This window comes from Methylosinus sp. DMC45, assembly GCF_056313885.1.
On record NZ_JBQUZK010000019.1, the window covers coordinates 1 to 226,486 of the forward strand.

199 protein-coding genes, 1 tRNA gene, 1 pseudogene and 1 riboswitch (1 of these 202 cut by a window edge) are annotated in these 226,486 nt (G+C 66.2%); of the genes and pseudogenes, 95 read left to right on the forward strand and 106 right to left on the reverse strand.

Annotated elements, in window-relative coordinates:
* The 4 genes from ACT53T_RS04660 to ACT53T_RS04675 form a co-directional block, all read left to right on the forward strand.
* A partial coding sequence (locus tag ACT53T_RS04660; RefSeq protein ID WP_476160320.1) for a cupin domain-containing protein occupies positions 1-552 on the forward strand: 552 nt, incomplete at its 5' end.
* Positions 553-620: 68 nt separating this feature from the next.
* Entirely contained in the window at positions 621-1,607 is a 987-nt protein-coding gene (gene gmd, locus ACT53T_RS04665; protein WP_476160321.1) for a GDP-mannose 4,6-dehydratase, read from the forward strand.
* A gap of 39 nt (positions 1,608-1,646) precedes the next feature.
* Positions 1,647-2,495, forward strand: a complete 849-nt coding sequence (locus tag ACT53T_RS04670; RefSeq protein ID WP_476160322.1) for an aldose 1-epimerase family protein — start codon at positions 1,647-1,649, stop codon at positions 2,493-2,495.
* Positions 2,496-2,500: 5 nt separating this feature from the next.
* The gene (locus ACT53T_RS04675) at positions 2,501-4,921 is read left to right on the forward strand and encodes a glycosyltransferase (RefSeq protein WP_476160323.1); all 2,421 of its coding nucleotides are present in this window, start codon (positions 2,501-2,503) and stop codon (positions 4,919-4,921) included.
* On the opposite strand, the gene ACT53T_RS04680 is transcribed toward ACT53T_RS04675, so the two are convergent.
* From ACT53T_RS04680 to hemC, 6 genes are all read right to left on the reverse strand, one after another.
* Positions 4,896-5,336 carry a DUF6691 family protein gene (locus tag ACT53T_RS04680; protein ID WP_476160324.1) on the reverse strand — a complete coding sequence of 147 codons (441 nt, stop codon included), beginning with the start codon at positions 5,334-5,336 and terminating at the stop codon, positions 4,896-4,898. The two genes, ACT53T_RS04675 and ACT53T_RS04680, sit on opposite strands and share 26 nt — an antisense overlap.
* 3 nt (positions 5,337-5,339) lie before the next feature.
* Positions 5,340-5,771, reverse strand: coding sequence for a YeeE/YedE family protein (locus tag ACT53T_RS04685; RefSeq protein WP_400768856.1), 432 nt, complete (start codon positions 5,769-5,771; stop codon positions 5,340-5,342).
* 26 nt (positions 5,772-5,797) lie between these two features.
* The gene (gene ggt, locus ACT53T_RS04690; RefSeq protein ID WP_476160325.1) at positions 5,798-7,483 is read right to left on the reverse strand and encodes a gamma-glutamyltransferase; all 1,686 of its coding nucleotides are present in this window, start codon (positions 7,481-7,483) and stop codon (positions 5,798-5,800) included.
* Positions 7,480-8,268, reverse strand: a complete 789-nt coding sequence (locus ACT53T_RS04695; RefSeq protein WP_476160326.1) for a phytochelatin synthase family protein — start codon at positions 8,266-8,268, stop codon at positions 7,480-7,482. The genes ggt and ACT53T_RS04695 overlap by 4 nt, the downstream gene beginning before the upstream one ends.
* A gap of 191 nt (positions 8,269-8,459) precedes the next feature.
* A complete protein-coding gene (locus tag ACT53T_RS04700; RefSeq protein WP_476160327.1) occupies positions 8,460-9,161 on the reverse strand; it encodes a uroporphyrinogen-III synthase in 702 nt (233 codons plus the stop codon).
* A complete protein-coding gene (gene hemC / locus ACT53T_RS04705; RefSeq protein ID WP_476160328.1) occupies positions 9,158-10,084 on the reverse strand; it encodes a hydroxymethylbilane synthase in 927 nt (308 codons plus the stop codon). Before hemC ends, ACT53T_RS04700 begins: the two co-directional genes overlap by 4 nt.
* 341 nt (positions 10,085-10,425) lie before the next feature.
* Between hemC and ACT53T_RS04710 the strand changes: the two genes are divergently transcribed.
* Together ACT53T_RS04710 and ACT53T_RS04715 are read left to right on the forward strand one after the other, a co-directional pair.
* A complete protein-coding gene (locus ACT53T_RS04710; protein ID WP_476160329.1) occupies positions 10,426-10,764 on the forward strand; it encodes a helix-turn-helix transcriptional regulator in 339 nt (112 codons plus the stop codon).
* Positions 10,754-12,043, forward strand: coding sequence for a type II toxin-antitoxin system HipA family toxin (locus ACT53T_RS04715; RefSeq protein ID WP_476160330.1), 1,290 nt, complete (start codon positions 10,754-10,756; stop codon positions 12,041-12,043). The genes ACT53T_RS04710 and ACT53T_RS04715 overlap by 11 nt, the downstream gene beginning before the upstream one ends.
* A 191-nt stretch (positions 12,044-12,234) precedes the next feature.
* On the opposite strand, the gene ACT53T_RS04720 is transcribed toward ACT53T_RS04715, so the two are convergent.
* From ACT53T_RS04720 to ACT53T_RS04775, 12 genes and pseudogenes are all read right to left on the reverse strand, one after another.
* Positions 12,235-14,481: a primosomal protein N' gene (locus ACT53T_RS04720; RefSeq protein ID WP_476160331.1), complete on the reverse strand. Its 2,247-nt coding sequence runs from the start codon at positions 14,479-14,481 to the stop codon at positions 12,235-12,237.
* Between the two features lie 65 nt (positions 14,482-14,546).
* Positions 14,547-15,284 (reverse strand): hypothetical protein, encoded by a 738-nt coding sequence (locus ACT53T_RS04725; protein WP_476160332.1) that lies wholly within the window; start codon positions 15,282-15,284, stop codon positions 14,547-14,549.
* A 105-nt stretch (positions 15,285-15,389) separates the two neighbouring features.
* A complete protein-coding gene (locus tag ACT53T_RS04730) occupies positions 15,390-15,728 on the reverse strand; it encodes a hypothetical protein (RefSeq protein ID WP_476160333.1) in 339 nt (112 codons plus the stop codon).
* A gap of 252 nt (positions 15,729-15,980) precedes the next feature.
* Positions 15,981-16,925 (reverse strand): annotated as a pseudogene (locus ACT53T_RS04735) (2-oxo acid dehydrogenase subunit E2); the annotation flags it as partial.
* Between the two features lie 31 nt (positions 16,926-16,956).
* On the reverse strand, positions 16,957-18,393 hold the full coding sequence (locus ACT53T_RS04740) for a pyruvate dehydrogenase complex E1 component subunit beta (RefSeq protein ID WP_476160334.1): 1,437 nt from the start codon (positions 18,391-18,393) through the stop codon (positions 16,957-16,959).
* Positions 18,390-19,181, reverse strand: coding sequence for a hypothetical protein (locus tag ACT53T_RS04745; RefSeq protein ID WP_476160335.1), 792 nt, complete (start codon positions 19,179-19,181; stop codon positions 18,390-18,392). The genes ACT53T_RS04740 and ACT53T_RS04745 overlap by 4 nt, the downstream gene beginning before the upstream one ends.
* Before the next feature lie 10 nt (positions 19,182-19,191).
* Positions 19,192-20,229: a pyruvate dehydrogenase (acetyl-transferring) E1 component subunit alpha gene (gene pdhA / locus ACT53T_RS04750; protein ID WP_476160336.1), complete on the reverse strand. Its 1,038-nt coding sequence runs from the start codon at positions 20,227-20,229 to the stop codon at positions 19,192-19,194.
* A 148-nt stretch (positions 20,230-20,377) separates the two neighbouring features.
* Positions 20,378-20,722 carry an FtsB family cell division protein gene (locus ACT53T_RS04755; RefSeq protein ID WP_476160337.1) on the reverse strand — a complete coding sequence of 115 codons (345 nt, stop codon included), beginning with the start codon at positions 20,720-20,722 and terminating at the stop codon, positions 20,378-20,380.
* A 43-nt stretch (positions 20,723-20,765) separates the two neighbouring features.
* A complete protein-coding gene (locus tag ACT53T_RS04760) occupies positions 20,766-21,533 on the reverse strand; it encodes a PopZ family protein (protein WP_476160338.1) in 768 nt (255 codons plus the stop codon).
* 188 nt (positions 21,534-21,721) lie between these two features.
* Positions 21,722-23,146, reverse strand: a complete 1,425-nt coding sequence (locus ACT53T_RS04765) for a TolC family outer membrane protein (RefSeq protein ID WP_476160339.1) — start codon at positions 23,144-23,146, stop codon at positions 21,722-21,724.
* Between the two features lie 142 nt (positions 23,147-23,288).
* A complete protein-coding gene (locus tag ACT53T_RS04770; RefSeq protein ID WP_476160340.1) occupies positions 23,289-24,011 on the reverse strand; it encodes a protein-L-isoaspartate O-methyltransferase family protein in 723 nt (240 codons plus the stop codon).
* A gap of 225 nt (positions 24,012-24,236) precedes the next feature.
* Complete coding sequence (locus tag ACT53T_RS04775) at positions 24,237-24,698, reverse strand: RrF2 family transcriptional regulator (protein WP_018266093.1); 462 nt, start codon at positions 24,696-24,698, stop codon at positions 24,237-24,239.
* 372 nt (positions 24,699-25,070) lie between these two features.
* Here ACT53T_RS04775 and ACT53T_RS04780 point away from each other — a divergent pair, with 372 nt between their 5' ends.
* Complete coding sequence (locus ACT53T_RS04780) at positions 25,071-25,583, forward strand: Lrp/AsnC family transcriptional regulator (protein WP_018266094.1); 513 nt, start codon at positions 25,071-25,073, stop codon at positions 25,581-25,583.
* A 48-nt stretch (positions 25,584-25,631) separates the two neighbouring features.
* Complete coding sequence (cysK, locus tag ACT53T_RS04785) at positions 25,632-26,621, forward strand: cysteine synthase A (RefSeq protein ID WP_476160341.1); 990 nt, start codon at positions 25,632-25,634, stop codon at positions 26,619-26,621.
* Positions 26,622-26,778: 157 nt separating this feature from the next.
* Here cysK and ACT53T_RS04790 read toward each other — a convergent pair whose 3' ends face one another.
* Both ACT53T_RS04790 and ACT53T_RS04795 read right to left on the reverse strand, forming a co-directional pair.
* Positions 26,779-27,129, reverse strand: coding sequence for a hypothetical protein (locus ACT53T_RS04790; protein WP_400768895.1), 351 nt, complete (start codon positions 27,127-27,129; stop codon positions 26,779-26,781).
* 36 nt (positions 27,130-27,165) lie between these two features.
* Positions 27,166-28,113: an aspartate carbamoyltransferase catalytic subunit gene (locus ACT53T_RS04795; protein WP_400768897.1), complete on the reverse strand. Its 948-nt coding sequence runs from the start codon at positions 28,111-28,113 to the stop codon at positions 27,166-27,168.
* Between the two features lie 184 nt (positions 28,114-28,297).
* On the opposite strand from ACT53T_RS04795, the gene ACT53T_RS04800 reads away from it, so the two are divergent.
* The 5 genes from ACT53T_RS04800 (at position 28,298) to nadC (ending at position 33,503) form a co-directional block, all read left to right on the forward strand.
* Positions 28,298-28,789, forward strand: coding sequence for an SH3 domain-containing protein (locus ACT53T_RS04800; protein ID WP_476160342.1), 492 nt, complete (start codon positions 28,298-28,300; stop codon positions 28,787-28,789).
* 271 nt (positions 28,790-29,060) lie between these two features.
* Entirely contained in the window at positions 29,061-30,143 is a 1,083-nt protein-coding gene (gene nadA / locus ACT53T_RS04805; RefSeq protein WP_476160343.1) for a quinolinate synthase NadA, read from the forward strand.
* Between the two features lie 85 nt (positions 30,144-30,228).
* Positions 30,229-30,864, forward strand: a complete 636-nt coding sequence (locus tag ACT53T_RS04810) for a DUF4202 domain-containing protein (RefSeq protein ID WP_476160344.1) — start codon at positions 30,229-30,231, stop codon at positions 30,862-30,864.
* Between the two features lie 157 nt (positions 30,865-31,021).
* Positions 31,022-32,548, forward strand: a complete 1,527-nt coding sequence (locus tag ACT53T_RS04815) for an L-aspartate oxidase (protein WP_476160345.1) — start codon at positions 31,022-31,024, stop codon at positions 32,546-32,548.
* Between the two features lie 97 nt (positions 32,549-32,645).
* On the forward strand, positions 32,646-33,503 hold the full coding sequence (nadC, locus tag ACT53T_RS04820; protein ID WP_476160346.1) for a carboxylating nicotinate-nucleotide diphosphorylase: 858 nt from the start codon (positions 32,646-32,648) through the stop codon (positions 33,501-33,503).
* A gap of 36 nt (positions 33,504-33,539) precedes the next feature.
* Here nadC and ACT53T_RS04825 read toward each other — a convergent pair whose 3' ends face one another.
* Positions 33,540-34,394 (reverse strand): ChbG/HpnK family deacetylase, encoded by an 855-nt coding sequence (locus ACT53T_RS04825; RefSeq protein WP_476160347.1) that lies wholly within the window; start codon positions 34,392-34,394, stop codon positions 33,540-33,542.
* A gap of 103 nt (positions 34,395-34,497) precedes the next feature.
* Between ACT53T_RS04825 and ACT53T_RS04830 the strand changes: the two genes are divergently transcribed.
* Positions 34,498-35,475, forward strand: a complete 978-nt coding sequence (locus ACT53T_RS04830; protein WP_476160348.1) for a glycosyltransferase family 2 protein — start codon at positions 34,498-34,500, stop codon at positions 35,473-35,475.
* Positions 35,476-35,629: 154 nt separating this feature from the next.
* Positions 35,630-37,162, forward strand: a complete 1,533-nt coding sequence (gene murJ / locus ACT53T_RS04835) for a murein biosynthesis integral membrane protein MurJ (RefSeq protein WP_476160349.1) — start codon at positions 35,630-35,632, stop codon at positions 37,160-37,162.
* A gap of 88 nt (positions 37,163-37,250) precedes the next feature.
* Here murJ and ACT53T_RS04840 read toward each other — a convergent pair whose 3' ends face one another.
* On the reverse strand, positions 37,251-37,661 hold the full coding sequence (locus ACT53T_RS04840) for a DUF2267 domain-containing protein (protein ID WP_018266107.1): 411 nt from the start codon (positions 37,659-37,661) through the stop codon (positions 37,251-37,253).
* 71 nt (positions 37,662-37,732) lie between these two features.
* On the reverse strand, positions 37,733-38,965 hold the full coding sequence (locus ACT53T_RS04845; protein WP_400768918.1) for an aspartate kinase: 1,233 nt from the start codon (positions 38,963-38,965) through the stop codon (positions 37,733-37,735).
* Between the two features lie 294 nt (positions 38,966-39,259).
* Between ACT53T_RS04845 and ubiG the strand changes: the two genes are divergently transcribed.
* Complete coding sequence (gene ubiG, locus ACT53T_RS04850; protein ID WP_476160350.1) at positions 39,260-40,033, forward strand: bifunctional 2-polyprenyl-6-hydroxyphenol methylase/3-demethylubiquinol 3-O-methyltransferase UbiG; 774 nt, start codon at positions 39,260-39,262, stop codon at positions 40,031-40,033.
* Between the two features lie 62 nt (positions 40,034-40,095).
* Positions 40,096-41,592, forward strand: a complete 1,497-nt coding sequence (locus ACT53T_RS04855) for a methyltransferase domain-containing protein (RefSeq protein WP_476160351.1) — start codon at positions 40,096-40,098, stop codon at positions 41,590-41,592.
* A gap of 2 nt (positions 41,593-41,594) precedes the next feature.
* Here ACT53T_RS04855 and ACT53T_RS04860 read toward each other — a convergent pair whose 3' ends face one another.
* Positions 41,595-42,014, reverse strand: a complete 420-nt coding sequence (locus ACT53T_RS04860; RefSeq protein ID WP_476160352.1) for a hypothetical protein — start codon at positions 42,012-42,014, stop codon at positions 41,595-41,597.
* A 125-nt stretch (positions 42,015-42,139) separates the two neighbouring features.
* Here ACT53T_RS04860 and ACT53T_RS04865 point away from each other — a divergent pair, with 125 nt between their 5' ends.
* Positions 42,140-43,006, forward strand: coding sequence for an invasion associated locus B family protein (locus ACT53T_RS04865; protein ID WP_400768924.1), 867 nt, complete (start codon positions 42,140-42,142; stop codon positions 43,004-43,006).
* Positions 43,007-43,109: 103 nt separating this feature from the next.
* Here ACT53T_RS04865 and ACT53T_RS04870 read toward each other — a convergent pair whose 3' ends face one another.
* The 3 genes from ACT53T_RS04870 to ACT53T_RS04880 all read right to left on the reverse strand — a co-directional run bounded on the left by ACT53T_RS04870 (position 43,110) and on the right by ACT53T_RS04880 (position 49,602).
* Complete coding sequence (locus ACT53T_RS04870; protein ID WP_476160353.1) at positions 43,110-44,117, reverse strand: methyltransferase; 1,008 nt, start codon at positions 44,115-44,117, stop codon at positions 43,110-43,112.
* A 265-nt stretch (positions 44,118-44,382) separates the two neighbouring features.
* On the reverse strand, positions 44,383-46,518 hold the full coding sequence (gene ligA, locus ACT53T_RS04875) for an NAD-dependent DNA ligase LigA (protein WP_476160354.1): 2,136 nt from the start codon (positions 46,516-46,518) through the stop codon (positions 44,383-44,385).
* Positions 46,519-46,731: 213 nt separating this feature from the next.
* Positions 46,732-49,602 carry an EAL domain-containing protein gene (locus tag ACT53T_RS04880; protein WP_476160355.1) on the reverse strand — a complete coding sequence of 957 codons (2,871 nt, stop codon included), beginning with the start codon at positions 49,600-49,602 and terminating at the stop codon, positions 46,732-46,734.
* 299 nt (positions 49,603-49,901) lie between these two features.
* On the opposite strand from ACT53T_RS04880, the gene ptsP reads away from it, so the two are divergent.
* The 3 genes from ptsP (at position 49,902) to ACT53T_RS04895 (ending at position 53,868) form a co-directional block, all read left to right on the forward strand.
* Positions 49,902-52,169: a phosphoenolpyruvate--protein phosphotransferase gene (gene ptsP, locus ACT53T_RS04885; RefSeq protein WP_400768932.1), complete on the forward strand. Its 2,268-nt coding sequence runs from the start codon at positions 49,902-49,904 to the stop codon at positions 52,167-52,169.
* Positions 52,170-52,426: 257 nt separating this feature from the next.
* The gene (gene prfA, locus ACT53T_RS04890; protein ID WP_476160356.1) at positions 52,427-53,497 is read left to right on the forward strand and encodes a peptide chain release factor 1; all 1,071 of its coding nucleotides are present in this window, start codon (positions 52,427-52,429) and stop codon (positions 53,495-53,497) included.
* Between the two features lie 98 nt (positions 53,498-53,595).
* Positions 53,596-53,868: a hypothetical protein gene (locus tag ACT53T_RS04895; RefSeq protein ID WP_476160357.1), complete on the forward strand. Its 273-nt coding sequence runs from the start codon at positions 53,596-53,598 to the stop codon at positions 53,866-53,868.
* Positions 53,869-53,945: 77 nt separating this feature from the next.
* On the opposite strand, the gene ACT53T_RS04900 is transcribed toward ACT53T_RS04895, so the two are convergent.
* The 3 genes from ACT53T_RS04900 to purH all read right to left on the reverse strand — a co-directional run bounded on the left by ACT53T_RS04900 (position 53,946) and on the right by purH (position 58,928).
* Positions 53,946-55,067: a helix-turn-helix domain-containing protein gene (locus ACT53T_RS04900; RefSeq protein ID WP_476160358.1), complete on the reverse strand. Its 1,122-nt coding sequence runs from the start codon at positions 55,065-55,067 to the stop codon at positions 53,946-53,948.
* 142 nt (positions 55,068-55,209) lie between these two features.
* Entirely contained in the window at positions 55,210-56,733 is a 1,524-nt protein-coding gene (locus ACT53T_RS04905; RefSeq protein ID WP_476160359.1) for a porin, read from the reverse strand.
* Between the two features lie 602 nt (positions 56,734-57,335).
* Positions 57,336-58,928, reverse strand: coding sequence for a bifunctional phosphoribosylaminoimidazolecarboxamide formyltransferase/IMP cyclohydrolase (gene purH / locus ACT53T_RS04910; RefSeq protein ID WP_476160360.1), 1,593 nt, complete (start codon positions 58,926-58,928; stop codon positions 57,336-57,338).
* A 503-nt stretch (positions 58,929-59,431) separates the two neighbouring features.
* On the opposite strand from purH, the gene ACT53T_RS04915 reads away from it, so the two are divergent.
* The 3 genes from ACT53T_RS04915 to ACT53T_RS04925 all read left to right on the forward strand — a co-directional run bounded on the left by ACT53T_RS04915 (position 59,432) and on the right by ACT53T_RS04925 (position 60,934).
* Positions 59,432-59,731 (forward strand): type II toxin-antitoxin system Phd/YefM family antitoxin, encoded by a 300-nt coding sequence (locus ACT53T_RS04915; RefSeq protein ID WP_026598970.1) that lies wholly within the window; start codon positions 59,432-59,434, stop codon positions 59,729-59,731.
* Positions 59,728-60,150: a PIN domain-containing protein gene (locus ACT53T_RS04920; RefSeq protein ID WP_476160361.1), complete on the forward strand. Its 423-nt coding sequence runs from the start codon at positions 59,728-59,730 to the stop codon at positions 60,148-60,150. The genes ACT53T_RS04915 and ACT53T_RS04920 overlap by 4 nt, the downstream gene beginning before the upstream one ends.
* A 241-nt stretch (positions 60,151-60,391) precedes the next feature.
* Positions 60,392-60,934, forward strand: a complete 543-nt coding sequence (locus ACT53T_RS04925) for a T4SS efffector SepA family protein (protein WP_476160362.1) — start codon at positions 60,392-60,394, stop codon at positions 60,932-60,934.
* Positions 60,935-61,046: 112 nt separating this feature from the next.
* Here ACT53T_RS04925 and ACT53T_RS04930 read toward each other — a convergent pair whose 3' ends face one another.
* Together ACT53T_RS04930 and ACT53T_RS04935 are read right to left on the reverse strand one after the other, a co-directional pair.
* Entirely contained in the window at positions 61,047-62,795 is a 1,749-nt protein-coding gene (locus ACT53T_RS04930) for a heparinase II/III family protein (protein WP_476160363.1), read from the reverse strand.
* Between the two features lie 62 nt (positions 62,796-62,857).
* Positions 62,858-64,258: an RsmB/NOP family class I SAM-dependent RNA methyltransferase gene (locus ACT53T_RS04935; RefSeq protein ID WP_476160364.1), complete on the reverse strand. Its 1,401-nt coding sequence runs from the start codon at positions 64,256-64,258 to the stop codon at positions 62,858-62,860.
* Positions 64,259-64,406: 148 nt separating this feature from the next.
* Here ACT53T_RS04935 and ACT53T_RS04940 point away from each other — a divergent pair, with 148 nt between their 5' ends.
* The 7 genes from ACT53T_RS04940 to ACT53T_RS04970 all read left to right on the forward strand — a co-directional run bounded on the left by ACT53T_RS04940 (position 64,407) and on the right by ACT53T_RS04970 (position 77,305).
* Positions 64,407-64,616 carry a DUF1674 domain-containing protein gene (locus tag ACT53T_RS04940; RefSeq protein ID WP_476160365.1) on the forward strand — a complete coding sequence of 70 codons (210 nt, stop codon included), beginning with the start codon at positions 64,407-64,409 and terminating at the stop codon, positions 64,614-64,616.
* A gap of 78 nt (positions 64,617-64,694) precedes the next feature.
* Positions 64,695-67,379, forward strand: a complete 2,685-nt coding sequence (locus ACT53T_RS04945) for an MMPL family transporter (RefSeq protein WP_476160366.1) — start codon at positions 64,695-64,697, stop codon at positions 67,377-67,379.
* The gene (locus ACT53T_RS04950; protein ID WP_476160367.1) at positions 67,376-67,819 is read left to right on the forward strand and encodes a DUF2147 domain-containing protein; all 444 of its coding nucleotides are present in this window, start codon (positions 67,376-67,378) and stop codon (positions 67,817-67,819) included. Before ACT53T_RS04945 ends, ACT53T_RS04950 begins: the two co-directional genes overlap by 4 nt.
* Positions 67,820-68,073: 254 nt before the next feature.
* Positions 68,074-69,630: an efflux transporter outer membrane subunit gene (locus ACT53T_RS04955; RefSeq protein WP_476160368.1), complete on the forward strand. Its 1,557-nt coding sequence runs from the start codon at positions 68,074-68,076 to the stop codon at positions 69,628-69,630.
* Complete coding sequence (locus tag ACT53T_RS04960) at positions 69,627-70,907, forward strand: efflux RND transporter periplasmic adaptor subunit (protein ID WP_476160369.1); 1,281 nt, start codon at positions 69,627-69,629, stop codon at positions 70,905-70,907. The genes ACT53T_RS04955 and ACT53T_RS04960 overlap by 4 nt, the downstream gene beginning before the upstream one ends.
* 10 nt (positions 70,908-70,917) lie before the next feature.
* Positions 70,918-74,061 (forward strand): efflux RND transporter permease subunit, encoded by a 3,144-nt coding sequence (locus ACT53T_RS04965; protein WP_476160370.1) that lies wholly within the window; start codon positions 70,918-70,920, stop codon positions 74,059-74,061.
* Positions 74,062-74,176: 115 nt separating this feature from the next.
* The gene (locus ACT53T_RS04970) at positions 74,177-77,305 is read left to right on the forward strand and encodes an efflux RND transporter permease subunit (protein WP_476160371.1); all 3,129 of its coding nucleotides are present in this window, start codon (positions 74,177-74,179) and stop codon (positions 77,303-77,305) included.
* A gap of 75 nt (positions 77,306-77,380) precedes the next feature.
* Here ACT53T_RS04970 and ACT53T_RS04975 read toward each other — a convergent pair whose 3' ends face one another.
* The 5 genes from ACT53T_RS04975 to ACT53T_RS04995 all read right to left on the reverse strand — a co-directional run bounded on the left by ACT53T_RS04975 (position 77,381) and on the right by ACT53T_RS04995 (position 81,844).
* A complete protein-coding gene (locus ACT53T_RS04975) occupies positions 77,381-77,668 on the reverse strand; it encodes a hypothetical protein (RefSeq protein ID WP_026191413.1) in 288 nt (95 codons plus the stop codon).
* Positions 77,669-77,860: 192 nt separating this feature from the next.
* Positions 77,861-78,562, reverse strand: a complete 702-nt coding sequence (bluB, locus tag ACT53T_RS04980; protein ID WP_476160372.1) for a 5,6-dimethylbenzimidazole synthase — start codon at positions 78,560-78,562, stop codon at positions 77,861-77,863.
* Positions 78,552-79,586: a threonine-phosphate decarboxylase CobD gene (gene cobD / locus ACT53T_RS04985; protein WP_476160373.1), complete on the reverse strand. Its 1,035-nt coding sequence runs from the start codon at positions 79,584-79,586 to the stop codon at positions 78,552-78,554. The genes bluB and cobD overlap by 11 nt, the downstream gene beginning before the upstream one ends.
* The gene (locus tag ACT53T_RS04990) at positions 79,583-81,040 is read right to left on the reverse strand and encodes a cobyric acid synthase (RefSeq protein WP_476160374.1); all 1,458 of its coding nucleotides are present in this window, start codon (positions 81,038-81,040) and stop codon (positions 79,583-79,585) included. Before ACT53T_RS04990 ends, cobD begins: the two co-directional genes overlap by 4 nt.
* Complete coding sequence (locus tag ACT53T_RS04995) at positions 81,041-81,844, reverse strand: cobalt-precorrin-6A reductase (RefSeq protein ID WP_476160375.1); 804 nt, start codon at positions 81,842-81,844, stop codon at positions 81,041-81,043.
* 48 nt (positions 81,845-81,892) lie between these two features.
* On the opposite strand from ACT53T_RS04995, the gene ACT53T_RS05000 reads away from it, so the two are divergent.
* Positions 81,893-82,291 carry a DUF2147 domain-containing protein gene (locus ACT53T_RS05000; protein WP_476160376.1) on the forward strand — a complete coding sequence of 133 codons (399 nt, stop codon included), beginning with the start codon at positions 81,893-81,895 and terminating at the stop codon, positions 82,289-82,291.
* Positions 82,292-82,319: 28 nt separating this feature from the next.
* On the opposite strand, the gene ACT53T_RS05005 is transcribed toward ACT53T_RS05000, so the two are convergent.
* The 3 genes from ACT53T_RS05005 to ACT53T_RS05015 all read right to left on the reverse strand — a co-directional run bounded on the left by ACT53T_RS05005 (position 82,320) and on the right by ACT53T_RS05015 (position 85,901).
* A complete protein-coding gene (locus tag ACT53T_RS05005; protein WP_400768975.1) occupies positions 82,320-84,029 on the reverse strand; it encodes an AMP-binding protein in 1,710 nt (569 codons plus the stop codon).
* Positions 84,030-84,231: 202 nt separating this feature from the next.
* Positions 84,232-85,212 carry a nickel/cobalt transporter gene (locus ACT53T_RS05010; protein ID WP_476160377.1) on the reverse strand — a complete coding sequence of 327 codons (981 nt, stop codon included), beginning with the start codon at positions 85,210-85,212 and terminating at the stop codon, positions 84,232-84,234.
* A gap of 44 nt (positions 85,213-85,256) precedes the next feature.
* Positions 85,257-85,901 carry a DUF1007 family protein gene (locus ACT53T_RS05015; RefSeq protein ID WP_476160378.1) on the reverse strand — a complete coding sequence of 215 codons (645 nt, stop codon included), beginning with the start codon at positions 85,899-85,901 and terminating at the stop codon, positions 85,257-85,259.
* Positions 85,902-86,363: 462 nt separating this feature from the next.
* On the opposite strand from ACT53T_RS05015, the gene ACT53T_RS05020 reads away from it, so the two are divergent.
* The gene (locus ACT53T_RS05020) at positions 86,364-89,873 is read left to right on the forward strand and encodes an indolepyruvate ferredoxin oxidoreductase family protein (protein WP_476160379.1); all 3,510 of its coding nucleotides are present in this window, start codon (positions 86,364-86,366) and stop codon (positions 89,871-89,873) included.
* 49 nt (positions 89,874-89,922) lie between these two features.
* Here ACT53T_RS05020 and ACT53T_RS05025 read toward each other — a convergent pair whose 3' ends face one another.
* From ACT53T_RS05025 to ACT53T_RS05040, 4 genes are all read right to left on the reverse strand, one after another.
* The gene (locus tag ACT53T_RS05025; protein WP_476160380.1) at positions 89,923-91,194 is read right to left on the reverse strand and encodes an adenosylmethionine--8-amino-7-oxononanoate transaminase; all 1,272 of its coding nucleotides are present in this window, start codon (positions 91,192-91,194) and stop codon (positions 89,923-89,925) included.
* 115 nt (positions 91,195-91,309) lie between these two features.
* Positions 91,310-92,029, reverse strand: coding sequence for a hypothetical protein (locus tag ACT53T_RS05030; protein WP_476160381.1), 720 nt, complete (start codon positions 92,027-92,029; stop codon positions 91,310-91,312).
* A gap of 154 nt (positions 92,030-92,183) precedes the next feature.
* Positions 92,184-92,819: a dethiobiotin synthase gene (gene bioD, locus ACT53T_RS05035; RefSeq protein WP_476160382.1), complete on the reverse strand. Its 636-nt coding sequence runs from the start codon at positions 92,817-92,819 to the stop codon at positions 92,184-92,186.
* Complete coding sequence (locus ACT53T_RS05040; protein ID WP_476160383.1) at positions 92,816-93,970, reverse strand: 8-amino-7-oxononanoate synthase; 1,155 nt, start codon at positions 93,968-93,970, stop codon at positions 92,816-92,818. The genes bioD and ACT53T_RS05040 overlap by 4 nt, the downstream gene beginning before the upstream one ends.
* A gap of 173 nt (positions 93,971-94,143) precedes the next feature.
* Between ACT53T_RS05040 and ACT53T_RS05045 the strand changes: the two genes are divergently transcribed.
* Genes ACT53T_RS05045 through ACT53T_RS05055 form a run of 3 tightly spaced genes read left to right on the forward strand, consistent with a single transcriptional unit; the run spans position 94,144 to position 98,363 of the window.
* Complete coding sequence (locus ACT53T_RS05045) at positions 94,144-94,629, forward strand: methyltransferase family protein (protein ID WP_476160384.1); 486 nt, start codon at positions 94,144-94,146, stop codon at positions 94,627-94,629.
* Positions 94,630-94,654: 25 nt separating this feature from the next.
* On the forward strand, positions 94,655-97,486 hold the full coding sequence (locus ACT53T_RS05050) for a heavy metal translocating P-type ATPase (RefSeq protein ID WP_476160385.1): 2,832 nt from the start codon (positions 94,655-94,657) through the stop codon (positions 97,484-97,486).
* Positions 97,487-97,496: 10 nt separating this feature from the next.
* Positions 97,497-98,363, forward strand: coding sequence for an SDR family oxidoreductase (locus ACT53T_RS05055; RefSeq protein WP_476160386.1), 867 nt, complete (start codon positions 97,497-97,499; stop codon positions 98,361-98,363).
* A gap of 6 nt (positions 98,364-98,369) precedes the next feature.
* On the opposite strand, the gene ACT53T_RS05060 is transcribed toward ACT53T_RS05055, so the two are convergent.
* Positions 98,370-99,221: a nickel/cobalt efflux transporter gene (locus tag ACT53T_RS05060; RefSeq protein ID WP_476160387.1), complete on the reverse strand. Its 852-nt coding sequence runs from the start codon at positions 99,219-99,221 to the stop codon at positions 98,370-98,372.
* 207 nt (positions 99,222-99,428) lie between these two features.
* Here ACT53T_RS05060 and ACT53T_RS05065 point away from each other — a divergent pair, with 207 nt between their 5' ends.
* From ACT53T_RS05065 to ACT53T_RS05085, 5 genes are all read left to right on the forward strand, one after another.
* The gene (locus ACT53T_RS05065; RefSeq protein WP_476160388.1) at positions 99,429-101,021 is read left to right on the forward strand and encodes a CYTH and CHAD domain-containing protein; all 1,593 of its coding nucleotides are present in this window, start codon (positions 99,429-99,431) and stop codon (positions 101,019-101,021) included.
* A 46-nt stretch (positions 101,022-101,067) separates the two neighbouring features.
* Entirely contained in the window at positions 101,068-102,252 is a 1,185-nt protein-coding gene (locus ACT53T_RS05070) for a glycosyltransferase family 4 protein (RefSeq protein WP_476160389.1), read from the forward strand.
* Complete coding sequence (locus ACT53T_RS05075; RefSeq protein ID WP_476160390.1) at positions 102,209-104,509, forward strand: amylo-alpha-1,6-glucosidase; 2,301 nt, start codon at positions 102,209-102,211, stop codon at positions 104,507-104,509. Before ACT53T_RS05070 ends, ACT53T_RS05075 begins: the two co-directional genes overlap by 44 nt.
* Positions 104,510-104,577: 68 nt before the next feature.
* Positions 104,578-104,982 (forward strand): PRC-barrel domain-containing protein, encoded by a 405-nt coding sequence (locus tag ACT53T_RS05080; protein WP_400769005.1) that lies wholly within the window; start codon positions 104,578-104,580, stop codon positions 104,980-104,982.
* A 122-nt stretch (positions 104,983-105,104) separates the two neighbouring features.
* Complete coding sequence (locus ACT53T_RS05085) at positions 105,105-105,401, forward strand: hypothetical protein (RefSeq protein ID WP_476160391.1); 297 nt, start codon at positions 105,105-105,107, stop codon at positions 105,399-105,401.
* Here the strand turns inward: ACT53T_RS05085 and ACT53T_RS05090 are convergent.
* Positions 105,377-106,984, reverse strand: a complete 1,608-nt coding sequence (locus tag ACT53T_RS05090) for a flavin monoamine oxidase family protein (protein WP_476160392.1) — start codon at positions 106,982-106,984, stop codon at positions 105,377-105,379. The two genes, ACT53T_RS05085 and ACT53T_RS05090, sit on opposite strands and share 25 nt — an antisense overlap.
* Positions 106,985-107,106: 122 nt before the next feature.
* Between ACT53T_RS05090 and ACT53T_RS05095 the strand changes: the two genes are divergently transcribed.
* Positions 107,107-109,143, forward strand: coding sequence for a thioredoxin domain-containing protein (locus ACT53T_RS05095; protein WP_476160393.1), 2,037 nt, complete (start codon positions 107,107-107,109; stop codon positions 109,141-109,143).
* On the opposite strand, the gene ACT53T_RS05100 is transcribed toward ACT53T_RS05095, so the two are convergent.
* The 3 genes from ACT53T_RS05100 to hmuQ are packed head-to-tail and all read right to left on the reverse strand — an operon-like array spanning position 109,140 to position 111,421.
* On the reverse strand, positions 109,140-109,790 hold the full coding sequence (locus tag ACT53T_RS05100; RefSeq protein ID WP_476160394.1) for a 4'-phosphopantetheinyl transferase family protein: 651 nt from the start codon (positions 109,788-109,790) through the stop codon (positions 109,140-109,142). The genes ACT53T_RS05095 and ACT53T_RS05100 overlap by 4 nt on opposite strands.
* Before the next feature lie 45 nt (positions 109,791-109,835).
* Entirely contained in the window at positions 109,836-111,077 is a 1,242-nt protein-coding gene (locus ACT53T_RS05105; protein ID WP_476160395.1) for a DUF2325 domain-containing protein, read from the reverse strand.
* On the reverse strand, positions 111,074-111,421 hold the full coding sequence (hmuQ, locus tag ACT53T_RS05110; RefSeq protein ID WP_476160532.1) for a heme-degrading protein HmuQ: 348 nt from the start codon (positions 111,419-111,421) through the stop codon (positions 111,074-111,076). Before hmuQ ends, ACT53T_RS05105 begins: the two co-directional genes overlap by 4 nt.
* A gap of 205 nt (positions 111,422-111,626) precedes the next feature.
* Between hmuQ and ACT53T_RS05115 the strand changes: the two genes are divergently transcribed.
* Positions 111,627-111,857, forward strand: a complete 231-nt coding sequence (locus ACT53T_RS05115; RefSeq protein WP_476160396.1) for a hypothetical protein — start codon at positions 111,627-111,629, stop codon at positions 111,855-111,857.
* Here ACT53T_RS05115 and ACT53T_RS05120 read toward each other — a convergent pair.
* Positions 111,842-113,119 carry a cystathionine gamma-synthase family protein gene (locus ACT53T_RS05120; RefSeq protein ID WP_476160397.1) on the reverse strand — a complete coding sequence of 426 codons (1,278 nt, stop codon included), beginning with the start codon at positions 113,117-113,119 and terminating at the stop codon, positions 111,842-111,844. The genes ACT53T_RS05115 and ACT53T_RS05120 overlap by 16 nt on opposite strands.
* A 300-nt stretch (positions 113,120-113,419) precedes the next feature.
* On the opposite strand from ACT53T_RS05120, the gene ACT53T_RS05125 reads away from it, so the two are divergent.
* The 3 genes from ACT53T_RS05125 (at position 113,420) to ACT53T_RS05135 (ending at position 116,209) form a co-directional block, all read left to right on the forward strand.
* The gene (locus ACT53T_RS05125; RefSeq protein WP_476160398.1) at positions 113,420-114,424 is read left to right on the forward strand and encodes an outer membrane protein; all 1,005 of its coding nucleotides are present in this window, start codon (positions 113,420-113,422) and stop codon (positions 114,422-114,424) included.
* A gap of 125 nt (positions 114,425-114,549) precedes the next feature.
* Positions 114,550-115,461, forward strand: a complete 912-nt coding sequence (locus tag ACT53T_RS05130) for an EamA family transporter (RefSeq protein ID WP_476160399.1) — start codon at positions 114,550-114,552, stop codon at positions 115,459-115,461.
* 43 nt (positions 115,462-115,504) lie between these two features.
* Entirely contained in the window at positions 115,505-116,209 is a 705-nt protein-coding gene (locus ACT53T_RS05135) for an alpha/beta hydrolase (protein WP_018266167.1), read from the forward strand.
* Positions 116,210-116,216: 7 nt separating this feature from the next.
* On the opposite strand, the gene ACT53T_RS05140 is transcribed toward ACT53T_RS05135, so the two are convergent.
* Positions 116,217-116,972, reverse strand: a complete 756-nt coding sequence (locus ACT53T_RS05140) for a class I SAM-dependent methyltransferase (RefSeq protein WP_018266168.1) — start codon at positions 116,970-116,972, stop codon at positions 116,217-116,219.
* Positions 116,973-117,072: 100 nt separating this feature from the next.
* Here ACT53T_RS05140 and gloB point away from each other — a divergent pair, with 100 nt between their 5' ends.
* The 3 genes from gloB (at position 117,073) to ACT53T_RS05155 (ending at position 120,270) form a co-directional block, all read left to right on the forward strand.
* On the forward strand, positions 117,073-117,846 hold the full coding sequence (gene gloB, locus ACT53T_RS05145) for a hydroxyacylglutathione hydrolase (protein WP_476160400.1): 774 nt from the start codon (positions 117,073-117,075) through the stop codon (positions 117,844-117,846).
* Positions 117,847-117,848: 2 nt separating this feature from the next.
* A complete protein-coding gene (locus ACT53T_RS05150) occupies positions 117,849-118,301 on the forward strand; it encodes a cupin domain-containing protein (RefSeq protein ID WP_476160533.1) in 453 nt (150 codons plus the stop codon).
* Positions 118,302-118,473: 172 nt separating this feature from the next.
* Positions 118,474-120,270, forward strand: coding sequence for a putative bifunctional diguanylate cyclase/phosphodiesterase (locus ACT53T_RS05155; RefSeq protein ID WP_476160401.1), 1,797 nt, complete (start codon positions 118,474-118,476; stop codon positions 120,268-120,270).
* Positions 120,271-120,313: 43 nt separating this feature from the next.
* Here ACT53T_RS05155 and phaR read toward each other — a convergent pair whose 3' ends face one another.
* Positions 120,314-120,928, reverse strand: a complete 615-nt coding sequence (gene phaR / locus ACT53T_RS05160) for a polyhydroxyalkanoate synthesis repressor PhaR (protein ID WP_026191420.1) — start codon at positions 120,926-120,928, stop codon at positions 120,314-120,316.
* A 314-nt stretch (positions 120,929-121,242) separates the two neighbouring features.
* Between phaR and ACT53T_RS05165 the strand changes: the two genes are divergently transcribed.
* The 4 genes from ACT53T_RS05165 to ACT53T_RS05180 all read left to right on the forward strand — a co-directional run bounded on the left by ACT53T_RS05165 (position 121,243) and on the right by ACT53T_RS05180 (position 124,803).
* The gene (locus ACT53T_RS05165; protein ID WP_043332595.1) at positions 121,243-121,503 is read left to right on the forward strand and encodes a hypothetical protein; all 261 of its coding nucleotides are present in this window, start codon (positions 121,243-121,245) and stop codon (positions 121,501-121,503) included.
* Between the two features lie 269 nt (positions 121,504-121,772).
* Entirely contained in the window at positions 121,773-122,807 is a 1,035-nt protein-coding gene (locus ACT53T_RS05170) for a hypothetical protein (protein ID WP_476160402.1), read from the forward strand.
* 61 nt (positions 122,808-122,868) lie between these two features.
* Complete coding sequence (locus tag ACT53T_RS05175) at positions 122,869-124,167, forward strand: KpsE/RkpR family capsule polysaccharide export protein (protein WP_476160403.1); 1,299 nt, start codon at positions 122,869-122,871, stop codon at positions 124,165-124,167.
* Positions 124,168-124,245: 78 nt separating this feature from the next.
* Positions 124,246-124,803: a gamma-glutamylcyclotransferase gene (locus ACT53T_RS05180; RefSeq protein ID WP_018266176.1), complete on the forward strand. Its 558-nt coding sequence runs from the start codon at positions 124,246-124,248 to the stop codon at positions 124,801-124,803.
* Between the two features lie 6 nt (positions 124,804-124,809).
* Here ACT53T_RS05180 and ACT53T_RS05185 read toward each other — a convergent pair whose 3' ends face one another.
* Positions 124,810-125,154, reverse strand: coding sequence for a hypothetical protein (locus ACT53T_RS05185; RefSeq protein WP_400769039.1), 345 nt, complete (start codon positions 125,152-125,154; stop codon positions 124,810-124,812).
* Between the two features lie 147 nt (positions 125,155-125,301).
* Positions 125,302-126,228 (reverse strand): glycine--tRNA ligase subunit alpha, encoded by a 927-nt coding sequence (locus ACT53T_RS05190; RefSeq protein WP_476160404.1) that lies wholly within the window; start codon positions 126,226-126,228, stop codon positions 125,302-125,304.
* Between the two features lie 149 nt (positions 126,229-126,377).
* On the opposite strand from ACT53T_RS05190, the gene ACT53T_RS05195 reads away from it, so the two are divergent.
* From ACT53T_RS05195 to ACT53T_RS05205, 3 genes are all read left to right on the forward strand, one after another.
* Positions 126,378-126,749: a copper resistance CopC family protein gene (locus ACT53T_RS05195; protein WP_476160405.1), complete on the forward strand. Its 372-nt coding sequence runs from the start codon at positions 126,378-126,380 to the stop codon at positions 126,747-126,749.
* 3 nt (positions 126,750-126,752) lie between these two features.
* On the forward strand, positions 126,753-128,396 hold the full coding sequence (locus ACT53T_RS05200) for a copper resistance D family protein (protein WP_476160406.1): 1,644 nt from the start codon (positions 126,753-126,755) through the stop codon (positions 128,394-128,396).
* Between the two features lie 123 nt (positions 128,397-128,519).
* Positions 128,520-129,095, forward strand: a complete 576-nt coding sequence (locus tag ACT53T_RS05205) for a beta-class carbonic anhydrase (protein ID WP_476160407.1) — start codon at positions 128,520-128,522, stop codon at positions 129,093-129,095.
* Between the two features lie 62 nt (positions 129,096-129,157).
* On the opposite strand, the gene ACT53T_RS05210 is transcribed toward ACT53T_RS05205, so the two are convergent.
* The gene (locus ACT53T_RS05210) at positions 129,158-130,012 is read right to left on the reverse strand and encodes a cell envelope integrity EipB family protein (protein WP_018266182.1); all 855 of its coding nucleotides are present in this window, start codon (positions 130,010-130,012) and stop codon (positions 129,158-129,160) included.
* 270 nt (positions 130,013-130,282) lie between these two features.
* On the opposite strand from ACT53T_RS05210, the gene ACT53T_RS05215 reads away from it, so the two are divergent.
* Positions 130,283-130,768 carry a RidA family protein gene (locus ACT53T_RS05215; RefSeq protein ID WP_476160408.1) on the forward strand — a complete coding sequence of 162 codons (486 nt, stop codon included), beginning with the start codon at positions 130,283-130,285 and terminating at the stop codon, positions 130,766-130,768.
* Positions 130,769-130,771: 3 nt separating this feature from the next.
* Positions 130,772-131,548 carry a glycerophosphodiester phosphodiesterase family protein gene (locus ACT53T_RS05220; RefSeq protein WP_476160409.1) on the forward strand — a complete coding sequence of 259 codons (777 nt, stop codon included), beginning with the start codon at positions 130,772-130,774 and terminating at the stop codon, positions 131,546-131,548.
* 42 nt (positions 131,549-131,590) lie between these two features.
* Here ACT53T_RS05220 and ACT53T_RS05225 read toward each other — a convergent pair whose 3' ends face one another.
* The 3 genes from ACT53T_RS05225 to ACT53T_RS05235 form a co-directional block, all read right to left on the reverse strand.
* Positions 131,591-132,109, reverse strand: coding sequence for a DUF1269 domain-containing protein (locus tag ACT53T_RS05225; protein WP_018266185.1), 519 nt, complete (start codon positions 132,107-132,109; stop codon positions 131,591-131,593).
* A 159-nt stretch (positions 132,110-132,268) separates the two neighbouring features.
* Entirely contained in the window at positions 132,269-133,819 is a 1,551-nt protein-coding gene (locus tag ACT53T_RS05230) for an NAD(P)H-hydrate dehydratase (RefSeq protein ID WP_476160410.1), read from the reverse strand.
* 154 nt (positions 133,820-133,973) lie between these two features.
* Positions 133,974-136,211, reverse strand: a complete 2,238-nt coding sequence (locus tag ACT53T_RS05235; protein ID WP_476160411.1) for a multicopper oxidase family protein — start codon at positions 136,209-136,211, stop codon at positions 133,974-133,976.
* A 165-nt stretch (positions 136,212-136,376) separates the two neighbouring features.
* Between ACT53T_RS05235 and recQ the strand changes: the two genes are divergently transcribed.
* The 3 genes from recQ (at position 136,377) to ACT53T_RS05250 (ending at position 141,867) form a co-directional block, all read left to right on the forward strand.
* Positions 136,377-138,182, forward strand: coding sequence for a DNA helicase RecQ (recQ, locus tag ACT53T_RS05240; protein WP_476160412.1), 1,806 nt, complete (start codon positions 136,377-136,379; stop codon positions 138,180-138,182).
* Positions 138,183-138,348: 166 nt separating this feature from the next.
* The gene (locus ACT53T_RS05245; RefSeq protein ID WP_476160413.1) at positions 138,349-139,578 is read left to right on the forward strand and encodes a PepSY-associated TM helix domain-containing protein; all 1,230 of its coding nucleotides are present in this window, start codon (positions 138,349-138,351) and stop codon (positions 139,576-139,578) included.
* Between the two features lie 282 nt (positions 139,579-139,860).
* Positions 139,861-141,867, forward strand: a complete 2,007-nt coding sequence (locus ACT53T_RS05250) for a TonB-dependent receptor (protein WP_476160414.1) — start codon at positions 139,861-139,863, stop codon at positions 141,865-141,867.
* Positions 141,868-142,332: 465 nt separating this feature from the next.
* On the opposite strand, the gene cysG is transcribed toward ACT53T_RS05250, so the two are convergent.
* The 8 genes from cysG to thiC form a co-directional block, all read right to left on the reverse strand.
* On the reverse strand, positions 142,333-143,739 hold the full coding sequence (gene cysG, locus ACT53T_RS05255) for a siroheme synthase CysG (protein WP_476160415.1): 1,407 nt from the start codon (positions 143,737-143,739) through the stop codon (positions 142,333-142,335).
* A 105-nt stretch (positions 143,740-143,844) separates the two neighbouring features.
* Positions 143,845-144,243 carry a cytochrome c-554 gene (locus tag ACT53T_RS05260; protein ID WP_400769066.1) on the reverse strand — a complete coding sequence of 133 codons (399 nt, stop codon included), beginning with the start codon at positions 144,241-144,243 and terminating at the stop codon, positions 143,845-143,847.
* A 165-nt stretch (positions 144,244-144,408) separates the two neighbouring features.
* Positions 144,409-145,032: an alpha-ketoglutarate-dependent dioxygenase AlkB gene (locus ACT53T_RS05265; RefSeq protein ID WP_476160416.1), complete on the reverse strand. Its 624-nt coding sequence runs from the start codon at positions 145,030-145,032 to the stop codon at positions 144,409-144,411.
* A gap of 32 nt (positions 145,033-145,064) precedes the next feature.
* Positions 145,065-145,685, reverse strand: coding sequence for a 2,3-bisphosphoglycerate-dependent phosphoglycerate mutase (locus tag ACT53T_RS05270; protein WP_400769069.1), 621 nt, complete (start codon positions 145,683-145,685; stop codon positions 145,065-145,067).
* Between the two features lie 39 nt (positions 145,686-145,724).
* On the reverse strand, positions 145,725-146,540 hold the full coding sequence (gene dapB / locus ACT53T_RS05275) for a 4-hydroxy-tetrahydrodipicolinate reductase (RefSeq protein ID WP_476160417.1): 816 nt from the start codon (positions 146,538-146,540) through the stop codon (positions 145,725-145,727).
* Positions 146,541-146,649: 109 nt separating this feature from the next.
* The gene (gene mog, locus ACT53T_RS05280) at positions 146,650-147,192 is read right to left on the reverse strand and encodes a molybdopterin adenylyltransferase (protein ID WP_018266195.1); all 543 of its coding nucleotides are present in this window, start codon (positions 147,190-147,192) and stop codon (positions 146,650-146,652) included.
* Positions 147,193-147,515: 323 nt separating this feature from the next.
* Positions 147,516-147,758, reverse strand: a complete 243-nt coding sequence (locus ACT53T_RS05285; RefSeq protein WP_476160418.1) for a hypothetical protein — start codon at positions 147,756-147,758, stop codon at positions 147,516-147,518.
* 211 nt (positions 147,759-147,969) lie between these two features.
* Positions 147,970-149,802, reverse strand: coding sequence for a phosphomethylpyrimidine synthase ThiC (gene thiC / locus ACT53T_RS05290; RefSeq protein WP_018266198.1), 1,833 nt, complete (start codon positions 149,800-149,802; stop codon positions 147,970-147,972).
* 72 nt (positions 149,803-149,874) lie between these two features.
* Positions 149,875-149,975, reverse strand: a riboswitch (TPP riboswitch).
* 232 nt (positions 149,976-150,207) lie between these two features.
* Between thiC and ACT53T_RS05295 the strand changes: the two genes are divergently transcribed.
* Positions 150,208-151,533, forward strand: coding sequence for an OmpP1/FadL family transporter (locus ACT53T_RS05295; protein WP_476160419.1), 1,326 nt, complete (start codon positions 150,208-150,210; stop codon positions 151,531-151,533).
* A gap of 103 nt (positions 151,534-151,636) precedes the next feature.
* On the opposite strand, the gene ACT53T_RS05300 is transcribed toward ACT53T_RS05295, so the two are convergent.
* Positions 151,637-152,728 (reverse strand): Mrp/NBP35 family ATP-binding protein, encoded by a 1,092-nt coding sequence (locus ACT53T_RS05300; protein WP_026191422.1) that lies wholly within the window; start codon positions 152,726-152,728, stop codon positions 151,637-151,639.
* Between the two features lie 125 nt (positions 152,729-152,853).
* Entirely contained in the window at positions 152,854-153,165 is a 312-nt protein-coding gene (locus ACT53T_RS05305) for a hypothetical protein (RefSeq protein ID WP_018266201.1), read from the reverse strand.
* A gap of 141 nt (positions 153,166-153,306) precedes the next feature.
* On the opposite strand from ACT53T_RS05305, the gene ACT53T_RS05310 reads away from it, so the two are divergent.
* The 3 genes from ACT53T_RS05310 (at position 153,307) to ACT53T_RS05320 (ending at position 155,464) form a co-directional block, all read left to right on the forward strand.
* A complete protein-coding gene (locus ACT53T_RS05310) occupies positions 153,307-153,756 on the forward strand; it encodes a hypothetical protein (protein WP_476160420.1) in 450 nt (149 codons plus the stop codon).
* Positions 153,757-153,920: 164 nt separating this feature from the next.
* A complete protein-coding gene (locus ACT53T_RS05315) occupies positions 153,921-155,147 on the forward strand; it encodes an AAA family ATPase (RefSeq protein WP_476160534.1) in 1,227 nt (408 codons plus the stop codon).
* On the forward strand, positions 155,144-155,464 hold the full coding sequence (locus ACT53T_RS05320) for a hypothetical protein (RefSeq protein ID WP_476160421.1): 321 nt from the start codon (positions 155,144-155,146) through the stop codon (positions 155,462-155,464). Before ACT53T_RS05315 ends, ACT53T_RS05320 begins: the two co-directional genes overlap by 4 nt.
* A gap of 61 nt (positions 155,465-155,525) precedes the next feature.
* Here the strand turns inward: ACT53T_RS05320 and ACT53T_RS05325 are convergent, their stop codons facing one another.
* Positions 155,526-156,362 carry a hypothetical protein gene (locus ACT53T_RS05325; protein WP_476160422.1) on the reverse strand — a complete coding sequence of 279 codons (837 nt, stop codon included), beginning with the start codon at positions 156,360-156,362 and terminating at the stop codon, positions 155,526-155,528.
* 126 nt (positions 156,363-156,488) lie between these two features.
* Here ACT53T_RS05325 and ACT53T_RS05330 point away from each other — a divergent pair, with 126 nt between their 5' ends.
* The 7 genes from ACT53T_RS05330 to ACT53T_RS05360 all read left to right on the forward strand — a co-directional run bounded on the left by ACT53T_RS05330 (position 156,489) and on the right by ACT53T_RS05360 (position 161,066).
* A complete protein-coding gene (locus tag ACT53T_RS05330; RefSeq protein ID WP_476160423.1) occupies positions 156,489-157,067 on the forward strand; it encodes a terminase TerL endonuclease subunit in 579 nt (192 codons plus the stop codon).
* Positions 157,058-157,366, forward strand: coding sequence for an HNH endonuclease (locus ACT53T_RS05335; RefSeq protein ID WP_476160424.1), 309 nt, complete (start codon positions 157,058-157,060; stop codon positions 157,364-157,366). Before ACT53T_RS05330 ends, ACT53T_RS05335 begins: the two co-directional genes overlap by 10 nt.
* The gene (locus ACT53T_RS05340) at positions 157,367-158,620 is read left to right on the forward strand and encodes a phage major capsid protein (RefSeq protein WP_476160425.1); all 1,254 of its coding nucleotides are present in this window, start codon (positions 157,367-157,369) and stop codon (positions 158,618-158,620) included.
* Positions 158,621-159,148 (forward strand): HK97 family phage prohead protease, encoded by a 528-nt coding sequence (locus ACT53T_RS05345; RefSeq protein WP_476160426.1) that lies wholly within the window; start codon positions 158,621-158,623, stop codon positions 159,146-159,148.
* Entirely contained in the window at positions 159,145-159,471 is a 327-nt protein-coding gene (locus ACT53T_RS05350; RefSeq protein ID WP_476160427.1) for a hypothetical protein, read from the forward strand. The genes ACT53T_RS05345 and ACT53T_RS05350 overlap by 4 nt, the downstream gene beginning before the upstream one ends.
* Positions 159,472-160,011: a hypothetical protein gene (locus ACT53T_RS05355; protein WP_476160428.1), complete on the forward strand. Its 540-nt coding sequence runs from the start codon at positions 159,472-159,474 to the stop codon at positions 160,009-160,011.
* 68 nt (positions 160,012-160,079) lie between these two features.
* Complete coding sequence (locus tag ACT53T_RS05360) at positions 160,080-161,066, forward strand: phage portal protein (RefSeq protein WP_476160429.1); 987 nt, start codon at positions 160,080-160,082, stop codon at positions 161,064-161,066.
* Positions 161,067-161,095: 29 nt separating this feature from the next.
* Here the strand turns inward: ACT53T_RS05360 and ACT53T_RS05365 are convergent, their stop codons facing one another.
* Complete coding sequence (locus ACT53T_RS05365) at positions 161,096-161,371, reverse strand: hypothetical protein (RefSeq protein ID WP_476160430.1); 276 nt, start codon at positions 161,369-161,371, stop codon at positions 161,096-161,098.
* A 122-nt stretch (positions 161,372-161,493) separates the two neighbouring features.
* Here ACT53T_RS05365 and ACT53T_RS05370 point away from each other — a divergent pair, with 122 nt between their 5' ends.
* The 3 genes from ACT53T_RS05370 to ACT53T_RS05380 are packed head-to-tail and all read left to right on the forward strand — an operon-like array spanning position 161,494 to position 163,516.
* Entirely contained in the window at positions 161,494-162,231 is a 738-nt protein-coding gene (locus ACT53T_RS05370; protein ID WP_476160431.1) for a hypothetical protein, read from the forward strand.
* Positions 162,228-162,470, forward strand: coding sequence for a helix-turn-helix transcriptional regulator (locus tag ACT53T_RS05375; RefSeq protein ID WP_476160432.1), 243 nt, complete (start codon positions 162,228-162,230; stop codon positions 162,468-162,470). Before ACT53T_RS05370 ends, ACT53T_RS05375 begins: the two co-directional genes overlap by 4 nt.
* A gap of 2 nt (positions 162,471-162,472) precedes the next feature.
* Entirely contained in the window at positions 162,473-163,516 is a 1,044-nt protein-coding gene (locus ACT53T_RS05380) for a tyrosine-type recombinase/integrase (protein WP_476160433.1), read from the forward strand.
* Between the two features lie 80 nt (positions 163,517-163,596).
* On the opposite strand, the gene ACT53T_RS05385 is transcribed toward ACT53T_RS05380, so the two are convergent.
* Positions 163,597-163,674, reverse strand: a tRNA-Pro gene (locus ACT53T_RS05385).
* 67 nt (positions 163,675-163,741) lie between these two features.
* A complete protein-coding gene (locus tag ACT53T_RS05390; RefSeq protein WP_476160434.1) occupies positions 163,742-164,341 on the reverse strand; it encodes a MerR family transcriptional regulator in 600 nt (199 codons plus the stop codon).
* A 178-nt stretch (positions 164,342-164,519) separates the two neighbouring features.
* Here ACT53T_RS05390 and ACT53T_RS05395 point away from each other — a divergent pair, with 178 nt between their 5' ends.
* Positions 164,520-165,620: a COX15/CtaA family protein gene (locus ACT53T_RS05395; protein ID WP_476160435.1), complete on the forward strand. Its 1,101-nt coding sequence runs from the start codon at positions 164,520-164,522 to the stop codon at positions 165,618-165,620.
* A 53-nt stretch (positions 165,621-165,673) separates the two neighbouring features.
* Here the strand turns inward: ACT53T_RS05395 and argC are convergent, their stop codons facing one another.
* The 4 genes from argC to ACT53T_RS05415 form a co-directional block, all read right to left on the reverse strand.
* On the reverse strand, positions 165,674-166,588 hold the full coding sequence (argC, locus tag ACT53T_RS05400) for an N-acetyl-gamma-glutamyl-phosphate reductase (protein WP_476160436.1): 915 nt from the start codon (positions 166,586-166,588) through the stop codon (positions 165,674-165,676).
* Positions 166,589-166,673: 85 nt separating this feature from the next.
* The gene (gene rpsI / locus ACT53T_RS05405) at positions 166,674-167,156 is read right to left on the reverse strand and encodes a 30S ribosomal protein S9 (RefSeq protein WP_400769089.1); all 483 of its coding nucleotides are present in this window, start codon (positions 167,154-167,156) and stop codon (positions 166,674-166,676) included.
* A gap of 2 nt (positions 167,157-167,158) precedes the next feature.
* Complete coding sequence (gene rplM / locus ACT53T_RS05410) at positions 167,159-167,647, reverse strand: 50S ribosomal protein L13 (RefSeq protein WP_400769091.1); 489 nt, start codon at positions 167,645-167,647, stop codon at positions 167,159-167,161.
* A 159-nt stretch (positions 167,648-167,806) separates the two neighbouring features.
* On the reverse strand, positions 167,807-169,018 hold the full coding sequence (locus ACT53T_RS05415) for a cupin domain-containing protein (RefSeq protein ID WP_018266209.1): 1,212 nt from the start codon (positions 169,016-169,018) through the stop codon (positions 167,807-167,809).
* 216 nt (positions 169,019-169,234) lie between these two features.
* Between ACT53T_RS05415 and ACT53T_RS05420 the strand changes: the two genes are divergently transcribed.
* Entirely contained in the window at positions 169,235-169,846 is a 612-nt protein-coding gene (locus ACT53T_RS05420) for a transglutaminase-like cysteine peptidase (protein ID WP_476160437.1), read from the forward strand.
* Between the two features lie 195 nt (positions 169,847-170,041).
* On the opposite strand, the gene ACT53T_RS05425 is transcribed toward ACT53T_RS05420, so the two are convergent.
* Positions 170,042-170,626, reverse strand: a complete 585-nt coding sequence (locus ACT53T_RS05425; protein WP_476160438.1) for a Uma2 family endonuclease — start codon at positions 170,624-170,626, stop codon at positions 170,042-170,044.
* Positions 170,627-170,698: 72 nt separating this feature from the next.
* On the opposite strand from ACT53T_RS05425, the gene ruvB reads away from it, so the two are divergent.
* Positions 170,699-171,742: a Holliday junction branch migration DNA helicase RuvB gene (ruvB, locus tag ACT53T_RS05430; protein ID WP_476160439.1), complete on the forward strand. Its 1,044-nt coding sequence runs from the start codon at positions 170,699-170,701 to the stop codon at positions 171,740-171,742.
* A gap of 151 nt (positions 171,743-171,893) precedes the next feature.
* On the opposite strand, the gene ACT53T_RS05435 is transcribed toward ruvB, so the two are convergent.
* Positions 171,894-172,571 (reverse strand): hypothetical protein, encoded by a 678-nt coding sequence (locus ACT53T_RS05435; RefSeq protein ID WP_476160440.1) that lies wholly within the window; start codon positions 172,569-172,571, stop codon positions 171,894-171,896.
* A 231-nt stretch (positions 172,572-172,802) separates the two neighbouring features.
* Between ACT53T_RS05435 and ACT53T_RS05440 the strand changes: the two genes are divergently transcribed.
* Complete coding sequence (locus ACT53T_RS05440; protein WP_476160441.1) at positions 172,803-173,759, forward strand: trypsin-like serine protease; 957 nt, start codon at positions 172,803-172,805, stop codon at positions 173,757-173,759.
* Between the two features lie 125 nt (positions 173,760-173,884).
* On the opposite strand, the gene ACT53T_RS05445 is transcribed toward ACT53T_RS05440, so the two are convergent.
* From ACT53T_RS05445 to ACT53T_RS05465, 5 genes are all read right to left on the reverse strand, one after another.
* Complete coding sequence (locus ACT53T_RS05445) at positions 173,885-175,309, reverse strand: TolC family outer membrane protein (RefSeq protein ID WP_476160442.1); 1,425 nt, start codon at positions 175,307-175,309, stop codon at positions 173,885-173,887.
* Positions 175,306-178,548: an efflux RND transporter permease subunit gene (locus ACT53T_RS05450; protein WP_476160443.1), complete on the reverse strand. Its 3,243-nt coding sequence runs from the start codon at positions 178,546-178,548 to the stop codon at positions 175,306-175,308. The genes ACT53T_RS05445 and ACT53T_RS05450 overlap by 4 nt, the downstream gene beginning before the upstream one ends.
* A gap of 52 nt (positions 178,549-178,600) precedes the next feature.
* Entirely contained in the window at positions 178,601-179,902 is a 1,302-nt protein-coding gene (locus ACT53T_RS05455) for an efflux RND transporter periplasmic adaptor subunit (protein WP_476160444.1), read from the reverse strand.
* A gap of 142 nt (positions 179,903-180,044) precedes the next feature.
* Positions 180,045-180,854, reverse strand: coding sequence for an outer membrane protein (locus ACT53T_RS05460; protein ID WP_476160445.1), 810 nt, complete (start codon positions 180,852-180,854; stop codon positions 180,045-180,047).
* Positions 180,855-181,347: 493 nt separating this feature from the next.
* Positions 181,348-182,658 (reverse strand): replication-associated recombination protein A, encoded by a 1,311-nt coding sequence (locus ACT53T_RS05465; protein ID WP_026191426.1) that lies wholly within the window; start codon positions 182,656-182,658, stop codon positions 181,348-181,350.
* Between the two features lie 209 nt (positions 182,659-182,867).
* Here ACT53T_RS05465 and ACT53T_RS05470 point away from each other — a divergent pair, with 209 nt between their 5' ends.
* Positions 182,868-183,773, forward strand: a complete 906-nt coding sequence (locus ACT53T_RS05470; RefSeq protein WP_400769111.1) for a division plane positioning ATPase MipZ — start codon at positions 182,868-182,870, stop codon at positions 183,771-183,773.
* A 46-nt stretch (positions 183,774-183,819) separates the two neighbouring features.
* Here ACT53T_RS05470 and greA read toward each other — a convergent pair whose 3' ends face one another.
* Both greA and acuI read right to left on the reverse strand, forming a co-directional pair.
* Positions 183,820-184,287, reverse strand: coding sequence for a transcription elongation factor GreA (gene greA / locus ACT53T_RS05475; RefSeq protein WP_476160446.1), 468 nt, complete (start codon positions 184,285-184,287; stop codon positions 183,820-183,822).
* Between the two features lie 31 nt (positions 184,288-184,318).
* Entirely contained in the window at positions 184,319-185,305 is a 987-nt protein-coding gene (acuI, locus tag ACT53T_RS05480) for an acrylyl-CoA reductase (NADPH) (protein ID WP_476160447.1), read from the reverse strand.
* A 180-nt stretch (positions 185,306-185,485) separates the two neighbouring features.
* On the opposite strand from acuI, the gene ACT53T_RS05485 reads away from it, so the two are divergent.
* A complete protein-coding gene (locus ACT53T_RS05485) occupies positions 185,486-185,989 on the forward strand; it encodes a Spy/CpxP family protein refolding chaperone (RefSeq protein WP_400769115.1) in 504 nt (167 codons plus the stop codon).
* A gap of 105 nt (positions 185,990-186,094) precedes the next feature.
* Here ACT53T_RS05485 and ACT53T_RS05490 read toward each other — a convergent pair whose 3' ends face one another.
* Positions 186,095-187,105, reverse strand: coding sequence for a polyprenyl synthetase family protein (locus ACT53T_RS05490; protein ID WP_476160535.1), 1,011 nt, complete (start codon positions 187,103-187,105; stop codon positions 186,095-186,097).
* A 168-nt stretch (positions 187,106-187,273) separates the two neighbouring features.
* Here ACT53T_RS05490 and ACT53T_RS05495 point away from each other — a divergent pair, with 168 nt between their 5' ends.
* The gene (locus ACT53T_RS05495) at positions 187,274-188,047 is read left to right on the forward strand and encodes a tRNA1(Val) (adenine(37)-N6)-methyltransferase (RefSeq protein ID WP_476160448.1); all 774 of its coding nucleotides are present in this window, start codon (positions 187,274-187,276) and stop codon (positions 188,045-188,047) included.
* 128 nt (positions 188,048-188,175) lie between these two features.
* Positions 188,176-190,704, forward strand: coding sequence for a TonB-dependent receptor (locus tag ACT53T_RS05500; protein WP_476160449.1), 2,529 nt, complete (start codon positions 188,176-188,178; stop codon positions 190,702-190,704).
* Between the two features lie 12 nt (positions 190,705-190,716).
* Here ACT53T_RS05500 and hemW read toward each other — a convergent pair whose 3' ends face one another.
* A complete protein-coding gene (hemW, locus tag ACT53T_RS05505; RefSeq protein ID WP_400769120.1) occupies positions 190,717-191,886 on the reverse strand; it encodes a radical SAM family heme chaperone HemW in 1,170 nt (389 codons plus the stop codon).
* A gap of 158 nt (positions 191,887-192,044) precedes the next feature.
* On the opposite strand from hemW, the gene ACT53T_RS05510 reads away from it, so the two are divergent.
* Positions 192,045-193,274, forward strand: a complete 1,230-nt coding sequence (locus ACT53T_RS05510) for an OmpA family protein (RefSeq protein WP_476160450.1) — start codon at positions 192,045-192,047, stop codon at positions 193,272-193,274.
* Between the two features lie 55 nt (positions 193,275-193,329).
* Here the strand turns inward: ACT53T_RS05510 and rdgB are convergent, their stop codons facing one another.
* From rdgB to ACT53T_RS05525, 3 genes are all read right to left on the reverse strand, one after another.
* Positions 193,330-193,956, reverse strand: coding sequence for an RdgB/HAM1 family non-canonical purine NTP pyrophosphatase (gene rdgB / locus ACT53T_RS05515; protein ID WP_476160451.1), 627 nt, complete (start codon positions 193,954-193,956; stop codon positions 193,330-193,332).
* The gene (gene rph / locus ACT53T_RS05520) at positions 193,953-194,666 is read right to left on the reverse strand and encodes a ribonuclease PH (protein WP_400769128.1); all 714 of its coding nucleotides are present in this window, start codon (positions 194,664-194,666) and stop codon (positions 193,953-193,955) included. The genes rdgB and rph overlap by 4 nt, the downstream gene beginning before the upstream one ends.
* A 104-nt stretch (positions 194,667-194,770) precedes the next feature.
* A complete protein-coding gene (locus ACT53T_RS05525; RefSeq protein ID WP_476160452.1) occupies positions 194,771-195,484 on the reverse strand; it encodes a superoxide dismutase in 714 nt (237 codons plus the stop codon).
* A 194-nt stretch (positions 195,485-195,678) separates the two neighbouring features.
* On the opposite strand from ACT53T_RS05525, the gene ACT53T_RS05530 reads away from it, so the two are divergent.
* From ACT53T_RS05530 to ACT53T_RS05540, 3 genes are all read left to right on the forward strand, one after another.
* Positions 195,679-196,752 carry a DUF2332 domain-containing protein gene (locus ACT53T_RS05530; RefSeq protein ID WP_476160453.1) on the forward strand — a complete coding sequence of 358 codons (1,074 nt, stop codon included), beginning with the start codon at positions 195,679-195,681 and terminating at the stop codon, positions 196,750-196,752.
* A 134-nt stretch (positions 196,753-196,886) separates the two neighbouring features.
* Positions 196,887-198,953: an elongation factor G gene (locus tag ACT53T_RS05535; protein WP_476160454.1), complete on the forward strand. Its 2,067-nt coding sequence runs from the start codon at positions 196,887-196,889 to the stop codon at positions 198,951-198,953.
* Between the two features lie 201 nt (positions 198,954-199,154).
* Complete coding sequence (locus ACT53T_RS05540; RefSeq protein WP_476160455.1) at positions 199,155-201,272, forward strand: PAS domain S-box protein; 2,118 nt, start codon at positions 199,155-199,157, stop codon at positions 201,270-201,272.
* Between the two features lie 120 nt (positions 201,273-201,392).
* Here ACT53T_RS05540 and phbB read toward each other — a convergent pair whose 3' ends face one another.
* Positions 201,393-202,118: an acetoacetyl-CoA reductase gene (gene phbB, locus ACT53T_RS05545; RefSeq protein WP_400769140.1), complete on the reverse strand. Its 726-nt coding sequence runs from the start codon at positions 202,116-202,118 to the stop codon at positions 201,393-201,395.
* A gap of 71 nt (positions 202,119-202,189) precedes the next feature.
* Positions 202,190-203,365 (reverse strand): acetyl-CoA C-acetyltransferase, encoded by a 1,176-nt coding sequence (locus ACT53T_RS05550; RefSeq protein WP_476160456.1) that lies wholly within the window; start codon positions 203,363-203,365, stop codon positions 202,190-202,192.
* 693 nt (positions 203,366-204,058) lie between these two features.
* Between ACT53T_RS05550 and ACT53T_RS05555 the strand changes: the two genes are divergently transcribed.
* Positions 204,059-205,798, forward strand: a complete 1,740-nt coding sequence (locus ACT53T_RS05555; protein ID WP_476160457.1) for a SulP family inorganic anion transporter — start codon at positions 204,059-204,061, stop codon at positions 205,796-205,798.
* Between the two features lie 628 nt (positions 205,799-206,426).
* Here the strand turns inward: ACT53T_RS05555 and ACT53T_RS05560 are convergent.
* From ACT53T_RS05560 to sdhC, 7 genes are all read right to left on the reverse strand, one after another.
* Positions 206,427-207,584 carry an AAA family ATPase gene (locus ACT53T_RS05560; protein ID WP_476160458.1) on the reverse strand — a complete coding sequence of 386 codons (1,158 nt, stop codon included), beginning with the start codon at positions 207,582-207,584 and terminating at the stop codon, positions 206,427-206,429.
* Between the two features lie 87 nt (positions 207,585-207,671).
* Positions 207,672-208,706, reverse strand: a complete 1,035-nt coding sequence (locus ACT53T_RS05565) for an aspartate-semialdehyde dehydrogenase (protein ID WP_026191433.1) — start codon at positions 208,704-208,706, stop codon at positions 207,672-207,674.
* Positions 208,707-208,865: 159 nt separating this feature from the next.
* Positions 208,866-209,222 (reverse strand): hypothetical protein, encoded by a 357-nt coding sequence (locus ACT53T_RS05570; RefSeq protein ID WP_476160459.1) that lies wholly within the window; start codon positions 209,220-209,222, stop codon positions 208,866-208,868.
* A gap of 125 nt (positions 209,223-209,347) precedes the next feature.
* A complete protein-coding gene (locus ACT53T_RS05575; RefSeq protein WP_018266242.1) occupies positions 209,348-210,133 on the reverse strand; it encodes a succinate dehydrogenase iron-sulfur subunit in 786 nt (261 codons plus the stop codon).
* Positions 210,134-210,182: 49 nt separating this feature from the next.
* Entirely contained in the window at positions 210,183-212,012 is a 1,830-nt protein-coding gene (gene sdhA, locus ACT53T_RS05580) for a succinate dehydrogenase flavoprotein subunit (protein WP_400769151.1), read from the reverse strand.
* 41 nt (positions 212,013-212,053) lie between these two features.
* Entirely contained in the window at positions 212,054-212,440 is a 387-nt protein-coding gene (gene sdhD, locus ACT53T_RS05585) for a succinate dehydrogenase, hydrophobic membrane anchor protein (protein ID WP_018266244.1), read from the reverse strand.
* 55 nt (positions 212,441-212,495) lie between these two features.
* A complete protein-coding gene (sdhC, locus tag ACT53T_RS05590; RefSeq protein ID WP_476160460.1) occupies positions 212,496-212,909 on the reverse strand; it encodes a succinate dehydrogenase, cytochrome b556 subunit in 414 nt (137 codons plus the stop codon).
* A 481-nt stretch (positions 212,910-213,390) separates the two neighbouring features.
* Here sdhC and ACT53T_RS05595 point away from each other — a divergent pair, with 481 nt between their 5' ends.
* Both ACT53T_RS05595 and alr read left to right on the forward strand, forming a co-directional pair.
* Positions 213,391-214,113 carry a response regulator transcription factor gene (locus tag ACT53T_RS05595; protein ID WP_018266246.1) on the forward strand — a complete coding sequence of 241 codons (723 nt, stop codon included), beginning with the start codon at positions 213,391-213,393 and terminating at the stop codon, positions 214,111-214,113.
* A gap of 99 nt (positions 214,114-214,212) precedes the next feature.
* Positions 214,213-215,358, forward strand: a complete 1,146-nt coding sequence (gene alr / locus ACT53T_RS05600) for an alanine racemase (RefSeq protein ID WP_476160461.1) — start codon at positions 214,213-214,215, stop codon at positions 215,356-215,358.
* A gap of 4 nt (positions 215,359-215,362) precedes the next feature.
* Here the strand turns inward: alr and ACT53T_RS05605 are convergent, their stop codons facing one another.
* The 6 genes from ACT53T_RS05605 to ACT53T_RS05630 all read right to left on the reverse strand — a co-directional run bounded on the left by ACT53T_RS05605 (position 215,363) and on the right by ACT53T_RS05630 (position 220,533).
* Positions 215,363-216,019 carry a Maf-like protein gene (locus ACT53T_RS05605; protein ID WP_400769158.1) on the reverse strand — a complete coding sequence of 219 codons (657 nt, stop codon included), beginning with the start codon at positions 216,017-216,019 and terminating at the stop codon, positions 215,363-215,365.
* A 9-nt stretch (positions 216,020-216,028) separates the two neighbouring features.
* Positions 216,029-216,247 (reverse strand): translation initiation factor IF-1, encoded by a 219-nt coding sequence (gene infA, locus ACT53T_RS05610; protein WP_018266249.1) that lies wholly within the window; start codon positions 216,245-216,247, stop codon positions 216,029-216,031.
* Between the two features lie 166 nt (positions 216,248-216,413).
* On the reverse strand, positions 216,414-217,583 hold the full coding sequence (locus ACT53T_RS05615) for an AI-2E family transporter (protein WP_400769162.1): 1,170 nt from the start codon (positions 217,581-217,583) through the stop codon (positions 216,414-216,416).
* Between the two features lie 105 nt (positions 217,584-217,688).
* Positions 217,689-218,192, reverse strand: coding sequence for a GFA family protein (locus ACT53T_RS05620; protein WP_476160462.1), 504 nt, complete (start codon positions 218,190-218,192; stop codon positions 217,689-217,691).
* Positions 218,193-218,251: 59 nt separating this feature from the next.
* Entirely contained in the window at positions 218,252-219,094 is an 843-nt protein-coding gene (locus ACT53T_RS05625) for a peptidoglycan-binding domain-containing protein (RefSeq protein WP_476160463.1), read from the reverse strand.
* 104 nt (positions 219,095-219,198) lie between these two features.
* Entirely contained in the window at positions 219,199-220,533 is a 1,335-nt protein-coding gene (locus tag ACT53T_RS05630) for a TAXI family TRAP transporter solute-binding subunit (RefSeq protein ID WP_476160464.1), read from the reverse strand.
* A gap of 105 nt (positions 220,534-220,638) precedes the next feature.
* Between ACT53T_RS05630 and uvrC the strand changes: the two genes are divergently transcribed.
* The 4 genes from uvrC to ACT53T_RS05650 all read left to right on the forward strand — a co-directional run bounded on the left by uvrC (position 220,639) and on the right by ACT53T_RS05650 (position 224,175).
* Complete coding sequence (gene uvrC, locus ACT53T_RS05635) at positions 220,639-222,609, forward strand: excinuclease ABC subunit UvrC (protein WP_476160465.1); 1,971 nt, start codon at positions 220,639-220,641, stop codon at positions 222,607-222,609.
* A 179-nt stretch (positions 222,610-222,788) separates the two neighbouring features.
* A complete protein-coding gene (gene pgsA / locus ACT53T_RS05640) occupies positions 222,789-223,409 on the forward strand; it encodes a CDP-diacylglycerol--glycerol-3-phosphate 3-phosphatidyltransferase (protein WP_018266255.1) in 621 nt (206 codons plus the stop codon).
* On the forward strand, positions 223,406-223,657 hold the full coding sequence (gene moaD, locus ACT53T_RS05645; RefSeq protein WP_024880614.1) for a molybdopterin converting factor subunit 1: 252 nt from the start codon (positions 223,406-223,408) through the stop codon (positions 223,655-223,657). Before pgsA ends, moaD begins: the two co-directional genes overlap by 4 nt.
* A gap of 59 nt (positions 223,658-223,716) precedes the next feature.
* Complete coding sequence (locus ACT53T_RS05650; protein WP_400769175.1) at positions 223,717-224,175, forward strand: molybdenum cofactor biosynthesis protein MoaE; 459 nt, start codon at positions 223,717-223,719, stop codon at positions 224,173-224,175.
* Here ACT53T_RS05650 and ACT53T_RS05655 read toward each other — a convergent pair whose 3' ends face one another.
* Positions 224,176-225,318: a DUF3047 domain-containing protein gene (locus ACT53T_RS05655; protein ID WP_476160466.1), complete on the reverse strand. Its 1,143-nt coding sequence runs from the start codon at positions 225,316-225,318 to the stop codon at positions 224,176-224,178.
* 154 nt (positions 225,319-225,472) lie between these two features.
* On the opposite strand from ACT53T_RS05655, the gene ACT53T_RS05660 reads away from it, so the two are divergent.
* Positions 225,473-226,486, forward strand: partial view of an AraC family transcriptional regulator gene (locus ACT53T_RS05660; protein ID WP_476160467.1) — the 5' portion only. 42 nt of this gene lie beyond the right edge of the window; only the first 1,014 of its 1,056 coding nucleotides appear in the window; its start codon is at positions 225,473-225,475; its stop codon lies beyond the right edge, outside the window.

Below are 226,486 nucleotides of genomic sequence, written 5' to 3' on the forward strand. Positions count from 1 at the left end.
GGCAATTCCGTGCGCGGCAATGGCGTCGTGCGCGAGTCGCGCAATGTGCATGTGCGCTCGGACGAGACGCTGACCACCGTCGTCGGCGTCGACGACGTCATTGTGGTGACGACGCCGGACGCCGTGCTGGTGCTGGGCCATGAGCATGGCGACAATGTCAAGCAGCTCGTCGATCAGCTGAAGCGCGAGAACCGCCGCGAGGCGGGCGAGCACAAGCGCATCTTCCGCCCCTGGGGCTTTTATCAGTCGGTCGACTCCGGCGATCGGCATCAGGTGAAGCGCATTGTGGTGAAGCCGGGCGCGCGCCTGTCGCTGCAGAAGCATTTTCATCGCGCCGAGCATTGGATCGTCGTCAAGGGCACGGCGGAGGTCGGCCGCGACGAGGAGACGCTGCTGGTTCACGAGAATGAATCGGTCTATCTGCCGATCGGCTGCATTCATCGCCTGAGCAATCCCGGCAAGATCGACCTCGAGATCATCGAGGTGCAGACCGGCTCCTATCTCGGCGAGGACGATATCGTGCGCCTCGCCGATTTGTATAGCCGCGCCTAGATCGTCTATAGACGGCCGCTCGGGCGATGATAAAAGCCGCGAAAGTGGATTTGAATTAAGAGGGGTGCATGACGAAACGCGCGCTGCTGACGGGCATTACCGGACAGGATGGGGCCTATCTCGCACAGCTTCTGCTCAGCAAGGGGTATGAAGTCTCTGGCGTGATCCGCCGCTCCTCGCATCGCGGCGTCGAGGATCATCGCCTGCGCTGGCTCGGCGTCGCCAATGACGTGCAGCTGCTCGACGGCGATCTCGGCGATCTCTCCAGCCTGCTGCGCATCGTGCAGGAGGTGAAACCCGACGAGGTCTACAATCTCGCCGCGCAATCCTTCGTCGCCTCCTCCTGGCGCCAGCCCATTCTCACCGCCAACATCACCGCCGTCGCCGTCGCCAATATGCTCGAGGCGCTGCGGCTCGGCGCGCCCGGCGCGCGCTTCTATCAGGCCTCCTCCTCCGAGATGTACGGCCTCATTCAGGAGCCGATGCAGAGCGAGAAGACGCCCTTCTATCCGCGCTCGCCTTACGCCGTCGCCAAGCTCTATGGCCATTGGATCACGGTCAATTACCGCGAGAGCTTCGGCATGCACGCCTCCTCGGGCATTCTCTTCAATCATGAGAGCCCGCTGCGCGGCATAGAATTCGTCACCCGCAAGGTGACGGATAGCGTGGCGCGCATAAAGCTCGGCCTCGCCAAGGAGCTGCGCCTCGGCAACATAGACGCCAAGCGCGACTGGGGCCATGCGCGCGATTATGTGCGCGCCATGTGGCTGATGCTGCAGCAGGAGACGCCGGACGATTATGTGGTGGCGACGGGCGTCACCACCACTGTGCGCGACATGTGCCGCATCGCTTTCGCCCATGCCGGCCTCGACATGGAGGCGCATGTGGTGATCGATCCGAAATTCTACCGCCCGGCGGAAGTGGACGTTCTGCTCGGCGATTCCAGCAAGGCGCGCAAGGCGCTGGGCTGGGCGCCCGAGACATCGCTCGATGCGCTCATCCGCGAGATGGTCGACGCCGATCTCGAGCGGCTGAAGCATCAGACGAACGCCTGAGGGCCCGTGTCCGGGCCGATGAACGAGCAACGAGACGGCGTGGCCTTGTCCTCGGACGGCCTCGCCGCTTTCATTTCTTCAAAAGGCGCGGAACTGCAATCGCTGCGCACGCGCGACGGCGTGGATTATCTCTGGGCCGGCGAGCCGAGCTGGCCCAAGCATAGTCCGCTGCTGTTTCCGATCGTCGGCCGGCTGGCGCAGGACCGCTATGACTACCGCGGCCACAGCTATGCGATGCCGAAGCACGGCTTCGCGCGCGACAGCCAGTTCGCCATCGTCGAGGCGTCGCCGCATTCGGCGCGTTTCGCCCTGCGCTCCAGCGATGCGACGCGCGCGATTTTCCCTTTCGAATTCCTGCTCGAGGTGGAATTCACTCTCGACGGTCCCCGTCTCGACATTCGCCATAGCGTGACCAATCTCGGCGACGCGGACATGTATTTTTCCATCGGCGCGCATCCGGCCTTTCGCTGGCCGCTCGGCGACGCCGCCAAAATGCAGAGCCGCATCAATTTCGAGCGCCATGAGCCGGCGCCGATCCGCAAGCTCACCGGCGGGCTGCTCGGCCGCATGAAGGATTCGCCGGTCGAAGGGAGGACGCTGCCGCTGCGGGAGGAGCTGTTCGCCGATGACGCGATCATCTTCGACACTCTGACGAGCAAGAGCCTCGTCTATTGCTGCGGCAGCGGGCGATCCGTGCAAATCGCCTGGGACGGCTTCCGGCATCTCGGCCTCTGGTCCAAGCCGGGCGCGGATTTCCTCTGCATAGAGCCCTGGCATGGCTATGATTCGCCGGTCGGCTTCGCCGGCCCGCTCGACGAGAAGCCCGGCATCGCGCATGCGCGCCCCGGCGAGACGCGCGATTTCACTCTGCGCATAGAGATAGGCTGAGCATCATGGGCGTCGCCAAGCGCCATGCGATCAAGCTGCTGCGACGCTCGCTCGGCCTTCCGACGGGCGATCTCGACATCGTCGGCCGGCTGGATGGCGCCGCCGATGGCGTCATTCGCGGCTGGGCCTATTGCCCCGCGCATGCGGGCCGGCGCGTGCTGGTCGATATTTTCGCCGATGGCGTTTTCGTCGCCCAGCAATTGGCGGATCGGCCGCGCGACGATCTCGCCGCCCATGGCTTCGGCGACGGCCGCCATGGCTTCGATATCAAAATTCCGCCCGTTCTCCTGCGCGGCCCCGAGACGCGGATCGGCGTCCGCGCCCTCGCCGAAACGCCCTTCGAGCTGACCGCGACGGAAAAGCGCCCGCTCCTCGCGCGCCGCCTCGGCCGCGACGATTATCTGCGCGCGACTTTCGCCGGAGCCTTTCGCGACGAAGCCGCCGGCGACATCGCTGCGCCCGCCGAGCCCTCACCCCTGCGCGCCACGGAGCTCTTGTTCGCGCCGACGCCCGTCTCTGCGCCGGCGCCCATTCTCGGCGAGGCGCTCTGCGCCTATCTCGACCAGAATCGCTACAAATGGGACCTCGCCGATCAATTCGACGCGACGATCTCTATCGCCGATCGCGAGGCGTTTCTCGCGCATTATGTCGAATTCTACGGCCGCGCGCGCCGCCCATTGCGCATACCGCTCTCCGCCGGCGACATCGCCTTCCTCGACGAGGGACCGACGGCGCAGGATCGCCTCGCGCCGAGCCGCGCGATGCGCCTCTTCGCGCAGACGCCGCGAGATGCGAGCGTGGATGCGCGGCTCGAGGCGATATTCCGCTGGGCCGCCTATGGCGCCGCCGCCTTCAATGTCGAGGATTGCCTCATCGCGCCGGCGCATGAGGCGCTGCTGCGCTCCCATGAGGAAACGGACGCGCGCTTCCCGCTCTCCCTCTTCATGACGCGCTTTGTCGACGCGCATCCCAATCTACGCGGCGCAAATCTTCTGGAGGAGAGCGAGCGGCGCGCGACCTATTTCGCCGTGCTGCTCTTTTCCGCCCGCGCGCCGCATTATCTGCGCTTCATTCCGCCGGATTGGCTCGCGGCGTTTTTGACGCCCCAGGCGGGCGCCGCGCCATTCGACGAAGAATCGCGACGCCTCTTCGGCGCCGGCGGCGTCGATATCGCGCATTGGCGCGCCGCGATCGAGACTCTGGGCTGTGATTTCGGCGCGCGGCGCTATCGCTCGCGCACGCCCGCCGGCCATCGCGCGCATTCGGCGACGCTGCCGACGCCGGGCGGCGAGCGCGTCGACATTCAGCTCATCGGCCCGTTCAGCCGGCAGCTCGGCATAGCGGACAGCTGCCGCGCGCTCGCCGCCGCGCTCGAGCGCCTCGATTATTCGCTGCGGCTCTGCGACTTCACCCTCGATTATCCCAATTGCGTGCGCGAGGACGCCACGCCGCCGCCGACGACTCTGCATCGCGCGAAGATCAATATTCTTCATCTCAACCTCGAGGAGCTGCCGAGCGCCATCGCCTATCTGCCGGACATATGGTCGGAGGGACGGCTCGTCGGCTTTCCCTATCTCGAGATGGCGACGCCGCATCCGGCGCAAATGCTCGGCCTGACGCTCGTCGACGAGCTCTGGTCGGCCTCGGACTTCACGAGAGAGACGCTGGCCGCCCATCGGCCGACTCATACGGTCGGCACATCGGCGCGGGCCGTGCGCAAAAAGGGTCGCGCGGCGGCGCGCGCGCTCGCCTATGCGGGCATAGCGCGCGACGATGAATTCGTCTTTCTCGCCTCCTGCGACGCGCTCTCCGGCGTCTATCGCAAGAATCCGCTCGGCGTGATGCGCGCCTTTCTCGCCGCCTTTCGGCATGAGCCGAAGGTCAAGCTCGTCATCAAGACGCATAGCGTCGATCGCGTGCGCGCGCCGCGCGAGATGGATGTGTGGCGTTCCATTCGCAATGTCGTGGCCGAATGCGAGCGCATCGTCCTCGTCGATCGCATTCTCGACGATGCGGAGCAGATGGCGCTGATCGAAGGCGCCGATTGCTATGTCTCGCTGCATCGCGCCGAGGGCTTCGGCTATCATATGCTGGAGGCGATGGCGCTGGAGACGCCGGTGATCGCCACCGCCTATTCCGGCAATATGGAATTTTGCGACGATTCCACGGCGTTTCTCGCGCCCTATCGCCTCGTTCCCGTCGGCCCCGGCGAATATCCGCGCATGCGCGGCGATCAACGCTGGGCGGAGCCCGATCACACGGGCGCCGTCGCGGCGATGCGCGCCGTCTTCCACGACCGCGCGGCGCGCGAGGCCAAGGTCGCGGCGGCGCGCCTGCTCGCCGAAACGCGCTTCTCGACCGACGCTTTCGCGCAACGGCTCGACGCGCGCATAAAGGAGATCATGCGCCGCGGCGCGCTCCGCTGAGCAGGCCGCGCGCGCTCTTCTCGAGCGCCATGCCCACGAGCATTGCGATAACGAAGAGAATGATCTGCGGATCGAGAAAGGCGAGATCGACGATCGCCGGTCCGGGACAGACGCCGCCGAGCCCCCAGCCCACGCCGAATATGGCCGAGCCGAGCAGCAGCGGCGCGTCTATGGCCTTGCTCGTCGGCAGGCGCATCTCCTCGCCGAGCAGCGCGCGCGAGCGGGTGCGGGCGAGGCGAAAGGCGATCAGCCCGACGGCTATGGCGCCGCCCATGACGAAGGCCAGCGAAGGATCCCAAGCGCCGGCAATGTCGAGAAAGCCCCTCACCTTGCTCGGCAGAATCATGCCGGAGATGCAGAGGCCGAGGCCGAACAAAAGGCCGATGGCGAAAGCGGCTATGGTCGATCTCGTCATGGCTCAGCCCATTATATGGCGCAGAATGAAAACAGTGAGCGCGCCGCTCGTCATGAAGGCGGCGGTGGCGGCGAGCGAGCGCGGCGACAGGCGCGACAGGCCGCAGACGCCATGCCCGCTGGTGCAGCCGCCGCCGAGCCGCGCGCCGAAGCCGACGAGCAATCCGGCGAGGATGGTCGCGCCATAGCCTATGTCGAAGACCGGCGTCTGCGCCGCGCCGAGGAGGCGCAGAAGCGCGGCCGATGCGACGAGGCCGAGCACGAAGGCGAGGCGCCAGGCCGCATCGCCCTTCACGGGCTGCAGCAGCCCGGCGACAATGCCGCTGATCCCCGCTATGCGTCCGAGCAGCAGGATCATGAGGCCGGCGGCGAGCCCGATCGCCACGCCGCCCGCGGCCGCGCTCCACGGCGTGAAATTGGCCCAATCGATCTGCATTCTCGTCCTCCGTTCCCCGCCTCGGCTCAATAGCCGCGCGCCGATCCCGCCGCGGAGCGCGGATCATTGACGCCGGTCATCGCGCCTTCGCTGATCTCTATCGCCTCCGATGCGCCGAAGGGCGCGTGATCCTCGATCTTATGTCCCATCGCCTCGAGCCGCCGACGCGTCTCCGCCGAGAGCGCGCCGGGCTCGGCCAGCACGACATCCGGCAGCCATTGATGATGGATGCGCGGCGCCGCCACCGCCTGCGCCAGCGACATATGATGATCGATGACATTGAGCGCCGTCTGCAGCGTCACCGAAATGATGCGCGGCCCATTGGGGCTGCCGAGAACCAGCGCGACCTTGCCGTCCTTCATCACAATGGTCGGCGACATTGAGGAGAGCGGCCTTTTGCCCGGCGCTATGGCGTTGGCGCTTCCCTGCACGAGGCCGAAGCCATTGGCGGTGCCGGGCGCGGCGGAAAAGTCGTCCATCTCGTCATTGAGCAGCACGCCCGTCTCCGGCGCCATCACCTGCGCGCCGAAATAGCCGTTGAGCGTGTAGGTGACGGAGACCGCGCCGCCCTCGCCATCGACGATGGAATAATGCGTCGTCTGCAAACGCTCGCGCGGCGCGGCGCCTTGCGCGAGATCGACAGAGCGCGTCGCATGCTCGGGAGAAATGCCGGCGCGCAGCTCCGCCGCATAGGATCGCGAGGTGAGACGCGCGACGGGATTGCTGACGAAATCGGGATCGCCGAGCGAACTGTTGCGATCGAAGAAGGCGCGCCGCTCCGCCTCGACGAGAAGATGCGAGGATTGCGGCGTGTGAAAACCGAGCGCGGCGAGATCATAGCCTTCGAGAATGTTCAGTATTTCGCACAGCGCGACGCCGCCCGAGCTCGGCGGCGCGGCGGAATAGAAATCATAGCCGCGATAGACGCAATGAATCGGCGTGCGCTCCATGACCTCATAGATCGCGAAATCCTGTTCCGCGATCACGCCATTCTCGGCATGAGCGGCGCGCTCGATCGCCTGCGGAATGCGCCCTTCATAAAAGGCGCGCGGCCCCTGCGCCGCGATCTCGCGCAACAGACGCGCGAGATCGCTCTGAATCAGCCGATCGCCCGCCTGCAGAGGCGAGCCGTCCGCGCGCGAAAAAATCTTCGCCGCCGCGGGACTGTCCTTCAGCCGCGTCGCCGCGCGCAGCACGCGAATATCGGCGTCCTCGAGAACAAACCCCTGCTCGGCGAGCGCGATCGCCGGCGCGATGATTTTCTCGCGCGGCAGGCGGCCATATTTGGCGTGGGCGGTCTCGAGGCCCATCACCGTTCCGGGGACCGCCACGGCGCGATAGCCGCTGCGGCTCGCGTCTTTATCCACGGCGCCCTTCGCGTCGAGAAAGAGATCGGCGCCGGCGGCTGCGGGCGCGGTCTCGCGAAAATCCAGGAAGCGCGCGCCCTGCCCCGGCAGCTGCGCCAGCAGAAATCCGCCGCCGCCGAGATTGCCGCAGCAAGGATGCGCGACGGCCAGAGCATAGCCGACGGCGACGGCGGCGTCGATGGCGTTGCCGCCCGCCTTCAATATGTCGAGCCCGATGTCGCTGGCGAGACGATGCTCGCTCACCACCATGCCGCGCCGCCCGGTCGCGACCGGCTCGGCGGCGGCGGCGAAGGCGAGAGCCGAGAAGCAGAGGGAGAGAATTGCTCGCATTCGCGCGTCGCTCATTTTTCGCCTATCCCCGCCTGCGGGCCGATGAGGACGTAGCCGCGGCTGCGCCCTTCATTTCCGGCGTCGATCGTGCTCATCGCGTCGAAGAGTTCCGCCGCCGCGACCCAAACGGGCGGATATTTGTAGCGCGCGACATCGAGTAGCAGGAAGCGATCCGTCTTGGCGTCATAGGCGGCGAGCGGCGATATGTGCCCGCTGCGCGTCTGGCCGAGCGCGGCGCGCTGATAATTGACGACGACATGGCGCCGCTTGCGCGAGAGTTGCTCGATCGCGCTGGCGCGAAACTCCGCGAGCGAGCTCTGCCCCGCATGCACGACCTTGGCCTCGAGGCCGAAGCTGGCGACGAGCCCGCCGAACTCGTCCAGCGTCATGCCCCGGCGCAATACGCTCTCCTGCTTCACCACCGCCTCGGTCTTCTCGCTGAACAGATTGTCCTGCGAGAAGCTCCCCTGCCCCTCGCCGCCGGCGGGCGCGGGAATGTCGAGCGCGTTGAGCAGCATCGCCAGAGTGGCGACGCCGCAGAAGGAGCCGTTCTTCTGCGTGACGAATTCCGAGGAGAGCGGCCAATAGGCCTCGCGCGCCTCCGATTCGAGAAACCATTCGCGCCCCTGCGCGCTGCGGAGATCGACGAGATTCTCCGAGAGCGGCAGCCGCTCCGCCAGCGCCGGCGAGACTGCGGCGGCGATCGCGCAAAAGAGAAGCGCGAGAACAGCGGCCGAGCGCCGCCGCGAGATCGTTTCCGTGCGACCGCCCCGGCCGTCATTGCGAGCGAAGCGAAGCAATCCACAGCCGTGGGGCGGCACTGGATCGCTTCGTCGCTCCGCTCCTCGCAATGACGACCCCGCCACACGGAAGCCGTATGAGATCCACGTCTTCGTCATTTCATCCTCGGAGAAGCGGACCGTCGAGGTCGCGCCGACACAAGCTAGAGGCGCGCGCGGCGCCATGCAATTCTCATCCCGCAAAGGCGGCTTTATTGCGCCTCGAGCGCGGCCAATAGGCTCGCCTGATCCGGCGTCGCGGCGACGCGCACATTGGCGCAGCCGGCGGCGCGCAGCACGCGTGCGACATCCTCGGACAGTGCGAAATGCGTGACGCGCGCGCGGAGCGCGGCTACGACGCCGGCGGCCTCCGCCAGAGCGAGGAGGATCGACGCGCTGCGCGCCGAATAATGCAGCGCGGCCTCCAGCTCGCCGGCCGCCAGAGCGGCGCAGGCCTCTTCCCCGAGAGCGGCGACGGCGCGCGCCTCATAGGTCTCCACCACTGTCGCCGCATGGCCGCGCGCGCGCAAAAAGCTCTCGAGATCGTCCTTGCGATCATGGCCGGCGAGATAGAGAAAACGCGCCGGCGCCGAAAAGCGGGCGCCGAGCAAAAGCGTCAGCGCCGCCACATCGGACGCGCTCGCCTCCACCTGCGCGCCGCGCGCGGAAAGCGCCTCCGCCGTCTTGCCGCCGACGACGAAAAACGGCCCGCGCAAGGCCGCGCCCCCTTCGGCAAACTGGACCGCGCGGGCGCTGGTCGCCAGAACCGCGTCGAAGCGCTCGGCCGGAATCGGCGCGCCCGTGGCGGCGATTTCCAGAACCGGCGCGATCAGCGGCGCAAAGCCACGCCGCCGCAATTCTTCCGCCGTGCGCTCGGCGTCCTCTCTCGCCCGCGTGACGAGAACGCGCCTCATGTGAGACCCGCGACTCCATTGGGAAGACGCAGCAAAATCTCATTGGCGGCGGCGTCGCCGATCAGCGCCGCATCCATGGACGGCCCGCGCAGGCGCGCCTCATAAACCGCAGAGCCATCCGCCCGCAGCGCCATGCCATGAAACTCGATCTCCTCCCCTATGAGCTTCCCATGGGCGGCGATGGGCGTGCGGCAGGAGCCGTCCAGCACGGTGAGAAAGGCGCGCTCGGCGGCGAGCGCGGCGGCGGTCGCCGGATCGAGAATGGCGGCCAGAGCCTCGCGAACATTGCCGTCGCCGGCGCGCTTGGTGACGGCGATGGCGCCCTGCCCGGCGGCAGGAAGAAAATCCTCTATCGGCAGAATGGCGGTGGCGTGGCGCTCGAGGCCGAGCCGCTTGAGCCCGGCGAGCGCCAGCAGCGTGCCGTCCACCTCGCCGCTCTCCACCTTGCGCAGCCTGGTCTCGACATTGCCGCGCAGCAGCACGATGGAAACATCCGGCCGCAGCCGTTTCACCTGCGCGCCGCGCCGCAGCGAGGCCGTGCCCACCACCGCGCCCTTGGGCAGCGCGTCCAGCGTCGCGCCATTGCGGCCGATCCAGGCGTCGCGCACATCCTCGCGCGGGAGATAGCCGGCGATGGCGATCTGAGGCGGCAGATGCGTCGGCAAATCCTTGGAGGAATGCACGGCGAGATCGATGCGCCCCTCGATGAGGGCGACGTCCAGCTCCTTGGTGAACAGCCCCTTGCCGCCCGATTCCGAGAGCGGCCGGTCCTGGATCATGTCCCCCGTGGTGCGGATGACCTCGATCGGCAGCGTCTCCGCCTCGAGGCCGAGCGCCGCGGCCAGCAAGGCCCGCAGCTGCCGCGTCTGCGCCAGAGCGAGAGGGCTGCCGCGTGTGCCGATGCGCAATTGTGTGGTCGTCATAGCCTCGTCCGCCGTGGGAATTGTCGAGGCGGACTATAGGGAAAAGCGGGCGGGCTACAAGCGGGCGGGAACTCACGGCAGCGGACGTCCGCATCGACCTCGCTGCGTCGCCGCGACATGCGCAGACCTCCGGGAACGTTGCGCGCGCATAGTCCTGCGGAACCGCACCTCGAGTGGCATTAGCGGTCGAGGCTCGCGGAGAGGACGGGAGGGCCATAAACAGATCACTAAGCAACCTAATGATCTATTTATAGATCACTTATTGACTCTTCCCTTTTTGTGGGCGCATGATCCATAAAACGGCCGCAGGAGGCCGTTCAGTCTCGTTAATGGATCATCGAATGCCCAAGCCTGTGCACCGGGCCACCTCTCGCTACGCCTCAGAGGCAGTGACCTATCTCGGTCGCCTGATCCGCGAAAGCCGGATCGGGCGCAAGGAGACGATCAGCGAACTGGCTGAGCGCGCGGGTGTTTCGCGGGGGCTGTTGCAGCGGATCGAGCGAGGCGATCCCGGCTGTTCGATCGGCGCTGCATTCGAAGTGGCGTCACTGGTCGGAATTCGGCTGTTCGATCTCGATCGCGCCGCCATGACCCTCAGCAACGACATGTTGGCGCAAAAGCTGACGCTGCTCCCGCGCTCTGCGCGCCCGAAGGAAAAGTCGGTGAAGGATGACTTCTAAGAAGGCCGCGCCGAAAGAAGCTTATGTGTGGATCTGGCTGCCGGGCGCGGTCGATCCGGTGGTCGCCGGCCTCATCGAACGAGAGGACGATCGATATGTCTTCAACTACGGTCAGTCCTATTTGCAGCGGAACGACGCCATCGCGATTTATGACCCGGAATTGCCGCTGAGGCGTGGCGCAATTTTTCCCGACGGCACGCTGACCATCGCAGGGTGCTTACGGGACGGATCGCCCGACGCCTGGGGCCGTCGCGTCATCATCAATCGGTTGTTCGGCGCAAAGGGCAACAACATCGACGTCGATACGCTCGATGAGCTGAGCTATATGCTGCAATCGGCTTCTGACCGGATAGGCGCTCTCGATTTTCAGACTTCCGCCAAAACGTTCGAGGCGCGCGCGGGCGCGGGCGCGACGCTGGAAGAGCTTCAATCGATCGCCGAACGCGTGGAAAGCGGCGTTCCCGTAACCCCTGAGCTGGAACGCGCGCTGTTCCATGGCACCAGTCTCGGCGGCGCGCGCCCGAAAGCGGCGATCGACGCCCCCGAGGCGAAATTCATCGCGAAGTTCTCATCGAGCAACGATCTGATCAATGTCGTGAAAGCCGAATTCATCGCCATGCGCCTCGCCGAACATCTGGGACTAACGGTTGCGCCAGTGCGGCTTGAAAAATCGGCGGGCAAGGACGTGTTGCTGATCGAGCGCTTCGATCGCGTCCGAACGCCAGCGGGCTGGGCGCGCAAATCGATGGTGTCGGCGCTGACCATGCTCGGGCTCGATGAGATGACGGGGCGCTATGCGTCCTACGAGGAGTTGGCGCAGATCATTCGCACGAGGTTCACGACGCCAAAGGCGAGCTTGCGCGAACTGTTTGGCCGGATGGTGTTCAATGTGCTCTGCGGCAATAACGACGATCACGCGCGCAATCATGCCGCGTTCTGGGATGGCAAAAAGCTGTCCCTGACGCCTGCCTACGACATCTGCCCGCAACGCCGCACCGGGCGCGAGGCCAATCAGGCCATGCGGATCATCGGCGAGCACAGCGCCAGCACGCTTGCGGTCTGCCTGTCGGCTGCGCCGCAGTTCCAATTGAGCGCGAAGGCTGCGAGCGAGCTCATCGAAGCGCAGATCAGAGGGATCTATGCGAAATTCGGCGAAATCGCCGAAGAGGCCGAGCTTTCCTCGATCGATCGCAAACAGCTGTGGCGGCGAACCTTCCTCAATCCTTATGCTTTCGAGGATGCGCCGCAGGCGATTGCCGCGCTGGAATGCGATGCCTAGCATGCGTCCGGCGCGCCCACGCGGGCGCGTAGGATCGCCAGCGATGCGTGGGCTCGACAACAGTCCCTCGCCCCGAGGAGCCTGCGCAGCAGGCGTCTCGAAGGGTCATGGCGCCGCGTGCTGGAGCATCCTTCGAGGCTTTTTGCGTTGCGTCAAAAAGCGCCTCAGGATGAGGGGATCGTTTTCCTACATCACCAAAAGCTCTGCGGATCGACATCCACCGCCACGCGAACGCCGCCGCGCTCCTTGGGAGCCGCCGCCAGCATGGCGCGCAGATAGGCCTGCAGATCGGCGCTTTTGGGCGCCTTCACCAGCAGGCGGAAACGATAGCGCCTGCGAATGAGCGAGATGGGCGCCTCGGCCGGGCCGAGCACGACGATCTCATCGGCCTCCGGCAGGCCGCCGGCCGGGGCGACGCGATAGCGATCGGTCGAGGGCAGCGAATGCCCCGCCCGCGCCAGAGCGCGCGCATGGGTCTCGGCGGCGCCGGCGTCCTTGGCCGAGACGATCAGCGCCGCGAGGCGTCCGAAGGGCGGCAGGCCGGCGCGCTCGCGCAATCGCGTCTCCTGCGCGTAGAACGCCTCGGCCTCGCCGGAGAGAATGGCGCGAATGACCGGGTGGTCGGCCTGCCAGCTCTGGATCAGCGCGCGGCCGGGCTTCTCGCCGCGGCCGGCGCGGCCGGTCACTTGGTTCAGCAGCTGAAACGTGCGCTCGGCGGCGCGGGGATCGCCGCTGCCGAGCCCGCTGTCGGCGTCCACCACGCCGACCAGAGTGAGGAAGGGGAAATTATGCCCCTTCGCCACCAATTGCGTGCCGATGACGATATCGAAAGCGCCCGCCGCGATCTCGGCGAGCTCGCGGCGCAAACGCTCCTGCCCGCCGGGAAAATCCGAGGAGAGCACCAGAGTGCGGGCGTCGGGAAAGAGGATCGCCGCCTCTTCGGCGAGCCGCTCGACGCCCGGCCCGCAGGCGGTGAGCGAATCCTCCGCCTCGCATTCCGGGCAAATATGCGGGCGGCGCTCGACATGGCCGCAATGATGGCAGACCAGCGCGCGGCGAAAGCGATGCTCCACCAGCCAGGCGTCGCAATTCTCGCAGCGGAAGCGATGGCCGCAGCTGCGGCACAGGGTCAGCGGCGCGTAGCCGCGCCGATTGAGGAAGAACAGAACCTGCTCGCCGCGCGCGATCGTCTCCTGCGCCTCCGCCACTAGGCGCGGCGCGAGCCAGCGTCCGCGCTCCGGCCCATTGGCGCGCATGTCGATCGCCTCTATGCGCGGCATGGGCCTCGCGTTGGCGCGGGCGGTGAGGCGCAAATAGCCATAGCGGCCGCTCTGCGCATTCACGCGCGTCTCGATGGAAGGCGTGGCCGAGGCGAGCACGATGGTCGCTTCCTCGAGCCGCGCGCGCACCACCGCCATGTCGCGGGCGTGATAGGCGACGCCATCCTCCTGCTTATAGGCGGCCTCATGCTCCTCATCGACGACGATGAGCCGCAAATTCGAGAAGGGCAGGAACAGCGCCGAGCGCGCGCCGGCCACCACCTTCACCTCGCCAAGGGCGACGCCGCGCCACAGCCGCGCGCGCTTGCGCTCGGAGACGCCGGAATGCCATTCGGCGGGCTTGGCCCCGAAGCGCGCGGCGAAACGCTCGAGGAATTGCGCGGTGAGCGCGATCTCCGGCATCAAGACCAGCGCCTGCCCGCCGGCGCGCAGAGCCGCGGCGACAGCCTCGAAATAAACCTCCGTCTTGCCGGCGCCGGTGACGCCCTCCAGCAGAAAGGGCCGATAGCCGCCCTGCTCCACAGCGCTGGTCAACGCCTCGGCGCCCGCGAGCTGCTCGGCCTCCAGCGGCGCGCGCGCGAAATCGGGATCGAGCGCCTCGGCGACGGGCTCGGGCGGCAGAGCGACGGCCTCGAGCGCGCCGGCGTCGACCAGCGCGTCCACGACGCCATTGGAGCAGGTCGCCGCGCGTGCGAGCTCGCCCTTGGAGAAAGTGAGGCCGCCCTCCGCCGCCTCTATGACGCGCGCCCGCGCCGCCGTCATGCGCTCGGGCGGCGGGCCGGCGAGCCGATAGCCGACGCGGGGCGTCTCCGGCGCCGCCTCCTCCACCGCCCGCGTGGCGAGGCGCAGCGCCATGCCGCGCGGCGCCAAGGTCCAGCGCGCCACCCAATCGACGAAGCCGCGCAATGTCTCGCCCAGCGGCGGCCGGTCATATTTGGCGATGACGGATTTGAGATTGCCCGGCCCGGCGCCGCCCGCCGGCGCGACCGACCAGACGACGCCGAAGGATTTGCGCGTCGAAAGCGGGACCTCGACGCAATCTCCCGGCGAAAGCCGCAGCGCCGGCGGCGCGTAATAGGAATAGGCCATATCGACGGCCACCGGCAGCAGGATCTCGACGATCTGCACCCCTTCGTTCCTGTCCGCCTCGCCGCTCATGGCGCTGTCTTAGAGCGTTTTCGAGCGGGTTGGGAACAGCTTCACGCATGATTTTCGCGGAGCGCTCAGCGGGCGGCGATCCGTTCCGCCGCATCGCGGCGGGACTGGGCGAATTTCGTCCGGCTCCGCTCGCTCACCGGCTTATTGAGCGCCGGCTTGTCGATCGCGGGCATCACGTTCGCGGACTTGTCGTTCGCGGGCTTGACGGCGGCGGGAGGCGCTCCCACATCGAGTTCGCTGGTGAAATAGCGGGTCAATTCGGAGACGATCATCGACTTCACATCGGCGCCGAGCGCGGTGACGACGACACGATAGCAAGCGCTCGGAGAGCCATAGACGTCATGCGTCTTTTGAGCGATCAGATCGTCCCGCCGCGTGATCTCGATCAGATTTTTCTCTTCCAGCGATTTGTCGATGACGGCGAAGAGGCGCGTTCGCGCATCGGCTTTTTCATAGTCGCATTTGATCGCATCGGCGCCGAGCTTGTCCATGCCGGCGGCGTCGAGCGGGAGGAGATGAATCAGACGCTCCACCTCGCGCGGCCCGAGGTTGCGCGCGCGGGCGACGAGATCATCCGTCGAATTCTTTTTCGCGCCGAGATCGGGATTGATCTCGAAAGCCTTTTGTCCGAGCGCGAGCTTGAAATCGCCGATCTCGACCGACTGCACCTTGGAGAGCAGCATCAGCGCCGAGTCGGGCCGCTGATAGACGAAGGCCCCGGCGGCGGCGCTCGGCCCGCCGATCGCCGTCACCAGGGCCACGCTCTTGAGAAAATCGAAAAGGTTCTTGGCAATATCGGTCATCGCAATGCTCCGTCGCAATGTCTCTCGTTCGTCTCGAACGCTGAGATATTGCGGGAGCGCGCGCGGGATTTCTGTGCTCGCGCGCACGAGCCGATGAACGAAGCGTTAAGAAATCGGCGCGGGCCGGCGCCCCTGGGCGTGCGCGGGCCGGGCGCGCAAGAGATCGATCTCCTTCGACAGCGGTCCGCTGCGGTCGAATGCGAGCTGCGCGAGCGGCGCGATGAGCGTGTGGCGCGCGCCGCCGCCAAAGGCGAATTGCGTGACGCACATCACCGATTCGCCGGTCTCGAAAATAGAGGTGACGATGCAGTCGGGCGGGAGCTCGCCGGTGTGAGCGAGGGATTGCGCCTTGCGCCGAAGAAGGGGACGCATCCGCGCGCGGACCGGCAGATAGAGCGAAAGGTCGCGCCAGCTCTTATGAGCGTCACGCGAAATATGATCCATCTCGAAATCTCCTTCGCGCAAATCTCTCGTGATCCGAGCGTCGACGATGACCGAACGCGCCATCATAGGGCGAGCGCCTGTCACCGTCCTGTCGGGAGAGCGTATCGTCGAAGGAATTTTTGGAAAAAATCGTGTTACGCGAAGGTTACGCGAGGCTCATGTGAGATTCGTGAAATATTCGCGTTATGTTGTACGCGTTATTACGGAGATCAGCGGCGCGGCTGCTCACGCGCCGCGCCCAGGGATCGCCGCTCAGACGAGCATGGCGGCGGGATGCTCGATCAGCCGCTTGAACTCCGCGAGCAGCGTGGCGCCCAGCGCGCCATCGACGGCGCGATGATCGACCGAGAGGGTGACGCTCATGATCGTCGCCACGGCGGGCGCGCCATTTCTGGCGATGATGCGCTCCTCGCCGGCGCCGACGGCGAGAATCGTGGCGTGCGGCGGATTGATCACGGCGGCGAAATTCTTGACGCCGAACATTCCGAGATTGGAGACGGCGGTGGTTCCGCCCTCATATTCATTGGGCTTCAGCTTGCGCTCGCGCGCGCGCCGCGCCAAATCCTTCAGCTCGGTCGCGATCTCGCGGAAATTCTTGGCCTCGGCGTTGCGCACGATGGGCGTCACCAGCCCGCCCGGAATGGAGACGGCGACGCCGACATCGGAAGATGTGTGCTTCAGCATCGCCGTCTGCGTGAAGGTGACATTGGCGTCGGGAACATGTTGGAGCGCCAGCGCCATGGCCTTGACGATAATGTCATTGACCGAGACCTTCCACTCGGGCTCGCCATTCGGACCCTTGGGCGCGGCGCTGTTGTAATCCTCGCGCAGGCGCAGCAGCGCGTCGATCTCGCAATCGGTCTGCAGCGCGAAATGCGGAATGCTGCGCACAGCCTCGACCATGCGCCGCGCGATCGCCTTGCGCATCGAATCATGCGGGACCTCGGTGAAGGAGCCCGGCGCGAAGAGCTGGCGCACCACGGCGTCCGACATTCCGGCCGGCGCCTCGATCATCGGGGCCGAAGACGCCGCCGCCACAGGCCGCGCGCCAGAGCCGAGCGCCGATTTCACATCGCGCTCTATGATGCGGCCATGCGGGCCGGACCCCTTCAGCGCGGAAAGATCGAGCCCGCCTTCCTTGGCCAGCCTGCGCGCCAAGGGCGAAGCGAAGATGCGTCCGTCGGCTCCGCCCGGTGCGAGCCGCTCGTCTCCAGAGAGCGCCATGAGGTCACCTATAGAGAACGGCCTTCGCCGCCGCGATCACCTCGGCGACGGAAGGCAGAGCCAGCTTCTCGAGATTGGCGGCATAGGGCATGGGCACGTCCTTGCCGGCGACGCGCAGAACGGGCGCGTCGAGATAATCGAAGGCCTCCTCCTGCACGCGGGCGGCGATCTCCGCGCCTATGCCGCATTGCGGCCAGCCCTCCTCCACCGCGACGCAGCGGCCGGTCTTCCGCACCGATTCGATGATGGCGGGCACATCCATCGGCCGCAGCGTGCGCAGATCGACGACCTCCGCCTCTATCCCCTCCTTGGCCAGCGCCTCGGCGGCGGCAAGACAATGGGCGACGCCGATGGAGAAGGAGACGAGCGTCACATCCGTTCCCGGCCGCGCGATGCGCGCTTTGCCGATGGGAATGAGGAAATCCTCGAGCATGGGCGTGTCCCATTGCCTGCCGTAGAGAATCTCATTCTCGAGGAAAACCACCGGGTTGGGATCGCGAATGGCGCTCTTCAAAAGCCCCTTGGCGTCGGAGGCGTTGGAGGGCGCGACCACCTTCAGCCCCGGCACTTGCGAGAACCAGGCCGCATAATCCTGGCTGTGCTGCGCGGCGACGCGCGCGGCGGCGCCATTGGGGCCGCGAAAGACGATGGGGCAATTGATCTGCCCACCGGACATATAGAGCGTCTTGCCGGCGGAATTGACGATGTGGTCGATCGCCTGCATGGCGAAATTGAAGGTCATGAACTCGCAGATCGGCCGCAGCCCAGCGAAGGCGGCGCCGACGGCGAGGCCGGCGAAGCCATATTCGGTGATCGGCGTGTCGACGACGCGGCGCGGCCCGAATTCCTGCAGCAGGCCCTGCGTGACCTTATAGGCGCCCTGATATTCGGCGACCTCCTCGCCGATGACGAAGACATTGGGATCACGGCGCATCTCCTCCGCCATGGCGTCGCGCAAGGCTTCACGCATGGTCATGGGGATGAGCGTCGTATCGGCGGGAATTTCGGGGACGGCGACGGCACGCGAAGGAGCGGCGGGCTCGGCCGCAGTCGCGGCCGGCGCAACGGGAGCGGCGGCGGCGACGGCCTCCTGCGGCGCGGAGGCCGGAATATCCGGCGCCTTCGCAGGCGCTGGCGCGGCGGCCTCGACGGGGGCAGCCGGCGTCGAAGGCGGAGCCTCCACGGGGCCGACCTCCTCCCCCTCCTCGGCGATGACGGCGATGGGCGTGTTGACGGCGACATTCTCGGCCCCGCCCGGCACGAGGATGCGGGCGAGCACGCCCTCGTCCACGGCCTCCACCTCCATCGTCGCCTTGTCGGTCTCGATCTCGGCGATGACATCGCCGGCCTTGACCTTGTCGCCTTCGTTCTTGAGCCATTTGGCGAGCTTGCCCTGCTCCATCGTGGGCGAGAGCGCCGGCATGAGGACATTGATGGTCATGGATGAGCGCTCGCGAATTTCTCGGGCGCCATAAACTCGACGCCGCAATAGGCCCCGAGCTTCTCCGCCTTGTCAGGTTGAAGATAGATGACGTTATCACCGTCCCAGATCAGGAAGCGTCCAACGGCAGAAGGTGGGAGGGCAGCGTCGAGTCCTTGGACGAGCGCTCGAAGATTGGGCCATTTGGGTTCGATCTGTCGCAGATCGAATGAAGTAGCCTGCGTCCCCTTTCGCAGTGTCACAATGAGCGAGGCGCCGGTCTCAATCGGAGCCTCGCCTTCGCTCCATTCGTCCGCCGATCGCTCCGCTGGACCGAGGAAAACCTCACTTCGATAGCCATTTGCCCGATTTTCGACGCTCACTGAATCGACAATCCAGTCGTGGCCCGTCAAAGCGACGAGATTGCACGCCATTTCGGCATATCGCAGCAATCCCACGCCATCTGTGTCGGAGTAGTCGATTTGTTCATGAAAAGAGTTTTCGAATACTATAGTTTCGTTTTCGTCCTCATAGTCGACGACGCTGAAGAACGCCATACGAACCCAGTCGTCTGGGGAAAAAGTCTTTGGAACAGATTGTCCAGACTCGATCTCCGCTATGTCCTCGGCCAACTCTGATAAGCGCCCCTCGTATTCTGCGCTAAAGCGTAGGCCGAGCCCCGCAAGCTCCTCGAGCGCTCTTTGAAAGTGTGGAGCGTCGTCATCCGAAAGGACTCGGCAATCGTCCGCGACAGCGGGCTTAGCCGGCGCGGACACGGGCTGCGGCTTTCCTCGAAACCATCCAAACATCGCCGCCTCCTTACACCACCACATCCGTCCACAATTCGCTCGGATCGGGCTCTGGATCATTGGTCGCGAAATCCGCCGCCTCGGAGACGATGCGGCGCACGGCGGCGTCGATCTGCTTCAGCTCGTCCTCGCTCGCTCCGCCGGCCAGCAGCCGGGCGCGCACCTGCTCGATCGGATCGTGCTCCTCGCGCACGCGCTGAACTTCTTCCTTGGAGCGGTATTTCGCCGGATCGGACATGGAATGGCCGCGATAGCGATAGGTCTGCGCCTCGATGAGGAAAGGCCCCTTGCCGGCGCGGCACCAGTCGAGCGCCTCGCGCGCAGCGGCGGCGACGGCGCGCACATCCATGCCGTCGATCTGCCGGCCGGGAATGTTGAAGGCCGTGCCGCGCATCGAAAAATTCGACTGCGCGGAGGAGCGCTCCACGGATGTCCCCATGGCGTAGCGATTATTCTCGACGATGAAGACGATGGGCAGCTTCCAGAGCTCCGCCATGTTGAAGCTCTCATAGACCTGGCCCTGATTGGCGGCGCCGTCGCCGAAGAAGGTCAGCGAGACGGAGCCGTCGCCGCGATAGAGATCGGCGAAAGCGAGGCCGACTCCGAGCGGGGCCGGCGCGCCGACGATGCCATGGCCGCCGTAAAAATTCTTCTCGCGCGAGAACATATGCATGGAGCCGCCCTTCCCCTTGGAATAGCCGCCCCGCCGCCCGGTGAGCTCCGCCATCACGCGCCTCGGCTCCATGCCGCAGGCGAGCATATGGCCGTGGTCGCGATAGCCGGTGATGAATTGATCTGTGGATTTCGCCGACATTCGCGCGCCGACGACCACCGCCTCCTGGCCGATGTAGAGATGGCAGAAGCCGCCGATGAGGCCCATGCCGTACATTTGGCCGGCCTTCTCCTCGAAGCGCCGGATCAGCAGCATCGCCCGATAGGCGGAAAGCTCCTGATCGCGCGTGAAGGCCAGAATGCCGCCCTCGGCCTGCGCGCCCTCGGCGGCGCCCGCCACATCGGCGAATTTCGCGTTCCTGTCCGCTGCCGGCATGGCCGCCCGTCCTCGTCGTCGTTGGACATTATCTGGGAGCGTGTGAGGCGTGAGCGAGCCCTCGTCCCTCCCGCATCGCGCGAGGGCTCCGCCTTCGGCAGAATAGCTCGAGCGCGAGACGAAAACGAGCGGTCTCGCGGCGCTGTCCTCAGCGACGCGCAGGCGGCGTGAGAATCACAATGTCGTTGCGATGCGCGCGGCCGAGCACCAGACGCGCCTCCTCGTCCAGAATATCGGCGTCGACGACGTCGCCGCGCACCAGCGCGAGCTTCCGCTCCCATTGGGCCCGCTCGGCCTTCAGCCCGCCGAGCTCGGCGCGCAGCTCGGCGATGCGCTGCTCATATTCGACGCCGGTCTTGAGCCCGCGCTGGCCGTTGACGCCGTGCCAGACGAAATAGCTCGCCACGAGCCCCGCCGCTCCGTAGAGCAGCAGGGGGATCACGAAAGAGCGCAGAACATGACGAGCGAACATGCCGCCACTTTGCGCGAACATTGTATAAGCGTCGTTAACGGCCTGGGTCTCGCCGAATCGGCGATCAGCGCCGCCCGCGCGCGACCCGCTCGATCTCCGCGCGCACGAGGCGCTCGACGAGATGCGGCAGATTGTCGTCGAGCCATTGCTTCAGCATGGGCCGCAACATGTCCTGCGCATAGCGCTCGATGAGATCGGCCTCGCTGATGACGATGCTCGCCGCCAGCGCCTGGAAATGCGCGCCGATCGACATGGCCGCGTCGGTCGAGACGAGCGGCGTGGGGTCGCTGTCATTGGCCGGCTCGGCCGGGCTCGGCTCGATGCTCGCGATCATCTGCTCCTCGACCGGCTCATCCGCTATGTCCTGCACATAGGGCTCCTCGGCCGCCGCGACGACGGGCTCGTCGAGCGTCTCGTCCACGACCTCCTCGGCCGTGTCCTCGGACCAGCGGCTCTGATCGGCCGATTCGGGAGCCGGCGCGGCTTCCGCCTCGGGAGCGGCGGCCGGCCGCAGCCAGAATTCGGCGGGCTTGGCGGGCTCGGCCTCGGGAACGGCGACGGGAGCCGGATCCGGCGCGGCGGCGATCGGCGTAGGCGCCGCAGGACGAGCGGCGACGGGCGCGCGCAAGGCGGGCGCAGGCGCGGGCGGCGCCTCCTCGCGCTGCGGCGGCTCGGCCGGGCGCTTCTCCTTGTCGCGCCTCGCGGCGGGCAAAGCGTCGTCGTCGGCGATGATGCGCCGGATCGATGCGAGGATCTCCTCCATCGACGGCTCGTGCGACCGGCGCTCGGCGTCGAGCGCCGGCGCGGTGATCGAAGCGTTCATTGCGCTCATGAGATGTGCTGCTTCCCGTCTCGCGGCGACGGCTCCGCAATATCATCGCCGCGCGCTATTCTTCTCCGCTCACTTCGAGCGTCGAGTCGCATCATCGGATGATTCCCCCCTTTGGTAAAACCACAGGGGTTGTGCGTAAGGGTGTATGCACACGATTTTTTACGCAGCGCGGCCTCGTCGCGCGGCGCTCAGCGCTCGGCGGGCGAGTCGACGCCGATCCACATGCCGCGCACCTGCTCGAAATGCGTCGTCGGATCATAAGCGACGACATCGAGCTTCAGGCTGTCGGCCGAGAGGCGCCCTATGGAGCCGAGCGCCGCGTAAGACGCGACGACGCGATCGCGCTGCGCGATGATGAGCGAGACGCGCGCATTGAGCAGCGCATATTGCGCATTGAGCACATCGAGCGTGGTGCGCTGTCCGACCTGCGCCTCCTCACGCACGCCGCGCAGAGCGATTTCCGCAGCCTTGACAGCGGCTTGGCCGGAGACGATCGAGGCTTTCGCCGTCTCCAGCTGCGCATAGCTGGAGACGACGCTGGCGCGCACGCTGTCGCGCTGCAGATCGGCGTTGAAGCGCGCCTGGCCCAATTGCTCCTTGGCCTGGCGAATCGACGCGTATTCGGCGCCGCCCTGATAGATCGGCACATCGAGCCGTCCGCTCGCGCCGGCGGAGAATTGCCGGGTCGCGGGCGAACCGAGAAAGGAATCATATTGCTGTGAGAGCTGCGCGGCGACCGAGAGAGTCGGCGCCAGCGCGCCTTCCGCGACCTTCACCGCAGAAGCGGCGACATCCACCTGATGTTGCGCGGCGACGACGCCCGGATGCTCGACGATGGCGACGGCGATGGCCTGATCGAGCGATTTCGGCAGCAGCGATTCGACCGATTGCGCCGGCTGCAGATTTTTCGCCTCGGCGCCGATGATCTGCCGATAAGTGGCGACGCTGGTCTTCAATTGCCCTTGCGCGCCATAGAGCTCGGTGCGCGCCTGAGCGAGAGTCGATTCGGCCTGGGCGACGTCGGTGCGCGTCACCTCCCCCACTGCGAATCGGTCGCGCGTGCGCTCGAGCTGCTGCTCCAGCACGGCGACATTGTTCTTGCGCAAATCGAGCACCGCCGTGTCGCGCAGAACATTCATATAGGCGGTGGCGCCGTTCTGCAGCGTCGCCTGCTCGGTGAGGCGCATCCCCTCGCGCGCGGCGTAGACGCCCGATTCGGCTTGGCGCACGGAATTGCCGGTGCGGCCGCCGTCATAGAGAGTCTGCGAGAGGCTCAGCGTCGCGCCGCGCGGATAGCCGACATATTCGTCGTACATATAGGTGCGCTGGCCGGTCAGCTGGCTGCGGCCGGCGGGAATCTTGATGTTGGAGTTCTGCGGCCCGACGCTCGCCGAAATGCTCGCCTTGGGACGCATGCCGGCGGCCGCCTTGGGCGCGTCCTCGTCCTTGGCGCGCACATTGGCGCGCTGCTGATTCATATCGGGATTGCCGTGATAGGCGCGCGCCAGCGCCTCCTTCAGCGTCTCCGCGCCGGCCGCGGACGGAGACGCGAGGCCGAGGACGAAAAGCCACAGCCCGAGCCAGGACGACGGACGCAATTCGACGATACGCATTCCACAAAGACCCGCTCTGGAACAAAGCGCGCCCGGCGCTCGACGAGAGCGCGGGGCGAGCCCTACGGCCTACTCACGGAACACGACGCTCGAAACAGGGCGATTCCAAGCCGAAACGACGAAGGCTTTGGAACGCTCGCCCTCAGAACACGAAACCCGGCGCTTTTTCAAAGCCTTCCAGAACGGGAGCGGAAGCGTCGAACAGAGCGCGCGCGCCGGCCGGGGCGCCGCCGGAGCGATCGAAACGGGTGACGGCCCAGCCGGAGTCCGGCTCCGCCTTGGCGATGGCGAGCAGGCGGCCGTCGGGGGTGAGCTGCTCGAAGAGACGATCGAGGCCCGCCTCCACCGCGCCCTGCACGATGATGACGTCGAAGGGCGCGGCGGCGGGAACGCCGGCCGCGAGCGGGCCGGTCTCGACGCGCACATTGGCCGCGCCGACGAATTGCAGATAGGAGCGCGCCGTCGCCGTGAGGCGGGCGTCGTCCTCGAGGGCGACGATCTCGCGCGCCAGCGGCGACAGCAGCGCCGAGGAGTAGAAAGTGCCGCCGGCGATGTCGAGCACGCGATCCGTCTCGCGAACGCCGGCGTCCTGCAACAGGCGGGCGAGCACCAGCGGCGGCAGCAGCGCCCGGCCGGGGCGGCCATGCTCGTTCTCGAGCCGCAGCGCGAGATCGGAATAAGCGAGCGGAGCGAGGTCGTGCGGCAGGAAAATCTCGCGCGGCACAGTGAGGAAGCGCCGCAGCAGCGGCAGATCCGTCACGTCGAATGTGCGCAGCTGCCGCTCGACCATCGTCTGGCGCAGGGCGGCGGTCGCCGCGCCTTGTTGCGAATTCGTCTCTGCGTGGAGCTCAGCAGCTTCGGCCATCGACCTTCCGGCGTCGCGCCGGCCTCTCGCGGGGGGTCTCGACGACGGCCGCCGGTCCGCCGCGGGCGCCCCGCCTCATGAAAGACGCCAAAATTCCAAAGAAGGCGTTCGGACGGGCCGGCTCCTCTCGCCGAACGCATTCGCTTCGCCGCGCTGCAAGAGCTCGGCCGTGCGCTTTATAGGTTCGCGCCGCGCCCATGTCCATGGCGGCCCGGCGCCTTCCCCTCAATTCCGCTCGAGCTCGCCGAGCAGAGCGCCGGCGGGATCGCCCTCGGAGAGCGCGCGCATCTGCGCCAGCGTGCGATTGTCCAGCACATTGGCGATGGCGTCGCGCGCCTCCAGCATCAGCAGGCGCACGGTGCAGCGGGCCTCGTCCTCGCAATCGTCACAGCGGCGATAGACGGTGCGGCTGGCGCATTGGATCGGCGCCAGCGGCCCGTCCAGCACTCTGATGATGTTCCCGACCCGCATGTCCTGCGGCGCGCGCGCCAGCGTGTAGCCGCCGCCCTTCCCTTTCTTGGAATGGACGAAGCCGGCGTTGCGCAGCTCGCCGAGGATCGCGTCGAGAAATTTCTTGGGGATTTGATTCGCCGCGGCGATATCGGTGACGAGCGCCGTCCGCCCCGGCTCGAAGCCGGCCAGATAGACCATCGCCTTCAATCCGTATTTCGCTTTCTTCGTCAACATCGAGCGGCGTCTCCTCGCATCCGCCTCGCCGGCGTCAGGGGTTAATTATTCTCCGGCGAACGGATTCTACAGCAAAATGGCGCCATTGCGCGGTTATTGTCCACTGGCGGCCCGCTCGCCCAGGGTCCAGCCGCGCGGAGCCGAATGATGGTTTTCTTCTACAGCCTATAAAACACATCGAAAAATGGCGGCCGAACGCCCCTTCGCCGGCCGCGCCGCCCTCCACTCGCCAATTTCGCGGTTGGGAGCGGGATTGGTAACGCTGGCGTCACAGCCCGGCCCATCCGGCTCGAGCGCAACTTCTTACCTTGACATGTTATAGTATTTTTGTGGACTATAGGAAAATCATTCTCGAAAGCCACGGGACGCGCCATGGACGCCATCGACCGCCACATTCTTTCGATACTTCAGGAGGACGCCTCCCTCTCCATCGCCGACATTGCGGCGCAGGTCGGGCTGTCGCAAACCCCCTGCTGGAAGCGCATTCAGCGGCTGGAGGCGAGCGGCGTTCTGCAGGGCCGGGTCGCCCTGCTCTCGCCCGAGAAGCTCGGCCTCGGCCTCAGCGTCTATGTCTCCATCGTGGCCGGCGAGCATTCGGACGCCTGGCTCGACCGTTTCACCGGCGCCGTCGCGGCCATGCCGGAGGTGGTGGAGTTCTATCGCATGGCCGGCGACGTCGACTACATGCTGCGCGTGGTCGTGTCCGACATGGTCGCCTTCGACGAATTCTACAAGCGGCTGATCGCGATCGCGCCTCTGCGCAATGTCGTGTCGCGCTTCGCCATGGAGCGGATCAAGGCGACGACCGCTCTGCCGCTGGAAACCGCCCCGCCCATCGCTTTTCCCCGCGCGCGCCGGGTGGCCGAAGAAGCCATTGCAGGATAAGCTCTGCGACAAGCGCGTCAGCGACCAACACTATTCCAGGAGCACCCAATGTCAGAGGCAGTATCGGCGCCGATTTACGTCCGTTCGGAAAAACCGGGGCGCGGCCGCATTTATGATTCGATCACGCAGACGCTCGGCGATACGCCGCTGGTGCGCTTCGACCGTCTCGCCAAGGAGAAGGGCGTCAAGGCCAATCTTCTCGGCAAGCTCGAATTCTTCAATCCGCTGGCCAGCGTCAAGGACCGCATCGGCGTCAATCTCATCGACTCGCTGGAGAAGAGCGGTCGCATCGCGCCGGGCCGCAATCTGCTCATCGAGCCGACCTCCGGCAACACCGGCATCGCGCTCGCCTTCGTCGCCGCCGCGCGCGGCTATCGCCTCATTCTGGTGATGCCGGAATCCATGTCGATCGAGCGTCGCCGCATTCTCGCCGTGCTCGGCGCCGAGCTGGTGCTGACCCCGGCCGCGCAGGGCATGAAGGGCGCCGTGGCCAAGGCCACCGAGCTCGCCGCTGAAAACCCCGACGCGGTCATTCCGCAACAGTTCGAGAATCCGGCCAATCCCGAGATCCACCGCGTCACGACGGCCGAGGAAATCTGGAACGACACCAAAGGCGAGATCGATTATTTCGTCTCCGGCGTCGGCACCGGCGGCACCATCACCGGCGTCGGCCAGGTGCTGAAGCCGCGCCGCCCCGGCCTCAAGGTCGTCGCCGTGGAGCCCGAGGATTCGGCGGTGCTGTCCGGCCGTCCGCCGGGACCGCATAAGATTCAAGGCATCGGCCCGGGCTTCGTGCCGCCGATTCTCGACCGCACGGTCATCGACGAGATCATCACCATCGGCAATCAGACGGCCTTCGACACCGCGCGCCAGCTCGCCAAATTCGAAGGCATTCCGGTCGGCATCTCTTCCGGCGCCGCCGTGGCGGCCGCGCTCGAGATCGCCGCGCGGCCGGAAGCGGAAGGCAAGAATATCGTGCTGATCATCCCCGACTTCGCGGAGCGCTATCTCTCGACCGCGCTGTTCGAGGGCGTCTGATCCCGGCCCCGGCGATCCGGGCCGCATCGGCTCGGATCGCCCGTCATTGCGAGCGAAGCAATCCAGGGCCATAGGGCGGGCTCCTGGATTGCTTCGTCGCTCTGCTCCTCGCAATGACGACCCATGTGGAATGCAAAGCATCCACACCGAAACCGCGTCAATGCGTATGCGGTTTTTGCGGCGCCGCCTTGCCGCGGCGCTCCAAATGTCGGCGGCCGAAGCGGCCCACCCAATAGGCGACGAAGACAATAAAGAAATAGATCAAGAGCATCCAAGGCCAGCGCTCGCTCGCGCTCTCCGCCTTGTCGGAGAATTTGATCCAGCCTTCGAAGAGATATTCGACGCCGAAGCCGAAGATGAAGGTGAGAATCAGCGCGCTCTTCCACCAGGACAGGCGAAAGAAGCCGACCGCCAGCGCGACCATCAAGGCGACGATGCCGACGCCATTGACGAACTGCTGCAACAGGCTTTCAGAAAACAGTGTGATCAGGCGAACGACAAAGACCATGCGGCGCCCCTCTGCGATCGGCGAAACAGGCGCATACTACACATTCGGCAGATGCTGCGCGAGCGCCTCCAGCACCGCCATGCGCACGGCGACGCCCATTTCCACCTGATCCCTTATGAGCGAGCGGGGGCCATCAGCCACGCTCGAGTCGATCTCGACGCCGCGATTCATCGGGCCCGGATGCATCACCAGCGCATCGGGCGCGGCATAGGCGAGCTTCTCCTCGTCGAGGCCGAAGAAATGGAAATATTCGCGGCTGCTCGGCACGAAGGCGCCATTCATGCGCTCGCGCTGCAGCCGCAGCATCATCACAATATCCGCGCCGGCGAGCCCCGTGCGCATATCGTGAAACACATCGACGCCGAGCCGCGACAGCGAATCGGGCGCGAGCGTGGAGGGGCCGACCGCGCGCAGCCGCGCGCCCAGCGCGCTCAAGAGAATGATGTTGGAACGCGCGACGCGCGAATGCAGCACATCGCCGCAGATCGCCACTGTGAGCCCCTCGATGCGGCCCTTGTGGCGGCGGATCGTCAAAGCGTCCAGCAGCGCTTGCGTCGGATGCTCATGGGCGCCGTCGCCGGCGTTGACCACGGCGCAATCCACCTTGCGCGCCAGAAGATGCACGGCGCCGGCGCGGGCGTGGCGCACCACCAAAATATCCGGCCGCATGGCGTTGAGCGTCATCGCCGTGTCGAGCAGCGTCTCGCCCTTCTTCTCCGAGGAATTGGCGACCGACATGTTCATGACGTCGGCGCCGAGCCTTTTGCCAGCGATCTCGAATGAGGCCTGCGTGCGGGTCGAGGATTCGTAGAAGAGATTGACCTGGGTGCGGCCGCGTAGCGTGGCGCGCTTCTTCTCCACCTGGCGGGAGACCTCTATCGCCTCCTCCGCCATATCGAGCAGAGTGAGAATGTCGATGCGCGACAGCCCCTCTATGCCGAGCAGATGGCGATGCGGGAAGGCGGGATGCGGTTTTTGCGGCATGCCGCCGTCTATAACAGTTTCCGGCGCGCTGGCCAGCCTTCCCGCCGCGCGCTCATGGTTGAGAAATCCTCGAGACGATCGCTCGAAAGCGACGGCGGAACCAAAGGGGATGAAAAAGAGTTCTCGCCTTTGCCCGTCTCAGAGACGCTCTTTCCCCGAATTTTTCACGAAACAGGAGATCGCCATGCAAATTCGGCTCGGCTCGCCGCTTCTCGCGGCGGCTCTCTCCCTCTGCGCCGCCACGGCCATGGCGGCGACCACCGTCGCCACGGATTTCTCCAACATGCGCTCCGGCCCCGGCGCACGCTGGCCGGTCATCGCCCAAATCCCGGCCGGCGCCAAGATACGGCTCGACAACTGCGGACCGGGCTGGAAACACGATTGGTGCCAGATCCGCTACAAGGGCAAGCGCGGCTTCGTCGCCGCCAACACGCTGGAGCCGACGATGAAGAATGTCATCGTCGCCCCGCTCGTCACCCGCGACACCACAACCGTGCGCTCCGGCCCCGGCGGAAATTGGAAGGCCATCGCCCAAATCCCGCCGGGCCAGAAGGTCGCCGCCTCCGCCTGCCAAAAGGGCTGGATGACCAGCTGGTGCAAGGTCACCTATGAGGGCAAGTCCGGCTATGTGGACCGCAACTATCTGAAGCGCAAGGGCGCCGTCTTCGCCCGATAAAGGCGTTCAGTCGAGACGCGACAGCCCATGGCCGCCCCCCGGCCCTGGGCTTTTTTGCGCGAATTCTCGCACAGCGGCGCGCGCCCTCGAGCCGATTGACATATGCTCAGTGCGAGCATATCTGTAGCGCGAAGAGTGGTTGGCGAGGGTTGCTCAAACGCGCCATGACACTTAAGCTACAAAATAAGCCTCCGTCGGGCGGCGCCCGAAGGAGATTTTGATCGACCGACTTATGCTCGAATTGAGCATAAGTGAGGATGGAGCAAGGTCCATGACCCTCACCTTCCCGGAGAAGCGCCTCGATGCGCCCGCCATCGGCGCGCTCGTCGGAGCGGCGCAGCGCTTTCCCGTGCTGCCCATGCCCAATCTCGCCTGGAGCACGGAGGTCGAGGCCGCGACCGCCCATCTCTACGAGCGGGTGGCGAAGGTCATGCCGGCGATCGAATGGGCGTATCACGCGCCCTATGTGAAGGCGATCAACGAGCTGAAGCGGGAACGCAACGCCGTCATTCTCGCCCATAATTATCAGACGCCGGAAATCTATCATTGCGTCGCCGATTTCGTCGGCGACAGCCTGCAGCTCGCCAAGCTCGCCGCCACCTCCGACGCCGAGATCATCGTGCAGGGCGGCGTGCATTTCATGGCCGAGACCTCCAAGATTCTGAGCCCCGAGAAAGTGGTGCTCATGCCCGATCTCGAGGCCGGCTGCTCGCTCGCCGCCTCCATCACCGCCGCCGACGTTCGCGCGCTGCGCGCCGAATATCCGGGCGTGCCGATCGTCGCCTATGTCAACACTTCCGCCGATGTGAAGGCGGAGGTCGACATTTGCTGCACCTCCTCCAATGCGCTGAAGGTCGTCGAGAGCCTCGGCTCCGATCGCGTCATCATGCTGCCCGACCGCTATCTCGCCGAGAATGTCGCCGCGCAGACCAAGGTCAAGATCATCGCCTGGCGCGGCGCCTGCGAGGTGCATGAGCGCTTCACCGCGGAAGAGCTCGAGACCTATCGCGCCGATCATCCGGGCGTGAAGATCATCGCCCATCCCGAATGCCCGCGCGAGGTGGTGGAGATTTCCGATTTCGCCGGCTCGACCGCGGCGATGATCGATTATGTGCGCACGAAAAAGCCGGCGCGCGTGCTGCTCGTCACCGAATGCTCCATGGCCGACAATGTCGCCGCCGAGACGACGGGAACCGAGTTCATCCGCCCCTGCAATTTCTGCCCGCATATGAAGCGCATCACGCTGCCGAAGATTCTCGACGCGCTGGTCCACATCCGCGAGGAGGTGACGGTCGATCCGCTGATCGCCGCGCGCGCGCGCGTCTCCGTGCAGCGGATGATCGATCTGGGGTGATGGATTTGCGAGCCTGAAGGCTCGCGGTCCCGGGCGCACATTGGACCGCGAGCCTTCAGGCTCGCATCTCTCGAGGAGCGCGGCCATGACGGCTCGATACGAGGCTCTGATCGCAGCGATCGACGCCGCCAACGCCGACGATCCGCGCAGAGTGACGATCGACGGCGCCGAGCGCGCTTTCGAGATCGTCTACGCCGAGCGCATGACGGCGCGCCTCGCCGCGCTCTATCCCGACGCCTCGGAACTGCTGCAAATCGCGACGCGCGCGCAGCATTTGCGCCGCTGGGATATTCCGCGCGAGAGCTTCCCGCTCGGCCGCCACGGCTACAATGATTGGCGCAAGGAGTGCCGCGCGCATCACGCGCGCCTCGTCGGCGAGCTCATGCGCGCTCAGGGCTATGCGGAAGACGAGATCGCGCATGTCGGCGCGATCATCCGCAAGGAGAAGCTGAAGAAGGATCGCGATTCCCAAGCGCTGGAGAATGTCGCGGCCATCGTCTTCCTCGAGCATTATTTCGACGACTTCCACGAGAAATACAAAGACTATGACGACGACAAGATCGTCGACATCCTCGGCAAGACGCTGTGCAAAATGTCGCCCAAGGGCCATGGCGCCGCGCTGGCCCTGCCCTTGCCGGAGCGCACGCGCGCGCTGGTGGCGGCGGCCATCGCCAAGGAGAGCGAGGCGCTCGCCAAGCTCGCAGCCGTAGCGATCGACTGATGATCGGCGCGCCCCCTCCCCACCCCTCCCCCGCTTTGCGGGAGAGGGAGCAGATTCCGCGCGTCATCGACATTTCCCGCAACGCCCGCCGCCCCCTCTCCCGCAAGGCGGGGGAGGGTGAGGGAGGGGGCGCGGCGCACGCTCGGGAGCGTTCAACGTGACACAGACTCCCATCCTCATCGTCGGCGGCGGCCTCGCCGGCCTCTTCTGCGCATTGAAGCTCGCGCCGCGCCGCGTCCGCGTGCTCACTCCAGGCTCCATCGACGAAGGCGCGGCGTCCTTCTGGGCGCAGGGCGGCGTCGCCGCGGCCGTGCTCGACACGGATTCGCCGGAGCGCCACGCCGAGGACACGCTGAAGGCCGGCGCCGGCATCGTCGATGCGGACGTCACGCTCGGCATGGCGCGCGAAGCCCGCGCGCGCATCGAAGATCTTCTCTCCTATGGCGTGCCTTTCGATCGCGCCGACGGCAAATTCACGCCTTCGCGCGAGGCCGCTCATTCCGAGCGGCGCATCGTGCGCGTGAAAGGCGACACGGCCGGCCGCGCGATAATGGAGACGCTCGTCGCCGCCGTTCGCGCGACGCCTTCCATCGAATTATTGGAAGGCTTTTCCGCGGAGGAATTGCTGACCCATGATGGTCGCGTCATCGGCCTGCGCGCGCGCGGCCGCGACGGCCTTTTGCACGATTTTCTCTCGCCCGCCACAGTGCTGGCGACGGGCGGAATCGGCCATCTCTACCGCGTCACCACAAATCCAAAGGAAGCGCGCGGAATCGGCCTCGCAATGGCGGCGCGCGCCGGCGCGCTCGTGGCCGACGCCGAATTCGTGCAATTCCATCCGACCGCGATCGACATAGGCGTCGATCCAGCGCCGCTGGCGACGGAATCTCTGCGCGGCGAAGGCGCGATCATCGTCGATCGCGCCGGCCATCGATTCATGGCGGAGATCGATCCGGCCGCCGAGCTCGCGCCGCGCGACATTGTCGCGCGCGGAGTCTTCGCATCGATCGCAGCGGGAGGCGGCGCTTTTCTCGATGCGCGCGCTACTGTCGGCGCGGAGTTTCCCGCGCGCTTTCCGACCGTCTATGCGAGCTGCATGGCCGGCGGCGTCGATCCTGTGACCGCGCCCATTCCGATCGCGCCCGCCGCGCATTATCACATGGGCGGCGTCGCCACCGACGCGCGCGGGCGGACGTCGCTCGCCGGACTTTGGGCGGCCGGCGAGGTCGCCTCCACCGGCGTGCATGGCGCCAATCGCCTCGCCTCCAACTCCCTGCTCGAGGCCGTGGTGTTCGCAGCGCGCATCGCGAACGACATAGGCGAGCAGAATATCGAGGCCGCGCCCGCCCCCGCCCCGTCGTCCGACGCGGCCGACGCGCCCGAGCAGAGCCTCGTCGATGAATTACGCGATGTGATGGCGCGCGATGTCGGCGTTATCCGTGATGCGATCGGGCTCACGCGCGCGGCGCGGGCGATCCTGCGCATAGAGGCGGCGACAGCCAATGCGCAATTGCGCAATATGGCGCTGACCGCTCTGCTGGCCACGAGCGCGGCGCTGGCGCGGCGCGAGAGCCGCGGCGCGCATTTCCGCTCCGATTTTCCGCGGGCCGAGGACGCGCTCGCGCATCGCTCCTATATGACGATGGCGCAAGCGCGCGCTATCGCCGAGGAGGCGCTGAGATGATCGCGTCTCAGCGCCGTCGATGCGAGCCTGAAGGCTCGCAGTCCAGCGCGCGCCTCGGACCGCGAGCCTTCAGGCTCGCTTCAGCTCGGACGCCGCGATGACAGCCCCCTGGACGCTCCCCGCCCTGCATGTAGAAGAGGCCGTGCGCGCCGCTCTCGCCGAGGATTTCGGCCGCGCCGGCGACATCACCACTCAGGCGACGATCCCCGAGACCGCCAGCGCCCGCGCCGTCATCGCCGCGCGCGAAGCCGGCGTCGTCGCGGGCCTCGCGGTGGCGGCGACCGCCTTTCGCCTCGTCGACCCCGCCGTCGTCTTCACGCCCGCGACGCAGGACGGCGCGCGCATCGGCGAGGGCGATGTTCTCGCCCATATCGAAGGCCCGGCGCGCGCCATTCTCTCGGCGGAGCGCGTCGCCTTGAATTTCCTCGGCCGGCTCTGTGGCGTCGCCACGCTCACGGCGCGCTATGCGGAGAAAATCGCGCATACGAAGGCCAAGGTCTGCGACACGCGCAAGACGACGCCGCTGCTGCGCGCATTCGAGAAATATGCGGTGCGCTGCGGCGGCGGCGCCAATCACCGCTTCGGCCTCGATGATGCGGTGCTGATAAAGGACAATCACATCGCCGTCGCCGGCGGCGTCGGCCCCGCATTGCGCGCGGCCAAAGCCTTCGCCGGCCATATGGTGAAGATAGAGATAGAGGTCGACACGCTCGCGCAGCTCGAGGAGGTCCGCGCCGAAGGCGCGGATATCGTGCTGCTCGACAATATGGCGCCCGATTCTTTGCGCGCCGCGGTCGCGCTGATCGGCGGCGCAATGCGCGCGGAGGCGTCCGGCGGCGTCACGCTGGAGACGATCGCGGCGATAGCGGAGACGGGCGTCGATCTCATTTCCGTCGGCGCGCTCACGCATTCCGCGAAAACGCTGGATCTCGGCCTCGATATAGAGATCGGCTGATCCGCGCGTGATGCGAGCCGATCGGGCGAAGCCGTATCACACCTCGCGTCGCAGCCGCGCGAGCGACGCGCTGCGATTGAGCATCACTTCCTCGAAGCGCGGCGAGAGCAGAAAGGCGAGCTCCTGCTCGCGCGTCACCGTCACCGGGTCCTGCGCGCGCAAATCCTCGTCGACGCGGCCGGGATGGCACATCACCAGATGCCGCTTGCCGGGCGCGCGCAAATAGGTTTCGAATTGCGCGGCGTAATCGCTGCGCGGATCGAAATCGGAAAAGCCGGCGAAGCCTTCGTTGAGCAGAAAGCCGCGCGCCACCGCCTCGCGCCGATAGCCGCGGCCGATGGCGCGGACCACCATGGCCTTGCGCATGTCGGCGCCGCGAATCACGATGCGATGCATCCGATCGCCGGCGTCGCGCAGCCACAGCTTCTCGCCCGTGAGGCCGCGCTTCTCCAACGCGTCGAACAGCGCCGTGCGCACGCCGGGCAGCGCATGGACATGCTGATGCCCGTCGAGATGGTCCGGCGCTCGGCCCATCACCGCGTAAAAGCGGTCGATCTGACGGTCGATCTCGGCGCGGATCTCCTCCATCGGCAGCTTTCCGCGCATGGCGGCGCGAATCACCTCGCGCAGCGGCGGAAACACGCCGCCGGGCGCGAATTTCGGCATATTGGTGAGCGGACGCCCGAGCGTCAGATTGAAATGCACGCCAATGTCGGCGTCATGGCGGCGGCGCGCCAGCTCGCGCCCCATGGCCGGCCAGCGATCGACATTGGTGAGCGCCGAGACCGCCGTCAGCCGTCCGACGTCCAGCGCCTCGAGAATGCCGAGGCTGACGCCCATGGAGAGGCCGTAATCATCCGCGCAGAGCGCGACCGCACGTTGCGCCGCCATCTTCCTTCCCCGTCCTCCCGGCTTCGGCGCGCTTGCGCATTTTCGCGCGCCCGCCTAGGTCTTGCCCGTTTCTCTTGCCCGGTTCGAACCTATAAGGCGAGCGATGGACGATAAAGCCGAAAATCCGCCGGAGATATCCGTAGCCATTCCGGTCTTCAACGAGGCGGCCAATCTTCGCCCGCTGATCGCCAGGCTGAAGCCCGTGCTGGAGCGTTGCGCCGCCTCTTTCGAGATCGTCTTCGTCGATGACGGCTCCTCGGACGAAACGCTCGCGGGATTGCGCGAATTGCATAGAGAGGACGCCCGCGTCAAAGCAGTGTCCTTCAGCCGCAATTTCGGCAAGGAGATCGCCATAGCCGCCGCTCTGGACCATTCCCGCGGCGCGGCCGTGGCGCTGATGGACGCCGACCTCCAGCATCCGCCGGAGACGATCGCCGAATTCGTCGCCAAATGGCGCGAGGGCTATAAGAACGTCTATGGCGTGCGCCGCGACCGCGCCGGCGAGCCGCTGATGCGAACGCTCTTCGCCAATCTCTTCTACGGCCTCTTCGATCGTTTCGGCGAGACGCCGCTGCCGCGCGGCGCCGGCGATTTCCGCCTGCTCGACCGCCAGGCGATCGACGCGCTCTCGCGCATGCGCGAGCGGGCGCGCTTTTCGAAAGGCCTCTTCGCCTGGATCGGCTTCAAATCGATCGGCGTGCCTTTCGAAGTGGAGGAGCGCGCCTCGGGCCGCTCCAAATTCAATTACGCCAAGCTCATCCGCTTCGCGCTCGACGGGCTCATGTCCTTCTCCTCCGTGCCGTTGAAGGTCTGGGCGGTGATCGGAATCATCGTCTCGACCTTCGCGCTCGCCATGGCCGCCTATTATTTCTGGCGCACGGTGTTCTATGGCGTGGATGTCCCCGGCTACGCCTCGCTGATCGTCTCCATCGCCTTTCTCGGCGGAATGCAATTGTTCTCGCTGGGCGTACTCGGAGAGTATATCGCGCTCATTTTCGGCGAGGTGAAAGGACGCCCGCTCTATCTCGTCGCTGAGCGGGTGGGGGTGGAGGACGATGAGCCTGCGAGACCATTCAAATGAATATAGGGCTCCCGAGTCACCCGCACGCTGAGGAGCGCCTGAAAGGCGCGTCTCGAAGCGCGCCGCATCTATCGGTTCCGCCTTCTGGAGCCCCTCGTGCTTCGAGACGCGGCCTGCGGCCGCTCCTCAGCATGAGGGGAATCGTGGTCGTTCCATGATCCGCAATCTTCTCTCCGTCGGCGGCTTCACGCTGCTCTCGCGCATCACCGGCTTTCTCCGCGATGTGATGCTGTCGGGCATTCTCGGCGCCGGGCTCGCGGCGGACGCTTTCTTCGTCGCCTTCAAGCTGCCCAATCATTTCCGCGCCATTTTCGGCGAAGGCGCCTTCAACGCCGCTTACGTCCCCTGCTATTCCAAGGCGCTCGAGCAGCAAGGGAAAGACTCGGCGAAAGAATTCTCGAGCGAGGTGTTCACGCTTCTGCTCGCCTCGCAAATCCTGCTGCTCATCCTCGCCTACGCCTTCATGCCGCAATTCGTCGGTCTGCTCGCTCCGGGCTTCGACGATCCGAAACTCGCGCTCACCGTTTCGCTGACGCGCATCACCTTCCCCTATCTGCTCTGCATGACTCTGGTCACGTTGCATCAGGGCACGCTCAACGCCAATGGCCGATTCGCCGCGCCCGCCTTCGCGCCAAATCTGCTCAATCTCACCATGATCGCGGCGCTCGCCGTCGCCTTTCTGTTTCCGAGCGCGGCCTATGCCGCCGCCTGGGGCGTGACCATCTCCGGCGTCTTGCAGCTCGCCCTGCTGATGGCCAACGCCCGCATGATCGGCGTGATGGAAGGCCTCGCGCGGCCGCATTGGAAGCGCGTGCGTGAATTCTTCCTGATGCTGGGCCCGGCGGTGATCGGCTCGGCGAGCGGGCAGATCGCCATTTTCGCCGATACGATCATCGCGTCGATGCTGCCGGACGGCGGCGTCTCCTCGATCAATTACGCCGATCGCATCTATCAGCTGCCCAATGGCGTCATCGGCCTCGCGGCCGGCACAGTGCTGCTGCCGGAGATGAGCCGCCGCATCGCCGCCGGCGACGAGGACGGCGCCCATGCGGCGCAAAATCGCGTGATGGCGCTGACCGTCGCTCTGGCCGCGCCTTTCTTCATCGCCTTTGTGACGATCCCCGAGCTGATCATGAGCGGCGTCTTCCTGCGCGGCGCCTTCACCCACGCAGACGCCGTTGCCGCCGCCGATGTGCTCGCGGCCTATGGCGGCGGGCTGATGGCGCTGGTGCTGATCGCCTCCGCGCGCGCGAGCTTTCAGGCGCATGGCGACACCAAGACGCCAATGTATGTCGCGCTCGGCGCTGTCGTCGTGAATGTGGGGCTGAAGATCGCGCTCTATGAGCCGATGGGCGCGCCGGGCCTCGCCACTGCGACCTCCGTCGGCCTATGGATCAATCTCGCGGCGCTGATCGGCCTCGCGCTGCATCGCGGGGCGATGCGCTTCGACGAGACGTTTCTGCGCGTCTCCATCGCGAGCCTCTGCGCCAGCGCGCCTTTGCTGGCGACGGCCTTTTATGGCTACGGGCCGGCGATGGCGCTGGCTGGGCGCCTCGGGCCGATGCGCGATATCGCCGCTCTGCTACTGCTGGGCGCAGCGGGAGCGCTCGTCTATGCGGGCGTTCTCGCCGTCTGCCTGCGGGCCTTCGGCCTGCGCCTGTCGCAGCTGCGACGCGCACGAGGCTGAGCGTCATTGCGAGCGTAGCGAAGCATCCAGGGCCACGCCAGCGGCTCTGGATTGCTTCGTCGCTACGCTCCTCGCAATGACGGACGCCTCACAGAAACTGCGACAGCCCCGGCACCGAATCGGTAATTTCCTTCAGCTTTTCCTTGCCCACCAGACCTTCGGCGTGAGCGAAGAACTCCTTGGCCAGCGCCTGGCTCTGATCCATGGAGAGGCCGACGCTGGAGAGCCGGCCGGCGAGCGCCATCAGATCGCCCTTGGAGCCGCCGACGAGGCCGCCGAGCCCGCCCAGCAAGCCGCCGAGCAGCCCGCCATCCGCCGCCGGAGCGGCCTCGGCCGCCGCGATCGCCTCCTCGGCGCCGGGCAGCTTGGCGATGAGATCGGCCGCCGGACCGTCCGGGAATTCCTTGCGGAAAAAGCCGAGCACGTGACCAGCGGCGAGGCGCGCCGTCTCGGGCTCGACGCCGAGCGCTGCGGAAATGCGGGCGATCAATTCATCCATGCTCGGCTCCTACTTCAAAAAAAGCTCGGTCTCGACAATTACGCGGCGATTGCGACGAATTCGCAGCGACCTCACTCGGCGTCGAGGCCGTAGAGCGAATGCAGCGTGCGGACGGCGAGCTCCGTATAGGCGGCGTCGATCAGCACGGAGAATTTGATCTCCGATGTGGTGATGGCGCGAATGTTCACGCCCTTCTCGGCCAGCGCCTTGAAGGCGCGGGCGGCGACGCCGGCGTGGCTGCGCATGCCGATGCCGATGGCCGAGACCTTCGCCACATCCTTGGCGCCGGCGAGGCCGGCATAGCCGATCGAGGGCTTGGCCTTCTCGAGAATGGAGAGGCAGCGCTCATATTCGGCCGCCGGCACGGTGAAGGTCATGTCGGTCATGGTCGCGTCGGAGGCGACCTGCACGATCATGTCGACATTCACGCCGGCCTCGGCCAGCGGCACGAAGACCGCGGCCGCCACGCCGGGCTTGTCGGCGACGCCGCGAAGGGTGATCTGCGCCTCGTCACGCGAGAAGGCGATGCCGGTCACGACCTGGGCTTCCACAATATCCTCCTCTTTGCAGATCAGCGTGCCGCTGTTGGGACGGGCCGGATCGTCGAAGGACGAGCGGACGAAGGTGCGGACTCCATGCACCATGGCCACCTCCACCGAGCGCACCTGCAGCACCTTGGCGCCGAGCGAGGCCATTTCCAGCATCTCCTCGAAGGCGATGCGCTCCATGCGCCGCGCCTTGGGAACGACGCGCGGATCAGTGGTGTAGACGCCGTCGACATCCGTATAAATGTCGCAGCGATCCGCCTCGATCGCGGCGGCCACGGCGACGGCGCTGGTGTCCGAGCCGCCGCGGCCGAGCGTGGTGATGCGGCCGCTCGGCTGATGAATTCCCTGGAAGCCGGCGATGACCGCGACCTCGCCGCGATCGAAGCCGGAGAGCAGCGCCGAGCCATCGATCGACTGAATCCGCGCGGAACCATGGGCGTCGCTGGTCAGGATCGGGATTTGCCAACCGAGCCACGAGCGCGCCGCAAGGCCGAGATTCTGCAGGGCGATGGCCAGAAGGCCGGCCGTCACCTGCTCGCCGGAGGCGACGACGGCGTCATATTCGCGCTGATCGTGCAGAGCGGCGGCGTCCTTGCACCAGGCGACCAGCTCATTGGTCTTGCCGGACATGGCCGAGACCACGACGGCGACCTTGTAGCCCGCCTCCACCTCGCGCTTCACATGGAGCGCGACATTGCGGATGCGTTCCACATTGGCGACCGAGGTGCCGCCGAATTTCATCACCAGACGAGCCATGACCGACCTAGATTGGAAACACGGGCCCGGCTCGGGGCGAGCCGGATGGCCGCTCGCATCCGACCAAAAGCGGGCGTATATGTGACGCCCCCGTCGCCGGTGTCAACGCCGCGGCGGGGTTCCGCGTGCTTCGAGACGCCCGCTACGCGGGCTCCTCAGCATGAGGAGCGCCACTGGTGAAGGGAGCAATCCTCTCCCTCATGCCGAGGAGGCTCCAAAGGAGCCGTCTCGAAGCACGAGGGAGAGCTCCAGATCGCGAGAGCGGCCGCCAAGGCCGAACAAAAGAGGACAAGCGTGCCGCAGCATCATGACCGCCCCCATTCCGCCAGCGTCGACCCGAAAGACGTCGACCGTTTCGACCGGCTCGGCGAGCTGTGGTGGGACGCCACGGGCAAAATGGGCATTTTGCACGACATCAATCCTGTCCGCGTCAATTACATCCGCGATCTCGCCTGCCGGCATTTTCGCGTGGACGGCGCGGCCCGCGACCGTCATGACGCGCAGCCGCTCGCGGGGCTGCGGCTCGTCGATATCGGCTGCGGCGGCGGCATATTGAGCGAATCGCTGGCCGAGCTGGGCGCGAATGTCGCGGCGGTCGATCCCGCGCCCAATAATATAGAGGTGGCGCGCCGCCATGCGGAGCGCTCCGGCCTCGACATCGCCTATCGCAACAGCACCGCCGAGGCGCTGGCCGCGGAAGGCGCGCGCTTCGATATCGTCGTCGCCATGGAGGTGCTGGAGCATGTCGAAGGACAGAGCGATTTCGTCGCGACGCTCGCCTCGCTGGTCGAGCCGGGCGGAATGCTGTTTCTCGCCACGATAGACCGCACGCTGAAGAGCTATGCGCTGGCGATTCTGGGCGCCGAATATGTGCTGGGCTGGGTGCCGCGCGGCACGCACGACCATGACAAATTCGTGCGGCCCGACGAATTGTCCGCTTGGCTGCGCCGCGCCGGGCTGCGCGAGATCGACCGCTCCGGCATGAGCTTCCAGCCGCTGACGCGCAGCTGGCGCAAGAGCCACGACACCGATGTGAATTACATGATGACCGCGACAAAGGTCGGCTAGGCCAGCCTGACGACAGCTCGGCGCGGCAGGATATGTCCCGTTTGTTTCGGGAGCATAGCCGCATGAGTCTGCATATTTCTCCGCCGTCGCCGCCGGACCTTATCGACACGCTCGCGGTCTGGCGCGCGCGCTTTCCTCGTTTCGCTGAAATGATGGACGCCGGCGAATCGCCGGTCAAAGCTTTGCGCTATCTCGGCCTCGGCCTCTGGCAGGAGGGCGATGTGACCGGCGCGGTCGCCGCTCTGACGACAGCCGCCTCACTGACGCCCGAGGACGCCCATCTCCTCGCCGATCTCGGCGCGGTGCTCTGGCTCGACGGCCGCAAGGCCGACGCGCTGCAATGCTTCATCGCCTCGCTGGAGCGCGATCCGAGCCGCGTGCAGGTCTGGCTCACCGTCGCCAGCCTCTGCAACGAGATCGGCGAGACCGCCACCGCCGAGCATTCCTATCTCGCGGCGCTCGATCTCGACCCCGCCTGCGCCGAGGCGGCGACCGGGCTCGGCCTCATCTGCCTCGAGAGCCGCCGCTATGACGAAGCCGTCACGCTGCTGCGCGGCGCGCTGGAGCGCGGCGTCGCCACGCCCGGCCTCTACGCCTGCTACGGCCAGACGCTCTATCTGATCGGCGAGTTCGCAGGCGCGCGCGCCGCTCTGGCGCCCGCCGCCGCCGCTCTGCCCGAGGAAGCGGCGATCGTCCGCAAATATGCGCTCGCCGCTTGCGTGGAAACGGCGCTGCACGCCTCGCCCGAGGACGCCTTCGCCGCCTATCGGCGCGCCGCCGGCCTTCATGCGGAGGAGGACGCGCGCATCGGCCGCGTGGTGTTCCGCGCGCTCTGCGGCTTCGGCCACAAGGAGGCGGCGATTCGCTTCGGCGAGGCGCTGCTGCGCGCGGCGCCGGACGATCAGATCATCCCCTTCCATCTCGACGCGCTGCGCGGGACGCCGCGCGAGCGCGCCTCGCCGGCCTATATCGCCGCCTGCTTCGATCTCTATGCGCCGGACTTCGACCGTCACCTCACGGAGAGGCTCGACTATCGCGTGCCGGAAACATTGCAGCCTCTGCTGGCGGAAACCGCGAGCAGCTTTCCGCGCATTCTCGATCTCGGATGCGGCACCGGCCTCGCGGCGCCCATGCTCGCCGGCTTCGGCGCGCAGATCGTCGGCGTCGACCTCTCCCCCCGCATGCTGGAGAAAGCGCGCGAGCGCGGACTCTATACGCGGCTCGTGGAGCAGGACGCGGAGGCGTTTTTGGCCGGCTGCGACGAGCGCTTCGATCTCGTGGTCGCGCTCGATATGCTGATCTATCTCGGCGATCTCTCGGCGCTGTTCGCCGGCGCGGCGGCGCGTCTCGCGCCGGGCGGGGTCTTCGCATTCAGCTTCGAGACCGGCGCCGGCGCGGATTACACGCTCGATCCCGCCGGCCGTTTCGCGCATGATCCCGCCTATATAGAGGCGCTCTCGCAAAAGGACTTCGTCCCGCTCGTCTCGCGGGCGACGACGATCCGCATAGAGGCCAACCGGCCGGTCGACGGCCGGCTGGTCCTGCTGCGGAAACGCTGAGACTATAGCTCGTCCTGCGCCGCCTTCGCCTGCTTCAGCAGCGCGTCGGCGGCGATGATCTTGTCCTTCTCGGGATCATGGGCGATCGCCTCGAAATCCTTGGCGAGCGCGGCGCTGAAGGCCAGCGCCGCGATCTTCTCGCGAGGGTCGCTCGACCATTTGATGGCGATCTGCGCATCGCGCCCGCCGATCGCCGCGGCCAGCTCCGGCGACAGCGCCGCGGCGGGGTCGCGCTCCGAGAAGCGAATGTCGAAACCGGCGTCCTCGCCGTCATATGTGCAGGGCAAATAGCCCTCGACGGCGAAAGGCGCGTAGTCGTGATCCAGCGCGACGCCGATCTTGGCCGCGTCGATCGCCTTTTGATGCGCGGCGCGATCCGGCAATTTGCCGCGCTCGATATAGAGAATATGCCGTCTGGCCATGGAAGCATCCCGTTTCGCGCGCGTCTTTCGCGCGCACGCGCCAAGCAGGAAACATTCCAGCGATCCGCCTTCATCTGTGACGCCGCCACTGGTTCGCCACAGGCGCGGGCGATAGAATTGCGGCCATGATTCGCCCTTCTTTCCTTCCCCTCCTTCTCGTCGCCGGCCTCGGCCTCACTGTCGCGGCGCCGGCGCTCGCCAAAGAAAAGCCGGCGGCCGAGGATGCGGCCGCCGAACCCAAGGCCGACAAGAAGAAGCCCGCCAAATCGGAGGCGAAAAAGCCGGAGACGAAAAAGCCGGACGCCGCCAAAAAGCCCGCGGACGCGAAAAAGACCGCCGAGGCGAAGAAGCCCGCGGATGCGAAAAAGGCCGCCGCCGCGGACGAGTCCGAGGAGCCGGACGCCAAGCCCGCCAAGGACAAGAACGGCAAGCCTGTCAAAGGCGGCAAGGACCATGGCGGCAAGGATTCGGGCGGCAAAGATTCGGGCGGCAGGGACGCCAAGGCGGCGGGCAAGGAGAAGCCGGCCGAGAAGGAGAAGCCCGGCGCCAAGACGCCGACCGCCATCGGTTCCTATGGCGATTGGAACGCCATGACCGCGCATGGGCAGGGCAAGGACAAGACCTGCTATGCGCTCGCCGAGCCGAAAGATCGCCAGCCGGCGAAATTGCAGCGCGACAAGGCCTATGTCTTCATCTCGACGCGGCCCGGCGAAGGCGTGCGCAATGAGGTGGCGATCATCCTCGGCTTCGCGGCCAAGGACGGCGGCGCCGCCAGCGCCGACATCGACGGCGACAATTTCGAGCTCGTGACCAAAGGCTCCAACGCCTGGGTGAAGAATCCGGCGAAAGAGAAAGAATTCGTCGAGGCGCTGAAGAGCGGCACGAAGCTCGTCGTCAAGGCGCCCTCGGCCAAGGGCAATGTCACGACCGACAGCTATTCGCTGAAGGGCCTCTCGGACGCGCTCGGCCGCGTGCAGAAGGAATGCCCGTAGAGGCGAGCAGTCGTTGCTCGAGCGCCCCCTCCCCGACCCTCCCCCGCTTTGCGGGAGAGGGGGAGGGTGGGAGAGGGGGCGCGCTCCGCGAGAATCGAGTGGCTCACTTCACGCCGACGACCATCGAATCCGGCCCCAGCAAATGCTCGACGCGCGTTTGCGAGAAGCCGGCCTCACGCATCCAGCCCTGGCAATCCGCGCCGGTGTAATCGAAGCCACCGGGCGTTTCGATCAGCATGTTGAGGCTCATCAGCAGGCCGAAGGCGTTTGTCTTGCGCTCGTCGTCGATCAGCGCCTCATAGACGATGAGCGCCCCACCCTTCGGCAACGCCTCATAGGCCTTGGCGAGCAGCAGGCGCTTCTCCTCGAGATTCCAATCGTGAAGAATATGCCCCATGACGATGACGTCGACCTCGGGCAGCGCATCTTTGAAGAAATCGCCCGAATAGAAGCGCAGCCGCTCCGATAGGCTGTTCTGCGCGACGAAATCATCGAACGCCGGCTGCACTTGCGGCAGATCGAAGCCGCCGCCGGAAAGATGCGGATGCGCACGCGCGACCGTGACAGGAACCATGCCCTGCGCGCAGCCGACATCGACGAAGCTTTTGTAATTCCGCCAAGGGAATTTCGCGGCGATGGCCTGCGCCGGACCGGCGCTTATGCCGCTCATCGCGGCGAGGAAGCCGCGCAGCTTTTGCGGATCGGCGTAGAGCGCGCCGAAAAAATCGCCGTCGGCGGCGTTCTCGCTCTGCGGCTTACCGCTCCGCAACGCATCGGTGAGGCGGTTCCAGCTCGCGAACAAGCGCAGATTGGACATTTCCAATATCTGCCCGACATAGCTCGGCTTGGCGCGATCGAGGAAGAGGTCCGTCTCCGCCGTGTTGCGATAAAGGCCGTTCTCGCGCTCGAGCATTCCGAGCGCCACCAGCGCATCGAAGAAATCGCGCGCCGAACGCTCATGCAGGGCGAGCCGGGCGCGCAGCGTTTCGGCGTCGGCCGGGCCTTCCGCCAGGACGGTGAAGAGGCCGAGCTCGACCGCCGTGAGCAGGACCTTCGAATTCCAAAAGGCGAATCCGAGACCGAGGATTTTTTCCGGTGAGAGCTGGCTCATTCTGTCCTCACAAACAGCAATCTTCGCGCGCGTCTCCTTCTCCCGCTTGCGGGAGAAGGTGGCCCGGCGTAGCCGGGTCGGATGAGGGCGGCGGCGATCGGCGGCGCTTCAAAAACTTTTCGAGATCGCTGCGGCGGGTCGGTCCCTCATCCGACCCTCGCTGACGCGAGGGCCACCTTCTCCCACAAGTGGGAGAAGGGAGCGCCCGTGCTTCTGCAATATCGGCTCATCTTATCATTTGGCGCAGCGCCGGTCGATCGCGCCCCTATTGCCCCGTGCGCGAAAACCATTCCTCTTCGCTGATGACCTCGACGCCGAGCTCCTTGGCCTTGGCGAGCTTGGAGCCGGCGCCCGGCCCGGCCACGACGAGATCGGTCTTCTTCGACACGGAGCCGGAAATTTTCGCGCCGAAGCGCTCGGCCTGCGCCTTGGCCTCATCGCGCGTCAGCCTCTCCAGCGCGCCGGTGAAGACCACCGTCATGCCGGCGACCGGCGAAGCGCTCTCGATCTGCGGCATGGGCTCCAGCGTCACATGCTGCAGCAGGGCGTCGATCTCGCGCTCATTGTGCGGCTCGGCGAAGAAATCATAGAGCGCCTCGGCGACCACCCCGCCAATGCCTTCGATCGCTTCGATGCGCTCGCGCGCCTCGCTTCCAGGCGCGGCCTCGCGCGCCGTGTCGCGCAGGCTGGCGAAATCGCCGAAATGTCGCGCGAGGCGCTTGGCGTTGGTCTCGCCGACATGGCGAATGCCGAGCGCGAAGAGGAATCGATTGATCGGCGCGCTGCGCCGCGCGTCGATCGCGGCGAAGAGATTGCGCACCGAGGTCTCGCCATAGCCCTCGCGATTCTCGAGCCTAGTCAGACTCGTTCGGTTTCGTTCGGCCAGCGTGAAAATTTCGGAGGCGGTGCGAATGAGACCTTCCTCGAAGAAAGCCTCGATCTGCTTGTCGCCGAGACCTTCGATATCCATCGCGTTGCGCGAGGCGAAATGCTTCAAGCGCTCGATCGCCTGCGCCGGACAGACCAGCGAGCCGGTGCAGCGGCGCACCACATCGGCGACGCCCTTCTCGTCGATCTCGCGCACCGCAGCCGAGCCGCAGGCCGGGCAGACATGCGGGAACTCGTAAGGCTTCGTCCCCTCCGGCCGCTTGTCCAGCACCACCTCGACGATCTGCGGAATGACGTCGCCGGCGCGCTGCACGACGACGGTGTCGCCGACGCGAATATCCTTGCGCGCGATCTCGTCCTCATTGTGCAGCGTGGCGTTGGAGACGACGACGCCGCCGACCGTCACCGGCTCCAGCCGCGCGATCGGCGTCAGCGCGCCGGTGCGGCCGACATTTATGTCTATGCCGCGCACAATGGTCTTGGCCTGCTCGGCGGGAAATTTATGCGCCACCGCCCAGCGCGGCGCGCGCGAGACGAAGCCCAAGCGAATTTGCAGGCCGATATCGTCCACCTTGTAGACGACGCCGTCTATGTCATAGCCGAGCGTGGCGCGGCGCGCTTCTATATCGCGGAAATGCGCGAGCATCTCATCGGCGCCGACGCAAATTTTGGTGAGCGGATTGGTCGGCAGGCCGAAACTCGCCAGCGCCTGCACCATGCCATATTGCGTGTCGGCGGGCATGACGCTGACCTCGCCCCAACTATAGGCGAAGAAGCGCAAGGGCCGGCTCGCCGTCACCTTGGGATCGAGCTGGCGCAGCGAGCCGGCGGCGGAATTGCGCGGATTGGCGAAGAGCGGCTTATTCGCCGCCGCCTGTCTCTCATTGAGCGCGAAGAAGTCCTCGCGCCGCATATAGACCTCGCCGCGCGCCTCCAGCACATCCGGCCAGCTCTCGCCATTGAGGCGCTGCGGGATTTCCTCGAGCGTGCGAATATTGGCGGTGATGTCCTCGCCCTCATAGCCGTCGCCGCGCGTCGCGGCATAGACGAGCGCGCCTTTCTCATAGCGTAGCGAGCAAGAGAGGCCGTCGATTTTCGGCTCGGCGGTGAAGAAGAGCGGCGCTTCGTCGGAGAAGCCCAGAAAGCGCCGCACGCGCGCGACGAATTCATGGACGTCCTCATCCGCGAAGACATTGCCGAGCGAGAGCATCGGCACGACATGTTTTATTTTCGCGAATTTCTCCGCCGGCGCGGCGCCGACCTTCTTGGTCAACGAGGCGTCGGAAGCAAGCTCGGGAAAGGCTTTTTCTAAAGCCTCATAGCGCTGGCGCAGCGCGTCATAGTCGGCGTCGCTGACTGCGGGGGAGTCTTCCTGATAATAGCGGCGGTCATATTCGGCGAGCTGTTCCGCGAGCCGCGAATATTCGAGCTTCGCCCGCCGAGGCGAGAGATCTTCGATCGGCGTCGGCGGTCTTGGTCCGCGCTTACGGGAAGAAGCGTCATCAGAGGCCATGACAACATCCGAGCATCAAAAACCAGCGCGCGCCCCTTCTCCCACTCGGGGAGAAGGTGGCCCTCGCGTCAGCGAGGGTCGGATGAGGGCTCGCGCCGCTCCCGCCGTTTACGATTATTTGCGCGATGACGCAAAGCGTATGGATATTCGAAAGGACCGTCATCCGACCCGACTTCGTCGGGCCACCTTCTCCGGGAGAAGGAAGAGTCCGCCCTACGCCGCCTCGGGAGCCGCGCCCACCAGCCTGCGCGCCTCCATCGGGCTGATCGGGCGGCCGAAGGCGTAGCCCTGCGCATAGGCGCAGCCGAGCTGATAGAGCTCGATAGCGTCCGATTCCGTCTCTGCGCCCTCGGCGACGACATCCATGCCGAGATCATGCGCCAGCGAGATGAGCGAGCGCAGAATCACCGCGCGCGAGCCCTTGCCGGTCTGGCGCGTGAAGGAGCGGCCGATCTTGATCGTGTCGAAGGGGAAGCTCTGCAGATAGGCGAGCGAGGAATAGCCGGAGCCGAAATCGCTCATCGCGAGGCCGGCGCCCAGCTCCTTGATGCGGCCGAGCATTTGCGCGGCGTATTCGGGATTTTCCATCACCAGCCCTTCGCTCAGCTCGAGCTTGAGGCTGCCTTTGACGATGTCGTTGCGCATCAGCACGCTTTTGACGTCGCGCAGCAGATCGTGCCGCAGCAATTGCCGCGAGCCGATATTGACGCAGGCGAAGATCGGCGGATCGACGGCGAGCGCCCGCTGCCAGGCGGCGAGCTCGCGCGCCGTGCGCTCCAGCGCCAAAAGGCCGAAATCGACGACGAGGCCGGTCTGCTCGGCGACCTGGCCGAACTCGCTCGGATCGAGCTGGCCGAGACGCGGATGGTCCCAGCGCAGCAGCGCCTCGAAGCCGGCGATGGTGCGATCCTCGAGCCGCACCACCGGCTGGAAGAACACCTTGATCTCGCCGCGCTCCAGCGCGCGGCGCAGATCGGCCTCGAGGGTCAGCCGGTCGGAGCGCTGCGCGCGCATCGCCGGGCGGAACACCTCTATGCGATTGCCGCCGAGCTTTTTGGCGTGGCGCAGCGCGATCTCGGCGTCCTCCAGCATTTCGTGCCGGTCGGGATGCAATTCCTTGTCGAAGAGCGCCACGCCGATCGACACCGACAGCGAAATCTCGCGATCGGTGAAGCGCACCGGCGTCGCCAGCGTCCGCCGCACCGAATCGGCCAGCGCGATCACATGGTCGGCGTTGGTCTCGGAGACGAGGATGATGGCGAAGCGATCGCCGTCGAGCCGCGCCAGAGTGTCCTGCTGCTGCAGGAGCCGGGTCAGGCGATGGGCGATGGTGAGCAGGATCGAATCGCCGGTGGCGACGCCGACCTGCTCGTTGATCTGGCGGAAACGGTCGATATCGACGGCGAGCACAGTGGGCCGCAGGCCGGCCTCGAGCCCGGCGAAGACCAGCGCCGCCTCCAGCCGGTCGAAGAACAGCTCGCGATTGGGCAGGCCGGTCAGATTGTCGTGGACGGCGTCATGCAGCAGCCGCTCTCTCGCATTGCGCTCGTCGGTGACGTCGGTGAGCGTGCCGACGACGCGAATGACCTCGCCATCCTGCCCGATGACCGGGCGCGCCCGCAGCCGGTAGCAGAAATAATGGCCATCCGAGGCGCGCAGCCGGAATTCCTGATTGATGCGCCCGCGCCGCTGCTCGAGCAGCGCGTCCAGGCAGGCGCGATAGCGATCGTGCTCGAAAGGATGCAGCAGAGCGAGCCAGGAGGAGGCCGCCCCCTCGAGCCCGCCACGGTCGAGGCCGAGTTGCTCCTCCACCTCCGGGCTCACATAGATGTAGTCGGCCGGCACGTCCCAGTCGAAGACGATCTCATTGGCCCCGGTCAGCGCCAGCGCCTTGCGCTCGGTGTCGGAGATCGCGCCATGGGCGAGGCCGCCGCTGGCGAAGGCATTTTGCATAACGGTGAAGCCGATCAGCATGACGATCAGCACCAGACCGCCGACCAGCGCCGGCGAGACCAGATCATTGGTCAGCCAGCCGGCCACGGTGAAGCCCGCCGCGCAGACCCAGAGCAGCAGCAGAAACCATGTCGGAATCAGCATGATGGCGCGATCGAAGCCATGCGTCGCCAGATAGAGGACGAGCACGAAGCCGACCGCCGAGACCGTGGCCAGCGAGATGCGGGCGACGCCGGCCGCCACCGGCGCGTCGAAAATGGCGAGGCCGACGAGATCGGCGAGAATCAGCAGCCAGAGCGCGGCGACATGCCAGGCGCGCACATGCCAGCGGTTGAGGTTGAGATAGGCGAAGAGAAACACCACCAAGGTCGCCGACAGCACCGTCTCGGCGCCGGCGCGCCAGATGCGGTCGGCGTTGGGATCGACGCCGAAGATCTTGGCCCAAAAGCCGAAATCGATGCAGACATAGGCCAGAACCGACCAGGCGAGCGCCGCCGCCGCCGGAAAGATAACCGCGCCTTTGACGACGAAGACGATGGTCAGGAACAGCGCCAGCAGGCCCGCGATGCCGATGACGATGCCCTTGTACAGGGTGAGGCTCGTCACCTTGTCCTTGTAGGAGTCCGGCTCCCACAAATAGAGCTGCGGCAGATTGGGCGTGCGCAGCTCGGCGACATAGGTGATCGTCGTGCCGGGATCGAGGGTCAGGCGAAAAACATCAGCGTCCCCGCTTTCCTCATGTTCCGGCGGGAAGCCCTGGCTCGCGGTGATGGCCGAAATGCGCGTCGCGCCGAGATCCGGCCAGATCACGCCGGAGCCCTGGAGCCGGAAATGCGGAGCGACGATCAGCCGCTCCAGCTGCTCATCCGTATCATTTGTGAGCGCGAAGACGATCCAGCTCGGACGTGTGCCCGCTTCCTTGGCGCCCACCTCGATGCGTCGGATGATTCCATCGGAGCCGGGGGCGGTCGACACCTGGAGGCGGTCGCCCTCGGATGAATATTTCTCCACCGCATGGGTGAGGTCGATGGCGGAGGCGTCCTGCGGCACGCGCACGGAATCGATGGCGAGCGCCGGCGACCCGCAGAGGACGAGAAACAGGAGGGCGATCAGATATCTGGATAGCGGCACGAATCTCGTCTCTGGCGCGCAGGCCGAAAAAGTCCGAATGTCGCGAGGTGGACCGGTCGGCTTTCGGATTTCTTCTTGTCTGAATTTTGACTGGTACCGGCTAAGTCGTCGCTCTGCAAGCCGGTATGGTCTTTGCGTATCGCGAGCGGGCGAGCGGCCGCGCTTGCGGAGGCCGAACGGGGCCAATATACGCTGAAACAGGAACAGGGCAGAAATTTAGAAGTTCTCTAGATTTGGGAGATGCGTCCGCGCAGAGCCCTCGTCTGGCGGCGACAGCCTGTCGAAACTAAGGAAACTGGATGCGTAGCGCTCTCGGCGGACCCCGCTTGCTGCTCCGCCGGCTTCGCGAGGTCATGGCGGAGCCGGTGAGCGCGCAGGCGCGGCTCGACAAGATCGTCGTGCTCATCGCGTCCAATATGGTGGCGGAAGTCTGCTCGGTCTATGTGCTGCGCGCCGATCAGCGGCTCGAGCTCTATGCGACCGAAGGCCTCAATCGCGAGGCGGTGCATCTCACCACAATGCACGCCGGCGAGGGCCTCGTCGGCCTCATCGCCAAAAGCGCCGAGCCGCTGAACCTCTCCGAGGCGCAGGAGCATCCCTCCTTCTCGTACAAGCCGGAGACGGGCGAGGAGATCTACCACTCCTTCCTCGGCGTGCCGATCTTGCGCGGCGGCAACACGCTCGGCGTGCTCGTCGTGCAGAACCGCGTGCGGCGCATCTATTCCGAGGAGGAGATAGAGGCGCTGCAGACGACGGCGATGCTGGTCGCCGAGATGATCGCCTCGGGCGAGCTGCGCTCCATCGCCAAGACGCCGGAGAGCTTCGCGCTCGACCGGCCGGTGGCGGTGAAGGGCGCGCCGATGTGCGAGGGCGTCGGGCTCGGCTACGCCGTGCTGCACGAGCCGCGCGTCGTCGTGAAGCAGCTCATCGCCGAGGATATCGCCGCGGAGATCCAGCGCGTCGATGCGGCGATCGAGGCGATGCGCCTCTCCATCGACGAATTGGTCGCGCATGGCGACCGCATGGGCGCCGGCGAGCATCGCGAGGTGCTGGAGGCGGTGCGCATCTTCGCCAATGACCGCGGCTGGGTGCGCCGGCTGCACGAGGCCGTGCGCAGCGGCCTGACGGCGGAGGCCGCGGTGGAGCGCGTGCAGAACGACGCTCGCGCCAAGCTGCAACGCCAGACCGACCCCTATCTGCGCGACCGGCTCCACGATCTCGACGATCTCGCCAATCGGCTGCTGCATCAGCTCACTGGGCAGAGCTATGTGGCCGAGCGCGAATCGATCCCCGAGAACGCCATTCTCATCGCCCGCAACATGGGGCCGGCGGCGCTGCTCGACTACGACCGCTCGCGGCTGCGTGGCCTGGTGCTGGAGGAAGGCGGGCCGGCGAGCCATGTCGGCATCGTCGCCCGCGCGCTCGGCATCGCGACGGTCGGCCTCGCCGCCAATGTGACCGATCTCGTCGAGGCGGGCGACGCCGTCATCGTCGACGGCGTGACCGGCGACGTCCACATCCGACCGCCGCCGGATGTGCAGACCGCCTATGGCGAGAAGGCGCGGCTGCGCGCCCGCCGCATGGAGCAATACGCCAAGCTGCGCGACGTGCCCGCCGTCACCAAGGACGGCGTGGAGATCGCGCTGCATATGAACGCCGGCCTCATCGTCGACGTGCCGCATCTGCACGAGACCGGCGCGCGCTCCATCGGCCTGTTCCGCACCGAGCTGCAATTCATGCTGGCGCCGCGCTTCCCGCGCATGAACGAGCAGTTCCTGCTCTACAAGGCCGTGTTCGACGCGGTGCAGGACCGCCCGGTCACCTTCCGCACGCTCGACATCGGCAGCGATAAAATCCTGCCCTATATGGCGACGATCGACGAGGAAAATCCGGCGCTCGGCTGGCGCGCCATCCGTATCGGCCTCGATCGGCCGGGCCTGCTGCGCATGCAGATCCGCGCCATGCTGAAGGCGGCCGGCGGACGCGATGTGCGCATCATGTTCCCGATGATCGCCAATGTCGCGGAATTCGAGGCGGCCAAGGCGATCGCGCATCGCGAGCTCGCGCATCTCGAGCGCCACGGCCATATGCCGCCGACCAATGTGCAGCTCGGCGCCATGGTCGAGGTGCCCTCGCTGCTGTGGGAGCTCGACACGATCGCCGCGCGCGCCGATTTTCTGTCGGTCGGCTCCAATGATCTGGTGCAATACATGTATGCGGCCGATCGCGACAACACGCGGGTCTCCAAGCGCTACGACACGCTCTCCACCCCCGTGCTGCGCGCGTTGGAGCGCATCGCCGCCGCGGGCAAGCGCGCCGGCAAGACGGTGACGCTGTGCGGAGAGATGGGCGGCCGTCCGCTGGAGGCGCTGGCGCTGCTCGCGCTCGGCTATCGCTCGCTGTCCATGTCGCCGTCGTCGATCGGACCGGTGAAGGCGATGATCCTCGCCGTCAATCTCGACGAGGCGGAGGTGTTCCTGGCCTCGCTGCTCGCCAGAGAGGACGGCGCGCCGAGCCTGCGCGAGACTTTGCGCGAATTCGCCGCCGCCCGCGATATTCCGGTTTGAGCATGGGCCAATTCGAATGCGGAAGCGCGCCCTCCCTCACCCTCCCCCGCTACGCGGGAGAGGGAATGGCCGGCGCTGCGCGAAATCTCGATGACGCGCGCAGTCTGCTCCCTCTCCCGCAAAGCGGGGGAGGGCTGGGGAGGGGGCCGGCCCCGCACAGCGATGAAAAGCCGAGGGCGCGCGCGAAAGACCGGGGCCGCTAGCGACGCTCGCGCCTCGCTCCACGCCATCCCCTACCCTCTCGCTCGGCTCGCCCCATGTTCGCCCAAGACAAGCTCGACCTCATTCTGCGTCGTCACGAGGAGATCGCCGACAGGCTCAGCTCCGGGCCGGACGCCGCGAGCTTCGTCGCGCTCTCGCGCGAGCTCGCCTCGCTCGACGATGTCGTCGCCAAGATCAAAATCTATCGCGCGACGCTGGCCGAGATCGCCGGCGCCGGCGAGATGCTCGCCGATCCGGCGATCGATCCGGCCATGCGCGAGTTCGTCGAAGGCGAGCTCGATGTCGCGCAAGAAGCGCTGACCAGCGCCGAGCATGAGCTGAAGCTCGCTCTGCTGCCGAAAGATTCCGCCGATGAGAAGGGCGTCATCCTCGAGGTGCGCGCCGGCACCGGCGGCGATGAGGCCGCGCTCTTCGCCGGCGATCTCTTCCGCGCTTATCAGCGCTACGCCGGCGTCAAAGGCTGGAGCGTCGAGATTCTCTCCGCCAACGAAGGCGCGCTCGGCGGCTATAAGGAAATCGTGGCCGAGATCGCCGGCCGCGGCGTCTATGCGAAGCTGAAATTCGAATCGGGCGTGCATCGCGTGCAGCGCGTGCCGGCGACGGAGACGCAGGGACGCATTCACACATCGGCGGCGACGGTCGCCGTGCTGCCGCAGGCCGAGGATGTCGATGTCGCCATAGACGACAAGGACCTCAACATAGAGACTATGCGCTCCGGCGGCGCCGGCGGCCAGCATGTCAACAAGACCGAATCGGCGATCCGCATCACGCATATTCCATCCGGCATCGTCGTGATGATGCAGGAGGAGCGCTCGCAGCATCGCAACAAGGCCAAGGCGATGGAGGTGCTGCGCTCGCGGCTCTATGACGCAGAACGTCAGCGCCTCGACAATGCGCGCGCCGCCGACCGCAAGGCGCAAGTGGGCTCGGGCGATCGCTCGGAGCGCATCCGCACCTATAATTTTCCGCAAGGGCGCGTCACCGACCATCGCATCAATCTGACGCTCTACAAGCTCGATCGCGTGATGGAAGGCGAGATGGACGAGATTTTCGACGCGCTGACGACGGATCATCAGGCGAAGCTGCTCGCGCAGAGCGAGGAGTGATCCGCAGGGTGCGAAGACGCACATCCGCGAGCCGTCGCGCTTCGTAAGTTCGGGACGTTCACGAGAGACGTGAACGACACCGAGCCACGGAGCGCAAGATGACCAAGAAATTCCTCGCCGCCGGCCTGCTGGCCGCCACTCTCGCCGCCTCGACCTTCACCGCCTCCACCGCCCAGGCGGACCCCTATTGGCGTCACGGTCATCACGGCCACTACTGGGGCGGCGTCGCCGCGGCGGGCGCGCTGACCGCGCTGACCCTCGGCGCCATCGCCGCCTCCGAGGCGCCCAGCAATTGCTACATCGCCCGCCGCCCGGTGACCGACGATTGGGGCAATGTCCTCTACTTCCGCCGCATGCGCGTCTGCGAGTGAGCCGGCGCGGATGAGCGAGCCCGAAAAGGCGCGGCCCTTCGATCTCGAAGCGGCCGCGCCTCTCGACCGGAAAGATTCTAGCGCGCCCTCTCCCCCGCCCGCTCGCTCAAGCGGCGATAGAGCGTGCTGCGATGCACGCCAAGAATGCGCGCCGCCTTGCTGAAATTGCCGTCGCAAGCGTCGAGCGCCGCGCGCATCGCCGACAGCTCGGCGTCGCGCAGGCGGTGCTCCGCGAGGCGCGCGGAAGGCGGCTCGAAGCAGATGTCCTGCAGCTCCCAGGGACAATCAGTCGGCCGCGCGCGGCAGACGCCGGGCGTGTTGGCGAGGCCGTAATAGCGCCGTCCGTCGATCCCGATGATCTCCCCCATTTGCGGCCCGGCTCGCAGCGGCTCGAACAGCTCCTCCAATCGCGCGACATCGAGCGCGCACCAATCGCGCTGCACGAAGGAGAGGCCGCGGCGATTGGCGGCGATGAGGCGCTTGTCCTCGTCGAAAGCGAGCAGGCCCTCGCGCGGCGCGCCGACGACGGCCGGATCAGTGTGGAAGCGCAGCAAGGTGGCCGCCGCGAAAGCGCCGCCGCCGAAGAAGCGATGCTCGATCTGCTCCGCGGCGAAGCGCACCAGCCCCAGCGCATGCACGCGCTGCACGGCGGCGTGAGCGGCGAGCGCCAGCGCGCCGACGACGACGCCGCGCGGATCGACGATGGGCGCCGCCGCGCCGCTCAAAATATTATGGCTCTCGTAGAAATGCTCGCCGCCATGCACGGCCATGGCCCGCCGCTCGGCCAGCGCCGCGCCTATGGCGTTGGTGCCGGCGGCGGCCTCGCTCCAGAGCGCGCCGGGCCGCAGCGCAATTTGCGCCGCGTAGCCGGCGAAGCCGATATCGCCGATGGCGTCGACCACCATGCCCTGGGCGTCGGCCAGAATGACGATCGCGTCGGTCTCATGCGCCTCGGCGTTCAGCGCGTCGAGCTCGGGCCGGCACAAGCGCCGCAGCCGCTCGTGCCGCGCGAGAAACATCTGCAGCTCGCTCCGCTCGAGCGGCGCGACGCGCGACGGCCTGGCGGCGTCGAGGCCGAGCTCCGCGCAGCGCAGCCAGGAGCGCAGGATCGGCTGTTTCAGCTCGACTGTCGGCAGCTCGCCGCGGCCGAAGAATTTATCACGCGCCGCCTCCGTCAGGCTGGCGGAATAGAGGGGCATTTGAGACGCCTTTTCACGGCCGCCCGATCACGCGGCGGCGGCGGCCGAACCGTCGCCGGGCCGACCGCCGCCTTTTATTATGAGAGCCCGCCCGCTTTGTGCACCGCACAAATTGTCGCAGGCAGATCCGCTATCCCCGCGATCAGAAAGAGAAAATCGTTCCCGCGACGAGCGCGTTGGTCCTCACCCCCTGCCCCAGCAGATTATGCGAGACCGAACGTATGAACTCGCTCTGGAAGGTGACCCAATCGGTGAAGCGATATTTCACGAAGCCGATCGTCGAGGCGTTTGCGGAGACGAGCGCGCCATCGCCGAGCCGGCCGGGATAATCGGCGAGATTGGCGTCGAGATAGCTGACGCCATAGCTGCCGCCGAAAGTGAGGCGCTCGAAGAGCGTGTAGCCGGCCTGGGCGTAATAGCCGGAGGATTTGCGCCGCTCGCCGTCATAGCCGACGCCGTCGAAATAGAGCCCCGTCGTGCCGAGGCCGACGCCCTTATAGCCATAGCCGACCAGAGTCACCGGACCGACGTCGAGCCGCCCGCCGGCGTCTATCGCCATGGAGCGCACGCCGGCGCCGCGCGGCAGCAAAATGGCGTCGCCGGATTCGACGCGATGTCGCTGGGTGAGGCCGGAGGTCCACAGGGTGAGCTTCATCCCCGGCGCGAGCTCGCCGACATATTTGACGCGCGCCTGAAAGCCCGGCTGGTCATGCCCGGTCATGACGCCCGAATAGGGAAGCACGCCGGCCGCCGACACATAGGAGCCGGCGTTGTCGAATTGCTGATAGGGCGAGAAGGCGCCGACCGAGACGGTGACGCCATGGAAGTCCGGCGTCGTATAGGTGAGCTGCGGAATCCAATCCGCATAGACATAGCCGAAGCCGATGCGGCCGAGGCTGGTGTTGGAGGGGCTGGCGTTGGCGGCGATGGTGCCGGCGCCGAACAGCGTGAAGTCGTTGAGAATGGCGTCTGCGGCGAAGAGGCCGAGATCGCGGCCGACCTTCAGCGAGCCCAAATCCGGCGAGCTGATCTCGCCGAACACCTGGCGCAGATCGACGCCCGGCGTGCCGAGCGCCACCGAGGCGCCGGAGCTGTTGCCGTTGAGCAGACCGACGCGAATATTATTGCCGCCAGCGTAGAGGCCGAGCGAGAAAGAGACCTTATAGCCCTCCTGCTCGGTCGAGAGATTGAGCGCCAGAGCGCTCGGCAGCAGGCCGGAGCGAATGGCGGAGGAATTATTATAGATGCTGCCGCCGCCGAGCCCGCCGGCGATGGTCGCCGTTCCGGCCTGCTTGAACTGCTCGGTCGCGAAAAAGGCGAGCTGGCCCGAGATGCGAACGTCGACCGCGCCGACGCGCGCGCCGATCCCTTTGTCGAGCCGCGTGATGTAATGATCCGAAGGCGCCGCGACCGGCTGCGCGGCGGCGCGGCTCGCGACAGCGGCGCGGGCCGGCGCGGCGATCTCGGCCGCATGGCGCGCCTTGAGCTTGCGATATTCGCCCTTGGTGAGAATTCCCTTGGCCTTCAGCTGGTCGAGCAGCTGATCGGTGGTGTCGGCACGCGCCGCTCCAGTAAAAATCGCAATAAAGGCAAGTCCTGCCGCCATCACATTCGCCGCCTCGAGCCGCTTTGGACGCGGGGCGGCCACATCGCCGGTTCCTGTCATTGGCGTTTCCGTCTTTTTTTTTCGAAAAGTCCCGGCCGCCCTTCGAAGAGACGGCCGGGAAAGTTAGGGAGGATTGAGTGAGCCGCTCGTCATCGACCCAGCGGCGCGGGCCTCTTTCCCTGGGAAGGAAAGTCCGGTGACGGCGCGACCGGGCGCCGCCGCTCGCAAGAGCAGCGCGACGAGATCGAACCGAAATTGTGGGGGGAGACTGCGGCATGACCGCCATTCGCAAAGGAAAGGCGTGTCGAAATGCGGCAGATGGACGATCGAGCTCTTTCGATCAGCTAATGTGTCGTCTCGACTTCAAGCACAGCTCCCGATCTATGCTCGCCTCGCAAGAGGAGAGCGTCGTATTTTTCGGGATGATTAGGCGCGATGCGGCGCACTATGGCAATTAGAACCGCTCGAAATCGCCTCATAATTGTCACGCTATCGGCTTTGTAGCGGAAACGACTGATGCAGCCTGCGACAGTCGCGCTCTATTCGATGCAAAATGCGACAGCGCGACAATATGCGCGGCGCGGGGGACGCGGCACGATGTCGCGCACCTCCCGCCAAAACAACAGGCTATGGAAACATATTGCGCCGCAGCGCAGGCCGGCTCAATGCCGGAAGTGACGCACGCCGGTCAGCACCATGGCGAGGCCGGCCTCGTCGGCGGCGGCTATGACGTCCTTGTCATTGACCGAGCCGCCCGGCTGAATGACCGCCGTCGCGCCCGCCGAGGCCGCCGCCAGCAGCCCGTCCGGGAAGGGGAAGAAAGCGTCGGACGCGACCACCGAGCCGACCGCGAAGCTCTCCCGCACGCCGGCCTCGCGCGCCGCCTCCTCGGCCTTGAAGGCCGCCGTGCGCGAGGAATCGACGCGCGACATCTGCCCCGCTCCGACGCCCACCGTCGCGAGATCGCGCGCATAGACGATGGCGTTGGACTTCACATGCTTGGCGACGCGGAAGGCGAATTTCAAATCCGCCAGCTCCCTCGAAGTCGGCGCGCGCTTCGTCGCCACGGAAAGGGTCAGGTCGTCGACAACGCTATTGTCGCGCGACTGCGCCAGAAAGCCGCCCGAAACGCTGCGGAAGGTGAGCCCGCCCGCGCGCGGATCGGGCAGGCCGCCGGCGAGCAGCAGGCGCAAATTCTTCTTCGCGGCGATGATGGAGATCGCCTCCTCGTCCGCCTCCGGCGCGATGATGACCTCGGTGAAAATCTTCACGATCTCACGCGCCGCCTCGGCGTCGAGCTTGCGATTGAGAGCGACGATGCCGCCGAAGGCCGAGACGGAATCGCAGCGCAGCGCCTTGCGATAGGCCTCGGCGAGGCTCGCGCCCTCGGCGACGCCGCAAGGATTGGAATGCTTGATGATGGCCACCGCCGCCGTGCGCGCGGGATCGAACTCCGCGACGAGCTCATAGGCCGCGTCGGTGTCGTTGACATTATTGTAGGAGAGCTGCTTGCCCTGGGCCTGTTTCGCCGTGGCGACGCCGAAGCGCTTCTCTCCCGTCAGATAGAATCCGGCGCTCTGATGCGGATTCTCCCCATAGCGCATGGGCTCGGACAAATGGCCGCCGATGGCGCGCCAGGGCGGGGTCGCCTCGCCGAGCGCGCCGGCCAGCCAATTGGAGATCGCCGCATCATAGGCCGCGGTGCGGGCATAGGCCTTTTGCGCGAGGCGCCGGCGCGTCGCCAGAGTGGCGGCGCCGGCATTGGCGGAAAGCTCGGCGAGAAACCCATCATAATCGGCGGGCTCGACCAGCACGGCGACATCATCGTGATTCTTGGCGGCGGCGCGGATCATCGCCGGCCCGCCAATGTCGATATTCTCGACGCAGGTCTCGAAAGGCGCGCCTTTGGCCAGCGTCGCCTCGAAGGGATAGAGATTGACGACGAGCAGATCGATCTGCGGAATGTCGTGGGCGAGCATGGCCGCCTCATGCTCGGGATTCTCGCGGATCGCGAGCAGGCCGCCATGCACCTTGGGATGCAGCGTCTTGAGGCGACCGTCCATCATTTCGGGAAAGCCGGTGACGTCAGCGATGTCGCGCACCGCGAGGCCCGCGTCGGCCAGCGCCTTGCGCGTGCCGCCGGTAGAGATCAGCTCGACGCCCAGCCCAGCGAGAGCCGTCGCCAGCTCGACGAGCCCCGTCTTGTCGGAGACGGACAGCAGAGCTCTCGTGATACGGCGCAGATCGACCGGCATTCAGGTCCCTCTTTGTGGAGCGAAGACGTCGCGGGGAAAGGATATCGCCCGGCGCTTAGCATAGATCGCCGGGGGGAGAAACCAACTGGGCGCCGACCGCGCAGGACGACCGGGTTAATGACGAGAGGGGCGCGCTCACCCTCCCCTTCAGGGGGAGGGTCGGCCGGCGATAGCCGGACGGGGTGGGGTTCGCGGCGAAGACTCGGGGCGTCACCCCCTCCCGAGCGCCTGCGGCGCTCGACCTCCCCCCTCGAGGGGGAGGTGGAAACGCCTCTTCTAATCAGCACTTCTCTTTCGCCAGATCGCTCTGGCCGACCGCGCCCTCTCGGAAGAAGCGCGCGGCTTCGCGCCCGGCACAGAAATTCGGCGCGGGAGGATGGGAGGTCCGGGACGCAGCGGCTCCGTTCGGCCGCGGCGTGGAAAAATTTTTCCACGCTGCAGGAATTTAGTCCGGTCTCGTCAAAGGGCTTTCCTTCGCGCCCCCGCGTGATAATCTAGTCAGTATGACCAGATCGGCCCGACCCACTCCGCCAAAGCCGCCGCGCCCGCCGAGCCATTGGGCGCTGCAGGACGCGAAGGCGCGCTTCAGCGAGCTGGTGCGCCGCGTCCGCAGCGAGGGGCCGCAGCACGTCACCATTCATGGACGCGACGAGGTGGTCGTCGTCGCCGCCGATGAGTTTCGCCGCCTCGAGGGCGAGCGAACCGGCGAGGCCCTGATCGCCGCCATGCAGTCCTCGCCCTACCGCGACATCGATATCGAGCCGAAGCGCGAGCGGGCGCCGGTGCGCGACGTCGAGCTGTGACGGGCTGGCTGCTCGACACGAATATTCTCTCGGAGCTGCGCCGCCCCAGACCCGAAGCGAAGGTCGTCGCCTTCATCGCCGCGCAACCGCTCGATCTGCTCTATGTCAGCACCGTCACGCTCGCCGAAATTCGTTTCGGCATCGAGCTCGTCGAGGACGCGACGCGCCGCGCCGAGCTCGGCGACTGGCTGACGCACAGAGTCCGGCCGATGTTCGAGCGGCGCGTGCTGCCCGTGAGCGAGGATGTGATCCTCAAATGGCGGCTGCTCGTCGAGGACGGCCGCAAATCCAGACACACATTCTCGCAACCGGACCTGTTCATCGCGGCGACGGCGCTGCATCACGGCCTGACAGTGGTGACGCGCGACGCGGCAGAATTCGCGCGAGCGCGGGCGCCCGTGCTCGACCCGTGGCGGTGAGGATCGCCTTTTCGCGCCTGACTTTTGTGTCGCGCAAACCGTTGATCGGCCGGGGATCGATGCGCGTGGCGAAAGTCTTGATTTCCGCACAGCGAGGAAGCTTGGGCCAAATTTAATTCGCCTCACAGCGCTTTGATGCATTGTCAAAGCGCTCTAACCGTTATATGAAATACATCGTTAAATGTCGAACTGAAGGCCTTTACGCCATATACGCCGCGTGGGCATTGCAGGGGAAATAGGTATGATGCCAACTGTAAATATCTCTCCAGAGCTCTTCGCTCGTATCCAGAGCTTTGCGGAACCGTTGGTCGATACGATTGAGACGGTAATGGGTAAGGCGCTTGATGCCTTGGAGGCGCAAAGCGGACGTGCAAGCAGCGCTGCATCAGTCCGCACTTACAACCCCGCTGCTGCTCCCAACCTCTCGTTCACAACTGTCCATTCGGTTGTCGTCGACGGCTTTAGGCTTCCGCCTGCGGAAACCTACTGGAACAACCTTCTCCGAGCTGTGTTGCGGAAGGCGAAGAGACATTTTTCGACGGAGGAAATCGGCAAACGTCTGATTTGCAATCATGTCATTGGGAAAAAGGAAGACAGCGGTTATACTTACCTCGAAGACGTTGGAATTTCCGTACAGGCGGGGGAAGCAAACAAGGTTTGGAAAGCGACCTATTTGCTAGCCGAAAATATAGAATTAGCGGTTGAGGTTGAGTTTAGTTGGCAAGACAACCCCAAGGCTGCATATGCGGGCCAGTCGGGGAAATTCATTCTCAAATGGCACTGAATGCGACCAGATGTTCGTAATTCAGAATTTAATTATGAAACCGGCGCGGGAAATCTCTGCGCTGGTCGCATAAGCCGCCACCATGGAACATTCACTGTCCCATAAACGTACTTCAACCTGAATTACCCCCCTCCTCCTCCACCCGCGAGAACGACCATCGCAAATGCGCGTCCTTCACGCCGCGCCCATCCACCACGATCTGCGCGCTTTTCCGCGCTGTGGCCGGGCCGGCGAAGAAGACGCTCTCTTCCACGCTCACATCGGCGTTGGCCTCGAAGACGAGATCGACGCCGAGGCTGCGCAGCAGCACCTTGCGCTTGCCGGCCACGCTCGCCTGAACATTGGGATGCAGATGGAAGCGCAGCACGAAATTCTCGGCGCGGGCGCCGTGGCGCAGCGCGACGAGGCGGTCGTCGCCGAGCAGCTGCGAGCCGTCATGCGCCAGCGCCAGCCGGCGCTCGTGCAATAGGCCGAGCTCGCGCGCATAGCCATCGTGCGAAAGCTCGAGCTCATGGCTCGTGTCGGTGGCGCGGCGCGACGCCTTTACTTGCGCGGGACCGGCGACGATGCGCTCCTCCGGCCGGCCGCGCCCCGGCCGCGCCTCTATGCGGCAGGAGGAGCGATCCTCGACGACGAGGGTGGAATGCGCCGCCGTCGAGCGCGCGACGCGGCGCAGCGCGTCGGAGCCTGCGGGCGGCGCGCCGCAATTGACGACGATGCGCTCGGCGCCGATCGAAAATTCGAAGGAGAGGCAGCCGGCGTGGGCCGCGCCGGAGAAGACCAGCGGCGGCGGCGCGCCGGCGTCGATGACGACCGCGGCCGCGCCCGCCTGCAGCCGCCGATAGCCCGAATGCGGCGCGTCGAGAATGGGCGCGCCGCCGGAGTCGGCATGAGCGAGGATCGTCGCCAGACGATCCGGCGGGGCGCGGCCCATTCCGTTGAACAGCGCCAGCGAGCCGTCGCCATGCTTCAGCACGCGCAGAAAGGAGATCATCGCCGCGATGGAGGCGGTGAGCCGCTCCGGCGGCCGGCGACCGCGCGCGGCATAGGCCTGGCGCAACGGCAAGAGATCGAGCAGCAGTTCCACCGGCGTATCGGGATTGCGGCCGATATGGCCGCCGTCCGGCAGAATTTGGCGGAACAGCTCGGCGTCCAGCAGAGCGGTGGCGCGCATCTCGAACTTGCGGCCGGCGTCGGCGCAGACGCCGAAAGCCGCGAGCGCCACGGCGCAGAGCAGCCGGTCCGAGGCGCGCCGCTCAGAACCCATGGCGCGCAGCAGAAAGCGAATATTGCGCGCCAGCGCGCGCATGAAACGCTCGTAGAAATCTTGATCCGCGCCCTCGAGCAGGATCGGCGATTGCGCCAGAAAGGACAGCGTGCGGCGCGCGACGATGCGCGGCTCATAGGCGGGATCGTCCACGAAATCGGTGCGCGTGCGCAAAAATTCGTCGACCAGCGCGCGGGCGTTGGCGCGCGCGAGCGCGCGATCGGCGGCGCGCAAATGGCGCAGCCAGGAAAAGCCGGCGAGCGAGCGGCGCCAGGCGACGGAGGGCGGCGCGATAGAGAAGGGCGAGCGCCCATTGGTCTCGACGACCTTGCCGTCGAAAGAAAAATAGCCGGCGTAGATTTCATCCGCGACGGTGGGATCGGCGGTGCGAATGTCCTGCGGCGCCACATAGAGCCGCTCCGGCGCGCGAACGCCCATGGCCTGCACGGCGTAATAAGGCCCGCGCACCGCGCGCGCGAATGTGGCGACGCCGCGCGCGGCGGCGTTCGCCAATCGCTGTCCAGAGCCTTTGGCCGTCTCGCTCAGAGCGTCCTCCTCGCGCTCCGCGATCTCGTGCGGAGCAAAGCGAATCATGATCGGGATGACACGAATCGCAAAAGCAGAAAAGCGGCGGAAGCGCGATCCTTCGCCTTCCGTCAGTCCCGCCGCACGAGCCGCGCGGCGAAGAAGCCGTCGAGACCGGCGAGGCGCGCGTCCTCATTCGGCCAATAGGACGGCAGCGTGCGCAAATCGCCGTCCGGCGTCACGAATTCCGCCGGCACGCGATCGGCCGCGGCGTCGATGGGCGCGCGGCGCATTTCGGGATGACGGCGCAGAAAGCTCGCGATCTGCGCCTCGCCCTCCTCCGGCTCCAGCGAGCAGGTGCAATAGACGAGGCGCCCACCGGGCCGCAGCAGGGAGGCGGCGCGCTCCAATATGCGCGATTGCAACGCGACGAGGGAATCGAGATCGCCGGGCTTCTTGATCCAGGGCACGTCGGGATGACGGCGAACCGTCCCCGTCGCCGAGCAGGGCGCGTCGAGCAGAATGGCGTCGAAGGGACGCGCGGCGGCATAAGAGGCCGCGTCGCCCACCGCTATGTCCGCGTGCAGGCGAACGCGCTGCAGATTGGCGGCGAGCAGCTTCAGCCGCTCGGCGGAGCGATCGAGCGCCGTTACCTGCGCGCGGGCGAGAGCGAGCTGCGCGGTCTTGCCGCCGGGCGCGGCGCACATGTCGAGCACGCGCTCCTCCGGCTCGACGGCGAGCAGCCGCGCCGGCAGAGCGGCAGCGGCGTCCTGCACCCACCATTCGCCCTCCGCATAAGCGTCGAGCTCGGCGATGGGCGTGCGCGCGCGCAGACGCACCGAGCCGGTCGGCAGAACAATTCCATCGAGACGCTGCGCCCAGCCTTCGGCGTCGGATTTCACCGTGAGGTCGATCGGCGGCTCTTGCATATGCATGGCGGCGATGGCGCGCGCCTGCGCCTCGCCGAAGGATTTGATCCAGCGCTGCGCGAGCCAGGCGGGCGTGTCGAGATCGAGCGGATCGGCGCCGAGAAACTCCTCGCGCCGGCGAATGAGATTGCGCAGCACGCCATTGACCAGGCCGGCGAAGGGCGCGGTCTTCGGCTCGAGCCGGACCGCGCGCACGGCGAGATCGACGGCGGCGTGATCGGGAACGTCGAGAAAGAGGATTTGCGCCGCCGCGGCGACGAGCGGCCATTCCAGTCGCGCGGCCTGCTTGGGCAGGCCCTTCTCCAGCAGAGCCGCGAGCGCATGGCGAATGGCGCCGAGCCGGCGAACGCCCACATAGGCGATGGAGCGCGCGAGCGCGATGTCGCGCGGCTCCATTCCCGCCAGCCGGTACGGAACCGCCTGCGGAGAAAAGCGTTCGTCCAGCCGGTGGCCGCCTTGCGCGACATCGGCGATCACATTGGCCGCGGCGATGCGCGCCTGCAGCCCCGGCACTTGTGCGGCCTCGGCCTCGCGCGCGGCGTCCGCCGGAAGGAAGCCGGCCCGCGCCTTGGCCTTGGCGGAGAAAGGTCTATTGTCTCGCATTCACACCTTCGACGCGGATCGAATCGTCGTTTATATCACATACGGAGCTGACCCGAGGCGAGCGCCGATCGCGCGCCCGAGAACCAGCTCTTGTCGGGAGAGTTTCCCGGGCCAGTTTCCCGGGAGCGTCGCGTTCCGAGGAGGATGAATGGACGAAGCGCAGACACGATCGGAACGCGCCGCGGCCGAGCGGACCCTGCCGCCGGAAGCGCAGCGCGCGCTGGCGGAAGCCGAGGAGCGCCGCGCGCGCGAGAGCCGCGATCGCGCCGCGCCGCAGCGCGAGCTCGGCGGCCGCGGCGGGCTCGACCCCGCTCGCTACGGCGACTGGGAGACCAAAGGAATAGCCAGCGACTTCTGAACGCCAGGCCCGAGCCCATGCTCGCGGCGGGCGTGACGAGCGCCGCCCACGGCGCTCCGAACAATTCGAGGACCCTTGATGTTGGAAAAGCTCGTGGCCTGGTGTCTGCGGCGGCCCTGGACGGTCGTCATTGTCACGCTCGCGCTCACCGCCGCCGGCGCCTATGTGACCGCCACGCGTTTCGCCATCGACACGGATACGGCGCATCTCTTCTCGCCCGAGGTTCCCTGGCGCGCCAACGAGTCGCGCCTCTACAAAGCTTTTCCGCAGATCGACGACATCATCGTGGCGGTCATCGACGCCAAGACCAGCGAGCAGGCGGAAAAAAGCGCCAATGAGCTGCGCGACGCGCTGACCGGCAAGCCGCTGATGTCCCGCGTCTGGCGCCCGGACGACAATAAATATTTTCGCGACAATGGCGTTCTCTTCCTCGGCGTCGACGAGATTCGCCGCGACATGAATTCTCTCGTCGCGCAGCGCGAGTTTCTGCAGCCGCTGGCGGAAGACCCCAGCCTGCGCGGCCTTTCGGACGCTCTGCTGTTCGGCCTGAAGCAGGTCGCGGCGAGCGAGCGCGGCCTCGCTTCCTTCGCCAAGGGCCTCGACAATTTCACCGACGCTTTCGACGCCGTGCTCGCCGGCAAGCCGGCCAAGGTCTCCTGGGAGAAGCTGCTGGCCGGCGGCCACGAGCCGGAGACGCCCTCGGTCGGTCCCAGCGCGGAGCCGCGCCGCATCGTGCTCATCAAGCCGATCATCGACTATTCGGCGCTCGAGCCCGGCCATGACGCGGTGCAGATCATCCGCGACACGGCGAAATCGCTCGGCCTCGTCCCGGACAAGGGCGTGAGCGTTCGGCTGACCGGCCAAGTGCCGCTGGCGGATGAGGAATTCGCCACCGTCGCCGAGAACACCGGGCTCAATGTCTCGGCCACGCTGGCGGTGGTGACGCTCATCCTGTGGGCGGCGCTGCGCTCCAAGCGGCTCATCTTCGCCGTGCTGGTGACGATCATCGCCGGCCTCGCCATGACCTCGGGCCTCGGCATAGCGCTGATCGGCCGCTTCAATCTCATCTCGGTCGCCTTCGCGGTTCTGTTCATCGGCCTCGGCGTCGATTTCGGCATTCAATTCGCCACGCGCTATCGCGAGGAGCGCCACAATGTCGACGATCTGCCGCAAGCTCTGCTGGCGGCGACGCGCGGCATCGGCTGGTCGCTGACGCTCGCCGCCGTCTCGCTGCTCGCCGGCTTCTTCTGCTTTCTGCCGACAGAATTTCGCGGCGTCGCCGAGCTCGGCCTCATCGCCGGCCTCGGCATGATCATCGCCTATCTGGCGACGCTCACCTTCCTGCCGGCGCTGATCCGCATTCTCGGCCCCAAGGCGGAGACGGCGCCGGTGGAGACCGCCTCGCTGGCCGCCGTCGACCATTGGATCGCCCGGCATCGCGTGCTGGTGCTGGTCGCCACGGCGGTGGTGACGCTCGCCGGCGCGCCCTTCCTGCTGCATCTGCGCTTCGACTCCAATCCGATGAATCTGCGCGATCAGACTGTCGAATCGGTCGCGACCTTCCTCGATCTCTCCAAAAATCCGCAGACGGCGCCCAATAAGATCGAGGCGCTGGCGCCGTCCCTGCCGGCGGCGCGCGAGCTCGCCAAAAGGATCGCCGCCCTGCCGGAGGTCGATCATGTGACGACGATCGACCAGCTGATTCCCGCCGATCAGGACGAGAAGCTGCCGCTGCTCGAGAACGCCGCCGCTCAGCTGCGCAAGGTTCTCGATCCGACGGTGAAGCCCGCGCCGAGCGACGAGGAGACAAAGAAAGCCCTGGCCCGCGCCGCCAAGACGATCCGCAAGGCCGGCAGCGCGCCCAAGGCGCCGGCCGGCCTCATCCGCTTCGCCGATTCTCTGGACGCGCTGGTCAAGGCCAGCCCGGAGATTCGCAAGGAGGCGCAGATCGCCGCCCTCTCCGATCTCGAGCGCCTGTTCGGCGAGCTGCGCAGAGCGCTCGCCGCGCAGAAGATCACGCCCGACTCGCTGCCCGAGGATCTGCGCTCGGAATGGATCGCCGCCGATGGCGTGGTGCGCATAGAGGTGACGCCCAAGGGCGACAGCAATGACCGCGAGGTGATGACCCGCTTCGCCGAGGCGGTGCAGACGCTCGCCCCGGATGCCGGCGGTCCGCCCGTCATCGTCGCCGAGGCCGGCAAGACCGTCGTCGACGCCTTTCTGCAGGCCGGCGTGCTGGCCTTCGTGGCCATATTCCTGATTCTCGTCGTCGCGCTGCGGCGGGCGAGCGATGTCGCGCTCACGCTCGGCCCGCTGGTGCTCGCAGGAATCATGAGCCTCGAGGCGGCCGATCTGCTCGGCATGTCGCTCAACTTCGCCAATATCATCGCGCTGCCGCTGATGTTCGGCGTCGGCGTCGCCTTCCACATCTATTACGTCATCGCCTGGCGCAAAGGCGTCTCGGACATGCTCGCCTCGAGCCTGACGCGCGCCATATTCTTCAGCGCGCTCACCACGGGCACCGCCTTCGGCAGCCTCTTCCTGTCGAGCCATCCGGGAACGGCCAGCATGGGCGCGCTGCTCGCCATCTCGCTGTTCTTCACCTTGCTCGCCGCCTTCATCATCGTGCCGGCCTTCCTCGGCCCGCCACGGCTGGAGGAGGAGGCCGAGGCGATCGGCGGTCCGCAGGGCGCAGCGAGCGATTCGGCGCAGCCGGCTTCGCCTGTGCAGCCGCCGCGCGGCGTGATAGGCTCGGAGCCATGATGAAGAAGGCGACTTTTTCCCTGCTTCTCGCCCTCGCTTCCGCGACTCCCGCGGCGGCGGCCCCTGCGGAGGCGGCGCCCGCCCCCACCGAGCCGATCTATGGCGTATGGATTCGCGGCGGCCATCAGCAAAAGCTCGAATTCTTCGATTGCGACGGCAAGCTCTGCGCGCGCGGCGTGTTTCCGCCGCCGCCCCCCGGCCAGCAGCCCATGCTGATTCTGCGCCATGCGGCGCGGACCGAGGCCAATCGCTGGAAAGGCGATCTGTTCAATCCTGAGAACGGCAAAATCTATATCGGGATCATTACCTTGGACAGCCCGACGCAGCTCACGCTCACCGGCTGCCTGATCGCCTTCTTGTGCCAGAGCGAAAGCTGGAGCAAAGTGCCGAGCGAGCCGGCGCCTTCCCAAAAGACGCCGACGTCGCGGCGAAGAAATTAACAATCCGTAACTTGACCATTACTGCCCCGCCTCGCAGGGTCGAGCGGAGCCGCGGCGACGGAGTCGATTGTTTTTGGCGGCTCTTTCACGCGCCCTCGCGGGGCCATTTTTCGCGGGGTCGAGTGGAATCGGCGCTCTCGACCGAGAAGCGCCGGTGGAAAACTCGCGCGCCCGCTTTGACGGCGGCGCTCATTGGTCTAGGCCCTGTTCAGGGGTCACGCGCCCGCCCGGGCGCGCTTGCGGATAGAACGGAATTGTCCTTGTCTTCGAGACGACGACCACGGCCGTCCCTGCTCCTCGGTCGCGCCGCGGCGCTCGCCGCCGCGACGGCGCTCTCCGGCTGCGTGCTGGATTGGGAGAAGCCGGACGCCACGATCGAAACCCCGCCCGCCTTCAAGGCCGACAAGCCGGCGCGCTCGGCCGCGCCGATCCGCGCCGCCAAGGAATGGTCGCAGGGTTTCCGCTCGCCGGAGCTGACCAGCCTCGTCGCCAAGGCGCTCGACCAGAATCTCGACATCGCCGCCGCCGTGGCGCGCATCGAGCAGGCGGACGCCACCGCGCGCATCAACAGCTCGCCGCTGTGGCCCTCGCTGACGATGAACGACATAGCGCGGCGCACGCAGACGCCGGCGACGATCACCAGCGCGACGAGCACCAGCGCCTCGACCAGCGCCACGACGACGACGGGGGCGGCGGGCTCGAGCGTGCTGCGCACGCGTCGCGCCAATTTCTTGCAGCTGCAGCTCGACGCCAGCTATGAGATCGACTTCTGGGGCAAGAATCAGGACGCCTCCAACGCTGCGCGGCTGCTCGCCGACGCCACCCGCTTCGATCGCGACGTGGTCGAGATTTCCACCATCGCCTCGGTGGTGAACGCCTATTTTCAGGTGCTGACGGCGGAAGACCGGCTGCGCATCGCCCACAACAACATCAAGATCGCCGAAACCGTGCTGAAGGCCATCAAGGCGAGGCTCGACGTCGGCACCGCCACGGCGCTCGACTTTTCGCAGCAGGATTCGGTCGTGGCGCAGCAGCGCGCCTCCGTGCCGCCGCTGGAGCAGACTTTGCGCCAGACGAAGAACACGCTGGCGGTGCTGCTCGGCGTCCCGCCGGAGAGCGCCGCCATCAAGGGCGGCTCGCTGACCCGGCTCAACTTCCCGAAAGTTTCGCCCGGCCTGCCCTCCGAGCTGCTGCTGCGCCGCCCGGATATCGCAGAGGCCGAGGCCAAGCTCGAATCCGCGGAATTCTCGGTGCTGCAGGCGCGCGCCGCCTTCTTCCCGTCGATCAAGATGACCGGCTATTACGGCGTGCAGAGCATCGCGATGCGCTCGCTGTTCCGGCCGGAGGCGATCGCCTGGCAGATCGCCGGCAATCTCACGCAGCCGATCTTCGACGGCTATAATCTGCAGGGCCAATATCTGCTGCAGCAAGGCAAGTTCGCCGAGCTGGCGCAGGCTTACAAAAAACAAATTTTGACGGCCTTCTCCGACGTCGAGAACGCGCTCATCGCCATACAGGAAACGACCCGGCAGCTGAAGCTGCAGGGCGAGGCGGTGGCTGCCGCGCGGCGGGCCTATGAAGTGGCCGAGGCGCGGCTCCGCGAGGGAACGATCGACATCATCACCCTGTCGACCACGGAGACGACCCTGTTCCAGACCGAGGACGCTTTGGCCGTTGTCCGGCTCACGCATTTCCAGGCGGCCACCAGCCTCTATCAGGCGCTCGGCGGCGGCTGGTCCGGCGCGACGCGCGCGCTCGAGCTCGCGGCCGAGGACGGCGCCTATGAGTCGGACAAAGGCCCCTGGCCGTGAAGCCGTCGCTCTCCTTGCCGGCCGGCTGGCGCGCGAAGCGGCCGTCGCCGCTGGTCGCGCTGGGAGCGATCGTCGCGCTCGCGGCCGGCTATTACGTCGCCCGTCCCTGGATTTTCGGCGATGGAGCGAAAGAGGCGGCCGCGGTCTCCGGCGGCAAGCGCGATGGGCGCCGCCGCAGCCTGGACGGTCCGGTCGCGATAACGGCGACGCCGGTGCGGATCGCCGATGTGCCGGTGACGATCGACGCCGTCGGCACGGCGCAGGCGCTCAACACGGTCACTGTTCGCACGCAGGTCGACGGACGGCTCATCAAGCTCGGCTTCGAGGAAGGGCAGAGCGTCAAGAAGGGCGACATTGTCGCGCTCATCGATCCGACGCTCTATCAGGCCGCCTATGACCAGGCTGTCGCCAAAAAGGCGCAGGACGAAGCCAATCTCGCCAACGCCCGCGTCGACGTCACGCGCTATAAGAAGCTCGCGGCCAGCAATTTCGGCTCGCAGCAGCAATATGCGACGCAGGAATCGCTCGTCACCCAGCTCGAGGCGCAGATCCGCGCCGATCAAGGCGCGATCGACAACGCCAAGGCGACGCTGGACTACGCCACCATACGCTCGCCCATCGACGGCCGCACCGGCATAAGGCTCGTCGACGTCGGCAATATTCTGCACAGCTCGGATACGACCGGCATCGTCGTCATCACCCAGCTGCAGCCCATCTATGTCGTCTTCACCGTGCCGCAGCAGGCCCTGCCCGCGGTGCAGAAGGCGCAGGCCCGCGGCCGCGCGCCGGCCGCCGCCCTCGGCCCGGACAATTCCAGCGTGCTGGACACCGGCGTGGTGACGGTGATCGACAATCAGATCGACCAGACCACCGGCACGGTGAAGATAAAGGCGACCTTCGAGAACAAGGGCCTCGCGCTCTGGCCGGGCCAGTTCGTCAACGTCCGGTTGACGGTCGATGTGCTACAAGACGCGCGTGTGGTCCCGAGCGCGGCCATACAGCGTGGCCCCAATGGCGCCTTCGTCTATGCTCTGAACGAGGATGAGACCGTCTCGATGCGGGCGGTCTCCGTCGGACGGCAGGACGAGGTTCAGGCGGTGGTCGTCTCCGGCCTCGAGCCGGGCGAGAAAGTGGCGACGACCGGCTTCTCGCGGCTCGTCGACGGATCGCAGGTCAAGGTAATGGAGCCGACGGCCGATCGCGGCGCGGAGGCTCCGCCACGCAGGGAACGCAAAGGCCCGCGCGGCGACGCCGGCGGCCCGCCGCAACAGAGGTGACGCTCCAGCGATGAGCGTGTCGACGCCCTTCATCGAACGGCCGGTGGCGACCTCGCTGCTGAGCTTCGCCGTGCTCTTGTTCGGCCTGCTCGGCTATGCGCGACTGTCGATCTCGCCGCTGCCGCAGGTCGATTTTCCGACCATTCAGGTCACGACGCAATTGCCGGGCGCCAATCCCGACACGATGGCGGCGCTGGTGACGGCCTCGCTCGAGCGGCAGTTCGGGCAGATTCCGTCGCTGCAGACCATGTCGTCGCAGAGCTCCTTCGGCCTGTCGCAGATCACGCTGCAGTTCGAGCTCGACCGCGACATAGACGCCGCCGCGCAGGACGTTCAATCGGCGATCAACGCCGCCGCCTCGACGCTGCCGCGCAGCCTGCCCTATCCGCCGGTCTATGCGAAGGTCAATCCAGCCGACACGCCGGTGGTGACGCTGACGCTGCGCTCCAAGACCGCCAGCATGCGGCAGATGAGCGACGTCGCCGACACGCTGATCGCGCCGCGCCTCTCGGAAGTGCCGGGCGTCGGCCATGTGGCGGTGGAGGGCGGCGTGCGCCCGGCGGTGCGCATTCAGGCCGATCTCGCGCGGCTCGCCGCCAATCGCATGAGCATGGAGGATTTGCGCGCCGCCATCGCCGCCGCCAATGTCGCCGGCGCCAAGGGCTCGCTCGACGGGCTCCACCAATCCTACACGCTCGACGCCAATGACCAGCTGAAGGCGGCGCGGCAGTTCGAGACCGTCGTCGTCGCCTATCGCAATGGCGCGCCGATCATGCTGCGCGATGTGGCGACCGTGCTGGACGGGCTGGAGAATGCGAGGGTCGGCGGCTGGTATCGCGGCGAGCCGGCGATCATCCTCGACGTGCAGCGTCAGCCCGGCGCCAATATCATCAGCACGGTCGATCAGCTCCATAAGGAGCTGCCCAATGTCATGCGCGCCCTGCCCAAGGGCATGTCGCTCGAGGTGGTGAACGACCGCACGCAGACGATCCGCGCCTCCATCGAGGATGTGGAATTCACCCTGGTGCTGGCCACGGCGCTGGTGATCCTGGTGGTGCTGGTGTTTCTGCGCAGCTGGCGCGCGACGGTGATCGCCGGCGTCAGCCTGCCGCTCTCCATCATCGCCACTTTCGCGCTGATGTCGCTCGCCGGCTTCTCGCTCGACAATCTGTCGCTTATGGCGCTCACCATCGGCGCCGGCTTCGTCGTGGACGACGCCATTGTGATGATCGAGAACATCGTCCGCAACATAGAGCTCGGCAAGACGCCGCATCACGCCGCGCTGGACGGCGCGCGGGAGATCGCCTTCACGGTGATCTCGCTCACCGTGTCGCTGATCGCCGTGTTCATCCCGCTTCTGTTCATGACCGGCCTCGTCGGCCGCATGTTCCGCGAGTTCGCGCTGACGCTCACCGCCCAGGTCGTCGTCTCGGCGATCATCTCGCTGACCTTGACGCCCATGCTCTGCGCCAAGCTGCTGAAGCCGGGCGCCGGCCACGCCGCCCATGCGGAGGCGAGCGGCTTTTCCGCCTGGCTCGACGAATTCTACGCCAAGACTCTCGCCATCGCGCTCGGCCGGCAGAAATGGATGCTGGCGCTGACCTTCGGCACTCTGGCGCTCACCATCGCGCTCTACGCCTTCATCCCCAAAGGCTTCCTGCCGCGCCAGGACACCAGCCTGCTCAATGTCGTGCTGGAGGCCTCGCCCGATTCCTCCTTCGAGACGATGACGCGGCTGCAGGCCGAGGTCTCGAAAATTTTCGAGGCCGAGCCGGAGGCGACGGGAACCGCCTCGGTGCTCGGCGTCGGCCCGCTCAACGCCACCACCAATGTCGCCCATATGTCGGTGACGCTGCGCCCGCGCGATGTCCGCAGCTTAGGCGCGGACGCGATCGCCGAGCGGCTGAAGCAGGCGGCCGAGCGCGTCCCCGGCGCCGCCGTCTTCATAGAGCCGGTGCAGGACATTCAGATCACGACGCGCGCCAGCCGCTCGCAATATCAATATACGCTGACCGCGCCCGATCAGGCCGAGCTGCAGGACTGGTCGCAGAAGCTGATCGACGCGATCCGCCGCGACGGCGTGTTCCGCAATGTCGCCGCCGAGACGCAGAACGGCGGGCTGCGCACCTTCCTGCACATAGACCGCGAGCTGATGGGGCGGCTCGGCGTCACCGCGCAGAATGTCGACGATACGCTGAACGACGCTTTCGGCCAGCGGCAGATCTCCACCATCTACGCCCAGTCCAACCAATATCGCGTGATATTGGAGGCGGCGCCGCAATATCAGCGCGACCCGACCGCGCTCGACAAGCTCTATGTCTCGCCCACCGATGGCGGCCCGCAGACGCCGATCTCCACCTTCGTCTCGGTGGAGCAGACGACGGCGCCGCTCGCCGTCGCGCATCAGGAGCAGTTTCCGGCGGCGACGATCAGCTTCGACCTCGCGCCCGGCGCCGCGCTCGGCGATGCGGTGGAGGCGATCGCCCGCATAGAGCGCGAGATCGGCCTGCCCTCCTCCATCATCGGCATGTTCAGCGCCGACGCGGCGGAGTTCCGCAAGTCGCTCGCCGGCCAGCCCTGGCTCATTCTGGCGGCGGCCATCGCCATATATGTCGTGCTCGGCGTGCTCTATGAGAGCTACGCCCATCCCTTCACCGTGCTGACGACGCTGCCTTCCGCCGGCGTCGGCGCGCTGCTGGCGCTGATGGCGACCGGGCTCGACATGTCGCTGGTGGCGCTGATCGGCGTCGTGCTGCTGATGGGCATCGTCAAGAAGAACGCCATCATGATGATCGACTTCGCGCTGGAGGCGGAGAAGGCCGAGGCTCTCACGCCCTTCGACTCCATCGTGCGCGCCTGCCGGCTGCGCTTTCGGCCGATCATGATGACGACTCTGGCCGCTCTGCTCGGCGCGCTGCCGCTGGCGCTGGCGCATGGGCCGGGCAGCGAGCTGCGCATCCCGCTCGGCGTCTCCATTATCGGCGGGCTCGTCCTGTCGCAGCTGCTGACGCTCTACACGACGCCGGTCATCTATCTCGCCGTCGATCGCCTGCGCGCGCGGCTGCGCGATTGGCTGCAGGGATCGCAGGCGCAGCAACCGCAGCCCGCAGCCCCGGCCGCGCCGCCTTCCGAGCGCAGGGAGGCGGCGGAGTGATAGGGTTTCCGCGCGATTGCGCGCGATGCGAGCCTGAAGGCTCGCGGTCCAGGGCGCGCCTCGGACCGCGAGCCTTCAGGCTCGCTTTCCGCCACCCGCGCGCCGAGCGAACGCCATGAATATCTCCGAGCCTTTCATCCGCCGGCCGGTGGGCGCGAGCCTGCTCGCAGCGGCGCTGTTCATGGTCGGAGCCATCGCCTATTTCTTCCTGCCCGTCGCCAGCCTGCCGGCGATCGACTTTCCGGCGATCGGCGTCATAGCGGCGCGGCCGGGCGCCGATCCGGCGACAATGGCCGCCTCGGTCGCCGCGCCGCTGGAGCGCCGCCTCGCCGGAATTTCAGGCGTCACCGAGCTCACCTCGGTCAGCTCGCTCGGCCAGACGCAGATCGTCGCGCAATTCGACATCAACCGGAACATCGACTCCGCGGCGCGCGACGTGCAGGCCGCGATCAACGCCGCCGCCACCGACCTGCCCTCCGATCTGCCGCTGCTGCCGGTCTTCCGCAAGGCGAGCCAGGCGACGGTGCCCTCCATCGTCCTCGCTCTGACCTCGGAGACCTTGCCGACCAGCGCCATTTTCGACGCCGCCGACACGGTCATCGCCCAGCGTATCTCGCAAGTGCCGGGCGTCGCCGAGGTGCGCATCGCCGGCGCCGAGCAGCCCGCGATCCGCGTGCAGATGGATACGGCGCGGCTCGCCGCTATGGGCCTCGGCGTCGACGCGGTGGCGAGCGCCATCGTCTCCGCCAATGCGCTCTCGCCGGTCGGCGCGCTGAATGGCGATCAGCTCGGCCGCACCATCGGCGCCAGCGATCAGCTGACGACGCCGAGCGATTTTCGCAATATCGTCGTCTCGGCGAGCAATGGCGCCGTGGTCAAGCTCGGCGACATCGCCACCATCGAGCGCGGCGTGCGCAATCGGCTGGCGGCCGGCTGGTTCAACGGCAAGCCGGCCGTCATCATCATCGTGACCCGGCAGCCCAACGCCAATGTGATCGCCATGGTCGATCAGGTGAAGGCGCTGCTGCCCGAGCTGCGGACATGGATTCCGAGCGGCGTCGACGTCTCCATCCTCTCCGATCGCACGCAGACGATCCGCGCCAGCGTCTCGGAGATTCAGAACACGCTGCTCATCTCCATCGCCCTCGTGATGGCGGTGGTGTTCGTCTTCCTGCGCCGGGCGACGCCGGTCTTCGCCGCGGCGGTGACGGTGCCGCTGTCCCTCGTCGGCTCCTGCGCGGCCATGTGGCTCGCCGGCTTCTCGATCAATAATTTGTCGCTGATGGCGCTCACCATCGCGGTCGGCTTCGTCATCGACGACGCCATCGTCATGATCGAGAACATAGAGACCAATGTCGAGCGCGGCATGGACCGGCTGGAGGCGGCGCTCGTCGGCGCGAAGCAGATCGGCTTCACCGTCGTCTCGATCAGCCTGTCGCTGATCGCCGTCTTCATCCCGCTGCTGCTGATGGAAGGCATTTTCGGCCGGCTGCTGCGCGAGTTCGCCTTCACCCTCACCTTCGCCATCGTCATCTCGACCATCGTCTCGCTGACGGTGACGCCGACGATCTGCGCGCATCTGCCCTCGCCGAAGCGAGAAACGCCGTCGCGCTTCGACCGCATTGTCGAGGGGGCGCTGGCGCGGCTCGTCGGCCTCTATGCGCGCAGCTTGCGGCCTGTCGTCGATCATCCCTGGGCGACGCTCGGCGTCGTCGCGCTGACGATCGGCTGGACCGTCCATCTCTACGCCTCGGTCCCCAAGGGCAATCTGCCGCAGGACGATATCGGCCTGCTCAACGGCACGACGGAAGCGTCGGCGGATATTTCCTTCGGCGATATGGTCGCGCTGCAGAAAAAGGCCGCCGCCGTCGCCGCCGCCGACCCGGACGTCGTCAATGTCGGCTCCTTCATCGGCGGCTCCAATCAGAGCATGTCCGGCAATCAGGGCCGGCTGTTCCTGGCGCTGAAGCCCGCCACCGAGCGCAAGGCGTCGAGCTTCGAGGTGCTGGCGCGCCTGCGCAACGAATTCGGCAAGATCGCCGGCCTCTCCGTCTTCATGACGCCGTCGCAGGATTTGCGCTCCGGCGGGCGCCAGAGCAAAGCGCAATATCAGTTCACCGTCACCGCCTCCACGGTGGACGATTTGGAAGAATGGACGCCCAAGCTGCTGGCGCGGCTGCAACGCCTGCCCGATCTCGCCGACGTCACCACCGACCGGCAGCAGGGCGCGCTGAAGGCCAATGTCGTCATCGACCGCACCGCCGCCTCGCGCATGGGCGTGCCGATTCAGGCGATCGACGCGGCGCTCAACAGCTCCTTCGGCCAGCGCCAGGATTCGATCATCTACACCCAGCGCAATCAATATCGCGTCATCGTCGAGGCGCCGCTGTCGCGCCAGCGCGATCCGCGCGATCTCGCCGGCCTCTATGTCTCCGCCAGCGACGGAACCCAGGTGCCGCTCACCGCCGTCGCCCGCATAGAGCGCGGGACCATGCCGCTCGTCGTCAATCATCAGGGCGTGCTGCCGGCCGCGACGATCACCTTCAACATCGCGCCCGGCCATACGCTGGACGCGGCGGCGAAAGCCATTCTCGCGGCGACCGACGAAATGCGGCTCCCCAATGGCGTGCAGGCGGAATTCGCCGGCGACGCCAAGGATTTCCGCAAGCTCTCCTCCGGCATGGCGTGGCTGATCCTGGCCGCGCTGCTCGCGGTCTACATCATCCTCGGCGTGCTCTATGAGAGCCTCGCCCATCCGGTGACGATCATCTCCACCCTGCCCTCGGCCGGCCTCGGCGCGCTGCTGGCGCTTGAGGCCTTCGACACGGAATTCACGCTGATCGCCTTCATCGGCATTCTGCTGCTGATCGGCATAGTGAAGAAGAACGGCATCATGCTGGTCGACTTCGCCCTGCACGCCGAGCGCGACAAGGGCTTTTCCGTGCGCGACGCGGCGCTGGAGGCGGCGGTGGAGCGTTTCCGGCCGATCTTGATGACGACGCTCGCCGCCATGCTCGGCGCGCTGCCGCTGGCCTTCGCCGGCGGAGTCGGCGCGGAAATGCGGCGGCCGCTCGGCGTCACCATCGTCGGCGGGCTGCTGCTCAGCCAAATGCTGACGCTCTACACGACGCCGGTGATCTATCTGCTGATGAGCAAGCTGGAGAGCCGGCGGCCGCGGCGGGCGGCGGAAGCGCCGAGCCCGGAGGCGGCGATCGCGGAGCCGCAGACGGCGAAAGCTTCGTGACGCGCCGCGGCGGCGCCCTTGTCCCCGCATGCAGGGATAAGGGCGCCTATGAGGGCCGCGAGGCGATCGTCGAGATCAGTGCGTGAAGTCGCTCTGCGTCTCGAAGAACAGCCGCAGGACGGGATGCTCGCCACAATCCTCGACCGGGATGTGCCAGAATTTCGAATCCATCTGCGGAAAGCGCGACATGGGAAGGTGAATTTCCGTCAGCCGCGAATGATTGTCACGCCCCTCGATCATCGCCTCGCTGAGCAGATGCAGCAGATCTTCCATTCGATCCGGCACTTCCGCGACAGTGAGCGTCGTCGTGTTCGAGAGAGGGCGGGCCTTATCGTAAACGAGCTCGTAATCTGCTGGTTTCATAAATCCGACCCCAAGATTGCCGGCCTAATGGCAAGCAAGACGCATACCGCGAGCGGAGCCGCTAGCTCATGCTGCAGCGCATCCGCCCTTGCGCCTTGCGCTCACTATAGACCCGTTCAGGCGAAGGTCAAAAGGAGAGCGCGGCTTTCAGGGTCCTAAAAATCACAAAAGCTTGTCAATTTTGTAACCGTCTCAACCCTTGGAATTATTTATGCGATTTCCCCATCGGTCGGAGAAGATCAGTTCCTCGAGCGGCAGGCGCTTGGCCCATTGCCGAATTTCGAGCTCCGGCTGCGCATAGGCTTTGGCGACGCGGCCGACGCAGAGATAGGCCACGATGGCGATGTCCGCCGGAATGTCGAGAATCGCACGTAAGTCCTGCTCTCTCAATATGCTCACCCAGCCGACGCCGATTCCCTCCGCTCGCGCCGCCAGCCAGAAATTCTGCACCGCACAAGCGGTCGAGAGGAGATCGGCCTCGGGCTGCTGCGTGCGGCCGAGCCCCGTCCGGCCCTGCCGCGAGCGGTCGCAGGTGATGCAGATATTGAGCGGCGCCTTCAAAATCCCCTGCAGCTTCAAGCTGCGATATTGCGCGCGGCGCTCTTGCGGCAGCTGCGCCTCCTCCGCCTCGGCGGCGCGCTCGAAGGCGGCGTGCACGGCCTCTCGCAGGCTGCGGTCGCGGACGAGCAGAAAGTTCCATGGCTGCATGAAGCCCACCGATGGCGCGTGATGCGCGGCGTCGAGCAGGCGCATCACCTCCTCGTGCGACAATTCATCGGGCAGGAATTCGTCGCGAACGTCGCGGCGCGTGTGGATGGCGCGATAGACGGCGGCGCGCTCCTCCGCCGAGAATGGCGCGCTGGCGACGAGCGACGGCTCGGGATCAAAGACCATTTCGTCCGCTCTCCAATGCGCGCTCCAGCCGTTCCCAGGCCGCGGGCGCAGCCGGCAGGCCGAAACGGAGCCGATCCGGCTGCTCGCCGAACCTTCGCGTCAATATGCCGCGCCGAGCGAGATGGGCAAACCATCGATCCGCCGCCGCATGCCGAACGAGCCGAAAAAGCGACGTTCCGCCAATGATCTCGAAGCTGGATGCGGCGAGCAGCCCGTCCAGCCGGGCGGCGTCCTGCGCCAGCGCGACGCCGCGGCCCGCGAGCCAGGGCGCATCGGCGAGCGCCGCCGCGCCGATCGCCAGCGCCGGGCCGGAGACGCTCCAGGGTCCGAGCGCCGCCCGCATCGGCCCGGCGAGCGCCGCGCCGCAGAGGGCGAAGCCGAGCCGCACGCCCGGCAGCCCATAGGCCTTGCCGAAAGATCGCAAGAGCAGGAGGCCCTCCTCCCCCGCGCGCGGCGCGAGGCTGGCTTCGGCGGAAAGAAAATCGGCGAAAGCCTCGTCGACGATGAGCAGGCCGCCCTTCGCCGCCATGGCGCGCGCGGTCTCGGCGAGGCGCGCGACAGGCGCGAGGCGGCCGTCGGGATTATTGGGATTGACGACGACGCCGATCTCGGCCGCCGCGATCTCCGCCAATGTCTCCACCCGCGCGACCTCGGCGCCGGCGGCGCGCCAGGCGGCCGCATGCTCCTCATAAGTGAGGCCGAGGACGGCGACCCGCGAGCGCGGCAGGCATTGCAAGCGCGGCAGACATTGAATGAAAGCCTGCGTCCCCGCCCCCGCGACCACCTGGGCCGTCGGCCCCGCGCGATAGGCGACGGCCGCGACGCGCTCCAGCGCGGCGAGCGCGGCGACGTCCGGCAGGCGGGTGAAAACCTCCGGCGCGAGCGGCGGAAACGGATAGGGATAGGGGCTGACGCCGGTCGAGAGATCGATCCAGGGCTCCGGCGCCTCTGGAAATAGCGCCCGTGCGAGATCGAGCCGGCCTCCATGCAGGATTGGCGGCAGGATCGGCGGCGAAGCGCTCATCGCGCCAGCTCCAAAAGCGCGTCCACGTCCAAATGGCGCTCGAAATGTTCGGCGAGGCCATCCAGCGTCGCCTCGATCGACTGCTCATAGGAGAGGTCCGAGGCGCGCGCGCCATGATCGCGCAGAAAGGCGGCGCGTAGAGAATCATCGGCGAAAAAGCCATGCACATAGACGCCGGCGCAGCGCCCATCCACGGAGGCCGCGCCGTCGAGCCGCCCATCCTCGAAGCGCAGCAGCGGACGCGCGCAATCCGGCCCCTCTGTGCGGCCGGCGTGCATCTCATAGCCGTAGAAGGGGATATTTTCGGCGATGGTCGCGCCTCTCACCTGCTTCAGCACTTTCTCGGTCTCGAAGACCGTCTCCATATCAAGGAGGCCGAGCCCCTCCACCGCGCCGGGCGGTCCCTCGAGCCCCTGCGGATCGGCGATGCGACGGCCCATCATCTGATAGCCCCCGCAAATGCCGAAAACGCGCCCGCCACGACGAATATGCGCGGCGAGGTCTATGTGCCAGCCGGCCTCGCGGAAGGCCGAAAGATCGGCGATCGTCGCCTTGGAGCCCGGCAAGATCACGAGCCGCGCCTCCGCCGGCAGCGGCTCGCCCGGCCGCACCAGAATGAAACGCACGCCCGGCTCCGCCCGCAGCGGATCGAGATCGTCGAAATTGGCGATATTGGGCAGCAGCGGCGAGGCGATGGTCAGGCCGCCCTCCCCGCCCGAGGCGCCGGCGCGCAGGCCGAAAGCGTCCTCCGCCGGCAGACGTGCGGCGTCGGCGAAAAATGGCGCGAGCCCGAGCGGCCGCCAGCCGGTGCGCTCGGCGATGAAGCGCATGCCTTCGTCGAAGAGCGAGGGATCGCCGCGGAATTTATTGACGATGAAGCCGCGGATCAGCGCTTCATCCTCTGGATCGAGCACGGCCTTGCAGCCGACGAGCTGCGCGATGACGCCGCCGCGGTCTATATCGCCGACCAGCACGACCGGGGCGTCGACGCGGCGGGCGAAGCCCATATTGGCGATGTCATTGGCGCGCAGATTGATCTCCGCCGCGCTGCCGGCGCCTTCGACCAGCACGATATCGCAGCTCGCGCGCAGGCGCTCATAGCTCTCCAGCACGGCGGACATGAGCCCCGCCTTCCATTGCTGATAGTCGCGCGCGCGCGCCGAGCCGACGATCTTTCCGCGCAGCACGACTTGCGCGCCGGCGGCGCCCTGCGGCTTCAGCAGAACGGGATTCATATCGGCGGTCGGCGCGAGACGGGCGGCGCGCGCCTGCAGCGCCTGGGCGCGGCCGATCTCGGCGCCGTCCGCCGTCACCGCGGCGTTGTTGGACATATTCTGCGGCTTGAAGGGCGCGACACGCAAGCCGCGCCGGGTGAGCGCGCGCGCGAGGCCGGCGACGACCAGCGATTTGCCGACATCCGACCCCGTGCCTTGGAACATCAGAGCGACGCTCATCTAGGCCGCCTCGCAAAAGAGAAAATCGACGGCCGCCGCGACGTCATGAACGATGCGCGCCGCGCCGCCGCACGGCGGCGTGACCATCACGACCGGTAGGCCGAGCATGCGCGCGGCTTCGATCTTCGCATAGGTCTCGCGGCCGCCGCTGTTCTTGGAGACGACGACGTCGACCGCCGAGGCGCGCATCAGGGACAATTCGCTCTCGACTGTGAAAGGACCGCGCTCCAGGATCAATTGGTAGCGTTGCGGTAGATCGTTCTCCTGCGGCTGATCGATCGTTCGGATCAGATAATAATGCTGCGGCGCACACAGAAAATCCGCGAGCCCCAGACGGCCGATGGTGAGAAAAACGCGCCGCGGCGCCTCGCCCAGCGCGGCCACCGCGCCGGCATTGTCCGCGACCTCGATCCAGCGATCCCCCTCCATCGGGCTCCAAGGCGCGCGCGTGTAGACCAGCAGCGGCAGGCCCAGCGCCGCGCAGGCCGCGCGCGCATTGGCGGAAATTCGCGCCGCGAAAGGATGGGTGGCGTCGATCACGCGCTCGATGCGCTCCTCGACGAGATAGCGCGTCAGCCCCTCGACGCCGCCGAAGCCGCCGATGCGGACCGGCAGCGGCGAGGCGAGCGGCGCGCTGGTGCGGCCGGCGAGCGAGACCACCGCATGAAGGCGCGCGTCGCCGGCGAGACGGGCGGCGAGCGCGCGCGCCTCGCTGGTCCCGCCCAGAATGAGCGCCCGGATCGGCCCGGCCTTTTGCCGCAACGCAGCGAGGGGCGCCGCGGCCGGCGTATTGGTCTGAGGCATGGCTTAGCCCTATACTCCCGCCCGTGATTATTCAAACGGAGGCTCGAGATGAAGCGGTCCTGGATGTGCGCGTCGATTTTTTCTGTCGTCGCGACCGCGGCGCTCGCCGATCCGATCGGCGAGTGGCGCGTCGCCGACGGCACCGCGCATATTCAGATCAGCCGCTGCGGGCAAGCGATCTGCGGCAAGATCGCCTGGCTCTCCGAGAAGGGCGTCGACGAGAACAATCCCGACCCCCGCCAGCGCAAGCGCTCTTTGCTCGGCCTGCCGATCCTGAATCTTAAGCCTGCCGGCGACAATCAATGGACCGGCACCATCTATAACGCCAAGGACGGCCAGAGCTACGCCGCGAGCCTCGCGCTGCGCAGCGAGAAGGTGCTGCTTCTCGAGGGCTGCGTCAACGGCACCAATATCTGCGGCGGCGAGGAGTGGACGCGCGTGCGCTGAGCGGCTGGCGCGCTTTCTGCGCGCCACGCTATTTTCCGCGCGCGAGATACTCCTCCTTCAGAACGCGGCGCAGGACCTTGCCGACATTGGTCTTGGGCAGGCTGTCGCGGAACTCGAAATGGCGCGGCGCCTTGTAATGCGTCAGCGTCTCGCGGCAGAAATCATGCAGCTCCTTGCCGGTGACGCTGGGGTCGCGCGGCACGATGAAGGCGAGCGCCGCTTCGCCTGAATGCGGATCGGGAATGCCGATCACCGCCGCCTCGCTGACCTTGGGGTGGCGCGTCAGCACATTCTCGACTTCATTGGGATAGACGTTGAAGCCGGAGACGAGGATCATCTCCTTGAGACGATCGACGATCTTCATCAGTCCGTCCGGCATCATCACGGCGACGTCGCCGGTGCGCAAAAAGCCGTCCTCCGTCGTCGCGGCGGCGGTCTCCTCCGGCCGATTCCAATAGCCGGCCATCACTTGCGGACCTTTGACGCAGAGCTCGCCGCGCTCGCCGAACGGCGCGGGCTCGCCGGAAGGCAGGCGGATCGACACTTGCGTCGAAGGATAGGGATAGCCGATGGCGCCGGAAAATTCGACGAGATCCGGCCGGTTGCAGGTGATGACCGGCGAGGTCTCCGAAAGGCCATAGCCTTCGATGATGGGATGGCCGGTGATCTCCTTCCATTTGCGCGCGACGACGTCTTGCGTCGCCATGCCGCCGGAGATGCAGAAGATGAGATCGGAGAAATCGACGCGCGCAAAATCGGGATGATTGGCGAGCGCCGCATAGAGCGTGTTGACGCCGGAGATCATGGTGAAGCGCGATTTGCGCAGCGTCTTCACGAAGCCGGGGATATCGCGCGGATTGGCGATGAGCAGGCAGGAGCCGCCGATCTTCACGATCAGCAGGCAGCAAGCGGTGAGGCCGAAGATGTGATAGAGCGGCAGCGCCGTCACCATCACCTGATCGAGCGGCGTCGGCAGATAGGGGCAGAGCCAGGCGGCCGATTGCGTGACATTGGCCGCTATGTTGCGATGCCGCAGCATCGCGCCCTTGGCCACGCCGGTGGTGCCGCCCGTATATTGCAGAAAGGCGAGATCGTCCGGGCCGACGTCGGCGTCGCGCAGCGGCGCCCCGGCGCCTTCGCGCAGCACGCGCGAGAAGCGCAGGCTCTGCGGCAGGCGATAGCGCCGCACGGCGCATTTCACATAGCGCGAGATGAAATTCACGATCGGGCCGCGCAGGCCGAGAAGATCGCCCGGAGCGATGACGACGGCTTTCTCGAGGCTCATCGACGGCCAAGCGGCCTCGACGGTGTGAGCGAAATTCTCGAGCACGAAGATCATGCGCGCGCCGGAATCCTCGATCTGATGCGCGAGCTCCTTGGGCGTATAGAGCGGATTGACGTTGACGACGACCGCGCCCGTGAAAAGCACGCCGAAGATCAAGGGCGGATAGGCCATCACATTGGGCGCCATGATCGCGATGCGATCACCCTTGGCGATGCCCTGCGATTGCAGCCAGGCCGCGATCGAGCGCGCGGCGTTGCCGAATTCCGCATAGGTTAGCTTGGCGCCGAAGCTCTCGAGAGCGGTGCGGCCGGAAAATTCGACGACGCTCTGGCGGAACATGTCCACGAGGGTCGAATAGCTCGCCGGGTCGATCTCGGCTGGTACGAAAGGCGGATAGGACGCGACCCAGGGACGGGTGGCGTAAGGGTCCGACGCGAGAGTGGCGGCAGTCATTCGTGGCCTCCGGGCATGGGCGCGATCGACCGCGGCCCAGCGGTCCGCTCAATGGATTAGCGTTTGCTCGGGATAGCGACAACTCGGGACAGCGCAATCCGCACACGAAAATATAGCGCGCCGCGGGCGCGAGCGCAGCCCCGCGCGCGCGACGATCGTCGTCGCAGCGCAGCATCGCCGCGGCTCGCGAAATTGAAAGCCTTCAGGCGCCGACGGCGCGCGCGCCGAGCAGCAGCGCGAGGCCGAAAGCGAGCACGAGGAGAGCGGCGAGCAGCTCGCCCGCGCGCAGCAGCGTCTCCGCGCGCGACGATCTGCGCGCGGCGAGACGCGCCGCGAAATCCTTGGCGAAGACCGCCGTCGCCGCCAAGGCGCCGGTGGTGATCGCCGTGCCGGCGGACATCAGCAGAGTCGCCCCTGCGCCGGCTATGAAGACGCCTTGTGACAGTGTGAAGACGAGCACGAGAATGGCGCCAGAGCAGGGACGAAGACCCGCCGCGACGACCGTCCCCAGCGCATCGCCCCAACGAAAGCCGACGCCGAGCCGCGCGGCGTCGATCGCATGCATATGGCCGCAGTCCGGCCCGTGAACATGGCCGGGATCGTCGTCGACCGCCTCGCAGGCGAAGGCGCCGCGGCGCGCGACGGCGAGGACGGGCGCCGGCGCCCGCAGCGCGGCGAGCAGCGCGCGCCCTTTCACATAGGCGAGGCGCGCGCCCACGGCGGCGATGGCGGCGTAGCTCGCCGTCTCGATCCATGTCGCCGCCTCGGTCATGCGCTGCGCGGTGAAGCCGAAGAGAATGGCCGCCACGCCGACGAGCGCTATGGCCACCACGCCCTGCAGCAGCGCCGCCAAAATGGCGAGCGTCAGCCCGCGCTTCAGCGCCGTTTCATTGGCGATCATATAGGAGGCGAGCACGGCCTTGCCATGACCCGGCCCGGCGGCGTGAAAAACGCCATAGGCGAAGCTTGCGGCAGCCAGAGGGAAGAAGGCGCTGTTGTCGGTCTTCAGCGCGCGCGCGGCGTTCTGCAGCTCCAAATGGAATTTGCTCTGCCATGCGAGCAGCAGGCCGGCGAGGCCGCTCGCCGCGCCCACTGGGCCTTCCGAAGGGCCGACGGCGAAAGGGTGACGCGCCGCCTGCGCCAGCGCGGCGTCCTGCGACAGCGCGAGCGCGGCCAGCGCCAAGACCAGCGCCGGGAGGAGCAGCGCGCGATTCCGCGGCGAAGCCCTCACGGGCAGGCCACGACGATGCGCGCGGCGAGCTTCATGCCGAAATCGACGCCGGGCGACATATTGGCGAAAAAGGCTTCGCTGAGCTTTTGCGTGTCGACGGCGAGCAATGGCTTCGGCTCCACAACGCTGGTGGAGCAGCCCGCCGGCGCGCCGGCGAGAGTCACCGGATTTTGCTTCTCGAGATCGAAGGCGACGAAATAGGTCGGATCATAGGTCTGGAAGGAGAAAGGCTTTTGCGCCGGCAGCGGCTTTTCCAGCGGCAGAGTGAAATGCATGGTGACGATGCGCTTGTCGTCGGCCTCGAGCCACACATCCTCCGGCGGGCCGAAGGCGGCCTTGGCGTTCTGATATTTGGCGAAGGTGAAATAGTCGAATTCGGCGAGCGATTCGGCGTTGGTCTTGGCGAGCGGCGCGAGCTCCTCGCGGCTCGGCGGCTTGCCGTCCTTGCCGAGCCCTTGCAGCGCGAAGGCGGAATACATCTCGTCGAAGGTCCAGGCGTGGCGCACGCCCTTGATCTTGCCGTCCGGCGTGAACACGATCTCGCTGCGCATGGCGACCCACACATGCGGATGCGCGGCGGCCGGGACGGCGGCGAGCGCCATGGCGAGGGTCAGCGAAGCGAATGCAAATCTTCTCGGCATAGGGGCTCTCGCCTCGGTGGGGCGCGGCGCTCTCGCGAATCGCTCCCGCTCCGAGCGCGGAGGCTGTAGTCGCGGAAGGCGGCGGAAACAGGGCCGGACGCGCTGTTTCGACAGCTTTTTCGGCGCCCGCGAAGGCTCGCTTGCTGGCGTCGCTCGTCGTGACGTATAATGCCACGCCCGGCGCCGCAAGGACAAGCCGGGCGGGTCGCGCCGGGGGCGGCGGCGGCCATCCCTCGCGGATGGGATACGGATTTTCACGGATGAGGAGGACGGGAGTCTTTCCGCCGACGCGCAAATCCGCAATATGACTCTTTCGAAAGCGCCTCGCGCGAGAGCTTTCGAGCGGCAACGCTTCATACGGGGAGCGGGCCTCGCGCCCCTCTCCGAGACGATGACGTCGCGCGGCCCTGCGCGAGCGGGGCTCCCCGCGAGGGCGTCGCGCCGAGCGAGGAGAGAATACGTATGGCGGATGAAGTCGCCGGCGCCACGACAACCGGCCCCGCCCTAGGCGACGTGTCCCTCGCCGATCGATTCGATCTTTCCAAGACGCATGTGCTCATCAACGGCACGCAAGCGATCGTGCGTCTTCTGCTGATGCAGAAGGAGATGGATCGTCGCGCCGGACTGCGCACGGCGGGCTTCGTCTCCGGCTATCGCGGCTCGCCGCTCGGCGGCATAGACGCGCAGCTGCACAAGGCGAAGGCGCTCTTCGACAAGCACGACATTTTGTTCATGCCGGGCCTCAACGAGGATCTCGCCGTCACCGCCATTTGGGGCGCGCAGCAGGCGGAGATGCGCGGCGAAGGCAAATATGACGGCGTCTTCTCCGTCTGGTACGGCAAGGGGCCGGGCGTCGATCGCTCTGGCGACGCGCTGCGCCATGTCAATCTCGCCGGCTCCTCGCGCAATGGCGGCGTGCTGGCGCTGATGGGCGACGACCATACGGCGGAATCCTCCACCACCGCGCATCAGTCGGAGTTCGTCTTCGTCGATATGATGATGCCGATCCTCTCGCCGGCCGGCGTGCAGGAGATTCTCGACTACGGCCTCATGGGCTTCGCGCTGTCGCGCTACGCTGGCGTCTGGACCGGCTTGAAGCTCATCAAGGACACGGTGGAATCCACCGCCTCCGTCGACGGCTCGCTCGATCGCGTGCGCCCCATCGCGCCGCTCGATTTTCTGATGCCGCCGGGCGGCCTCAACATACGTCCGCGCGATCCGGTGCTGACGCAGGAAGAGCGCATGCAGGAGAGCAAGCGCGACGCCATGCTCGCCTTCATCCGCGCCAATCGCCTCAATCGCATCGTCACATCGGGCGGCCCCAACGCCAAGATCGGCGTCATCACCGTCGGCAAGTCCTATCTCGACGTGCGCCAGGCGATGGACGATCTCGGCATAGACGAGGTGAAGGCCAATGATTACGGCCTGCGCCTCTACAAGATCGCCTGCCCCTGGCCGCTCGAGCCGCAAGGCCTGCGCGAGTTCGTGCGCGGGCTCGATCTCGTCATCGTCGTCGAGGAGAAGCGCTCGCTGATCGAGGTGCAGCTGCGCGAGCAGCTCTATGGCTCGTCGCATCAGCCCATCTGCATCGGCAAGAAGGACGAGGTCGGCGAATGGCTCTTCCCGGTCAAAGGCTCGCTCGACGCCAATGACGTCGCCATCGCCATCGGCCGGCGGCTGCTGAACTACGTTCGCTCGGACGATCTCGAAGGGCGCGTGCGCCGGCTCGAGCACATGCAGGAGCGCCGCAAATCGCTGACCGACGCCGGCGTGCGCGTGCCGCATTTCTGCTCCGGCTGCCCGCATTCGACATCCACCCATGTGCCGGAAGGCATGCGCGCCTATACGGGCATAGGCTGCCACTATATGGCGCAATGGATGGATCGCTCGACCGAGGGCTACACGCATATGGGCGGCGAAGGCGCCAATTGGATCGGCGAGGCGCCCTTCTCGACGCGCAAGCATGTGTTCCAAAATCTCGGCGACGGCACCTATAATCACTCCGGCTCGCTGGCCATTCGCTTCGCCGTCGCGACCAAGACGAACATCACCTTCAAGATTCTCTTCAATGGCGTCGTCGCCATGACCGGCGGACAGGCGCATGAGGGCGAGCTGACCGTCGAGGCGATAGCGCATCAGGTGGCGGCGGAAGGCGTCGCCAGAATTGCGCTCGTCTCCGACGAGCCGCACAAATACGCCTCCGATATTCAATGGCCGCCGGGCCTCGACATTTATCACCGCAACGTCATCAACAGCGTGCAGAGCGAGCTGGCCGCGACGGACGGCGTCACCATTCTGATCTATGATCAGACCTGCGCAACCGAGAAACGCCGCGGCCGCAAGCGCGGCGAATATCCCGACCCGGATGTGCGCGTCGTCATCAACGAGCTGGTCTGCGAAGGCTGCGGCGATTGCGGCCGCGCCTCCAATTGCGTGTCGGTGCAACCGCTGGAGACGGAATTCGGCCGCAAGCGCCGCATCGACCAGTCGAGCTGCAACAAGGATCTCTCCTGCCTCGAGGGCTTCTGCCCCAGCTTCGTCACCGTGCATGGCGCGCGCATGAAAAAGGCCGCGCCGACCAGCGAGACGCAATGTCCGCCGCCGCCGGAGCCCGCCGTTCCACAGATCGGCGCCGCGCCTTACGGCGTGCTCGTCGCCGGCATAGGCGGGACGGGCGTCGTCACGGTCAGCGCCATTCTCGGCATGGCCGCGCATCTCGAGGGCAAGGGCGTCGGCGTCATCGACATGGCCGGCCTCGCGCAAAAGGGCGGCGCCGTCTACTGCCATGTGAAGATCGGCCGCACGCCTGACGAGGTTCACGCGATCCGCATCGCCGCGGGCGAGGCCGATCTCGTGCTCGGCTGCGATCTCGTCGTCGCCGGCGGCAAGCAGATTCTCGCCGCCATCGATCCCACGCGCAGCCATGTCGTCGTCAACAGCGCCGAGGTGTTTCCCGGCGACATCGAGCGCGACCCGGATTTCGTGCTGCCGGCGCAGCGCATAGAGCGCGCGATACGCGAGGCCGCCGGCGAGCGCGTCGATTTCCTGAATGTGACGGAGCTGGCGCTGGCGCTGCTCGGCGATTCCATCGCCGCCAATATGTTCATGCTCGGCTACGCTTGGCAGAAGGGATTGCTGCCGCTCTCCGAGGCCGCGCTCTTGCGCGCGATCGAGCTGAATGGCGAGGCGGTGGCGATGAATCATTCCGCCTTCGCCTGGGGCCGCCGCGCCGCGCATGATCTTTCGAGCGTGACGACCGTCGTCTCTTCATTGCGCGAGCGTAATCCGACTCGTGACGTTTCGCAGAGCCTCGAGGAGATGATCGATCGCCGCGTCGCCTTCCTCACCGATTATCAGAACGCCGCTTACGCCGCCCGCTATCGCGCCCGCGTCGACGCCGTCGCGCGGCTCGAGAAGGAGCGCGTTCCGGGAACGAAGGAGCTGACCGAGGCGGTGGCGCGCGGGCTGTTCAAGCTGATGTCGGCCAAGGACGAGTTCGAGGTGGCGCGGCTCTACACGGATGGCTCGTTCCAGCGCCAGCTCGCCGAAATCTTCGAGGGCGATCTGCGCATGGAGCTACATCTCGCGCCCAATCTCGTCGCCTTCCAGCGCAAGAACGACATAGGCGGCTCGCGCAAGATCACCTTCGGCCCGTGGATGTTCCATGTGCTGAAATGGCTGGCGCGCTTCAAGGGCCTGCGCGGCACCATTCTCGACCCCTTCCGTCCCGACAGCGACCGTATCTCCGAGCGCAAGATGCTCGCCGATTATCAGACGCTGCTGGACGATATTCTGCCGCGCCTGTCCCCGGCCAATCACGCCGCCGCCGTCGCGCTGGCCCGCATACCGGAGAAGATTCGCGGCTTCGGCCACATACGCGCCCGCAGCGTGCTGGAGGCGCGCGCCGAGATCGCGCGGCTCTATGGCGAATATTACGCGATCAAGCCCGATCTGAAGATGGCGGCGGAGTGAGGGAGTAGGCGGCGAGCCGCCTTCTCTGTCGAGGCGGAACGCAACGCTTTCAGCGGAAGCGATCCCCCGCCTCGTCGATCGCCGCATAGAGCGCGTCGAGCTCGCTCGCCTCTATGCAATAGGGCGGCAGAATATAGATCGTGTTGCCGAGCGGACGCAGCAGCAAGCCGCGCGAGATGAAGAATTCATAGAGCGCCGGCCCGATGGTCGCGAGATAGCCGGCGTCGCGCGCGCGCAGATCGAGCGCCGCTATCGTGCCGATGCGCCGCACATTGGAAAAGCGCGCGTCATTCGTAAAGCGCTGCAGCCGCTTCTCCTGCATCGCCGCAAGATGCGCGATGCGCCCGCGCACATCCTCGCTCTCCCAAATGTCGAGATTGGCCAGCGCCGCCGCGCAGGCGATGGGATTGGCGGTGAAGGAGCTCGAATGAAAAAAAGTGCGCGCGCGATCGGTGGAATAATGCGCCTCGAAAATCTCCGCCGAGCACATGGTCACGGCGAGCGGCAATGAGCCGCCGGTGATGCCTTTGGCGTAGCAGGCGATATCGGGAACGATGCCCGCCTGCTCGCACGCGAAGAGCGTTCCGGTGCGGCCGAAGCCGGTCATCACCTCATCGGCGACGAAGAGCACGCCATGCGCCGCGCAGATGCGCCGCATCTCGCGCAGCGTATCGGCGCCATAGACGAGCATGCCGCCGGCGCCGAGCACGAGCGGCTCGACGACGAAAACGGCGGCGTCGGCGCTGCGGCAGGCCGCCTCCAGCGCGTCGAGCGTCTGCTGCTCGCAGCCGGCGCTCGGAAAAGGAATGCGCGTCACATCGAAGAGCAGCGGCTCATAGGCCGCGTTGAAGACGGAACGCGCGCCGGTCGACATGGCGCCGATGGTGTCGCCATGATAGCCATGCTCGAGAGCGATGACGCGATTGCGCGCGACGCCGCGATTGCGCGCGACGCCGCGATTGCGGAAATAGCCGAGCGCCATTTTGATCGCGACCTCCACCGAGGTGGAGCCGCTGTCGGAATAGAACAGATGATCGAGCCCCGGCGCCGTCAGCGCGACGAGCCGACGCGCCAACGATTCGGCTGGCTCATGGGTGAAGCCGGCGAAGATGATCTGATCGAGCCGATCCGCCTGATCCTTGATCGCCTGCACGATCCTCGGATGGCGATGGCCATGGGTGATGACCCACCAGGAGGAGATGGCGTCGAGAATGTGGCGGCCATCCGCGCATTCGAGCCAGGCCCCCTCGCCGCGCGCGATGAGGATTGCGTCTTTCTGCAGAGCGTGCTGGGTGAAAGGCCGCCAGACGGGCGATGTCATCACCGTCTCCTTTGGCTGTCGTCATTAGAATTCTGGCCAAAATCAATTCCGGCGCCGTAGCCGCGATTGTAGGAATCCATCGCTAGGATCGCGAGAAACAGGTCGTTGGAGATCGTCATTGGGGCCTCGCAATGAAAGTTACGATGCTTAGGGTTACCCATCCACGCGGGCTTACGTCAGGCAGACGCATCGGCGCTCTACCGTCAGGATAATCAACCAACATCTCATGCGGCCAGTTCATCCACTTCAACTTCTTCTCTATCCCCGTCGTCACCGGATCGCTGGTCATTTCGATCGTCGCGCGCTTCAAGCGCACGCCCTCGCCAAAACTCTTTGCGAGATCGTTCGGATCGACCGCTTCGACGCTCTTCGGATCATCGATGTCGCGAAAGCGCACAAGAAACGGGATTTCCTTGTCGATCAGGTCGCCGCCGCCCGTCGAGGACAGCTTTTTCTGGAATGCCGGATCGGAGTCCCGCAGTTTTTCCCCGCGCAGCGCCACAAGCGCCGGCAGATAGGCTGCATGGTCCACTGAGCCGAGCCCGCCATTTTGGCCGCGCCCCGCGAGCAGCGCGAACAGGAGCCCGCGCGCGCCGAGATCGACGACGACCGCCTGGCCTGTCACCGCGTGATTGGTGCGTTTGCCCTCGAAATGCGTTTCCCATGTCCGCACCTCGATGACGCTCGAACCCGTCTTCGCGCCTTCCGGCGTCTCGACGTCCAGCGTCAGGCGGTAGCGATACGCCGCGCCGGAACCCGGCTTGTCGCAGCCCGCGAGCGCCAATGCGCCGCCGAGCGACGCCGCAATGGAAAGGAACGAGCGCCGCGCCATCATGCCGCGCGCTCCTCGATGCGGCGCGCATTGTCGTTCGCCGCGACAGAGCCAGAGCGCCCAAGCTCGTCCGCGCGAGGAACGCAGCGACGAAGCAATCCGGGAGCCGCCTCATGGCTCTGGATTGCTTCGCTGCGCTCGCAATGACGAAGGGGCGTCATTGCGGAAGACGCGAATCGAGATCGGCGAGACGAAAATGCGCGAGAAAAGCCTCGCGCAGCGTCTCGGCGCCGAGCGGCGCGACAAAGGGCAGGCGGCCGAGCGCGCGCGCGCCGGAAAATTTCGCGATAATGCGCTGCGTCTCCTCATTCTCCTCGCCGATGAAGGCGACGCCGAGGATCGGAATGTCGCGACGCCGCAGCGCCTCGAGCGACAAAAGGCTGTGATTGATCGTTCCGAGCGTGGTGCGCGCGCAGAGCACGACCGGAAGCCGCCAGCGTGCGATGAGATCGATCGTCAGAGACGCTTCCGTCAGCGGCGTCATCAGCCCGCCGGCCGTCTCGATGACGAGCGGCGCGCGATCCGGCGGCGAGAGACGCGCCGGATCGATTTCCACCCCGTCGAGGCGCGCGGAAAGATGCGGCGAGGCCGGCGTGCGGAGGCGATAGGCCTCGGGCAGAAGCCTCTCTTCGGAAAGCCCCGAGAGCCGCGCGACAGCCATTGTGTCTGTCTCGCCGTCGAGGCCGGCTTGCACGGGCTTCCAATAATAGGCGCCGAGCGCGCCGGCGAGCGCGGCGGAAAACACCGTCTTGCCGACATTGGTGTCGGTTCCCGCGACGACGAGGCGCGTCATGCCGGCAGGCCCGCGAGCGCATGCGCAAGATCGTCGACCATGGTAGAAATCTGCGCCTCGCTCACATGCAGCGTGAGCGAGACGCGCAGACGCGCGGTTCCTTCGGCGACGGTCGGCGGGCGGATCGCGCGAATGTCATAGCCCTGCGCCTGCATGGCCGCGGCCAGCGCCAACGCGCGCGCATTGGAGCCGACGATGACGGGCGCGATCTGCGACTGCGCCGGCGCCAGTCCCGCCTCCAGCAATTTGCGCGCGGCGAGCGCGACGCGCGAGCGCAATGCGACGCGGCGGCCTTCCGCCTGCTCCACGATCGGGAGCGCGGCGCGAACGCAAGCGGCGACGAGCGGCGACGGCGCCGTCGCGAAGATGAATTGCCGGCAGCGATTGATGAGGAATTCGCGCAGCGTCGCGGGCAGCAGCGCGAGGCCGCCGGATACGCCGAGCGCCTTGCCGCATGTATGCAGCGTGACGATGTTGTCACGGCCCTCGAGCGCGGCGGCGAGGCCGCGCCCGCCCGGGCCGTGGACGCCGGTCGCATGGGCTTCGTCGATGAGGAGAAAGCCGTCGTGACCCGCGGCGATCTCGGCGAGCGCGTCGAGCGGCGCGAAATCGCCGTCCATGCTGTAGAGACTCTCGACGACGATCCACGGCCGCCCCGTGCCGCCGCCGCGGCGCCATGCGGCGATCTGATCGGCGAATGCGTCGGCGTCATTATGGGCGGCGGCGACGCTTTCCGCGCGCGAGAGCCGCATGCCCTCATGCGCGCTGGCGTGCACGAGCGCGTCATGGACGATGAGATCGCCCTTTTGCGGCAAGGTCGAGAGCAGCGCCTCATTCGCCGTGAAGCCGGCGCCGAAAAACAGCGCGCTCTCCGCATGGAAGAAGGCCGCCGCCTCGCGCTCCAGCGCCTGATGCTCCTCATGGTCGCCGCGCAGCAGCCGCGAGCCGCCGGCGCCGACGGGAACGCCTCGCGCCAGCGCCGCCGCGGCGGCGTCGCGCAGCTCCTGCGACTCGGCGAGCGCGAGAAAATCATTGGAGCTGAAGTCGAGCCCATGGCGCGGCGCGAGCGTGCGCAAGCGATCCTGCGCGGCGAGGCGCGCGAGGTCCGCGGCGTAGAAGTCGAGCGCTCCGCTCACGCGATCTGTCGTCACTCGATCCTTCCCGGCTCGCCCGGAACATCATGCGACTTTCATCGCGCCGGGGGAGCCGGTTAAATAGCCGGGCGGCGACGGGACGGCAAGAAAGGCTGAGGCCGCGGCTTTTCATCCGGTCGCAACTTGAAAATCCTTCACGCCAACGCGATCTGAGCAGAAAGAGGGTTCCCATGTCCATCGACGAGAGCCGAGCCGAGGCCGATCCGCCGTCGCGGATCGCATGGCCGCCTTTGCTGCTCCTCGCGGCGATCGCCGGCGGGGCGCTGCTCGATCTGCTGCTGCCGCTCTCCGAGGACGCCTGGCCGCTCGGCGCGCGCATCGCCGGCGGCCTCATCGTTGCGCTCGCGCTCGCCAATGATCTCTGGTGCGCGTCGCTGATGCGCCGGCAAGGCACCACGATCCGGCCCGATCGCGCCGTCTCGAGCCTCGTCACCACAGGGCCCTACCAATGGTCGCGCAACCCCATCTATGTGTCGCATGTGGCGCTGATCGCGGGCCTCGGTCTCGCCCTCGGCTCGACATGGATGCTCCTGCTCACGCCCGTGGCGGCCGTTCTGCTGCAACGGCTGGCGATAGAGCGGGAAGAGCGCCATTTGTCGCAACGGTTCGGCGCCGAGTTCGACGCCTATATCGCGAGAACGCGCCGCTGGTTGTAGACTGAGGCGAGAGGAGCTGAATCTGATGGCCGACGCCTCGACTCGCGCAGACTCGCCCGCCGACGCGCATCTCATGTTCGGCGTGCGCGGAATGACCTGCGCCTCCTGCGTTTCTCATGTCGAGAAGGCGCTGCGCGGCGCGCCGGGCGTGCTCTCGGCCTCCGTCAACCTCGCGACAGAGCGCGCCGACGTCACGCTCACGCCGGGCGCCGACCTCGCGCAGCTCGCCCGCGCCGTGGACGAGGCCGGCTATGAGCCCGCGATCGAGACGATCGAGTTCGGCGTCGGCGGCATGACCTGCGCCTCCTGCGTCGCCCATGTCGAAAAAGCGCTGCGCGCCGTGCCGGGGGTGATCGCCGCCGAGGTCAATCTCGCGACGGAGCGGGCGCGGGTGCGCGCGCTCGGCGGCGGCGACATGGCCCAGGCGCTGGCCAAGGCGCTGCGCCGCGCCGTGACGGAAGCCGGATATGAGCCGCGCGAGCTCGAGACCGGCGCCAAAGCCGCCGATCGCGAGAGGACCGCGCGCGAGCAGGAGGCCGCGTCACTGCGCAAGCGGCTCATCGTCGCGGCGGCGCTCAGCGCGCCGGTCGTCTTCCTCGAGATGGGCGCGCATACGATTCCGGGACTCGGCGATTGGCTCATGGCCGCCATCGGCCATCAGACCATTCGCTATCTCTCCTTCATTCTCGCGACTCTCGTGCTCGCCGGGCCGGGCCGCGCCTTCTTCGAGAAGGGCCTGCCCTCGCTCTGGCGCGGCCACCCAGATATGAACTCGCTCGTCGCCATCGGCACGATGAGCGCCTATCTCTATTCGGTCGTCGCCACTTTCGCGCCGAGCCTGCTGCCGCATGGCGCCGCCAATGTCTATTACGAATCCGCCGTCGTCATCATCACGCTGATCCTCTTCGGCCGCACGCTGGAGGCGCGCGCCAAGGGCCGCACATCGGAGGCGATCCGCGCGCTCGCCGCGCTGCAGCCCAAGACCGCGCGCGTGCTGCGCGGCGCCGAGCAGACCGAGCTGCCGATCGACGATGTCGTCGTCGGCGATCTCGTCGCCGTGCGGCCGGGCGAGCGCATAGCGACGGATGGAATCGTCGTCGACGGCGCCTCTCATGTCGACGAATCGATGATTACCGGCGAGCCGGCGCCCGTCGGCAAGCGCAAAGGCTCGGAAGTGACGGGCGCCACGGTGAACACGACCGGCGCCTTCACCTTCCGCGCGACGCGCGTCGGCGCGGATACTGTGCTCGCCGGCGTCATTCGCATGGTGGAGCAGGCGCAAGGCGCCAAGCTGCCGATACAGGCTCTGGTCGATCGCGTCACCGGCGTCTTCGTGCCCGCCGTGCTCGCAATCGCGCTCGTCACCTTCATCGTCTGGCTCGCCTTCGGCCCGCAGCGCGACGTCTCTTATGCTCTGGTGGCCGCGGTCGCCGTGCTCATCATCGCCTGCCCCTGCGCCATGGGCCTGGCGACGCCGGCCGCCATAATGACCGGAACGGGGCGCGCGGCCGAGCTCGGCATTTTGTTCCGCAAGGGCGAGGCGTTGCAGAGCCTGCGCGATGTGACGCTGATCGCCTTCGACAAGACCGGCACGCTGACGCGCGGCAAGCCCGAGCTCACCGATCTCGAAGCCGCGCAAGGCGTCGCCGCCGATGACGCGCTGCGGCTCGCCGCCAGCGTCGAGGCGCGCTCGGAACATCCGATCGCCGGCGCGCTCGTCGCCGCCGCGAAAGGGCGCGGGCTTTCCCTCGTCGAGGCGCGAGACTTTGCGGCGACGCCCGGCATGGGCGTCGAGGCGACGGCGGAGGGGCGAAAGATCGCCGTCGGCGCCGCCCGCTTCATGACGGCGCTCGGCCTCGGTATAAGCGCCTTCGACACGACTGCGGCGCGGCTCTCGGCGGAAGGCAAGACGCCGCTCTATGTCGCGATCGATGGAAAGCTCGCGGCCATTCTCTGCGTCGCCGACGCGCTCGAGGAGACGAGCGTCGCCGCCGTCGCCGCTCTGCATGCGCAAGGCGTCGCCACGGTGATGATCACCGGCGACGACGAGCGCACGGCGCGCGCCATTGCGGCGAAGCTCGGCATGGACGAGGTGATCGCCGGCGTGCTGCCGGAGGGCAAGGTGGCCGCATTGCAGCGCCTGCGCGAAGGGCGACGGATCGCCTTCGTCGGCGATGGCGTCAATGACGCGCCGGCGCTGGCCGCCGCCGATGTCGGAATCGCCATCGGCACGGGAACCGACATTGCGATCGAGGCCGCCGATGTCGTGCTGATGTCCGGCCATGTGTCGAAAGTGCCGGCCGCGCTCGCGCTCTCGCGCGCGACCATGCGCAATATCGCGCAGAATCTCTTTTGGGCCTTCGCCTATAATGTGATTCTGATTCCCGTCGCGGCGGGCGCGCTCTATCCCTTCAATGGAACGCTGCTCTCGCCCATGCTCGGCGCGGGCGCCATGGCGTTCTCGAGCGTCTTCGTGCTGACCAATGCGCTGCGGCTGCGGCGCTTCCAGCCGCCGGTGGAGGCGAGCGCGACGAGTTTCGAAACGCCCATGAGCGTGGAAGAGAGCGAGCCTGAAGGCTCGCGGTCCATAGCGGCGTCAGACAGCGAGCCTTCAGGCTCGCTGCTGCAAGTCAATGAGGAGGAAAACGATATGACGACGACATTCGACGTTCAGGAAATGTCTTGCGGCAAATGCGTGAAGCATGTGACCGAGGCGGTGCAGAAGGCGGAGCCGCAGGCGCAGGTGAAGATCGACCTCGCCACCGGCAAGGTGGAAGTCTCCCCCTCGCCCAAGGACCCGGAAGGTCTCGCCAAGATCATCACCGACGCCGGCTATCCGGCGCGGGTCGCGGCCTGAGCGCGCGCCCATGGCGGGATCGCTCGCAGGCAAGACTCTTCTCGTCACCGGCGCGAGCCGCGGCATCGGCCTCGCGATAGCGGAGCGCGCGGCGCGCGACGGCGCCAATGTGGCGATCATCGCCAAAAGCGTCGCCGAGCATCCCAAGCTGCCGGGGACGATCTACACCGCCGCCGCGGCGATCGAGAAAGCGGGCGGGCGGGCGCTCGCCCTGCCCTGCGACATTCGCTTCGACGCGCAGGTGCAGGAGGCCTTCGACAAGACGGCGGCGATCTTCGGCGGCGTCGATATTCTCGTCAATAACGCCAGCGCGATCGATCTGCGCGGCGTCGAGGCGATCGAGATGAAGCGCTTCGATCTGATGCATCAGATCAATGCGCGCGGGACCTTTCTCTGCGCCAAGCTCGCTTTGCCCTATCTCAAAAAATCCGCCAATCCGCACATTCTCACCCTGTCGCCGCCGCTCGATATGAGCCCGCGCTGGTTCGCGCCCAATCTCGCCTACACAATGGCGAAATATGGCATGAGCCTCGTCACTCTCGGTCTCGCGCGCGATCTTTCGGGCAAGGTCGCGGTGAACTCGCTATGGCCGGAGACGGCGATCGCCACCGCCGCCGTCGGCAATCTGCTCGGCGGCGAGGCCGTGCTGCGGCGCGCGCGCAAGCCGCAGATCGTCGCCGACGCCGCCCATGCGATATTGACGCGCGAGGCGCGCGCCTGCACCGGCAATTTCTTCATCGATGTGAATGTGCTCGCCGAGGAAGGCGTGACGGATTTCTCGCCCTATGCGGTCGATCCGAGCCAGCCGGCGATATTGGATTTCTTCCTCGACGCGCCGATCACCGCCGGCGTGCAGAAATTCCCCTTCGGCGGCTGAGCGCGCTCAGCCGAGCGCTGCAAAGCCAGAATAGAGCGTGTAGAGCCCGACGATGGAGATCAGCGCGCCGGAGAGATAGGGCGCCTTGGCGGCGATCGCATCGAAGCCGGACCAACGGTCCGACGCATGACGCACGCCGAGCGCCGCGGCGACGCCGACGGCGACCATTGTGATCGCGAGGCCGATGCTGAAGCACAGCACCAGAGCGGCGCCCAGCGCCATCTGCCCGAGCTGAAGACAGAGCAGGAGCACGGTGATCGAGGCCGGGCATGGGATGAGCCCGCCGGTGAGGCCGAACACGATGATCTGCCCCGTCGTCACATGGCGGGAGGCGAAGCGTCGCTTTATGTCCTCCGCATGGGCGCGCTCATGCGCATCCATCGTCTCCTCGTCGAGAATCAGCGAAGCGCTGTCCGCGGCGGCATGGTCATGCGCGTGGCGATGCGAATGATCGTGATCGTGGTCGTGTCCATGCGCGTGGTCATGCGAATGATCGTGAGCATGCGCGCGCGGACGGTCGCGCCAGATGCGCCATGTCATCCAGGCGGCGACGGAGAGGATCAGCGCGCCGGAGGCGATCTGCAGATAGGGCTCATTGGCCTCCGCGTTCCAATGCGCGCCGAGATAGAGCCCGGTGAGCGCGACGATCCACACGATCGCCGTATGCGAGAGCGTCGCCGAGAGGCCGAGCAGAATCGCCTGACCGACCGTGCCGCGCACCGCGACGATGAAGGCCGCCATCATCGTCTTGGAATGGCCGGGCTCGAGGCCGTGCAGCGCGCCGAGCGCGACCGCCGTCGGCGCGAACAGCCAGGCGTTGGCCGCGCCGTCCCGAAACAAATCCGCGAGATTCGCCATGCGCCCTCTATTCTCCGCCCGTGGCATATACTGACTTTCGGGCCGCCGGTTAAGTCCCTCCGCGGGGCGCGCGGCGCTTTTGCCACGGTAAGCATGAATAGCGAAAACGCCTGCCGCGCCACATCTAATCCCTGTCCCTCCCCTTGACCGGCCCGTCGCGAGAGCCGAAACTCTCCGCTATCGAGCCCGAAAGCCGCACGGTTTCATATGGATCGCCAACTCGCGTCGAGCGCGGCCGCCCAGGAGGCGACCCGGCGCGCCTTGCGGAGCCGGCGCAGCGGCGAAGGTCCGCGCATCCGTTTTGGAACCGATCGCGCCGGCATGACCGCCGCAGCGCGCAGCGAGAGCCTCACCATCGGCGCCGTCTCGCGGCCGACGCGGCGCATTCGCTCGATCATTTTCGACACCGCCGTCGATGATCTACGCAAGCAGAATATTCAGCTGCGCGGCTATGAGATGCATGGCGCCGCTTTCGTCGAGCTGAGCTGGGAGCGTCCTTCGGCGCCGGGGGCGCGCGGCTCGATAGAGCTGCGCGTGCCGACGCTCGATGTCGGCAAGATGCTCGGCTTCTCCGAGCCGCTGCGCCGCTCCATCGCCGATCGTCCGCTGGAGGCCCGCAGCGTCGCCGAGACGGAGCGGCGCGAGCGCCTGGTCGAGCGCGCGCAGACGCGCATCGCCGTCTGCTTCGACGACGGCTTCGTCGAATGCGGCGGACGCCGCGTCAATTTCCATGAGATCGAGCTGCAGCTCATCGAGGGCGCCGAGGAAGAATTCTGGAACGTCGCCGCCGAGCTCGCGCCGCGCGTGAGAGCGCGCTTTCTGCCGATGAGCGAGGCCGAGCTGGCGCTGGCGCGCGCGACCGGCGAAGGCGTCGCGCCGGCGAAGGCGCGCCGGCCGATGCTCGCCGAGGGGGCTTCGCTGGACGAAGCGATCGTCGCGGCGCTCTCCGCCTGCCTCGATCAATTCGTCGCCAATTGGCCGGCGCTGCAATATCAGGCGCCGGAGGAAGCCATTCACCAGATGCGCGTCTCGCTGCGACGCCTGCGCGCCGGCGTCGGCATGCTGCGCCGCAGAGTCGCGAGCGAGGCGCTGGAGACCGCCGCCGCGCGCGCGAAGGAGATAGCGGCGACGCTCGGCGCGGCGCGCAATCTCGACGTGCTCGTCGATATGCTGGTCGCTGGTCCGCTCGCCCAGGCCAATGGCGAGCCGAGCTTCTATGCGCTGCTCGATGCGGTCGAGCGGCGACGCATAGAAGCGCACGCCGCCGTCGCCGCGCTCATCGCCGCGCCGCGGACGACGCAATTCGTCGTCGATCTGCGCGCCGCCCTCGCCGCCAGAAATTGGCGCGCGCAGCTCGGCGAAGATGGACGCGCGAGGCTCGATGCGAGCGCACCCGGCTCGGCGAAGCAATTCGCCATACGCTCGCTCGATCGGCTGCATCGCCGCGCGCTGAAGAAAAGCCGCGACCTCGCCGCGCTGACGCCGGAGCAGCGGCACCATGCGCGCATCGCCTTCAAGAAGGCGCGCTACGCCGCAGAGTTTTTCGAATCCCTTTTCGACGCGTATGCGAAATCGCGCCGCTATCTGCGGCGCACGGCCGCGCTGCAGGACGAGCTCGGCGCCATCAACGATCTCGCGGTCGCGGTGGAGCTGCTGCGCGATCTCGGCGCATCCGACCCCGATATCGCGCCGGCGAGCGCCTTCGCCGTCGGCTGGTGCGCGCATGCGCGCGAGGGCGCCGCGACGGATTGGAAGAAGACCGAGAAATCCTTGAAGAAGCTCGAGACATTCTGGCGCTGATTGCACGCCGCGGAACCAAGAGCCGCGCGAAGCGTTGTCTAGCCAAATGAGCACGCTGCACCAGCAGTGGCGCGCGCCGATCGAATGGACGCGTCCGCCGCCTCTCAAAATCGCGCAGATCGCGCCATTGATCGAAAGCGTGCCGCCGCGTCTCTATGGCGGAACGGAGCGCATCGTTTCCTTTCTCACCGAGGAGCTGGTCGCGCAGGGCCATGACGTCACGCTTTTTGCCAGCGGCGGCTCCGTCACTTCCGCGCGACATGTCTGCTGCAGCGATCTGCCTTTGCGCCAGAAGCGCGCGGGCGATCCGACGCCGAGCCATCTGCTGATGCTCGATCGCGTGCGGCGCATGGCCTCGCAATTCGACATATTGCATTTTCATATCGATCAGCTGCATTTCCCGCTGTTTCGCGACATTGCGGCGCATACGCTGACGACGCTGCACGGGCGCCAGGACCTTCCCGATCTCGATCGCTTCTACGCCGGCTTTCCCGAAATGCCGCTCGTCTCCATCTCCGACTCGCAGCGCGCGCCGGTTCCGCACGCCAGCTTCGTCGGCACGGTGAAGAACGCCCTGCCGCTCGATCTGCTCGCGCCGACGCTGCATCCTGCGGGCGATTATCTCGCCTTTCTCGGCCGCGCCTCGCCCGAAAAAGGTCTCGATCACGCCATCGCCATAGCGCGCGCCGTCGGCCTGCCGCTGAAGATCGCGGCCAAGGTCGATCTGCCGGACAAGGCCTATTTTCACGAGCGCATCGAGCCGCTGCTGTCGCTTCCGGGAATCGAGTTCGTCGGCGAGATCGACGATCGCCGCAAGAGCCGCTTTCTCGGCGAGGCGCGCGCGCTGCTGTTTCCCATCGAATGGCCGGAGCCTTTCGGCCTCGTCATGATCGAGGCGATGGCCTGCGGCGCGCCGGTGCTGGCCTTTCGTCGCGGCGCGGCGCCGGAGATCGTAGAGGATGGCGTCACCGGCGTGCTGGTGGAGAATGTCGCGGAGGCGATCGCGCGTCTTCCGCGCCTGCTCGCGCTCGACCGCGCGCAGATCCGGCGACGCTTCGAGGAACGTTTTTCCGCGGCGCGAATGGCGGCGGAATATGTCGCCATCTATCGCCGCCTGCTGCGCGCGCCGGCGCCGGCCGAGCTGCGCGCGCATCCCATTGTGCTGCCGCCGACCTATTTCAGCAGGAATGTCGAGCAAATCGAACCGGACGATACATATCCCCCGCGCTAGCGAAAGCGAGGCGGCGCGCGAGCCGCGAGAGTCCGGCGCGCCGCCGGACGCCGGCGCCGACGCGCCGCAGGCGCATGAGCTGCAATTCTACATTCCGGCGACCGGGCCGCCTTCGCGGCCGCGCCGCACGCTCAAGCACGACGACACATTCGCGGTCTTCGACAGCCATGGCGACATAGGCGCGACGGCGGGCGGGCCGGACGGGCTCTTCGATCACGACACGCGCTATCTCTCGCATCTCGAGCTCCTGATCGAAGGCGCGCAACCCTTGCTGCTCGACTCCGCCATACGCGACGACAATCTGAGCTTCTATGTCGATCTCACCAATCCAGACATTTTCCGCGACGAGAAGATCGCGCTGCTGAAAGACTCGGTCTATGTCTCGCGCACGCTCTATCTCAAGGACGGCTCGCTGCGCGAGCGGCTCGAGATCTCCAATCAGAGCGCCGAGGAGGTTCGGCTCGATCTGTCGATCGGCTTCGGCAATGATTTCGCCGATATTTTCGAGGTGCGCGGCGTCAAGCGCGCGCAGCGCGGGCGCGCCTGGACGCAGCTTCTGGCTGCCGGCGCGGTCGCGCTCTATTATCGCGGCCTCGACGGCGCGCTGCGCGAGACGGCGCTGTCCTTCGAGCCCGATCCTTCGCTGCTCGTCGACAGCGTCGCCACCTATTCGCTGCGCCTCGCGCCGCGCCAGGCGCAGACGATCTTCCTCACCGCCGCGAGCCGCGGACGCCTGCCGAAATCGACGCAATCCTTCTTCAACGGATTGACCGGCCTGCATCGCGAATTGAAGGCCGCCGCCGGCCAGAGCGCGCATGTGGAGACATCCGATCCGACGCTCAATCAAATCCTCTGGCGCTCGACCGCCGATGTGCGCATGCTGCTCACCAAGACGGCGGAAGGCTGCTATCCTTACGCGGGCATTCCCTGGTATTCGACCACATTCGGACGTGACGGCATCATCACGGCGTTGCAGATGCTGTGGTTCGATCCCAGCATCGCCATTGGCGTGCTGAAGCGTCTCGCCGCGCATCAGGCGGAGGATTTCGACGCGCGCGCGGACAGCGAGCCCGGCAAGATTCTGCACGAGATGCGCGACGGCGAGATGGCGGCGCTCGGCGAAGTTCCCTTCGGCCTCTATTACGGCTCGGTGGATTCGACGCCGCTCTTCGTCGTTCTCGCCGGCTATTACGCGCGTCGCACGGGGGATTATGCGCTGGTGCGCGAGCTGTGGCCGGCGATAGAGCGCGCGCTCGCCTGGATCGACGGGCCGGGCGACCCGGACGGCGACGGCTTCGTCGAATATGCGCGACATACGGAGAAGGGATTGCGCAATCAGGGCTGGAAGGATTCGCATGATTCCGTCTTCCACGCCGATGGACGTCTCGCGGATGGCCCGATCGCGCTGGTCGAGGCGCAGGCCTATGTCTATGCGGCGCGGCGCCTCGCCGCCCATTGCGCGCGCGAGCTCGGCCTGCATGCGCGCGCCGAGGAGCTGGCGCGCGCCGCCGAGACACTGCGCGCGCGTTTCGAGGAGGCCTTCTGGTGCGAGGAGATCGGCACCTATGCGCTGGCGCTGGACGGCGACAAAAAGCAGTGCAAGGTGCGCACGAGCAATGCGGGACATGCGCTCTACGCAGGCATAGCGCGGCCGGAGCGCGCGCAGAGCGTCGCCGATGGGCTGCTCGACTCCAAATTCTTTTCCGGTTGGGGCTTGCGCACAGTGGCGCGCGGCGAGAGCCGCTACAATCCCATGTCCTATCACAACGGCTCCATATGGCCGCATGACAATGCGCTGATCGCGCATGGGCTCGGCCGCTATGGCTTCAAGGAGGGCGTCGCGGCGATATTCGACTCGCTGATCCGCGCCGCGAGCTATATGGAGGCGCGCCGCATTCCAGAGCTCTATTGCGGCTTTCGCCGGCGCCGCGGGCGCGGCCCCACGCTCTATCCCGCCGCCTGCTCGCCGCAGGCCTGGGCGGCGAGCGCGCCTTTCCTGCTCATCCAAACCATGCTCGGCCTCGAGTTCGACCATAAGGCGCGACAGATTCGCCTGGTGAATCCCTCTGTGCCGCTCTCGGCCGGCGAGATCGTGATACGCGATCTGTCGCTCGGCGAGGCGCGCGTCGATCTGGCGCTGAAGCAGGACGCCCGCTCGGCCATATCGCTGCATGTGCTGCGCACTATCGGCGACGTCCAAGTGTCGCTGGTCTTCGATCCAGATGTGCGCGAGCATCCGCTCACGGCCAAGGGCTGAGGGCGGCGGAACCATTCCAGAGCCGCCGCGTTGCTTCGGGACGATCGCGGCCACAGGAGGAACTGCCGATGGCGAGCGCCAATCCCGACCTCAATCTCGTCTCCAGCGAAGACGTCGAAGGCACGACTGTCTTCGATCGGCTCGGCAATCAGCTCGGAGAAATCGATCATCTGATGATCGACAAGGTTTCTGGCCGCGTGCGCTACGCCGTCATGAGCTTCGGCGGCTTTCTCGGCCTCGGCCACAGCCATTATCCGCTGCCGTGGAACTCGCTCTCCTATGACAATGAGCGCGAGGGCTATGTCGCCGACATCATCGAGCAGCAGCTGCAGAATGCTCCCGAGTTCAGCGACGACAGCTGGACCGACCGCGACTGGGAGAAGCGCGTTCACGAGCATTATCACGCGCGCCCCTATTGGGACGAGCAGTCGCAGCAATGGCAGGGCGAGCAGCAGCCGCGTCCGCGCGGCTGAGGCGCATCGCCCTGCGGCTCCCTCCAGGATCGACAGGCTTCGCCGCTATGCGTTAGAAATTTCAGATCGTCGATTCGCTCTGCGCTTTTTCTCGACTCGCTTTTTCGAATGGAGATTTTCTCGTGACTCTTCGACGCTTCGCGGCGCGCGGCCTCGTCGCCGCGCTTCTCATCGCGCCATCGGCCTCCGCTTTCGCGCAGGCCGATGGTTTTTTCGTTCCCGATCTTACCGGGCCAGTGCCGGGCGCGGTTCCGGCGCTGACGCCGGGCGTCCTCACGGCCACGCCCTATTCGTATTATTATCGCTATCCGGCACCCTATCCTTACGTCTACGCCCGCAATGGCTGTCTCGTGAATGCGGGCGTCTACGACAATTGGGGCGCTTTTCTCGGCTATCAGAGGCTGCGCGTCGCCTGCTGATCGACGACGCGCTTGTCGAGCAGCACCTGATTGGCGTCCAGCGAGAACTCCTTCCACGCCGCCGCAATGTCGAGCAGCGTGACCTGGAGATAATCCTTGGACGGCTTGTGCTCCTCCGGGAAATTGGAGAGCGCGCAGGAGGTGCGATTAAAGTCGATGACGCCGTCGAGCAGCTCCTGAATGAAGCCGTCGAAGGCCTTTTGCGCCAGCGGCGTCAGGTCGGAACGGCCCTTGTCGACGGCGACGACGGAATGGTCGAAGGGCAGGCCCTCGAGCACGGCGATCGCCTCCTTCAGCACAGCCTCCATCGCGCCGAGCATGGCGCGCTGGGTGATCTGCTCTTTCTGGCCGTTGGAGAGGCCGAAATTCAGCCGCTGGCGATAGCTGGCGAAAGTGGGCGCGCGCTTGGCGTTCACCCATTCGCGGAAACGCGCCATGCTGGCTTCATTGAGCGCCTCGCCGGAGGCGCCTTCGCCCGAAATCATCGTCGACGTCTCCTTCTGATCGAGAAGGCGCAGCCTTATACGCTCGGCCGCGACCAGCGCGCCCTCGAGATAGCCGCCGCCCTCGCGCGCGGTCTCCGTGCCGCCGAGATAGAGCTTACCGTCCCAAAAGGCCTGCCGCAGCAGCGGATCGCCATAGTCGGGATGCTCGGACGGCGGGGTGAGATCGATCGTCGCGCAGGTGAAGGGCTCGTGCGTCCAATCCTGCACATGCTGCTCGCCGTCCTCGACCGCCCTGCCGAACAATTGGACGAACTGACTTTCGATCAGCATGGACATGCCGCCGCTGAACGCCTCCCGCAGCTCCGCGGAGAGCGCGAAGAAGCCGCCGATCGCCGCGCGCTCGCCGGAGGCGTCGCAGGCGTCGAAAATCTCGCCCAGAACGGCCTGCTCATGGGTGGCGAAAGCGTTGCCGGAATGCCCGTCCGTGCGCCATGCGGGCGCGCCGGAGAAGCCGACCAGGGCCTTGGCCTGCGCCGCCATCCAGGTCGGCGCGCTGCGCATGGCGTTGCGGCTCAGCGCATCGAGCTCCGGCTGGAAGGCGAGATGCTCGGCCAGCAGCCGCGGCGGCAAAGCGAGAACGGCGCGCTTGGCGGTCACGGTCTCGGTCTTACCGTCCAACTCGAAGGTCAGCTCGACATGATCGCCGCGGTCGGCGATGGCGCGCAGCACGGAGGAGAGATGAATCGCGTCGGCCGGAACCGCCGCCGTCAGCGCCTCGATCAGCGAGGCCATGCCGCCCTCCAGCCGACGCGCGCCGGAATGGAGATTGGGCGTCATGCGCGTCTCGGGCTTTTTGTCGCCGAAGGCGAGCAGCAGCGCCGTGCCCGGATCATATTGCGGAAAATCCGTGAGGCCGAGCTCCTTCACCAGAGCGGTGATGGTCGGCTGCGTGTCCGGCCAGAACCAGGTCGGACCCAAATCGACGCGCATTCCCGAGGCTTTGTCCTCGACCGACAATACGCGCCCGCCGAGCCGCGGACGCGCTTCATAGAGCGCGAAGCTCACCCCTGCCCCAGCGAGACCGCGCGCCAGCGCCAAGCCGCAGGCCCCGCCCCCGACAATCACAACGTCCAGCATATTTCAGCTCCTGAGCCGTCTGGCCTTTTGCTGCAAAGCGACGCAAAGGACGTGCCGGGATTTTGTCGCTTTTGCGCCTTTCGCCCGCTGGCGCCCGGCGTGCTATGGCCGAGCCGCCTCCGATGGAGAGACCGCAAGTGACGCAAGACCGCAACCGCCTCGGGGAGGAGACGAGCCCCTATCTCCTCCAGCACAAGGACAATCCCGTCCATTGGCGCGCGTGGTCGGCCGAGACGCTGGCGCTCGCCAAGGCGCAGGGCAAGCCCATTCTGCTCTCCAGCGGCTACGCCGCCTGCCATTGGTGCCATGTGATGGCGGCCGAGAGCTTCGAGAGCGAGGCGATCGCCGCGCTGATGAACGAGAATTTCGTCAATGTGAAGGTCGATCGCGAGGAGAGGCCGGACATAGACCATCTCTATCAGCAGGCGCTGCAGCTCACCGGAAGGCGCGGCGGCTGGCCTTTGACCATGTTTCTGACGCCGGACGGCGAGCCCTTTTGGGGCGGCACCTATTTCCCGCCGGAGCCGCGCTATGGAATGCCCGGCTTCGCCGATATTCTGAAGGCCATTTCCGAGCTCTGGCGCGAGAAGCCCGCAGTGGTCACGCGCAATGTGGCGGCGATCGGCGAGGGGCTGAGCCGCCTCGCCGAGACCGCGCCGGCGGATCCGATCTCGCCCGATCTCGTCGAGACCATCGCCGAAAAGCTGGATGGCTATATCGACCGCGCCAATGGCGGCGTCGGCGGCGCGCCGAAATTCCCGCAGGCGGCGAGCCTCGAATTTCTCTGGCGCGCATGGAAACGCACGGGCCGCGCCTCTTATCGCGAGGCCGTGCTGACGACGCTCGATCATATTTGCCAGGGCGGCATTTACGATCATCTCGCCGGCGGCTTCGCGCGCTATTCGACCGATGAGCGCTGGCTCGTCCCGCATTTCGAGAAAATGCTCTATGACAACGCCCAGCTCATCGACCTGCTGACGCTCGTCTGGCAAGACGAGAAGACGCCGCTCTACGCCGCGCGCATAGAGGAGACGATCGACTGGGCGCTGCGCGAGATGCGGCTCGCGGAAGGCGTCTTCGCCAGCAGCCTCGACGCCGACAGCGAGCATGAGGAAGGCAAGTTCTATGTCTGGACCGCGGCCGAGGTCGACGCCATTCTCGGCGCACGCGCCGCGGCCTTTCGCGCCGTCTACGACATAGAGGACGGCGGCAATTGGGAAGGCAAATCCATTCCCAATCGCCTGCGCTCGATGGAGCTGCTGTCGGCGGAAGAAGAAGCCGCTCTCGCTCTCGACCGCGCGAAGCTATTGGCGGCGCGCGCGGCGCGCGTGCGTCCGGGCCGCGACGACAAGGCGCTCGCAGATTGGAACGGGCTGATGATCGCCGCCATAGCCAGCGCCGCGCAGGTCTTCGGTCGGCGCGACTGGCTCGCGGCGGCGACGGCGGCCTTCGATTTCATCGCCGCGAAAATGATCAGCGCCGACGGAAGGCTGCTGCACTCCTATGGCGCCGGCCGCGCGAAACATATGGCCGTGCTGGACGATTACGCCGATCTCACGCGCGCAGCTCTGGCGCTCCATGAGGCGACCGGCGAAGCGCGCTTCCTCGAGCGCGGACGCGATTGGATCGAGATCGTCGAGGCGCATTATCGCGACGCCGGCGCCGGCGGCTATTTCTTCACCGCCGACGACGCCGAAGCGCTGATCCGCCGCTCGAAAATCGCCGAGGACGCCCCCTTGCCCTCCGGCAATGGGACGATGACGCAAATTCTCGCTCAGCTCTACCATCTCACCGGCGACGAGCGCTATCGCGCCCGCGCCGACTCCACGCTCGCGGCTTTCGCCAGCGCCGTGCGGCGAGGAATGCTCGGCTATTCCACGCTGCTGAACGGCGCCGAGACTTTGCGCGACGGATTGCAGATCGTCGTCATCGGCGCGCGCGACGCGCCAGACACGGCCGCGCTGCTGCGCGTGGTTCACGGCGTGAGCCTGCCCGGCCGCACGCTCGCCATTGTCGCGCCGGGCGCCGAGCTGCCGCCGGCGCATCCCGCCGCCGGCAAGACAATGATCAACGGAAACGCGGCCGCCTATGTCTGCCGCGGCGCGACCTGCTCATTGCCGATCGTCGAGGCGACGGAGCTCGAGAAAGCGCTTCGTTAGGGCGTCTTCCACGCCAGGGCCGCCGCATAGCCCGGCGGCGCCTCGAGACGCGCGATGCGAAGATCGCCCCAATCCGCCTCGGCGTGGCGCAGCTCGTAGAGATCGCCCTGCCCGGGCCACACAGAGAAAGCCTGCAGCTTCTCCGTTATGCCGAGGCCGAGCGCTTTCAGCGCCGCCTCCTTGGCCACCCAACGTTCGAAAAAACCAGCGGCGTCGATCCCTTCGCGCTCCTCTCGCATCAATGCGATGGAGGAGAGACCGGCGACGTCCACCTTGCGATCCGCGCGTTCTATGTCGACGCCGACCTCCCAGTGATGCGAGACGGCGATGAGCGCGCATGCGCCGGAATGCGAGACATTGAAGAAGAGGCCCGCGCCCGCGAGCCCGAGCTTGCCGTAAGCCCCGGAGTCGAAGCGCAGCGCCGACGCATCGACGCCCAGCTTCTCGCCGAGAAGACGCCGCAGAGCCGCGCGCGTCGAGATCATGCGCAGCCGATCCTCATGCCGCAGAAAGCGCAGCGCCCGCGCGCGCTCCTCCGCGCTCAGCGCGTCCCAATCAGCCTCGGACCAGGGCGCGGCGAGATCGAAATCGAGACGCGTGATCTCGATGCGCCCTTCGCTCACCGCGGGAGCCCAAGAATGCGCCATTGCATGCGCCACTGCATGCGCTGATGGATGCGTCACGCGCCCTCCCTATCGCTGCGCCTCCGCCGCCGGCGCGGCGAGCGTCTCGATCGCTCTCTCGAAAGCCGAAGCGCTCGCGCTGCGCAATGGACAATAGGGAATGCCATGGCTCTCGCACAAGCTCTTCACTGCGCCGACAGCGCGATGGCTGACGCAATCGACGGGAAAGAACACTGCGTCGGCGCGCCGCACCAGCTCGCTCAGCATGGCGCGATTGTCCTCCACGCCGCCGTCATGATGGATGAGCGACCCATTGCGTTGCTCGACGAGACGCTGCAGCCGGCATACCGTGCGCGGCCGGCCGCCGACATAGAGCAGGCAACGGCCGCACAGATCCGTCTCGCTCTCGCGCGGCTCGTCGGCGACGGGCGCCGCCGCAACGGCGATCTCGGAAACGATCGGAGCCGGGGCGCGCGTCTCCTTCGCCTTCATCCGCTCGAGGCGGCGCTCGAGCCGCGCATGATCCTCGCGCAATTCGGCATGCGAGAGACGGAGCGCCGTGAGCTCGCGCAATGTCTCGTCGCCGCGCTCCGCCGCGCGCAAAGCGTCGACCTCGCGGCGCAGGCTCTCGCATTCGCTGGCGAGCGTGCGCGCCTCGCGAAGCTGCGCGCCGAGCCGAACGATCTCGTCGCGCAGCACGGCCAGCTCGTCATTGCGCTCGGCGATGACGCTGGCGAGCCGGCGCGCGATCTCGGCCTTCGCGCGTCGCGCTTCGGCCGCCTCGCGGGCGTCGCCGCGATGCGCGGCGCCGCTCAAATGCGACATCATGTGAATATCGCCGAAAATGCGAGTCTCCACGCCGGGCGTGAGGCGCGGGTGGCCGATCAGCGCCCAATAGGCGCCGGGAACGAAGCCAGCGTCGATCGCGCTCTCCCAATAGGCGAGCAGCGCCTCCTCGCCGTCGAGCGCCTTGGCCTTGCGGATCGCCCCTTCATAGCGCGTGTCGAGATGCTTCTGCACGGCGCGCGAGACGACATTCTCGTCATGCATCTTCTCGACGAAGAGGCCATGCACCTGATAATCATTGTAACGCGCTTCATCGCCGAGAAAGCCGGTGCGCCGCGCGATCTTTCGCAATTCCGCGATCGTCAGGCATGTGCCGACGATCGAGCAATGAGATGCGCCGATGATCTCCCATATGCGGCGGCGCGCGCCCGCCTCCCGCCGCGCAGCGGGCGCGAGCTCGAAGCCCTCGCTCGCCATGGCCGATTTCAGCACGCTCAATGAGACGAGAGGCCGCCGCTCGCTCATGGCGTCGCCTCCACCGCCGCATCGTCACGCGCATTGGTCTGCGCGAGCACGGCGTCGAAACCCTCGAACTCGGGATGGCCGACATAGAGCGGCTTGTTCTTGCCGGCGTCCTTGTGCGAATCGCGGAATTGCTGCGACGTCGTCCAAGCGAGGAAGCTCGCCTTGGTCTCCCACATCGTATGCGAGGCGTAGAGCGTGTGATCCTCGCGCTCCGGCCCGCGCAGCAGATGGAAGGAAATGAAGCCCTCCATCTCCTCGAGGCGCGCGCGGCGCGAGGCCCAAATCTGCTCGAACGCTTTTTCTTCCCCCTTGACCACCTTGAATCGATTCATCGCGATGAACATGCCGAGCTCCGTTTCGTCGGCCGCGCGCGGGCGGCCGGAATTGGAGGCCATCGTCGCCCGGCGCCGCGTCGCGATCAAGCCCCGTCTCGGCCGAGGAGGCTGCAAGACTTCCAAAATCCTACTCTGCAAGCTTTCCAGCCGCAGCTCCACGATATCGCCAGAAACGCCGCCATCATCGGCGCGGCGAAAGCGAAAGGAGAAGGCCATGTGCGATATTGAAAGCGAGCGCGGCAGGATCGACGCGCTGCTCGATGCGGCGGCGCGCGCCGCGCCCGCAGGCGCGCGAAGCGACGAGCGCGCGCTCGCGCGATTTTGTCTCGCCGCGCTCGGCGAGCATTACGCCACCGAATGCCCCGACGAATGCCTGCGGCGACGCTGCGACGATTTCGTGGCGCGAATCATGCGCGGCGATGTGATCGCTCAGGAGAACGCCTGAGCGATATCGGCGACGAGATCGTCTGGATGCTCTATGCCGATCGACATGCGCACCAGCGCCGGCGTGATGCCGATCTCGCGTCGCGCTTCCTCCGCCAATCCAGAATGAACAGTGGTCGCCGGATGGCAAACGAGCGACTCCGTGCCGCCGAGGCTCACCGCCAATTTGAAAATCTGCAGCCTGTTCAAAAAGGCGAAAGCTTCCCTTTCGCCGCCGTCCACATCGAAGGAGAAGGTGGAGCCCGCGGAGCTCGATTGACGCTGCATCAGCGCGCGCGCCGGATGATCCGGCGGCAGCAGCGGCGGATAATGCACGCGCGCGACCTTCGGATGCGCGGAGAGATATTCGGCGACGATGGCCGCATTGCCGGCGGCGGCGCGCATGCGCAGCGACAATGTCTCCAGCGAGCGCGCCAGCATCCAGCAGGAGTGCGGATCGAGCTGCGTGCCTATGGCGTTGCGCATGGCGCGGATCGGCGCGAGCGCCGCATGCGCGCCGATGACGGCGCCGCCGATGAGATCGCTGTGGCCGCCGACATATTTGGTCAGCGAATAGAGCGAGAGATCGGCGCCATGCTCGAGCGGCGATTGGAACACGGGGCCGAGCAATGTGTTGTCGCAGCACAGAATCGGACGCCGTCCCTGACGCGCGCCGATCTCTTGCGCGATGCCCGCCACAATGGCGATGTCGACGAGGCTGTTCATCGGATTGGACGGCGTCTCGACGAAGATCATGGCGACATTGCCCAACGCCATCGCGCGCTCGGCGGCGGCGCGCATGACGCTCTCGTCGAGCCCGTCGGCAAAACCGACGCTTTTTATATCGAATGGCGCGAGCGTGCGGCCGATTAGCACCTCGGTTCCGCCATAGAGCGGACGGCTGTGCAAAATCACGTCGCCCGGCTTCGCATAGGCGAGGATCGTCGTGACGATCGCCGACATGCCGGATGAGAAGACGAGCCCCGCCTCCGCATTCTCATGCACGGCGAGTCGGTCCTCGAGGATCTCGAGATTGGGATGATTGAAGCGCGAATAGACGAGCCCCGGCGCCTCGTTGCGCGCACGCGCGCCGCGGCCGGCGATATGGTCGAAATAATCGCGTCCATCCTCCGCCGTGCGGAAAGCGAATGTCGATGTGAGAAACACCGGAGGCTTCACCGATCCTTCGGAGAGCGCCGGATCATAGCCATAGCCGAGCATCAGCGTCTCTGCGTGGAGACGATGATCGCCGATGCGGATCTTGTGATAGCGTTCGCTGCTCATGATCTCTCTCCTGTCATCGACTCGGCGCGGAAGATCGGTTGCGATTCCGTAAATGAAATCCTGCGCGCGCGCATTCCTCGATCATCTCCACACAAATGAATACGTAGCTATTTTCGCTAAGGTCGCATGTGCGTCACAGTCACAGAAAATCGATGAAATGTCACGTCGTTGCGGCTCACCGTCGTTGACCGAATCTCGGCGTGCGACTTAGCATTTCAATAGCCGCATTACCCACGGCGAGCGGACAGCGACAGCGCGCGGCCCATGCGGTGACAAACTTTGTTGAAAAAGGATTCCTCGATGAAGAAGTTATTCTCAGCCACCGCGATTGCACTGGCTCTATCCGCTGGAGCGGCGCTGGCCGCGGACCTGCCCGCCGTCAAGGCTCCGCTGCCGCCGCCGCTGCCGCCGCCGCCCCTGTGGACCGGATTCTACGTCGGTCTGAACGCCGGCTATTCGTTCGGCGCGAGCAACAACATCGATGTCACGACCGCCCACATCTACGACTCGCTCGGACCGAATGGCTTTCTCGCTCCGATCGTGATCGATCCTCGCGCCGGCGGCGCCGGCCTCGCTTTGAGCGGGACCGCCAACACGCAGCGCAACGGATTCATCGGAGGCGGCCAGGTCGGCTACAATTATCAATTCGGCAACAGCTTCCTGGTCGGTCTCGAAGCCGATTTGCAAGGAGCCGGCATCCGTAGCGACAGCAGCTTCGTCAGCGGCTCGTCGTGGAACGCCTTCAACATCGGACCTGGCATTCTCAGACTGGACCGCTCCGCCGCCGGCGCCACCACGGTGACGACGCGCACGGATTGGCTCGGCACTGTGCGCGGCCGTTTGGGCTACATCTGGGGACCGTCTTTCCTGATCTACGCCACCGGCGGTCTCGCCTATGGCGGAACGCAGGCGGCGACGCATCAGTCCTTCTATTTGAACAACACGCTGTCCCTTCTCCCTCCGCTCCTTTCGGTCAGCGTTCCCTACGGCTCGATCGGCGGTTTCTCGCGCTACGATCAATCGCGCATCGGCTGGACGGTCGGCGGCGGCATCGAGTGGCTGTTCGCTCCGAACCTGAGCTTCAAGGCTGAATATCTCTACTACGATCTCGGCACGGCGCGTTACCTCAACAGCCCGATTGCCGCGACCGGCCCGTCGGTCACGGTCCTCGGCATCACCTCGCCGCTGCTGGCCTCGATCAACCAGGGCGTCACGCGCGTGAAATTCGACGGCCATATCGCGCGCGTCGGCATCAACTATCACTTCATCTCGGCGCCGCCGGTTCCGGTCGTCGCCAGATACTGATCCGATCTTCTGTCTTCGAGATCGCGACAGCCCGGCCTCATGGCCGGGCTTTTCGTTTTTCAGCGTGGATATTTCGGAGCGGTTCGCGCTAGAAGACGAGCGACGTAACGAAAGCTCCGCCGCAAATGATCTCCGCCGCTCCCGCCTGGGCCTGGGCCGCATTCACTCTCACCGCCGCTGGCGGACAGACTTTGCGCAACGCTCTGCAGCGCGATCTCACCGACAAGCTCGGCGCCGCATGCGCAACCTTCGTGCGCTTTCTCTTCGGCTGTCCTTTCGCCTTTCTCATTCTCGCCGGCGCCTGCGCCATCGCCGATGTTCCGCCGCCGGCGCCGCGAGCGCATGCTGTGCTCGTCATCGCAGCGGCTGCCGCGCTGCAGATCGCGGCGACGGCGTTGATGCTCGTCTCGATGCAGGAGCGCTCCTTCGTCATTGTGACGGCGCTGCTGAAGACGGAAGCGGCGCAGATCGTCGTCTTCGGAATGCTGTTTCTCGGCGAGACGGCGACGCCATCGCTCGCGCTCGGCGCGCTCGGCGCGACATTGGGCGTGCTCGCTCTGTCGCTGCCAGATCCAGCGGCGGCGTTGCGCGGCGCGACCTGGCGGCCGATTCTCTACGGACTCGCCTCGGCGGCGCTGTTCGGCGGCTCGACGGTTCTCTATCGCGAGGGCGTGCTGGCGCTCGGCGGCCCCTCCATCATGGTCGCGGCCGCGACCGAGCTGGTTCTCGGGCTCGTCTTGCAAACGGCGCTGATCTTGCTCTATCTGGGCGTCTTCGACCGCGGGGGCCTTTTCGCCATCGTCGCCCAATGGCGAGAATCGCTTTCGGCGGGACTGCTCGGCGCCTTTGCGACGCTGTTCTGGTTCCTGGCTTTCGCTCTCGAGACCGCGCCGCGGGTGCGCACGCTGGCGCTGATCGAGGTCCTGTTCGCGCAAATGGTCACGCGCCGCATGTTCGCGCAGAGGACCGGAGCGCGGGAATGGCTCGGCCTGGCGATGCTGATCGCCGGCGTCGCAGCCGTGTTGAACGGCGGATAGGGCCGATTCGGCCCGCATCCTCTTACGAATTGCGAGATCAGACATGGCGTCCCAGATCGACGGCCCCCGAATTCAGCCCAAGGCCGGCAAGGCCAAGCAGCTCGTCGTCTTCCTCCACGGCTATGGCGCGGACGGCAATGACCTCATCGAGATCGGCCGGCAATGGCGGTCCTTCCTGCCGGACGCCGCCTTCGTCTCCCCCCATGCGCCGGAGCGTTGCGCGCTCTCGCCCAATGGGCGGCAATGGTTTCCGCTGACCATGCGCGATCCTGGCGAGCGCTGGCGCGGCGTGGTTGCGACGCGGCCGCTGCTGGAGAGCTTCCTCGCCGAGGAGCTGGCCAAGAACGAGCTGGACGAGAGCAAGCTCGCTCTGGTCGGCTTCAGCCAGGGGACGATGCTGGCGCTACATGTGGGCCTGCGGCTGCGCCGGGCGCCGGCCGCCATTCTCGGCTATTCGGGCGTGCTGGTGGCGGGCGGCGAGCCGCCGGATATCCCCCCGCAATTCGGAGCCAAGCCGCCGGCGGTGCTGCTCGTCCATGGCGAGGAGGATTCGATGATCCCGGCCGATGCGCTGCTGCTCTCGGCCAATGCGCTGGCCAAGGCGGAGGTTCCGACGCAATGGCATCTGTCCGCCGGGCTCGACCATGGCATAGACAACGCCGGGCTGCTGCATGGCGGCCTGTTTCTGGCCAGGAGCTTCGGCCTGCCGGTCGAGTTCGGCCGTCGCGGCGGCGGCGCCCCGCGCTGAGCCTTTCTCAGAGCGCCGGGGCGTCGCGTCCGGCGCCGGCGCCCACCGGGGCCAGCACCTCGTCCAGCGGCGGCAGAGCGCGGCGCACGGCGCGGCGCAGGCCGGCGGGGCGATAGAGCTGCTTGGTCGCCTCCACGATATGAACCCCGCCGCCGGGCAGCGAGAAGCGCCCGGCGATTCGCTCGAAGGCGGGAGCCGAGCGCAGCAGCGAGGCGCGGGCGAAGGGCGGCACATAGAGCGCCTCGCCCCAGAAGACCGGCAGCAGCAGCGTCTCCTGCAAAAGGCTCTGCAGCTGGCCGCGCGAATAGGGATGGCCATGGCCGAAGGGCGTCGTGTCCACCCGCGCCCACAGGCCCGAGCGGCTGGGCACGACGACGATCACCCGGCCGCCCGGCGCGAGAATGCGCCAAATCTCTTCCAATATGTCGCGCGGCGATTCGCCGACCTCGAGCGCATGGACGACGAGAACGCGGTCGATGCTGGCGTCCGGCAGCGGCATCATCGTCGTCTCGACCAGCGCCGAGGCCGAGCGTCCGCCATTGGGCCAATGGACGACGCCCTGGGCGGCCGGCATGAAGGCGAGCACGCGCTGCGCCCGCTCCTGAAAATCGACGAGATAGGGCGTGGCGTAGCCGACGCCGAGCACGCGCAGCCCGGAGTGATCCTCCCAGCGGGTCCGCGCCATGCGCCCGAGGAGGCGCAACGCCACCTGTCCGAGCGGCGAGGCGTAAAAATTCCGCAAGTCGACGACGTCGAGCGACATATCTGCTATTTCGCATTTATCCAAGGCGCGACGCAAGCGCGAGAAACGGTCGCGGCCGCGTCGCCCCGCCGATCCTATGCGTTTCGACAGGAGCAGCGCAATGAGCGTCGAGGTCGTTCAATTCATTTGCCTCGCCGATAATTTCGGCCTGCTGCTGCGGGACGAGCCGACGGGCGCCGTCGCCTCCATCGATGCGCCCGACGCGCGCGCCATAGCGGCGGAATTGTCGCGGCGCGGCTGGACGCTCACCGACATTCTCATCACCCATCACCACGCCGACCATATTCAGGGCGTCGCGGGGCTGAAGGCGCTGTTTCCAAAGGCGCGCGCCGTCGGCCCGCGCAAGGATCGCGCCCGCATCCCCGGCCTCGATCTCGAGGTCGGCGAGGGAGATTTGGTGACGGTCGGCGCGGCGACGGCGCGGGTGATAGAGGCGCCGGGCCATACGACCGGACATATTCTCTATCATTTCGAGGCGGAGGAGATTCTCTTCGTCGGCGACGTGCTGTTCTCCTTGGGCTGCGGCCGCGTCTTCGAGACGCCGATGGACGTCATGCACGCCTCGCTGGAGAAGATCGCCGAATTGCCGCCGGAGACGCGCGTCTATTGCGGCCATGAATATACGCAGGCCAATGCGCGATTCGCGCGCAGCGTCGATCCCGACAATCTCCTGCTCGCCGAGCGCGCCCGCGAGGTCGACGCGCTGCGCGCCGCCGGCGAGCCCACGCTGCCGACGACCATCGCTCTCGAGCTCGCCACAAATCCCTTCCTGCGCGCCGAGGACCCGGATCTGCGGCGCGCGATCGGCATGGAGACAGCCGATTCGGTCCAGGTCTTCACGCAGATCCGCGAAAGGAAGAATGTCTTCCGATGACGATGGACACGAGCCTTTCGGCCGCCGACGTCGCGCGGCTGCTCTCTCTCGCGCCGCACCCCGAAGGCGGCTTCTATCGCGAGACCTTTCGCGATTCCCGTGCGGTCGCGGACGGCCGCGCCGCCTCCACGGCGATCTATTATCTGCTCGGCGCAGGCGAGGTCTCCGCCTGGCATCGCGTCGACGCCGCCGAGATCTGGCATTATTACGCCGGCGCGCCGCTCGCCCTCGACATTTCCGCGAATGGCGCGACGAGCGCGCGGCAAATTCTCGGCGCGCGCGTGAGCGAGGGCGAGCAGCCGCAGATCGTCGTGCCGGCGGATCATTGGCAGAGCGCGCGCAGCCTCGGCGCCTGGACGCTGGTCGGCTGCACGGTCGCGCCGGGCTTCGAGTTCTCCCGCTTCGAGCTGGCCTCCGCGGATTTTTCTCCACTGCGCGAAGACAGCGCGGAATAGGCCGAATCGCCCCGATTTCGGACCATGAATGATCGAAAACGGGCGATACGGGCGCGCGGGCCTTCGCCGCCCGTCGCACGCCCGCGGCGCGGCGGCGGAGCGCTAAACGACCCGTTTACTTTTGGCCCCCAATACTTCGCCGCATCCGTATTCGTTCGATCAGGCCCAACCGATGCAATTGCGCCATCTCGCCGATAAGGCGGTTTCCACGGGATTGCAGGAGCCGGTCTCCTCCCCGACAGCAGCGCCGATTCCGACGACGGAGCCGGGCCAGCCAGCGGGGCCGGATGCGCTCGACATTTTCGCCTCGATCGGCATGCTCGCCTATGAGTGGGACATTGTGACCGATCGGCTCGGCTGGGGCGACAATCTCGCCGAGGTGCTGCCGGGCTTCGCCGATGTCGATCTCTCGAGCGGACGCGCCTATGGCGAGCGGCTCGGCGCGCAGAGCGCGACCTCGCGCTTCGACGCCATCGTCACCGCCACCGGCAGCGACGACGGCAATGGCGTGCTCTTCAACGCCATCTATGCGCTGGCGCCGCCGCGCGAAACCGGCGGCGGCCCGCTGGTGTGGATCGAGGATTGCGGCAAATGGTTCGCCGGCCGCGACGGCCGCCCGTGCCGCGCCCATGGCGTCGTGCGCGTCATCACCGAGCGCCACGAGATGGAGCGCCGGATGACCCGCAGCGCGCAATTCGACGCGCTCACCGGCGCGATGAGCCGCGCGCTTCTGGCGGAACATTCGCTGCGCCTGCTCGGACAGCCCGAGAAGACGCGCAAGCCTTTCGCCGTTCTGCTCGTCGCGCTGGAGAATCTCTTCGCGCTCAATCGCACCTATGGCTATGACGCCGGCGACGAGATCATCGTCGGCCTCGCCTCGCGGCTGCGAAGCAATGTGCGCGTCAATGATCTCGTCGCGCGCTACGCCGGCAATAAATTCGCCGTGCTGCTGGAGAATTGCGACGTCGAGCAGGCCAAATCGACGGGCCAGCGGCTCATCGAGGTGATCGCCCAAACGCCTTTCACGACCGAGATCGGCTCCATCTCCGTGTCGGCGCGCATCGGCGCCGTCGTCGCGCCGCGCGACGGAAGATCGCCGGCCGTGCTGTTCCAGCACGCCGAGGAGGCGCTGGATGCGGCGCGTCAGCGCAATGCGCAGAGGCTCGTCTGCTACGCCACCTCGCTGGCCCGCGACAATGGGCGGCTGCATGCGCTGCAGATTTCCGACAGCGTCGTTTCCGCCCTCAACGAGCGCCGCGTCGAGCTGGCCTTTCAGCCCATCGTGCAAGCGCAGACCGGCCAAACGGCCTTTTACGAGGCGCTTTTGCGCGTGCGGCTCGCCGACGGCTCCATCGTCGTGCCCGGCGACATTCTGCCCATCGCCGAGAAGTCGGGCCTGGTGCGCCTTCTGGATCAGCGCGTTCTGGAGCTGGCGCTCGCGCAGCTACGCGCCGATCCGTCGCTGCGCATCTCGGTCAACGCCTCCGTCGCCACGCTGCATGATCCCGAATGGCCGGAGTGGCTCGCCAACGCCACGCGCGTCTATGCGGGCGTCGCCGATCGCCTCACCATAGAGATCACCGAGACGACGCTGATCGACGATTTCGACAAGACGCGGCAGCTCATCACCGACTGCAAGCGCCAGGGCATAAAATTCGCCATGGATGATTTCGGCGCCGGACACACATCTTTCCGCAATCTGCGCCTGCTCGACTTTGACTTCGTCAAGATCGACGGCGTCTTCGTCCAGAACATCATCAAATCGCAGGATGATCGCTTCTTCGTGCGCACGCTCACCGATCTCGCGCGGCATCTCGGCTTGAAGATCGTCGCGGAATGGGTGGAGGACGAGGAGACGGCCCAGCTGCTGCAAGGCTGGGGCGTCGATTACTTCCAGGGCTCGCTATACGGCTCGGCGGTGATGGTCGCGGCGCCGGGCGAGTCGCAGCCTCTCTCCCGGCTCGCCTGAGCCGCGCGCCTCTCGCGGCGCGCGTCGACGAGAGACGGCGCGCTCAGCCGCCCTTTGTCGACAATTGATCGATGCGCTTGTTCAGCTCGTCGAGCTGGCGCTTCATCTCGTCGAGATCGGAGCGCGGCGGCTCGGCGGCTGTGGCCGCAGCCTCCGCAGGGGCGGCGGGCGGCTCGGTCGGCAGGCCGAAGGGATTGAACATGGTCAGCGCATGGCGGAACACCGCCATATTCTTGCGCGCTTGCTCCTCGAGCGACTGAAAAGCCTGCCGCGTCGGCTCGCCGAAAGGCGCGCCTTCCAGCGCCTGCGACACCTGATCGCGGAACTTCTGCTGATCGCGCGTCAGCCGGTCGATGCTGAACTCGAGATAGCTCGGCACCAGCATCTGCATCGAATCGCCATAGAAGCGGATGAGCTGGCGAAGAAAGGCGATCGGCAGCAGACTCTGGCCGTCCTTGCCCTCCTGCTCGAAGATGATCTGCGTCAGCACGGGACGGGTGATGTCCTCCCCCGTCTTGGCGTCGCAGACGACGAAATCCTCGCCGCGCTTGACCATGGCCGCGAGATCCTCGAGCGTGACATAAGTGCTCGTGCCCGTGTCATAGAGACGCCGATTGGCGTATTTCTTGATCGTCGTCGGCTTTTTTTCAGTGGCCATGTTCCGCCCGCCGCCTCCGTCATCCTGGCGCGCCGCCACGCTCTTCTCGGCTCCGGCGGGCTGAGCGCCGGCTCCCTTCTCATATTTCGGCGTGCGTAGCAAAATTTCCTCGCTTCTCGTCCGGCGACGCGCTGAGCGATCGCAGCTTCTTTCCGAACGATAGCCGCAACCGCACGCATCCCGCAATGAATTCGTCGCGAAAAGGTTTTTTCCTCCCGCAAAGGTCGAATTCGGGGCGCGGTAGCCTCTCGATAAGAGCCGCGGCCTCGGCTATATTGCGAGAGATCATTCGACGAAGCCCATTGGAGGACGACATGCCGATCACCAAGCTGCTGCTCGCGGCGGCCGCGGCGCTCCTCGTCGGGGCCTGCAACACCACGAGCCTGGCCGAGCAGCGCGCCGCCGATGAAATCCGCTGCCGAGACTATGGCTTCAGGCCGGGGAGCGACGGTTTCTCGAAATGCCTGATGCAGGTGGACCTCGACCGCTCGGCCGACCGGCGCGCCGCCCGCTACGACTATCCCTATTATGGCTATGGGCCGCGCGGCGGCTATTGGGGCCGGGGCTGGTGGTGATGGCGGAAATCTGACGAAAACAGGGTGCTTTCACGATTTTTCGCCGCAGCGCGGCATGCGGTTTCCCGCAGCGCAGCAATCGGCTATGAGGAAGGCGCCGCTGCAGCGTCCCGCCGAGAGCCCGAGCGCTTGAGACGGGCTCGCCCATATGCGAAACAGCGCGCCGAGACGGCGCGCGCGGCGGCCGATTCGCCGATCGGCGCCCCGCCAGCGACGGGCGCCGTCGGACGCCAGCGGGAGCGAGACAGGCCGGAAACGGAATTGGGCTCATGTTGTTCAACATAGAAGCCGACCGTAGCGACCAGATCGTCGGCTATGTCGTTCCAGACGATTACACGGCCTCGCCGACGCTTCGCATAATGCAGAACGGCATTCAAATCGCGGAGCTGACCTGCCGCGAGGGGCGGCCGTCGCTGGTGGCGGCGGGCCGCCACGCCACCGGCCTCTGCGGCTTCACGGTCGACAGCTCTATCGTTCCCGACCTCGCCTCGAATCAGGGCCTCGAGATTCGCGAGGCCGAATCCGGCATATTGATCTACCGCCGTCGCAATGGCGCGGAAGTGACCCAGCGCCGCGTCTTTCGGCTGGAGACGCATCTCTTTCCGCTGTGGCGGCTGGACGAGAAGGTCGAGCATAGATTTCAGTTCTTCCACAAGGGCGTGGAGCGGCATGGGCGCGAGACTGCGATGCAGGTCTTCATGCTGGAGAACGTCAGCTCGCTCTATGTCAGCGGCCGCCTGACCTTCGCCAGCTATTCCGGCCAGCTGCAAGACAAGTTCAATTCCATCATATTGATGCACGATCCCTATCTCGAGCTCGCCGAGCGGCTGCTGACGCTCAAGCATGTCTCGCGCTTCGGCGAGGAGCTGCTGGGGCCGCGCGACATGCTCACCTATCAGCGGGCGATCGAGTTCGCGCAGCAGATCGAGCCTGACGGCTCCGGCCTGCGGCGCGCTTTCGATTCGATGCCGCGAGACGTCATCGGCGCGCTCGCCAATCCGCTGACGCGGCAGCTCGCCTCCGACGCGCTGGACGAGCCGCCGCCCAAGAACGCCGTCGCCAAGGCGCTCGCCGCTCTCGCCAGCTTTTCCGTGGTCGGGCTGCGCGAGAGTCAGGACCGTTTTCTCGAGGAGGTGGAGGCCCTGCTCGACATAGAGCCCGGCGTTCTGCCGACGCTGCCGCATTTCGCGGCGGTGGGCGAGCTGGCGCGGGAGCTGCGCCGGCTGCCGGAGGTCGATCTGCTGCTGGAGCAGGACCTCGAAGTCTACCAAACCGCCAAAGCGGCGATCGAGGAGGCCTTTTGACGAAGATTTCTGACGCCGCAAAGCTCGCGCCGCAGCGGGCGCGCATCGCCGGCGGCCGCCGATGATCGAGACCAAGCCCCCGCTCGACGACGAGCGTCTGCGCTCGCGCACGCCCAGGCTGGAGCCGAAGCCCGCGCGGGCGCTGGTCCCGGCCGGATGGCTGCGGCCGCTGGCCCATGCGCCGGAGGCCGCGCGCCAGATCGTCGTCCAGGTCGAGCGGATCGCGACGGAGGCCAATCGCGCGCTCGAGAGCCGCACGCGCATTCCGCCGCTGTGGCTGAGCTTCATCGCCTTGGTGCTGGTTCCGTCCTTCGCGGCCAGCGTCTATTTCGCCTTTTTCGCCGCCGATCAATTCGCGGTCGAGACGCGCTTCGCGGTGCGCGCGATCGAGCTGGAGGCCGTCGCGACGCCCAAGGGCGAGTCGGCGGCCTTCACCTTCACGCCGTCCGGGCAGAACGCCTATATCGTCACCAGCTACATCCGCAGCCGCGCGATCGTCAGCGATGTGTTGGCCAAGCTCGACCTGCGCGCCATCTACCGCCGGCCGGAGGCCGATTTCTGGGCGCGGCTGCGCCGCAACGCGACGATGGAGCAGCTGACCGACTATTGGCAATCCATGGTCGAGACCACGGTGGACGCCAACTCCAGCCTCGTGACCGTCAATGTCCGCGCCTTCCGCAAGGAGGACGCCTATGCGCTCGCCAACGCCATCGTCGCGGCGAGCGAGGCGCTGGTCAATCGCATCTCCGAGCGCGCGCGCCGCGACGCCACGGCGATGGCGGAGAGAGACGTGCGCCGCTCCTTCGAGGCGGTGCAGGCGACGCTGTCCGATCTGCACAAGTTCCGCGATGAATTCGGCGTCATCGACCCCAGCCTGACCGGCACCGAGATCGGCAAGCTGCTGGCGCCGCTGGTCGCGCAGAAGATCCGGCTGGAGAGCGAGCTTTTCGTCGCCGCGCATGAATTGTCGCCGGAGGCGCCGACGGTGCGCGTGCTGCGCGAGCAGCTCGACTCCGCAGAAAAGCAGATCAAGGAGCTGAAGGGCAAGCTCACCTCCAATGACGGGGCGCGCTCCTCCGGCTCCACCGTCTCGGGTATTCTGGCGAAATTCGAGGAGCTCGAGGTTCGCAAGGCGCTCGCCGAGCGCTTCTACGCCCTCTCCAAGGCCGATCTCGACCGCGCGCAATTGCGCGCCAATCGGCAGAGCATCTATCTGACCGTCTTCGTTCCGCCGGCGACGCCGGAGATTTCCCGCTATCCGCACCGCCTGACTTACCCCTTGCTGATCTTCCTCGCCTTCGCCATCGTGTGGAGCATCGCCGTGCTGCTGCTGGCGACGATCGAGGATCACCGGCTGTGAGCGGCGCAGGCCCGGCGAGACGCTCCTGCGAGCGGCCGAATCGAGGGATTTGAAGCGCGAAAGGAGGGCTTGCGACCGATGGCGACGATGGACGGCGATTTCTGGGTCTTCGGCTATGGTTCCTTGATGTGGCGGCCGGGCTTCGAATTTCTCGAGAGCGCCCTCGCCTGGGTGCATGGCTATCACCGATCGCTCTGCGTCTTCTCCCATGTCCATCGCGGCACGCGGGAGCGCCCCGGCCTCGTGCTCGGCCTCGACTATGGCGGCTCCTGCCTCGGCGTCGCCTTTCGCGTCGCCGGAGCGGCGCGCGAGGAGACGATCGCCTATCTGCGCGCCCGCGAGCTCGTGACCTCAGTCTATGTCGAGCGCAATGTGGGTCTGCGCTTCGCGGAGGGCGGCTCCGCCCGCGCGCTCGCCTTCATCGTCGATCGCGCGCATGAGCAATATGCCGGGCGCTTGTCGATCGACGAGATGACGCGGCTCGTGGAGGGCGGCGTCGGCGCCTCGGGCGACAATCCGTCCTATGTCCGCAACACGCATGAGCATCTCCAGCAACTCGACATTCACGATCCGGCCCTCGCCGAGATCGTGCGCCGGCTCTCGGCGCCGACGGCCTCCCTCGCCGAAAGCGCCTGAGAAAGCTCAGTTCAGCAAGGCTTTGGCGAGGTGGCGCGCGACCTCGACCGGCAGAGCGCAAAAGCGCACATGCCATTCGTTCACGCCGAGAGCGACGGCCGCCGCGCGCGCGAGACGGCCGCTCGGCGCATCGAATTCCTCGGTCGAGAGCACGCAGACCGGCCGGCGTTCCGCGCCCTCGCGCGCCACGCCGATGACGACGGCGCGGGCGAAGCCCGCCACCAGCGCTTCCTCCTCCGCCGAAAATATCGTGCAGACATAGCGCTCGCCGCGGCCGGCGCGCCAGGAATAGAAGCGCTCGCGCAGGGGCGTCGCATGCAGCGCCGCCAGCCCGCCTCCGCGAATGACCACGGACGCTTCCGCCGCCGGCCTTCCGTCCCGGCCCTGGACTCGATCGACCACGAACATCACGCCCCTCGCGAAAAGCCTCGAAGAAAGACGAGAACAAATTTAGAACATAAAAGGAACTTTTGTCAAACGCTTCGTGGTTCTGAACGATCAGGCGGCCGCCGAGCCGCCCTCCGTGCGCAGCCAGGCGGCGCCGCAGGCGCGCGCCAATTCGCGCACGCGCAGAATATAGCTCTGCCGCTCGGTGACGGAGATCACGCCGCGCGCATCCAGCAGATTGAAGGCGTGGCTGGCCTTTATGCATTGATCATAGGCGGGCAGCGCCATCAGATGGCGTTCGCCCTCGCCCTTGTCGCCGAAGGCGAGCAGCTTGCGGCATTCGGCCTCGGCGGCGCGGAAGTCGGAGAACAGCTTCTCCGTGTCCGCAGCCTCGAAATTATGCCGTGAATATTCCTGCTCGGCCTGCAGGAACACATCGGCGTAAGTGACCTTGTCCTCGTCGCCGCCGTTGAAATTCAGCTCCATGATCGAATCGACGCCCTGCAGATAGCAGGCGAGCCGCTCGAGCCCATAGGTCAGCTCGCCGGCGACGGGCGCGCAATCGAAGCCCGCCACCTGCTGAAAATAGGTGAATTGCGAGATTTCCATGCCGTCGCACCAGCACTCCCAGCCCAATCCCCAGGCGCCGAGAGTCGGGCTCTCCCAATCATCCTCGACGAAGCGGATGTCGTGCCGCTTGGCGTCGACGCCGATCGCCACCAGCGAGGCGAGATAGAGCGACTGCAAATCCGGCGGCGAGGGCTTCAGAATCACCTGATATTGATAGAAGTGCTGGAGCCGATTGGGATTCTCGCCATAGCGCCCGTCCTTGGGGCGCCGGCTCGGCTGCACATAGGCCGCCTTCCAGGGCTTGGGGCCGAGCGCCCGCAGAGTGGTGGCGGGGTGAAACGTGCCCGCGCCCATCTCCATATCGTAGGGCTGCAAAATGACGCAGCCCTGCGCCGCCCAGAAATTCTGCAGGGTCAGAATGAGGCCCTGGAACGAGCGGGTGGGAGAAAGTCTGTCTGGCGCGGTCATTTGCATCGATCCTCATGCTGCGGCCGGCAGGCTAGTCGCGGCGCGCGCGCCGGTCAACGCGGCGAGGCGCCCGCAAAAAAGCCGCGCGCCATCCGAGCGCCCGCGCTATTGTCCAGCCGCCGGCGATGACAAAGGAGCGCAGGGCTGGGATGAGGGGACGTGATTTCGTCTTGGCGATCGGCGGGGCGGCGGCGGCGATTTGGATCGAAGGAGCGAGGCCTGCGCAGGCGCACGCCGTCCTGTCGGAATCGACGCCACAGGAGGCGCAGATCGTCCTCGGACCCGATCTCGATGTGGAGCTGAGATTCAACTGCCGGATCGACGCGCGCCGCTCGCGGCTGCTGCTGATCTCGCCGGACATGCATGGAATTGTGCTTCCGCTGCTGGAAGGCGCCGCCGCCGATGAGCTGCGCGCCGGGCTGCACGATCTTCGGCACGGCGCCTATCGGCTGCATTGGCAGGTGCTGAGCGTCGACGGACACATCACCCGCGGCGACATCTCCTTTCGCGTCGGCCGCTGAGCCATGCAGCAATTCATCGAAATCTACGGCTTTCTCAGCGTCATTCTGCGCGGCTCCATCTCGGGGGCGCTGTCGCTCGCCGTCGGCGGCGTCGCCTTTCTGCTGCTCGTCGCCGAACCGCTGGCGCCGCGGCTCGGCGGGGCGGCGGAGCCCATCGCCGCGCGCGCCGGACGAATCGTCTTCTGGAGCGCGATCGCCCTCGCCTGCCTCGTCGCTCTCGACGCCGCGGCGCTCGCGACCATGCTCGTCGGCGCTTTGGAGCTCTCCTTCGCCGATGCGCTCACCGCCGACGCCGTGAAGGCCGATGCGCTGGCGGCGGCGCCGGCCCTCGCGCTCGCCTTCGCGATTCGCGGCGGCGCGGCGCGGCCCCTGCCCCTCGCCGCCTTTGCGGCGGCTTTGATCTGCGCCCGGCTCGGCGCCACGCACGCCGTCAGCCGGCTGGACAATCCGCCGGGCCTCGTCGCCGCGGAGCTCGCGCATCTGACCGGCGTCGCTCTGTGGATCGGCGGCATTCCCTATTTTCTCATGGCGCTCGCCCGCGCCCCGGACGGCGAGGCGCAGCGCGCCATCGGCCTGCGCTTCTCGCATCTCTCCATGATCGCCGTGGCGATGATCGCCGCCGGCGGCGTCGCCATGTCGATCGTCTATATCGGCGCGGTCGAGAATTTCTACGGCGCCGCCTATGGCGTCATGGTGGGCGCCAAGACCGTCCTTTTCGCCGGCCTGCTGTCGCTCGGCGCGCTCAATTTCCTCGCCGTCCGCCGCGCGCCGGCCGATCGGGCCGCCTTCGCGCGGCTGCGCCGTTTCGCGGAGGTGGAGATCGGCGTCGGCTGGACGGTCGTCTTCGCCGCCGCCTCGCTCTCCTCGCTGCCGCCGGCCGTCGATCTCGCGCGCGAACGGGTGAGCTTCGCCGAGATCGTCGAGCGGCTGACGCCGCAATGGCCGCCGCGGCTCGAGAGCCCGGATCATTCCACCCTCTCCGTCTCGCTGCCGCAGGTCCAGACCGCGCGCGCCGAGGAAGCGACCGCGACCGAGACGAATGACGCGGCCGCCGTCATCGCCGCGCAGCGCAACGCGGAGGACATCGCCTGGTCCGAATATAACCACCACATCGCCGGGCTCTTCGTCGCCGCCATGGGCCTGCTGGCGCTGCTCGAGCATTGGCGTCGCCTCGCCCCGCTCGCGCGCCATTGGCCGATGCTGATGCTCGGCCTCGCCGGCTTTCTGTTTCTGCGCGCCGACGAGGCGGTCTGGCCGCTCGGCCAGCTCGGCCTCATAGAGAGCCTGCGCGATCCAGAGATCGCGCAGCATCGCATCTTCCTCGCGCTCATCATCGGCTTCGGTATTTTCGAATGGCGCGTGCGGACGCGGCGCGTGAGGGCGCAATGGGCGCCGCTCGCCTTCCCCTTCATCACCGGCGTCGGCGGCGCGCTGCTGCTCGCCCATTCGCATGGGCTGTCCAACATAAGGGAAGAGTTTCTGATCGAGGTCACACATACGCCGCTGGCGCTGGTCGGCCTGCTCGCCGCCTCGGCCCGCTGGCTGGAGATACGCCTCGAGGGCCGCGGCGCGCGCATCGCCGGAATCGTCTGGCCCATCGCCTTCACTCTGGCCGGGCTGATGCTGCTCGCCTATCGGGAGGCGTGATTCTGCTTATGCAGCTCATTCATGCGCCCATGAAAATTCTGCATTTCCCGCTCCGAAAGCCCGCGCCCTAGAAATCCCGGCGGCGAATAGCCGAATGGCGAAAAGCCGAACGGGAGAAATAAAATGACGATTCTCGCGGAAGTCTTGTCGGCGAACGACAAATATGTCGCGGATTTCGGAGACAAGGCGAAGCTCGCTCTGCCGCCGGCGCGGCGTTTCGCCATACTGACCTGCATGGACGCGCGCCTCGACCCGGCCAAATACGCCGGCCTTTCCGAAGGCGACGCGCATGTGATCCGCAACGCCGGCGGACGCGCCTCCGATGACGCCATTCGCTCGCTGATCATCTCGCACAAGCTGCTGGGCACGCTCGAATGGTTCGTGATCCACCATTCCGACTGCGGCATGGAGCTGTTCTGCGACGAGGTGATGGCGGATCTTCTCGACGACAGCCTGGCGACCGCGGCCTTCGACGGAACGAAATGGTCCAACCCCCAGCATGGCGGCGGCTGCACGGCCGGCCATTTCGTGAAATGGCTCACCATCGAGTCGCAGGAGGAGAGCGTCTATCAGGATGTGAAGCGCATCCGGGAGAATCCCCTGACGCCGAAGAATATTCCGATCTACGGCTTCATCTATGATGTGAAGAGCGGCAGGCTGATCGAGGTCCCCAAGGCGACCGAGGCCGGCCGCGCCTGATGAGGCAAAAAAGCCCGACGCGACGCGCCGGGCTTTCTTTTTCGAGAGATCGGCCCGAAGCCTCACATCTTGCAGTTGGCCGCGCTCGGCAGAATGGAGAGCTCGGTCATCTCGCCGGTCAGCGCGAAATCGCCATAGTCGAGCTTCAGCGCGCGGGAGACGCCATTCTCATAGAGGTCGAAGGACAGCACATAGACCGGCTGCTCGTCGCGCTTGCCCGGCTCGAAATAGGAGATCGACACCGGCCAACGCTTGAGCCCTTCGAGCTCCTTGATCTGCGCGGCTTTTTCGGTGACGACGCTGCTGGTCGGCCGGCCGATGACGCTCATCGTGTCGAAGACCTTCTCGCCGTCGCCGGAGCCGTCGAAAACCTTGGCCTCGAGAATACGCTCCTCGGAGAGGGCCGCGGCGAGGATATGGCGCAGATGCTCGGTGGGAAACAGCGCGCCGCCGTCCAGCGAGAGCTGGGACTGCTTGGGCCGGGCGAGATCGACCGAGAGCGCGGCGCCGGTCTTCTTCTTGGCCTTGCCGTCTATGTCCTCGGCCTGGACATTGTCCAGCTTGGTCTCGATGCGGAAACGGAAATCCTTGCCGTCGCCGGCCTCGAAAGTGGCGGAGCGCATGTCGGAGAGGCGCGGCGGGCCTTCGGCGGGCTGCAGCTCGGTGATCTGGCGGAAATTCTGCACCCAGCCCTCGCAGGAGGAGCCGGTGAAATCGAAGGCGATGCGGCCGCGCGCCGAGGTCGGCGCCTTGCTGCCCGAGGCCTGCGCCAGCGTCAGATCATAGACGGCGCGATGCGGCGTCAGCTGCGGATGGCCGGTGACGGCCGCCACAGTGGCCGCGGTCTCGGCATGGGCGGCGAGCGCGAGGAAGGAGGCGCAGGCGAGCGTCGCGCCGATGAGATATTTTTGAGCCATATGGGGTCTTTCTCCCTCTGTCGCGCTCTTGGTTGGTTTCGGGTCCGGCGTCTCCCGGCGCTTCGCGTCGACGACGACAGGGGCCGGAGGGCTCTATTTTCGCTCCGGCGGGTCGTCGCGGCGCGGCGCCCGCGCTGACGTCCACTCTATCTCGGACGAGCGAGATGTCGAGGCGAAGTCTCGCTCGACGCATTGCCTCCCGACCTTGGCCAAATTACGGTCGACGGCAAAGCTGCAAATTTCTTCAGAGATTCGGAAAGGAAAAGCGCGATGTCCGACACAGCGAAGACGCCGCTCGAAAAGCTCGAGGCGCTGGGTCTAACCCTCCCCACCCCCGCGGCTCCCGTCGCCAATTACGTGCCCTGGACGCGCTCGGGCAATCTGGTCTTCGTCTCGGGACAATTGCCGGTCGGCGCCGGCGGCGCGATCGATCCCGCGCATAAGGGCAAGCTCGGCGCCTCGGTCGCGCTCGAGGCCGGCCAGGCGGCGGCGCGAATCTGCGCGCTCAATCTCCTCGCGCAAGCCTCCGTCGCGGCGGGCGGCGATCTCGCCAAGCTGCGCGTGCTGCGGCTCGGCGGATTCATCAACAGCGCCGCCGATTACGGCCAGATTCCGCAAGTGCTGAACGGCGCTTCCGATCTCGTCGCCGCCGTGCTGGGCGAGAATGGACGCCATGCGCGCTTCGCCGTCGGCGTCGCCCAGCTGCCGCTCGACGCCGCGGTGGAGGTGGACGCGACCTTCGAGATTTTGGCGTAGCCGATGCGCCAGAGCGGCGGCGGCCGTTACCATTGGCTCACGGAACATAAGATCGCGCATAGAGGCCTGCACGATCTCGCGAAAGGCGTGGCCGAGAATTCGCTGTCGGCGGCGCGCGCCGCCGCCTGCGCAGGCTACGCGATAGAATGCGACGTGCAGGCGAGCGCCGATGGCGAGGTCGTCGTCTTCCACGACGAGACATTGGAGCGCCTGACCGATGCGACTGGCCGTCTCGACGCGCTGACCGGTTTCGAGATCGCGCGGCTCACCTTGCGCGGAACGCGCGAGGGCGTGCCGACGCTGCGCGATCTTCTCGCGACGATCGGCGGAAATGTTCCGCTCTTCATCGAGATCAAGAGCCGCTTCGACGGCGATCTCACCCTCGCGCGCAATGTCGCGGACATCGTCGCGCATTATCGCGGAGCTGTGGCGATCGAGAGCTTCGACCCCGCGCCGATCGCCGAATTGCGGGCGCATTTCGATAGGTTCGGCATTTCCGGCGTTCCGCTCGGCATTGTCGCAGAGGCGTCTTACGAAGGGCCGGACTGGAGCTTTCTCACCGCCGCGCAACGGGACGAGCTCACGCAATTCTCCCATGTCGCGCGCACGCGGCCAGATTTTCTCTCCTGGAACGTCGCCGATCTGCCGCATGCGATTCCGCGCCGCTGCCGCGAGGAGCTCGGCGTTCCGGTGACGACATGGACGGTGCGCAGCGCGGAACAGGCGAAGGCCGCGCTCGCCTTCGCCGATCAGATCGTCTTCGAGGGCTTTGCGCCGTAACCCTCCCCCGCGCCGCGGGAGAGAGAAACGTTCCTCAGCGGCTCAAGGCGTAGAAGGCGCCGCGACCGCCGTCGACACATGCGCGGCGAGCGCGTCGCGCAGCGCCTGCTCCTTATTGTGGTCGAGCGAGGTCTTGAGCACGATCCCGCCAGTGCCCTTCACCGCGTCGAGCAGCTTATCGGTGGTCAGCTTGCGGATCAGCACGAAGAGCGCGGCGTTGCCGGGCTGCAGCGTCTCCGAGAGCTGCTTCATGAAAGCGTCGTTGATGCCGTAATCGGTGAGCGCGCCGCTGAGCGCGCCCGCGCCCGCGCCGATCGCCGCGCCGAGCAGCGGATTGAGGAAGATGAGCCCGATCAGCGCGCCCCAGAAGGTGCCGCTGACGGCGCCGGCCGCGGTGGTGTTGATGAGCTGATTGAGCTTCACATGGCCGCTCGGCTCCTTCACCGCGATCACGGCGTCGCTGATCTCGATCACATATTCCTTCTGCAGCTCGAACAGCTTTTGCCGAATATCCTCGGCCTTGGCCTCGGTCGGATAGACGATGACAACGAGATCGGACATGAAAGCTCTCCTCTTGTCGGTAGACGCGCATCCTCATTGAAGCGCGTGAACGTGTCGTTGCGACGACCGCGCGAATGCGAGACGACGATGCGCGCTCCGCCGTCACCCGGCGAAACGCGCGACCGCGCGCATCGTTTCCGCTTCTCTCTATGTAGGGAGCTAGGGCTGAATCGAAACCAGCCGGCGCCAAGCCGCCGGCAGACGGTCGATAATATCGTCCGCGATGAGGCCGGCGCCGAAATCATCCGCCGCCGCTGCGTGCATCCACACGGCGCAGGAAGCGGCGGCGAAAGGCTCCATGCCTTGCGCCAGCAGGCCCGCGACAATGCCGGTGAGAACGTCGCCGGAGCCTGCGGTGGCGAGCCAGGGCGAAGCCTCCGCCAATATGGACGCGCGCCCGTCCGGCGCGGCGACCACAGTGTCCGGCCCTTTGAAAATAACAATGGCGCCGATATCGCGCGCGGCGTCGCGCGTCCGCTCCAGCTTGGAGATGGGCGCGCCGCTGATCGTGCGCTCCCAGCGCTGGCCGTGAAAGAGCCGCGCGAACTCGCCGCCATGCGGCGTCAGCACGACCGGGCCCGGCGCGGCGCGAATCGCCTCGCGCAGACGATCGGGCGCGAGCGCGAAGCTGGTCAGCGCATCGGCGTCGAGCACGGCCGCGCGGCGCTCCTTCGACGGCGCGAGCGCGGCCTCGACCAGAGCGCAGCTCGCCTCGCCGACGCCGAGCCCCGGCCCCAGAGCGACGACATTCTTGCGCTTGTCCTCGAGCAGAGCGGCGAGCCCCGCAGGCCCGTCGGCGACGCGCAGCATCACCGCGGTCAGCGCCGGCGCGTTGATGGCGAAAGCCCCCTGCGGCGTCGCCAGAGTGACGAGCCCGGCGCCGCCGCGCAGCGCCGCCAGCGCCGAGAGCCGCGCCGCGCCCGTATGCGAGGCGCCGCCCGAGACCACCACCGCATGGCCGCGCGCATATTTATGGCCCTCGACGCCGGGCAGGCGCAGAGCGTCGCGCCAGGCGGCGGGCTCGTTGACGAAGGTCTGCGGCTGGATCTTCTCCAGCACATTCGACCTTATGCCGATATGGGCGCAGGAGATGGTTCCGCAGCGCAGCCGGCCCGGCAGCAGCAGATGCCCACATTTCAGACGGAAGAAAGTGACCGTCGAATCGGCCTGCACGGCGACGCCGCGAATGGCGCCGCTGGTGCCGTCGACGCCGGAGGGAATGTCGATGGCGATGACCTTCTGCTTGGTCTCCTCGCGCCAAGCGTTGAGACGCAGGATCAGCTCCGCCGTCGGCCCGTCCAGATCACGCGCGAGACCCGTGCCGAACAGAGCGTCGATGACGAGATCGACGCCTTTGAAATCGCAAGTGGCGGCGTCCTCGACGCGGCCGTCCCAGCTCGCCGCGGCCAAGCGCGCGTCGCCATTGAGCGTGTCCGGCGGCGTGAGCGCGGCGACGCGCACCTTGAAGCGCTGGCTGCGCAATATGCGCGCGGCGACATAGCCGTCGCCGCCATTATTGCCCGGCCCGCACAGCACCAGCACGCGCCGCCCCGCTGTCTTCACCAGAAAGGCGGTGGCGGCCGCGGCGATGGCGGCGGCGGCCATTTCCATCAGCGCCATGCCGGCGACGCCGCTCTCGATGGTGAGGCGGTCGGCGCGCGCCATTTGCGCTGTGGTCAAGAGTTCGGGCGGATAGGGTCCGAGCGGCATGGCGCGATGGTGGGCGAAACCGCCCCGCTCCGCAACGCCTTTTCCCCGCTATGGCGGAAACCCGCGCTTTTTTGACGCGTTTGCGCCAGCGGGGCGGCCGGGCGTCTCGCCTCGAGAGCGCGGCGCCCGAATCGGCGCCGCGCCCAGGCGAGGCTCAGGGCGCGCCCTGGGGCTGCACGTCGAAATGCAGCATCATGCCCATGTCCTCATGCTCCACCAGATGGCAATGATAGGGATAGACGCCCGTATAGCCGCGCGGGAAATGCACGAGCAGCTCGACCAGCTCGTTGGATTGGATGCGCACAGTGTCGTGCCGCACGACGCCGTCGAAATCGAGCCGCCGCTCTATGCGCGCGAAGACCGAATTCTCAGAGGCGTCCTTGCGCAGGCGAAAACGCCGCAGCACGACGAAATTCACCAGATGCATGTGGAACGGATGCATATCGGGAACGCCATCGGCGAGATGCGCCTGGTCATTGCCGATATTGGCGACATACCAGCGCTCATAGCTGCCTTCGCGCGGGCGGATGACGGCGCGCCCCGCCGCCGGATTGTGCCGATAGAGATGCGCGTAGCGATAGATGGGCGGATAGCCGGCGGGATCGACATTGTCGGCAGCGAGCGGCCATAGCGGATCGGCGTGGCGCGCCGCATGGGGCGGATTGGGATCGGCGGGCTCGAAGAAAAAGGCGCGCGAGACCTGATAGGCGACGCCCGCAGCGGGCTGGCCCTCCTCCCAAGGCGTCGCCAGCTTGGCGTCGAAGGGCACGGTGACGGCGCTGGCGTCGCCGGCCGACGCGGTGGAGGGCCGCAGCTCCCACATTTGCGTGTCGCGCCAGGGTCCGCCGGTGATCGGGCTGACCGGCTCGACATCCGCCTTGCCGGCGGTGTCGTTCATCAGCAGCACGAAGCGATTGCGCACCACGGGCGCATCGGCGTTGGCGCGCGTCAGCCCCGGCTTGCTGGCGTCCCAACGGAAGCTCTCGTCATCAGCGTAGCGCAACAAAATCTTGTCGAGCGTGACGCGATCGAGCGGCGCCGCCGCGGCGTGATGCGCCGTCGGAGCAGCGGCGGTCGCAGCCCCATGCGTATGCGCGGCGTCGACGATGCGGAACTCCATCACATTGGCGAGCGGCAGATCGGCATGCGGTCCGTCGCTCTTTTGCGTGAAGGCGATCGCCTTCAGCGCCTCTGGCGTTCCCGGCGCGAAGACGGAATTGGCGTCGTTCTGAAAGATCGGCTCCTGCTCCGGCTGAGCTGGGTCGTAGCCCGCGATCGACAGATTGACGAGATGAAGCGAGCCGAGGACGTCATTGTCGATCTGCGTGAGATCGAGCAGAACGTCGAGACGCTCGCCCGGCGCCAGCAGCAGATAATCCAGCTCCTCGAGCTTCTCGCCGCGGCTGAACAGCCCGCCGTCATTGCCGATGGCGGTGAGAAGATCGCCATACCAGATCTTGCCGCCGATCTTTCCATCGGGATCGGCCAGCGTCAGCGCATAGCTGCGGGCGTTGGAGCCATTGAGAATGCGCAGGCGATAAATCTTCGGATTGACATGGGCGTGCGGCCACGGCCGGCCATTGACCAGAATCGTGTCGCCGAGAAATTCCGGCCGAATGAAGGAGCGCTTGCCAGTCGCCGGGTCCTTCTGCAGCGGCACGCCCTTCAGATAGCTCACCCCGGCGCCGTCGGCGTTCAGGCAGCGGTCCTGAATGACGAGCGGCAATTCCTGCGTCTCATCGCCGATGAGATGGAAGAGTTCCGCGTCCGAATTGTCGCGCACGAAATAGAGGCCCGCGAGGCCCGCGTGCACCTGCACCGCCGTATTGTCCATGCCGTGATCGTGGAACCACAGCATGGCCGCGCGCTGGTCATTGGGATAGCAATAGGAGCGATAGGCCGGCATTCCATAAGGATTGCCCTCGAAGCTCGCCGGGCTCAGCGGCCAGCCGTCGGAATCCGGCCGCGCCTTGGCGCCGTGCAGATGGGCGACGACGCCGACCGGATAATTCATCGATTTATACTGGTCTATATCCTCGGCGAGATCCATGGGCGGCGGATCGATCGGCGGCATGGCGAGCGAGCGCGCGTCGCCGGGCTTTTCCGCCGGCATGGAGCCGATTCGGTTGATCCAGACCACCTCGAGCGGGCGCCCGCGCGTGACATTGACGATCGGCCCGAGATAATTCTCGAGGCTGACGGCGCGCTCCTGCGGCGAGCCCTGACGAATATAGCACCAGGCGTTGGGCGAGGCCGGCGCGGCGACGGAATCGGTATATTTGACGCTGCGCGCCTCGACCGAAATGGCGATCTTCCCCCAGCCGCCGGTCTGGCCGGCGCCGATGACGTCGAGGGCGGCGAGCGGCAGGTGATTGTCGAATTTCATGAGCATGAAACGAAATCCTCGAGAGACAAAGCAAACGAACGCGAAACCGCGAACGGGAGAATGATCGCCCATATTGTGGCGAACAATGTGACGGATCGTCTCCTTTGGCTGAAATCGGACGGCAGCCGCGTCGCCCTCGCGCCACGTCCCCCGGCGTGCTAACTCCTCCCCATGCCCTCCCTCCCCCCGCAGGCGCGCGCGCTGCTCAAATCCGTGTTCGGCTATGAGGATTTCCGGCCCGGCCAGGCGGAGATCATCGCCGCAGTGCTGGCCGGCGAGCCGGTGCTCGCCATAATGCCGACGGGCAGCGGCAAATCCATGTGCTATCAGCTGCCCGCTCTCGTCGACGGCAAGCTCACCGTCGTCGTCTCTCCGCTCATCGCGCTGATGCGCGATCAGGTGCGGCAGATGCGCGCTTATGGCGTGCCGGCGGCGACGCTCAACTCCATGAACGACGCCGCCGAGAATGACGAGGCGCGCCGCGGCATTCGCACCGGCGAATTGCGGCTCTTGTTCGTCTCGCCGGAGCGGCTGGTGATGCCCGGCCTCATCGCCGAGCTGCAACGCGCCGGCGCGGCGCGCCTCGCCATAGACGAGGCGCATTGCGTCTCCGAATGGGGCCATGATTTCCGCCCGGAATATCGCGAGCTCGGCGCGACGGCCGCGACGCTCGGCGCGCAAGTCGTCGGCCTCACCGCCACCGCCGACAAGGCGACGCGCGCCGACATCGCCCAGCGCTTGTTCAAGACCAATCCGCGTGTCTTTCTGCACAGCTTCGACCGGCCCAATCTGGCGCTCAATTTCGCGGCCAAGGACAGTCCGCGCCGCCAGCTGCAACGCTTTTTGGACAAGCACCGCGGCGAGAGCGGCATCGTCTATTGCTCCTCGCGCGACGGCACAGAAAAGCTCGCCGCCTATTTCGCCGAGCAGGGCCATGAGGCCATTGCCTATCACGCCGGGCTCGAGCAGACGCTGCGCAATCGCAATCAGGATCGCTTCCTGCAAGAGGACGGAATCATCGCCGTCGCGACGATCGCCTTCGGCATGGGCGTCAACAAGCCGGACGTGCGCTTCGTCGCGCACGCCGACATGCCGTCGAGCGTCGAGGCCTATTATCAGGAGATCGGCCGCGCCGGCCGCGACGGATTGGCGGCCGACACGCTCACGCTCTATGGCCTCGACGACATGGCCTTCCGCCGCCGGCAGATCGATCAGAAAGACGTGCCCGATGAGCGCAAGCGCATAGAGCACGACCGCTTCTCCGCGCTCGCCATGCTGTGCGAGACGCCCTCCTGCCGGCGCCAGACCTTGCTCGCCTATTTCGACGAGGAGAGCCCGCCCTGCGGACGCTGCGACGTCTGTCTCGGCCAGGTGCATGTCTATGACGGCACGGTGGATGCGCAAAAGGCGCTCTCCGCCGCCATGCGAACGGGGCAGCGCTTCGGCGCCGGCTATCTCGCCGATATTCTCATCGGCGAGGCCAGCGAGGCGGTGCGCCGCAACGGCCACGAATCCATCAAGACCTTCGGCGTCGGCAAGGATCGCTCCAAGCAGGATTGGAGCGCGATCCTGCGGCAGCTCTTCGCCGCGCGCGCTCTGGCGAGCACGGAGCATGGCGGCTTTCGCCTGACGCAGAAGGGCGAGGATATTCTCTTCGGCCGCGCGCAGATTTCGCTGCGCCGCGATCCACTGACCGCGAAGGCGCCGCGCGGCAAGCGCGGCGAGGCGCCGCGCGGCGCGCCGCTGGACGAGCAGGAGGAGCGCGTGCTGGCGGCGCTGAAGAAAAAGCGTCTGGAGCTGGCGCGCGACGCCGGCCTGCCCGCCTATATGGTCTTCCCCGATCGCACGCTGATCGAAATGGCGTCGCGCCGTCCGGCGACGCTCGACGAGATGCGCCGCGTGCAAGGCGTCGGCGAGCACAAGCTCGCGCAATATGGCGACGCTTTCCTCGAGGCGCTGTCCGACGCGCTGCGCTGAGCCGGCGCTCTCGGCGACGGCGATATGCGCCAGGATTCGTCCCGGCCGCCTGTTTCACATCTCCGGCAAGATTTCGCGACGCGCTGCGATGTTCCCGTGACATTTGCGCTTCGCCGAAAAGCGCGCGATCTTTTCGTTGCGGCGGAAACGAAACAGGAGGCCATTGATGAATCGCGCAATCTTCGTGTGGCTGCATCGCTGGGCCGGTCTGGCGATGGCGGCTTTTCTGATCGTCGTCGGGCTGACCGGCAGCATGCTCGCTTTTCTTCCCGAGCTCGATCATTTCTTCGCGCCGGAAGCTCACCCCGGACGCCACGCCGGCGTCGAGCTCGAGCCCGCGGAATTGTTGCGCCGCGCCGAGGCGATCGCGCCCGAGGCGCGCGTGAACACCGTCTATCTCGGCGAGGAAGGCGTCGCGCTGATCGGCGTCGACGCCCGTCCCGGCGAGCCGCCGCTCCCATTCGACAGCATCACGCTCGATCGCGTCACCGGAGAGGAATTGGGCGATCGCATAAAATGGAACGGTCTGCCGACGTCGCGCGCCGGCATAATGCCCTTCGTCTACAGCCTGCATTACGAGCTGGCGATGGGCGGCGTGGGCGCATGGATTCTCGGCGTTGTCGCGCTCGTCTGGACGATCGACTGTTTCGTCGCCTTCTATCTCACACTGCCCCTGCCGAGTCGCGCCAATGCGCGCTCCTATCTCACGCGCTGGAAGCCCGCATGGCTGGTGAAGACCAACAGCTCCTTCTATCGATTGAATTTCGATCTGCATCGCGCCGGCGGCCTGTGGATGTGGGGCGCCCTGCTGATCTTCGCTTGGTCCAGCGTCTATATGGATCTCAATAGCGTCTATGCGCGCATTACGAGCTTGTTCTTCCATTATGAGCAGCCGATCTGGGCCGCGACGCCCGACGTCGCTCCGCCCGCCGACAAGACGCCGCTCGGCTGGGAAATCGCGCAGGCGACAGGCGCCCGGCTGATGAGCGAACGCGCCGCCGCCGATGGTTTTTCCGTCGGACCGGCAGCGGCCTTCTATCTGATCCGAGAGAAAGGCGTGTTCGAATATCGCGTGCATTCGTCTCGCGACGTCGGCGACAGGCATGGAGCCACCTCCGTCGTCTTCGACGCCTATACGGGCGAGCTGCGCCGCCTCGATCTGCCGACCGGCCAGCACTCCGGCAATACGATCACCGCTTGGCTCGTCGCTCTGCATATGGCGAGCGTGTTCGGCCTTCCCTATCGCATCTTCGTCTGCGCGCTCGGCCTCGTCATCGCCATGCTGTCCGTCACCGGCGTCTATATTTGGTGGAAGAAGCGCGCGGCGCGCAAAGCGCATTCGACCGCGCATGCGTTTTTAGAAATGTCTCGCGAAAGTAACACGACAGGTTGGTGAAAGATTCGCCGATGAATTTTGTCGTTCGATTGCAGTCGAAATAGAGTGCGTTATAAGAGAGCGGCATGCTGAGCCAGAGCGAGTTCTGCTCTGTTCGGCGGCGCGTTTCGCCGTGAGGTTCCTGTGAGGTTTCATCCTGACGCATATTCTCGGGCGACGCGCGCAGAGCGTCGCCCGACGAGCGTAGATCCCTTGTTTTTGCTTGCTCGGAGCGAGAGACGAGACGCGCTGTCCAGCGCGCTTTCTTCCTATCGTCTACGGCGAAGCCTACGCGACATAGCGATGATCTCTGTCTTCGCCCTGCCCGCGCCCGCTCTTTGCGAGGAGGCGACAGAGGAAGCGAGAGTCGACGTCGCGCAGATGCGGCCGGGAGAAAAAAAGGAGAAGGACGACGCGCCGAAGGCGAAGAGTCTCGGCAAGGATGTCGCGGGCGTCTTCGTCAATGCGTCGGTCTCCGATTCCGGCTATTCGCCGGGCTTCGTGATGCGCGGCTTTCCCGGCGGCCTCACTTTGTTCGACGGCGCCGCGCATGGCTTCACCTCGCAGGAGGTCAATCTTTCGACGGTCGATCACGTCGAATTCTACAAAGGCCCTTCCGCCATGCTGTTCGGCAAGGCGCTCGGCGGCTATGGCGGCTCGGCGAACTACATACGCAAGGCGCCGACGACGGAGACTTTCGCGCGCGGAACGGCGACGATCGGCGCATATGACGTCTATCGCACGACCTTCGACGTGAACGCGCCGCTGAACGACGCGCAGACGCTGCTGTTCCGCATGACAGGCTTCGCGCAGAGCGTCGGCAGCTTCGTCGATTATGTGCGCTCACGCGGATTCCTCATCGCGCCGACCGGAACGCTCATCCTCGACAATGGCGACAAGGCGACGTTGCGCGCCGAATATAGCGCATCGCGCCTCGTCTATCGCGACGGCGCGCCGGCCGCGCCGATCTTTCTACATGCGCCGCGCTCCCTCTACGCAGGCGCGCCGGTCTATGAGCACGAGAAGCCGAATGCGGCGGATTTCACCTTCACCTATGAGCACGCCTTCGACGCCGACTGGTCGCTCACATCGGTCGTCGATTATTCGCTGAACGGCAACGAATACGGCTGGTTTCAGGGCTGGGGCTATGACGGCCTCCATTCGGTGACGCTCGGCCGCCCGGTGCGGACGCATCAGGCGGCGCGAAGCTTCGACGCGCAGCTGCGGCTGAACGGACGCTTCTCGACCGGCGATATCGGCCACACTGTTTTTCTCGGCCTCGAGCATTGGGACTATTTCTTCGGCCATGACGAAAAATTCGCGCGCGACACGCTGCCGAACATCGACATAGGCGCGCCGATCTATCCGCTCGGCGTCGATTTTGTCGGCGCGCAATGGGCCAATGGCGCGGCGCGCGCCTGGAGCCGCTCCGTCTATGCGCAGGACCTCGTCGATCTCTCGCCGCAATGGCGCATTCTTTTCGGCGGCCGCTATGATCTGCTGGCGCAGCGCGAGACCGTCTTCGATCCTCTCGGCGCGCTCTCTGGAACGTCGTCCTCCACGCTCGGCAAAGGAATCCGCGGCTATTTCAGCCCGCGCGCCGGCCTATTGTATCGGCCGGACGATGAGACGCATGTCTTCGCCGCCTTCGGGCGCTCGCTCATTCCCAATATTTCCGTGCGCGTGCGCGGCGGCGACGCGCCGCCGCCGCAACAGGATACGCAATATGAGGTCGGCTTCGAGCGGCGCTTTCCAGACTATAAGGCGCGGTTCGAAGTGGGCCTGTTCGATGTCACGCGCGATCATGTCGCCATCGCCGATCCCGCCGATCCGGGCGGCTTCTACGCCCTCGTCACAGGACGCCAGCACAGCCATGGCGTCGAATTTCATCTCTCCGCCGAAATCCTTCCCGGATTGAACGCGAGCGGCGCCGCCACTTTTCTGCACGCCGTCGTCGCAAAGGATTCCAACGTCCCCTCGCAAGCGGGCAGCGATCTCCTCGGCGCGCCGCGCCGCGTCTTCAGCGTCAGCCTCGACTACAAGCCGGAATGGGATTTCCTGCGCGGATTGGAGCTGGGCGCGAGCTATTATTACGCCAGCGCGGCGGAGGCGACGCTGCCCAATGTCTTTGGCTTCACCCTCGCGCCGCAGCAAATGCTCGGCGCCTCGCTCGGCTATCGTTTCGACGAGCATTGGAAGCTCGACGTGAGCGCCAGCAATCTCACCGATCGACCGAATTTTACGTCCGGCGGAGCGCTCTTTCGCGGCGAGCCGCGCTCGATCTCGGCGACAGTGTCGTTCAAATATTAGACGCTCAGCCGCCATCGGCCATCGGCCATCATGACCGCGCGAATGACACATGCGATGAAGGAACTGCGATGAGGAGGTCGAAGATCGCTTTCTCGATAGCTGCTTTGACGGCGGCTGGCCTATTGTCGCTTTACTATCTCGCCGTAAATGATCTCTACCGATGCGACGACGCAATTCGTATCAGAGACGACCGAGACGCCATCGCCGCGGCAAGAGCATTTATCGAGCTGAGACACGCTGAAAACAAGCTCGAGTTCAGAGAAGTCGTTCAATCGTCAGATTTTTCGTCGGACAGAATCGACGACCGAGTCGGATGGACCGTATCGCGCGCCCCTGCCGGCCTCTTCGTGAACGCAGAGGTGAGGATGGTCCAGTTTTCCGGCCGCGACGGAAGTTCTGTATCGTGCGTAGTGTTAAAATGCGGACGAGTCTTCGGATGCGAAGACCGTCCGTGAGTCATTTCCCTCAACCGCGCAGCGTCGCGCCGATCAGCACGAGGCAAGGCCCTTCGAGCGTCTCCTGCGCGACGCGCTGAGGCAGATCGCCGATCGAGCCCGCGATGATGCGCTGCTGCGGCGTGCTGGCGCGCTCGACGAGAAAGGCCGGCGTCGCGGGGTCCATGCCCTCCTCGAGCAGGCGCTTCGACAGAGCGGGAAGCGTGCGATTGCCCATATAGACCGCTGTGGTCGCGCGGCGGTCGGCGAGCGCGCGCCAATCTATGTCCTCGGGGAATTTGCCGTCGCTCGTATGCGCAGTGACGAATTGCACGCGGCGCGCCGTGTCGCGATTGGTGAGCGAGACTTCGAGCGCCGCCGCCGCGGCGAGCGCCGCCGTCACGCCGGGCACGATCTCCGCCTCGAGGCCGGCGGCGCGAATGGCGCCGATCTCCTCATTGGCGCGGCCGAAGATCATCGGATCGCCGCCCTTGAGGCGCACGACATTCTTGCCTTCCCTGGCGAGCTTCACCAGAAGAGCGGTGATCTCCTCCTGCTTCACCGAAGGCGCATAGCCGCGCTTGCCGACATTGATGCGCACCGCCTCGCGCCGCGCGAGATCGAGCACGGCGGCGGGCACCAGATCGTCGAAGAGAACGACATCGGCGCCGACGAGCGCGCGCAGGCCTTTCAGCGTCAGCAGCTCCGGGTCGCCCGGCCCGGCGCCGACCAGCGTCACCCGGCCGCGTGTGGAAGCTTCGTCGGCGCGACGCGTCTCCTCGAGCAGAGCGTCGAGATCGCCGTCCTGCGGCGCATGCTCGACGCGCGCAAAAGCTTCGCGGGTGAAACGGCGCCAGAAATCGCGGCGCGCGAAAAAATCGAGGCCGGAGGCCATCACGCGCGGACGCCAGGCGCGCGCCGCTCTGGTCCAGGCGGAGAAGCTCGACGGAATCAGCGTCTCGACGCGGGCGCGCACGGCCTGGGCGAAGGCCGGCGCCGCGCCGCTGGTGGAGACGCCGATGACCAGCGGCGAGCGATTGACGATGGCTCCCATCAGAAAATCGCTGAGCGCCGGCCGATCGGTGAGATTGACGGGAACGCCCTGCGCTTTCGCGGCGTCGCGAAAGGTCTGCGCCTCGGAATCGTCCTCGATGACGGCGAGCGCCATGGCCGCCCCGGCGAGATCCTCCGCCCGCCAGCCGCGCTCATGCAGGGTGAGGCGCGCGCGCGCCGCGGCGACGGCCTGCAGCCGCGGCGAGGGAGACGCTGCGAAGACATCGACCTGCGCGCCGGCCGCGGCGGCGAGGTCCGCCTTCCAAGCCGCGCCATCGGAGCCGCCCGCGACGACCACGCGCCGCCCCTCCAGCGCATAGAACACCGGCAGGGTCGCGAGCTCCTGCATCAGCTCGGCTGGGACTTCGTCTGGCTTGCGCGTCAACTCGGCTCTCTCTCCATGACTGTCACGAGGGCATTTAGCCCCTATCCGGCAAAAGAAAAAGCGGCCCGCGAGGGCCGCTTTCGCCAACCGAACGAGAGGTTCGGATTACTTCTTCTTGCCGTCGGCGCCGAACTGGCTGAGATAGGCCCAGACATTGTCCTGGTCCGCCTCGGACGGCAGGCCCGGGAACACCATCTTGGTGCCGGCGACCTTGGCCTTCGGATTCTTGACGAATTCCTTGAAGCTGGCCTCGTCCCAGGTGATGCCGGAGCCCTTGAGGGCGTCGGAATAGGTGTAGCCCTCGGCCGTCGCGGCCTTGCGGCCGTTGATGCCGTTGAGCTCGGGAGCCACGGCGTTCTTCGCCGTCTCGCCGACCTGATGGCAGGCCTTGCACTTGTTGAAGACCTTCTCGCCCGCCGCGGGATCGCCGGCGGCGATCGCCTGGCCGGCCATGGCGGTGAAAACGACGCCCGCAGCGAGCGCCAGTCTGGTCACAGATTTCATCCTCGTTCCTTTCCTCGAAGCGTCGTCCCCTGGGAACCGACTATCTTGGTTTTGCCGGCCCGGGCGTGACGCCAGCGCCGATCGTTCATCCCGCGGCCGGGAAACTATATCGGAGCGCTATTGGTGACAATATGCTCCCCCGCCTGAACGGGGCCTGAAATATCGTTAGGTAACGCGGCGCAACGTCAAATTGATGCGCCCGCCCTCGGCGAATAATGGCGACGCGAGCTTCGGCGCGAGCTCCGGCAGCAGCCGATCGACGCCATGGAAGCGCAGCCGCGCCGGCCCGCCCAGCGTCAGCACATCGCCCGACGACAGAACGAAGGCCCGCGACGAATCGGATCGCTTCACGCCGCCGAGACGAAAACGGCAATCGGCGCCGAGAGAAACGGAAAGAATCGGCGCCGAAAAATCCGCTTCGTCGCGGTCCTGATGCGCGCCCATCCGCGCGTCGCGCCCATAGTAATTCACCAGGCAGGCCTGCGGCGGCTGTGGATGCCCGGCCAGCGCCGCCCAGGCGTCGAGCAGCATTTGCGGCATGGGCGGCCAAGGCTCGCCGGTCTGCGGATGGCGCGCCTCATAGCGATAGCCGCGCGCCTGATCGCTGAGCCAGCCGAGCGGCCCGCAATTGGTCATGCGCACGGAAAAGGGCTGCCCGCTGCGCGGCATGGTGGGCGTGAACCAGGGCGCGTCGGCGACGATCCGCTCCAGCTCGCGCAGCAGAACGAGCTGCGCGGCCTCGTCGAAATAGCCGCGATAGAGGCGAACGCCCGGCTCTATTTCAGACATGATCGCTCCATCCGGCGCGGAGCGGCCGCGCGTCAGCGGTCGAGCACTTCCTTGGTCGCGACGGTCGAATCGGAATTGAGCCGGTAGACGATCGGCACGCCGGTGGCGATCTCGAGCGAGGACACCGATTCGGGCGTCAGCCGGTCGAGCACCATGGCCAGAGCGCGCAGCGAATTGCCATGGGCGGCGACCAGCACGCGCTCGCCCCGCATGGCGCGCGGCAGAATCTCCTGGCAATAGAAGGGCAGCACGCGCGCCACCGTATCCTTGAGGCTCTCGCCGCCGGGCGGCGCGACGTCATAGGAGCGCCGCCACAGCCGCACCTGCTCCTCGCCCCATTGCTGGCGCGCCTCGTCCTTGTTGAGGCCGGAGAGATCGCCGTAATGCCGCTCATTGAGCGCGCGGCTGCGGATGACGGGCACATCTCTCTGCCCGAGCTCCTGAAAGGTGAGATCGAGCGTGTGCTGCGCGCGCAGCAGCAGCGAGGTGAAGCCGATGTTGAAGCGCAGATCGATGCGCTTGAGCTCCCGCCCGGCTCGCCGCGCCTCCTCGACCCCTTTGGGCGACAGGTCAGGATTCTTCCAGCCCGTGAAGAGGTTTTTGGCGTTCCACTCGCTTTCGCCATGGCGGAGGAGGACGAGAATACGGTCCATGCGGGCTATGTCCCTCGAATCGAACGATGCGGCGCGAGATCAGGCGCCGGCGAGGCCGAGCACATCGGCCATAGAATAGAGGCCGGCAGGCCGGCCTCGCGTCCAAACTGCTGCGGCGATCGCGCCGCGCGCGAAAATGCCGCGATCCTCGGCGCGATGCGCGAGCTCTATGCGCTCGCCCGCCCCGGCGAAAATAACCGAATGCTCGCCCACCACCGTGCCGCCGCGCAGCGAGGCGAAGCCTATGTCGCCCTCCCGCCGCGCGCCGGTGAGGCCGTCGCGGGCGCGGGCGCTATGCTCGGCGAGCGCGATCTCCCGCCCCCGCGCCGCCGCCTCGCCCAAAAGGAGCGCCGTGCCCGAGGGCGCGTCCACCTTCATACGGTGGTGCATCTCGACGATCTCTATGTCCCAGGCGGAGCCGAGCGCCTTTGCTGCGCGCTCCACCAGAACGGCGAGAAGATTGACGCCGAGACTCATATTGCCGGAGCGCACCACGGGAACGCGCTCGGCCGCTGCGGCGAGAGCGGCGAGGTCCTCGCCCGAAAATCCGGTGGTGCCGATGACATGGGCGACGCCCGCCGCCGCAGCGAGCCGGGCCAGCGCCACCGTCGTCGCAGGCGTCGAAAAATCAATGGCCACATCGGCCGTCGCCAGCGCGGCCGCCACATCGGCGGAAAGGCGCACGCCGTTCGCGGGGCGCCCGACCAGCAGGCCGGCGTCCTCTCCGAGGACGGGGGAATCGGGCGATACGAGCGCGCCGGTCAGAGCGACGCCTTTCGTCTCGCCGGCGGCCGCGATGAGCATCCGGCCCATGCGGCCGGCGGCGCCGACGATGACCAGCCGCACATCGCTCATGACGCTTCGCCCCCATTCGAAATTCACGCGGCCTCACTCGAGCCGGCGGCCAGTCTATACAGCCCCGATGCGCGAATGAGAAGGGGAGACGCCCCACCCGATCGGGCGGCTATTTGCCTTTCGGGCGGAAGGCGGCGACGCGCGCCGGATCGGTCTCTATATAGGCCGCTCCGATGAGATCGAGACAATAGGGCACGGCCGGCATCACCGCGTCGAGGCAGAGCTCGATTGCGGCCGGCTTTCCGGGCAGGTTGATGACGAGGCATTTGCCGCGATGCGCGGCCAATTGCCGCGACAATATCGCTGTCGGCGTCTGCGCCAGCGACACTTTGCGCATCAGCTCGCCGAAGCCGGGCAATTCGCGCGGCGCGGCGGCGAGCGTCGCCTCCGGCGTCAGATCGCGCGGCGACGGCCCCGTGCCGCCAGTGGTGACGACGAGATCGCAGCCGATATTGTCGGCGAGATCGATGAGCGTGTCGCGCACGCTCTCGAAGCCATCGGGGATGAGTCGCCGCTCTATGCGGAAGGGCGTGGTCAGCACCTTCTCGAAATAGGCGGCGATGGCCGGTCCGCTGATGTCCTCATAGACGCCGGCGCTGGCGCGGTCGGAGGCGGTGACGACGCCGATGACGGCTTGCTGTCTCTCAGTCATGCGCCGCACAATAGCGGGTCCAAGGCGCGAGACAACCGAAAGCTCCGTCCATCGCGACGACGAAGCAGCCTCGAATCGGAAGTGATGAATGATGGAGGAGCGGCGTCGCCTCTTCTGAGCGAGAGAGCGTTATTCGCAGCGTCGGCGCATCGAGCGCAATTTTGGAAACACGGCGACTGTATGAAATTCGAGCACAGCGCGCGATCGTCTCTCAGAGGCCCCCTCCGAGGCCTCCTGGGCGCGCGATATATCGCGCGCCCGGCGGCGTCACGAGCCTCGACGCGAGCTTTGCGCCCGCCGGGCTCGCGTCGATCCGAAAAGGATTACTCCTTCACAGAGGCCGGCTCGCAGCCGCACTTCTGATAGCAAGCTTCCTTGTCGGACTTGGCCTTCTCGATCGACGCCGGGGTCGAGGAGAAGCGATTCTTGATCGAAAGATATTCGAAGTAGCACTTGTCGACGCAGACGCCCTGCTTGTCTTCATCCTTGGTGTCGCAGCCGGCGAAAACCGGGCCGACCATGCCGAGCGACAGAGCAGCGGCCGTCACAATGGCGCGAATGTTCATTTGCCGTTTCCCTCTTTTGGACGTGGGAGCATTTGTCCCTTATTTTGTTACAGGGCGCATCGTCCCGCGGGGGAAATAGGCTGTTTTCGCTGCGGCTGTCAATGTAATTGACATTTCAGTGTCGCGCCGAAGACGATGCGGAGAAAGCCTTCGCTGCAACGCAGAAAAAGCTCCCGCCCGCATTTTCTGACGAAAACCGCCGTCGCGCGCCTCATTCGGCGACGTAGATCTGCGCGCCCTTTTCCAAAAATTCCGCGCTCTTTTCAGCGAAGCCCTTCTCCCGCTCGGCGATGGCCGCCGCCTCCTCGCGCAGATCGCGCGTGATCTGCATGGAGCAGAATTTCGGCCCGCACATGGAGCAGAAATGCGCGACCTTATGCGCCTCCTTGGGCAGCGTCTCGTCGTGATAGCGGCGCGCCGTATCGGGATCGAGGCCGATGTCGAACTGATCCTCCCAACGGAAATCGAAACGCGCCCGGCTCATGGCGTTGTCGCGCTCCTGCGCCGCCGGATGGCCCTTGGCGAGATCGGCCGCATGCGCTGCGATGCGATAAGTGATGACGCCGGTCTTCACATCCTCGCGATCGGGCAGGCCGAGATGCTCTTTCGGCGTGACATAGCAGAGCATGGCCGTGCCGAACCAGCCGATCATCGCGGCGCCGATGGCGGACGTGATGTGATCATAGCCGGGCGCTATGTCGGTGACGAGCGGGCCGAGCGTGTAGAAGGGCGCCTCGCCGCAATCGCGCAGCTGCTTTTCCATATTCACTTTGATCTTGTGCATCGGCACATGGCCGGGGCCTTCGATCATCACCTGGCAGCCCTTGTCCCAGGCGATCTTGGTCAATTCGCCCAGCGTCTCCAGCTCGGCGAATTGCGCTGCGTCATTGGCGTCGGCGATGCAGCCCGGACGCAATCCATCGCCGAGCGAGAAGGAGACGTCATAGCGGCGCATGATGTCGCAAATCTCGTCGAAGCGCTCATAGAGGAAGCTCTCCGAATGTCGCGAGAGGCACCAGCGCGCCATGATCGAGCCGCCGCGCGAGACGATGCCGGTGACGCGATCCGCTGTGAGCGGCACATGGGCGAGGCGCACGCCGGCGTGAATGGTGAAATAATCGACGCCCTGCTCCGCCTGCTCGATCAGCGTGTCCTTGAACACTTCCCAATCCAGCTTGGTGGCGTCGCCGCCGACCTTCTCCAACGCCTGATAGATCGGCACTGTGCCGATCGGCACGGGCGAATTGCGAATGATCCAGTCGCGAATATTGTGGATATTGCGGCCGGTGGAGAGATCCATCACCGTGTCGGCGCCCCAGCGGATCGCCCACACCATCTTCTCCACCTCCTCGGCCACAGAGGAGGTAATGGCCGAATTGCCGATATTGGCGTTGACCTTCACCAAAAAATTGCGGCCGATGATCATCGGCTCGGCCTCTGGATGATTGATATTGGCGGGGATGATGGCGCGCCCGCGGGCGATCTCCTCGCGCACGAATTCCGGCGTCACGAAAGCCGGGACAGCGGCGCCGAAGCCCTCCCCCGCCTCTATCCGTTCCGCCGCCTGCGCGAAGGCGCGCTCGCGGCAGAGATTCTCGCGATGCGCGACATAGATCATCTCCTCGGTGACGATGCCGGCGCGCGCGAATTCGAGCTGCGTCGCCGGCGCCGAGCCGGCGGCGCGGCGAATGGCGCGCGGCGCGGGACAGGGCGGGACCAGCCGATCCTCGCCGACGAAGCCATTGTCCTCCGGCTTCACCGCGCGGCCGTCATAGGCCTCGAGCCCGGCGCGGCTCTCCAGCCAGCGCCGCGCCGCCGGCAGGCCGGCCGCGAGATCGGGCGTGAAATCGGCGCAGCTATAGGGGCCGGACGGGTCATAGACGCGCAGAGGCGCGTCGCCGGCGGAGGGATGAAGCGCGATCTCGCGGACGGGAACGCGAATATCCTCGCGGCCGCGCGGCGCGAAATAGAGCTTGCGCGAGGCGCCGATCGGTCCGGTGGTCACGCTCTGGGGCGTCGTCGGGCGCTTGTCCTGCACGTTCATCGTCGCGCTCCATTGGTTCTGAGGATGGGCGGCGGGCGATGAAGTCGGGCGCGCCGTCCCGAAAAATCGGGCGTCGCGTCCTGCTGGCCTTCCCTCGCGCCGGCATTACCCGGATCAGGTTCGATGGGTGCTTCTCAGCCGCTCCTCTCGGAGAGGCGCCCCTCGCCATGCTCCGATTCTACCCGCGGCCTCGGATCGCGGCAAGCCGGCAATCACGCGCTGTGGCAAAAACGTGACAGGCCTCGAATTATTCACGGAAATCCGGGCGACGGCGCTGTCGCGGGGCGAGCGCTCTGCTAGGGTCTCGGACAATAGTGAGTCGTGTGATGAGAACGCCGCCGGGTTGCCGAGTGCTTCTAAATGGCGTGTGAACGGCGACCGAAATCTGGGGCGGGGCGATAGATAATGAACGGATATTCCTGGCGTAATCTGGCCTCGGCGGCTGCGCTCACGGTCTCGATGACGGCTCCGTCGCTGGCGGCGGACGGCTATTTTCTGATCGGCTATGGCCCGCGTCAGAAGGCGCTGGGCGGCGCCGGCGTCGCCGATTCGCGGGATTCCATGGCGATCTCGATCAATCCGGCCGGCATTGTCGATCTCGAGCGCCAGATGCACGTGGGCATCACCGCCCTCATGCCGGAGCGCGGCTACTCGACCGAGGGGCTGCCCAAAGTGGTGGCGCCCGGCGATATTCGCAGCGGCCGTCCGATCTTTCCGGTGCCGAACAGCGGATATGTTTCGCCGCTCGACGCCAATTCGTCCTGGGGCACGGCGTCCTACGGCAATGGCGGCATCGCCACCTCTTTCGATTTCGGCCATTATCACCCGCCGCTCGGCGGCCCGTTCGGCGGCGGCTACGCTGGCGTCAATCTGGAGCAGTCCTTCACCAGCTTCGCCTATGCGCAAAAATTCGGCTCGCTGGCGATCGGCATAGCGCCGACGATCGCCGTGCAGACGATCAACATACAGGGACTGAAGACCTTCGCGCCCTATTCGTCCGACATGTATCGCCTCTCGGACAATGGTTATGACTGGTCCTTCGGCGGCGGCGTCCGCTTTGGCGTGCAATGGCGCGTGACGGATCAATTTCGCATCGGCGCCGCAGCCTCGACGCCCATGTTCATGACGCGCTTCGCCAAATATTCCGGGCTTTTCGCCGATGGCGGCCGCTTCGACATTCCCGCCTCGATCACCGCCGGCGTCGCCTATGACCTCACGCCCGATCTGACGGTCATGGCCGACTGGCGCCATATTTTCTATTCCGGCGTCTCCTCGGTGAGCAATCCGAGCTTCCCGGTGCTTTATCGCACGCTCGGCGCGTCGAACGGCCCCGGCTTCGGCTGGAAAGACACGGATTCGGCGTCCTTCGGCGTCGAATGGCGCGTCCAGCCCAGCCTCGCCCTACGCCTCGGCTATCATTATGCGACCAATCCGATCCCGACGGACAGCGTGACGCTGAACATACTTGCGCCGATCATCAATGCGCATCATGCGAGCGCCGGCGTGAGCTACGCCATCACCAAGAACTCGACGATCGATGTCGCTTTCGTCTATGGCTTCAAGAACAGCGTCCGCGGGCGCGAAGCGCTGCCGCAGACGCCGGCGACGCCTTTCGGCGCCTATAATCCGGCCGCCAATGTCAATCTCTGGCTGCGCGGAACCGAGGTCTCGATCGGCTGGAACTACAAATTCGACCTCGGCGACGATTCTTTCATCCCGACCCATCTCTGAAGACGGGTCGGCGACGGCGAGAGCCGAGCGCGCCTGACCGGCCCACGTGAAAAAGCAAAAGGCCGCGGCCCGCCAGACGGCGGCCGCGGCCTTTTCGCATGTCTCAGCCGATGACGATCTTCGGCGGGGCGCGGAGCGACTGCGTCTCCAGCAGAGTCTTCACCTTGGCGGCGAGCTCCTTGTAGATCGCCGCATGCGGGCCTTCCGGCGCGGAGGCGACGACCGGCGTGCCGGCGTCCGAGGTCTGGCGAATGGCGAGATCGAGCGGCACCTCGCCGAGGAAGGGCACGCCCAGCGCCTCCGCGTCCTTCCGCGCGCCGCCATGGGAGAAGATGTCGGTACGGCCGCCGCAATGCGGGCAGAGGAAATAGCTCATATTCTCGATAATGCCGAGAATGGGCGTCGAGACCTTCTGGAACATCGCCACGCCGCGGCGCGCGTCGATCAGCGCCAGATCCTGCGGCGTCGACACGACGACCGCGCCGGCGAGCGGAACCTGCTGCGCCATGGTCAGCTGCGCGTCGCCCGTGCCGGGCGGCATGTCGACGACGAGCGCGTCCAGCTCGCCCCAGGCGACCTCGCCCAGCATCTGCCCCAGCGCCTGCGCCACCATCGGGCCGCGCCAGACCATGGGCACGTCCTCCTCGACCAGAAAGCCGATGGACATGATCTTGAGCCCATAGGCCTCGAGCGGGATCATCTTATTGCCGACGACCTCCGGCTGGCCCTTGAGGCCGAACAGCCGCGGAGCCGAAGGGCCGTAGATATCGGCGTCCAGCAGGCCGACGCGCCAGCCTTGCGCCGCGAGGCCGAGCGCCAGATTGGCGGAGGTTGTCGATTTCCCGACGCCGCCTTTGCCCGAGGAAACCGCGACGATATATTTGATCTTCTCGATCGCGGCGATGGTCTTGCGCTGCGGCGCCTGTCCCGGCGGCGGCGCGGCGGGCGCCGGCGCCCGCTCGGCGGTCAGCGTCACGATCGCCGACTCTATCCCCGGCACTGTCTTCACGGCGCCCTCGACGGCGACGCGCAGAACCTCGAGCTCCTTGGCCCGCGCCGGATCGCCGGTGAGCGAGACGAAGGCCTTGGCCCCCGACACATTGACTCCGCTGACGAGGCCGGCCGCGACAATCGATTTGCCGCCCGGCCCGGCGACGCTCTCCAGCGCTTTCAAGACTGATGCTTCATCGGCCACTGTCTTCGCCTTTCGCACGAACCCGCATCCGACGCCCTCACGAGGAGGGCGTCTTTTGGAAGCGTTCTACGCAATCGGTATGCCGATATTCGGCCGATGCGTCTACGGGTCCGCGCGCTGGCGCGTCACGCCCGCTGCTTCTGAACGAGAGCGTTGCGGATGAGGCCGACGATGGCGGTGACGATCGCGCCCGACACGCCGCCGCCGACGAGCTGGCCGGCGAAGACGGCGATATCGAATCCGCCATTGCCCGCCGCCCCGGCGAGCGCCGGAATGAGCGAGGTGAGGATGGAGCCGCCGCCCGCGCCGCCGAGCGCGCCGATGATGGCGTTGGCGATGGGGCCGAGATCGAGATTCTTATTGGCCTTGGCGACGCCGGAGCCGCCGGCCGCGCCGGCAAAGAGCTGGATGATGAGATTGATGAGCGTCTCGGACATGGGCTGCGCCTTTCGCTGACGGTTGACGACCGTAACGAACTTGCGCGTGGCGACGAATTATCAACCCTGCCGAGCCCGAGAGCGACGCATCGCCCGCGCCGCGGGCGCGGACCATGCTGTGACGGAACATCGAAAGAAGAATTGGTCGGAGTGGCGGGGCGGCAAGCCGCGCCAGATTTCAACGGTTTAGCCGGTCAAACCGGCCAATCTCCCTCTATTGAATTAAAAGGGGTTTCCGGGCCTTCGTCAAACTGTGATAGCGGCCTTCCCCAAAATGAAACCGCCGCTCCGGCTGGTCCCCGGAACGGCGGCAAAACTCATGTGGAAGTTGCTGAACTTCACGTCGAAAAATACTCTGCTGCGCCTGCGAACGCAACCGCAAATTCGGTCGCGGCATGGCTGCGGCGCGACCTGATCGCCGAGTGCGGCGACCTGATCTCTTCGCTTGGCGTCTCGCTCGCCGAGGCTGCGTATCGCGGTTCCGATGCGACCTGCGAGGCGACGCTGCGGCAGATTATCGCGACCACGCGCACGGCCTGCCAGACCTTCCGCGAACTCGCGCCCGCGACGACCGAAGGGGGCGCGCGATGAGCTACCCCGCTGATTTTCAGACATGGCCGGAGGACCGGCGCAACGCCTATTTCGCTGTCGAAATGCGGAATTACAACGAACGCAAGGCGGCCGAGCGCCGAGGGGTGCCCGGCTCTATCCCGCGAAAGCGCCCGACGCTGACGAGCGGCGCGAAGCTGCTGGATATGCAGTTCGAGCCGGTTCGCTACGTCGTCCCCGCCTACGTCGCCGAGGGCGCCACGATCCTCGCCGGCCGTCCGAAGCTCGGCAAGAGCTGGCTGGCGCTCGAAATGGCGATAGCCGTTGCGAGCGGCGGGACGTGCCTCGGCGGCGTCCAGTGCGAACAGGGCGACGTCCTATATCTCGCGCTCGAGGACAATCTGCGCCGCCTGCAAAGCCGCATGGATCGGCTCATGCCGGCCGGCGCGCGCGGCCCGGCGAGCCTCGACTTTGCGACCGAATGGGCTCGGGCGAACGATGGCGGCCTCGAGGATCTTCGCCAATGGCTCGTCGGGCACAACAACGCCCGGCTGGTCGTTGTGGACGTGCTCGCCATGTTCCGCCCGGCGCGCGGCGGCAAGGAACAGCTCTACGATTCCGATTACGGGGCCGTGAAGGCGCTCCAGGCACTCGCCATGGAGTTCGGTGTGGCGATCGTCATCGTCCACCATACCCGTAAGGGCGGCTCGGATGGCGACGCCTTCGAGAAAGTGTCGGGCACGCTCGGCCTGTCCGGGGCGGCCGATACGACGCTGATCCTGGACAGGGACGGCAACGGCGCGACGCTCTACGGGCGCGGGCGCGATATCCCCGAAATCGAGACGGCGGTCTCCTTCGATCGCGACGCCTGCAAATGGTCGATATTGGGGCAGGCGGCCGAGGTTCGTAAGACGGATGAGCGCAAAGCCATCCTCGACGTGCTCAAGGACTCTGACGAGCCGATGAGCGTCAAGGACATCATGCTCGCCACCGAGGCGGCGAACCGCAACGCCGTCGACCTCCTCCTCTTCAAGATGGCGAAGGCCGGCGACATCGATCGGGCCGGACGGGGCCTCTACATCTTTCCCGGAAAGATCGCGGAAAGAAACAGGGAAAGAAACGACGCCCCCAAATCCGGGGCCGTTGGCGGGCCCGAGCCGAATCTTTCCGCCAATCTTTCCGCCCCCGGAAAGATCGGAAAGAAGGGAAAGAAACTCGACGAAGGCAAGGCGTTACAGCCGGTTAGCGATCCTGCCAATCTTTCCGCCAATCTTTCCGAGCCGGACAGGGAAAGAAACCCGGAAAGAAAGATAGAGGCCACGGCGGCGGCCGGCTTCGCCAATCTTTCCGATCTTTCCCATCTTTCCGTCCCTGGCGATCTCGACGGAAAGAAAGATCGGGACGACGGCCTCGGGTGGGAGGTCGAAATATGAGCGCCGCCCGCAAGCTCCTCGAGCATGTCGAGGGCCTGGGAGGCCGGGTCTACCTCGACGGCGGGAAGGTGAAGCTCGCCGCGCCTGCGCCGCTTCCCGAAAGCGTCGTCGTCGACCTGCGCCGCCATCGCGAAGAGATAGAGGCCGAACTGCGACGGGCCGAGGTAGAGCGCCGGCTCGACGCCATGGCACGGATGAACTCCGCTCGGCGCGAGTGGTGGCGCGAGCCGGTCGAGGGCCGGCGCGAGGGCGTGCTGACGATCCGCAGCGTTGTGACCGGCGAGGAAGTCGTCGTCAGCCTGTGGGGGCGCGCATGACGGCCGATCTGGTGCCAATGGCGGCGATCTCAATCGGGGGCGCGAACCGGCTTGGGACTTTTCAACAATCTCTCTCGGGGGCAATCCGATGACGCCGGCCGAGTCCGCCTGCCGCTTTATCGAGTCCTTGCGCGTCCCGGAAGGGGCTCTCGCCGGGCAAAAGATCAAGCTCGCCGATTTCCAGCGTGAGTTCATCGCGGGGGCCTTGGCGCCCGGCATTTCGATTGCCGCATTGAGCGTCGGACGCGGGGCCGGAAAGACCACTTTGGGTTCTAGCCTGTGCTTGGCAGCGCTGATCGGAAAGATCGATCCGCAGCCCCGCCGCGAAATCGTCATAGGCGCGAAGACGCGAGACCAGGGCGCTATCGCCTGGCGCCTGATCGAGGGCCTGGCGTCGTCGCTTCCTGTGAAGACCAGAAAGCTCCTCACCTTCGTTCGCGCCCCCCGACTGCAAATCCGCTATGAGGGCGACGGCGGCGGCCACGTCCTCAACGTGCTGGCGAGCGACGCCCGCAACGCCTTGGGCCTCTCCCCCGTGTTCGCCCTGCTCGACGAGCGCGGCCATTGGCTCGACGAGCGAGGCGATGCGCTCGAGGCCGCAGTCACGTCGGCGGCGGGCAAGCGGGCGGGGCGCGTGCTGGTCATAAGCACTTCCGCCGCGACGGACAGCCACGCCTTCAGCAAATTGCTCGACGAGCCGGGCGAGGGCGTCTTCGTCCGCGAGTATCGGGCGCCCGACGATCTCGCGCCCGACGATCTGGACGCTATCAGGGCGGCGAATCCCGGCGCTGTGGAGGGTATCGGAAGCTCGGAAGAATGGCTCCAAGCTGCGGCCCGGCGAGCGCTTGCTCGAGGCGGGAGCGCGCTCTCGTCGTTTCGCTTGTATCACTTGAATCAAAGGGTCTCACATGAATCGCGCGCCGTCCTGATATCCGTTGATCGCTGGATGGCGTGCGAAGTCGACGAGCTTCCGCCGCGACAAGGGCCTCTCACATGTGGAATCGATCTCGGCGGATCGTCGTCTATGAGCGCGTGGGCGAATTTCTGGCATGAGACCGGCCGGCTCGAAGTCTATGGCGCTTTCCCGACTTCGCCGAATTTATTGGATCGCGGACGCAGCGACGGCGTGGGCGATCGATATCAGCAAATGTTCGATGTCGGCTCTTTGCTCATGCTCGGACAGCAAGTCGTCGACGTTCCTGCATTCGTCTCTGCGATGGTTGCGAGGCTCGGCGGATATCCGATCAACTCGCTTTGCTGCGATCGTTTCCGACAGAGCGAATTTCTCGAAGCGCTCACCAAAACAGGATTGTCGATCGTTCCGACATGGCGCGGACAGGGATGGAAGGAATCGGCCGAGGATGTGGAACGGTTTCGTCAGTTCGCATTCGAGCGTCGCATAAAATCTGAGCGGAGCTTGCTGTTGCGCAGCGCGCTCGGCGATTGCGTCACGCTGGTAGACCCGACCGGCGCCGCGAAGATCGCCAAGGGACGTTCTACGGCTCGCGTAGACGCTGCGACTGCGACCGTGATGGCAGTAGGTGAAGGATCGCGCATTGCCGGGCGCGTGCGAAAAGCCGCGAGGCCAGCGCTATGGGTATAGCAGGCCGCAGCATCTATTCGAGCGAACGCTGGACGCGTGCGCGCTTTCTCGCGAAGCGTCGCGACGGCTTCAAGTGCGTCGAGTGCGGTTCACGCAACAAGCTCGAGGTTCATCACGTCAAGCGTGTGCGCGATCGGCCGGACCTCGCATTCGATCTCGCCAATCTGAAAACATTGTGTCGCGACTGCCATGCAATCGAGACCGAGAAAGAATTGGGGCGCGCCCCGAACCAAGCGCAGAGCGCATGGAAAGCAGCCGTTGCTGAATTGGCGCGGCCTCATAGAGAAGGAAATATGTGAATGCTCGAATCTGTAAAGCTATCTCGACGACAGAGTGAAATCCGAAGCGCTCTGTCTGCTCTGGTCGGCAAGTCCGATGCGACTGCGGACGAACTGCGCAGCGTTGAGACGCTCGACGCTGAATATCGCGCAAACGAAATCAAATACCGTGGCGCTTTGATCGCTGAGGATACCGAGCGCCGCGAAGCGAAAGACGATCTCGAAACGCGCGGCTCGAACGAGTGGAACGAGCTTGTCAGCAAATTCGAAATGCGACAGGTCGCGCTCCACCTCGACGAAGGCCGCGTGCTGAACGGTCCGACGAATGAAATCGTCCAAGAGCTGCGAAGCAAGGGCGGCTATCGCGGCGTTCCGATTCCTTGGGCGGCGCTCGAACAGCGCGCCGGCGAGACCATCGCGAGCGGCGTCGTCGCGCCGAACGTGAAAGCGCCGATCATCGATCGTATCTTCGCTGCGTCGGCGGCCTCGCGCATGGGCGCTCAGTTCATTTCGATCGATCACGGCGAGGTCGACCATCCCGTGACGACGAGCGCCGTCTCCGCCGCGTGGGCGTCGAGCGAGACGGGAAGCGTCGGCGGCCCGACCGCTTACGCCACCACTGACAAGCCGTTGACGCCCGCCAATACGCTCGGCCTGCAAATGAAGATCACGCGCAAGGCGATGAAGCAGGTGGGCGACGCCCTGGAAGCCGCGGTGAGGCGCGATATGGCCGGCGCGCTCGGCGAGGCGATGGACAAGGCCGTTTTCCTCGGCGCGGGATCGGGCGGCGAGCCGGCGGGTGTGATGGTCGGCAGCTACAGCATCACGTCGACGAGCATCGCGGCTGCGGCTTCGTGGGCGGCGTTCCGCGGCGCGGTGAAGCGCTTCATGGTCGCAAACTCGGCGACCTCTCCCGGCGACGTGCGGCTGCTCATTCGCCCGGAAGTGTGGGACACGATGGACGGCTCGCTGATTACCTCCACGGCCGTCAGCGAGTGGGACCGCCTCATCAAAAATATTCCGATCTCCAATGTCGTCGCATCGTCGAATGCGCTCGCTGCGCCGACCGGCTCGCCCGCGGCGTCAAAAGCGCTTCTCACCACCAACGTCGGCGGCGTCCCGCCTATCTTCGTCGGCGCGTGGGGAGCAATTGATCTGATCCGCGACCCGTATTCCGACGCAGCGTCCGGCGGCCTGCGTCTCACGGCGCTGGCGACTCTCGACGTGACGGTTTCGCGTCCTGCGCAGTTGCAAATCTTGACGGGAATCCAATAAATGGAACGGCGCGCGCTTCAAATTGAAATCAGGGCGGCGCGGGATAATCCGCGTCGTCTTGAAGGATACGCCGCGACGTTCGGCACAGAGGCGCGCGTCGCTGATTTCGTCGAGACGATACGCGCCGGCGCCTTCTCGGCGACGCTGGCGAGCGGCGCTGACGTGCTGGCGCTGGTGGATCATGACCAGACGCGCGTTCTCGGCCGGACGCGGAGTGGAACGCTGCGCTTGGCGGAAGATACTCGCGGCCTCGCGTTCTCGATCGATCTCCCCGACACGCAAGCCGCGCGCGATGTTCTGGCGCTCGCCGAGCGTGCCGATCTCGGCGGAATGAGTTTCGGCTTCCGCGCGACCGGCGAGCAATGGAGCGGGAAGCGTCGCGAGCTGCGCGCCGTGGAGCTGCGCGAAATCAGTGTCGTCTCGGCATGGCCGGCTTACACGAACACGACCGTTGAAGCGCGTGCGCGTGCACATATGGCAACGCACGAAACAGCCTTGCGCCATGCGCTGGCGCGATGGAGGGCTTGAAGATGGCGACTGCAAAAATCTGGCACTATGCCGGACACCTCGGCGACGAGGGGAACATTCACACCTCATTTGCGAAAGAGCCTTATGTCTCGCGCCAACAGGTGACGACGAGCGCGTCCGCTGCGTCGTCGACAGCATCGCCCGCCGGAACAAATCTCGCACGCATCGAAGTCACCACGGCGACGAGATATCGCGTCATTCCCGCGGGCGGCAGCGGCTCCGCAGATGCAAATGATCCGGCGCTATTCGTCGATTCGCCTGCATGCTTCAACTGGATTCACCTTCCGCCCGGCGCGACGATCTCTCTCATTGAGGCGGCATAAATGGCGACGACAATTCGACAGGTGGAGGCCGAGCCGGCTTCCTATCCCGCCGCGCCGAGCGGCCTTTCCAGCGCTGCGGCGGCCCTGGACCGCGCCATGATCTGGCAGCGGCTCGAAGCCTACACGGCCTATCGCTACGCCGCCCGCGCCGTAGTCTGGACGGCAGAGGGGCCGGGCTGTTGGTTTCCTCCCCTGGCGCCGGCGGCGATCGCAACCGTCGAGCGATGGGAGGCGGGCGCATGGGTTGAAGATGCGACGCTCTGCGCTTCGCCGATGGGCGGCTATGTGCTGCACGCGGCGATCTATCGTTTCACCGGGACGGTCGGGCCGGCGACGCCAGCGGCTCCCGCGCTCGTCCTGGAGGCCTTCCGCAGGCTCGCCGAATATCTCGCCTGCGCCGCCGTCAATTCAAATCCTGGAATGCGCCAATCCGCGACAGAAGGGCTTGGCAGTCACATCTTCGACCCGACGGCAATTGCTCGCGCATTGGAGCGCAGCGGCGCCGGCGATCTTCTCCGCAGCTATCGGAGGGCGGCTTGATGGCGTGGCGATGGCCTTGGACGAAGACAGAGAAGCGCAGCGCGGCGAGCGGCTTCACGGCCGAGATAATGGCCGCGCGCGAGTCCTATATCTCGGGCCGCTCGGGCCTCGCCGAGCTGACCGCAACAGCGCAGAGCTGTGTCTCACTATGGGAGAACGGATTCAGTCTCGCCGATGTGACCGGCGCGCCACTGATCGATCGCCGCGCGCTCGCGCTGATAGGGCGATCTCTCGCCTTGCGCGGCGAGGCCGTGTTTTTGATCCGAGACCGGCTCGTCGCCTGCGCCGACTGGGATCTGCGCACGCGCGGCGGCGTTCCTACGGCCTATCGTCTCAGTGTGTCCGAAGCCGGCGGCGGCACCACGCAAACGGCGCTCGCCGATGAAGTGCTGCATTTTCGCGTCGGAGCCGACGTGGCGACGCCATGGCTGGGCTCGGCGCCGCTCCGGCGCTCGGCCCTGACGGCGGGGCTCTTGAACAGCCTCGAGACGGCGCTTGCCGAGGTCTATGAGAACGCCCCGCTCGGAAGCCAAATAGTTCCTTTTCCTGAAAGCAGCGAAACGGACATGGAAACGCTCGGCCGGGGCTTCCGGGGCCGGCGAGGCAAGGTGCTGCTACGTGAGTCTGTGAACGTCCAGGCGGCCGGCGGGCCGGCTCCGGCGGCGGATTGGAAGCCGCAGGACGTTACGCCCGACCTCTCCCGCGCGATGACTGGTGAGACGCTTGCGGCGGCCCGAGAGGCTATCTGCGGCGCATTCGGCGTGCTGCCGGGCCTTCTCTACCACCAGACGACCGGGCCGATGGTGCGCGAATCTCAACGGCATTTGGCGGCCTGGACGCTACAGCCGATCGCCGAGCTCGTCGCCGAAGAGGCGAGCGCCAAGCTCGGCGGCGAGGTCAAGCTGGACGTGCTGCGGCCGACTCAGGCGTTCGATTCGGGCGGCGCGGCGCGGGCGCTCTCAACACTGATCTCGGCGATGGCCGACGCGAAGGCCGCGGGCCTGCCGCCCGAGGCATTGGCGGCGGCCTACAAGCGCCTGGATTGGGAAAGCTAAGCGCGTGCCCTCTCCCGCGTGGGAGAGGGCTAGTCCTCTTTGAGAATGGCTTTAATGAAGTGGGCGGAGGATACATTTATTATTTCAGAAGGGATTTTATTAGGCCCACTACCTACATAAAATTTGCTATCCTCGTCAATTATTACAGCAGCCGTCTTTATAAGTGGGTGTTCATATTTTTCTACAGTAATCCAATAGCGCTCGTGTCCCTCTCCATGACCAATATATATTTCGTACGTCTTTCCAATCTCAAACATTTGTTTCTCTCCAAAATTTCTGGCCGCCGGCTTCGGACTAGCAGTCATGCCAGTCATATCCTATCACGGGCGGTCGCGCTTGAGGATGCAACACCATTCGAGCTAACCCAGAATGGCATTGACGCGCGCTCCAATTCGGAGTTTACTCGAATGGAGTGGAGCGAGGCAAGATGGCGACCCCTGGCGAACTAGTGAAGGTGATTGCCGCGACGACGGGCGAGGACGAGGCGACCGTGACGCAGCACGACCGCAATCTCGTCGTCGCGGGGCTTCGCTCAAAAAGCGGTCGCGGGCCTTCAGCGGCCAAAGTGACGCCGCGCGACGCTGCGCACATTCTGACCGCCATTCTCGGGAGTCCTCGCGTCAAGGACAGTGTCGACACCGTGCGGCGGTATATGCAGACGCAAGAGCATCGCGCTCACTGGCATCAGCATTACCCGGACGATGTTCGGGGGATAGGCTCCGCGAATGTGTGGGAGAATTATGGGATTAGGGAGTTGGCCGAACTTCCTCCCGATCACACCTTTATAGATGCTTTCACCCTTTTGCTCACTCTTGCGGCCGAGGGCCGTTTGGTTCGGGAATTGGGCGATTTCTATGCGCTCGACAGCATCAAAATATTGCTCACGTCGCCATCGACGCACGCGCGAATCTCGATGAGCTACATCCATAGCAAGGGCGACTACAAATCCGTTCAAGCGGACTATGGCTCTAACGAGTCACCGCCAGAATGGACGAAGGATAAGAGGCAACCGACCGAGGACGAAATCCGCGCGTATTCGGCGCCACAACCCCCTCGGCTGCGCCGGTCCACCGAAATGAATGCGCTTCCGATTATCTATGTCGGAGCGCTTCTTGCTGGAAAACTCGACGAATTGCCAAGGCTCGGCGAGGGATCAAAGCCATGACGAGCGCGACGCGATCGAAGCACAGCATCACGCCTCGGCTGCTCCGCCGCGAGCGCGCGGCCGTCTATCTCGACGTATCGGCCGTGACTTTCGACAAGCTCGTGAAGGATGGCGTTATCCCCGCGCCGAAGAAGCTGCATTCGTTCAAAGTGTGGGACCGCGACGAACTCGACGCCTTCGCCGATCATCTGCCGCACGACGGGACCACTGCGCCGAACGCGCCATCTGATTGGGATTGACCATGCCTCGCAAGGACTTCCCCTTCGTTCAACGCTTCATCGATCGGCATGGGCGGCTGCGATTCTATTTCCGTAAGCCGGGCTTCCCGCGCGTCTCTCTCCCTGGCCCCTACGGCGGACCAGAATTTCTCGCGGCGTATCATGAGGCGACGAATGGGAAACCGAAGGAACTCGGCGCGTCGCGGACTGTTCCCGGAACCATCAATGCGCTGATCGTCAGCTACTACCGTTCGCCGGGCTTCACGACGCTGCGGCCGACAACGGCGCGGGTCTACCGCAACATCCTCGAGCACTTCCGCGAAGAGCACGGGAACAAGAGCGTAGCAGGAATGCAGGCGCGCCATGTCCGGGCGATCGTGACGGAAAAGGCCGGCACGCCTGACGCGGCGAATCGCCTGCTCGGCATGATCTCGCTACTGATGGACCATGCCGTCGCCGAGGAACTGCGGCCTGACAATCCGACGATTGGCGTCAAACGCCTCAAGCACAAGGTCGGCGGATTCGTCACCTGGAACGAAGACGATATCTCCACCTTCCGAACGCACTGGCCTCTCGACTCGCGCGAGCGACTTGCCTTCGAGCTGGCGGTGAATACCGGGCAGCGCCGCGGCGACCTCTGCCGCATGGGCTGGCGCCATATCTCGGCCGGCGCTCTGACCGTCAAGCAGTCGAAAACCGGCGCCGTCGTCGCTATTCCGATCGTCTCGGAGCTGCGGGCCGTGCTGGACGCCCTTCCGCAAGATCGGTTGACCTTCCTCGCGACCGGGACAGGCGCGCCGTTCACGCCTGCCGGCCTCGGCAACTGGTTCCGAGAGGCCGTGCGCTCGGCCAAGCTCTCCGATGAATTGTCCCTGCACGGGCTTCGCAAGGCCGCGGCGCGGCGACTGGCCGAGGCCGGCTGCACGACCCACGAAATCGCATCGATCACCGGACACCGGACTCTCGCCGAGGTGGAGCGCTACACGCGCGCCGCCGAACAGGCGCGACTCGCCCGCGCGGCGACCGGCAAGGTCATAGCGGCGTTCGGAAAGAAGGAGGGATCGTGAACAAATCCTGTCAAACCGGACGGCAGGGTTTGACGAATTTTCTAGTAACGCACTGAATGCAAAGGGGAACAGAATGGAAATGGTCGGAGTGGCGGGATTCGAACCCACGACCCCTTGTCCCCCAGACAAGTGCGCTAACCGGGCTGCGCTACACTCCGATGGCCGCCCTTATAGAGGCCGGCGAAGCCGCTGGCAACGCATGACAGCGCAGAAGAAGCGAGGAATTCACCGCCGCGTCAGCTCCAGCATGCGGCGGCATTCGGCGAGATCGGCCAGCGCCTGCCGCAATAGCCGCTCATCCTGCGGGCGCAGGCCGGCGGCGGGCGCCTCGGAAAGGCGCACGGCGGGCAGCGTCAGCATGGGCGGCGGCTCGCGCGGCGCGAGCGCGACGAGAGAGGTGGAGGCCCTCGGCGCGTCCTCCTCATGGATTTCCGGCGCGCAAAACGAGCGTGACGGCTCCGGCCGCGCCCGCGATTCGCCATAGGAGAAGAGCGGCGCCTCGGCGGCCTGCGGCTCGGGCTCGTCGAAATCGCCGCGCTCCGGCCCGGCGCCGCCACGGGCGCTCTCGATCACCGCGCGCACGCCCTGCTCGCGCAGCAGGCGCTGCACGCCTTTGATCGTATAGCCGCGGCCGTAGAGCAAATGGCGAATCGCGGCGACCAGCTCGACATCGCGCGGCCGGTAGTAGCGCCGTCCGCCGGCGCGCTTGACCGGCTCGATCTCGGAAAAGCGCGTCTCCCAAAAGCGCAGCACATGCGGCGGAAGGTCGAGGCTTTCCGCGACCTCGCCGATCGTGCGGAAGGCGCCGTCGGTCTTGGCGGTCAAAATCTGCGCTCCGCTCCCTGCCCGCGCGACGATTCGCGCGCTTCTATTTTCCTCCCTGACGTGGCGTTTTTCAGCCGGAAAATTCTCGCCCTCGGCGTTTCGGTCCCGCGGCCCCGTGGACAAGGGCGCGCGGCTCCCCTTAATTGGCGCGCGAGAGCCTCTCACATCGAGCCGCCCCATGACCGACTGGATCCAATTTCCCGCTCCCACGCCCGCCATCGTCGCGCCGCCGAGCGAGGAGAGCGCGACCGACGTTCGCCTGTGGCTGCTCGTCATAGCGGCGCTGGTCTTCGCCATGGTGGTGGTGGGCGGCGCGACGCGGCTCACCGAATCGGGCCTCTCCATCACCGAATGGAAGCCGATAACGGGCGTTCTTCCACCACTCTCGGAGGCGCAATGGTCAGCCGCCTTCGAGGATTACAAGAAGATCCCGCAGTATCGCGAGATGTTCCCGAACATGGACCTCGCGCAGTTCAAGACGATTTTCGCCTGGGAGTGGAGCCATCGTCTGCTCGGCCGCATCATCGGCTTCGCTTTCGCCGTTCCGCTGGCCTGGTTCTGGCTGCGCGGACGGCTGCCGAAAGCTGTGAAGCCGAAGCTCATCGGAATATTGGCGCTGGGCGCGCTGCAGGGCGGGGTCGGCTGGTGGATGGTGTCCTCTGGACTCGTCAATCGCGTCGAGGTGGCGCAGGAGCGGCTCGCCATTCATCTGCTGCTCGCGGCCTTCATCTTCGCCGCATGTCTGTGGGTCGCGGGCGGGCTCGGCTATGGGACGCGCATCATTGTCGCGAGCGGGCGCCGGCGGCTCTCCTTTTTCGCAAATCTTCTGCTCTTTCTCGTGCTCGCGCAGATCGGCGCCGGCGCGCTGGTCGCCGGGCTGCGCGCCGGCTACGCCTACAATACTTGGCCGCTGATGGACGACAGCTTCGTTCCGCCCACGGACGAGCTGCTGCGGCTCTCGCCCTGGTGGAGCAATCTCGTCGATAATGTCGCGCTGGTGCAATTCGATCATCGCATGATCGCTTATGTGATTTTCGCGCTGTCGCTGTTTCATCTCATCGACGCGGCCGGCACGGCGGGCGGACGCGCGGCGCGCGGCGCCGGGCTCTTGTTCGGCCATGTGAGCGCGCAAGTCGTGCTCGGCATAACGACGCTTCTGCTCGTCGTGCCGCTGTGGGCCGGCCTCGCGCATCAGGCGCTGGCGATGGGCGTTCTGGCCGTCGCGACGCTGCATGCGCGTCGTCTGCGTGACGCCGAGTCCGTGGCAGACGACGACTGACGTCGAACATTCAAAACCGCGCCGATCGCTCGGCGCGGTCGAAAGAACTCAGCTCACGCGTCCCCCAGCATCAGCGCCAGATTCTGCACGGCCGCGCCGGACGCGCCTTTGCCGAGATTGTCGAGCCGCGCGACGAGCAGCGCATGGCGGCTCTCCTCGCGCGCGAAGACGAAGATTTCGAGATCATTGGTTCCGTTCAAGGCGAGCGGATCGAGACGGCCGGACTTGGGCGCCGGCATGACGCGCACATAAGTCGCGCCCGCATAGTGCCGCGCCAGCGCCGCCTCGAGATCGACCGCGCGGGGCCGCGCGGAGAGCGCGTCGAGCTGGAGCGGAATCGAAACCAGCATTCCCTGTCGGAAATTGCCGACCGACGGCGCGAACAGCGGCGGTGCGGCGAGCCCCGAATAGGCGGCGATCTCCGGCAAATGCTTATGCTCGAGCGAGAGGCCGTAGAGCTCGAAGGCCGGCGCCTCGCCTTTCTCATAGGCCTCGATCATCTGCTTGCCGCCGCCGGAATAGCCGGAGACGGCGTTGATCGTCAGCGCATCCTGCGCGGCGATCAGCCCCGCATCGACGAGCGGCCGCAGCAGCGCGATCGCGCCGGTGGCGTAGCAGCCGGGATTGGCGACGCGCCGCGCCTTGCGGATCGCTTCCGCCTGGCCGGGCGCGAGCTCGGGAAAACCATAGGTCCAGCCGGACACGACGCGATGCGCGGTGGAGGCGTCGAGAATGCGCGGGCCGGCGGCGCCCAATTCATCGGCGAGCGCGACTGTCTCCTTGGCCGCGGCGTCCGGCAGGCAGAGAATGGCGACATCGACGCGCGCGAGAATGTCGCGCTTGGCGGAGACCTCCTTGCGCAGCTCCGGCGCGATGGAGACGAGTTCCAGATTCGGCGCGCCCGCGAGCTTCTCGCGGATCTCGAGGCCCGTGGTGCCGCTGTCGCCGTCGATGAAGATTTTCGCCATTGGTCTTGGTTCCGATTCCCGTGAGACAAATAAAAAGGGCGGCTCGCGCCGCCCTTTGTCGCCCGTATCGCCGATCGAGAGATAATCAGCGCTTCGAGAACTGGAAGCTGCGGCGGGCTTTGCGCTTGCCGTATTTCTTACGCTCGACCACGCGCGAGTCGCGGGTCAAGAAGCCCTCGCGCTTCAGCGCGCTGCGGAGCTCGGGCTCATAATGGGTGAGCGCCTTTGCAAGACCATGACGCACGGCGCCGGCCTGGCCGGAGAGGCCGCCGCCCGCCACCGACACGACGAGGTCGTATTGGTCGACGCGATTGGCGACGCCGAGCGGCTGCTGCAGGATCATGCGCAGCACCGGACGCGCAAAATAGACGGCGACGTCGCGGCCGTTGACGGTGATCTTGCCCGTGCCGGGCTTGATCCACACGCGGGCGACGGCGTTCTTGCGCTTGCCAGTGGCGTAGGCGCGGCCGTATTTGTCGAGCTTCTGCTCATATTTCGGCGCCTCGGACGCTGCCGCGACCGTCGCCTGATTGAGCTCGGAGAGAGAGGAAAGCGTGGTCTCGGCCATGGTCAGGCGCTCTTAGCGTTCTTGCCGTTGCGGGCATTCTTGGGATTGAGGGCGGCGACGTCCAGCGGCTCGGGAGTCTGAGCGACATGCGGATGGTCCGGCCCCTTGTAGACGCGCAGATTGCCGAGCTGCTTGCGGCCGAGCGGGCCGCGCGGCAGCATACGCTGCACCGCCTTCTCGACGATACGCTCCGGGAAGCGGCCCTCGAGGATGAACTTGGCCGAGCGCTCCTTGATGCCGCCCGGGAAGCCCGTGTGATGATGGTAGACCTTCTGGTCGCGCTTGCGGCCGGTGAGGATCACCTTGTCGGCGTTCACGACGATGATGTTGTCGCCGTCATCGACATGGGGGGTGAAGGTCGCCTTGTGCTTGCCGCGCAGACGCAGCGCGATGAGGCTGGCGAGGCGGCCGACGACGAGGCCCTTGGCGTCGATCAGCACCCATTTCTTCTGCACTTCGGCGGGCTTCGCCGAATAGGTCTTGCCAAACATGGGAGAGCTATTTCCGTTCTTTTCGGGTCCGCGCCCGTGGGATCGCTGGGTGATAAGCGACCGCGCCGCCCCTGTCAAACGGAATCGGGCGCCCGTGAGCGCCCGAAAAGCCCGCATTTCCCGGCGAAAGCCCGCATAGGTATTATCATACCTGCGATCTCACGGCATGACGATAGGCTTGCCGCGCGGGAATTTGGCGATGGTCGCCTCGTCTATGTTCAAATGCTGGGCGACCATGGCCGGCGGCGTATGGGTGAGCCAGTCGGTGAGCGACACGTCGCGGAAATGCGCGGCGCGGAACACCTCGAGAAACTGCAGCTCCGTATCGCCGACATTCTGCACATAATGCCCATGGGCGCGCTTCACATAGCCGATGTCGCCGGCGTGGAAATCCTGCGTCACCGCCTTGGGTCCGGCGTCGAAAAGGGTCATGCGGCCATGGCCTTTGATCCAATATTGCCATTCGTCGCCATTGGGATGCCAATGCATCTCGCGCAGCGCGCCCGGCGCGAGCGTGACCAGCGCCGCGGCTATGGTGGAGGAGACCTTGAAATTATCGCTGTCCGCGACGCGCACCTCCCCGCCCTTGGTCTTTTTGGCGGCGGCGCTGCCCTTCAGCGAGAAAGTATAGGGATAGGGCGGCGCCCCCTCCCCTTGCGCCGACGAGGCCTGATCCGCGGCCAAGGGACCGGGGACCTCGCCTTGGAAAATATAGAGCTGATTGAGCGGGATATTGGCGAAGGTCTCGGCCGGCAGGCCGAAATTGGCGGCGAGAATCTCGGGCGGCGTATGGGCGATCCAGTCGGTCACGAGCAGAGTGTTGTATTCGGTCGCCTTGCCGTCGTCGAAGCAGAGCAGGAACTCGCAGCCGTCCGGCCCCAGCCCCTGTAGCGAATGCGGCTGGCCGGCGGGAAAATACCAAATATCCCCCTCCTTCACATCGGAGACATAGGCGCGGCCCTGATCGTCGAGCACGGTGATGCGGCAGGAGCCATAGGAGACATAGCCCCATTCGGCGGCGAGGTGCCAATGCATCTCCCTTATGCCGCCGGCGGTGAGGCGCATGTCGACGCCGGAAATCTCCTCGGCGATGGCGAAATCATATTGCGTCACCTGCCGCGCCCAGCCGCCGTTCTGCACGCGCTTGGGCGCATTGTTGAACGACGCCCAGAACATGGGCATGTCGCTGACGTCGGTGGGCGGCGGAAACTGAGCCGAAGGAAACTGCCCGCCGATCGCCTCGCTGCGCGGGCCGGGATCGGTGAGGCTGGCTTTGTTTCGCGCATTGATCGCGCCCTGCGGCGGAAGATCGGGATTACCGAAAGAGGGGGTCGGACGCGCGGCGGTCTCGCGCTTCTTTGCAGTGGCCATTTGCTTCTTTCTCCAGGGGAAAAGGGAAGGCGACCGCTTCTGTCAGATTGCGCCGACAGCGCGAGGGTCAACGGCGCGGGGAAAAACGCAGGATCGCTAAAATCCGAGCATTCGAATTGGCGAGCGGGCAAAAGGGCCGCGCGCATTCTCGGCCTCGATGGCGAGGCGCTCCGTAGCGGCGGGCTGCGGCGCTCCACGCCGGCTTCGGGGGATCGCGTGGCCTATTTTCTCATTCGCGTCTTGAGTCCGCTCGCTCTGGCGCTCATCGTCTTCAGCGCCTCGGCCGCACGCGCGGAGGTCCCGCGCGCGAGCTTCGTCGTCACCGGCGAGCCCACCTCCGTTCCCTATGGCTGGATGGATTTTTGCGGCCGCCAGCCGCAGGAATGCCAGCAGACGGCCCTGCCCGCCGCCGATCTCGACCTCTCGCGCGAGACCTGGGCGCGGCTGAACGAGATCAATCGCGCCGTGAACGCCGCGATACAGCCGCTCTCCAATCTCGAGCATTGGGGCACGATGGCCGATCATTGGGATTATCCCACCGACGGCAAGGGCGACTGCAAGATCTACGCGCTGCAGAAGCGCCGGCTGCTGATGGAAATGGGCTTTCCGCGCCAGGCGCTGCTGATGACCATCGTCCGCGACAAGAACGACCAGGGCCATGCGATTCTGACGGCGCGCACCAATCGCGGCGACTTCGTGCTGGACAATCTCGCCGACGAGGTGAAGCCATGGGACGCGACCGGCTATCGCTTCGTGAAGCGCCAGTCGCAGCAAGACCCGAATGTGTGGGTGACGATAGAGACGCGGCGGCGCATCGGCGCGCGATAGCAATCGTCATTGACCTTCTCCCACTCGTGGGAGAAGGTGGCCCTCGCGTCAGCGAGGGTCGGATGAGGGTCCGCGCAGGCGCCTCCGTTCTTCGACGTAAAGCGGCAGTCATTCCGCAGACAAGGCCGGCCCCTCATCCGACCCCACTACGTCGGGCCACCTTCTCCCGCAGGCGGGAGAAGGATCGCGCCCTACCTAAATAGAAACCACGTCCCGATAAAATTCCGCGAGCGGCACGCTCACGCCGATCGCCGGCAGATCGAGCTCCGCCTCCAGACCATCGAGGATGCGCACGCCGGCCCAGACCGCGCCTGCCCGATCGAAGGTCTCTATATGCGCCCGGTCGCGCTCGACCAGCACGTAATGACGCAGGCTCGGCAGCTTCTGATAGACGGCCCATTTCTCGAAACGGTCGCGCGCCTTGCTGCCCTCGGACATGACCTCGACGAGGACGGTCGGATCGTTCAGCGACGTCGCGCCGGGCTCGAGCGGTCGGCAATGCACGATCACATCCGGCAGCGTGGATGAATCCATAGGGGCGTCTCGCAGCCGGAAGCTCTCGGTCAATGTCCGGCACGACGAGCCATTCGCCCTCAGCCTCTCACGAATGCCGAAGGAAAGGTTCTGGATGATGTAATTATGCTCCCAGCGCGCGCCGACCATCATGCGCACGACGCGGCCGCCGATCAGCTCCCACTTTTCATTCGCGGGCTTGTCGGCGAGAAGCTCCTCGAAATCGTCGAGGGACATATGCTCATATTGCGACGAGGGGCCGCTCACGGGCTTTTCTCCGGGCGTATAGTCTAGCATAACGCGGCGGCCCGCGCATCGACGCAATCGGAGCCCGATTCTTTGACCACCCCTCCCCGCCGCCTGGTGACGCCCGAAAAGCGCGAGGACGATCCCGACGCCTCGCTGCGTCCGCTCTCGCTCGGCGATTTCACCGGCCAGGAGGCGGCGCGCAAGAATCTCAAAATCTTCATCGAGGCGGCCAAGACGCGCGGCGAGGCGCTCGATCATGTGCTTCTGGTCGGCCCGCCCGGCCTCGGCAAGACCACCATGGCGCAGATCGTCGCCCGCGAGCTGGGGGTCAATTTCCGCTCCACCTCCGGCCCGGTCATCGCCAAGGCCGGCGATCTCGCGGCGCAGCTCACCAATCTCGAGCCGCGCGACGTTCTCTTCATCGACGAGATTCACCGGCTCAATCCGGCGGTGGAGGAAATCCTCTATCCGGCCATGGAGGATTTTCAGCTCGATCTCATCATCGGCGAAGGCCCGGCGGCGCGCTCGGTGAAGATCGATCTCGCCAAATTCACCCTCGTCGGCGCGACGACGCGCGCCGGCCTGCTGACGACGCCGCTGCGCGATCGTTTCGGCATACCGATCCGGCTCAATTTCTACACGGCGGAAGAATTGGAGCTGATCGTGCGGCGCGGCGCGCGCGTGCTCGGCGTCGCCATGAGCGAGGATGGGGCGCGCGAGATCGCGCGGCGCTCGCGCGGCACGCCGCGCATCGCCGGACGCCTGCTGCGCCGCGTGCGCGATTTCGCCATTGTCGAGAATGCGGGACAGGTGACGCGCGAGCTGGCCGATCGCTCGCTGGCTCTGCTCGAGGTCGACAGCATCGGGCTCGATGTGATGGATCGCCGCTATCTCGAAATGGTGGCCGTCAATTTCGGCGGCGGCCCGGTGGGGATAGAGACGATCGCCGCCGCCCTCTCCGAGCCGCGCGACGCGATCGAGGACATCATCGAGCCCTTCCTGCTGCAGCAGGGCTTTCTGCAACGCACGCCGCGCGGCCGTCTGCTGACGCCGCACGCCTTCCGGCATCTCGGCCTCGCCGAACCGTCGCGCCCGCCGGCGCAATTCGGAATGTTCGACGAAGAGGAGGATTGAGGCGGGAGCGCCCCCTCCCCTACCCTCCCCCGCTACGCGGGAGAGGGAGCAGATTCCGCGCTTCATGGAGATTTCGCGCAACGCCTGCCGCTTCCCTCTCCCGCGTAAGCGGGGGAGGGTGAGGGAGGGGGCTCCTCCCCGAAGCTCTCATTCACTCCCGCACAGCCGCCGCGTCGAAATCCAGCAGCTCGCTCGTATAGGTCTCGCGCACTTCCGAGATCGGCTTCCCATCGCCGCCATGCACGATGGCGCGATGCTCGAACAGCGCGTGCGGCGGATCGAGGTCCGCTTTCTTCGGCCGCTCGCGCATGAGCGTCTCGCGCGTCTCGCCCTCCCAGCCGGCCGGCAGCGGCGACCAGCGCATCTCCGCCGAGAATGTGCGGCGGAACGGCCGCAGCGGCGCGATCACCTTGCCGAAAGGCGCGTCGCTCGTCTCCAGCGCGCGGTTCATCTCCGGCGTGAGGCGCGACGGCACATACCAATTATCGGCTTCCGAAAGCGTATGCGCGCCGCAGCGCAGCGCCACGCGGCGATATTTCACCGGCTCCTGCGCGCCGACGGCCAATCGCTCGCGCTGCTCGACGCTCGGCGCGGCGACGGCGCCCGGCGCGACTTGGGCGACGATCTTCGGCTCCGCGGCCATGTGATGGTCGGCGCACCATTTCTCCAGCACCAATGTCGCGCTGCGCCCGGCGAGCAGTTCCGCGTTCAGCGTCTCGATCAGCGCCAGCGCCTCGAGACGGCCGACGAAATCATCCGGCCAGGGCGCGCGCGCCCACGCCGGCGCCGCCGACAGAAAAGCGAGCCCCGCGAAAGCCGCTCGTCTCATCCTCGCTCGCATCACAGCGCTCCTCCGCCTCGTCTCGATGTGAATAGCGCAAGCGCCCGCCCCTGTCGCGCGCCGCAGACGGCGGCGATTTCGCGGCGGCCGCGGCCGCGCGTGGCGACTCTGTGACGCTTCGAAGGTATTCCGGCGAAGTCCGTGTTTTTGCTTACTGCCAAGCTTGTGAACTGCAAGGGCCTCGCATAGTCCTAATCGCGAACGAGACAAGAGGACGCGATGAAGAACGTCGAATATCGTCTTTTCGCGGCCGCCCTTTGCTTGGCGGCTGCGCCATTTGCCACCTCCACCGCGGAAGCCGGCGTCACCCAGCAGGTGAAATTCTCGGCTGCCGCGCGGCTGGAGCCGACGAAAGTACTGGTGCTCGGCTCCGAGCATCGCGCCAACGCCGAGCAATACGCCGCGCGTCAAAAGCTCGACGCCGGCGCGCTGAAGCAGTCGCACGCCGCCTCCGGCCTTATCCAATGCGGCCGCGCGCATGGCGCAGGGCAGCTGACGCTCTCCAACAATGTCATCACCACTGCGGCGCATGTCTTCTTCGACGAGCGCGGCGCCAAGCGCGCGCGCGTCTGCCAATTCGTCACCGAGGTGGATGGCAAGAAGCGTCGCATCGCCGTGGATATGTCGTCGATCGTCGCCGGCTCGGCCAAGCCCTACGCCGTCAAGGCGATCAACGACTGGGCGGTGGCGCGGCTCGCGCAGCCGCTGGACGATGTGAAGCCTTATGAGCTCGCCGATCAGCTCGCCGTCGAGCAGACGGTGGAGTTCGTCTCGCGCGGCCATTCCGATTGGCGCGACGCCGAGACAATGTCCTTCGAGGCCTGCCGCCTGCGCGCGCAGACCAATCAGCTGAAGGGCGGCGCGCGCGAGTTCGCCTTCGATTGCGGCACGGGCGACGGCGCCTCCGGCGGCGCGGTTCTGGCGGGCGAGCAGCGCGCCAAGCTCGGCGCCATTCTGGTCGGCTGGCGCAGCAATGATCCCTCGCGCATCGGGCCTTATTCGACGACGAATTACAATTTCGTCGTGTCAGTCGAAGGCGCCTTCCGCGAGGCGGTGCTCGCCGCCGCCGGCAATGGGACGCTCCCGGCCACCGCCAGCGCGACGCCCGCCGGCGAGAAGGCCGAAGCCGACAAGGCCGCGGACAGCGAGCAGCGCCGCTCCGCCGGCCGCGACTGACGAACGGCCGTCATCGCGAGGAGCGCAGCGACGAAGCGATCCAGGGGCCGCCCAACGATTCTGGATTGCTTCGCTTCGCTCGCAATGACGAGTTCCAACTAGATGAAATGCGCCCAGCGTCGCTCTCAGCGGCCGCCGGGCGTTTCGATTCCGCCCCCGATGCCGCCCCAGGAATCCTTCACCGCCTCGAAATGCGCGGAAGCGTCATAGGCGGCGACGGAAAGGCCGAGCTGCTGGGCCGAGAGACGGCCCATCGCCGCCAGCACCGCGTAGGAGGCGACGACGCGGTCGCGCTGCGCGACGACCAGCGCCAGCCGCGCGCCGAGCAGCTCCTGCTGCGCGTTCAAAATCTCCAGCGTGGTGCGCTTGCCGGCCTTGGCCTCCTCGCGCACGCCCTCGAGCGCGCGCTCGGCGGCGGCGATCTGCGCGCTGGCGGCGGCGATCTGCGCCTTGGCGGCCTGCAGCCCTCCCCAATTGGCGCGGGTCAGCGCCATCAGCTCGGCGCGCGCGGCGTCGACGTCGAATTTCTTCTGTCCCGCCGTCTCTTTCGCCTGGCGCAGCCGCGCCGAGGTCCCGCCGCCCGAATAGATCGGCACCGACAGCTTGCCGAGCAGCTGCGCGCCGACGGCGCGATTGCCGCGGCCGTCGATATCGGACTCGGTGTAGACCTTGCCGACCATGGAGAGGCTGGGCAGAAAATCGCTCTCGATCACCCTTATGTCGAGATCGGCGGCCTCGGCGTCATGCTGCGCCGCGCGCACCACGGGATGCTCGACGAGCGCGATGCGTTCGGCCGCCTCGCGCGTCTTCGGCAGCAGGCGATCGATCGGCTCGGCCGGCGCGAGACGCTTCGCCTCCGCGCCCATGATCTGCGCATAACGCGCGAGGCCGGCGTCGAGCTCGGCGCGCGCCGTCGCGGCTTGCGAGCGGCCGGCGGAGAGGCGCGCCTCGGCTTGCGCGATGTCGGTCGGCGTGATCTCGCCGGCCGCATAGCGCTCCTTGGTCTGGCGCAGCTGCTCCTCGAGCACGGAAACATGGTTCTGCTGCAAGCGCAGCGCAGCGGTGTCGCGCAGCACGTTCATATAGACGGAGACGGCTTCGAACAGCACCCGCTGCTCCATGAGCCGCAGACGCTCGCGTCCCCCATGCACATTGGTCTCTGCGGCGAGCGCGGCGTTCTGCGTGCGAAAGCCGTCGAACAAGGGCTGCTCGACGCTGAGCACGGCGGACCGCGGCGGGCCGCCGCCACGATTGTTCTGAATGCTCTCGACCCATATCGGATCGAGGTAATTGCCATTGTCGTATTCGAAGGACTTCTGCACCGAGCGACGCCGCTCGACGCCGAGAAAAGCGTCTGTCCTCACGCTGGGACGAAATTGCGCGAGCGCGCGCGGCACATTCTCGTCATTGGCGCGCTGGCCGGCGCGCGCGGAATTGATCGTCGGATTGAGCTCATAGGCGCGCGCCAGCGCGCTAGCGAGCGTTTCCGCCGAAGCGACGGCGGGCGTCAGCAGCGCGAGCCCCAGAGCGAAGACGGAAACGGCTCTCATGCGTCGGCGCCTCGTGGCTCGGCGACGACGTCCTCCTCCGCCACGACGACCGCTTCGTCGCGGCCGAACAGCGCATAGAGCGCCGGCAGCACGAAGAGCGTGAGCACTGTCGCGCTGACCAGACCGCCGATGACGACCGTCGCAATGGGCTTCTGCACTTCCGCGCCCGTCCCTGTGGCGAAGGCCATGGGCAGAAAGCCGAGCGAGGCGACGAGCGCCGTCATGGCGACAGGACGCAAGCGCGTCATGGCGCCTTCGACAATGGCCTCGCGCGGCGCGCGGCCTTGCTGCACCAGCTGCAGAATATAGCTGCGCATCACGAGGCCATTGAGCACGGCGACGCCGGAAAGCGCGATGAAGCCGACAGCGGCGGAGACCGACATGGGCATTCCGCGCAGCCAGAGCGCGGCGACGCCGCCGGACAGCGCCAAAGGCACGGCGCTGAATACGATGAGCGCATCACGCGCCGAGCCGAGCGCCGAATAGAGCAAGAGGAAGATGAGGAAGAAGCACAGCGGCACGACGAGCACGAGCTTTTGCCGCGCGGCGGCGAGATTCTCGAACTGTCCGCCCCAGGAGAGCCAATCGCCGGAAGCGAGCGTGACTCTCGCTCTCACCCTGTCCTGCGCGTCGGCGACGACGGAGGCGATGTCGCGGCCGCGCACATTGGCGGTGACGACGACGCGGCGCTTGCCATTCTCGCGCGAGATCTGGTTCGGCCCCTCATGGAAGGAGAAGGAGGCGACCTGCTTCAGCGGCACGGTGCGCGTCTGCCCCGTGTCATGTCCGCGCACGGAGACGGGAAGATTTTCGAGCGCGCGAATGTCGTGGCGCAATTCGTCCTTCAGACGCACGATTATAGGAAAGCGCCGATCGCCCTCGAAGACGACGCCCGCGCGCTGGCCGCCGACAGCGGCGCCGATGACGTCCTGCACTTCCGCGACGCTGAGGCCGAGATGCGCGATCTCGGTCTTGTCGATCTTGATCTCGAGGAAGGGCAGGCCCGCGATCTGCTCGACCTTCACATCCTCGGCGCCGGAGACGCCGCGCAGCACGCCGGCGATCTGCTCCGCCTCCTTGGCCATGGAGTCGAATTCTTCGCCGAACACTTTCACCGCTATGTCGCCGCGCACGCCGGCGAGCAGCTCGTTGAAGCGCAGCTGTATCGGCTGCGAGAATTCATAGAGATTGCCGGGAAGCTCGGAGACCTTCGCGCCGATGCGGCGGATCAGCTCCTCCTTGGGGAGCTTGGGATCGGCCCAGCCCTCGCGCGGCTTCAAGAAAATATAGGTGTCGGTGAGATTGGGCGGCATGGGGTCGGTCGCCGCCTCCGCCGTGCCGGTCTTGGAGAAGACATAGGCGACCTCGGGCGCGCGATGAATGGCGTTCTCGACCTCGTTCTGCATCGCCTGCGACTGGGTGAGCGAGGCGCTCGGAATGCGGCCCGCCTGCATGGCGAGGTTTTTCTCGTCGAGCGTGGGGATGAACTCCTGCCCGAGGCGCGAGGCGAGCAGCAGCGCCAGCAGAAAAGCGCCCGCGCCTATGGCGATGGGCCGACGCGGCGCCGCGATGGCGCTCTGCAAGCGCGGCAGATAGGCGCGCTTCAATGACGCGATGAAATTGTTCTCGCTCTCCTCTATGCGGCCGGAGACGAGAATGGCGATCATCGCCGGCACGAAGGTGAGCGAGAGGATGAAGGCCGCGGCGAGCGCCAATATCACCGTCAGCGCCATGGGGTGGAACATCTTGCCTTCGACGCCCGAGAAGGACAGCAGAGGCACATAGACCAGAATGATGATCGCCTGCCCATAGACGGTGGGGCGGATCATCTCCACGGCGGAGGCGATGACCGTCTGCAGCCGATCCTCGAGCGAGAGCGCGCGGCCGAGCGCATGGCGCCGCTCGAAGAGATGACGCAGGCTGTTCTCGGCGATGATCACCGCGCCATCGGCGATGAGGCCGAAATCGAGCGCGCCCATGCTCATGAGATTGGCGCTGATGCGGCCATAGACCATGCCGGTGGCGAGCAGCAGCATGGTGATTGGAATGACCAGCGCCGTGATGAGCGCCGCGCGGAAATTGCCGAGCAGCAGAAACAGCACGACGATGACCAGCAGCGCGCCCTCGGCGAGATTGGAGGCGACGGTGCGGATCGTCGCGTCGACGAGCACGGTGCGGTCGAGGATGGTCTTCGCCTCTATTCCCGGCGGCAGCGAGGCGCGAATGACATCGAGCTTGGCGCCGACGGCGGCGGAGACCGAGCGGCTATTGCCGCCGATCAGCATCAGCGCCGTGCCGATGACGACCTCCTCGCCATCCATGCTGGCGCTGCCGACGCGCATCTCGCGGCCGACGCCGACCTCGGCAATGTCCTTCACGCGCAAAGGCACGCCATTGCGCGTCGAGACGACGACGCGCTCTATATCGTCCATCGTCTCCAGACGGCCGCCGCTGCGCACCACATAGCCTTCGCCATTGCGCTCTATGTAGCCGGCGCCGCGGCTCTGATTATTGCGCTCGAGCGCGGCGGCGACATCGCCGAAGGAGAGGCCGAGCGAATAGAGCTTCATCGCATCCGGCCGCACGTCGAACTGCTTCACGAAGCCGCCGAGCGAATCGATGCTGGCGATGTTGGGCACCACTTTGAGCTGCGGCTTGACGATCCAATCCTGCACGGTGCGCAGATAGGCCGAGCGCTCGAGCTCGCTGCGCAGGAGCTGTCCGTCCGGCGTCAGATAGGTCCCGTCATTCTGCCAGCCCGGCTCGCCGTCCAGATATTTGCGGCCCGGCGTCTTTGGCGCATAGCGGATCGCCCACATATAGATTTCGCTGAGGCCGGTCGCGATCGGCCCCATGCGCGCCTCGACGCCAACGGGGAAATTCTCCTTCGCCTCGGCGAGACGCTCGTTCACCTGCTGGCGCGCGAAGTAAATGTCGAGCTTCTCGGCGAAGACGGCTGTCACCTGCGAGAAGCCGTTGCGCGAGAGCGAGCGCGTATATTCGAGGCCGGGAATGCCGGCGATCGCATTCTCTATCGGGAAGGTGATCTGCTTCTCGACCTCGGTCGGCGACAACGCCGGCGCGATGGCGTTGATCTGCACCTGATTATTGGTGATGTCCGGCACGGCGTCGATCGGCAGGCGATCGAGCGAGGCGGCGCCGATGAGGCAGGCGAGCAGAGTCAGCAGCGCGATGAGCCAGCGCTGGCGGACCGAAAAGGCGATGCAACGCTCGATCATCTATCGTCACACATTTCCCGTCGCGCGCCGCCGTCATCGACGAGGCGGGCGGTCAGTCCAACCCTTCGAGCCGCGACTTGCCGAGTTCCGCCTTCAGCACGAAGACATTGGTCGCGGCGATCTGCTCCCCCTCCTCGAGACCCGCGACGATCTCGATCGCCTCATTGTCGCTCGCGCCCGTCTCCACCTTGCGCTTCACGAAGCCTTCCGGCGCGCGCACGAAGACGACCGTCTCGCCCTCGAAAGTGAGCAGCGCCGAGCGCGGCAGGCGCAGGCGCGCGCCCTTCTCCTCGAGGGTGATGCGCGCCGTCATCGCCGTGCCGGGACGAAGCGCGAAATCCGCATTGGCGAAAGACGCGACGGCGCGGCCCGAATGCGTCTCATGGTCGAGCATGGGGCCGATGAAGACGATGCGGCCCTCGGCCTCCTCCTCGCCGTCATGCGAGAGGCGCACGCTCTGCCCCTCGCGCACAGACGGCAGATCGGCGATGGCGACGGCGATATCGGCGAAGACCGTGGACAGATCGGCGACCACATAGATTTGCGCATCGCCGCCGACCGGCTGGCCGAGATCGGCGCGGCGCTCGATCACCTTGCCGGCGATGGGCGCGCGAATCTCCTTGCGGCGCAATTCGCCGACCGGCTGGCCGGCGAGAGCGGCGATCTCTCCCTCCGAGAGATCGAGCGCGGCGAGCTTCTGCCGCGCCAGCTCGACTCGGAGCCTCGCCTCCTCAAAAGAGCCGCGGGCTTTCAGGAAATTCTGCTCGGCGGAGATCTTCTTGTCGAAGAGCCCTTTCTCACGCTGAAACAGCGCCGATTGCAGATCGAGGCCCACTTTGGCGGCGAGATAGTCGCTCTTGGCGTCGGCGACCTCGCGGCTCTCTATGATAGCGATCACCTCGCCCTTCTCGACCGGATCGCCGAGCCTCTTGCGCAATTCGGCGACCACGCCGGCGACCTTGGCGGCGACGCGGCCGATGCGGTCGGGATCGACAGAGACGACGGCGGGCGCCGCCACATCGCGCGTCAGCACGCCGGAGGCGGCCGCGACCGTGGCGATCTTGGCGGCGGCGATCTGCTCGGCCGTCAGCTTGACGAGGCCATCGACGCCCTTGGCGTCGGCGCTCTCGGCGGCTTTCTCGCCGGCGAGCAGCGCGCGGATCGGCGCGGAGATTTGCGGAAACAGCGAGCCGAGCATGGCGCTCGCCAGCAGCGCGGCGCAAAGGCGCGCGCGCCCCGAATTAGAAGAGTTCCAAACTGGAATGACGCTCGGCGGCCGTCCCCCCGCGTCGGCGGGAACGACATCGGACGCCGCCAGGCGGCGGAGGATATGGGCCAAGTCTCGCAGTCGCATCTCGAGACTTCTTTAACCCGTACGGCCGGCCGCGTCCACGCCGCAGCGCCGGAAAAACGGGCGCCTCGCCTGCTTCTCGAACAGCCGATGAAAAAAGCCCGACGCAAAGCGCCGGGCTCTTCTCCCCCGATCTCGGAAGAGATCAGTATTTCGCGATCACCGGACCCGGCGCGCCGAACAGATTGAAGTGATAGTTCAGGCCGACGCGGACGGAGTGGAAGTGGTTCTCCACGCCGCGCTGGTTGACGAGCAGCACCGGCGGGAAGCTCGGGGTTCCGATTGCATTGCCGCGCTCGAGCTCCGTGTAGAGATACTCGACCTTGGCTGACCAGTTCGGCAGGAAAGCCCATTCCACGCCGCCGCCGGCGGTCCAGCCGGTGCGCGTGCCGGACTCGGAGCCGAAGGCGGTGAAGCCGGCGCCATCCGCATAGGAGAAGGTCGTCGAGCCCTGGCCATAGGCGAAGCCGCCCGTGCCATAGACCAGCAGGGTCGGCAGAACGGCGTAGCCGAGGCGGCCGCGCACCGTGCCGAACCAGTCGAGACGCTGATTCGCGGTCACGCCGGACGGCAGCAGGCCGAAGCCGAAGCCGCCGGTGGAGCCCTTCAGATCGGCGCCCTGGAAATCGGCCTCGAGGCCGACCACGAAGCCCGTGCCGGCGAACTGATAATTATAGCCGAGCTGGACGCCGCCGAGCACGCCATCGGCGTTGGAGGCGCCATAGGACCAGGCCGAAACCGGCAGCAGGCCGAAGGACGACAGGCCGCTGACATTGTTATTGTCGGTCCAGCCATAGCCGATGTTCACGCCGGCGTAGAGGCCGGTCCAGCTGAAGGCCGGAGCAGCCGGAGCGACGAAGGCGGGCGCGCCCTTCTGCGACGGAAGGTCGGCCGCGAAAGCCGGAGCGGCGGCGATGGCCAGCGCGATCGCGCCGACGGTGGAAATCGTCTTCATGTTTCCCTCACTGATCAGTGCGGCCGTCGTGACCGTCCCGCGCGCCCCCCGACGCCGGAACCGAACGACCGCTCGGTGTTGCCGATCGACCATGATCTATGCCCCGACCCAAAGCCGCGTCAACGCTGTCGGCGCCGATTTGCTTCGTCGCTGGTTCGATTTCATTATGATTGTGACAATTACGTCACATTGAATACGCTGTGACAAAATCTATGCTTGACATATTCGGATGCGCGTAATCCCGCCCGCTCGAATCACGAAAAAATCTGCAATATAGAATAATGTCAATACATTAGCGCAGAAGCCGCATCGACCCGCGGAGGCCGGGGCGACCACAAGGACGATGAGCGCCGCCCAGGCTCGAATGCCGAATGTGAACAAGCATTTGAAGATAAGTCGGAACGCGATGTAAGCATTGAAGATGAATATCCGCAGACGGAGCAGCGCGTTTCGCCATCCGAGAACGACTCTTCTTTCAATGATTTGCGCGCCGTCAGCCGCCGCGCCGCTCGCGCCGCAGCCGCTCCCAATAGTCGAGGCGCTTGGCGATCTCACGCTCGAAACCGCGCTCCACGGGCCGGTAGAAGCTCTGTCGGCCGAGCGCCTCCGGCCAATAATCCTGGCCGGAGAAGGCGTCCGGCTCGTCGTGATCGTAGCGATAGCCCTCGCCATAGCCTTCGCTCTTCATCAGCTTGGTCGGCGCGTTGAGGATGGTCTTGGGCGGCATGGGCGAGCCGCTCTCCTCGGCGAGGCGGCGGGCGGCCTTATAGGCGACGTATCCCGCGTTGGATTTGGGCGCGCTGGCCACATAGAGAACGGCCTGCGCGAGGGCCAGCTCGCCCTCCGGGCTGCCGAGAAAATCATAGGCGTCCTTGGCGGCGTTGGCGACGACCAGCGCCTGTGGATCGGCGAGGCCGATATCCTCCACCGCCATGCGGACGATTCGCCTCGCCAGGAACAGCGGGTCCTCGCCCGCCACCAGCATTCGCGCGAAATAATAGAGGGCGGCGTCCGGGTCGGAGCCGCGCACGCATTTGTGCAGCGCGCTGATGAGATTGTAATGGCCCTCCTGCGCCTTGTCGTATATGGGCGCGCGCCGCTGCACGATCTCGGCGAGCCGGGCGCGATCGAAGACCTCGCCCTCCCCCGCCGCGCGCCAGACATCCTCGGCGAGGGTCAGAGAGGCGCGGCCATCGCCATCGGCCATCGCCACGAGAGCGGCGCGCGCATCCGCGTCCAGCGGCAGGGGCTTGCCCTCGGCCTGCTCGGCGCGCTGCAGCAGCTTCTCGATCGCCTCGGCGCCCAGCGATTTGAAGGTCAGGACGCGGGCGCGCGACAAGAGCGCGGCGTTGAGCTCGAAAGACGGGTTTTCCGTCGTCGCGCCGATCAGCGTGACCGAGCCGTCCTCCATCACCGGCAGGAAGGAATCCTGCTGGCCGCGGTTGAATCGGTGAATCTCGTCGACGAAGAGCAGCGTGCCCTGCCCCATGGCGCGGCGGGCGCGCGCCGCCTCGAAGGTCTTCTTCAAATCGGCGACGCCGGTGAAGATCGCCGATATTTGCACGAAGGCGAGATCGGTCTCATGGGCGAGAAGGCGCGCCACCGTCGTCTTGCCGGTGCCGGGCGGCCCCCAGAAGATCAGCGAGCCGATCGAGCCGGAGCGGATCGCGCGCGTCAGCGCCCCGTCCGGGCCGACGAGATGGTCCTGGCCGGCGACCTCCTCCAGCCGCTGCGGACGCAGGCGGTCGGCCAGCGGATGCGGCGCATTGCGATCGAGCCCGGCGGCGGCGAACAAATCACTCATGGGACGCCTTTATAGCGGATCGCCGGCGAGCGCGCCCGACCCCGTCCGTTGTTCGTAGTTTCCGAACCTTTACCTTTGCCGGGGCTCGTTTAACCAGCGGTTAACCATTCCCAGGCTATTACGATTCTGTAAAATTCTACCGACCCCCCTGTTCTATCGTGGCGTCCTGGCGGCGTAGGAGCCCAACTTTCAAACACAGGTCGATCAGCATGCGCACTATCGCATTCGTCACGCAGAAGGGCGGCGCCGGAAAGAGCACGCTCGCCAGCAGCATCGCCGTCGCCGCCAGTAGCGCAGGCGAGCGCGTTTTCATTATCGATTTGGATCCGCTTCAATCATTGGTCAAATGGTCGAGGGCGCGTGAGGCGACCGACGTTCCGGTCGAGCATGTGCCGCCGGCCAAGCTCGGCAAGGCGCTGGCCGCGCTCGAGAAAAAGGGCGTGACCCTCGTCGTCATCGACGCGCCCGGCGCCGACAGCGAATATTCGGACGCCGCTATTCGCGTCGCCGATCTCTGCATCATCCCCGCGCGTCCCAATGTCTTCGACCTCTGGGCCTGCGAGCTGACCCGCGCCAGCATCAAGGACAAGAAGAAGGATTACGCCTTTCTTCTCAACCAATGCCCGCCCGCGCAGCAGAACGCCCGCGTCGACCAGGGCGCGCAAGCGCTGCAGTCGATCGGCGCGCTGCTCTCCCCCATGGTCTCGGCGCGCGTCGATTATCAGGAGGCGGCTCGCCTCGGCCTCGGCGTCTGCGAGCTCAATCCCGAGGGCGTCGCCGCCCAGGAGATGCGTGAATTGTGGCAGTCGGTGAAGCGCCGCCTCAAGAAGGGCTTCACGCCCGCGGCGGTCGCCAAGCCGGAGCCGAAGGCGGAAGCTCCCGCCAAGGTCGAGGCGAAGCCGGCGAAGGCGGAAGCCAAGGTCGAGGCCAAGGCGGAGGCGAAGCCCGCGGCCAAGGTCGCCGCCAAAGCGCCCGAGAAGGTCGCGCCCGCCGCCAAGGCGGAGAAGGTCGTGGCCAAGCAGGAGCAGCCCGCGGCGCGCAAGCAGGCGGCCGAGCCCGCCGCCGCCGAGAAAGCCAAGCCGCAGGCCAAGCCCGCGGTCAGGAAAGCGGCCTGACGCAAAAACGAACCGCGCGGCCGCCGCGCGGTTCCTCGCCGGAGAGTCAGCCGATCTCGATGATTTTGGCGCTGTGGTGGATCACCTCGACGCCATCGCCGACGCTCTTGCCGAGCAGCGCCTTGGCGAGCGGCGCGACATAGGGAATGAGCCCTTTGGCGGGATCGGCCTCGTCCTCGCCCACCAGACGAAAGCTCTGACGCTTGCCGGTCTCGTCCTCTATGACGATGCGATGGCCGAAGCGCGCCTGCTCGTGATCGGCGATCGGCCGCACGACCTCCGCCGTGGCCCGCCGCGCCGACCAATAGCGCAGATCGCGCGCCGCCAGCGCAACGGCGCCCTTGTCGTCCCGCGCCTGCGCCGCCTCCAGCTCGTCGTGCAGCCGCGCCAGCTCCGCCTCGATCATCGCGAGGCCTTCCGGCGTCACGAGATTGCGATGCGGGCTGATGGGACGATCGGGCAGCTCCTGGCGGAGCTCGTCGTCGTCCTGCTCTTTGGTGAAAGCGCTGCTCATATCATCACGTCCTGTTCGACGCCGCTGCGCGTCAACCGATCTCGATCACCAGCCGGCCTCTGATCTTGCCGGCGACGATCGATCGCGCGCGCTCGAGCGCCTGCGCGAAAGGCGCCGTCTCCGTCATTCTGGCGAGCAATCCTTTGTCGAGATCGCGCGCCAGACGCTCCCAGCCCATGCTCCGCAAGGGCAGGCTGGGCCGAACGCTCTCGACGCCGATGAGCGAAATGCCGCGCAGGATGAACGGCGCGACGGTCGTCGGCAGCTCCATTCCCTGCGCATTGCCGCAGGCCGCGACGACGCCATCGATCGAGGTCTGCGCCAGAACATTGGCGAGCGTAACCGAGCCCACCGTATCGACGCCGCCGGCGAAACGCTGCTTCTGCAACGGCTTGCCGGGGGTGGAGAGCTCGGCGCGATCGACGATCTCCGACGCGCCCAGGTCTTTCAGATAGGCTTCTTCCTCGGGACGTCCAGTGGATGCGACGACCCGCCATCCCAGCGCCGCCAGCAGCGCCACCGCCACGGAGCCGACGCCGCCGGCCGCGCCCGTCACCACCACCGGCCCGCGCGAGGGCTCGAGCCCCTGTCGCTCCAGGGCCATCACGCAGAGCATGGCGGTGTAGCCGGCGCTGCCGATCGCCATCGCCTGGTCCGGCGTCAGCCCTTGCGGCAAATGCACCAGCCATTCGCCGCTGACCCGCGCACGCTGCGAGAAGCCGCCGTAATGCTGCTCGCCGAGCCCGCAGCCGCCGGCGATCACCTGCTCGCCTGGGTGGAAATCGGGGTGGCTCGAGCGCGTGACGACGCCCGCGAAATCGACGCCCGGAATCATCGGAAAGCGCCGCACCACAGGCGCCTTGCCGGTGACGGCGAGGCCGTCCTTGTAATTGACCGTGCTATGCGTGACCGCGACGTCGACGTCGCCCTCCATCAGATCGCCGTCGGCGAGCTGCGCATAATCGGCGCGATAGCCGGCCTCGTCCTTGTCGATGCGTATGGCGGTGAATGCGCTCACTGTATCCCCCCTCTCTCGCCGGGACGCGACATGCGCGCCGCCATCCGTGGCTATACGTAAAACTCTATGTAAACGAAAGATTTCTGAAGCAGGACATTACCAAACATTAAGTTGCTTTTCGGCGGTCGAGAACGAATTGTATGAGTGTCAAGTCCACCCATTCCCCCCAGGTGAACGCTCATGAAGAAACATCTCCTCGCCGCCGTCGCCGCGGTCGCTCTCACCCTCCCGCTCTCGGCTGGAGTCTTTGCAGAGCCGGCTCCCGGCGAGCATCATCATCAACAATTCTCGGCGGAGGATCACGCCGCCTTCACCGACGCCAAGGTCGCCGCTCTGAAGGCCGGATTGAAGCTCACTCCGGCCCAGGAGAAGAGCTGGCCGGCGGTGGAGACCGCGCTGCGCGACATCGCCAAGGCGCGCGCCGCCCGCTTCGCCGAGGCCAAGGACAAGATGAAGGAAATCCACGAGCATCGCAGCGTGATCGAAGGCCTGCAGTGGCGCTCCAAGGCGCTCGCGGCGAAAGCCGCCGAGACGGAGAAGCTCGCCGAGGCGGCCAAGCCGCTCTTCGACAGCCTGGACGACGCCCAGAAGCGCCGCTTCGCCATTCTGCTGCATACGATCGCCAAGGGCCCGCATCACGGCCATGAGTGGGGCGGTCCGCACGAAGGTCCCGAGCACGACTGACGCTTCCCGCGTCCAAACCTCTCAGAGCGCTTTCCGATCGAACGGAACGCTCTAAAAGCCTCCTCGACGCCCCGCATGGCAATTCGCCTGCGGGGCGTTTTCACGTCAATAGGCGCGCTCGACGCAGAAATCGACGACCTCGAGCAGCGCCGACTTCCACGGCGAGGCCGGGAAAATCTCCAGCGCGTCGCGCGCCATGGTGCCGTAATGGCTCGCGCGATCGACCGTGTCCTTGATGGCGTCGTGCTTTTTCATCAGCGCGCAGGCGGCCTCGACATCGCCGTCGTTGATCTCGCCCTTCTCCAGCGTGCGGCGCCAGAATTCGCGCTCGGTCTCCGAGCCGCGACGGAAGGCCAGCACGACGGGAAGCGTGATCTTGCCCTCGCGGAAATCATCGCCGACATTCTTGCCGAGCTTGGAGGATTGTCCGCCGTAATCCAGCGCGTCGTCGATGAGCTGGAAGGCGATTCCGAGATTCATGCCATAGCTGCGGCAAGCGGCCTCGTCCGCCTTGGAGCGGCCGGTGAGCATGGGGCCGACCTCGGCCGCGGCGGCGAACAGTTCCGCCGTCTTGGAGCGGATGACTGCCATATAGGCGTCTTCCGTCGTCTGCGTGTCCTTGGCGGCGTTGAGCTGCAGAATCTCGCCCTCGGCGATGACGGCGGCGGCCTGCGAAACGACAGAGAGGCAGGAGAGCACGCCGGGCTCCACCATCATCTTGAAGGCGTGGCCGAGCAGAAAATCGCCGACCAGAACGCAGGTCTCATTGCCCCACAGCATTCGCGCGGCGATCTTGCCGCGGCGCATGTCGCTCTCGTCCACCACATCGTCGTGCAGCAGAGTGGCGGTGTGCATGAATTCGATGCCGGCGGCGAATTTGATATGGCCGTCGCCCTCATAGCCGCACATTCCGGCGGTGGCGAGCACGAGCATCGGCCGCAGGCGCTTGCCGCCCGCAGAGATGAGATGATTGGCGACCTCGGGGATGGTCGTCACGTCGGAGCCGGTGCGCTGCAGAATCAGCTGATTGACGCGCTGCAGGTCGGGGCCGATCAGCGAAAGGAGATTATCGAGGCCGGCGGACTTCTTTTCCTTTTCCTCCAGCGGTATGACGATGCCCACGTAGACCCCTTTGGCTTGACTCTGTCGAATGTGAAGGGAACTTAAGGCTTTGCAGCTCTCGCGGCAAGCCGGGATGCGCGCAGGCGCCTCCCGCGCCAAAAGCCTCGTCCGCCCCGCGGCTTGCCACGGCGCAGGCGGCTTCGCCTCCGCGCGCCGGCCTGCATGAGCGCGCCCGCCGCGCCGCGCGCCGACGCCTTTCTCGGCGGCAAATTGCGGCTGCTGCAACCCTCGCGCGGCCATAGGGTAGGAACGGACGCCATTCTGCTCGCCGCCGCTGCGCCGCGCGAGCTCGGCGGCCTTTTGCTCGACATAGGCGCCGGCGTCGGCGCCGTCGGCCTCATCGCCGCGCTGCGGGCGCCGCGGGCGACGATCGGCCTCGTCGAGATCGACGCTTTGTCCGCTTCGCTCGCGCGCGAGAATATCGCGGCCAATGGCCTCGCAGAGCGCGCGCGCGTTTTCGAATGCGACATCCTCGCCGCCGCCGCGCGCCGCGCCGCCGGGCTCGAGGGCGCGAACGCCGATCTGATCCTCACCAATCCGCCCTATCTCACGCCCGGCCGCGCGCGCGTCTCGCCCGATCCGCGACGCGCGCTCGCCCATGTGAGCGCGGGCGGGCTGGAGCCCTGGCTGCGCGCTTGCGTCGCGCTGCTGCGCCCCGGCGGCGCGCTGGTGATGATCCATCGCGCCGACGCTCTGCCCGATTGCCTCGCCAGCATCGGCGCGCGGCTCGGCGGCCTCGCGATTTTGCCGATCGCGCCGCGCGCGGGCCAGGCGGCGACGCGCATTCTGCTGCGCGGCGTCAAAGGCTCGAAGGCGCCGCTGGCCCTCTACCCGCCGCTGGTTCTCCATGGCGCCGACGGCGGCTTCACGCGCGACGCCGACGCGCTCCATCGCGGCGACGGCGCGCTGCCCTGGCCAGCCCCGGGCAATCACTAAGTATATCCCACAGATAGACTAATTGTTGCGGCATAGCTGAGACTGTGGCTATATTCTACGTAGAACTACGCATACGCGCTGCTCGGCAGGCGCTAAAATCACTATATCCTAGTATGTTAGAGGCGAAAATGCAGCAAAAGCGGCTCGTCGGACGCAGCCCCTCGCTGGAGGCTTCCAAGCTCGTTCTCACTCTCATTCTCGCGGCTTCCGCCTCGCGCGACGCCGCGCTCGCCCAAGCGGCGCCCGAAAATGCGCAAATCGAGGACGTGCGGGTCGGCGCCGCGGTCAATGACGCGGGGCTGACACGACAGGAGGAGAAGGTCCTCGTCAAGACGCCGCGCTCGGGCGATTTCGTCGGCGGGCAGAAGGCGCAGACCGAGCATTTGGAGCGGCTCTCGGACTTTTCCCAGCTCGTTCCCAATTACCGTCCGAACATCTCCAATCCGCAAACGTCCCGCCCCGCCATTCGCGGCGTCGGCCAGGGCGCGGGCACGGGCAATGGCTCGGAGAACGACACCGGATTCATCATCGACAATGTGTTCTGGAAGGCGGTCGGCTTCCAATGGGCGGATTTCGTCGAGATCGAGAATTTCGAGCTCGGCCTCGGACCGCAGGGAACCGCGGGCGGCAAGAACACCACGGTCGGCAACATCATCGTGCGCACGCAGCTGCCATCCTTCGAGCGCAAGGCGACGTTCGAGACCTCCTTCGGCAATCACACGCATCTCATCGAGAAGCTGAATGTGACCGGGCCGATCATCGACGAGAAGCTCGCCTATCGCGTCACCTTCTTCTACGACAAGGATCGGGGCTTCCTGAAAGACCAGGTGACGGGCGCCGGCATTTCCGACTCCAATCGGTGGGGCGCGCGCGGGCAATTATATTACGTCGGCGACGAGGTGACGGACCGGCTCATCTTCAGCTATGCGCGCTCGGCGGAATACAACAACAACAACAACGGCCCCTTCTCCAATTCGCTGCAGATATTCGCCAATGGCACGATCGCGACCGATTATGCGACGACCGTGTTCCGGCGGCTCGGCAAGCAGATACTGACCTTCGACCCCTATAAGCCCTATTACACGCATCTCGGCACGCTGGACTCGCGCACCATCACCGTCTCGAATGAATTGAACTGGCAGCTCGGCGAAAACACATTCACATCGATCTCCGCCTGGGGCGAGTTCCGCCTGCTGCCGTACAACAACACCGGCAATCAGCTGATCGACATCAGCGACAGCCACACCAATCAGTGGACCGATCAATATCTGCAGGAGTTTCGCCTCTCCTCGCCCAAGGATCAGCCGCTCGAATGGACGGTCGGCCTCTTCGGCCTCTATGAGAAGGTCTTCAATTACAGCGAGACGGAATATGGCTCGGACGCCGCACAATGGTTCGGGTCGCGGACGACGAACAAGGGCCTGCTCTGGGGCGTCGATTACCACACGGACGGCAAGGCGCTGACGATCAACGGCGCCGCCTATGGACAGGCCACCTATCACGTCGATGAGCAGCTCGCGCTCACCTTCGGTCTGCGCAACGGCTATGAGGTGAAGGAAGGTTCGGATTTCGGCTGGATACAGCCCGGCTATCTCAGTGGCAATTTCACCTTGCAGCAATTGGCCAACGCCGTGCGCGGGGCGAGCTCGACACAGCAATTCTTCGACACTGGCGGAACGTCGAAGGGCGCCAATCTGCTGACCGGAATCTTCAATCCGTCCTATCGCTACAACGATAATATATTGGTCTACGGCCTCGTCGGACGCGGCGAGAAGGCGGCGGCCGTCAATTTCGCCGTTCCGATCTACGACTCGACCAACGCCTTCAAGGGATTTCAGCCGATCCTCACCAAGCGCGAGGTCTCCTGGGACTATGAGCTCGGCGCCAAGACCAATTGGCTCGACGGCAAGCTGATCGCCAATGTGAACTTCTACTGGAACGATCTCTATAATTTCCAGGCCAATCAGACGGACACGAGCTATGTCGACTCGACCGGCTCGCCCATCCGCTCGACCTATCTCGGCTCGGTCCCGCATGTGCGGCTGAAGGGCGTCGAATTCACCGGGCGCTGGAATCCGATCGAGCGCTTGTGGATCAACGCCTCCGGCGCCTTCACCGAGGCGCGCTATGTGAGCTATCCCGACGCGGCGCCGCCGGCGGACTGGATTTGGACGACCAATATCAACGGGGTGAAGCCGCCGCTCACCATCTCGCGCTCGAACACGCGTTGGGAGAATTTGCCGATATGGGCCTTCAACATCGGCGCGAATTACGAGCATCCGCTCGGCGCCGCCTTTGCCGAATGGGGCGAATGGGCCAAGCAGCCGGTCACTCTGTTCGGCTATGTCAATGCGAGCTGGACGGACAAGATTCTCTTCACCAGCCCGGTCGCGACCAATACTTATTGGCAGGCGCCCTTCACCATTCTCAACGCCGGCTTCGGATTGCGCAGCGACGACGAGCATTGGAGCATTTCATTCTGGGTGAAGAATCTGCTGGATCGCCGCGAGGTGACCAATACGACGACCTCCACCAACACCAGCGCCGCCAATAATAATAACGGCTGGTCGCCCGGCTCCGCGACGACGCCGGCGACGATGGCCTTCACCAATCAGCCGCGCAGCTTCGGCGGCAGCCTGCTGGTGAAGCTCTATTGAAGCGGCGCGGCGTCACGCCGCGAGATCGGCCACCACGGCGTCGAGCACGGGGAACCCCTCCGAGCTCACGCGGATACGATCGTCGCGGGTCAGCTCCACGAGCCCGTCGCCGATCAGCTCGGCGACGCGCGATTGCGACAGCTTCTTGCCGGTGAGCGCGAAGAAGCGCGCCGGATCTATGCCCTCGCGCAGGCGCAGGCCCATCAGCAGAAACTCGTCGCCCTCCTGCTCCGCGGAGAGCAGATCGTCCTCGACGAGGCCATGGCCCTCCGTCTCGACGCAGGTGAGCCACATTTCCGGGTGCTTCTCGGTCGCCTGGGCGCGGCGGCCGCGCGGCGTGATGAGCCGCCCATGCGCGCCGGGGCCGACGCCGGCATATTCGCCATAGCGCCAATAGACGAGATTGTGCCGGCATTCCGAGCCGGGCCGCGCGTGGTTGGAGACCTCGTACGCCGGCAGGCCGGCGCGGGCGGTCACTTCCTGCGTGACGTCCCATAGCGCGCGCTGCGTGTCGACGTCCGGCAGATCGAGCTTGCCGGCGTCCGCCATGCGCTCGAACATCGTCTCCGGCTCTATGGTCAGCTGATAGAGCGAGACATGCTCCGTCACGCGCGCCAGAGCGAGCTCGAGTTCCTTGCGCCAGGCCGCCGGCGTCTGCTGCGGACGGGCGTAGATGAGATCGAAGGAGGTGCGCTCGAAAATCTTATTGGCGACATCGAGCGCGGCGAGCGCCTCCGCCACCGAATGCTGACGGCCGAGCGCCCGCAATTCTATGTCGTTGAGCGCCTGCACGCCGAGCGAAGCGCGATTGACGCCGGCCGCCTTGAAGCTGCGGAAGCGCGAGGCCTCGACGCTGGTGGGGTTGGCCTCGAGCGTGACCTCGCAATCGGCGGCCATCGGCCAATGATCGGCGATCGCCCGGAGGATCGCCTCCAGCGTGGATGGGAGCATGAGCGAGGGCGTGCCGCCGCCGAAGAACACCGAGCGCACCTCGCGTCCCGGCGCCAGAGCGGCGCGATGGGCGATCTCCGTGCGGAAAGCGTCCACAAAGCGATCTTCATCGACCTCGCCCTTGCGGACGTGGCTGTTGAAGTCGCAATAGGGGCACTTCGACAGGCAGAACGGCCAGTGCACATAGACGCCGAAGCCCGGGTCGAACGCGTTTCGAATCGTCGCAGCCATGGGGGCTTTATGCCACGCCAGGCCGAGAAGGTCACGCTGCTGAAACGCGGCCGGAGGCTTTGCCGGAACGAATGGTTTCGCATTGCCGCATTGAAAGGCGCGAAAGCGGCGTTAATTGCCGCTTCGCGGGAGGTCCCGCTCGAGATGCCGCGCCCCACATGACCTATTTCCTCAGCTTTTATGGAATTTGGCTCGTCAGCGCCTTTCTCGTCGGCGCCCTCTCCGGCCTCGCCAGCCTGCGCCGTGCGGGCGACGACCCCTCTCTGCTGCGAGAGGGAGACTTTCTGCTCGCGTTGACGCTGTGCCTCGGCGCCATTCTCGCCAAGGCCGCGCTCGGCCGCGTCGCGCTCTATCTCGAGGGCGCATTCGCGCTCTACATCGCCTTTCTGGCCGGGATCGGCGCTGTGGCGCTGTGGTCGGGGCCGATCGCGCGCGATCATATCGGCTGGCGCATCGGCGCCGGCGTGGTCGCCGTCATCGCCATTCTCGCCAATAGCGAGGCGGCCGTGAGCCTCGAGGAGGCGCTCGGGCATCGCCTCGGCTCGCTGGTGCAGCGGGAGGGCGGCGATCCTCTGAATTTCGAGGTCAGCGGCCGCGACGTCTTCTTGCCCGCCGACGCTTCCGGCCATCGGGCTCTGGCGGAGCGGCTGGCGAGCGCCGCAGGCGTGCGGACGGTCTGGCGCGTCGACTCCCTCTCGCCGGAGGCCGCCTCCCAGCGCGAGGAGGCGCTCGCCGCCGTCGCCGCCGAGCAGGACGCCCATCGCGCCGCCGCGGCCGCCTGGGCCGAGCGCGAGCAGGAGCGCGTCGCCGCCGCCTCGGCCGCGCGGCCCGCGACGGTCGCGGCGCCGACTCTCCCCAAAAAAGGCCGCAAGGACAGACTTGCCGAAGGCCGTACGGCCGAGCGCTCCGCGGCCCCCGCCGAGCCGCCTCCGCCGCCTGCCGCGCTGGTTTGGAACAGCCCTAATGACCCGACGCTGCCGGCGCCGGAAGGGCCGAGCCTGCCGCCGCCGGCGACCGCCGAGGAAAGCTCGCCCTGCCGCGCGGCGCTGGCGGCGCTCGCCGCCTCGGAGAAAATCCGCTTCTCGGCCAAGAGCGTCGCGCTCGGCGCCGGAGCGGAGAAATTCCTCGCGCGTCTCGCCGGCGCGCTGAAGCAATGCCCGGATGCGGCGCTCGAGCTGCGCGGCCATTCGGACTCTGTCGGCTCGCCCGAGGACAAGCGCGATTTGTCGCAGCGCCGCGCTCGCGCGGTCTTCGACTATCTGCGCCGCATCGGCGTCTCCCGCGAGCGGCTGACCAGCGCCGGCGTCGGCGACGAGCAGCCCGTCATCGCGGGCGACGATCCGGCGAGCCGCGCGGAGAATCGGCGGGTGGAGATTTTATTGCGCTGAAGCGCGCGTCCTTCACGAAGCCCCTGCCCGCCGCAGCGCGCAGGGGCTTTCCGTGTCAGGCGAGGCAGGCGCGCGCCAGCGCCTGAAAGGCGCGCGCGCGATGCGACAGCGCGCGCGAGCCGTCGCCCGGCAGCGCGTGCTTTTCGGCCGACATCATCTCGCCGAAGGTGCGATCCAATCCGTCCGGCAGAAAGATCGGATCATAGCCGAAACCCTTCTCGCCGCGCGGCGGAAACACCAGCACGCCATCGACGCGACCCTCGAACTCTTCCGTATGGCCGTCCGGCCAGACGATGGCGAGCGCGCAGATGAAATGCGCGGCGAAAGGCGCCGTCGCGCCGCGCTCATTCAGCTCGCGCTCGACGCGGCGGATGGCGGCGGCGAAATCGCGATTATCGCCGCCCCAGCGCGCCGAATAGACGCCCGGCGCGCCATCCAGCGCATCGACGCAGAGACCGGAGTCGTCGGCGAAGGCCGGCAGGCCGGTCGCCGCGCAGGAAGCGCGCGCTTTCAAAAGCGCATTGCCGGAGAAGGTCGTCTCCGTCTCCTCCGGCTCGGCGACGCCGAGCTCGCCGGCGGAGACGGCATCGACGCCATGCGGCTCGAGCAGCTGACGCAGCTCCCAGAGCTTGCCGGGATTATGCGTCGCGATGACGAGACGACCTTCGATTCTGCGCGTCACGCCAGCGCCGCCTTCTGCAATTGCACGAGCTTCTCGATGCCGCCGCGCGCCAGCGTCAGCATGGAGCCGAGATTGTCCTCGGAGAAAACGGCGACTTCCGCCGTCGCCTGCACCTCGACGAGCCCGCCCGAGCCGGTGATGACGAAATTGGCGTCGGTCTCGGCGGTCGAGTCCTCCGTGTAATCGAGATCGATCACCGGAGCGCCATTGCAGACGCCGCAGGAGACGGCGGCGACATGATCGCGCAGCGGATTGTCCTTGATGATGGAGCGCGAGCGCATCCATTGGAAGCAATCATGCAGCGCCAGCCAGGCGCCGGTGATGGAGGCCGTGCGCGTGCCGCCGTCGGCCTGGATGACGTCGCAATCGACGACGATTTGACGCTCGCCGAGCGCCGGCAGATTGGTGACGGCGCGCAGCGAGCGGCCGATGAGGCGCTGAATCTCCTGCGTGCGGCCGGACGGCTTGCCGGAGCTCGACTCGCGGCGCGTGCGCGTATGCGTGGCGCGCGGCAGCATGGCGTATTCCGCCGTCACCCAGCCGCGCCCCTGCCCGCGCAGCCACGGCGGCGGCTTGTCCTCGAGCGTCGCGGCGCATAGGACATGCGTGTTGCCGAATTTGACGAGGCACGAGCCCTCGGCGTAGCGGGCGACGCCCCGTTCGAAACTGACGGGACGCATTTCGTCTGGCGCGCGTTTGCTCGGCCGCATGAAGGCTCCTTGCTAGAGAAGCGGCCTTAGTAACGCGGTTCGGCCGCCAGTGGAAGCCGGGCGGACGGATAGCCGACGGACCGCCCGCCCACGGCGGCAGGCAGTCAGGCTCTGCTGTATTTCTCGAAGAGACGATCGGCGTTGGACCAGCCGGCCGCCGCCATGACAATCTTGACGTAATCGGCCGCTTTCGCCCCGAAATCCATCTGATAGGCGTGCTCGAACATGTCGAGCACGAAGATCGGATCGCCGCCCGCCAGACATTGCGTATGATCGTTCGCCCAGCTGTTGACCAGCCGCCCGCCATGCTTGTCATAGGACAGAACCACCCAGCCGGAGCCGCCGCCGAGCGCCTTTCCCATGGCGACGAATTCGGCGCGCCAGCGATCGAAGGAGCCGAAATCACGGTCGAGCGCCGCGGCGAGCGCCGCCCCCGGCTTGCCCGAAGCGCCGAGCCCGGCGAAATAGACCTCGTGCAGGATCATCGAGTTGGCGGCGATCAGCTCTTCGCGCTTCAGCCCGTTGATCTGAAATCCAGGGGCTTTGTCGAAATCGAGGCCAGAGAGCTGATCGAGGATCGCGTTCAACCGCTTCACCGCGCCGATGTAATTATTTTCGTAATGCGAGACGAGAATCTTCTCCGACATTCCTTCGACGCGCTGAGGATCGAAGGCCATCGGCTTCGGCTGATGGACGACGGCGGCGCGCTTCACGGCGGCGGCTTTCTCCTCGGCGCGCGCCGCGCCGGCGGCGGCCAATGCGACGCCGGTCGTCGCCGCTGCGCGCAGAAATTGTCTGCGATGAAAATCCCGCGTCATGCTCTGCCTCCTCGAACCGACGATCTTACATTCTCCGCGCGCCGGAGCGAATTTGCTCCGAATGACATTCGGCCGCTTCGCGAACGGAGGGTGAGATCGTCTCAAAGTGAATTATCGCATAATTGAGCGCAGGAACGACCGATTTCTCGCCGCTGCGCCGGATTACGAAAATCGCCTATGGAGGCCTCGGAGAAATGACGAAACGCCTGCCCGACGAGATCGCGAGCGCCTTTGATTTTCAAGCGAAGGCGTGCCGCGATCTCGCCTCGCCCTTCACCGCCGCGCTCTGCGAGACGCTCGCCGCCGGGCTCGACGAGAGCAGCGCCTTCGGCCGCAGGATTTCCGCCTGGGGTCCGCGCGCCAAGGCCGATGCGCTGGCGCTACGCGCTTGCGGCGCGCTGCATTTTCTGGCGCGATCGGGAAAGGCGCCGGGGCTCGCCGCCGCCTATCCGCCCCATGCGCTCGACGAAGCGCGACTCGCGCGCGAGATCGCCCGCGCGATAGAGGAGCATGACGAATTTCTCGCGGGCTTTCTCGATCGCCCGCCGCAGACCAATGAAACAGGGCGCTCCAGCGTCATTCTCGGCGGCGCGCTGATCGTCGCCGCGGCGACGGGCCTGCCGCTGGAGACGTTCGAGATCGGCGCCAGCGCCGGCCTCAATCTGCATTTCGATCGCTATGGATATGATCTTGGCGTCGGCGCTTTCGGCGATCCTGCCGCGCCTCTTCGCCTCTCCTGCGATTGGCGCGGCGCGGCGCCTTCGCTCGATGCGCCGTTGCAGATTGTCGGCCGCGCCGGTTGCGATGTCGATCCGCTCGATCCCGGCGACGCCGAGCATCGCGCGCGGCTGCTCGCCTATGTCTGGCCGGATCAGGACGCACGTCTCGCGCGCATGGAGACAGCGCTCGCCCTCGCCGCTCTGCATCGCGAGCGCGTCGAGCGCGCCGACGCCGGCGATTGGCTCGCCGCGCGACTCGCCGCTCCGCCTCCCCCCAATGTCACGCGCTTCGTCTATCACACGGTCGTCTGGCAATATTTGCCGCTCGAGACCAAGCGCCGCGCCACTGCCGCTCTCGAGGCGGCGGGCGCCGCAGCGAGCCGCGCGGCGCCGCTGGCGCGGCTGCAAATGGAAGCCGACGGCGATACGCGCTCCGCCGCTCTCACGCTGACGCTCTGGCCAGGCGGCGAGAGCTTTGCGCTCGGCCGCGCCGATTTTCACGGTCGCTGGATCGAGTGGAGCGGCGCCGTTTCGCCTCGTCTCGCCTAGCTCTCGGCTCCCGCGCATCTATGCGGCGCCGCAAAGCTTTTCAGCGCTTGCGCGACGACCCATGTGGTGGGAGCATCAACCTCGACGGAGCCGACAAGGTTTCCACTCGCCGGCGCCGGGAACGGGAGCGGGACATGAGTGAAACGAGAACGTCCGGCGCGGCGCGAGCCGAAGGCGCGCGACTGATCGCGCTTGTCGGCCCTTTTCAAAGCGGCAAGACCAGCCTCTTCGAATGCCTGCTCGCGCGCTGCGGCGCCGTGCAGCGGCAAGGGCTGGTGCGCGACGGCTCCACCATCGGCGACGCCTCGCCGGAAGCGCGCGCCCATGCGATGAGCGTCGAATGCAACATCGGCCGCGCCGATTATCTCGGCGATCGCTACACTTTGGTCGATTGTCCCGGCTCGGTCGAATTCGCGCATGAGCAGCGCCGCGTCCTCGCCGTCGCCGACGCCGCCATCGTCGTCGCCGAATCCGATCCGCGCAAGCTGCCCGCCTTGCAGCTCGCGCTGCGCGCGGTGGAAGAGGCGCGCGTTCCGCATTTTCTGTTCCTCAACAAGATCGACTCCGCAACGGGCAATCTGCGCGACTCGCTCGCACTGCTGCAATCGGCCTCGCGCACGCCGCTGCTGCTGCGGCAAATCCCGCTCTGGAACAATGGCATCGCCGTCGGCTTCATCGATCTCGCGCTGGAGCGCGCCTATGTCTATCGCGAGCACGCCCCCTCCGAGGTCGTCGCAATGCAAGATGGCGACGCCGTGCTGGAGAAGGAGGCGCGCTATTCCATGCTGGAGCGGCTCGCCGATTACGACGACGCGCTGATGGAAGAATTGCTCAGCGACATTGAGCCGCCGCGCGACCAGATTTTCGACGATCTCGCCAAGGAGCTGCGCTTCGGCCATGTCGCGCCCGTGTTCATCGGCTCGGCGGAGCGCGGCGCCGGCGTGACGCGGCTGCTGAAAGCCTTGCGCCACGAGGCGCCGAGCGTCGCCGCGACCAGAGCGCGGCTCGGCGTCGCCGATTCCGGCCCCGCCCTCGCCCATGTGTTCCGCTCCATCCATACGCCGCATGGCGGCAAGCTGTCGCTGGCGCGCGTGCTGCGCGGCTCCTTCTCGGACGGTCAGACGGTGATCGGCTCGTCCGGCGCGGAGGAGAAGATCAGCGGCGTCTCCTCCCTGCTCGGCGCCACGGCGACGCGCCAGGCCAAAGCGGAAGCGGGCGAGACCGTGGCTTTTGGGCGGCTCGACGGGATCGCCGCTGGCGAGGCTTTGCAGGACGCCCGCGCCGGCGCGCCGCCCGCCCCGGCGCCGCTGGCCGCACCGCGCCCCGTCTATGCGCTGGCGCTGTCGGTCGGCGATCGCAAGGACGAGATGCGCCTCGCCGCCGCGCTCGCCAAGCTCATCGACGAGGATCCGTCGCTCGTCTTCCTGCATGATCAGGCGCTCGGCGAGATGAAGCTGCTCGGCCAGGGCGAGATGCATATTCGTGTCGCTTTGGAACGCCTCGCCACGCGCTACGGCGTGACCGTCTCCACGCACGCTCCCGCCATCGGCTATAAGGAGACGATCCGTCATGCGGTGAACGTGCGCGGCCGCCACAAGAAACAGTCCGGCGGCCATGGGCAATTCGGCGATGTGGTGCTCGAGGTGGCGCCACGCGGACGCGGCGAAGGCTTCGCTTTCGCCGAGCGCGTCCATGGCGGCACTGTGCCAAAACAATACTTCTCCTCGGTCGAGTCCGGCTGCCGGGACGCTTTGGCGCGCGGACCGCTCGGCTTTCCCGTCGTCGATGTGGAGGCTGTGCTGGTCGACGGCTCCTATCATAGCGTCGACTCCTCCGACATGGCCTTCCGCACGGCGGCGCGCATCGGCATGATCGAGGCGCTGGGCAGAGCGGAGCCGGTTCTGCTCGAGCCCATGCTCTCCGTGGCGATATTCGCGCCGAGCGAGGCGGTCTCTCGCGCGACGGGCATTGTCTCGGCGCGGCGCGGGCAGATATTGGGATTCGGGCCGCGCCCGGGATGGGAAGGCTGGGACGAGCTCGACGCGCTCATCCCGGAGGCGGAGATTGGCGATCTCATCGTCGAGCTGCGCTCCGCCACATCGGGCGCCGGATTCTTCGAGGCCACGTTCGATCATCTGACCGAGGTGGTCGGGCGTCAGGCGCATGAGGTCGTCGCCGCGCGCAGCGCCGCCAGCCACTGAGCGCAGCCACTGAGAATGGCGAAGCTTCGGCTCGTTTCGGGACGGTCGCCTGTGGCGCGGTTCTTGATCGGCACAGGTGACGACGAAACATTGTCCCATTTTGGCAATGTTCGCATTTGGTCCCATCCGATTGGCGGATCGAAGGCGAGCGGGCGCGTCCTGCAAACCGGAGATGGCGGCGGCACATACTGGAATGAATAGATGCAGGCTGAGACCGCGACGGAATTCGTGACTCTACGGTCGCGGAGCGAGCGGCTGTCGCGCCCCTCTGGCATAGAGGGCGCCGGAGAAATGCCTTGGGGCACGCATTTCTGCCAATTCTTCGATGATGTCGACGATCTGCTCGACATCGTCGCCCCCTATTTCGCGGCGGGCCTCGCCGCCAATGAGCGCTGCATATGGATCGCCTCGCCGCCGCTGACCGTTGCGGCCGCCAAGGCGCGCCTCGCGACTCTCGTTCCCGATCTCGAGGCCGATCTCGCGGCGGGCAGAATCGACATTCTGCCGCCCGAGGAATGGTATCTGCGCAATGACCGGCTGGATGGCGTCCGCCTGCTGGACGATTGGCGCTCGGCCCATGACGCGGCGCTGCGGGCGGGCTTCGACGGATTGCGCGCCAGCGGCAACGCCTTCGAGGTGGACGCCACGGCCTGGTCGATCTTCATGACCTATGAGACCGGGCTCGCCGCCATGCACGGCTCGGTGCGCATGCTGACGCTCTGCTCCTATTCTCTGAATCTGATCGGCGCGCCGGAGATCGTCGAGGTGATCGCCCGACATGAATTCGCGCTGATCCGCCGCGGCGGCCGCTGGGAGACGATCAAGAGCCTCGACTATGAGCGCGCGCGCAAGGCGCTGCGGCAGAGCGAGGAGCATTTTCGCCTGCTGGCCGAAGGCGCGCCGTCCTCGGCGATCTTCTCGCTGGACCGGCAGGAGCGCATCGTCGCCTGGAGCGAGGCGGCGGAACGCATCACCGGCTGGAGCCGCGACGAAATTCTCGGGCGGCGTCTCTCAATCCTTCATTCGGCCGAATCGCAAGAGGAGCTCGGCGCTCTCGTGGCGCAGGGCGTCGTCAAGCGCCATGAGCCGCGTCGGCGCCGGGACGGCTCGATCTTTCCCGCCGAGGAGCTGATCGCGCCGCTGCGCGACGATTCCGACAATCTCTACGGCTATGCGGTGATGCTCAGCGATCTCAGCGAGCGCTCGCGCGCCGAGCAGGAGCGCCGCGCGAGCGAGGCGCGCCTTCGCGCGATCGTCGAAGGCGCAGTCGACGCGATCGTCATCATCGACGGCGACGGCGTCATTCACGCCGTCAATTCCGCGGCGACGCGGCTCTTCGGCCATGAGGCGGCGGAAGCGATCGGGCACCCGGTCGATATTCTGTTCCCCGAGCCCTTCCACGACCCTCGCTTCGCGACGCTGGGCGCAGATGGGGCGGCGCCCGCGGCGGCGGAGCCCGAGCGGATCGGCCGCCACAAGGACGGCTCGCTGTTTCCGCTGGAGCTCTCCGTCAGCGAGGCGGGGCATGACGGCGAACGGCTGCTCGTGCTGTTCCTGCGCGATCTCACCGAACGCCGCCGGGCCGAGGCGCAGATGCGCAAGCTCCGCTCCGACAGGCTCGATCTGATGGCGCAAATGGCGGCGAATGTCGCCCATGAGATCAATCAGCCGCTCTCGGCGATCTCCACCTATCTCAGCGCCGCGCGCCGCGTGCTGAGACGCGCCGAGTCCGCGAGCGCCGATCTCGAGCCGATCCTCGACAGCGCCGTCGCGCAAGTGACGCGCGCGGCGCAGATCATCAGCCATTTGCGCGGCTTCGTGACGCGCGCCGAGCCGGACAAGACTCAGCAGCGGCTGCACGACATCATCCGCGACGCCTGCGCCTTCACCGACATGGCGCGCAATCATGTCAAAGTCGTCACCACGCTCGATCTCGCGGCGACGGATGACGCGGTGATCGTCGATCGCGTGCAGATTCGGCAAGTGCTGGTCAATCTGAAGCGCAATGCGCTGGAGGCGATGCAGGGCGCCGAGAAGCGCGAGCTCGTCATCTCGACCCGGCTCGACGAGAGCGGCATGATCCGCACCGATATCGTCGACACGGGCGCGGGCCTCGCCGATGAAATGGCGAATGAGCTGTTCGAGCCCTTCACCTCGACGAAGAAGCATGGTCTCGGCGTCGGCCTCGCGGTCTCGCGCGCGATCGTGGAGGCGCATTACGGGAAGCTGTGGGCGGAGCAGAACCCCGGCGGCGGCGCGCGTCTGAGCTTCACCCTGCCGCTGGCCGACGATCGGCTGGAGGAGCCGGACGAAGAGTGATCGAACCACAGACGGAAAACGCCCCGAGCCCCCCATCCTCGCCTTCTCCCCGCCTGCGGGGAGAAGGAAGAAGACGAAAACGGCGCGAGGCGATTCGCAAGACGAGCTGGAGCGCTCCGGTCAGGTCAGATACTGGCCGCCATTGATGGTCAGCGTCGAGCCGGTGATGAAGCCGGCGTCGTCCGAGGCGAGGAACACCACGGCGCGGGCGATCTCCTCCGGCTCGCCGAGGCGGCCGACGGCGATGTAAGGAATGATGTGCTTGTCGAGCACGTCCTGCGGCACGGCCTTCACCATCTCCGTGGCGATATAGCCGGGCGCGATGGCGTTGACGGTGATGCCCTTGGAGGCGCTCTCCTGCGCCAGCGCCTTGACGAAGCCGATGTCGCCGGCCTTGGAGGCGGAATAATTGGTCTGGCCGGCCTGGCCCTTCTGGCCATTGATCGACGAGATGACGATGATGCGGCCGAAGCCGCGGTCACGCATGCCGTTGATGACCGGGCGGGTAACGTTGAACAGCGAGTTGAGGTTGGTGTTGATCACCGCCTGCCACTGCGCCAGCTCCATCTTGTGGAACAGACGGTCCTTGGTGATGCCGGCGTTGTTCACGAGCACATCGACCGCGCCCAGATCCTTCTCGATCTGCGCGATGGCGGCGGCGCTGGCGTCATAGTCCGACACGTCGAACTTGTAGACCGGAATGCCGGTGTCCGCCTTGAACTTGTTCGCCGCCTCGTCATTGCCGGCGTAAGTCGCGGCGACATTATAGCCGGCCGCCTTCAACGCCTTGGAAATCGCCTCGCCGATGCCGCGCGTGCCGCCCGTCACAACCGCTGTTCTGCCCACCTCGTCCTCCTTCATCGAATTTTTGGAAAACTGGACCGCGAGCCTTCAGGCTCGCGGTCCTATTTTTATATTTAGCGCTCGATCGTCAGGGCGACGCCCATGCCGCCGCCGATGCAGAGCGTGGCGAGGCCGCGCTTGCCGCCGCGGCGTCCGAGCTCATAGAGCAGCGTCGTCAGAATGCGCGCGCCCGAGGCGCCGATCGGATGGCCGATGGCGATGGCGCCGCCATTCACGTTGACGATCGCCGGATCCCAGCCGAGATCCTTGTTCACGGCGAGAGCCTGCGCGGCGAAAGCCTCATTGGCCTCGACGAGATCGAGGTCGGAGATCTTCCAGCCGGCCTTCTCCAGCGCCTTGCGCGAGGCCGGGATCGGGCCGGAGCCCATGATCGACGGATCGACGCCAGCGGTCGCCCAGGAGGCGATGCGGGCCAGCGGCGTGAGGCCGCGCTTGGCCGCTTCCGCCGCCGTCATGATGACGAGCGCCGCCGCGCCGTCATTGAGGCCAGAGGCGTTGGCCGCCGTCACCGTGCCGTCCTTCGTGAAGGCCGGCTTCAGCTTGGCGACGCCCTCGAGCGTCACGCCATGCTTGATGTATTCATCCTGATCGACAATCACGTCGCCCTTGCGGGTCGAGACGGTGAAGGGGACGATCTCGTCCTTGAACTTGCCGGCCTTCTGCGCAGCCTCGGCCTTGTTCTGCGAGGCGACGGCGAAAGCGTCCTGCTCGGCGCGGCTGATCTGCCACTTGGCCGCGACGTTCTCGGCCGTGATGCCCATGTGGTAATTGTTGAAGGCGTCGGTGAGGCCGTCGACGATCATCGTGTCGACGAACTTCACATCGCCCATCTTGGTGCCGGCGCGCATGTGAGCCGAGTGCTGCGACAACGACATGGACTCCTGGCCGCCGGCGACGATGATGCTCGCGTCGCCCGACCGAATCTGCTGAGCGGCGAGCGCCACGGCGCGCAGGCCGGAGCCGCACACCTGATTAATGCCGAAAGCGGTCTTGTCCTGCGGCACGCCCGCCTTGATGGCGGCCTGACGCGCCGGGTTCTGTCCCTGCGCGGCGCCCAGCACCTGGCCCAGGATGACCTCGTCGACGTCGGCGGCCTCCAATTTGGCGCGCTCGATAGCGGCCTTGACAGCGACCGCGCCCAATTCATGGGCGGGCGTTGAACCGAAAGCTCCGTTGAACGATCCCACAGCTGTGCGCGCCGCGGAAACGATCACGATCTCCGTCGTCATATCGTTCTCCTGATTGGTCGGGCTGGCGCCGGCGGACGCCGCTCGCGCACGTTGAGCATTTTGAGTCGCGGCTCGTCAAGCGCCGGACGCGCGCATCGTTGACGCGGCGCGTCAATTCTTCGGGCGACGGAGGCCGAATTGAAGGAAGCGCCGCGTCGCGAGGCCGGCGCGCGCGGCGCAGGCCGGCCGAAAGCCGCGCAAGCCGTTCGACAGAGCCGCGCATGAGCCTCTCGCCCGAAATAGCCGATGGCGCCGCCGGCCGCCCCCTGCGCATGGGCGGCGAGAGGCCGCGGCCTCCGCTCCGTCCGTCTCGCGCCCGTTATTCCAAATGCGCGCTCTGACGGCGAGCGCGATCGCTGCGCCGTTTCCGGGCGCGGCTCGACCGCCTGCCCAACGCCTACCCTCTCAGGCGATGCGAGAACCTACCCGAACCGTCCATTTCGGTCGGCTGCGCCATTCTCGTCGGCCGAGTCGATCGATAGCGGAGGGGCGACCGAAAGCGACCTTTCGTCGGGCCGGCTCGGACGGCGGCTTCGTGCTTCTCGCGAGGCGAGGCATTTTTTTGCGCACCCTCGGCGTTTTTTTAAAAAAATTGCGCCGGAACTCGATGAGCGCGACAATCGCGCCGCGTCCAGCCTCACGGTTCGAGCGTCACGCCCTAGATTCGGGGCAGGCTCGCCCCGGATTTCATCAATGTCTCAGCAAAACCCGTCTCGGCCGAAACGCGCTTGGCTGTTCTTCCCCTCCCTGCCGCAGGCCGCGCTGCGCTACGACCTCGCGGCCGGGCTGACGCTGGCGGCCATCGCCATACCAGAGCAGATGGCGACGGCGCGGCTCGCAGGCTTTCCGCCGCAGATCGGCTTCTTCGCCTTTCTGGCCGGCTCGCTGGCCTTCGCGGCTTTCGGCTCCAGCCGCTTTCTCTCCTCCGGCGCGGATTCGACGATCGCGCCGATCTTCGCCGGCGCTCTCGCGCTGCTGGCGACGCGCGGCTCGCCGCAATTCATGGCGCTCGCCTCCTTTCTCGCTCTGCTGGTCGGCGGCATTCTCGCGCTCGGATTTCTGCTGCGCGCCGGCTGGGTCGCAGATCTCCTCTCCGTTCCGGTGACGACCGGTTTTCTCGCCGGCATCTCCATTCACATCTTCATCTCGCAGCTGCCCGCGCTCATCGGCCTGCCGAGCGTCGAAGGCAGCGAATTCTATCGCGTCGCCGAAATGGCGAAGCATTGGCGCGAGGCCAATCCGGCAGCCATCGCCATCGGCCTCGGCGCGCTCACGACCATTATCATCGGCGAGAAGATCAGCCCCAAGCTGCCGGCCGCGCTCATCGCGCTCGCCGGCGCCGCTTTCGCGGTGCGCTATTTCCATCTCGAGGAAAGCGGCGTCGCCGTGCTCGGCAGGGTCTCGGCGGAATTTCCGCACCCGCGCTTTCCCGAGATCGCGCCCGCCGATCTTCCCCATATCGTCGGCCTCGCCATCATCATCTCGGTCGTCATCATGGTACAGACGGCGGCGACCTCGCGCTCCTTTCCCAATGAGGAAGGCCGCGCGCCGGATGTCGATCGCGATTATCTCGGCGTCGGCGCGGGCTGTCTGCTGGCGGGGCTGGTCGGCGCCTTCGCCGTCGACGCCTCGCCGCCGCGCACGGCGATCGTCTCCGCCACCGGCGGGCGCTCGCAGCTCTCGTCGATCGTCGCGGCGCTGGTCATCGCCGCGCTGCTGCTGTTCGGCGCCTCCTTGCTCGAGCAAGTGCCCAACGCCGCGCTCGCCGGCGTGCTGATGTTCATCGCCGCGCGCATTTTCCGCCTGCATGTGATGCGCGACATTTATTCCAAGACGCATGGCGAGTTCGCGCTCGTGGCGCTGACCATGGCGGCCGTCGTCGCGCTGCCGGTGCAGACGGGCGTATCGCTATCCATATTGGCGTCGCTGCTGCATGGCGTGTGGACGACGACGCGCTCGCGCCTCATCACATTCGCGCGCCTGCCGGGAAGCTCGGTGTGGTGGCCTTGCGCATCCAGCGGAGCCGAGCCTTATGGCGAGCGCCTCGAGGGCGTGCTGGTGACGGCCTTTCAGGCGCCGCTGTCTTTTCTCAACGCCTATGGTTTCCAAAGCGATTTGCGCGAGGCGATAGAGGAAAAGCCGAAGCTCGTCGTGCTGGAGGCGAGCAATATCGTCGAGATCGATTATACGGCGGCGCGCATATTGCGGCAGGCGATCGAGGATTGCCGCGCCGCGGGCGCGGATTTCGCCATAGCGCGGCTGGAATCCGTGCGCGCGCATGAGGCGCTGACCCGCTTCGGCGTGCTGGAGACGCTCGGCGAAGGCCGCTTGTTTCGCAGCGTCGACGAGGCGACGCGGGCGCTGGCGCCGAACGCCGTCGCAAGAGAAATGCGCGCCCCTTCTCCCCTCGCGGGAGAAGGTGGCCCGGCGTAGCCGGGTCGCAGGAGGGCTAATGCCGGTGCATTCTATAATTTAGCATTCAAAGATTCTCGAATCCTACAGCTCGCCTTCCAGAGACTCTGACTGCGATTCGACGCACGCTCTGCAGACCAGCCCGATTCGACGAATTCGCAAAGCCGCGCGTTGTATCCAAATCCCTGCGACGCAGCGGCACCTTTAATCGGTAGAAGATCATTTCGAAGCTCCCTCGGCGCCGAGCGAGCAAGCCTTAAAAGATACCGTTTCGGATCTGGCAGGCCCTCGGGATTTGGATCAATTTTATGCGGAGAAATATGAAGGAACTCCCCTATCCCTTCTCGATCCGCCAACAACCATGTTTCGACTTCACGAACAGCTACTCGGAATACGAGCTTCGAGGGACAAATCTTCGTTCCAAACCACTCACGAATAAGCATAGAAGGGCAAGAAACCGCATCGAGGTCCGTGAGCACAATGACCGGAATTCTCCTCGCCGTTTCACAGAATTTGTCGATGTTCCGTCGAAGATAACCATTGCCTTCCCTCCGAACCCTGCGGAGGCCCTCGTCGCTTCCTCGAGCTTCGATGACAAGTCGACAAACGACTGCCTCGCTCAGCTCGTCTTCCGTCGCAACGAGCAACATCAGTTCAAAACCATCTTATGCAGTTTTTTTGGATGCGCTTGTGACAAAAGGATTTCCGCCGGTGAATAGCCATCTCTCATTAGCCCGAGTTCTTGATCTGTTGGCAAATGAACCGTTGTTCCCTCCTGAATACGCTCTAGCCAAATAACACCCCTTCCATCAACGCTATTATTGCTTAGCAACGATTGGCTATGAGTGCTAATGATTATCTGACTGGTTGAGCGCCGTACCTGCTCGATTAGACGAGGAAGATTTCGCACTATTTCCTCGTCGAGAGAAAGCTCCGGCTCCTCTAATAGTAGCAGATGATTACTTTCCATTAGCAACCAAAACAAAGCGATCAATCGTAAAGTACCATCAGAGAACTGATCCTCCCGTTGCCACCCCGCACCCGGACGATGATGTGCATATCTCGCCTCTAAATGTGGGCGTCCGGTGATCTCATCACGTTCAAATTTTATTTCCTCGAAGAGAGGCACAGCGATCGACAACGCCTTTTGTATGCGCGCCAATCGTGAATTTCTTGTTCGCGCATTTGATTTGGCTACATGCTCGAGAAATGCTTGGCCGAATGGATCGCTTTCGACCGTCTGCCCCCCGATCGCACTTCCAAACTTGACAAGCTGAGGCACCAGATGAAGATAAGTTATCTCACTGAAATGATCAGCCAGTTCTCTGAACTGAGAATTCGTCTGAATTTGTTCCAACGATGTCTGCGTAAGGCGCTCCCTATCCGAAAGGTCGGTTTCATCTGGTCGTTTGAGCAGGCAGATTTCTTTGCCGTCTACGGCCTTATAAACTTCCTCTGCGGCAATGAGCGGTCTCTTGATTTTATTGCTTTCCGACTTGATTGCGAGAACGTATCTCCACATAGGCTGCGGATCATCGAATTTATCAGAGAGGTGAACCTCGATGACGATCTCGGGTTTGTTTCGAGCATGTAAACAACGGAGTTTCGTCAGTCCCCCTCTATCCGCAACCGCTTTCTGAAGGCCTCCGCCTTGCGCCTTCGCGATATCCCGCAAAAAACGGAAGACGTCGAGAAGATTGGATTTACCTGTCGCATTCGCGCCGAGCACATAGGTCACGTCCAAAAACTTTGCTTCCGCGTGCTGGAAGTTTTTCCAATTCTGGAGCTTGACGTGAGAAATGAGCATGACCTATGCGCCCGTCTGATGTCGATCACGTGAGTGCGTCACGTCCGAATCTATATCGAGGAACTGACGACAAAGGCCGACGCGCCTTCAAGCCGCCTTCTGCTTCGGCGTGATGAGCTTGCGGTTCGCCAGCACTTCGGCGATCTGCACCGCGTTCAGCGCCGCGCCCTTGCGCAGATTGTCGGAGACGCACCACAGAACGAGGCCATTCTCGACGGTCGGATCGTCGCGAATGCGCGAGATATAGGTCGCGTCCTCGCCGGCCGCCTCGTGCGGCGTGATGTAGCCGCCGGGCTCGTGCTTATCGATGACGAGCACGCCGGGCGCCTCGCGCAGAATATTGCGCGCATCCTCCGGCGACAGCGGATTCTCGAACTCGATATTGATCGCCTCGCTATGGCCGATGAACACCGGCACGCGCACGCAAGTGGCGACGAGCTTGATCTTGGGGTCCAAAATCTTCTTCGTCTCCACCACCATCTTCCACTCTTCCTTGGTGAAGCCGTCCTCCATGAAGACGTCGATCTGCGGAATGAGGTTGAAGGCGATGCGCTTGGGGAATTTCTTCGATTCCAGAGGATCGGAGACAAAGACCGAGCGCGTCTGCGAGAACAGCTCGTCCATGCCCTCCTTGCCCGCGCCCGAAACGGATTGATAGGTCGAGACGACGACGCGCTTGATCTTGGCGGCGTCGTGCAGCGGCTTCAGCGCCACGACCAGCTGCGCGGTGGAGCAGTTGGGATTGGCGATGATGTGCTTTTTCGTGAAGCCCGCCGCGGCGTCGGCGTTGACCTCCGGCACCACCAGCGGAACATCCGGGTCCATGCGCCAGGCGGAGCTGTTGTCGATGACGACGCAGCCCTTGGCGCCGATACGCGGCGCCCATTCGCGCGCGACGTCGCCGCCCGCCGACATCAGACAAATATCCGTGTCCGAGAAATCATAAGTGTCGAGATGGCGGCATTTGAGAATCTTGTCGCCGAACGACACTTCCGTCCCGATGGAGCGGGACGAAGCCAGCGCGACCACTTCCGAGACCGGAAAGCGGCGCTCCGCCAGAATGTCGAGCATCTCGCGGCCCACATTGCCCGTGGCGCCCGCGACGGCGACCTTGTAACCCATGGGATGGAACTCCTTTTGCCCGCTTATGACGGCGGGCGCGCCTTTTGTCGAGGGAATGGACGAGAATAGCGAAGCGGCCCCGCTGGCCATTCGGCCACGGAGCGGCTTCGCATCGATCTCGCAGCTCGGCCACGGCGGCGGGCGCCGCGGCAGACGGGCTCAGAAAGGCATGCCGACAGACATATTGCCGTTATTGCCCATGCTCACCGGCGCCTTGCCGAAACGTGAGCCTTCGTCCTCTTTTTCTTTCTTCTTGGGCGGGGATTTGCCCGGCGACCAGCCCTCGAGCTCGCCGAATTGGCGGTTCTCGGCCTTGGCCGGCGGCTTGCCGGGCGCGGCCGGCTGACCAGCCGTAGCCTGTTGCTGCTGTTTGTTTTTCTTCGGCTTCGCCTTGGCGGCTCCGGCGGCGGACGTATCCAGCCGGCTGGGGTCGAGCGCATCCTCCGCCCCCGCGGAGAGCGGCAGCGCGGACGAAAAGGCGAAAATAGCGGCGACCAGAAGAAGGCGCGATCGCATGGCGGCTACTCCTCGAGCATCAGCTCCAAAATGCTCCCAGGCCGGAAAAAAGACAAGTTCCGGCGATCCCGAGGCGAAGATTGCGCACAAAAACAGGCGCCATTACGGCGCCGGCTCCGTTTTCCTCACTCGCCGGTCGTCTGCGCGATGGCCAGATTTTTGAGCTCGGCGATGGCGGTCCCCGGCAACAGGCTCTTCGGGCAGGCGTTGGAGCAGTTCAGAATCGTGTGGCAGCGATAGAGGCGGAAGGCGTCGTCGACATAGGCGACGCGCTCGGCCGTCGATTCGTCGCGGCTGTCCACCACCCAGCGATAGGCCTGCAACAGCGCCGCCGGGCCCAGGAATCGGTCCCGGTTCCACCAATAGCTGGGGCAGGAGGTGGAGCAGCAGGCGCACAGAATGCACTCATAGAGCCCGTCGAGCTTGCGGCGGTCGTCCGGCGCCTGCAGCCATTCCTTCTCCGGCTCCGGCGTCACCGTCTGCAGCCAGGGCTCGATGGCGGCGTGCTGGGCGTAGAAATCGGCGAGATCGGGCACGAGATCCTTCACCACCGGCATATGCGGCAGCGGATAGAGCTTTATCGCCCCCTCGATCTCGTCCATGCCCTTTGTGCAGGCGAGCGTGTTGAGCCCGTCGATATTCATCGCGCAGGAGCCGCAAATGCCCTCGCGGCAGGAGCGGCGGAAGGTGAGCGTCGGATCGATCTTGTTCTTGATCCAGATGATCGCGTCGAGAACCATCGGCCCGCAATCGTCGAGATCGACGTAATAAGTGTCTATGCGCGGGTTCGACGCCTCATCGGGGTCGAAGCGATAGATGCGGAACTCCCTCACCCGGCTCGCGCCCTCGGGCCGCGGCCAGACCTTGCCCTCGACGGGGCGGGAGGATTTGGGAAGGACGAATTCGACCATGATTTGTCCACTCGCATTCTATGCGGCTTCGAAGCCGGCGATCACGCGCTCAATACACTCGCGCCTTCGGCTCGATATAAGCCACCTCATTGGACAGCGTGTAGCTGTGCACCGGGCGGTAGTCGATCGCAACACTCTTGCCCGCCTCGTCGATCGTCGAGAGCGTGTGCTTCATCCAATCGGCGTCGTCGCGGTCGGGAAAATCCTCGCGGGCGTGAGCGCCGCGGGATTCGGTGCGGTTCTTCGCCGAATCCATCGTCACCACGGCCTGGACGATGAGATTGTCATATTCCAGCGTCTCGACGAGATCGGAGTTCCAGATCAGCGAGCGATCCGAAACCTTGACGTCGTCGCTCTTCTTCCACACCGCATGGATCGCCTGCGATCCCTCCTCCAGCACCTCGCCGGCGCGATAGACGGCGCAATGCGATTGCATCACGCGCTGCATCTCGAGCCGCAGATCGGCGGTCGCGATCGAGCCGGAGGCGAAGCGCCGCGCGTCGAGACGCGACAGTGCGAGCTCGGCGGAGTCGGCGGGCAGCTCGGGCTGCGTCTGGCCGGGCTTCACCAGCTCGGCGGCGCGCTGGCCGGCGGCGCGGCCGAAGACCACGAGATCGACCAGCGAATTGGAGCCGAGACGATTGGCGCCATGCACGGAGACGCAAGCCGCCTCGCCGATCGCCATCAGGCCCGGCACGACGACATCGGGATCGGCGCCGACGCGGCGCAGCGCCTCGCCGTGAAAATTCGTCGGTATGCCGCCCATGTTGTAATGCACGGTCGGCAGCACCGGAATGGGCTCGCGCGTCACATCGACGCCGGCGAAAATCTTCGCGCTCTCGGAAATGCCCGGTAGGCGCTCATGCAGGATCGCAGGGTCCAAATGCTCGAGATGCAGATGGATGTGATCCTTCAACTTGCCGACGCCGCGGCCCTCGCGAATCTCCACCGTCATCGCGCGCGAGACCATGTCGCGCGGCGCGAGATCTTTCACAGACGGCGCATAGCGCTCCATGAAGCGCTCGCCCTCGCTATTCGTCAGATAGCCGCCCTCGCCGCGCGCGCCCTCGGTAATCAAGCAGCCCGCGCCATAAATGCCGGTCGGGTGGAATTGCACGAATTCCATATCCTGCAAGGGCAAGCCGGCGCGCAGCGCCATGCCGCCGCCGTCGCCCGTGCATGTGTGCGCCGAGGTCGCGGAGAGATAGGTGCGGCCATAGCCGCCCGTCGCCAGCACGGTGAGCGCGGCGCGGAAACGATGGATCGTGCCGTCGTCGAGCTTCAAGCAGACGACGCCGCGCACGGCGCCCTCCGCATCGACGATGAGATCGATGGCGAAATATTCGACGAAGAATTCCGTGTCGTGACGCAGCGCCTGCCCATAGAGCGTATGCAGCATCGCATGGCCGGTGCGGTCGGCCGCGGCGCAAGTGCGCTGCGCGGGCGGGCCTCTGCCGTAATCCGTCGTCATGCCGCCGAAGGGCCGCTGATAGATGCGTCCGTCCTCGGTGCGCGAGAAGGGCACGCCCCAATGCTCGAGCTCATAGACGGCTTGCGGCGCGTTGCGGCACAGATATTCGATCGCGTCCTGGTCTCCGAGCCAGTCGGAGCCCTTGACGGTGTCGTACATGTGCCATTTCCAATCGTCCGGCCCCATATTGGCCAGCGCCGCGGCGACGCCGCCCTGCGCCGCCACCGTATGCGAACGTGTGGGAAACACTTTTGTGATGCAGGCGGCCTTCAGCCCCGCCTTGGCGCAGCCGACGACGGCGCGCAGTCCCGCGCCGCCCGCGCCGACGACGACGACGTCGAATGTATGATCGACGATCGGATAGGCCCTGCCCCCGATGTTCACCGTCGTCTTGCCGTTCGCAGCCATTCCCAATCCTCGTCGAAAGAGCGCCCGAGCGCGAACGCGCGTCAGCGCGGCGCGGCGATGATCATTATGGCGAGCGTCCAGATCGCCGCGATCGCGATCACCAGCCATTTGTTGACGATGAGCGCCTTCGCCTTCAGCGCTTCGTCGTGAACATAATCCTCGATGATGTTCTCCACGCCGAGCCGCGCGTGATAGGCGACGACGACGATGAAGGCGATGAGCGCTATGGCCGGCAGCGGCCTTCCGATCTCTGCGCGCGCGGCCTCATAGGGCTTGCCGACGAGACCGACGATTTGCCAGATCGAGAGCAGAGCGAGCGGCGCCAGCGCGCGCGCGCTGTGCCGCATGGCGAGCGCATGCAGCGAGCCGGAGCGATCGGAGACGAAGGCGTCTCCCTTGCCGCTGCGGCCGCTCTGGAATCTCGACATATCGGTTTCTCCATCGATCTAGTTCGATTATAGCGCGACAGGCGCCGCCGCAGTCTCAGCCGAAGAGCGAGGATGCGATCCACAAGAGCGCCGTCAGCGCCACGCCGCCGCCCAAGGTCGCCTTGGCCAGCAGCTCGCGGCCATCGCGATCGAGATAGAGGCCGCGATCCCATATCGCGTGACGCACGCCGCCGAGCAGATGATGAAACAGCGCCCAGCTGAACAGCAGAACGAAGATCCGCCCGACGAGAGAATTGGCGATCCAGGACACGGCCTCGAAGGCCGAAGGACCGAGCGCCAATCCGAGGAAATAGAGCGCGAGCAGAAGCGCGCCGACATAGAGCGCCGCGCCGGTGATGCGATGCGCGATCGACATCGCCATTGTGAGGACGGGCTTGTAGATCGTCAGATGGGGAGAGAGCGGCCGCGCGGCGGCGAGGCTCTCGCTCACAGGATCGGCGTCGGCCATTTTCAATTTCTCTCCGCTCGAGGCTCGGCTGGGACTGATAATTCAATCGCGTCGCCGCTGCAACACACGTATCCGAACGGAGGCGCCAAGCATTTCGTGACTCGTGCATCGCGGCGAAAGGACGCATGACTTACGTAACGCGTCGCGACGCCCGACGCAATCGATGCGCCGATGCGTAGGATTCGAGTCGAAAAACGTGGCGCGTGCGTTACGATCTGTTAACATGCAGCCGCCGACGTTGCCCGGGACCAGCCGGCGCATCGTCGTTCGGAGCCGGCTTTTTCTCCACCGGCTGCGGACGTGTCGAGTAGCGTTGAGCGTCGAGGTTGGTCTGCGTGGCTCGAGAGTTCGTAATGTTGCGTCGGCGCCCCGAGTAAGCGTCGTGTTGCCGTGACGTCGGACTGCCGACTATTTTGTCGGCGGCTTGAGTTCGCTGGTCTCGTCGAATGACTTTTTCGTCAACTCATCTCGCGAGCGATCTATGAATTACAGTGAAACCATCCATATCTTGAACGTCGATCCGATCATCCGCTCGTCTCTGACGAGCGCCCTGGACAAGGCGGATTTTCACCTCCGCCTCCATGAGGACGCGGGACGCTTCTTCGAAGCCGTCGAGACCGACAGCCGCGGCTGCGTCATCATCTATGTGGACATGCCCGATATGATCGGGATCGAGCTGTTGAGAGACGCCAAGGCGCGGCGGGTCGAATTGCCGATCATCGTCGTCACCGCGCAGGCCAATGTGCGTGGCGCGATCCAAGTGATGAAGGAAGGCGCGTTCGATCTGCTCGAGCTGCCTATCAATGAGGCGAAGCTGCTCGCTTCGGTGCAGCAGGCGCTGACCCGCCGCATCGACCACCGCGCCTATCGCGGCCGCGCGCGGACCACGCCCGGCCGGCTCGCCACGCTCACCAATCGTGAGAACGACGTGCTCGCCGGCCTCGTCGAGGGCAAGCTCAACAAGGTCATCGCCCATGAGCTCGGCATCAGCGCCCGCACGGTGGAGACGCATCGCTCGCACATCATGACCAAGATGCGCGTCAAGAGCGTCGCCGATCTCGTCCGCATCTCGCTGGGCGCGCCCCGGCCCGATCCGGCCGTCCGCCTCGGCGCGCCGCGGCCCCCGGCCGATCCGACCGCCCGCCTCGGGACTCCGGCCCCGCGGCAGATGGTCGATTCGGGCGTGAATCTGCCCCGCCGCTGACGCGATCGACGCGGCAAATCGCCAAAATTAACGACGCCGGGGCATGGCGCATGCAATTGGCCATGCGAACGCCATGCTCCGGCGCTAGAATATTGCCTCATGAGATTCGACCGTTCGGCCCGAGCGCCCCTGAATGAGACCGCCCCCGCCGAGGCGCGCGCGGGGGCGGCGCTCACCATCGATCTTGCCGCCCTCGTCGCCAATTGGCGACGGCTCGCCGCGCTCGCCAGCGCGAGCGAATGCGCGGCCGTGGTCAAAGCCGACGCTTATGGATTGGGCGCCGAGCCGACCGTGCGCGCGCTGGCGGCCGCCGGCTGCCGCAGTTTTTTCGTCGCCACCGCCGGGGAAGGCGAGCGCATCCGCGCCGTCGCGCCGCGGGCCATCGTCTATGTGCTCGAGGGACTGCCGCCCGGCGGCGCCCGCGCGCTCGCCGCGGGACGGCTGCGCCCGGTTCTGGCCTCGCTGGAGGAAATCCGCGAATGGGCGGCCTTCGGCCGCTCTATCGGCCGCCGCCTGCCGGCCGCGCTGCAATTCGACACCGGCATGAATCGGCTGGGACTTTCGCTGCGAGACGCCGAGGCCGCGGCCACGGCGGCGCAGGACATCGACCTCACGCTGACGATGAGCCATTTCGTCTGCGCGCAATGGGCCGAGGACCCGCGCAATGCGGGGCAGATCGCCGCTTTCGAGACGGCGCGGCGCGCTTTCCCCGGCGTGCCGGCCTCGCTCAGCAATTCCTCGGGAATCTTTCTGGAGCAGAAGCCGCATTACGATCTTCTGCGCCCCGGCTACGCCCTCTACGGCGGCAATCCGACGCCGGCGGCGCCCAATCCGATGCGAACCGTCGCCCGGCTCGAGGCCCCGATTCTGGCGACGCGCCGGATCGAGGCCGGCGAGAGCGTCGGCTATGACGGCGTGTGGACGGCGACGCGGCCGACGCGGCTGGCGACGCTCGGCCTCGGCTATGGCGACGGCTTTCCGGCCGCCGTCGCCGGCCCGGGCCGGCCCGCCCCGGAGGCGATCGTCGCCGGACGGCGCTGCCCGATCGTCGGCCGCGTGTCGATGGATTTCGTCATGCTGGATGTGACCGACGTCCCCGAAGGCGCCGTCTATCGCGGCCAGACCGCCGAGCTTTTGGGCGAGACGATCGGCGTCGACGAGCTGGCGCTGCGCTGCGGAACGATCGGCTATGAGATTTTGACCCGGCTCGGCCGGCGCTATGAGCGGGTCTATATCGGAGGGTAAGGGCTCACGCCCGCTCGAACCAGGGCGTCAGCACCGGATAGCCCTCGCCGGCCAGCAGCGAGGCGGTCTCATAGAGCGGCAGGCCGACGACGGCCGAATAAGAGCCGATGAGCCGCACCGCGAAAGCGCCCGCGAGCCCCTGAATCGCATAGCCGCCCGCCTTGCCGCGCCATTCGCCGGACGCGAGATAGGCGTCGATCTCGGTCGAGGAGAGGCGCTTGAAGCGCAGGCGCGATTCGACCAGGCGACGGCGCTCGGCCCCGCGCGGGGTGATCAGCGTGACGCCGGTAAAAACCCTATGCTGGCGGCCGGAGAGCAGGCGCAGGCAATCCTCGGCCTGCTCTATGTCCTCGCATTTGGGCAGGATTCGTCGCCCCACGGCCACCACAGTGTCGGCCGCGAGCACATAGCTGCCCTCGAGATGGGGCTGATAGGCCCTTATCTTTATGGCCGCGGCGGCCTTCTCGCCGGCGAGACGCTGGGCGAGGCTGCGCGGCAGCTCGTTGCGCTGCGGAGTCTCGTCAATGTCGGTCGGCAGCAGAGCGTCGGCGTCGAGGCCGATCTGCTGCAGCAGCTCGAGCCTGCGGGGCGAGGCAGAGGCCAGCACCAGCTTGGGCCGCGTGTCGGTCGGGTGGGACGTCAAGACGATCGGCTCCGCCATAAATCGAAATTATTTGAAACGATAGGTAATCCGCCCTTTGGTGAGGTCATAGGGCGTCATCTCCACGAGAACCTTGTCCCCGGTGAGCACACGGATGCGGTTCTTGCGCATCTTGCCGGCCGTATGGGCGATGATCTCGTGCTCGTTCTCGAGCTTGACCCGAAACATCGCGCTGGGCAGCAGCTCGGTGACGACTCCGGGAAACTCCAACAGTTCTTCCTTGGCCATGTGGTTCCTTCTTCAGAGGCCGTTAGCGGACCTCGGATAGCGAAAGGCCCGCTTGCGAAGCGGGCGCTCATCAATATGGGATCGAAGCCGGGACGCGCAAATCCGCGCCGGACCCTAATCGAGTACGGCCGATTTGTGAACCTCGCCTTTTGCTCCGTCGCGCGCTTCAGCGCTCCGGGGCGTGGACGATCGAGCCGGCGGCGGGCGGCTCGATCACGCGGGGCTCGGGAGCGGCCTCGCCCGCCGATGGGACGAGGGCGCCGCCCTTGCTGTCCCCCGCCCAGGCGCTGAGCAGCTCCCAGGCGACGGCGAGCACCACTGGGCCGACGAAAAGGCCAATGATTCCATGCACCAGCACGCCGCCGATGACGCCGACGATAATGACCAGCAGCGGCGTCGTGAGCCCGCGCGCGATGACGATGGGCTTCAGCACATTGTCGACCAGCGTCACCGTCAACATGCAGCAGGTGAAGAGCAGCGCCGGCAGCGTCTGCATCTCCGTCCAGGCCCAGATGATGGAGGGAACCACCACCATCAGCGGCCCGATCTGGACGATGGCGAGCACCAATATGCACAGGGTCAGCAGGCTCGCGCCCGGCGCGCCGGCGAGCTGCAGGCCGAGGCCGCCGATCGCCGCCTGCAGCAGCGACACGCCGATGACGCCTCGCGAGACGGTGCGGATCGTCGAGCCGGCGAGCTCGACGAAATGCTCGGCGCGTTTCGAATCGATGCGCGTCACCGCGGTCTTGATGGCGCGCACCAGCGCCGGCCCGGGCGCGAACAGAAAGCCGGCGATAATGACCGAGATCAGGAATTTGAACACGCCGGCGCCGGCGTTCTTGGTCGCGTCCAGCGCGATCTCGCCATAGGGCTTGAGCTGCGGCAGCGCCTGGGCCAGCGCGCTGCGCAGATTGGTGGAGGCGAGCTCCCAGAATTCGTACGCCGATTCGCCGACGAAGGGCCAAGTGCGCAAGGTTTCGGGCGGCGGCGGCACCCAGACGCCGCCGGCGTCGATTCGATCGGCGAGCGCGCGCAGGCCGTCGACGACGCCGAGGCCGAGCCAGGTCGCCGGCCCGATGACGAAGAGCAGGCCGAGAAAAGTGATGATCGTCGCCGCCAGCCGCCGGCGGCCGCCGAGCCGGCCACTCATCCATTCAAAGATGGGATAGAGCGCCACGGCGAGAATGGCGCTCCAGGTCACGATGGTGACGAAGGGCCGCACCAGCAGGAAGGACCAATAGGCGAGCGCGCCGAGCGCGCCGAGCCGGATGATCAGGTCGATGAGTGTCGCGTTGAGCCGCCGCCGGCCGGACGCTTCGCGCTGGTCCTCGATCACCGAGCTATCCCCAATTTTTTCTGCGCCCCGCCGCTGCGACGCGCCTCCCCCCGGACAACATAGCGCGGATCGGCAATGGTTTCACGCCCGCGGCTGCGTTTACGCCTATCGCCCGAGCGCCATGGCGAGCCGCGCCACGATCAGCCGCCCGAAGAGCCGCAGCGGAAAGCCGCGAAAGCTCGGCGCATCCTGCGGCAGCGGCAGCGAGGAGCGGCGGCGCGCGACCTTAGTTCGCATTTCTATGGGCGGCAGATCGCCGACATAGCGCAGCCGATAGGTGGAAACCCAGAAGCCGGGATCGAATTTCAGGAACATGCCCGTGCTGCAGCAGGAGGCGACCACTCTGCGGGTCGGCGAATCGGGCTTCAGCCGGTGATCCTCGAGCAGTTCCGCGCCCGCGACGCAGCGAAAACGGTCGTCGCGATAGGTGAGATAAGGCGTGCCGCCGTCGGGATCGCGCAGGAGATGGGCATGGGGCAGAGATTCGATCCTGCGGCCGCCCTCCTGGCAATCGGAGCAATAGCAGACGGCGCTGACGATCGGCTCACCGACCGCCTCGCAGCGCACGCGCCCGCAGGCGCAGGTGAAGCTTCGGGATACGTGAGGCACGATCCAAATCCTCCGGCGACCCTCGCGCGGCGGGCGCGCCGCGCCTTCCAATCACCCCATCACAGAAACTTGATGAACTCGCAATCGAGGCATTTGCCGAGCTCCGCATAGGCGGCGACCAAGGCCCCGCAAGACGCCAGAATGCCCTTGACCAGATCCTCCAGCTTGAACCCTCTCGACCCGACGAAGGTCAGCTCGCCGAGCTTGTGAATGAGGTTTTGCGTCGCCACGGCGACCGCCATGCTCTGCTTCGAGCATTTTGCCATTTTCTCCGGGGTCGGGTCGCATTTGGCGCGTTCCTGCGCGAGCCGCTTTATGAACTCCATCACCATCTCACGTATATTTTCGATAACGCGCTGCAGCACTTGCCCGGGTGAGGGAAGATTCATCGCCTCGCGCAATTCCTCGACCTTGCGGTTCATGAAACGATCGAAGTCTTGCCGCGCGCGCGGGTTGGCGTTCAGCATCGCGACCAGCGCCACATACATCAGAATGATCACTATGAGGATAACGGGGATCGCCACCACCGCGCCGCCTGTGACGGGAACCAGATCACCGACATATTTCGCGGTCTTGCGATCGAATTCGTTCAATTGGCGATTTTCGACGCCGGCCAGCTCCAGCATTTTCCGCATTTCTTTGATCGCCTCGTCGATTTCTCCCAAGGTCAGCGCCAAGGCCGGAGCGGTATGCGGGCCGATGACGCCATCGGCGATCAAGCCCCTGCTCCGCTGAAACTCGATGACGCGGCCCTTGGTCAGCGGTCCGAAAATTCCATCGACAGCGAGACCATCGAGCGAAGAGGGAGGAGCGGCGTTGAGATAATGCTGGGCGTGCGAGACCTCCGAGCCTCGGCATCCGAAACTCAGCAGCTGCCCGGGACGCAACCATGACTGGGCCATGACGATTCCTCTTCGAAAAGCGACGATGGTCGAATTTCCTCGCGGCGCGGCTTCCGCGCATGCATCGAGGCCCATCGGCGAACGATCAAAAACGTCTCCGAGTATTACGCAATTCGTGTCGACTGCAAGGCTTCCGGCGTCGCGCGGAGCTGGGTCTTCCGCCATTCGATCGAGCGCCGCGCATGGTCTATGGCCAGCGAGGACACGGGATATTGATCCGCCGCGGTCTCGCCATCCGCGAGCTTGTTGACGCAATCGGCGACGAGCGCGCGAAACTCCGCCTCGATTCGCTCGAGGCCGGCGCTGTCGGCGGTCAGCGCCTCGTCTGCGAGGGTCAGCAGGCGAAAAACGCGATTTTGATCCTGCGCGAGCCGCCGATTGTTCCATAGGCCGAGCAGCACGGCGACGAGCGAGCCCAAAAGGCTCAGCGGAATGCCGATAATGTAGAAATATTGCTGGAGCGAATCGAAAAAGCTCTGATCGCCGCTCGCGAGATAGGCGGCGACGCCGGGATGGACCGGCAGCAGCGGATTCTGCGACTCAAGATCGGGAGCCTCGATCTGCGCGCCGCCCGGCGACAGGGCAGCGAGCTTGGCCTTGGTCTTGAAAATGGAGCGGCCGATCGCCCCGGCGACGACATTCAGCATAGAGAAAGGCGCGACCAGCCGATAGGTGACGGCGAGGCCCTTCACCGTATCGTCGGGCACGGGCGGATGCGCCTTGAAGGCGCCTTCGGGGATATCCACAGATTCGAAGCCCGGAAATCGCTTCACCAGCGCGTCCGCCTGATCCATCGCCAGGAGCTGGGGCGGGCTCTTCATCGCCTTGGCGATGGAGGCGACGACATCGACCGCCTGCCCCGGCCCGATCGGCCCCACCGCCAGCGCCGCCGCCGCGCGGCCTGCGCGCAGGGCCGGGCCGATCTCGCCGAGCGGCAGGACGAGGCGCTTCACGCTCGCCGCCGGAACGTCGAAATAGGCGAGGATTTCATCGAGCGCATGCTGATTTTCCGTCTGCAGCGCGCCCTCCGGCACGGCGATGGTCTTGCGGGCGAGGCCGGCGGCGTCCTTGATCGGCGAGCCGTGCGGCAGCACGATCGCCACCACGTCGCGGCGCAGAATGGCGATGGTCTGGCCATTGGAGGGCGCCGCGACATCGGTGCGCACAATGGCGAGATTGACCTTGCGGTCCTCGAGCGCCTTGGAGCTGGCCTCGAGATCGGCGACCGGGACCTCCTCCACGCGGAGGAAAGGATGCGTCCCGGACACGACATGAATGAAGGTGGAGATGGCGCGCTGGGCCGGCGACGTCGCCGGGCCGGTGGTGATGCGCAAGGTCGCCCGCGGCGACAGGTAATAAAAGAGCGACAGCGCCGCCGCGAGTGCGAACAGCAGAATCGCGACCCAGAAGATCAGGCGCGGCGCATGGCCTTTGGGCATGGGGCCTCCTCCCTATGCGAGGAGAAATAGGCCGGCGCGCGCCACAGCCCACGGCCTCGTCATGCGCTCTTCCCAATCGCGCGCGCCGGGCATAAATCTCGCCGCATGAGCGATACGCCCGACCTTCCCGAAACCCTCGATGAGGAAGAGGACCTCGCGGAGGAGGCCGAAGGCGCCGCTCCGCCCGAGCTCGCGGCCGACACGCCGGAGAGCGTCAAGCGCGGCGTCTCGGTCATCAAATCCTATTGGAAGAACGCGCCCAACGGGCCCGGCGTCTATCGCATGATCGCCGAGAATGGCGAGGTTCTCTATGTCGGCAAGGCCAAGAATGTCCGCAAGCGCATAGCGAGCTACACGCGCCTCGCCGGCCATGTGAACCGCATCGCGCGGATGATCTCGGCCACCGCCTCGATGATGTTCATCTCGGTCGAGACCGAGACCGAGGCGCTGCTGCTCGAGACCAATCTCATCAAGCAGATGAAGCCGCGCTTCAACGTGCTGATGCGCGACGACAAGAGCTTTCCCTATATTCTCATCGCGCGCGATCACGAGGCGCCGCAGATCGCCAAGCATCGCGGCGCGCGCTCGCGCAAGGGCGATTATTTCGGCCCCTTCGCCAACGCCGGCGCGGTGGGACGCGCGCTCAATGCGCTGCAACGGGCGTTTCTGCTGCGCTCCTGCACCGATTCGTTCTACGAGAATCGCACGCGGCCCTGCCTGCTCTATCAGATCAAGCGCTGCGCCGGCCCTTGCACGGGCGAGATCTCGATCGCGGATTATTCCGTGCTGGTGCAGGAGGCGCATGACTTTCTGACCGGCAAGAGCCGCTCCGTGCGCGAGCAGCTCGCCACGGAGATGACTGCGGCGGCGGAGCGCCTGGAATTCGAGCGCGCCGCGCGGCTGCGCGACCGCATCTCCGCGCTGTCGCTCATTCAAGGCACGCAAGGGGTCAATCCGCGCAGCGTCGAGGAGGCCGACGTCGTCGCCATCGCCAAGGAGGCGGGGCGCTTCTGCATCGAGGCGTTTTTCTTCCGCGCTTTTCAGAATTGGGGCGATCGCGCCTATTTCCCGCGCGCCGATCAGAGCCTGTCGGAGGAGGAAGTGCTCGGCTCCTTCCTCGCGCAATTCTACGGCGAGCATCCGCCGGCGCCTTTGGTGCTGCTCTCCCATGCGATCGAGGATCGCGAGCTGTTGACGGAGGCGCTGTCGGACAAGCTCGGCCGCAAGGTGGAGATCGCGACGCCGCAGCGCGGCGAGAAGCGCGAGCTGGTCGAGCATGCGCAAACCAACGCCAAGCAGACGCTGACGCGCAAGCTCACCGAGGACGCCAGCCAGGAGAAGCTGCTGGTCGCCCTCGGAGAAATGTTCGGCATGGAGAAGCCCCCGCGCCGCGTCGAGGTCTATGACAATTCCCATACGGGCGGCCAGCAGGCCATAGGCGCGATGATCGTCGCCGGGCCGACCGGCTTCATGAAGACGCATTATCGCACCTTCAACATAAAGAGCGCCGAGATCACGCCCGGCGACGATTACGCCATGATGCGGGAGGTGCTGGCGCGCCGCTTCGCCCGAATCGCGAAGGACGCAGAAAAGCCGGAGGAAGAGGCGCCGGACGCTTTTCCGTCGAAGCCCGATCTCGTGATCATCGACGGCGGCCGCGGACAATTCGACGCCGCGCGCGCCGTGGCGGCGGAGATCGGCCTCGAGGGCGTGACCATCGCCTCCATCGCCAAGGGCGCCGACCGCAACGCCGGCCGCGAGATGTTTTTCGTCGAGGGGCGCGAGCCCTTCCGCCTGCCGCCGCATGATCCTGCGCTCTATTTCGTCCAGCGCCTGCGCGACGAGGCGCATCGATTCGCCATCGGCACGCATCGGGCGCGGCGCAAGAAGGAATTCGCCAAGAACCCGCTGGACGAGATCGCGGGCGTGGGGCCGGCGCGCAAAAGGGCGCTGCTGCTCGCCTTCGGCACCGCCAAGGCGGTGGCCGGCGCCGCGCTCTGCGACCTCGAGAATGTGCCGGGCGTGAACAAGGCGACGGCGCGGCTCGTCTTCGACCATTTCCAGCGCGGCGGCTGAGACGGCGAGCGTCTAAAATTTGTGCGCGGCTCGGCGACGGTCTCGTCGGCGCTGACCGAGCGGCAAAATGCCGGTTTTGCCGAAGCTTCCCGCCGCTGCGCAGGAGATCGGACCGGCGACGGAGGCGCGCGGCGGCGGCGAGGAGCCCGTCTCTTCTATTGACAAGGGAGGCGCTCGCCATGTTCCTTCGCGGCATGACATCGACGGCCATTCCGCCGCGCCGCGGGCGCGCGCTCTCCCTGCCCAATATTCTGACCTACGGCCGGCTCGTCGCCGTGCCCGTGGTCGCGGGACTCCTGCAATGGCCCGACGAGCATTGGATGCGCTGGACGGCGCTCGGCGTCTTCACCGCCGCCGGCATCACCGATTTCTTCGACGGCTATCTCGCCCGCGCCTGGGCGCAGCAATCGTCGCTCGGCGCCATGCTCGACCCCATAGCCGACAAGCTGCTCGTCGCCGCCACTCTGCTGATGGTGGTCGCCGACCAGACCATTTCCGGGCCGACGATCTGGGCTGCGCTCATCATTCTCTGCCGCGAGATTCTGGTCTCCGGCCTGCGCGAATATCTCGCAGAGCTGAAAGTGCCGCTGCCGGTCAGCGCCATCGCCAAATGGAAGACGACGCTGCAGCTCTTCGCGCTCGGCTTCTTCATCGCCGGCCGCGCCGGCGAGCTGGTGCTGCCCGGCACGGTCAATATCGGCAGCGTGCTGCTGTGGATCGCCGCGCTGCTGACGCTCTACACCGGCTATGACTATATGAGAGCCGGCTGGGCGCATTTCGGAACGGACGAGGCGCGATGAAGGCTCTCTATTTCGCCTGGGTGCGCGAGCGAATCGGCCGCGCCGAGGAGGAGCTCTCCCCTCCCCCGGAGGTGGCGACCGTCGGCGAGCTCATCGCCTGGCTGAAGTCGCGCGACGAAGCCTATGCTCTGGCTTTCGAGAACGCCGCCGTCATTCGCACGGCGATCGACAAGGCCCATGTGCGCCATGAGACGCCCATCGCCGGAGCGCGGGAGATCGCCTTTTTCCCGCCGATGACCGGAGGATAAGGGGGCGAGTAGCGAGTAGCGAATAGGTCTACTCGCTACTCGCTACTCGCTGCTCGATCATGACCCCCACCATCCGCATCCAATCCGCTCCCTTCGATCCCGGCCATGAAGCCGCGCTGATCGAGGACGGCCGCCGCGACATCGGCGCGATCGTCTCCTTCACCGGCCTCTGCCGAGACGAGGACGGCGCGCTCGCGGCGCTGGAGCTCGAGCATTATCCCGGCATGGCCGAGGAGGAGATCGCCCGCGTCGCCGAGGAGGCGCTCGCCCGCTGGCCGCTCTCGGCGCTCACGATCATCCACCGCCATGGGCGCATTCTGCCGGGCGAGCGAATCGTGCTCGTCATCACGGCCGCGCGCCATCGCGGCGAGGCCTTCGCCGCGGCGGAGTTTCTGATGGACTATCTGAAGACCAGAGCGCCCTTCTGGAAGAAGGAGCATCGCGCCGACGGCGGCGTCGGCGACTGGGTCGAGGCCAAGGCCAAGGACGACGCCGCCGCCGAACGCTGGAACAAGTAGCTAGAGCCTCGTCACCGCCCCGTCCGCCGTCGCGACGCGAATGTCGGCGTAACGGCAGGCGCCGCGACGACGCTGGAAGGGCGTGATCGCCAGCAGCCAAATATGGCTGATCGCCTTGGCCGGCCCGCCGATATGGGCGGCGTAATCGGCGGCGACGTCGCGCTCCAGCGCCCGCCACTCTCCGAGCCCCGCGGCGCCCGAATCGACGACCATATGAGTCTCGACCGCGCTCCAGCCGGCGAGCGGACACCGGAAGACTTTTCCGGTCGGCAGACCGGCGCTCCAGAAATAAGTGAGGTCCTGCCCGTCCTCGAATTTCACGCCGATCGAGAGATAGTCGTGAAAGGGCGGCGCATCCTCCGGCTTCGCCGAAGGAAGCTGGTCGATTTTCCAGCGCCAGCCGAACTTGGGTCCAGTGGCGAAAGGGATCGGCAACGGGCGCTCGATGATGGAAGCGGAGCCGGCGCTCTCGCAGACGATCTCGCCATTCGCCTCGCGTGCGAAGATTTCCGCGCCGCCGCCGAGACTGAAGAGATCGTTCCAGCCATCCGGCAATTTGCGGCCGCGTTTCAGCCTGGCGATCTCGGCCGCCAGCAGCCCGTCGACGTCGCCATGTGCGGCGAGGCTCTCGAGACCCCGAGCCGCATCGCCCTTCCACAGCAGCGCGACGCCGAGGATTTTCACCTCCTGCTTGCGATATTCCGCCTCGGGCGTCCACAGCCTGCCGTCCGCATCGGCGAATTGCGCGGCGGAGCGGGCGATCTCCAGCGGGCCGTCATGGGCGGCGGTCATTGTGCCCGTATCGACGCCGGGGCTGTAGATCGGCCGCTTGCCGCGCGTGCGGGCATGAAAGACGAGGCCCGGCGCGAACCAGAGGTCATAGGGCCGAGCGATCCACATGCGGCCGGTGACGAGAAAGCTGACCTGCTGGCCCTTGGCCGCCGTGAGGCGGAGGTCGATCCAGGGCAGATCATCGCCATCGATCTCGAACACACGATAGGAAACGAGCTCGCCCGAATGGGCGCGCGCAATAAGCGCCGCCATGTCGCGTTTGAAAGCGTCACGCTCGAGATCCGCGCTCTCGGCCATTGCGGCCGGAGCGATGAAAGGCAGAGCGGCGCCCAGCGCGCCCATCTGCAACATCTCGCGCCGAGACAATCCAGCCGACGCGCGTCCGAGACAATAGAGGCACATGTCCAAAAATCCTCCCCGAATTCGGGCAAATCCCCCGATGGATCGGCCTTTGTGAGCCGATAGGGAATGCTATCGTCCGGCCGCGGGCGACGCTTGCCAGGACATGCCGAAAACGCCGTTCGATGGCGCGCGAGGGCAGATGCGACAAACGGGCTACACACGCGCGAGCACGCTGGGGCCGATCGCCGAGGTCGTCGGGGCCACTGGCGGCTCGATCGAGCGCGTGTTTCGCCGCGCGGAGCTGCCGCTCGGCCTGCTCGAATCGCCGGACACGCTGCTGCCGCTGCGCGATCATTTCCGCCTGCTCGCCGCCTCCTCCCGCGAGCTGGCCGACGAGGCCTTCGCCGCCCGCCTCGGCCGCAGGACGTCGATCGCCGGCCTCGGCGTCTATGGCAAATGGGTGACGCTGGCGCCGACTCTGCTCGAAGCCATCCATCGCGCCGGAACGAGCCTGCCGCATATGCTGCAGAGCGCGACGCGGCTGGTCCTGCGACGGCAGGGCGAGGAGGTCGTCTGGTCCTATGAGCTGGACGACCCCGCGACCGAGGGCCGGCCGCAGAACGAGATGCTGGCCGTCTGGTATATGATCGCCCTCGTGCGGCATTTCGCCGGCGCGCGCTGGCTGCCGCGCCGCGTGATGTTCGGCGGCCTGCCGGCGAGCGCGCGACGATCGATCGGCGAGCAGATGGGCGCCGACATCGTGCTCTGCGACGGCCCGGGCTCGATCGTCTTCGATCAGCGACTGCTGATGACGGTCAATCCGCGACTGAGCGAAGGCGATGGACTCGGCGCCGAGGAGATCGCCTGCATCTTCGACATTCCGGCGCGGGACGATCTTCCCGGCAAGATCGGCGTGCTCATCGAGCTGGAGCTGCTCGGCGGCCGTCCGACGCTCGAAACCGTCGTGCGGCGGGCCGGGCTGTCGAAGCGCACGCTCCAGCGACGGCTCGGCGATCTCGGACTCAGCTACGCCGATCTCCTGCGCGATACGCTGCAGCGCCGCGCGATTCGTCTGCTGCGCCGATCAGACCTATCGATCACCGAGATCGCCGCCCGGCTCGGCTATAGCGATCCGGCGCATTTTTCCCGCGCCTTCGAGCAATGGAGCGGCCTCGCA

Bases quoted from the DNA above. Each gene is read 5' to 3' on its own strand.
- ACT53T_RS04685 (WP_400768856.1), bottom strand. From the start codon at position 5,771: ATGCAGATCGATTGGGCCAATTTCACGCCGTGGAGCGCGGCCGCGGGC.
- ptsP (WP_400768932.1), top strand. From the start codon at position 49,902: ATGCGTAGCGCTCTCGGCGGACCCCGCTTGCTGCTCCGCCGGCTTCGC.
- ACT53T_RS05395 (WP_476160435.1), top strand. From the start codon at position 164,520: ATGACCGACTGGATCCAATTTCCCGCTCCCACGCCCGCCATCGTCGCG.
- ACT53T_RS05080 (WP_400769005.1), top strand. From the start codon at position 104,578: ATGGCGAGCGCCAATCCCGACCTCAATCTCGTCTCCAGCGAAGACGTC.
- cysK (WP_476160341.1), top strand. From the start codon at position 25,632: ATGTCAGAGGCAGTATCGGCGCCGATTTACGTCCGTTCGGAAAAACCG.
- ACT53T_RS05215 (WP_476160408.1), top strand. From the start codon at position 130,283: ATGTCCGACACAGCGAAGACGCCGCTCGAAAAGCTCGAGGCGCTGGGT.
- thiC (WP_018266198.1), bottom strand. From the start codon at position 149,802: ATGAACGTGCAGGACAAGCGCCCGACGACGCCCCAGAGCGTGACCACC.
- ACT53T_RS05485 (WP_400769115.1), top strand. From the start codon at position 185,486: ATGAAGAAACATCTCCTCGCCGCCGTCGCCGCGGTCGCTCTCACCCTC.
- ACT53T_RS05340 (WP_476160425.1), top strand. From the start codon at position 157,367: ATGCTCGAATCTGTAAAGCTATCTCGACGACAGAGTGAAATCCGAAGC.
- ACT53T_RS05510 (WP_476160450.1), top strand. From the start codon at position 192,045: ATGACCTATTTCCTCAGCTTTTATGGAATTTGGCTCGTCAGCGCCTTT.
- ACT53T_RS05095 (WP_476160393.1), top strand. From the start codon at position 107,107: ATGGAGAGACCGCAAGTGACGCAAGACCGCAACCGCCTCGGGGAGGAG.
- ACT53T_RS05260 (WP_400769066.1), bottom strand. From the start codon at position 144,243: ATGAAATCTGTGACCAGACTGGCGCTCGCTGCGGGCGTCGTTTTCACC.
- ACT53T_RS05195 (WP_476160405.1), top strand. From the start codon at position 126,378: ATGAGGGGACGTGATTTCGTCTTGGCGATCGGCGGGGCGGCGGCGGCG.
- ACT53T_RS05495 (WP_476160448.1), top strand. From the start codon at position 187,274: ATGAGCGCGCCCGCCGCGCCGCGCGCCGACGCCTTTCTCGGCGGCAAA.
- ACT53T_RS04905 (WP_476160359.1), bottom strand. From the start codon at position 56,733: ATGACAGGAACCGGCGATGTGGCCGCCCCGCGTCCAAAGCGGCTCGAG.
- recQ (WP_476160412.1), top strand. From the start codon at position 136,377: ATGCCCTCCCTCCCCCCGCAGGCGCGCGCGCTGCTCAAATCCGTGTTC.
- ACT53T_RS04965 (WP_476160370.1), top strand. From the start codon at position 70,918: ATGAGCGTGTCGACGCCCTTCATCGAACGGCCGGTGGCGACCTCGCTG.
- ACT53T_RS05125 (WP_476160398.1), top strand. From the start codon at position 113,420: ATGAAGAAGTTATTCTCAGCCACCGCGATTGCACTGGCTCTATCCGCT.
- ACT53T_RS04950 (WP_476160367.1), top strand. From the start codon at position 67,376: ATGATGAAGAAGGCGACTTTTTCCCTGCTTCTCGCCCTCGCTTCCGCG.
- ACT53T_RS04800 (WP_476160342.1), top strand. From the start codon at position 28,298: ATGCAAATTCGGCTCGGCTCGCCGCTTCTCGCGGCGGCTCTCTCCCTC.
- ACT53T_RS05435 (WP_476160440.1), bottom strand. From the start codon at position 172,571: ATGAGACGAGCGGCTTTCGCGGGGCTCGCTTTTCTGTCGGCGGCGCCG.
- ACT53T_RS05250 (WP_476160414.1), top strand. From the start codon at position 139,861: ATGATCTCTGTCTTCGCCCTGCCCGCGCCCGCTCTTTGCGAGGAGGCG.
- ACT53T_RS04770 (WP_476160340.1), bottom strand. From the start codon at position 24,011: ATGGCCGAAGCTGCTGAGCTCCACGCAGAGACGAATTCGCAACAAGGC.
- ACT53T_RS05045 (WP_476160384.1), top strand. From the start codon at position 94,144: ATGTCCATCGACGAGAGCCGAGCCGAGGCCGATCCGCCGTCGCGGATC.
- ACT53T_RS05265 (WP_476160416.1), bottom strand. From the start codon at position 145,032: ATGTCTGAAATAGAGCCGGGCGTTCGCCTCTATCGCGGCTATTTCGAC.
- nadA (WP_476160343.1), top strand. From the start codon at position 29,061: ATGACCCTCACCTTCCCGGAGAAGCGCCTCGATGCGCCCGCCATCGGC.
- ACT53T_RS05055 (WP_476160386.1), top strand. From the start codon at position 97,497: ATGGCGGGATCGCTCGCAGGCAAGACTCTTCTCGTCACCGGCGCGAGC.
- ACT53T_RS05270 (WP_400769069.1), bottom strand. From the start codon at position 145,685: ATGGACCGTATTCTCGTCCTCCTCCGCCATGGCGAAAGCGAGTGGAAC.
- ACT53T_RS05065 (WP_476160388.1), top strand. From the start codon at position 99,429: ATGGATCGCCAACTCGCGTCGAGCGCGGCCGCCCAGGAGGCGACCCGG.
- ACT53T_RS04930 (WP_476160363.1), bottom strand. From the start codon at position 62,795: ATGATTCGCTTTGCTCCGCACGAGATCGCGGAGCGCGAGGAGGACGCT.
- ACT53T_RS05020 (WP_476160379.1), top strand. From the start codon at position 86,364: ATGGCGGATGAAGTCGCCGGCGCCACGACAACCGGCCCCGCCCTAGGC.
- ACT53T_RS05630 (WP_476160464.1), bottom strand. From the start codon at position 220,533: ATGCCCAAAGGCCATGCGCCGCGCCTGATCTTCTGGGTCGCGATTCTG.
- nadC (WP_476160346.1), top strand. From the start codon at position 32,646: ATGACAGCCCCCTGGACGCTCCCCGCCCTGCATGTAGAAGAGGCCGTG.
- ACT53T_RS04860 (WP_476160352.1), bottom strand. From the start codon at position 42,014: ATGGCCAGACGGCATATTCTCTATATCGAGCGCGGCAAATTGCCGGAT.
- ACT53T_RS05455 (WP_476160444.1), bottom strand. From the start codon at position 179,902: ATGCGACTGCGAGACTTGGCCCATATCCTCCGCCGCCTGGCGGCGTCC.
- ACT53T_RS04790 (WP_400768895.1), bottom strand. From the start codon at position 27,129: ATGGTCTTTGTCGTTCGCCTGATCACACTGTTTTCTGAAAGCCTGTTG.
- ACT53T_RS05440 (WP_476160441.1), top strand. From the start codon at position 172,803: ATGAAGAACGTCGAATATCGTCTTTTCGCGGCCGCCCTTTGCTTGGCG.
- ACT53T_RS04740 (WP_476160334.1), bottom strand. From the start codon at position 18,393: ATGACCATCAATGTCCTCATGCCGGCGCTCTCGCCCACGATGGAGCAG.
- ACT53T_RS04720 (WP_476160331.1), bottom strand. From the start codon at position 14,481: ATGAGCGGCGAGGCGGACAGGAACGAAGGGGTGCAGATCGTCGAGATC.
- hemC (WP_476160328.1), bottom strand. From the start codon at position 10,084: ATGACGACCACACAATTGCGCATCGGCACACGCGGCAGCCCTCTCGCT.
- ACT53T_RS04710 (WP_476160329.1), top strand. From the start codon at position 10,426: ATGCCCAAGCCTGTGCACCGGGCCACCTCTCGCTACGCCTCAGAGGCA.
- ACT53T_RS05415 (WP_018266209.1), bottom strand. From the start codon at position 169,018: ATGGCCACTGCAAAGAAGCGCGAGACCGCCGCGCGTCCGACCCCCTCT.
- ACT53T_RS04700 (WP_476160327.1), bottom strand. From the start codon at position 9,161: ATGAGGCGCGTTCTCGTCACGCGGGCGAGAGAGGACGCCGAGCGCACG.
- ACT53T_RS05330 (WP_476160423.1), top strand. From the start codon at position 156,489: ATGAGCGCGTGGGCGAATTTCTGGCATGAGACCGGCCGGCTCGAAGTC.
- hemW (WP_400769120.1), bottom strand. From the start codon at position 191,886: ATGGCTGCGACGATTCGAAACGCGTTCGACCCGGGCTTCGGCGTCTAT.
- ACT53T_RS05155 (WP_476160401.1), top strand. From the start codon at position 118,474: ATGCAATTGCGCCATCTCGCCGATAAGGCGGTTTCCACGGGATTGCAG.
- ACT53T_RS04795 (WP_400768897.1), bottom strand. From the start codon at position 28,113: ATGCCGCAAAAACCGCATCCCGCCTTCCCGCATCGCCATCTGCTCGGC.
- ACT53T_RS04765 (WP_476160339.1), bottom strand. From the start codon at position 23,146: ATGCGTATCGTCGAATTGCGTCCGTCGTCCTGGCTCGGGCTGTGGCTT.
- ACT53T_RS04855 (WP_476160351.1), top strand. From the start codon at position 40,096: ATGAGTCTGCATATTTCTCCGCCGTCGCCGCCGGACCTTATCGACACG.
- ligA (WP_476160354.1), bottom strand. From the start codon at position 46,518: ATGGCCTCTGATGACGCTTCTTCCCGTAAGCGCGGACCAAGACCGCCG.
- ACT53T_RS05335 (WP_476160424.1), top strand. From the start codon at position 157,058: ATGGGTATAGCAGGCCGCAGCATCTATTCGAGCGAACGCTGGACGCGT.
- ACT53T_RS05115 (WP_476160396.1), top strand. From the start codon at position 111,627: ATGTGCGATATTGAAAGCGAGCGCGGCAGGATCGACGCGCTGCTCGAT.
- ACT53T_RS04865 (WP_400768924.1), top strand. From the start codon at position 42,140: ATGATTCGCCCTTCTTTCCTTCCCCTCCTTCTCGTCGCCGGCCTCGGC.
- ACT53T_RS05245 (WP_476160413.1), top strand. From the start codon at position 138,349: ATGAATCGCGCAATCTTCGTGTGGCTGCATCGCTGGGCCGGTCTGGCG.
- ACT53T_RS05655 (WP_476160466.1), bottom strand. From the start codon at position 225,318: ATGTTGCAGATGGGCGCGCTGGGCGCCGCTCTGCCTTTCATCGCTCCG.
- ACT53T_RS05535 (WP_476160454.1), top strand. From the start codon at position 196,887: ATGAGTGAAACGAGAACGTCCGGCGCGGCGCGAGCCGAAGGCGCGCGA.
- ACT53T_RS04745 (WP_476160335.1), bottom strand. From the start codon at position 19,181: ATGTTTGGATGGTTTCGAGGAAAGCCGCAGCCCGTGTCCGCGCCGGCT.
- ACT53T_RS05005 (WP_400768975.1), bottom strand. From the start codon at position 84,029: ATGACTGCCGCCACTCTCGCGTCGGACCCTTACGCCACCCGTCCCTGG.
- ACT53T_RS05175 (WP_476160403.1), top strand. From the start codon at position 122,869: ATGATCGAGACCAAGCCCCCGCTCGACGACGAGCGTCTGCGCTCGCGC.
- ACT53T_RS05285 (WP_476160418.1), bottom strand. From the start codon at position 147,758: ATGAACATTCGCGCCATTGTGACGGCCGCTGCTCTGTCGCTCGGCATG.
- ACT53T_RS05165 (WP_043332595.1), top strand. From the start codon at position 121,243: ATGCCGATCACCAAGCTGCTGCTCGCGGCGGCCGCGGCGCTCCTCGTC.
- ACT53T_RS05100 (WP_476160394.1), bottom strand. From the start codon at position 109,790: ATGGCGCATTCTTGGGCTCCCGCGGTGAGCGAAGGGCGCATCGAGATC.
- ACT53T_RS04725 (WP_476160332.1), bottom strand. From the start codon at position 15,284: ATGACCGATATTGCCAAGAACCTTTTCGATTTTCTCAAGAGCGTGGCC.
- ACT53T_RS05320 (WP_476160421.1), top strand. From the start codon at position 155,144: ATGAGCGCCGCCCGCAAGCTCCTCGAGCATGTCGAGGGCCTGGGAGGC.
- ACT53T_RS05575 (WP_018266242.1), bottom strand. From the start codon at position 210,133: ATGGTCGAATTCGTCCTTCCCAAATCCTCCCGCCCCGTCGAGGGCAAG.
- ACT53T_RS05570 (WP_476160459.1), bottom strand. From the start codon at position 209,222: ATGCGATCGCGCCTTCTTCTGGTCGCCGCTATTTTCGCCTTTTCGTCC.
- ACT53T_RS05130 (WP_476160399.1), top strand. From the start codon at position 114,550: ATGATCTCCGCCGCTCCCGCCTGGGCCTGGGCCGCATTCACTCTCACC.
- ACT53T_RS05105 (WP_476160395.1), bottom strand. From the start codon at position 111,077: ATGAGCGAGCGGCGGCCTCTCGTCTCATTGAGCGTGCTGAAATCGGCC.
- ACT53T_RS05460 (WP_476160445.1), bottom strand. From the start codon at position 180,854: ATGAAGACGATTTCCACCGTCGGCGCGATCGCGCTGGCCATCGCCGCC.
- ACT53T_RS04780 (WP_018266094.1), top strand. From the start codon at position 25,071: ATGGACGCCATCGACCGCCACATTCTTTCGATACTTCAGGAGGACGCC.
- sdhA (WP_400769151.1), bottom strand. From the start codon at position 212,012: ATGGCTGCGAACGGCAAGACGACGGTGAACATCGGGGGCAGGGCCTAT.
- ACT53T_RS05295 (WP_476160419.1), top strand. From the start codon at position 150,208: ATGAACGGATATTCCTGGCGTAATCTGGCCTCGGCGGCTGCGCTCACG.
- ACT53T_RS04870 (WP_476160353.1), bottom strand. From the start codon at position 44,117: ATGAGCCAGCTCTCACCGGAAAAAATCCTCGGTCTCGGATTCGCCTTT.
- ACT53T_RS05370 (WP_476160431.1), top strand. From the start codon at position 161,494: ATGGCGACCCCTGGCGAACTAGTGAAGGTGATTGCCGCGACGACGGGC.
- ACT53T_RS04995 (WP_476160375.1), bottom strand. From the start codon at position 81,844: ATGCCTCAGACCAATACGCCGGCCGCGGCGCCCCTCGCTGCGTTGCGG.
- ACT53T_RS05200 (WP_476160406.1), top strand. From the start codon at position 126,753: ATGCAGCAATTCATCGAAATCTACGGCTTTCTCAGCGTCATTCTGCGC.
- ACT53T_RS04915 (WP_026598970.1), top strand. From the start codon at position 59,432: ATGACCAGATCGGCCCGACCCACTCCGCCAAAGCCGCCGCGCCCGCCG.
- gmd (WP_476160321.1), top strand. From the start codon at position 621: ATGACGAAACGCGCGCTGCTGACGGGCATTACCGGACAGGATGGGGCC.
- ACT53T_RS05470 (WP_400769111.1), top strand. From the start codon at position 182,868: ATGCGCACTATCGCATTCGTCACGCAGAAGGGCGGCGCCGGAAAGAGC.
- ACT53T_RS04775 (WP_018266093.1), bottom strand. From the start codon at position 24,698: ATGTTGACGAAGAAAGCGAAATACGGATTGAAGGCGATGGTCTATCTG.
- ACT53T_RS05075 (WP_476160390.1), top strand. From the start codon at position 102,209: ATGTCGAGCAAATCGAACCGGACGATACATATCCCCCGCGCTAGCGAA.
- ACT53T_RS04730 (WP_476160333.1), bottom strand. From the start codon at position 15,728: ATGGATCATATTTCGCGTGACGCTCATAAGAGCTGGCGCGACCTTTCG.
- ACT53T_RS05305 (WP_018266201.1), bottom strand. From the start codon at position 153,165: ATGTCCGAGACGCTCATCAATCTCATCATCCAGCTCTTTGCCGGCGCG.
- ACT53T_RS05140 (WP_018266168.1), bottom strand. From the start codon at position 116,972: ATGTCGCTCGACGTCGTCGACTTGCGGAATTTTTACGCCTCGCCGCTC.
- ACT53T_RS05595 (WP_018266246.1), top strand. From the start codon at position 213,391: ATGAATTACAGTGAAACCATCCATATCTTGAACGTCGATCCGATCATC.
- ACT53T_RS05380 (WP_476160433.1), top strand. From the start codon at position 162,473: ATGCCTCGCAAGGACTTCCCCTTCGTTCAACGCTTCATCGATCGGCAT.
- bioD (WP_476160382.1), bottom strand. From the start codon at position 92,819: ATGACGCGCCTCGTCGTCGCGGGAACCGACACCAATGTCGGCAAGACG.
- sdhD (WP_018266244.1), bottom strand. From the start codon at position 212,440: ATGTCGAGATTCCAGAGCGGCCGCAGCGGCAAGGGAGACGCCTTCGTC.
- ggt (WP_476160325.1), bottom strand. From the start codon at position 7,483: ATGAGCGACGCGCGAATGCGAGCAATTCTCTCCCTCTGCTTCTCGGCT.
- moaD (WP_024880614.1), top strand. From the start codon at position 223,406: ATGAAGGCTCTCTATTTCGCCTGGGTGCGCGAGCGAATCGGCCGCGCC.
- ACT53T_RS05205 (WP_476160407.1), top strand. From the start codon at position 128,520: ATGACGATTCTCGCGGAAGTCTTGTCGGCGAACGACAAATATGTCGCG.
- pgsA (WP_018266255.1), top strand. From the start codon at position 222,789: ATGTTCCTTCGCGGCATGACATCGACGGCCATTCCGCCGCGCCGCGGG.
- ACT53T_RS05650 (WP_400769175.1), top strand. From the start codon at position 223,717: ATGACCCCCACCATCCGCATCCAATCCGCTCCCTTCGATCCCGGCCAT.
- ACT53T_RS05150 (WP_476160533.1), top strand. From the start codon at position 117,849: ATGGACACGAGCCTTTCGGCCGCCGACGTCGCGCGGCTGCTCTCTCTC.
- ACT53T_RS04825 (WP_476160347.1), bottom strand. From the start codon at position 34,394: ATGGCGGCGCAACGTGCGGTCGCGCTCTGCGCGGATGATTACGGCCTC.
- ACT53T_RS05565 (WP_026191433.1), bottom strand. From the start codon at position 208,706: ATGGGTTACAAGGTCGCCGTCGCGGGCGCCACGGGCAATGTGGGCCGC.
- prfA (WP_476160356.1), top strand. From the start codon at position 52,427: ATGTTCGCCCAAGACAAGCTCGACCTCATTCTGCGTCGTCACGAGGAG.
- uvrC (WP_476160465.1), top strand. From the start codon at position 220,639: ATGAGCGATACGCCCGACCTTCCCGAAACCCTCGATGAGGAAGAGGAC.
- ACT53T_RS05500 (WP_476160449.1), top strand. From the start codon at position 188,176: ATGCAGCAAAAGCGGCTCGTCGGACGCAGCCCCTCGCTGGAGGCTTCC.
- ACT53T_RS04755 (WP_476160337.1), bottom strand. From the start codon at position 20,722: ATGTTCGCGCAAAGTGGCGGCATGTTCGCTCGTCATGTTCTGCGCTCT.
- ACT53T_RS05120 (WP_476160397.1), bottom strand. From the start codon at position 113,119: ATGAGCAGCGAACGCTATCACAAGATCCGCATCGGCGATCATCGTCTC.
- ACT53T_RS04990 (WP_476160374.1), bottom strand. From the start codon at position 81,040: ATGAGCGTCGCTCTGATGTTCCAAGGCACGGGGTCGGATGTCGGCAAA.
- ACT53T_RS04970 (WP_476160371.1), top strand. From the start codon at position 74,177: ATGAATATCTCCGAGCCTTTCATCCGCCGGCCGGTGGGCGCGAGCCTG.
- hmuQ (WP_476160532.1), bottom strand. From the start codon at position 111,421: ATGTTCATCGCGATGAATCGATTCAAGGTGGTCAAGGGGGAAGAAAAA.
- ACT53T_RS05220 (WP_476160409.1), top strand. From the start codon at position 130,772: ATGCGCCAGAGCGGCGGCGGCCGTTACCATTGGCTCACGGAACATAAG.
- ACT53T_RS05445 (WP_476160442.1), bottom strand. From the start codon at position 175,309: ATGAGAGCCGTTTCCGTCTTCGCTCTGGGGCTCGCGCTGCTGACGCCC.
- rplM (WP_400769091.1), bottom strand. From the start codon at position 167,647: ATGTTTGGCAAGACCTATTCGGCGAAGCCCGCCGAAGTGCAGAAGAAA.
- alr (WP_476160461.1), top strand. From the start codon at position 214,213: ATGAGATTCGACCGTTCGGCCCGAGCGCCCCTGAATGAGACCGCCCCC.
- ACT53T_RS05355 (WP_476160428.1), top strand. From the start codon at position 159,472: ATGGCGACGACAATTCGACAGGTGGAGGCCGAGCCGGCTTCCTATCCC.
- ACT53T_RS05365 (WP_476160430.1), bottom strand. From the start codon at position 161,371: ATGACTGCTAGTCCGAAGCCGGCGGCCAGAAATTTTGGAGAGAAACAA.
- dapB (WP_476160417.1), bottom strand. From the start codon at position 146,540: ATGAGCGATGTGCGGCTGGTCATCGTCGGCGCCGCCGGCCGCATGGGC.
- murJ (WP_476160349.1), top strand. From the start codon at position 35,630: ATGATCCGCAATCTTCTCTCCGTCGGCGGCTTCACGCTGCTCTCGCGC.
- ACT53T_RS04675 (WP_476160323.1), top strand. From the start codon at position 2,501: ATGGGCGTCGCCAAGCGCCATGCGATCAAGCTGCTGCGACGCTCGCTC.
- ACT53T_RS05225 (WP_018266185.1), bottom strand. From the start codon at position 132,109: ATGTCCGATCTCGTTGTCATCGTCTATCCGACCGAGGCCAAGGCCGAG.
- ACT53T_RS05530 (WP_476160453.1), top strand. From the start codon at position 195,679: ATGACGAAACGCCTGCCCGACGAGATCGCGAGCGCCTTTGATTTTCAA.
- ACT53T_RS05625 (WP_476160463.1), bottom strand. From the start codon at position 219,094: ATGGCCCAGTCATGGTTGCGTCCCGGGCAGCTGCTGAGTTTCGGATGC.
- ACT53T_RS04680 (WP_476160324.1), bottom strand. From the start codon at position 5,336: ATGACGAGATCGACCATAGCCGCTTTCGCCATCGGCCTTTTGTTCGGC.
- ACT53T_RS05605 (WP_400769158.1), bottom strand. From the start codon at position 216,019: ATGGCGGAGCCGATCGTCTTGACGTCCCACCCGACCGACACGCGGCCC.
- ACT53T_RS05170 (WP_476160402.1), top strand. From the start codon at position 121,773: ATGTTGTTCAACATAGAAGCCGACCGTAGCGACCAGATCGTCGGCTAT.
- ACT53T_RS04900 (WP_476160358.1), bottom strand. From the start codon at position 55,067: ATGCCCCTCTATTCCGCCAGCCTGACGGAGGCGGCGCGTGATAAATTC.
- gloB (WP_476160400.1), top strand. From the start codon at position 117,073: ATGAGCGTCGAGGTCGTTCAATTCATTTGCCTCGCCGATAATTTCGGC.
- ACT53T_RS05180 (WP_018266176.1), top strand. From the start codon at position 124,246: ATGGCGACGATGGACGGCGATTTCTGGGTCTTCGGCTATGGTTCCTTG.
- greA (WP_476160446.1), bottom strand. From the start codon at position 184,287: ATGAGCAGCGCTTTCACCAAAGAGCAGGACGACGACGAGCTCCGCCAG.
- ACT53T_RS04925 (WP_476160362.1), top strand. From the start codon at position 60,392: ATGATGCCAACTGTAAATATCTCTCCAGAGCTCTTCGCTCGTATCCAG.
- ACT53T_RS05025 (WP_476160380.1), bottom strand. From the start codon at position 91,194: ATGACATCGCCCGTCTGGCGGCCTTTCACCCAGCACGCTCTGCAGAAA.
- ACT53T_RS05345 (WP_476160426.1), top strand. From the start codon at position 158,621: ATGGAACGGCGCGCGCTTCAAATTGAAATCAGGGCGGCGCGGGATAAT.
- ACT53T_RS04945 (WP_476160366.1), top strand. From the start codon at position 64,695: ATGTTGGAAAAGCTCGTGGCCTGGTGTCTGCGGCGGCCCTGGACGGTC.
- bluB (WP_476160372.1), bottom strand. From the start codon at position 78,562: ATGGTCTTTGATCCCGAGCCGTCGCTCGTCGCCAGCGCGCCATTCTCG.
- ACT53T_RS04975 (WP_026191413.1), bottom strand. From the start codon at position 77,668: ATGAAACCAGCAGATTACGAGCTCGTTTACGATAAGGCCCGCCCTCTC.
- ACT53T_RS05015 (WP_476160378.1), bottom strand. From the start codon at position 85,901: ATGCCGAGAAGATTTGCATTCGCTTCGCTGACCCTCGCCATGGCGCTC.
- ACT53T_RS05525 (WP_476160452.1), bottom strand. From the start codon at position 195,484: ATGACGCGGGATTTTCATCGCAGACAATTTCTGCGCGCAGCGGCGACG.
- ACT53T_RS05235 (WP_476160411.1), bottom strand. From the start codon at position 136,211: ATGCTCATGAAATTCGACAATCACCTGCCGCTCGCCGCCCTCGACGTC.
- ACT53T_RS05230 (WP_476160410.1), bottom strand. From the start codon at position 133,819: ATGCCGCTCGGACCCTATCCGCCCGAACTCTTGACCACAGCGCAAATG.
- ACT53T_RS05060 (WP_476160387.1), bottom strand. From the start codon at position 99,221: ATGGCGAATCTCGCGGATTTGTTTCGGGACGGCGCGGCCAACGCCTGG.
- ACT53T_RS05550 (WP_476160456.1), bottom strand. From the start codon at position 203,365: ATGACGACGGAGATCGTGATCGTTTCCGCGGCGCGCACAGCTGTGGGA.
- ACT53T_RS04840 (WP_018266107.1), bottom strand. From the start codon at position 37,661: ATGGATGAATTGATCGCCCGCATTTCCGCAGCGCTCGGCGTCGAGCCC.
- ACT53T_RS05000 (WP_476160376.1), top strand. From the start codon at position 81,893: ATGAAGCGGTCCTGGATGTGCGCGTCGATTTTTTCTGTCGTCGCGACC.
- ACT53T_RS05210 (WP_018266182.1), bottom strand. From the start codon at position 130,012: ATGGCTCAAAAATATCTCATCGGCGCGACGCTCGCCTGCGCCTCCTTC.
- ACT53T_RS04935 (WP_476160364.1), bottom strand. From the start codon at position 64,258: ATGCGAGACAATAGACCTTTCTCCGCCAAGGCCAAGGCGCGGGCCGGC.
- ACT53T_RS04810 (WP_476160344.1), top strand. From the start codon at position 30,229: ATGACGGCTCGATACGAGGCTCTGATCGCAGCGATCGACGCCGCCAAC.
- cobD (WP_476160373.1), bottom strand. From the start codon at position 79,586: ATGAGCGCTTCGCCGCCGATCCTGCCGCCAATCCTGCATGGAGGCCGG.
- ACT53T_RS04760 (WP_476160338.1), bottom strand. From the start codon at position 21,533: ATGAGCGCAATGAACGCTTCGATCACCGCGCCGGCGCTCGACGCCGAG.
- ACT53T_RS05540 (WP_476160455.1), top strand. From the start codon at position 199,155: ATGCAGGCTGAGACCGCGACGGAATTCGTGACTCTACGGTCGCGGAGC.
- ACT53T_RS05465 (WP_026191426.1), bottom strand. From the start codon at position 182,658: ATGAGTGATTTGTTCGCCGCCGCCGGGCTCGATCGCAATGCGCCGCAT.
- rph (WP_400769128.1), bottom strand. From the start codon at position 194,666: ATGCGGCCGAGCAAACGCGCGCCAGACGAAATGCGTCCCGTCAGTTTC.
- ACT53T_RS04940 (WP_476160365.1), top strand. From the start codon at position 64,407: ATGGACGAAGCGCAGACACGATCGGAACGCGCCGCGGCCGAGCGGACC.
- ACT53T_RS04895 (WP_476160357.1), top strand. From the start codon at position 53,596: ATGACCAAGAAATTCCTCGCCGCCGGCCTGCTGGCCGCCACTCTCGCC.
- rpsI (WP_400769089.1), bottom strand. From the start codon at position 167,156: ATGGCCGAGACCACGCTTTCCTCTCTCTCCGAGCTCAATCAGGCGACG.
- ACT53T_RS05560 (WP_476160458.1), bottom strand. From the start codon at position 207,584: ATGCTCATTTCTCACGTCAAGCTCCAGAATTGGAAAAACTTCCAGCAC.
- ACT53T_RS05315 (WP_476160534.1), top strand. From the start codon at position 153,921: ATGCAGTTCGAGCCGGTTCGCTACGTCGTCCCCGCCTACGTCGCCGAG.
- ACT53T_RS04830 (WP_476160348.1), top strand. From the start codon at position 34,498: ATGGACGATAAAGCCGAAAATCCGCCGGAGATATCCGTAGCCATTCCG.
- ACT53T_RS05555 (WP_476160457.1), top strand. From the start codon at position 204,059: ATGTCTCAGCAAAACCCGTCTCGGCCGAAACGCGCTTGGCTGTTCTTC.
- pdhA (WP_476160336.1), bottom strand. From the start codon at position 20,229: ATGCCGGCAGCGGACAGGAACGCGAAATTCGCCGATGTGGCGGGCGCC.
- ACT53T_RS05190 (WP_476160404.1), bottom strand. From the start codon at position 126,228: ATGACCGCGCCAGACAGACTTTCTCCCACCCGCTCGTTCCAGGGCCTC.
- ACT53T_RS05135 (WP_018266167.1), top strand. From the start codon at position 115,505: ATGGCGTCCCAGATCGACGGCCCCCGAATTCAGCCCAAGGCCGGCAAG.
- ACT53T_RS04845 (WP_400768918.1), bottom strand. From the start codon at position 38,965: ATGGCTCGTCTGGTGATGAAATTCGGCGGCACCTCGGTCGCCAATGTG.
- ACT53T_RS04715 (WP_476160330.1), top strand. From the start codon at position 10,754: ATGACTTCTAAGAAGGCCGCGCCGAAAGAAGCTTATGTGTGGATCTGG.
- sdhC (WP_476160460.1), bottom strand. From the start codon at position 212,909: ATGGCCGACGCCGATCCTGTGAGCGAGAGCCTCGCCGCCGCGCGGCCG.
- ACT53T_RS05050 (WP_476160385.1), top strand. From the start codon at position 94,655: ATGGCCGACGCCTCGACTCGCGCAGACTCGCCCGCCGACGCGCATCTC.
- ACT53T_RS05070 (WP_476160389.1), top strand. From the start codon at position 101,068: ATGAGCACGCTGCACCAGCAGTGGCGCGCGCCGATCGAATGGACGCGT.
- ACT53T_RS05030 (WP_476160381.1), bottom strand. From the start codon at position 92,029: ATGATGGCGCGGCGCTCGTTCCTTTCCATTGCGGCGTCGCTCGGCGGC.
- argC (WP_476160436.1), bottom strand. From the start codon at position 166,588: ATGGCGAAAATCTTCATCGACGGCGACAGCGGCACCACGGGCCTCGAG.
- phaR (WP_026191420.1), bottom strand. From the start codon at position 120,928: ATGGCCACTGAAAAAAAGCCGACGACGATCAAGAAATACGCCAATCGG.
- ACT53T_RS05450 (WP_476160443.1), bottom strand. From the start codon at position 178,548: ATGATCGAGCGTTGCATCGCCTTTTCGGTCCGCCAGCGCTGGCTCATC.
- ACT53T_RS05360 (WP_476160429.1), top strand. From the start codon at position 160,080: ATGGCCGCGCGCGAGTCCTATATCTCGGGCCGCTCGGGCCTCGCCGAG.
- infA (WP_018266249.1), bottom strand. From the start codon at position 216,247: ATGGCCAAGGAAGAACTGTTGGAGTTTCCCGGAGTCGTCACCGAGCTG.
- ACT53T_RS05375 (WP_476160432.1), top strand. From the start codon at position 162,228: ATGACGAGCGCGACGCGATCGAAGCACAGCATCACGCCTCGGCTGCTC.
- mog (WP_018266195.1), bottom strand. From the start codon at position 147,192: ATGACTGAGAGACAGCAAGCCGTCATCGGCGTCGTCACCGCCTCCGAC.
- purH (WP_476160360.1), bottom strand. From the start codon at position 58,928: ATGCCGGTCGATCTGCGCCGTATCACGAGAGCTCTGCTGTCCGTCTCC.
- ACT53T_RS05090 (WP_476160392.1), bottom strand. From the start codon at position 106,984: ATGCTGGACGTTGTGATTGTCGGGGGCGGGGCCTGCGGCTTGGCGCTG.